This is a genomic window from Hyphomicrobium sp. (assembly GCF_036833075.1).
Taxonomy (GTDB): Bacteria; Pseudomonadota; Alphaproteobacteria; order Rhizobiales; family Hyphomicrobiaceae; genus Hyphomicrobium_C.
Genome location: NZ_DAITQL010000001.1, coordinates 1 through 218,548 on the forward strand (window position 1 = coordinate 1; position 218,548 = coordinate 218,548).

General features: G+C 66.7%; 201 protein-coding genes, 4 tRNA genes, 2 pseudogenes and 1 riboswitch. Of the genes and pseudogenes, 106 read left to right on the forward strand and 101 right to left on the reverse strand.

From position 1 onward, the window contains the following. Window positions 1-2,795, forward strand: a 2,795-nt coding sequence (locus V7082_RS00005; protein ID WP_334145273.1) for an ATP-binding protein, incomplete at its 5' end; no start/stop codon positions are given. Window positions 2,796-2,828: 33 nt separating this feature from the next. Continuing rightward, a complete protein-coding gene (locus V7082_RS00010; protein WP_334145275.1) occupies window positions 2,829-3,080 on the forward strand; it encodes a hypothetical protein in 252 nt (83 codons plus the stop codon). Window positions 3,081-3,508: 428 nt separating this feature from the next. Here V7082_RS00010 and V7082_RS00015 read toward each other — a convergent pair whose 3' ends face one another. Then, window positions 3,509-4,492: a beta-ketoacyl-ACP synthase III gene (locus V7082_RS00015; RefSeq protein WP_334145277.1), complete on the reverse strand. Its 984-nt coding sequence runs from the start codon at window positions 4,490-4,492 to the stop codon at window positions 3,509-3,511. A 130-nt stretch (window positions 4,493-4,622) separates the two neighbouring features. Between V7082_RS00015 and mutT the strand changes: the two genes are divergently transcribed. Then, complete coding sequence (gene mutT, locus V7082_RS00020) at window positions 4,623-5,030, forward strand: 8-oxo-dGTP diphosphatase MutT (protein WP_334145278.1); 408 nt, start codon at window positions 4,623-4,625, stop codon at window positions 5,028-5,030. Between the two features lie 15 nt (window positions 5,031-5,045). Then, window positions 5,046-5,549, forward strand: coding sequence for a GNAT family N-acetyltransferase (locus V7082_RS00025; protein ID WP_334145279.1), 504 nt, complete (start codon window positions 5,046-5,048; stop codon window positions 5,547-5,549). Between the two features lie 33 nt (window positions 5,550-5,582). On the opposite strand, the gene V7082_RS00030 is transcribed toward V7082_RS00025, so the two are convergent. Then, entirely contained in the window at window positions 5,583-6,470 is an 888-nt protein-coding gene (locus V7082_RS00030) for a methyltransferase domain-containing protein (protein ID WP_334145281.1), read from the reverse strand. A gap of 92 nt (window positions 6,471-6,562) precedes the next feature. Between V7082_RS00030 and V7082_RS00035 the strand changes: the two genes are divergently transcribed. From V7082_RS00035 to V7082_RS00050, 4 genes are all read left to right on the forward strand, one after another. Continuing rightward, window positions 6,563-7,363: a ComF family protein gene (locus tag V7082_RS00035; protein WP_334145282.1), complete on the forward strand. Its 801-nt coding sequence runs from the start codon at window positions 6,563-6,565 to the stop codon at window positions 7,361-7,363. Between the two features lie 121 nt (window positions 7,364-7,484). Further along, window positions 7,485-7,748, forward strand: coding sequence for a glutaredoxin 3 (gene grxC, locus V7082_RS00040; RefSeq protein ID WP_334145284.1), 264 nt, complete (start codon window positions 7,485-7,487; stop codon window positions 7,746-7,748). A gap of 6 nt (window positions 7,749-7,754) precedes the next feature. Further along, window positions 7,755-8,627 carry a carbon-nitrogen hydrolase family protein gene (locus tag V7082_RS00045; RefSeq protein ID WP_334145286.1) on the forward strand — a complete coding sequence of 291 codons (873 nt, stop codon included), beginning with the start codon at window positions 7,755-7,757 and terminating at the stop codon, window positions 8,625-8,627. After that, entirely contained in the window at window positions 8,624-9,088 is a 465-nt protein-coding gene (locus V7082_RS00050) for a DUF1178 family protein (protein WP_334145287.1), read from the forward strand. Before V7082_RS00045 ends, V7082_RS00050 begins: the two co-directional genes overlap by 4 nt. A 40-nt stretch (window positions 9,089-9,128) precedes the next feature. Here the strand turns inward: V7082_RS00050 and V7082_RS00055 are convergent, their stop codons facing one another. Next, entirely contained in the window at window positions 9,129-10,169 is a 1,041-nt protein-coding gene (locus tag V7082_RS00055; RefSeq protein ID WP_334145289.1) for a protein-glutamate methylesterase/protein-glutamine glutaminase, read from the reverse strand. 301 nt (window positions 10,170-10,470) lie between these two features. On the opposite strand from V7082_RS00055, the gene V7082_RS00060 reads away from it, so the two are divergent. Continuing rightward, window positions 10,471-10,863, forward strand: coding sequence for a response regulator (locus V7082_RS00060; protein WP_334145290.1), 393 nt, complete (start codon window positions 10,471-10,473; stop codon window positions 10,861-10,863). Window positions 10,864-10,939: 76 nt separating this feature from the next. Here the strand turns inward: V7082_RS00060 and V7082_RS00065 are convergent, their stop codons facing one another. The 3 genes from V7082_RS00065 to V7082_RS00075 form a co-directional block, all read right to left on the reverse strand. Next, window positions 10,940-11,914 (reverse strand): KpsF/GutQ family sugar-phosphate isomerase, encoded by a 975-nt coding sequence (locus tag V7082_RS00065; RefSeq protein WP_334145291.1) that lies wholly within the window; start codon window positions 11,912-11,914, stop codon window positions 10,940-10,942. A gap of 247 nt (window positions 11,915-12,161) precedes the next feature. Next, window positions 12,162-13,190 (reverse strand): NAD-dependent epimerase, encoded by a 1,029-nt coding sequence (locus tag V7082_RS00070; RefSeq protein ID WP_334145293.1) that lies wholly within the window; start codon window positions 13,188-13,190, stop codon window positions 12,162-12,164. Between the two features lie 105 nt (window positions 13,191-13,295). Next, on the reverse strand, window positions 13,296-14,738 hold the full coding sequence (locus V7082_RS00075; RefSeq protein ID WP_334145294.1) for a mannose-1-phosphate guanylyltransferase/mannose-6-phosphate isomerase: 1,443 nt from the start codon (window positions 14,736-14,738) through the stop codon (window positions 13,296-13,298). A gap of 250 nt (window positions 14,739-14,988) precedes the next feature. On the opposite strand from V7082_RS00075, the gene V7082_RS00080 reads away from it, so the two are divergent. The 4 genes from V7082_RS00080 to V7082_RS00095 all read left to right on the forward strand — a co-directional run bounded on the left by V7082_RS00080 (window position 14,989) and on the right by V7082_RS00095 (window position 19,821). Further along, window positions 14,989-16,959: a polysaccharide biosynthesis protein gene (locus V7082_RS00080; RefSeq protein ID WP_334145295.1), complete on the forward strand. Its 1,971-nt coding sequence runs from the start codon at window positions 14,989-14,991 to the stop codon at window positions 16,957-16,959. Window positions 16,960-17,183: 224 nt separating this feature from the next. Continuing rightward, window positions 17,184-17,885 (forward strand): molybdate ABC transporter permease subunit, encoded by a 702-nt coding sequence (modB, locus tag V7082_RS00085; protein ID WP_334145296.1) that lies wholly within the window; start codon window positions 17,184-17,186, stop codon window positions 17,883-17,885. After that, window positions 17,882-19,003: a molybdenum ABC transporter ATP-binding protein gene (gene modC / locus V7082_RS00090; protein WP_334145297.1), complete on the forward strand. Its 1,122-nt coding sequence runs from the start codon at window positions 17,882-17,884 to the stop codon at window positions 19,001-19,003. The genes modB and modC overlap by 4 nt, the downstream gene beginning before the upstream one ends. Then, a complete protein-coding gene (locus V7082_RS00095) occupies window positions 19,000-19,821 on the forward strand; it encodes a 3'(2'),5'-bisphosphate nucleotidase CysQ family protein (RefSeq protein ID WP_334145299.1) in 822 nt (273 codons plus the stop codon). Before modC ends, V7082_RS00095 begins: the two co-directional genes overlap by 4 nt. Window positions 19,822-19,897: 76 nt before the next feature. Here the strand turns inward: V7082_RS00095 and V7082_RS00100 are convergent. The 3 genes from V7082_RS00100 to V7082_RS00110 all read right to left on the reverse strand — a co-directional run bounded on the left by V7082_RS00100 (window position 19,898) and on the right by V7082_RS00110 (window position 21,088). Beyond that, window positions 19,898-19,973, reverse strand: a tRNA-Phe gene (locus tag V7082_RS00100). A gap of 115 nt (window positions 19,974-20,088) precedes the next feature. Continuing rightward, window positions 20,089-20,331 (reverse strand): DNA gyrase inhibitor YacG, encoded by a 243-nt coding sequence (locus tag V7082_RS00105; RefSeq protein WP_334145301.1) that lies wholly within the window; start codon window positions 20,329-20,331, stop codon window positions 20,089-20,091. Window positions 20,332-20,341: 10 nt separating this feature from the next. Continuing rightward, window positions 20,342-21,088: a Maf-like protein gene (locus tag V7082_RS00110; protein ID WP_334145303.1), complete on the reverse strand. Its 747-nt coding sequence runs from the start codon at window positions 21,086-21,088 to the stop codon at window positions 20,342-20,344. A gap of 250 nt (window positions 21,089-21,338) precedes the next feature. On the opposite strand from V7082_RS00110, the gene V7082_RS00115 reads away from it, so the two are divergent. Beyond that, window positions 21,339-22,034, forward strand: coding sequence for a Crp/Fnr family transcriptional regulator (locus V7082_RS00115; protein WP_334145304.1), 696 nt, complete (start codon window positions 21,339-21,341; stop codon window positions 22,032-22,034). A 412-nt stretch (window positions 22,035-22,446) separates the two neighbouring features. After that, on the forward strand, window positions 22,447-23,781 hold the full coding sequence (locus V7082_RS00120) for an adenylate/guanylate cyclase domain-containing protein (protein ID WP_334145305.1): 1,335 nt from the start codon (window positions 22,447-22,449) through the stop codon (window positions 23,779-23,781). A 6-nt stretch (window positions 23,782-23,787) separates the two neighbouring features. Here the strand turns inward: V7082_RS00120 and V7082_RS00125 are convergent, their stop codons facing one another. From V7082_RS00125 to V7082_RS00145, 5 genes are all read right to left on the reverse strand, one after another. Beyond that, a complete protein-coding gene (locus V7082_RS00125; RefSeq protein WP_334145307.1) occupies window positions 23,788-24,249 on the reverse strand; it encodes an arsenate-mycothiol transferase ArsC in 462 nt (153 codons plus the stop codon). A gap of 4 nt (window positions 24,250-24,253) precedes the next feature. Further along, window positions 24,254-24,760, reverse strand: a complete 507-nt coding sequence (locus V7082_RS00130; protein WP_334145309.1) for a UPF0262 family protein — start codon at window positions 24,758-24,760, stop codon at window positions 24,254-24,256. Further along, entirely contained in the window at window positions 24,757-26,067 is a 1,311-nt protein-coding gene (hisD, locus tag V7082_RS00135) for a histidinol dehydrogenase (protein ID WP_334145311.1), read from the reverse strand. The genes V7082_RS00130 and hisD overlap by 4 nt, the downstream gene beginning before the upstream one ends. Before the next feature lie 167 nt (window positions 26,068-26,234). Next, a complete protein-coding gene (locus V7082_RS00140; RefSeq protein WP_334145312.1) occupies window positions 26,235-26,675 on the reverse strand; it encodes a DUF2948 family protein in 441 nt (146 codons plus the stop codon). 232 nt (window positions 26,676-26,907) lie between these two features. Next, on the reverse strand, window positions 26,908-27,366 hold the full coding sequence (locus V7082_RS00145) for a DUF992 domain-containing protein (RefSeq protein ID WP_334145314.1): 459 nt from the start codon (window positions 27,364-27,366) through the stop codon (window positions 26,908-26,910). A gap of 244 nt (window positions 27,367-27,610) precedes the next feature. Between V7082_RS00145 and V7082_RS00150 the strand changes: the two genes are divergently transcribed. Beyond that, a complete protein-coding gene (locus tag V7082_RS00150) occupies window positions 27,611-27,982 on the forward strand; it encodes a cyclic nucleotide-binding domain-containing protein (protein WP_334145315.1) in 372 nt (123 codons plus the stop codon). A gap of 113 nt (window positions 27,983-28,095) precedes the next feature. Here the strand turns inward: V7082_RS00150 and murA are convergent, their stop codons facing one another. Further along, window positions 28,096-29,388 (reverse strand): UDP-N-acetylglucosamine 1-carboxyvinyltransferase, encoded by a 1,293-nt coding sequence (gene murA, locus V7082_RS00155; protein ID WP_334145317.1) that lies wholly within the window; start codon window positions 29,386-29,388, stop codon window positions 28,096-28,098. A gap of 128 nt (window positions 29,389-29,516) precedes the next feature. After that, window positions 29,517-29,693, reverse strand: a complete 177-nt coding sequence (locus V7082_RS00160; RefSeq protein ID WP_334145318.1) for a hypothetical protein — start codon at window positions 29,691-29,693, stop codon at window positions 29,517-29,519. Between the two features lie 215 nt (window positions 29,694-29,908). Between V7082_RS00160 and bcsS the strand changes: the two genes are divergently transcribed. From bcsS to V7082_RS00180, 4 genes are all read left to right on the forward strand, one after another. Further along, a complete protein-coding gene (bcsS, locus tag V7082_RS00165; protein ID WP_334145321.1) occupies window positions 29,909-30,793 on the forward strand; it encodes a cellulose biosynthesis protein BcsS in 885 nt (294 codons plus the stop codon). Between the two features lie 201 nt (window positions 30,794-30,994). Continuing rightward, window positions 30,995-31,660, forward strand: coding sequence for a TetR/AcrR family transcriptional regulator (locus V7082_RS00170; RefSeq protein WP_334145322.1), 666 nt, complete (start codon window positions 30,995-30,997; stop codon window positions 31,658-31,660). Further along, window positions 31,657-32,913, forward strand: a complete 1,257-nt coding sequence (locus V7082_RS00175; RefSeq protein ID WP_334145323.1) for an efflux RND transporter periplasmic adaptor subunit — start codon at window positions 31,657-31,659, stop codon at window positions 32,911-32,913. The genes V7082_RS00170 and V7082_RS00175 overlap by 4 nt, the downstream gene beginning before the upstream one ends. Continuing rightward, window positions 32,910-36,017 carry an efflux RND transporter permease subunit gene (locus V7082_RS00180; RefSeq protein ID WP_334145324.1) on the forward strand — a complete coding sequence of 1,036 codons (3,108 nt, stop codon included), beginning with the start codon at window positions 32,910-32,912 and terminating at the stop codon, window positions 36,015-36,017. Before V7082_RS00175 ends, V7082_RS00180 begins: the two co-directional genes overlap by 4 nt. 32 nt (window positions 36,018-36,049) lie before the next feature. Here the strand turns inward: V7082_RS00180 and V7082_RS00185 are convergent, their stop codons facing one another. Both V7082_RS00185 and V7082_RS00190 read right to left on the reverse strand, forming a co-directional pair. Further along, window positions 36,050-37,135 (reverse strand): quinone-dependent dihydroorotate dehydrogenase, encoded by a 1,086-nt coding sequence (locus V7082_RS00185; RefSeq protein ID WP_334145326.1) that lies wholly within the window; start codon window positions 37,133-37,135, stop codon window positions 36,050-36,052. After that, the gene (locus V7082_RS00190) at window positions 37,129-37,488 is read right to left on the reverse strand and encodes a DUF952 domain-containing protein (RefSeq protein ID WP_334145327.1); all 360 of its coding nucleotides are present in this window, start codon (window positions 37,486-37,488) and stop codon (window positions 37,129-37,131) included. Before V7082_RS00190 ends, V7082_RS00185 begins: the two co-directional genes overlap by 7 nt. Before the next feature lie 222 nt (window positions 37,489-37,710). Between V7082_RS00190 and V7082_RS21515 the strand changes: the two are divergent. Beyond that, window positions 37,711-37,974 (forward strand): annotated as a pseudogene (locus V7082_RS21515) (DUF262 domain-containing protein); the annotation flags it as partial. 199 nt (window positions 37,975-38,173) lie between these two features. Continuing rightward, entirely contained in the window at window positions 38,174-39,343 is a 1,170-nt protein-coding gene (locus V7082_RS00195; RefSeq protein WP_334145329.1) for an HNH endonuclease family protein, read from the forward strand. A gap of 27 nt (window positions 39,344-39,370) precedes the next feature. On the opposite strand, the gene V7082_RS00200 is transcribed toward V7082_RS00195, so the two are convergent. Both V7082_RS00200 and V7082_RS00205 read right to left on the reverse strand, forming a co-directional pair. After that, a complete protein-coding gene (locus tag V7082_RS00200; protein ID WP_334145331.1) occupies window positions 39,371-41,041 on the reverse strand; it encodes a lysine--tRNA ligase in 1,671 nt (556 codons plus the stop codon). Window positions 41,042-41,171: 130 nt separating this feature from the next. Continuing rightward, window positions 41,172-42,965 (reverse strand): hypothetical protein, encoded by a 1,794-nt coding sequence (locus V7082_RS00205; protein ID WP_334145333.1) that lies wholly within the window; start codon window positions 42,963-42,965, stop codon window positions 41,172-41,174. Between the two features lie 951 nt (window positions 42,966-43,916). On the opposite strand from V7082_RS00205, the gene V7082_RS00210 reads away from it, so the two are divergent. Then, a complete protein-coding gene (locus V7082_RS00210) occupies window positions 43,917-44,795 on the forward strand; it encodes an alpha/beta hydrolase (RefSeq protein ID WP_334145334.1) in 879 nt (292 codons plus the stop codon). 103 nt (window positions 44,796-44,898) lie between these two features. Here the strand turns inward: V7082_RS00210 and V7082_RS00215 are convergent, their stop codons facing one another. Further along, window positions 44,899-45,414 (reverse strand): DUF2147 domain-containing protein, encoded by a 516-nt coding sequence (locus V7082_RS00215; RefSeq protein ID WP_334145336.1) that lies wholly within the window; start codon window positions 45,412-45,414, stop codon window positions 44,899-44,901. A 385-nt stretch (window positions 45,415-45,799) separates the two neighbouring features. Between V7082_RS00215 and V7082_RS00220 the strand changes: the two genes are divergently transcribed. Genes V7082_RS00220 through V7082_RS00230 form a run of 3 tightly spaced genes read left to right on the forward strand, consistent with a single transcriptional unit; the run spans window position 45,800 to window position 48,760 of the window. Further along, window positions 45,800-46,933: an ABC transporter permease gene (locus V7082_RS00220; protein WP_334145338.1), complete on the forward strand. Its 1,134-nt coding sequence runs from the start codon at window positions 45,800-45,802 to the stop codon at window positions 46,931-46,933. After that, window positions 46,930-47,679 (forward strand): ABC transporter ATP-binding protein, encoded by a 750-nt coding sequence (locus V7082_RS00225; RefSeq protein WP_334145339.1) that lies wholly within the window; start codon window positions 46,930-46,932, stop codon window positions 47,677-47,679. The genes V7082_RS00220 and V7082_RS00225 overlap by 4 nt, the downstream gene beginning before the upstream one ends. Then, window positions 47,672-48,760 (forward strand): HlyD family secretion protein, encoded by a 1,089-nt coding sequence (locus tag V7082_RS00230; protein WP_334145341.1) that lies wholly within the window; start codon window positions 47,672-47,674, stop codon window positions 48,758-48,760. Before V7082_RS00225 ends, V7082_RS00230 begins: the two co-directional genes overlap by 8 nt. Window positions 48,761-48,938: 178 nt before the next feature. On the opposite strand, the gene V7082_RS00235 is transcribed toward V7082_RS00230, so the two are convergent. After that, the gene (locus V7082_RS00235; RefSeq protein WP_334145342.1) at window positions 48,939-49,853 is read right to left on the reverse strand and encodes a phosphotransferase enzyme family protein; all 915 of its coding nucleotides are present in this window, start codon (window positions 49,851-49,853) and stop codon (window positions 48,939-48,941) included. A 383-nt stretch (window positions 49,854-50,236) separates the two neighbouring features. After that, entirely contained in the window at window positions 50,237-50,509 is a 273-nt protein-coding gene (locus V7082_RS00240; protein ID WP_334145343.1) for a DUF6460 domain-containing protein, read from the reverse strand. Between the two features lie 135 nt (window positions 50,510-50,644). Between V7082_RS00240 and V7082_RS00245 the strand changes: the two genes are divergently transcribed. Continuing rightward, on the forward strand, window positions 50,645-53,236 hold the full coding sequence (locus tag V7082_RS00245) for a ligase-associated DNA damage response DEXH box helicase (protein WP_334145345.1): 2,592 nt from the start codon (window positions 50,645-50,647) through the stop codon (window positions 53,234-53,236). Next, window positions 53,199-53,921 (forward strand): ligase-associated DNA damage response endonuclease PdeM, encoded by a 723-nt coding sequence (gene pdeM / locus V7082_RS00250; RefSeq protein WP_334145559.1) that lies wholly within the window; start codon window positions 53,199-53,201, stop codon window positions 53,919-53,921. Before V7082_RS00245 ends, pdeM begins: the two co-directional genes overlap by 38 nt. 8 nt (window positions 53,922-53,929) lie before the next feature. On the opposite strand, the gene V7082_RS00255 is transcribed toward pdeM, so the two are convergent. The 7 genes from V7082_RS00255 to V7082_RS00285 form a co-directional block, all read right to left on the reverse strand. Further along, window positions 53,930-54,910: a TIGR02186 family protein gene (locus V7082_RS00255; RefSeq protein ID WP_334145347.1), complete on the reverse strand. Its 981-nt coding sequence runs from the start codon at window positions 54,908-54,910 to the stop codon at window positions 53,930-53,932. Continuing rightward, window positions 54,907-55,833, reverse strand: a complete 927-nt coding sequence (locus V7082_RS00260; protein WP_334145348.1) for a sulfite exporter TauE/SafE family protein — start codon at window positions 55,831-55,833, stop codon at window positions 54,907-54,909. Before V7082_RS00260 ends, V7082_RS00255 begins: the two co-directional genes overlap by 4 nt. Before the next feature lie 238 nt (window positions 55,834-56,071). Then, window positions 56,072-58,786 (reverse strand): SEL1-like repeat protein, encoded by a 2,715-nt coding sequence (locus V7082_RS00265; RefSeq protein ID WP_334145350.1) that lies wholly within the window; start codon window positions 58,784-58,786, stop codon window positions 56,072-56,074. Between the two features lie 404 nt (window positions 58,787-59,190). Beyond that, window positions 59,191-59,628: a GNAT family N-acetyltransferase gene (locus tag V7082_RS00270; RefSeq protein ID WP_334145352.1), complete on the reverse strand. Its 438-nt coding sequence runs from the start codon at window positions 59,626-59,628 to the stop codon at window positions 59,191-59,193. Window positions 59,629-59,816: 188 nt separating this feature from the next. Beyond that, window positions 59,817-59,906: a pyrroloquinoline quinone precursor peptide PqqA gene (gene pqqA, locus V7082_RS00275; RefSeq protein ID WP_334145354.1), complete on the reverse strand. Its 90-nt coding sequence runs from the start codon at window positions 59,904-59,906 to the stop codon at window positions 59,817-59,819. Window positions 59,907-60,363: 457 nt separating this feature from the next. After that, a complete protein-coding gene (pqqA, locus tag V7082_RS00280) occupies window positions 60,364-60,453 on the reverse strand; it encodes a pyrroloquinoline quinone precursor peptide PqqA (RefSeq protein WP_334145354.1) in 90 nt (29 codons plus the stop codon). Between the two features lie 252 nt (window positions 60,454-60,705). After that, complete coding sequence (locus V7082_RS00285) at window positions 60,706-60,912, reverse strand: hypothetical protein (RefSeq protein WP_334145355.1); 207 nt, start codon at window positions 60,910-60,912, stop codon at window positions 60,706-60,708. A 168-nt stretch (window positions 60,913-61,080) separates the two neighbouring features. On the opposite strand from V7082_RS00285, the gene V7082_RS00290 reads away from it, so the two are divergent. Beyond that, window positions 61,081-61,503 carry an SH3 domain-containing protein gene (locus tag V7082_RS00290; protein ID WP_334145356.1) on the forward strand — a complete coding sequence of 141 codons (423 nt, stop codon included), beginning with the start codon at window positions 61,081-61,083 and terminating at the stop codon, window positions 61,501-61,503. A 189-nt stretch (window positions 61,504-61,692) separates the two neighbouring features. Next, window positions 61,693-62,511, forward strand: a complete 819-nt coding sequence (locus V7082_RS00295; protein WP_334145358.1) for a hypothetical protein — start codon at window positions 61,693-61,695, stop codon at window positions 62,509-62,511. A 128-nt stretch (window positions 62,512-62,639) separates the two neighbouring features. Here V7082_RS00295 and V7082_RS00300 read toward each other — a convergent pair whose 3' ends face one another. Both V7082_RS00300 and V7082_RS00305 read right to left on the reverse strand, forming a co-directional pair. Then, the gene (locus V7082_RS00300; protein ID WP_334145359.1) at window positions 62,640-63,617 is read right to left on the reverse strand and encodes an HAD family hydrolase; all 978 of its coding nucleotides are present in this window, start codon (window positions 63,615-63,617) and stop codon (window positions 62,640-62,642) included. Window positions 63,618-63,743: 126 nt separating this feature from the next. Further along, on the reverse strand, window positions 63,744-64,448 hold the full coding sequence (locus tag V7082_RS00305) for a peroxiredoxin family protein (protein WP_334145360.1): 705 nt from the start codon (window positions 64,446-64,448) through the stop codon (window positions 63,744-63,746). A gap of 243 nt (window positions 64,449-64,691) precedes the next feature. Between V7082_RS00305 and V7082_RS00310 the strand changes: the two genes are divergently transcribed. Then, on the forward strand, window positions 64,692-65,900 hold the full coding sequence (locus tag V7082_RS00310; RefSeq protein ID WP_334145361.1) for an FAD-dependent oxidoreductase: 1,209 nt from the start codon (window positions 64,692-64,694) through the stop codon (window positions 65,898-65,900). A 6-nt stretch (window positions 65,901-65,906) separates the two neighbouring features. Here V7082_RS00310 and V7082_RS00315 read toward each other — a convergent pair whose 3' ends face one another. From V7082_RS00315 to V7082_RS00325, 3 genes are all read right to left on the reverse strand, one after another. Then, the gene (locus tag V7082_RS00315; protein WP_334145362.1) at window positions 65,907-66,296 is read right to left on the reverse strand and encodes a hypothetical protein; all 390 of its coding nucleotides are present in this window, start codon (window positions 66,294-66,296) and stop codon (window positions 65,907-65,909) included. Between the two features lie 209 nt (window positions 66,297-66,505). Further along, window positions 66,506-68,311, reverse strand: a complete 1,806-nt coding sequence (locus tag V7082_RS00320) for a phosphoenolpyruvate carboxykinase (GTP) (RefSeq protein ID WP_334145363.1) — start codon at window positions 68,309-68,311, stop codon at window positions 66,506-66,508. Between the two features lie 132 nt (window positions 68,312-68,443). Further along, window positions 68,444-69,214: a HugZ family pyridoxamine 5'-phosphate oxidase gene (locus V7082_RS00325; protein ID WP_334145365.1), complete on the reverse strand. Its 771-nt coding sequence runs from the start codon at window positions 69,212-69,214 to the stop codon at window positions 68,444-68,446. A gap of 149 nt (window positions 69,215-69,363) precedes the next feature. Between V7082_RS00325 and V7082_RS00330 the strand changes: the two genes are divergently transcribed. From V7082_RS00330 to trxA, 12 genes are all read left to right on the forward strand, one after another. After that, complete coding sequence (locus tag V7082_RS00330; RefSeq protein ID WP_334145366.1) at window positions 69,364-70,071, forward strand: response regulator transcription factor; 708 nt, start codon at window positions 69,364-69,366, stop codon at window positions 70,069-70,071. Between the two features lie 95 nt (window positions 70,072-70,166). After that, window positions 70,167-72,080: a stimulus-sensing domain-containing protein gene (locus V7082_RS00335; protein WP_334145367.1), complete on the forward strand. Its 1,914-nt coding sequence runs from the start codon at window positions 70,167-70,169 to the stop codon at window positions 72,078-72,080. Beyond that, window positions 72,055-72,534 (forward strand): HPr kinase/phosphorylase, encoded by a 480-nt coding sequence (locus V7082_RS00340; RefSeq protein ID WP_334145369.1) that lies wholly within the window; start codon window positions 72,055-72,057, stop codon window positions 72,532-72,534. Before V7082_RS00335 ends, V7082_RS00340 begins: the two co-directional genes overlap by 26 nt. Window positions 72,535-72,730: 196 nt before the next feature. Next, window positions 72,731-73,135, forward strand: a complete 405-nt coding sequence (locus V7082_RS00345) for a PTS sugar transporter subunit IIA (RefSeq protein WP_334145371.1) — start codon at window positions 72,731-72,733, stop codon at window positions 73,133-73,135. 18 nt (window positions 73,136-73,153) lie between these two features. Next, on the forward strand, window positions 73,154-73,459 hold the full coding sequence (locus V7082_RS00350; RefSeq protein WP_334145372.1) for an HPr family phosphocarrier protein: 306 nt from the start codon (window positions 73,154-73,156) through the stop codon (window positions 73,457-73,459). 166 nt (window positions 73,460-73,625) lie between these two features. Beyond that, entirely contained in the window at window positions 73,626-75,032 is a 1,407-nt protein-coding gene (ahcY, locus tag V7082_RS00355; protein WP_334145373.1) for an adenosylhomocysteinase, read from the forward strand. Between the two features lie 243 nt (window positions 75,033-75,275). Further along, window positions 75,276-77,789, forward strand: a complete 2,514-nt coding sequence (locus V7082_RS00360; protein ID WP_334145374.1) for a sensor histidine kinase — start codon at window positions 75,276-75,278, stop codon at window positions 77,787-77,789. Beyond that, a complete protein-coding gene (gene tsaE / locus V7082_RS00365; protein WP_334145375.1) occupies window positions 77,743-79,413 on the forward strand; it encodes a tRNA (adenosine(37)-N6)-threonylcarbamoyltransferase complex ATPase subunit type 1 TsaE in 1,671 nt (556 codons plus the stop codon). The genes V7082_RS00360 and tsaE overlap by 47 nt, the downstream gene beginning before the upstream one ends. Before the next feature lie 108 nt (window positions 79,414-79,521). After that, window positions 79,522-80,247 (forward strand): nucleotidyltransferase family protein, encoded by a 726-nt coding sequence (locus tag V7082_RS00370; RefSeq protein WP_334145377.1) that lies wholly within the window; start codon window positions 79,522-79,524, stop codon window positions 80,245-80,247. Window positions 80,248-80,335: 88 nt separating this feature from the next. Beyond that, a complete protein-coding gene (addB, locus tag V7082_RS00375; protein WP_334145560.1) occupies window positions 80,336-83,509 on the forward strand; it encodes a double-strand break repair protein AddB in 3,174 nt (1,057 codons plus the stop codon). 2 nt (window positions 83,510-83,511) lie between these two features. Beyond that, a complete protein-coding gene (gene addA / locus V7082_RS00380) occupies window positions 83,512-87,093 on the forward strand; it encodes a double-strand break repair helicase AddA (protein WP_334145379.1) in 3,582 nt (1,193 codons plus the stop codon). 77 nt (window positions 87,094-87,170) lie between these two features. Then, window positions 87,171-87,515: a thioredoxin gene (trxA, locus tag V7082_RS00385; protein WP_334145380.1), complete on the forward strand. Its 345-nt coding sequence runs from the start codon at window positions 87,171-87,173 to the stop codon at window positions 87,513-87,515. A gap of 65 nt (window positions 87,516-87,580) precedes the next feature. On the opposite strand, the gene V7082_RS00390 is transcribed toward trxA, so the two are convergent. The 11 genes from V7082_RS00390 to aroA all read right to left on the reverse strand — a co-directional run bounded on the left by V7082_RS00390 (window position 87,581) and on the right by aroA (window position 99,084). Further along, complete coding sequence (locus V7082_RS00390) at window positions 87,581-88,945, reverse strand: bifunctional folylpolyglutamate synthase/dihydrofolate synthase (protein ID WP_334145383.1); 1,365 nt, start codon at window positions 88,943-88,945, stop codon at window positions 87,581-87,583. 86 nt (window positions 88,946-89,031) lie between these two features. Then, window positions 89,032-90,066, reverse strand: a complete 1,035-nt coding sequence (gene accD, locus V7082_RS00395) for an acetyl-CoA carboxylase, carboxyltransferase subunit beta (RefSeq protein WP_334145384.1) — start codon at window positions 90,064-90,066, stop codon at window positions 89,032-89,034. Between the two features lie 121 nt (window positions 90,067-90,187). Further along, window positions 90,188-91,021 carry a tryptophan synthase subunit alpha gene (gene trpA / locus V7082_RS00400; RefSeq protein ID WP_334145386.1) on the reverse strand — a complete coding sequence of 278 codons (834 nt, stop codon included), beginning with the start codon at window positions 91,019-91,021 and terminating at the stop codon, window positions 90,188-90,190. Then, window positions 91,018-92,289, reverse strand: coding sequence for a tryptophan synthase subunit beta (gene trpB / locus V7082_RS00405; protein ID WP_334145387.1), 1,272 nt, complete (start codon window positions 92,287-92,289; stop codon window positions 91,018-91,020). Before trpB ends, trpA begins: the two co-directional genes overlap by 4 nt. A gap of 55 nt (window positions 92,290-92,344) precedes the next feature. Next, a complete protein-coding gene (locus V7082_RS00410; RefSeq protein ID WP_334145388.1) occupies window positions 92,345-93,010 on the reverse strand; it encodes a phosphoribosylanthranilate isomerase in 666 nt (221 codons plus the stop codon). A gap of 181 nt (window positions 93,011-93,191) precedes the next feature. Beyond that, window positions 93,192-93,554 (reverse strand): hypothetical protein, encoded by a 363-nt coding sequence (locus V7082_RS00415; RefSeq protein WP_334145390.1) that lies wholly within the window; start codon window positions 93,552-93,554, stop codon window positions 93,192-93,194. Between the two features lie 49 nt (window positions 93,555-93,603). After that, window positions 93,604-93,888: an integration host factor subunit beta gene (gene ihfB, locus V7082_RS00420; protein WP_334145391.1), complete on the reverse strand. Its 285-nt coding sequence runs from the start codon at window positions 93,886-93,888 to the stop codon at window positions 93,604-93,606. Window positions 93,889-93,917: 29 nt separating this feature from the next. After that, window positions 93,918-94,889, reverse strand: coding sequence for a signal peptide peptidase SppA (gene sppA, locus V7082_RS00425; protein ID WP_334145393.1), 972 nt, complete (start codon window positions 94,887-94,889; stop codon window positions 93,918-93,920). Between the two features lie 284 nt (window positions 94,890-95,173). Further along, entirely contained in the window at window positions 95,174-96,895 is a 1,722-nt protein-coding gene (gene rpsA, locus V7082_RS00430) for a 30S ribosomal protein S1 (RefSeq protein ID WP_334145394.1), read from the reverse strand. A 216-nt stretch (window positions 96,896-97,111) separates the two neighbouring features. Continuing rightward, window positions 97,112-97,747, reverse strand: a complete 636-nt coding sequence (gene cmk / locus V7082_RS00435) for a (d)CMP kinase (protein WP_334145395.1) — start codon at window positions 97,745-97,747, stop codon at window positions 97,112-97,114. After that, on the reverse strand, window positions 97,744-99,084 hold the full coding sequence (aroA, locus tag V7082_RS00440; protein WP_334145561.1) for a 3-phosphoshikimate 1-carboxyvinyltransferase: 1,341 nt from the start codon (window positions 99,082-99,084) through the stop codon (window positions 97,744-97,746). The genes cmk and aroA overlap by 4 nt, the downstream gene beginning before the upstream one ends. Before the next feature lie 204 nt (window positions 99,085-99,288). On the opposite strand from aroA, the gene V7082_RS00445 reads away from it, so the two are divergent. Continuing rightward, the gene (locus tag V7082_RS00445; protein WP_334145396.1) at window positions 99,289-99,675 is read left to right on the forward strand and encodes a TIGR02300 family protein; all 387 of its coding nucleotides are present in this window, start codon (window positions 99,289-99,291) and stop codon (window positions 99,673-99,675) included. Between the two features lie 143 nt (window positions 99,676-99,818). Further along, window positions 99,819-99,894: transfer RNA gene (locus V7082_RS00450), tRNA-Ala, on the forward strand. Between the two features lie 124 nt (window positions 99,895-100,018). Here V7082_RS00450 and V7082_RS00455 read toward each other — a convergent pair. Then, a complete protein-coding gene (locus V7082_RS00455; RefSeq protein ID WP_334145397.1) occupies window positions 100,019-100,324 on the reverse strand; it encodes a hypothetical protein in 306 nt (101 codons plus the stop codon). Between the two features lie 363 nt (window positions 100,325-100,687). On the opposite strand from V7082_RS00455, the gene V7082_RS00460 reads away from it, so the two are divergent. After that, on the forward strand, window positions 100,688-101,107 hold the full coding sequence (locus tag V7082_RS00460) for a hypothetical protein (protein WP_334145398.1): 420 nt from the start codon (window positions 100,688-100,690) through the stop codon (window positions 101,105-101,107). Between the two features lie 57 nt (window positions 101,108-101,164). On the opposite strand, the gene V7082_RS00465 is transcribed toward V7082_RS00460, so the two are convergent. The 4 genes from V7082_RS00465 to V7082_RS00480 are packed head-to-tail and all read right to left on the reverse strand — an operon-like array spanning window position 101,165 to window position 103,794. Continuing rightward, the gene (locus V7082_RS00465; protein WP_334145400.1) at window positions 101,165-101,917 is read right to left on the reverse strand and encodes an L-fuculose-phosphate aldolase; all 753 of its coding nucleotides are present in this window, start codon (window positions 101,915-101,917) and stop codon (window positions 101,165-101,167) included. After that, window positions 101,914-103,017, reverse strand: coding sequence for an S-methyl-5-thioribose-1-phosphate isomerase (gene mtnA / locus V7082_RS00470; RefSeq protein ID WP_334145401.1), 1,104 nt, complete (start codon window positions 103,015-103,017; stop codon window positions 101,914-101,916). The genes V7082_RS00465 and mtnA overlap by 4 nt, the downstream gene beginning before the upstream one ends. Before the next feature lie 16 nt (window positions 103,018-103,033). Next, a complete protein-coding gene (locus V7082_RS00475) occupies window positions 103,034-103,264 on the reverse strand; it encodes a hypothetical protein (RefSeq protein ID WP_334145403.1) in 231 nt (76 codons plus the stop codon). After that, window positions 103,264-103,794, reverse strand: coding sequence for an adenine phosphoribosyltransferase (locus tag V7082_RS00480; RefSeq protein ID WP_334145404.1), 531 nt, complete (start codon window positions 103,792-103,794; stop codon window positions 103,264-103,266). The genes V7082_RS00475 and V7082_RS00480 overlap by 1 nt, the downstream gene beginning before the upstream one ends. A 126-nt stretch (window positions 103,795-103,920) precedes the next feature. Here V7082_RS00480 and V7082_RS00485 point away from each other — a divergent pair, with 126 nt between their 5' ends. After that, window positions 103,921-104,319: a hypothetical protein gene (locus V7082_RS00485; RefSeq protein ID WP_334145407.1), complete on the forward strand. Its 399-nt coding sequence runs from the start codon at window positions 103,921-103,923 to the stop codon at window positions 104,317-104,319. Window positions 104,320-104,419: 100 nt separating this feature from the next. Here the strand turns inward: V7082_RS00485 and V7082_RS00490 are convergent, their stop codons facing one another. The 4 genes from V7082_RS00490 to V7082_RS00505 form a co-directional block, all read right to left on the reverse strand. Beyond that, on the reverse strand, window positions 104,420-104,617 hold the full coding sequence (locus V7082_RS00490; RefSeq protein WP_334145409.1) for a CsbD family protein: 198 nt from the start codon (window positions 104,615-104,617) through the stop codon (window positions 104,420-104,422). A gap of 165 nt (window positions 104,618-104,782) precedes the next feature. Continuing rightward, entirely contained in the window at window positions 104,783-104,956 is a 174-nt protein-coding gene (locus tag V7082_RS00495) for a DUF1328 domain-containing protein (protein ID WP_334145410.1), read from the reverse strand. Between the two features lie 194 nt (window positions 104,957-105,150). After that, window positions 105,151-105,969 (reverse strand): quinoprotein dehydrogenase-associated SoxYZ-like carrier, encoded by an 819-nt coding sequence (locus V7082_RS00500; protein ID WP_334145412.1) that lies wholly within the window; start codon window positions 105,967-105,969, stop codon window positions 105,151-105,153. Between the two features lie 142 nt (window positions 105,970-106,111). Next, on the reverse strand, window positions 106,112-106,834 hold the full coding sequence (locus V7082_RS00505; protein ID WP_334145413.1) for a thermonuclease family protein: 723 nt from the start codon (window positions 106,832-106,834) through the stop codon (window positions 106,112-106,114). Between the two features lie 500 nt (window positions 106,835-107,334). On the opposite strand from V7082_RS00505, the gene V7082_RS00510 reads away from it, so the two are divergent. Then, window positions 107,335-109,524, forward strand: a complete 2,190-nt coding sequence (locus V7082_RS00510) for an AsmA family protein (RefSeq protein WP_334145415.1) — start codon at window positions 107,335-107,337, stop codon at window positions 109,522-109,524. A 290-nt stretch (window positions 109,525-109,814) separates the two neighbouring features. Here the strand turns inward: V7082_RS00510 and V7082_RS00515 are convergent, their stop codons facing one another. Beyond that, window positions 109,815-109,967 carry a hypothetical protein gene (locus V7082_RS00515; RefSeq protein ID WP_334145416.1) on the reverse strand — a complete coding sequence of 51 codons (153 nt, stop codon included), beginning with the start codon at window positions 109,965-109,967 and terminating at the stop codon, window positions 109,815-109,817. On the opposite strand from V7082_RS00515, the gene speD reads away from it, so the two are divergent. Then, the gene (gene speD / locus V7082_RS00520; RefSeq protein ID WP_334145418.1) at window positions 109,968-110,339 is read left to right on the forward strand and encodes an adenosylmethionine decarboxylase; all 372 of its coding nucleotides are present in this window, start codon (window positions 109,968-109,970) and stop codon (window positions 110,337-110,339) included. Between the two features lie 181 nt (window positions 110,340-110,520). Here the strand turns inward: speD and V7082_RS00525 are convergent, their stop codons facing one another. Beyond that, window positions 110,521-110,943, reverse strand: a complete 423-nt coding sequence (locus tag V7082_RS00525; RefSeq protein WP_334145419.1) for a Fur family transcriptional regulator — start codon at window positions 110,941-110,943, stop codon at window positions 110,521-110,523. A 243-nt stretch (window positions 110,944-111,186) separates the two neighbouring features. Here V7082_RS00525 and V7082_RS00530 point away from each other — a divergent pair, with 243 nt between their 5' ends. The 6 genes and pseudogenes from V7082_RS00530 (at window position 111,187) to V7082_RS00555 (ending at window position 115,433) form a co-directional block, all read left to right on the forward strand. Beyond that, window positions 111,187-111,909 (forward strand): 50S ribosomal protein L25/general stress protein Ctc, encoded by a 723-nt coding sequence (locus V7082_RS00530; protein ID WP_334145420.1) that lies wholly within the window; start codon window positions 111,187-111,189, stop codon window positions 111,907-111,909. A 69-nt stretch (window positions 111,910-111,978) separates the two neighbouring features. Next, window positions 111,979-112,515, forward strand: a pseudogene (gene pth / locus V7082_RS00535) (aminoacyl-tRNA hydrolase); the annotation flags it as partial. Window positions 112,516-112,817: 302 nt separating this feature from the next. Beyond that, entirely contained in the window at window positions 112,818-113,915 is a 1,098-nt protein-coding gene (gene ychF / locus V7082_RS00540) for a redox-regulated ATPase YchF (protein WP_334145422.1), read from the forward strand. Between the two features lie 243 nt (window positions 113,916-114,158). Then, a complete protein-coding gene (locus V7082_RS00545) occupies window positions 114,159-114,566 on the forward strand; it encodes a hypothetical protein (protein WP_334145423.1) in 408 nt (135 codons plus the stop codon). Window positions 114,567-114,912: 346 nt separating this feature from the next. Beyond that, window positions 114,913-115,263 (forward strand): hypothetical protein, encoded by a 351-nt coding sequence (locus tag V7082_RS00550; RefSeq protein WP_334145425.1) that lies wholly within the window; start codon window positions 114,913-114,915, stop codon window positions 115,261-115,263. Window positions 115,264-115,346: 83 nt separating this feature from the next. After that, window positions 115,347-115,433, forward strand: a tRNA-Leu gene (locus V7082_RS00555). A gap of 42 nt (window positions 115,434-115,475) precedes the next feature. On the opposite strand, the gene V7082_RS00560 is transcribed toward V7082_RS00555, so the two are convergent. After that, complete coding sequence (locus tag V7082_RS00560) at window positions 115,476-115,787, reverse strand: c-type cytochrome (protein ID WP_334145426.1); 312 nt, start codon at window positions 115,785-115,787, stop codon at window positions 115,476-115,478. A gap of 289 nt (window positions 115,788-116,076) precedes the next feature. Here V7082_RS00560 and V7082_RS00565 point away from each other — a divergent pair, with 289 nt between their 5' ends. The 4 genes from V7082_RS00565 to V7082_RS00580 all read left to right on the forward strand — a co-directional run bounded on the left by V7082_RS00565 (window position 116,077) and on the right by V7082_RS00580 (window position 118,606). Next, window positions 116,077-116,499, forward strand: coding sequence for a CBS domain-containing protein (locus V7082_RS00565; protein ID WP_334145428.1), 423 nt, complete (start codon window positions 116,077-116,079; stop codon window positions 116,497-116,499). Next, window positions 116,496-116,894 carry a c-type cytochrome gene (locus tag V7082_RS00570; protein ID WP_334145429.1) on the forward strand — a complete coding sequence of 133 codons (399 nt, stop codon included), beginning with the start codon at window positions 116,496-116,498 and terminating at the stop codon, window positions 116,892-116,894. Before V7082_RS00565 ends, V7082_RS00570 begins: the two co-directional genes overlap by 4 nt. Window positions 116,895-116,972: 78 nt before the next feature. Beyond that, window positions 116,973-118,037, forward strand: coding sequence for a P1 family peptidase (locus V7082_RS00575; RefSeq protein ID WP_334145431.1), 1,065 nt, complete (start codon window positions 116,973-116,975; stop codon window positions 118,035-118,037). Next, entirely contained in the window at window positions 118,034-118,606 is a 573-nt protein-coding gene (locus V7082_RS00580; protein ID WP_334145432.1) for a YcgN family cysteine cluster protein, read from the forward strand. The genes V7082_RS00575 and V7082_RS00580 overlap by 4 nt, the downstream gene beginning before the upstream one ends. 150 nt (window positions 118,607-118,756) lie before the next feature. On the opposite strand, the gene msrQ is transcribed toward V7082_RS00580, so the two are convergent. Together msrQ and msrP are read right to left on the reverse strand one after the other, a co-directional pair. Next, window positions 118,757-119,857, reverse strand: a complete 1,101-nt coding sequence (gene msrQ / locus V7082_RS00585; RefSeq protein ID WP_334145434.1) for a protein-methionine-sulfoxide reductase heme-binding subunit MsrQ — start codon at window positions 119,855-119,857, stop codon at window positions 118,757-118,759. After that, the gene (gene msrP / locus V7082_RS00590; protein ID WP_334145435.1) at window positions 119,844-120,797 is read right to left on the reverse strand and encodes a protein-methionine-sulfoxide reductase catalytic subunit MsrP; all 954 of its coding nucleotides are present in this window, start codon (window positions 120,795-120,797) and stop codon (window positions 119,844-119,846) included. Before msrP ends, msrQ begins: the two co-directional genes overlap by 14 nt. Before the next feature lie 132 nt (window positions 120,798-120,929). Between msrP and V7082_RS00595 the strand changes: the two genes are divergently transcribed. After that, the gene (locus V7082_RS00595; protein WP_334145437.1) at window positions 120,930-122,441 is read left to right on the forward strand and encodes a DUF2779 domain-containing protein; all 1,512 of its coding nucleotides are present in this window, start codon (window positions 120,930-120,932) and stop codon (window positions 122,439-122,441) included. A gap of 111 nt (window positions 122,442-122,552) precedes the next feature. Here the strand turns inward: V7082_RS00595 and V7082_RS00600 are convergent, their stop codons facing one another. Beyond that, the gene (locus V7082_RS00600) at window positions 122,553-122,891 is read right to left on the reverse strand and encodes a hypothetical protein (protein WP_334145439.1); all 339 of its coding nucleotides are present in this window, start codon (window positions 122,889-122,891) and stop codon (window positions 122,553-122,555) included. A gap of 288 nt (window positions 122,892-123,179) precedes the next feature. Here V7082_RS00600 and V7082_RS00605 point away from each other — a divergent pair, with 288 nt between their 5' ends. After that, on the forward strand, window positions 123,180-125,276 hold the full coding sequence (locus V7082_RS00605) for a transglycosylase domain-containing protein (RefSeq protein ID WP_334145441.1): 2,097 nt from the start codon (window positions 123,180-123,182) through the stop codon (window positions 125,274-125,276). Between the two features lie 106 nt (window positions 125,277-125,382). After that, a complete protein-coding gene (locus V7082_RS00610) occupies window positions 125,383-126,552 on the forward strand; it encodes an NAD(P)/FAD-dependent oxidoreductase (protein WP_334145442.1) in 1,170 nt (389 codons plus the stop codon). Here the strand turns inward: V7082_RS00610 and V7082_RS00615 are convergent, their stop codons facing one another. The 3 genes from V7082_RS00615 to V7082_RS00625 form a co-directional block, all read right to left on the reverse strand. Beyond that, the gene (locus V7082_RS00615; protein ID WP_334145443.1) at window positions 126,553-127,299 is read right to left on the reverse strand and encodes a M48 family metallopeptidase; all 747 of its coding nucleotides are present in this window, start codon (window positions 127,297-127,299) and stop codon (window positions 126,553-126,555) included. A gap of 277 nt (window positions 127,300-127,576) precedes the next feature. Continuing rightward, on the reverse strand, window positions 127,577-129,499 hold the full coding sequence (locus V7082_RS00620; protein WP_334145445.1) for a TRAP transporter large permease: 1,923 nt from the start codon (window positions 129,497-129,499) through the stop codon (window positions 127,577-127,579). Between the two features lie 34 nt (window positions 129,500-129,533). Then, complete coding sequence (locus V7082_RS00625; protein WP_334145447.1) at window positions 129,534-130,127, reverse strand: TRAP transporter small permease subunit; 594 nt, start codon at window positions 130,125-130,127, stop codon at window positions 129,534-129,536. A 185-nt stretch (window positions 130,128-130,312) separates the two neighbouring features. Here V7082_RS00625 and V7082_RS00630 point away from each other — a divergent pair, with 185 nt between their 5' ends. After that, window positions 130,313-131,851 (forward strand): P-loop NTPase, encoded by a 1,539-nt coding sequence (locus tag V7082_RS00630; protein ID WP_334145448.1) that lies wholly within the window; start codon window positions 130,313-130,315, stop codon window positions 131,849-131,851. A 165-nt stretch (window positions 131,852-132,016) separates the two neighbouring features. Then, window positions 132,017-132,079: riboswitch (Fluoride riboswitch) on the forward strand. Window positions 132,080-132,315: 236 nt separating this feature from the next. Continuing rightward, window positions 132,316-134,142 carry a PQQ-dependent dehydrogenase, methanol/ethanol family gene (locus tag V7082_RS00635; protein ID WP_334145449.1) on the forward strand — a complete coding sequence of 609 codons (1,827 nt, stop codon included), beginning with the start codon at window positions 132,316-132,318 and terminating at the stop codon, window positions 134,140-134,142. A 403-nt stretch (window positions 134,143-134,545) separates the two neighbouring features. On the opposite strand, the gene V7082_RS00640 is transcribed toward V7082_RS00635, so the two are convergent. From V7082_RS00640 to lgt, 5 genes are all read right to left on the reverse strand, one after another. Next, window positions 134,546-135,478 (reverse strand): ribose-phosphate pyrophosphokinase, encoded by a 933-nt coding sequence (locus V7082_RS00640; RefSeq protein ID WP_334145562.1) that lies wholly within the window; start codon window positions 135,476-135,478, stop codon window positions 134,546-134,548. Window positions 135,479-135,663: 185 nt separating this feature from the next. Then, window positions 135,664-136,722: a hypothetical protein gene (locus tag V7082_RS00645; RefSeq protein ID WP_334145451.1), complete on the reverse strand. Its 1,059-nt coding sequence runs from the start codon at window positions 136,720-136,722 to the stop codon at window positions 135,664-135,666. 203 nt (window positions 136,723-136,925) lie between these two features. Continuing rightward, window positions 136,926-137,699: a peptidoglycan editing factor PgeF gene (gene pgeF / locus V7082_RS00650; protein ID WP_334145452.1), complete on the reverse strand. Its 774-nt coding sequence runs from the start codon at window positions 137,697-137,699 to the stop codon at window positions 136,926-136,928. A 61-nt stretch (window positions 137,700-137,760) separates the two neighbouring features. After that, window positions 137,761-138,858, reverse strand: coding sequence for a class I SAM-dependent methyltransferase (locus tag V7082_RS00655; RefSeq protein ID WP_334145453.1), 1,098 nt, complete (start codon window positions 138,856-138,858; stop codon window positions 137,761-137,763). Continuing rightward, window positions 138,855-139,706, reverse strand: a complete 852-nt coding sequence (gene lgt / locus V7082_RS00660; RefSeq protein ID WP_334145455.1) for a prolipoprotein diacylglyceryl transferase — start codon at window positions 139,704-139,706, stop codon at window positions 138,855-138,857. The genes V7082_RS00655 and lgt overlap by 4 nt, the downstream gene beginning before the upstream one ends. Window positions 139,707-139,976: 270 nt before the next feature. Between lgt and V7082_RS00665 the strand changes: the two genes are divergently transcribed. From V7082_RS00665 to proC, 3 genes are all read left to right on the forward strand, one after another. Further along, complete coding sequence (locus V7082_RS00665) at window positions 139,977-140,255, forward strand: accessory factor UbiK family protein (RefSeq protein ID WP_334145456.1); 279 nt, start codon at window positions 139,977-139,979, stop codon at window positions 140,253-140,255. A gap of 361 nt (window positions 140,256-140,616) precedes the next feature. Beyond that, the gene (locus V7082_RS00670; protein WP_334145457.1) at window positions 140,617-141,114 is read left to right on the forward strand and encodes a YbjN domain-containing protein; all 498 of its coding nucleotides are present in this window, start codon (window positions 140,617-140,619) and stop codon (window positions 141,112-141,114) included. A gap of 97 nt (window positions 141,115-141,211) precedes the next feature. Then, on the forward strand, window positions 141,212-142,036 hold the full coding sequence (proC, locus tag V7082_RS00675; RefSeq protein WP_334145458.1) for a pyrroline-5-carboxylate reductase: 825 nt from the start codon (window positions 141,212-141,214) through the stop codon (window positions 142,034-142,036). A 385-nt stretch (window positions 142,037-142,421) separates the two neighbouring features. Here proC and V7082_RS00680 read toward each other — a convergent pair whose 3' ends face one another. The 5 genes from V7082_RS00680 to V7082_RS00700 all read right to left on the reverse strand — a co-directional run bounded on the left by V7082_RS00680 (window position 142,422) and on the right by V7082_RS00700 (window position 146,907). Then, window positions 142,422-142,706: a hypothetical protein gene (locus V7082_RS00680; RefSeq protein ID WP_334145459.1), complete on the reverse strand. Its 285-nt coding sequence runs from the start codon at window positions 142,704-142,706 to the stop codon at window positions 142,422-142,424. 137 nt (window positions 142,707-142,843) lie between these two features. Then, on the reverse strand, window positions 142,844-144,103 hold the full coding sequence (locus V7082_RS00685; RefSeq protein WP_334145460.1) for an MgtC/SapB family protein: 1,260 nt from the start codon (window positions 144,101-144,103) through the stop codon (window positions 142,844-142,846). A 23-nt stretch (window positions 144,104-144,126) separates the two neighbouring features. Continuing rightward, entirely contained in the window at window positions 144,127-145,485 is a 1,359-nt protein-coding gene (locus V7082_RS00690; protein WP_442909736.1) for an ATP-binding protein, read from the reverse strand. A 106-nt stretch (window positions 145,486-145,591) separates the two neighbouring features. Then, window positions 145,592-146,317, reverse strand: a complete 726-nt coding sequence (locus V7082_RS00695) for a response regulator transcription factor (protein WP_334145463.1) — start codon at window positions 146,315-146,317, stop codon at window positions 145,592-145,594. Further along, window positions 146,314-146,907 (reverse strand): MarR family winged helix-turn-helix transcriptional regulator, encoded by a 594-nt coding sequence (locus tag V7082_RS00700; RefSeq protein WP_334145464.1) that lies wholly within the window; start codon window positions 146,905-146,907, stop codon window positions 146,314-146,316. Before V7082_RS00700 ends, V7082_RS00695 begins: the two co-directional genes overlap by 4 nt. 178 nt (window positions 146,908-147,085) lie before the next feature. Here V7082_RS00700 and V7082_RS00705 point away from each other — a divergent pair, with 178 nt between their 5' ends. Further along, complete coding sequence (locus V7082_RS00705; protein WP_334145466.1) at window positions 147,086-147,982, forward strand: branched-chain amino acid aminotransferase; 897 nt, start codon at window positions 147,086-147,088, stop codon at window positions 147,980-147,982. 117 nt (window positions 147,983-148,099) lie between these two features. Here V7082_RS00705 and V7082_RS00710 read toward each other — a convergent pair whose 3' ends face one another. Next, entirely contained in the window at window positions 148,100-148,318 is a 219-nt protein-coding gene (locus V7082_RS00710) for a hypothetical protein (protein ID WP_334145467.1), read from the reverse strand. 314 nt (window positions 148,319-148,632) lie between these two features. On the opposite strand from V7082_RS00710, the gene V7082_RS00715 reads away from it, so the two are divergent. From V7082_RS00715 to rfbD, 4 genes are all read left to right on the forward strand, one after another. Further along, a complete protein-coding gene (locus tag V7082_RS00715; RefSeq protein WP_334145469.1) occupies window positions 148,633-148,917 on the forward strand; it encodes a hypothetical protein in 285 nt (94 codons plus the stop codon). A 38-nt stretch (window positions 148,918-148,955) separates the two neighbouring features. Then, window positions 148,956-150,560, forward strand: coding sequence for a phytoene desaturase family protein (locus V7082_RS00720; RefSeq protein WP_334145471.1), 1,605 nt, complete (start codon window positions 148,956-148,958; stop codon window positions 150,558-150,560). 189 nt (window positions 150,561-150,749) lie between these two features. Then, window positions 150,750-151,250, forward strand: coding sequence for a hypothetical protein (locus V7082_RS00725; RefSeq protein ID WP_334145473.1), 501 nt, complete (start codon window positions 150,750-150,752; stop codon window positions 151,248-151,250). 109 nt (window positions 151,251-151,359) lie between these two features. Further along, window positions 151,360-152,247, forward strand: coding sequence for a dTDP-4-dehydrorhamnose reductase (gene rfbD, locus V7082_RS00730; RefSeq protein WP_334145475.1), 888 nt, complete (start codon window positions 151,360-151,362; stop codon window positions 152,245-152,247). Window positions 152,248-152,435: 188 nt separating this feature from the next. Here the strand turns inward: rfbD and V7082_RS00735 are convergent, their stop codons facing one another. Then, window positions 152,436-152,780, reverse strand: a complete 345-nt coding sequence (locus V7082_RS00735) for a hypothetical protein (RefSeq protein ID WP_334145476.1) — start codon at window positions 152,778-152,780, stop codon at window positions 152,436-152,438. Window positions 152,781-152,901: 121 nt separating this feature from the next. On the opposite strand from V7082_RS00735, the gene arfB reads away from it, so the two are divergent. Both arfB and otnI read left to right on the forward strand, forming a co-directional pair. Further along, entirely contained in the window at window positions 152,902-153,324 is a 423-nt protein-coding gene (arfB, locus tag V7082_RS00740) for an alternative ribosome rescue aminoacyl-tRNA hydrolase ArfB (protein WP_334145477.1), read from the forward strand. Between the two features lie 35 nt (window positions 153,325-153,359). Beyond that, a complete protein-coding gene (otnI, locus tag V7082_RS00745) occupies window positions 153,360-154,136 on the forward strand; it encodes a 2-oxo-tetronate isomerase (protein ID WP_334145479.1) in 777 nt (258 codons plus the stop codon). A 33-nt stretch (window positions 154,137-154,169) separates the two neighbouring features. Here otnI and V7082_RS00750 read toward each other — a convergent pair whose 3' ends face one another. Further along, complete coding sequence (locus tag V7082_RS00750; protein WP_334145480.1) at window positions 154,170-155,153, reverse strand: calcium/sodium antiporter; 984 nt, start codon at window positions 155,151-155,153, stop codon at window positions 154,170-154,172. 320 nt (window positions 155,154-155,473) lie between these two features. On the opposite strand from V7082_RS00750, the gene V7082_RS00755 reads away from it, so the two are divergent. Beyond that, window positions 155,474-155,830, forward strand: coding sequence for a hypothetical protein (locus V7082_RS00755; RefSeq protein ID WP_334145481.1), 357 nt, complete (start codon window positions 155,474-155,476; stop codon window positions 155,828-155,830). 88 nt (window positions 155,831-155,918) lie between these two features. On the opposite strand, the gene V7082_RS00760 is transcribed toward V7082_RS00755, so the two are convergent. The 6 genes from V7082_RS00760 to V7082_RS00785 form a co-directional block, all read right to left on the reverse strand. Beyond that, a complete protein-coding gene (locus tag V7082_RS00760; RefSeq protein ID WP_334145483.1) occupies window positions 155,919-157,001 on the reverse strand; it encodes a tellurite resistance/C4-dicarboxylate transporter family protein in 1,083 nt (360 codons plus the stop codon). A 4-nt stretch (window positions 157,002-157,005) separates the two neighbouring features. Next, the gene (locus V7082_RS00765; RefSeq protein ID WP_334145485.1) at window positions 157,006-157,383 is read right to left on the reverse strand and encodes a hypothetical protein; all 378 of its coding nucleotides are present in this window, start codon (window positions 157,381-157,383) and stop codon (window positions 157,006-157,008) included. A gap of 132 nt (window positions 157,384-157,515) precedes the next feature. Further along, window positions 157,516-158,505, reverse strand: a complete 990-nt coding sequence (locus V7082_RS00770; protein ID WP_334145487.1) for a hypothetical protein — start codon at window positions 158,503-158,505, stop codon at window positions 157,516-157,518. 47 nt (window positions 158,506-158,552) lie between these two features. After that, on the reverse strand, window positions 158,553-162,701 hold the full coding sequence (locus V7082_RS00775) for a M4 family metallopeptidase (RefSeq protein WP_334145489.1): 4,149 nt from the start codon (window positions 162,699-162,701) through the stop codon (window positions 158,553-158,555). Between the two features lie 47 nt (window positions 162,702-162,748). After that, the gene (locus tag V7082_RS00780; protein WP_334145490.1) at window positions 162,749-164,293 is read right to left on the reverse strand and encodes a M23 family metallopeptidase; all 1,545 of its coding nucleotides are present in this window, start codon (window positions 164,291-164,293) and stop codon (window positions 162,749-162,751) included. Window positions 164,294-164,430: 137 nt separating this feature from the next. Continuing rightward, window positions 164,431-166,605: an AsmA family protein gene (locus tag V7082_RS00785; protein WP_334145492.1), complete on the reverse strand. Its 2,175-nt coding sequence runs from the start codon at window positions 166,603-166,605 to the stop codon at window positions 164,431-164,433. Window positions 166,606-166,844: 239 nt separating this feature from the next. Here V7082_RS00785 and V7082_RS00790 point away from each other — a divergent pair, with 239 nt between their 5' ends. Next, complete coding sequence (locus V7082_RS00790) at window positions 166,845-167,540, forward strand: hypothetical protein (protein ID WP_334145493.1); 696 nt, start codon at window positions 166,845-166,847, stop codon at window positions 167,538-167,540. 7 nt (window positions 167,541-167,547) lie between these two features. Here the strand turns inward: V7082_RS00790 and V7082_RS00795 are convergent, their stop codons facing one another. Then, window positions 167,548-168,231, reverse strand: coding sequence for a pyroglutamyl-peptidase I (locus V7082_RS00795; RefSeq protein ID WP_334145494.1), 684 nt, complete (start codon window positions 168,229-168,231; stop codon window positions 167,548-167,550). Window positions 168,232-168,470: 239 nt separating this feature from the next. Here V7082_RS00795 and V7082_RS00800 point away from each other — a divergent pair, with 239 nt between their 5' ends. Beyond that, window positions 168,471-169,865: an alpha/beta hydrolase gene (locus tag V7082_RS00800; protein WP_334145496.1), complete on the forward strand. Its 1,395-nt coding sequence runs from the start codon at window positions 168,471-168,473 to the stop codon at window positions 169,863-169,865. Window positions 169,866-170,047: 182 nt separating this feature from the next. Beyond that, window positions 170,048-170,533: a hypothetical protein gene (locus V7082_RS00805; protein ID WP_334145497.1), complete on the forward strand. Its 486-nt coding sequence runs from the start codon at window positions 170,048-170,050 to the stop codon at window positions 170,531-170,533. A gap of 42 nt (window positions 170,534-170,575) precedes the next feature. Here V7082_RS00805 and V7082_RS00810 read toward each other — a convergent pair whose 3' ends face one another. The 5 genes from V7082_RS00810 to V7082_RS00830 all read right to left on the reverse strand — a co-directional run bounded on the left by V7082_RS00810 (window position 170,576) and on the right by V7082_RS00830 (window position 176,481). Continuing rightward, a complete protein-coding gene (locus tag V7082_RS00810; RefSeq protein WP_334145498.1) occupies window positions 170,576-170,995 on the reverse strand; it encodes an HIT family protein in 420 nt (139 codons plus the stop codon). Window positions 170,996-171,219: 224 nt separating this feature from the next. Next, entirely contained in the window at window positions 171,220-172,368 is a 1,149-nt protein-coding gene (locus tag V7082_RS00815; protein ID WP_334145563.1) for a GNAT family N-acetyltransferase, read from the reverse strand. A gap of 204 nt (window positions 172,369-172,572) precedes the next feature. Further along, window positions 172,573-173,979, reverse strand: coding sequence for a methylenetetrahydrofolate--tRNA-(uracil(54)-C(5))-methyltransferase (FADH(2)-oxidizing) TrmFO (trmFO, locus tag V7082_RS00820; protein ID WP_334145499.1), 1,407 nt, complete (start codon window positions 173,977-173,979; stop codon window positions 172,573-172,575). Window positions 173,980-174,060: 81 nt separating this feature from the next. After that, on the reverse strand, window positions 174,061-175,074 hold the full coding sequence (gene cydB, locus V7082_RS00825; protein ID WP_334145564.1) for a cytochrome d ubiquinol oxidase subunit II: 1,014 nt from the start codon (window positions 175,072-175,074) through the stop codon (window positions 174,061-174,063). A gap of 9 nt (window positions 175,075-175,083) precedes the next feature. After that, the gene (locus V7082_RS00830; protein WP_334145501.1) at window positions 175,084-176,481 is read right to left on the reverse strand and encodes a cytochrome ubiquinol oxidase subunit I; all 1,398 of its coding nucleotides are present in this window, start codon (window positions 176,479-176,481) and stop codon (window positions 175,084-175,086) included. Between the two features lie 194 nt (window positions 176,482-176,675). On the opposite strand from V7082_RS00830, the gene V7082_RS00835 reads away from it, so the two are divergent. From V7082_RS00835 to V7082_RS00865, 7 genes are all read left to right on the forward strand, one after another. Continuing rightward, window positions 176,676-176,885 carry a hypothetical protein gene (locus tag V7082_RS00835; RefSeq protein ID WP_334145502.1) on the forward strand — a complete coding sequence of 70 codons (210 nt, stop codon included), beginning with the start codon at window positions 176,676-176,678 and terminating at the stop codon, window positions 176,883-176,885. A gap of 327 nt (window positions 176,886-177,212) precedes the next feature. Further along, window positions 177,213-178,304, forward strand: coding sequence for a DUF2157 domain-containing protein (locus V7082_RS00840; RefSeq protein ID WP_334145504.1), 1,092 nt, complete (start codon window positions 177,213-177,215; stop codon window positions 178,302-178,304). 14 nt (window positions 178,305-178,318) lie between these two features. After that, window positions 178,319-178,888: a GDYXXLXY domain-containing protein gene (locus V7082_RS00845; RefSeq protein ID WP_334145506.1), complete on the forward strand. Its 570-nt coding sequence runs from the start codon at window positions 178,319-178,321 to the stop codon at window positions 178,886-178,888. 112 nt (window positions 178,889-179,000) lie between these two features. Then, window positions 179,001-179,348 carry a RidA family protein gene (locus tag V7082_RS00850; protein ID WP_334145508.1) on the forward strand — a complete coding sequence of 116 codons (348 nt, stop codon included), beginning with the start codon at window positions 179,001-179,003 and terminating at the stop codon, window positions 179,346-179,348. A gap of 214 nt (window positions 179,349-179,562) precedes the next feature. Next, window positions 179,563-179,901 carry a hypothetical protein gene (locus tag V7082_RS00855; protein ID WP_334145509.1) on the forward strand — a complete coding sequence of 113 codons (339 nt, stop codon included), beginning with the start codon at window positions 179,563-179,565 and terminating at the stop codon, window positions 179,899-179,901. A gap of 311 nt (window positions 179,902-180,212) precedes the next feature. Beyond that, window positions 180,213-182,369, forward strand: coding sequence for a sodium-translocating pyrophosphatase (locus V7082_RS00860; protein WP_334145511.1), 2,157 nt, complete (start codon window positions 180,213-180,215; stop codon window positions 182,367-182,369). A 153-nt stretch (window positions 182,370-182,522) separates the two neighbouring features. After that, a complete protein-coding gene (locus V7082_RS00865; protein WP_442909734.1) occupies window positions 182,523-183,578 on the forward strand; it encodes a cytochrome-c peroxidase in 1,056 nt (351 codons plus the stop codon). Between the two features lie 171 nt (window positions 183,579-183,749). Here the strand turns inward: V7082_RS00865 and V7082_RS00870 are convergent, their stop codons facing one another. Beyond that, window positions 183,750-184,247, reverse strand: a complete 498-nt coding sequence (locus V7082_RS00870; RefSeq protein WP_334145513.1) for an outer membrane protein assembly factor BamE — start codon at window positions 184,245-184,247, stop codon at window positions 183,750-183,752. A gap of 190 nt (window positions 184,248-184,437) precedes the next feature. Between V7082_RS00870 and V7082_RS00875 the strand changes: the two genes are divergently transcribed. From V7082_RS00875 to V7082_RS00905, 7 genes are all read left to right on the forward strand, one after another. Further along, the gene (locus V7082_RS00875) at window positions 184,438-184,923 is read left to right on the forward strand and encodes a ubiquinol-cytochrome C chaperone family protein (RefSeq protein WP_334145514.1); all 486 of its coding nucleotides are present in this window, start codon (window positions 184,438-184,440) and stop codon (window positions 184,921-184,923) included. Next, complete coding sequence (locus V7082_RS00880; protein ID WP_334145515.1) at window positions 184,920-185,450, forward strand: YceD family protein; 531 nt, start codon at window positions 184,920-184,922, stop codon at window positions 185,448-185,450. Before V7082_RS00875 ends, V7082_RS00880 begins: the two co-directional genes overlap by 4 nt. Window positions 185,451-185,637: 187 nt before the next feature. Next, a complete protein-coding gene (gene plsX / locus V7082_RS00885) occupies window positions 185,638-186,711 on the forward strand; it encodes a phosphate acyltransferase PlsX (RefSeq protein ID WP_334145517.1) in 1,074 nt (357 codons plus the stop codon). A gap of 30 nt (window positions 186,712-186,741) precedes the next feature. Further along, window positions 186,742-187,719, forward strand: coding sequence for a beta-ketoacyl-ACP synthase III (locus V7082_RS00890; protein WP_334145519.1), 978 nt, complete (start codon window positions 186,742-186,744; stop codon window positions 187,717-187,719). Between the two features lie 194 nt (window positions 187,720-187,913). Continuing rightward, window positions 187,914-188,234, forward strand: coding sequence for an integration host factor subunit alpha (locus tag V7082_RS00895; protein WP_291173025.1), 321 nt, complete (start codon window positions 187,914-187,916; stop codon window positions 188,232-188,234). A 342-nt stretch (window positions 188,235-188,576) separates the two neighbouring features. Then, a complete protein-coding gene (locus tag V7082_RS00900) occupies window positions 188,577-189,116 on the forward strand; it encodes a MerR family transcriptional regulator (protein ID WP_334145522.1) in 540 nt (179 codons plus the stop codon). A gap of 219 nt (window positions 189,117-189,335) precedes the next feature. Beyond that, window positions 189,336-189,413, forward strand: a tRNA-Pro gene (locus tag V7082_RS00905). 161 nt (window positions 189,414-189,574) lie between these two features. Here the strand turns inward: V7082_RS00905 and V7082_RS00910 are convergent. Then, on the reverse strand, window positions 189,575-192,151 hold the full coding sequence (locus V7082_RS00910) for a S8 family peptidase (protein ID WP_334145524.1): 2,577 nt from the start codon (window positions 192,149-192,151) through the stop codon (window positions 189,575-189,577). Then, the gene (locus V7082_RS00915) at window positions 192,141-193,376 is read right to left on the reverse strand and encodes an ATP-binding protein (protein WP_334145526.1); all 1,236 of its coding nucleotides are present in this window, start codon (window positions 193,374-193,376) and stop codon (window positions 192,141-192,143) included. Before V7082_RS00915 ends, V7082_RS00910 begins: the two co-directional genes overlap by 11 nt. Window positions 193,377-193,645: 269 nt before the next feature. Here V7082_RS00915 and V7082_RS00920 point away from each other — a divergent pair, with 269 nt between their 5' ends. Next, a complete protein-coding gene (locus V7082_RS00920) occupies window positions 193,646-193,825 on the forward strand; it encodes a hypothetical protein (RefSeq protein ID WP_334145528.1) in 180 nt (59 codons plus the stop codon). A gap of 9 nt (window positions 193,826-193,834) precedes the next feature. Here V7082_RS00920 and V7082_RS00925 read toward each other — a convergent pair whose 3' ends face one another. From V7082_RS00925 to V7082_RS00935, 3 genes are all read right to left on the reverse strand, one after another. After that, on the reverse strand, window positions 193,835-195,352 hold the full coding sequence (locus V7082_RS00925) for a relaxase/mobilization nuclease domain-containing protein (protein ID WP_334145529.1): 1,518 nt from the start codon (window positions 195,350-195,352) through the stop codon (window positions 193,835-193,837). Next, window positions 195,234-195,608, reverse strand: a complete 375-nt coding sequence (locus V7082_RS00930) for a plasmid mobilization protein (RefSeq protein WP_334145568.1) — start codon at window positions 195,606-195,608, stop codon at window positions 195,234-195,236. The genes V7082_RS00925 and V7082_RS00930 overlap by 119 nt, the downstream gene beginning before the upstream one ends. Window positions 195,609-196,140: 532 nt before the next feature. Beyond that, on the reverse strand, window positions 196,141-197,169 hold the full coding sequence (locus tag V7082_RS00935) for a hypothetical protein (RefSeq protein WP_334145531.1): 1,029 nt from the start codon (window positions 197,167-197,169) through the stop codon (window positions 196,141-196,143). Between the two features lie 188 nt (window positions 197,170-197,357). On the opposite strand from V7082_RS00935, the gene V7082_RS00940 reads away from it, so the two are divergent. The 4 genes from V7082_RS00940 (at window position 197,358) to V7082_RS00955 (ending at window position 201,618) form a co-directional block, all read left to right on the forward strand. Then, window positions 197,358-197,729, forward strand: a complete 372-nt coding sequence (locus V7082_RS00940; protein WP_334145533.1) for a hypothetical protein — start codon at window positions 197,358-197,360, stop codon at window positions 197,727-197,729. A gap of 24 nt (window positions 197,730-197,753) precedes the next feature. Further along, window positions 197,754-199,055 carry a hypothetical protein gene (locus tag V7082_RS00945; protein ID WP_334145535.1) on the forward strand — a complete coding sequence of 434 codons (1,302 nt, stop codon included), beginning with the start codon at window positions 197,754-197,756 and terminating at the stop codon, window positions 199,053-199,055. A gap of 62 nt (window positions 199,056-199,117) precedes the next feature. Then, window positions 199,118-199,699, forward strand: coding sequence for a hypothetical protein (locus V7082_RS00950; protein WP_334145536.1), 582 nt, complete (start codon window positions 199,118-199,120; stop codon window positions 199,697-199,699). Continuing rightward, window positions 199,699-201,618, forward strand: coding sequence for a type IV secretory system conjugative DNA transfer family protein (locus V7082_RS00955; RefSeq protein ID WP_334145538.1), 1,920 nt, complete (start codon window positions 199,699-199,701; stop codon window positions 201,616-201,618). The genes V7082_RS00950 and V7082_RS00955 overlap by 1 nt, the downstream gene beginning before the upstream one ends. A gap of 65 nt (window positions 201,619-201,683) precedes the next feature. Here the strand turns inward: V7082_RS00955 and V7082_RS00960 are convergent, their stop codons facing one another. Further along, window positions 201,684-201,944, reverse strand: coding sequence for a hypothetical protein (locus V7082_RS00960; RefSeq protein ID WP_334145539.1), 261 nt, complete (start codon window positions 201,942-201,944; stop codon window positions 201,684-201,686). 652 nt (window positions 201,945-202,596) lie between these two features. On the opposite strand from V7082_RS00960, the gene V7082_RS00965 reads away from it, so the two are divergent. From V7082_RS00965 to V7082_RS00975, 3 genes are all read left to right on the forward strand, one after another. Beyond that, a complete protein-coding gene (locus tag V7082_RS00965; protein ID WP_334145540.1) occupies window positions 202,597-203,655 on the forward strand; it encodes a hypothetical protein in 1,059 nt (352 codons plus the stop codon). Between the two features lie 1,684 nt (window positions 203,656-205,339). Beyond that, window positions 205,340-206,845 carry a hypothetical protein gene (locus tag V7082_RS00970; RefSeq protein ID WP_334145541.1) on the forward strand — a complete coding sequence of 502 codons (1,506 nt, stop codon included), beginning with the start codon at window positions 205,340-205,342 and terminating at the stop codon, window positions 206,843-206,845. 339 nt (window positions 206,846-207,184) lie between these two features. Further along, window positions 207,185-207,877 (forward strand): hypothetical protein, encoded by a 693-nt coding sequence (locus V7082_RS00975; RefSeq protein WP_334145542.1) that lies wholly within the window; start codon window positions 207,185-207,187, stop codon window positions 207,875-207,877. 442 nt (window positions 207,878-208,319) lie between these two features. Here V7082_RS00975 and V7082_RS00980 read toward each other — a convergent pair whose 3' ends face one another. Next, entirely contained in the window at window positions 208,320-208,496 is a 177-nt protein-coding gene (locus V7082_RS00980) for a zincin-like metallopeptidase domain-containing protein (protein ID WP_334145570.1), read from the reverse strand. Between the two features lie 108 nt (window positions 208,497-208,604). On the opposite strand from V7082_RS00980, the gene V7082_RS00985 reads away from it, so the two are divergent. The 6 genes from V7082_RS00985 to V7082_RS01010 all read left to right on the forward strand — a co-directional run bounded on the left by V7082_RS00985 (window position 208,605) and on the right by V7082_RS01010 (window position 213,619). Further along, window positions 208,605-209,261: a TetR/AcrR family transcriptional regulator gene (locus tag V7082_RS00985; RefSeq protein WP_442909735.1), complete on the forward strand. Its 657-nt coding sequence runs from the start codon at window positions 208,605-208,607 to the stop codon at window positions 209,259-209,261. A 13-nt stretch (window positions 209,262-209,274) separates the two neighbouring features. After that, window positions 209,275-209,727: a hypothetical protein gene (locus V7082_RS00990; protein WP_334145545.1), complete on the forward strand. Its 453-nt coding sequence runs from the start codon at window positions 209,275-209,277 to the stop codon at window positions 209,725-209,727. Window positions 209,728-209,834: 107 nt separating this feature from the next. Further along, window positions 209,835-210,968 (forward strand): efflux RND transporter periplasmic adaptor subunit, encoded by a 1,134-nt coding sequence (locus V7082_RS00995; RefSeq protein ID WP_334145547.1) that lies wholly within the window; start codon window positions 209,835-209,837, stop codon window positions 210,966-210,968. Continuing rightward, window positions 210,965-212,098 (forward strand): ABC transporter permease, encoded by a 1,134-nt coding sequence (locus tag V7082_RS01000; protein ID WP_334145548.1) that lies wholly within the window; start codon window positions 210,965-210,967, stop codon window positions 212,096-212,098. Before V7082_RS00995 ends, V7082_RS01000 begins: the two co-directional genes overlap by 4 nt. Window position 212,099: 1 nt before the next feature. Continuing rightward, window positions 212,100-212,825, forward strand: a complete 726-nt coding sequence (locus V7082_RS01005) for an ABC transporter ATP-binding protein (RefSeq protein WP_334145549.1) — start codon at window positions 212,100-212,102, stop codon at window positions 212,823-212,825. A 5-nt stretch (window positions 212,826-212,830) separates the two neighbouring features. After that, window positions 212,831-213,619 carry a class II glutamine amidotransferase gene (locus V7082_RS01010; protein WP_334145551.1) on the forward strand — a complete coding sequence of 263 codons (789 nt, stop codon included), beginning with the start codon at window positions 212,831-212,833 and terminating at the stop codon, window positions 213,617-213,619. A 110-nt stretch (window positions 213,620-213,729) separates the two neighbouring features. On the opposite strand, the gene V7082_RS01015 is transcribed toward V7082_RS01010, so the two are convergent. From V7082_RS01015 to V7082_RS01030, 4 genes are all read right to left on the reverse strand, one after another. Then, entirely contained in the window at window positions 213,730-214,542 is an 813-nt protein-coding gene (locus V7082_RS01015; protein WP_334145553.1) for a hypothetical protein, read from the reverse strand. Between the two features lie 162 nt (window positions 214,543-214,704). Beyond that, window positions 214,705-214,962 (reverse strand): cysteine rich repeat-containing protein, encoded by a 258-nt coding sequence (locus V7082_RS01020; protein WP_334145555.1) that lies wholly within the window; start codon window positions 214,960-214,962, stop codon window positions 214,705-214,707. Between the two features lie 191 nt (window positions 214,963-215,153). Beyond that, window positions 215,154-217,328 carry an integrase gene (locus V7082_RS01025; protein ID WP_334145557.1) on the reverse strand — a complete coding sequence of 725 codons (2,175 nt, stop codon included), beginning with the start codon at window positions 217,326-217,328 and terminating at the stop codon, window positions 215,154-215,156. Then, window positions 217,325-218,548, reverse strand: a 1,224-nt coding sequence (locus V7082_RS01030) for a type IIL restriction-modification enzyme MmeI (RefSeq protein WP_334145558.1), incomplete at its 5' end; no start/stop codon positions are given. The genes V7082_RS01025 and V7082_RS01030, both read right to left, overlap by 4 nt.

Below are 218,548 nucleotides of genomic sequence, written 5' to 3' on the forward strand. Positions count from 1 at the left end.
ACCTCGAGCGCAAGGACCCGCGCATCGACCAGCGCGTCCGCCAGTACCTGTTCGGGCGCCCGCTCACCGCGCTTGCGCACCAGGCCGTGGCCGCCCTCGACCCCAACACGGGCGAGGACCGCGCCTTCGACATCATCACCGCGCTCGGCACGCTGATGTGGACGGTGGAGCGCGCCGCCCTCGTCTTCTCTATCGACCAGGTGGAGGACCTGCGCTTCTTCGACGACGCCGAGGAGCGTTTCCAGAAGGCCGCGCGCGACCTGATCCAGATCGCCAACCGCCTGCCCAACGCCATCATCATCATCTCGTGCCTCGAGGATTTCTACGGCCAGGTGCGCGGTGTCCTCGCTCAGTCCTATGTCGACCGCATCGAGAAGTCGGGCCCCGTGCCGCTCTTGGAGACGCGCACGCCGGAGGAGGCGCGCCTGATCATCGCCAGGCGCCTCGAGCACATGGCCGAAAGCGGCGCGGGCCTCGGCTTCCCGGATCCGGCGCAGTACTTCGGCCCCGACTTCTTCGAGGAGTTCGGCGGCCTCTCGACGCGCCGTCTTCTCGAGCACGCCCAGAGCCGCCTGCGCGACAAGGCGGCGCCAGAAGCCGAGGATGGGCCGACAGCGGACGCGGGCGGCTCGTGGACCTCCACGCTTGCCTCCGTGCTCGGCGGCATCTTCGGCTCGGGGGATGCTGGCGACACGCCCCGCCCGCTCGCTCCCTCAGTCGACTATCGCGACGCCTGGGAGCGCTTCCAGTCCGCCTCCGAGGCCGAGATCCCCTCCGACGAGAACGAGCTGATGGACGTGTTCGCATCCGCCCTCGCCCTCGCCAAGGAGGAATGGGGCAGCGCCGTCAAGCTCGCCGTCGGCCGCCTCGAGGTCTCCGACGAGGTGCCCGGCATCGACGTCCGCGTGAGCCACAAGTCCGGCCACATGAGCGACCTGCGCGTCTTCCTCTGCAACCGCCCGACGCAGGGCGGGGGCTTGAAGCGCCAGCTCGACAAGGTCCTGCCCATGACCGCGGGCAAGACCTGCGTCATGCTGCGCGCGAGCGATTATCCGCCGAACAAGAAGAACCAGACCGCCCAGGCGTTCCGCAAGTTCCGCGAGGGCGGCGGCCGCCTGTTCACGATCCCGATCCCGGAATGGGAGCGCATGATGATGGTGCGCGAGTTCCAGGCGCACTACAAGAACGACCGCGGCTTCCAGGCCTGGTTCGAGGACGCAAAGCTGCTCTCGAACATCATCTCGATCATCAACATCCTGAGGCTCGACCTCTTGGGCCGTGCGTTGCCGCGCAGCGTCCGCGAGGTCGAGGTGGCTGAGGAGGTGCCCGCCGGCGCCTCTCCGCCCGCAACGGCGGCCCGCCTGCCGGATCCGGCGTTGCCGCCGCCGTGGTCGCTCGGCGAGACGGCCGCCGAGCCCTTGCCCGCCAACGACGACGAGCTGCCGCTCTCCGTCATCCTCGACGAGACCGGAACCCACGGCAGCAGCATTCTCGCCGGACGCGAGATCGGCCGCGGCGCGAAGCCGGTGAGCCTCAACATGAACGTGCTGAAGCGTCACGCGGCGGTGCTCGGCGGCTCGGGCTCCGGTAAGACGACGTTGGCGCTGTGCCTCATCGAGCAGCTTCTTCTCAAGGGCATTCCGGCCGTCCTGATCGACCGCAAGGGCGACCTCTGCAGCTACGCCAATCCGGACGTCTGGCGCGCCAACGACGACGAGTACACCGAGCAGCGCGGCGAACGCGAGCGCCTGGCCGATGCGATCGACGTCGCCGTCTATACGCCGGGCCGCTCGTCGGGCCGGCCGATCTCGATCACGCTTCTGCCGAACGGCATCAACGAGCTTCCCGACCACGAGCAGCAGCTTCTGGCCAACCTGTCGGCCGCAGCCCTCGGCGACATGCTGCATCTGAAGAACTCGGCGACGCACCAGAAGCAGTCGGGAACGCTGTCGGTCGCGCTCCGCATCCTGGGCTCGCGCCACAGCCGCGAGGTGACGCTGGGCGATCTCATCAATCTGCTCGAGGACGAGGATCCCGAGCTGACGGATCTGACGCAGCGCATGGACCCCTCGGGCCGCATCCGCCGCGACCTCGTCGCTCAGCTCGACAGCTTGCGCCACCGCAACGCGGCCTTGTTCGAGGGCGGCGGCGAGAGCCTGCAGATGGAAAGCCTGCTCGGCCTCGGCCCCTACGCGCGCGACGGTCGGACGCGGCTCTCGGTCATCTACACGGGCTTCCTCGGCGACAACGAGAACATCCTGTTCTGGGTCTCGCAGTTCCTGTCGGAAGCGCTGCGCTTCTGCCAGCGCAACCCGAACGAGGAGCTGCAGGCCGTCGTCATGTTCGACGAGGCGGATCTCTACATCCCCGCCAATGCCAAGCCGGCGACGGCGGAGCCGCTGCAGAGCCTCTTGAAGCGCGCCCGCTCGGCCGGCCTCGGCCTGATGCTCGCCACGCAGTCGCCGGGCGACCTCGATTACAAGAGCCGCGACCAGATCACGAGCTGGTTCATCGGCCGCGTGCGCGAGGACACCGCATTGAGGAAGCTCAAGGCCGCCTTCCAGAGCGAGAGCGGTCTCGATCCCGCGGCCGTGCTCCCCGGGCAGACCGTCGGCGAGTTCCATCTCGTGCAGGAAGGCTTGGTGCGCGCGATGAAGGCGCAGCGCTCGCTGATCGAGGCCGAGCAGGTGCCCTTCGATCGCATCGAGCAGTTGGCCCATGAGACCAAGGGGCAGGACGAGCGCCAGCTCCGTCTGTTCGACGCGCTGCGAACCTGGACGGCGCGGCGGGGATAGGTCGGAGTCTGCCACTGCCCCCAGAAAAGATCTGTGGCTAATACGCAACAAAAAGGCGTTGACATGGCGCGTCCGGCCGGAATCGTGCGCCCTGAGGTATGGTTAAGTTGTGTCTGCGTTTTGCGGGATGTTACGGACGAAGTCTTTGAGCAAGAAATGAAAACGCAAATCAACGGCGGACCGGTTTTGCATTGCGGCAGCTCCAGCTCGCGCCGGCAAAACGACTTTGTGGCCAAATTGGGAATAACCCGTGAAGAAATAAGCTTCTTATTGTATTATGCCTGAGTTTCGCGGGTGAGGGGTCCTCGCGAAACGACAGGACACCGGCGAAGGGTGGACGGCTTCGCGGGTGAGTGCGTTGAGTGCGGGGTTTGTAGAGTCATGCTTGGCAGATCGTTTCTGATGTTGGTTGCGGCCACCTTGCTGGGTCCGGCCGTTGGTGTTGGACTCTTCGTCCTCCTCAATACGATGTAGCGCCGCGATGTGGCGTCGGGGCCGTGCGGTCCCTGATGCGGTCCATCGAGGGATAATCGCTTCCGGGTGTCGCTAGGCGCGCGCTTGCCGGCATTGGGCGAGCCGGTTTGCTCATCTGAGCGTAGACCCTGATCGCTTCGGACCGATCCGTCCGAAGCGTCATTCGTCGATCTCATCGAACGCTTTCGTGCTTGTCAACGCGGCGAGCGCGGTTTCTTTTCCATAGCGACAAACGCACTCTAAACCTCGAACACCATCGCGCCACCGGTCAGTCCGGCCCCTGCCGCCGACATCAGGAGGCGCGCGCCCGGCGGGAACGGCCGTCGCTCGGCTGCAAGCGACAGCGTGAGCGGAATGGTCGCCGCCGAGCTGTTGGCGAACAGCGCAACCGATGACAGCAGCTTCCCGTCCGGCACGCCGAGCTGCCGCTGCGCCGCCCCGATGATGCGCGCGTTGGCCTGATGCGGCACGAAGTGGTCGATCTCCGCGATGGCGAGCCCCGCCCGTGCGAGCGCCCTCTGCGACGCATCCGTCATGATCTTGACCGCGCGCGTGAACACGGCCCGCCCGTCGCGGATCTGCATGAGGCCCGCGTCGGGCCCGAGCCCGTCCACGAACGGCTGGCGGCTGCCGCCGGCCGGAATCTGGATCAGGTCGTAAGCCGCGCCGTCGCTCGTGAGGTGCAGTCCCCGCACGCCGGCCGTCGCCCGATCGGAGGGGACGAGCAGCGCCGCCCCCGCGCCGTCTCCGAACAGCACCGCGCTCACCGGGTCGTCGAGATTGAGCCGCCGCGAAAGGATGTTGGCCGCGATCACCAGCGCGGGCGCCCGGGCCTGGCGCACGAACCCGTCGGCGAAGGCCAGCGCATAGAGAAAGCCTCCGCACGCGCCCGCCATGTCGATGGCGCCGGCCCCCGTCGCGCCGAGCCGGTGCGCGACCAGCGGCGCGGTGGGGGGCAGCAGATGATCGGGCGTCGAGGTGGCGAGCACGAGAAGGCCGATCGTGCGCCGGTCGAGGCCGGCCCTTTCGAGCGCCATCTCGCCGGCCTTGAGGGCGAGGTCCGACAGGGCCTCCTCCGGCGCCGCGAAGCGCCGCTCGACGATCCCCGTGCGCCGCTCCGTCCAGCCCGGCTCGAGGCCGAGCCGCGCCTCGATTTCTGCATTTGTCACTCGCCGCTCGGGCGCATAGTGTCCAAGCGAAAGAAGTGCCGAAGACGCTGCCATGTCCCGTCCTGCCATGGCCCTTCCTATAGAGCGCCGCCGGAAAGACGGATACCCGGTTTCCTCGGTTTTCTGGCCGGTGGCGCGCCAAGGACAAGCGGCCGTTCCGCTCCCACAAGGTCCCCATTCCCTCATGACCAAGCCGATCCTTCTCGTTGCCGCCGCCGCGCTCGTCGACCCGGACAACCGTGTCCTCATCTGCAAGCGGCCCGAGGGCAAGACGCTGGCCGGCCTGTGGGAGTTTCCGGGCGGCAAGATCGACCGCGGCGAGACGCCGGAGGCGGCGCTGCGCCGCGAGCTCGGCGAGGAGCTCGGCATCGACGTGTGCGAGACCTGCCTTGCGCCCTTCACGTTCGCGAGCCACACGTACAAGGATTTCCACCTCCTGATGCCGCTCTTCCTATGCCGCAACTGGGACGGCGAGGTGGAGCCGCGCGAGGGGCAGGAGATCGCCTGGGTGCGCGCCAAGCGGCTCGCCGACTATCCGATGCCGCCCGCCGATACGCCGCTCGTCCCCTGGCTCCGCGATCTTTTGGGATAGGGGGCCGGCGTGCGCGTGGCGCTCAAGCACGGTGTCTGGCGGCCGGCGAGGGAGGCCGATCTCGCGGCGGTGGTGGCCATCGCCGACGTCGTCCACGTCGCCTACCCCGAGGACGCCCAGACGATTGCGGAGCGCCTCAGCCTCTATCCGGCCGGCTGCGCGCTTTTCGAGCGTGACGGCCGCCCCATGGCCTACACGCTCACCCATCCGTGGCGCTATGCGGCTCCGCCCGCGCTCAACGCCCGGCTTGGCGCGCTGCCCGATCGGCCGACGACCTATTACATCCACGACGTCGCGCTGCTGCCCGAGGCGCGCGGCGCGGGAGCGGCCGCCGCCATCGTCACGGCGATCGTCGCCGAGGCGGAACGGATTGCCGCTCCGAACCTGTCTCTGGTCGCCGTGAACAACTCGGTGCCGTTCTGGCGCCGCTTCGGCTTCGAGGTCACCGAAGCGCCCGGGCTTGCCACGAATCTCCTGACCTACGACGCCGACGCCCGCTTCATGGTGCGCCGGCTTTGAAGCCGCTCCGGGCGAAGGTCCGTTGGGCGAACGCTAAAGCTTCCGCTCCGGAACCCCCAGGGCCTCGGCGAGGCGGACCTGTGCCGAGCCCGGTTTGAGCGGCTTCTGCTGGCTCTCGTGCGGCGCCCAGGCCGTCAGCGTCAGGATCTCGAAGGTGGCCGGCACGCGTCCGTCGCCGAGCGCGAAGCGTTCGGCATAGATCTCGGCGGCCCGCATCAGGAGCCCGCGCGTCACCGGCACGCGCCGCCGCTCCGCCAGCATGTTGGAGGCCCCCATGCCCTTGAGGTCGCGCATCAGTGCGATCGGATCGGCATAGGTCACGCTAACCGTATCGGAATCGACGACCGGAAGCGCAAATCCGGCCCGCTGCAGAAGCCCGCCCAGATCGCGCACGTCGGCGAACGGGGCCACGCGCGGCGAGGCGCCCGACAGCACCTCGTCCTCGGCCGCAAGCCACGCTGCGCGCAGCTCCTGCAACGTGCGCCCGCCGAGCAATGCGGCGATAAGGAGCCCATCCGGCTTCAAGGCGTGCCGGATCTGGATCAGTACCCCCGGCAGGTCGTCGACGAGATGCAGCGAAAGCCCGGAGACGACGAGATCGAGGGAGGCCGGCGCGAAGGGAAGCGCGTCGAGCCCTGCCAGGACGCGCGGGGCAGGCGCGTCCGCAAGGAGGCGCAGGGCCGGATCGAGCGAGACCAGTTGGCCGATGTTGGGCAGCGCTCCGATCCGCCGCCCGAGCACGCCGTGATGGCAGCCGAGGTCGACGGCCGTGCCGAACTCGCGCCGCACTATGGCGAGCCGTTCCGCAAGGTCGTCCGCCACGCGCTCGAGCAGGAAGCCGTGCGCTGCGGCCGCGCCCGCCGCCCGGTTTCGCCGGGCCGTGAGCAACGTGCTGTCGAAGATGGGACGGGGTTCGGACATTCGGGATGTGGAGGCTCTTCGTTGCGCCGCGCCGGCCATGGTAGTCTTGATCCAGCTTAGCATGGCGAAACGCGGCCGAGGGAGGTCTTGCCGTGGCCGCAGGAAGCGGAGACGAGGGCACCGATCCGCCGGCGCCGGCCGGGGAGAGAGGCCTGCTCCGCCGGGCCTTCAGCGCACTGTCGGACGTCGTCATGCCGCCCGTGTGCCTGGTCTGCCGGGCTCCCATCGTCGGCCACGATGCACTCTGCGCCCGCTGCTGGCGCGAGATCGATTTCATCCGTCCGCCGCTGTGCGACCGGCTCGGCATCCCGCTGCCCTACGACACGGGTGGCACGATGATCTCGGCGGCCGCCGCGGCCGATCCTCCGCCCTATGACCGCGCCCGCGCCGTCGCCGCCTACGCGGGGTCCATGCGGATGCTGGTTCATGCCTTGAAGTTCCACGACCGCCACGATGTCCGCTGCCTGCTCGGCAAATGGCTCGTCGCGGCAGGGCGCGATCTCATGGCGGAGGCCGAGATCGTGGTTCCGGTCCCCCTGGCACGCCGGCGGCTCTTGGCGCGACGCTTCAACCAGGCAGCCCTTCTCGCCGGCGAGGTCGCGCGCCTCACGGGTCTCCGCTACGAGCCGCTGCTCCTCGAGCGCACGCGCGCGACCGCAAGCCAGGTCGGGCTCTCGCGCGGGCAGCGCGAGCGCAACGTGTCCGGTGCATTCGCTGTCCCCGCCCGTCTCGCCGTGCGCGCCAAGGGGCGCAGGATCCTGGTCGTCGATGACGTGATCACCACCGGATCGACGGTCGGCGCCTGTGCCCGCGCGCTCCGCCGGGCTGGCGCCGAGCGGGTCGACGTGCTGGCGCTCGCCCTCGTGACCGACCGGGGCCTCATTCCGGCCTGAGGCGGCGGTCGAGACTGGAAAAATGCCGCAAATCTTTGTGAAGGCGTCGTTCCGCTTTGCAGCGGCCGGGCGTGCCGCTACATTTCCATTGCGGAACGATCCGTCGAGGACCTGGGGAGACATGGCCAAAGTCACGATCTACACCACGATCCTTTGCCCCTATTGCCATATGGCGAAGGAGTTGCTGCGCGCCAAGTGCGTGGCCTTCGAGGAGGTGGACGTCACCGGCAAGGCGGCGTTGCGCGCCGAGATGAGCACCAGGGCCGGCGGCCGGCGCACGGTGCCCCAGATCTGGATCGGCGAGCATCACGTCGGCGGCTGCGACGATCTGATGTCGCTCGAGCGCAACGGCAAGCTCGACCCTCTCCTGGGCGCGGACAGCTGATCGCGCATGTCCAGGGTCTTTTCGTCAGGATCGTTGCGCGTAGGGCTGGTCCAGATGTGCTCGGGGCGCGATATCGCGCGCAACCTCCGCGACGCCGCCGCCTTGGTCCGCGAAGCGGCGGACGGCGGCGCAAGCTACGTGCAGACACCCGAGATGACGACGCTGATGGAGGTCGACCGCGAGCGGCTGTCCGCGCTCGCCGAGCCCGAGAGCGCCAATGCCGCCCTCGGAGAGCTCTCGGAGCTGGCGCGCGAGCTTGCGATCTGGCTGCACATCGGCTCGATGGTGGTCAAGGCGAGCCCCGACAAGCTCGCCAACCGGTCCTTCCTCATCTCGCCCAAGGGCGAGGTGGCGGCCCGTTACGACAAGATCCATATGTTCGACGTGGACCTCCCCAACGGCGAGGTCTACCGCGAGAGCGCGAGCTATACGCCGGGCACGAAGGCGGTGGTCGCGGCGCTCCCCTGGGGCGGGCTGGGTTTCTCGATCTGCTACGATCTGCGTTTTCCCTATCTCTATCGCGCGCTCGCCCAGGCCGGCGCCTCGTTCCTGGCGGTGCCGGCGGCGTTCACGCGCCTCACGGGCGAGGCCCACTGGGTGACGTTGCTGCGCGCGCGCGCCATCGAGGCCCAGTGCTTTGTCTTCGCCGCCGCCCAGAGCGGGCAGCACGAGCACGGCCGCGAGACGTTCGGCCACAGCCTGGTCGTCTCGCCGTGGGGCCAGGTCCTCGCGGAGGGGGGCGTTCACCCCTCGGTCATTTTTGCCGACGTAGACTTGTCGATGATCGGGGATGTCCGTTCGCGCGTACCATCCTTGCGGCACGACCGCACATTCACGATCGAGGCGGATGGAAAGGCCGCCCAAGAGGTCGCGTCATGATCAAGTTCAGCCTCATCTGCCATGAGGGCCACGAGTTCGAAGCCTGGTTCAAAAGCGGCACCGCTTGCGAAGCGCAGATCGCCCGGTCCCATGTCCAGTGCCCCCATTGCGGGAGCCACAGGGTCGATAAGGCCATCATGGCCCCGGCCGTCGCCAGGCGGGCCGGAAGCGACCGGTCTTGCGAAAGCGACAGGCCTTCCGAAGGCGGCTCCGCGCCTCCTCTAAACGCGTCTCTCCCTTCGCCCGAGCACTATCGGTTCCTGCGCAAGGTGCGCGACGAGATCCATGCCAAGGCGGAGTACGTCGGCGGCAGGTTCGCGGAGGAAGCGCGCAAGATCCACTTCAACGAAAGCGAGCAGCGCGGCATCTACGGCGAGGCGTCGGCCGACGAGGTGAAGGAGCTTGCCGAGGACGGCGTCCCCTTCATGCCCATGCCGCGCCTCCCCGAGGACCTGAACTAGGCTAGGGTTTGTCCGATCCGGCGGGAGCCGCGGGGGGTGTCTAGCATCCGAGTGCCGTGCGGATGCGCTGGCCGATCTGGTCGAGCGGCAGAACCTCGTCCGCGCCGCCCGCTTCGACCAGCGTGCGCGGCATGCCGTAAACGACGCAGGACGCCTGATCCTGGGAGATATTGTAGGCGCCGAGCTTGTGCAGCTTCGTGAGCTCGGCCGCGCCGTCGCCGCCCATCCCCGTCAGCATGACGCCGAGCACGTTCTTGTCGAAGGCGCCGCGTGCGCTTTCCGCGAGCACGTCGACGGAGGGCTTGTAGAGGCTCTCCCCATGATCGGAGGAGATCCTGATCTCGGTCGCGGTGACGCGCGTCTGCAGGCCGCCCGGCGAGATGTAGACGGTGCCTCTGGCGAGCGCCATGCCGTCTTCCGCTTCGACGACTCTGGGCTTGCAGGTGTCGTTCAGCCTCTGCGCCAGCGCCTTGGTGAAGTTCGGCGGCATGTGCTGGGCGATGACCACCGGGACGGGCAGGGCCTCCGGAAGCTGGGAGAGCACGGCTTGCAACGCCTGCGGTCCGCCGGTGCTCGAGCCGATGATGCAGATCTTGGCGTTGACGCGGATCCTGGCGTTGGCGCGCGCGGGAACGGGCGCGTGCGCCGGCCCGGTCGGCCGGGCGGGGAGCGCCCGGGCTGCCCGGCGCGCCTTTTGGCTCTTGGCCTCGACGGCGGCCCAGAGCGTCTCGTGGATACCCTCCGCACCGCGCGATTTCGGGATGAAGTCGACGGCGCCGAGCGCCAGCGCCTCGAGCGTAATCTCCGCGCCTTGCTCCGTTCTGGCCGAAAGCATGATCACGGAGGCCGTGGTCTGCCGGACGATCTCGCGCAGCGCGTCGATGCCGTTCATGACCGGCATGTCGATGTCGAGCGTCACCACGTCCGGCTTGAGCGCCAGCGCCTTCTCGATGGCGTCGCGCCCGTCGACGGCCGTGCCGACAACTTTGAAACGCGGATCGGATTCGATTTTCCGCGGCAGCACGCCGCGCATGAAGGCCGAGTCGTCCACGACCAGAACACGGACAAGGGGTGCGGACATTCGCGTGTTTCCTCGCCTGCGCCTCGGGCCCGGTGCACGACGTGTTCGGTTCGTCTGCGCGCGGAAGCGCCCAAAAATCCTTGGGACGCTCATCGTTAATCGGCAGAGATTGCAATTCCGTTACCCGTGTTCCGGAGGCGCTCGCCAAAAAAGTACGGCCACGGTCATGCGTAGAAAGAACCAGTTAAGACTATCGCAAGCAATCGCCACGCATACTCTGCGTGCACACAGAGCGCGTGGCGCACGTGACCCGAAAGGGTGAGTTGCCTGCGTGCGCGAAGGGTTGAAGGGGATAAGGGTTATGAGTGCGAACAGCATGCCTGTACTCGTTGTCGACGATTACAGCACCATGGTGCGGATCATTCGCAAGCTTCTGAAGCAGATCGGCTTCGAGAATGTCGATGAAGCCTCGAGTGGCGCGGCGGCTCTGGAGAAGATCAAGGCCAAGCAGTACGGGCTCATCATCTCGGACTGGAATATGGATCCCATGACGGGCTACGAGCTCCTGAAGGTCGTGCGCGCCGACCCGCAGATGGGCAAGACACCCTTCATTCTCGTCACCGCCGAATCCAAGCAGGACAATATCAACGCCGCCAAGAGCGCAGGCGTCAGCGGCTACATCATCAAGCCGTTCAACGAGAAGGTCCTGAAGGAGAAGATCGACCTGGCGCTCGCCGCCCCTGTTGCTGCCTGAAGAGGCCGACCGGCAGACCGAATTCGAAAAACCCCGGCCTGAAGCCCGGGGTTTTTTGTTCGTGCGCCGTGATGGCTTACATATAGCCGCGCTGCATCAGGTCCTTGGTGTGCAGCACGTCGACCACCGTCTCGCCGTCGACCACGACGACGTTGGCGATGCGCCGCTCCTTCATCAGCGAGACGGCGGTGCTCATCAGATCCTCGACGCTGACCGTGACCGGCCGCGTGGTCATGATCGCCTGCGCCGTCTTGTTGAACATATCCGGCGCGAAGGCGCGCCTGAGGTCGCCTTCGGTGATGAGGCCGAGCAGGCGTCTGGTGCCGTCCTCGATGACGACGACGCAGCCCCGCTGTCCTTCCGCAAGCTTGATCACCACGTGGCCGAGCAATTCATGAGGAGCAACCGCCGGCACCGTGTCCTTGAACTCTTCCGTGTATCGGCGCACCGAGGAGAGCAGGAGCCCGAGCCTCCCACCCGGGTGCAGCTTGCCGAAGTCGGAATCGACGAAAGACCGCTTCTCCATCAGCAGAACCGCGAGCACGTGGCCTGCCGCCAGCGTGATGACGGCGGACGAGGTCGGCGCCAGATTGTTGGGGCAGACCTCCTTGACCTTGGGGAGGCGAAGGCAGATGTCGGATTGCTGCGCAAGCCGGCTTTGCTCGTTCGCCGTCATGCAGATGACCTTGGTGCCGTTCGCGGCGCAGAACTCGAGCACCGGAAAAAGCTCCTTCGTCGCGCCCGAGTTCGAGATGGCGAGCACGACGTCTTGCGCCGTGATCATGCCGAGATCGCCATGGGAGGCTTCGGCCGCGTGCAGGAAGAAGGATGGCGTGCCGGTTGAGGCGAACGTTGCAGCCAGTTTGGCGCCGATGTGGCCCGACTTTCCGACGCCCGTCACGATGACCCGGCCCGGGCAGGCTTGAATGAGCCCGACGGCCGCGATCAAGCTGTCGTCGAAGCTGTCGCGCAGGAGCCGCATGGCGTCGATTTCCTCGTCGACGATGGAACGGGCTCGTTCCAGGGCCTGCGATAGGTGCTCTTGCCGCATCCGGAATGCCTTTGTCGGAGGACGCGCGACCGTGTGGATGATGGACGTGCGGAGGATAACGGTTACTGATCACCCCCGGATACCCCTGTCAAGACGGCGGGAATCGGGCCCGCGGCCTCCATCGCCGCTCATCCACTGGTGAAGTCGTGAGATGGACCGTGATCGCTTGGTTCTTCGTCCGAACGTCGCTCGCCGGTCGCATCGAAAACCCGGTGCGCGGCTCGGTTCGGACAAACACAACGACGCTCTAAATGCGATAATAGGCACGATACCAGGCGACGAAGTGCGAAATACCATCCGCAAGCGCCGTCTTGGGTCGGTAGCCGACCTCCCGCGCCAGATCGTCCACGTCCGCGGATGTGTCGGGCACGTCGCCGGGCTGCATCGGGAGCCACCGTTTTTTGGCGTCTTTTCCAAGCGCGGTCTCGAGCGTCGCGATCATCGTCATGAGATCGACGGGCTCCGAGTTGCCGATGTTGTACACTCGATAGGGCGCGCTGCTGGTTCCGGGATCCGGCGCAAGCCCCGACCACGTGGGATCGGGCGCGGCGACGTGCTCAGCTACCCGCAGAACGGCTTCCACCACGTCGTCGATATAGGTGAAATCGCGGCGCATGCGGCCGTCGTTGTAGACGTCGATCGGCTCGTCCGCGAGGATGGCGCGCGTGAACTTGAAGAGCGCCATGTCGGGCCGCCCCCAGGGCCCGTAGACGGTGAAGAAGCGCAGCCCCGTCGTCGGCATCCCGTAGAGATGGCTGTAGCAGTGGGCCATAAGCTCGTTGGCCTTCTTCGTCGCCGCATAGAGGCTCACCGGATGGTCGACGTTGTGGTGCACGGAGAACGGCATCAGCGTGTTGGCGCCGTAGACCGAGCTCGACGAGGCGTAGACGAGGTGGCTCGCCGCGTTGCGCCGGCAGCCTTCGAGAACGTTGCCGAACGCGACGAGATTGGAATCGACATAGGTCTCGGGGGCTTCGAGCGAGTAGCGCACACCCGCCTGCGCCGCCATGTGCAGGACGAGGGCCGGCCGCGTGTCGGCGAAGAGCGCCGCCGTGGCGCTGCGATCGGCAAGATCGATCTGATGGAACGCGAACCGTCCCGTCCGCTGCGCCGCGAGCACGTCGAGCCGCGCCGTTTTGAGCGCCGGATCGTAATACGGGTTGAGATTGTCGACGCCGATGACGGTCGCGCCCCGGTCGAGGAGCGCACGGGCGAGATGAAAGCCGATGAAACCGGCAGCGCCCGTGAGCAGGATCGGGCCGTCGCTGAATGACACGGGGGTGCGCGCCTCGCTTCGCTTGGGTTGGCCACCCTCTCTTAGCGGCAACCCGCCTCTCTGCCAATGCAGCCCTCCCGGCGGTGCCGGCCGAGGGCCGGGTCGCTATTTGGTCTCCTCGGGCGAGCGGGCATAGACGTCGTCGCTGCGGATGATGTCGTCCTCGCCAAGATAGGCGCCGACCTGCACCTCGATGAGCTCGAGCGGGATCTTGCCGGGGTTCTCCAGCCGATGCCATTGCGTGGCGACGATATAGACGCTTTCGTTCTCCTGAACGAGGCTCTCCCGGCCGTCCACGGTCACTTTCGCCGTGCCCTGGACCACGACCCAGTGCTCGGAGCGGTGGTGATGCATTTGCAGCGAGAGCAGGCCGCCAGGCTTCACATGCAGCAGCTTGACCTGGAAGCGCGGCCCGATGTTGAGGGTCTCGAAGTAGCCCCACGGCCGGTGGGTGCGGATGTGCTGCTCGTGCTCGGTCCGGTTGGCCGCCTTGAGGCGGGAGACGATGCGCGACACGTCCTGCGCGCGCGATTTGTGGGCAACCAGCACGGTATCGGGCATGTCGACGATCACGAGATCCTCGACACCGATGGTCGAGACGAGTGCCCGCTCGCTGTGGATGTAGCAGTTGCGCGTGTCCTCGGTGAACGCGTCGCCGCGCACGACGTTGCCGTCGTCGTCGCGGGGCGCGATATCCCAGAGCGCCGACCAGGAGCCGAGGTCGCTCCACCCGATGTCGAGCGGGATCACGGCCGCCGCTTTGGTTTTTTCCATGACGGCATGGTCGACCGAAACGGAGGGGGCGGCGGCGAAAGCGCCGGCGTCGAGCCGCAGGAAGCCGAGATCGGCGACGGCCCCCGCGATGGCGCGCTCGGCAGCCTCGAGAACCTCGGGGGCGAGCCGGCCGAGCTCGCCCAGGATCACATCGGCACGGAAAACGAAAATGCCGCTGTTCCAGAGGTAGTCTCCGCTGGCGACATAGGTCTCCGCCGTTTCGCGGTCGGGTTTCTCGGCAAAGCGCGCAACGGCGAAGGCGCCGGTGTCGCCGGCGAGAGGCTCGCCCCGTCGGATATAGCCGTATCCGGTGTGCCCCTCGGTCGGGCGGATGCCGAACAGGACGATGTTTCCGCGCTGGGCGACCTCCGCGGCGCGCTGCACCTCCGCGCAAAACCGCTCCCCATCCCGGATCACATGGTCCGATGGCATGACGACGAGGACGGCCGAGGGGTCTTTGGCCGCCGCGTGGAGGGCCGCAATCGCGATCGCGGGCGCGGTATTGCGGCCCATGGGCTCGAGGAGGATCGCGGAGGGCGTGACGCCGACGCGCTCGCACTCCTCCTTCACAAGGAAACGGTGCGCGTTGTTGCAGATGAGGAGGGGAGGCGAAACGTCCCGACCGGCGGGAAGGCGCGCGAGCGTCGCGCCAAGCAGGCTTTCGCCGGGCGTCACGAGCCCGCGGATGAGCTGCTTGGGGTAACGGGCGCGCGAAACCGGCCACAGCCGGGTCCCGGAGCCGCCGGAGAGGATGACTGGGATGATGGTGGGCATGTCCGGAGGTTCTGGCAAGATCGAAATCGTCGAGATGACAAATGCTTATAGCCTGAAAGCGAAGCCGCCGGGGCGATAAGATGTCAAGCTTTTCGTTCGGGCTCGCGGCTATTGAAAAATTGTGAACAAATATTCCACGGCGTCGTACGCGTTGTCCGCTGGGTTTGGCATATATAATGCCACGCTCTGTCTTGGAGCAATGCAACATAGCTTGAGGGGACGCCGCTCAGAGGCGGAGGGAGTGTCGGGGTTGGCCGAGACAGCAGGGGGGATGCGACAGAGCTTTGCGCGGCTCCGCGATGGGCTCCTGGCGCTGCCGCGCCACGCAAAGCGCACGATCCTCGCCGTCGCGGACATGCTGCTGTTGACGGCAGTCCTTTGGGTGGCCGTGTCGTTGCGGTATCTCACGCCGTTCGTTCCCTCCGATCTCGGGTTCCTCTCGGCGGCCGTCTCCGGTCCTCTCCTGACGGTGGCCACCCTCTGGTATTTCGGCATCTATAAGAGCGTGACGCGCTTCATCGGGCGGCGCGCCAATGTCCGCATCCTGGCCGCCATCGGGTTGTCGGTTCTTTTCTGGACGCTCGCGCTCCTCATGCTCGGCCAGCACGCCATTCCACGATCGGCCATTGTCATCTACGCGGTCCTCGGCGCCGCCGCGATCCTGCTCTTCCGCCTCATCATCAAGCTGATGCTCGAAAGCAGCGGCATCACGTTCGTCGATGTCGGCCCCAAGAGACATCTGACGGCGGCGCTGATCTATGGGGCTGGCGAGCAAGGCATTGCGCTGTTGCGCGCGGTCAGGGCGGCTCGGAACCGTCGCGTCTTGGGCTTCGTCGATTCGTCGCCCGATCTCTGGCGCCAGTATGTAGGCGACCTCAAGGTGCATCCCCCGAGCTCGATGTCCCGCTTTGTCGAAGAGGACGCGGTCCGGGAGGTCCTGGTCGCGCTCCCCGCCGACCGACGGCGACGGGAGGTCCTAAAGGAGCTCGAGCGGTTCCCGGTCTCCGTCAAGATACTGCCGACCTACGAGGATGTCTCGTCGGGGCACGTCAGGTTGAACAGCCTGCGCGCCGTCGAGGTGGGTGATATTCTGGGCCGCGATGCGGTGCTGCCCGACGAGGACCTTCTGCAGCGCAATATCACCGGCAAGTCCGTCCTCGTGACCGGCGCGGGCGGCTCGATCGGCTCCGAGCTCGTCCGCCAGATCGTGGCCCTCGCGCCGCGCCGCGTCGTGTTGCTCGATATCTCGGAAAGCGCGCTCTACGACGTGGGGTTCGGCGCACGGCGCCTAAGCGGGACCGAGGCTGGATCCACCGACATAAGGATCGTGCTGGGGTCGACGGCGGACACGCGCCTGCTCGATGGGATCATCGTCGAGAACGGCATCGAGACCATCTATCACGCCGCGGCTTACAAGCACGTGCCGATCGTCGAGCAGAACCCGTTCTCCGGTCTCGAGAACAATGTTTTCGGCACCGTCACCGCCGCCGAGTGCGCACGCAGGCATGGTGTCGAGCGCTTCGTTCTCGTGTCCACCGACAAGGCCGTGCGCCCTGCCAATGTCATGGGAGCGAGCAAGCGGCTCGCGGAACTGGTGCTGCAGGCCGAGGCGGCCGACGAGAGCGGGTCCACGGTGTTCACGATGGTTCGCTTCGGCAACGTCCTCGAAAGCTCCGGCTCCGTCGTGCCGCTGTTCCGCCGGCAGATTGAGGCTGGCGGACCGATAACCGTCACGCATCCCGATGTGACGCGCTTCTTCATGTCGATTCCCGAGGCGGCCGAGCTCGTCATTCAGGCCGGTGCCATGGCCCACGGCGGCGAGGTCTTCGTGCTGCACATGGGGGAACCGGTGCGCATCGCCGATCTGGCGCGCCTGATGGTCCGCCTGTCGAACCTCGAGGTTCGCGACGAGACGAACCCTGACGGCGATATCGAGATCGCCTACATCGGATTGCGTCCCGGCGAGAAGCTTTACGAGGAGTTGCTGATCGGCGCTCACACCCAGATGACGGAGCACCCGCGCATCTTCAAGTCGGACGAGCCTTGCCTCTCGAAGGAAGAGCTCGCGGGCGAGCTCCGCCGTCTGAGGCAGGCGATCGACTTCAGGGACAGGGACGCCATTGACGCCGTGCTGATCCGCACCGTGGAAGGGTATCGGCCCTGCGAGACGGCCCGCGTGCGCGGGCCGGCGCTGGCCCCCCTCGGCGAGACGCTGCACTGACCGGCCGGACGTGGGCGCCCCAGACCGCCGCGGCCGATTTGCCATGGCGATCGTCCATACTGTTTGGCTATAACGCTCGGGGCCGGCCTGGACCATGACCGTTTTCGACCCCATCGCGTCGAAGCGTGAACCGCAGGTCTCATTGAAAGCTTAGGCGCGGTTTTCGATTGAGTGGAACGCGAACGCGCTCTCGTCTTTTCGTCGATCGCATCGGATGCGCAGGGATGTTTGAGGCAATCACGCCCGAAGAGATGGTTGCCATCAGGCTGTCGCTCCGGGTGGCGACCGTCGCCGTCGTCGCGAGCCTGCCGGTCGCCATCGCGGTCGCCTACCTGCTGTCGCGGGCGCGCTTCCGGGGCAAGATCCTGCTCGATGGCCTGGTCCATATGCCGCTTGTCCTGCCGCCGGTCGTTACCGGCTACGTGCTCCTGATCCTTTTCGGGCGCCGCGCCCCTTTGGGCATGTTTCTCGAGCAGACGTTCGGTATCGTGCTGTCATTCCGCTGGACGGGCGCGGCGCTGGCCGCCGCCGTCATGAGCTTTCCCCTGATGGTGCGAGCCATTCGCCTCGCCATGGACTCCATCGATCGCAGGAGCGAGGAGGCCGCGGCCACGCTTGGCGCCTCTCCGCTCTGGGTCTTCGCGACGGTGACGTTGCCGCTGGCGATACCGGGCATCGCCGCCGGCACGGTGCTGGCCTTCGCCAAGGCGCTGGGCGAGTTCGGCGCCACCATCACCTTCGTCTCGAACATTCCGGGCGAGACGCAGACCATCCCGGCGGCGATCTACACTTACACGCAGACGCCGGGCGGCGAGGCGGGCGCCTTTCGCCTGTCTCTGGTTGCGGCCGCGATCGCGTTCGCTGCGCTGATCGTTTCTGAGATCGTGGTGCGCCGCTCGGGGCAGGCGAGGGCGCACCTCGAATGATCAGCTTCTCGTGCCGCCTGTCCCGCTCCCGCTTCGTGCTCGAGGCGGATTTCGCCTATCCGGGCGGCTGCACGGCGCTGTTCGGCCCCTCCGGCTCCGGCAAGACGACCATCGCCAGGCTGATCGCCGGCATCGAGCGTCCGGATCGCGGCCGCATCGTCGTCGCCGACCACGTCGTGGTCGATACCGAAGCCGGCCTCTGGGAGCCTGCCCATCGCCGCCGCGTCGGGCTCGTCTTCCAGGACGGCCAGCTTCTGCCCCATCTCACCGTGCGCCAGAACCTCGCCTATGGGCGCTATTTCGCGCCTCGCGGGACGGGCCGGGTCGTCTTTGACGAGGTCGTGGACCTGCTTGGCATCGGCCACCTTTTGGCCGCGCGGCCTTTGACGCTGTCCGGCGGCGAGCGCCAGCGCGTCGCCATCGGGCGTGCGCTTCTCGCCGCGCCGCGCATCCTGGTCATGGACGAGCCGCTGGCGTCGCTCGACGCGGAGCGCAAGCACGAGATCCTGCCCTTCATCGAGCGCCTGCGCGACGATCTCGGACTGCCGATCGTCTACGTCTCCCATGCCGTCGAGGAGGTCGCCCGCCTCGCCACCCAGGTGGTGCGGCTGGCCGGCGGCCGCGTAGTGGCCAAGGGCACGCCCGTGGAGGTCTTCGCCTCGCAGGTGGCGGACGAAGCGCCCGATCGGCCGGAGACGGTCTCGTTCCTGTCCGGCCGTGTGATCCGCGAGATGCCCGAGTTCGCCATCTCGGTCATCGCCCATCCTGCAGGCGAGATCGTGATCCCGGCGCTGATGGGCCGGGCACGCGGCACCGTGCGCGTCGCGGTCCAGGGCGCCAACGTGACGCTCGCCACCGAGCGGCCAAGCCACCTCAGCGTGCGGACCGTGCTCGAAGGCCGCATCGCATCCGTGACCGCCGGAGCGGGCCCCGCCGGCGTCGTGACGGTCGACCTCGAGGGCGGCGACCGCCTCGCGGCCCATGTCACGCGCCATGCCATCTCGGACCTGGGACTCGTGGCGGGCAAGCAGGTTTTTGCGCTCGTGAAGGCGGTTGCCATTGACGAGCACGGTCTGGGGCGGTTCGATGGGCGGACAGCAAGCAAGGAGCAGGAATGACCGTCAAGCTCGATCTCGGCCCCGGATCCAGGGCTGAGGTCCTGAACGTGTTCACCGAGGCCGTATCGCGCGCCGGCGCGATCGTCCTCGCTCACCGCGCGAAAGGTTGCGCCGTCGAGACCAAGCCCGATCAGTCCCCCGTGACCGTCGCCGACCGCGAGTCGGAGGCCGAGATACTGGCGCACGTACGGGGCCTCTTGGGCGAGATCCCGTTCATCGCCGAGGAGTCCGTCGGCCGGGACCTCTCGGGTTTCGATCCGTCGCAGCCGTTCATCGTCGTCGATCCGATCGACGGCACGAAGGAGTTCATCGAGGGGCGCACGGAGTTTACCGTCAACCTGGCGCTGATCGAGAACCGCAGGCCGGTGCTCGGGGTCATCTACGCGCCGGCCCTCGAGATGCTGTACGTCGGCTGCGGCGGCGAGGCGTTCGGCGGCTGGCTGGATCCGGGCGAGCCGCTCGGCGCGCTGCGAGGCCGGCGTTCGCTGCGGTGTCGGGTGCCGGAGGAGAACCGCATCGTCGCCGTGGCGAGCCGCAAGCATCTCGATGTCGCAACGCGCGCCTACCTCGCCGATCTGCCCGGCGCCGAATGCATCTACCGCGGCTCGTCCATCAAGTTCTGCATCATTGCCGACGGGCAGGCGGACATCTATCCGCGGCTCGATCCGATCAGCGAGTGGGACACCGCGGCGGGGCAGGCCATTCTCGAAGCCGCGGGTGGGTCTCTCGAGGGTCTCGACGGCAAGCCCTTCGTCTACGGCAAGATCGAAACCGGCTTTCTCAACGCCGGCTTCATCGCCCGCGGACGGACGAGATGATCGACGCTGAAGCGCACCACAACGTCAGGCGCGCTGCTCAGTTGAAAAAATTTGAAAGGCAAGGAATTTGAAAGGGTGGTGCCCAGGGGCGGAATCGAACCACCGACACTGCGATTTTCAGTCGCATGCTCTACCAACTGAGCTACCTGGGCTTTCTGCTTGCGAGGCCGAGGTGCGCGACCGAGCCTGCCGTCAAAGCTCGGGCTTTATAGGGGGAAGCCCTCCGCCTGTCCAGCGTCACGGAAGCGATGTCCGGAAGGGCGCCGCCTAGCGCGGGTCGTCGTCAGGGAGAGCCCCGCGGTCGAGCCGGCCCGCCTCCTTGGCGAAGCCCTCGTCGCCGTCTTCGTCGGCATCCGGCTGGCCCCCTGCGATCACGTACCCGCCCGAGATCCAGCGGCCGAGGTCGATGTCGGCGCAGTGGCGCGAGCAGAACGGCCGCACCGCATGAACGGCCGGCTTGCCGCAGATCGGGCATTTTCCGCCAACGCTGTCACGCTTTTGTTCGGTCATGGACGGGGCCTCATTCGGCGTCGATTTCCGCCGCCCTGAGCCAGTTGAAGTGCACCGGGAAGCCCTCGCCGATGAGCAGGCTTACGACTTCCGTCAGCGGCAGGCCGACCACGTTCGTATACGAGCCGGTGATGGTGCGCACGAAGCAGCCGGCGAGCCCCTGGATCGCATAGCCGCCGGCCTTGCCGCGCCACTCCCTCGAGGCGATGTAGGCTTCGATCTCGGACTTTGAAAGGTGCTTGAAGCGCACGCGCGTGTCGACGATCCGCGTGCGGATACGATCGTCGGGCGTGATGAGGCAGACGCCGGTCAGCACGCGATGCGACCGCCCCGAAAGCCGCTCGAGCGTCGCGATCGCCTCCTCGATGTGCTCGGGCTTGCCGAAGACGCGCCGGCCGACCGAAACCACGGTGTCGGCCGCCAGCACGTAGGCGCCGGCGATGTCGAGATCGTTCGCGATCTGATCGCGCGCCGCCTCCGCCTTGGCGCGCGCGAGCCGCGCGGCGAGCGAGCGCGGCATCTCGGCGAGCCGCGGCGTTTCGTCGATGCTCGAGGGTCGGAGCGCGTCGGGCTCGATGCCGGCTTGCGCGAGCAGCGTCAGCCGGCGCGGGCTGGCGCTGGCCAGCACCAGCTTGGGGGCGTGCGGAGGACCTCCCTCGCGCGCACGTTCCCGGGCGAGCTCGCGCCGGAGTGTCTCGCGGCGCGGGCTGTCGGTGCGCTTGAAGGTGCTGAGGAAGGCGGCCTTGACGGAGCTCATGTCTGGGTGCCGGTTATATGCAACAAAGGAGCAAAGGGGGCGTCGGCAGGCGCGAAGACGGCACACCCGGGTGAGGCCCGTTCCGGTTCGGGGAGCGCGCGCCGCGACCGAAGCCGCGGGGGCGCCTCAGCCCCCCGAAAACGCGAGCGGAGAATGCAGAGAGCCCCTCCGAAAAGCAAGAAGCTCGTTGCCATTCGCGGCCGTTGCCGCGAAAATCACCGGACACCCCGCGATCGGCGCAGAGGACGGCATGATCTCCAGGGACGCGCTTCTCGAAATGCTCGGGCGGACGGCGCTGTTCGGTGCGCTCGAGGAGACCGACCGCCGGGCGGTGCTGCAGGAGATGCGCGAAACCTCCTTCGACGGCGGCCAGGCCATCTTTGCGCGCGGCGATCCCGGCCGCGACATCTACCTCGTCACGATCGGACGCGTGCGCCTCTCCGTGCTGACGCCCGAGGGCCGCGAGCTTTCGTTTGCGCACGCCGAGACGGGCCAGATCTTCGGCGAGATTGCCGTGCTCGACGGGGGCACGCGCAGCGCCGACGCGACGGCGGTCTCCAAGGTCTCGGCCCTGACGCTGTCGAAGCCCGCGCTGACGCGCCTGATCGAGCAGCGCGCCGTCGTGCGCGAGGCCATCGTCAAGTTCCTGTGCAACAGGGTGCGCGAGGCCGACCATCAGCTCGAGGGCATCGCGCTCTATCCGATCGAGATCCGGCTGGCGCGCTTCTTCCTGGCCGCGGCCCGTCAGAAAGGCGAGCTGACACCCGGCGCCAGGATCGTCATCGATCTGCCGATCTCGCAGAGCGAGCTGGCGCTGCTCATCGGCGCCAGCCGGCCAAAGGTCAATGCCGCCCTGTTGCTGCTCGAGGATGGCGGAGCCATCACGCGCAAGGATGGCCGTTTCACGTGCGACATCGACGAGCTCGACGCCATTGCTGGCGCATGACGCTCGTGTCCCGATTCCGAAGTTCGCTTGAGTTTGCGGCTAGGTTCCATAGCGAACGTCGGAATCATAAGGGACACGACGAAGCATGGACTTGCTTGAGCATTTTCCTACTATGTGGTTGCCGGTTCGTCTTAATAAATTGCTACAAATCAAAACCCTTGCGCGTCTTGCTACCCGATTCCATCGTATCGCAAGACGCTCTAGTGTGATTGAGATCGAGAAATTCGCTCGGGAGCACGCCGCTTGATATGGCGAATTTCTCGATCATCACCCGAGCCGGGGCCCCGTGTTCCCCCGATGACAGCGGCAACCGGACCGCGCGCGTAATGAGCGCCCGTCGCTCGCGCCATCAGACAAGGGCTCACGGCCCGGACGCTAGATCGCAAGCGATCGTGATTGGGGAGATTTGACCGTGCCGCGGCCGGACGAGCCCGGGACCGATCCTGCGAGCCGCCTCGCACGCGCGACCGCAAAGCTGGGCGCGTCGCTGCGCTTGGCGGCCCTGGGTCCGCTGCTTGCGCGCCTGGTCGAGGCCGGCACCCAGGGCTACCCGCCCGAAACCAAGCGCCGGCTCATGATCCTCAACATGATCGCCTACCTGATCGTGGTGACGACGCTGATCTACGGCCTGCAGCAGGCAGCGCTCGACTTCGATCGCTACCGGCCGATCGTCTATATCAATTTCGCGATCGTGGTCGTGGTCGCGGCCGTGCCCCTCATGCACCGCTTCGGATCGGTGGCGGCCGCTCTCCTGATCCTCGTCACCGAGTACGCAGCCCTCATCGCCTTCGTGTACTACCTCGGCCGCGAATCGGGGCTGCACATCCAGTACATCGCCTTTTCCGCGGGCGCCTTCGTCGTCCTCGGCCTCACGCGGCTGTGGCTCATCATCCCGGCCATCACCGCCGCGCTCGCCCTGCATCTTGCGAGCTGGTTCTGGTTCCCGCAGTCAGCGGCCGCCATTCCCGCGCCCCAGGACGTCCTCGATTCGCTCTACACGCAGGCGGCCGTCACCACCTTCGGCATCATATCGGCCGCGGTGTTCTACGCCTTCCGGCTCGCCGAGAACGCCAAGGCCGAGACCGAGGCGCTGCTGCGCAACATCCTGCCCGACACCATCGTCGAGCGCCTGAAGGCGAAGCCGGCCGAGCCTGTCGCCGACACCTTCGCTGAGGCCTCGATCCTGTTTGCGGACATCTCGGGCTTCGTGCCGCTTGCGCGACGCCTGGGGGCGGGCGAGACCGTGGCGCTGCTGAACACGCTCGTCTCCCTGTTCGACGACCTCGCCGAGCGTCATGGCGTGGAGAAGATCAAGACCATCGGCGACGCCTACATGGTCGCCTCCGGCGTGCCCGAACCGGCGCCGGACTTTGCGCACCGGCTCGCCCGCATGGCGCTCGCCATGCAGGACGCGGTCGCGGAGCTCTCAGCCCGGACGGGCTACGGCATTGACATGCGGATGGGGCTCGCCACCGGCCCGGTCATGGCCGGCGTCATCGGCCGCCGCAAGTTCAGCTACGATATCTGGGGCGATGCCGTGAACCTTGCGGCGCGGCTCGAAAGCACCTCCGTGCCGGGCCGGATCCACATCTGCCCCGCCTCGCACGCGCGGCTTGCCGGAGAGTTCGCGGTTGAGCCGCGCGGCCCGATCGAGATCAAGGGGCTCGGCCCGCAGAGCACGTGGTTCCTCCTCGCGGCGCGCTCGCCGCAGCAGCCCTCCTCCTCCCCGCAACGGGGCGGGCAATAGCGTAGCCTACACGCTGGGGCCGCCGGCGGCCGGCAGGAAGCGCGCCTTGATGCGCTGGAAGAGCGAGTCGCGGACGCTGCGATAGGCGGCCAGCACCTCGTCGCGGTCGGCGCACTCGGTGAGCGCGGTGGCGTCGGGCGTCGGCCAGTATTCGACCTTGGCCGGCATCAGGCGCGTCAGCTCGATGCCATGGTGGTGCGCCTCCGGCGAGAGCGTGACGATGAGATCGAACGTATCCGTCTCGTGCTCCTTGAGCGTCGTCGGCTCGTGGTCCGAGATGTCGATCCCGATCTCGTCCATCACCGCGACGGCATAGGGATCGGTGATCCCTGCCCGCACGCCCGCCGAGGAGACGTTTACGCGGTCGCCCATGAGGTGACGCAGGATCGCGGCGGCCATGGGGCTGCGTACGGCGTTGAGGGCGCACGCGAACAGCACCGTCTGAGGCCCGTCGCCCTCGCGTGACACGCGATCACCCCTTCCAATGCAGGGCCGAGATGAGGGTGAACAGGCGCCGCGCGGTGTCGAGATCGATCCGGATCTTGCCTTCGAGCCGGTCGATGAGAACGCGGCTCCCCTCGTCGTGAAGGCCGCGACGGCCGACGTCGATCGCCTGGATGCGCGAGGGCTGTGCCGAGCGGATCGCCTGGTAGTAGCCGTCGAGCACCAGGAAATAGTCCTTCATGATGCGCTTGAAGGGCGTGAGAGAAAGGTAGTGCGCGACGATCGGCTCCTCGGTCTCCGCCGCCGCGCTGAACACGGTCAGCGCCAGCCGGTCCTCGACGAGGCCGATCGAGAGTTTGTAAGGGCCTTCGTCGCGACCCTCGAGCTCGAACGTGTTGCCGTCGAGAAGGTCGTAGATCGCCACCTCGCGCTCGTGCTCGATGTTGGCGTTTCCGCGCGCGATCGAGGCGGGGTCGAGGACGATCTCGCTCAGCCGGTTTTTCGTCTCGACGGCCTCGTTTGCCGTATCGGTCATGCCGATCCCCCTTTCCCGGACAGCCGGACTTCGACCGACCGCCTGTGCGCTTCGAGCCCTTCGGCGCGCGCCAGCACCATGGCGGCGGGCGCGAGCGCGTCGAGGGAGCCCGCGTCGAGCTTGAGGATCGACGTGCGCTTCATGAAGTCGAGCACGCCGAGCCCCGAGGAGAAGCGCGCGCTGCGCGCCGTCGGCAGCACGTGGTTGGGTCCTGCCACGTAGTCGCCGATCGCCTCGGGCGTGTACGTGCCGAGGAACAGCGCTCCCGCGTTGCGGATCCTGGCCGCGAGCGCGTCGGGATCGCGGGTCGCGATCTCGAGGTGCTCGGCCGCGATGCGGTCGGCCAGCGGCGGGGCCTCCGCCTCGAGCGAGGAGACGAGGATGATGGCGCCGAAGTCGCGCCAGCTCGCCCCGGCGATGTCGGCCTTGGGCAGCTGCTGCACCTGGCGCTCAACCGCCGCGGCGACGGCGTCGGCGAAGGCGGCATCGTCGGTAAGCAGGATCGACTGGGCGGCCGTGTCGTGCTCAGCCTGCGCCAGAAGGTCGGCGGCGATCCAGTCGGGATCGTTGTGCCTGTCGGCAATGACGAGCACCTCCGACGGCCCGGCGATGCTGTCGATGCCGACGGTGCCGAATACCTGCCGCTTGGCCGCGGCCACATAGGCGTTGCCCGGCCCGACGATCTTGGCGACCGGCCGGATGGTGTCCGTGCCGTAGGCGAGCGCCGCGATGCTCTGCGCGCCGCCGACGCGATAGATCTCGGAGACGCCGGCGAGCCTGGCGGCGGCGAGCACGAGCGGATTGAGCTGGCCTTTGGGGGCCGGCACGGCGATGACGAGCCGCTCGACGCCCGCGACTTTGGCCGGGACCGCGTTCATCAGCACCGAGCTCGGATAGGACGCGAGGCCGCCGGGCACGTAGAGGCCGGCCGATTCCACCGCCGTCCACCGGTGCCCGAGAGTGGCGCCCGCGCTGTCCCGGTAGGTCTCGCTCGACGGCAGGTGGCGCGCATGATGGTCCGCGATCCGCTCGCGGGCGAAGGCGAGCGCTTCGAGCGTCTCGGGGCTGCACGCCCGCACGGCGTCCTCGACCTCGCGCTCCGTGACGCGGAGGCCGATCGCGCCGAGGTCGACCTGGTCGAATTTCAGCGAAAGATCGATGAGAGCCCGGTCGCCGCGCGCCCGCACGTCCGCGATGATGGCACGCACGGCCTGGTCCACGTCGTCGGACGTCTCCCGCTTGGTGGCGAGAAAGGCGTCGAACAGCTGCGCGAAGGCAGGATCGGATGTCGAAAGCCGCTGAGGCATTTGAAGCTCCGGTGGCGAGCCCCCCGGGGCTCCGTCGAATGGGCCCCTTATAGGCGAGGGTCGCCCGCCGCGAAAGCGCACAGGCGTCACAGAAAGCCCCCATGCGTCAGGATGTTCCGCCGGCTGCACGGGCCGCCTCGGGGAAGACGGCGGGAGGTGCCGCTTCGTCAGTCGCCCGCGTGCTCGGGCTTGCGCGCGGTGGCCCAGGCGGCGCCGAGGTCGGAGAGCGCCGCCTCGATGCACTCGACGTCGAGCCGCACCGCCCCGCCGCCCGCCAGCGTGATCGTGATCGTGCCGTGGGGCGCTTCGCGGGGCGCGAAGGTCAGCGTCAGGAGCGAGAGCACCTGATCCTTCTTGGTGAGGTCGATCCCCTGCACCTGCGCTTTGAGGACGTGTTCGAAGCGCACCCCGGACCGCTTGCGTACGAAGGCATCGCCCGAGCCCGTCTTGGCGGCATGGTCCCAGTCGAAGCGGTTGACGACGATCGCGAAGCGCCGGTCCCCCTTGAGGTAAGCCATGTCTTCGATACGCAGCACGGCGTCCTGGAGGTGCGCCGCGATGACGGCGAGGTCCTCGGCATCGAGGGCGATGAGCTTGAGATCGGACATGGGGCTTCCCGTTCTGGTATGGCTGGCAGGCAGCCTGAGCCCGTGACCTTATGCGAGGGAGCAGCGATGAGCCAGGGCTGGCCAACGGACAGGAAAATTGCCGGGCGCGCTGCCGTCTGCACGCGGTTCTAGGCCGCCCTTAGCTAGGTTGGGCGGCCCGATCCGGCTCACACCGGACGGCACACGCGCGGGATCTTTCGCGCCGATGCCCGTCCGATCATGAGGTCATGGCCTAACGCAGGGACAGTTCCGCCACGCCGACGGCGAGGTTGATTCCCGTCTGTCCCTGGATGCTCACCGGCTGCAGCGCGATCGTGTTCTGGGAGCCGCCGAGCAGCACCTTCGCCCCGCCCCCGATGCCGATCGCGGCATCCGCGGTCGCGCCCACGTAGTTCCCTCTCAGCCCGCCTTTCACCACCTCGGAGGGGGCCAGCACGGTCCAGATCATCGTGCTCTCGCCCGTGACGCCGACATCGAGGCCGATGCGGGTGATCGAGGCCGTGTAGCGCTCCGACCTGTTGGAGAGCGACACGTACTTGCAGTCGTAGGATTTCTTGGAGCCGAGGATGAGCCCGACGCCGGCGCCGCCGGTGCAGGTCAGCGTTCCGGCTTTGACCTTGGTCTGCGCGAAGGCCGGAGCGGTGACGACGAGCGCCGCGAGCGCCGCGAACGTTGCGGCCGTTTTTTTCATGATGGTCTCCCGATCTTGGCAGGTTTGCGCCTGTCCCGTCGCACGCCCGACAGCCCGACAGGGTTAACGTCTTGATGCGTCTCGAATTGCCTTGAAATATAAATATGACCGGAGACGGGCGGCCCGGAAAATCCACATCGGATCTTGGCGCGGGTGTGGCCGGCGCATCCGCCACCCCCCCGCGACAGACGGCGCCCGCCCGCGCTATAGTTATTCCCGAGGTGATGAGAGGCCGAGGCCGGACATGATGGCGACGCCGTTCGATTTCGACTTCCTGGAGCGGTTCAGGATCCCGTTGAAGCGGTTTACTGCCGGGGAGAAGATCTTCCTCGAGGAGGATCCGGGCGACTGCATGTATCTCGTGGTCGAGGGCAAGGTCAGCATCGTCACCTACGGCACCGTGCTCGAGAACGTCGGCCTGCACGGGATCTTCGGTGAGTTGGCCTTGATCGACAACGCGCCCCGCTCGGCCGCCGCCCTTGCGGCCGAGGCGACGGAGGTCGCGTTGATAGACCGCGACACGTTCCTGGAGCTCGTGCGCCACAATCCCGCGTTCTCGCTCTACGTGATGCGCCAGCTCGCGACCCGCATCCGCCGCATGAACAAGAGCCTGTGACGGCGCGCGCCTAGAGCATTTTCCGACGAAGTGGATGCCGGTTCGTCGTAAGAAAATGCGACCAATCAAAAACCTAGAGCGTCCGATCCGATTCCATCGGATCGCAAGACGCTCTAGCCCGCCGTCAGCCGCTCGATCCTGGCCCCGCACCGCGAGAGCTTTTCTTCGAGACGCTCGAAGCCGCGGTCGAGGTGGTAGACGCGGTTGATCATCGTCTCGCCCTCGGCCATGAGGCCGGCGATGACGAGCGACACCGACGCGCGCAGGTCGGTCGCCATGACGGGGGCGCCGGTCAGGCTCTTGACGCCCCGGATCGTCGCCGTGTCGCCGTGCAGCTTGATGTCGGCCCCGAGGCGCGCCAGCTCCTGCACGTGCATGAAGCGGTTCTCGAAGATCGTTTCGCGGATCACGCTGGTGCCGTGCGCGCGCGTCATGAGCGCCATGAGCTGGGCCTGAAGATCCGTCGGGAAGCCCGGGAACGGCTGCGTTTCCACGTCCACCGGCTCGAGCCCGTTGCCGTTGCGCGTGATGCGCACGCCGTTGGCGGTGTCGGTGATCGATGCGCCGGTCTGGGCGAGCGTCTCGAACGCCGTCTTGAGGAGATCGCGCCGCGTGCCTTCGAGCACCACGTCGCCGCCCGTCGCCGCCACCGCGAACGCGAACGTCCCCGTCTCGATGCGGTCCGGCAGCACCGTGTGCACCGCGCCTTCGAGCTGCGACCTGCCCTGGATGCGGAGCGTCGAGGTGCCGATGCCCTCGATCTCGGCGCCCATCTTGACGAGGCACGATGCGACGTCGCCGACCTCGGGCTCGCGCGCCGCGTTCTCGATCAGGGTCTCGCCCTTCGCAAGCGCCGCCGCCAGGAGCGCATTGTGCGTCGCGCCGACCGAGACCTTCGGGAAGACGATGTGCCCGCCGGAAAGCCCCTTGGGCGCGCGCGCGATGACGTAGCCGCCATCGATCTCGATCTCCGCCCCGAGGTCGCGCAGGGCGGCGAGGTGGAGGTCGACGGGCCGCGTGCCGATGGCGCACCCGCCGGGCAGCGAGACTTTCGCCTGCCCCATGCGGGCCAACAGCGGCCCCAGCACCCAGAAGCTCGCCCGCATGCGCGAGACGAGCTCATAAGGAGCGGTCGTGTCGGAGATGTCGCGCGCGGTGAGGTGGAATGTCTCGCCGAGATGAGGCGTGCCGCCGGAGCGTTTGCCGTCGACGGCGAGATCGACGCCGTGATTGCGCAGGATGCGCGCGAGCAGGTTCACGTCGGCGAGGTTCGGCACGTTCTTGAGCGTCAGCCGGTCTTCCGTGAGCAGCGACGCGATCATGAGCGGAAGCGCGGCGTTCTTGGCGCCGGAGATCGGGATCGAGCCGTTGAGCCGCTCGCCGCCGACGATCTTGATGCGATCCATGGATGGTCGAAGCCTTTGCGAGAGGTGGCGGGGCACGGAAAGCCCCGGGGCGGGCGAGGGGCGAATCCGCTGCCCGACGCGTGAGGGAGATCCTTAAGCGCTTCCCTGCGGGAAGTGCAATTTGAAGTTCATGACGCCGTCTCGTCGCGCGCCGGCCTCTCCGCCGGAGGGACGGCAGCCGGGGCGTCGTCGGCGCTTGCGCGGGCCCGCTTGGCCCGGACCAGCGCCTTGCGCCGCGCGAGGTTCTCGCGCAGCGCCTTGGCGAGGCGGTCTTCCCTGCTCGGGGGCGGTGGCTTGGCGCTCATGGCGATCGGTCTCGGCGTTGGGATGGGATTGGCCGCACGCCAAGCGTGCGGTTGCTTCGGCGCTACGCGGCGCAAGTGAATCAATCGAGAATAGATATTCACATATCGGAGCAACCTGAAATGGAGCGAACGAAGTTCATTATACGTCGTTATTGACAGGATGACGGTTAACCATTTCGCTTGATGCCTGCACAACCTGCGTGTGGGCGTGCGTCATGGCGAAGGTATGGCGTCTTGTTGGGGGCGAGGGGCGCCGGCGCAGTAGCGCGTGGCACGCGTCCGCTGCAGCCCTGGCCGCCGTCGCGGGGCACGGCTCCGTAGCGACGGCGAACGCGGGGGACGAGCCGGCAAGCGGACGGGAGATATGGGCGGGCGCCGATGTCTCGGAGAACGTCTGGCTCGTTTATTCGGGCGTCACGCTCGCGCCGTGGAGCGGCATTCACGACGATGGCTGGCGGTTTCGCGCGGCCGGCGGATACGGCGCCTACAAGTACGATTCGACGATCTGGGATACGACCCTTCATGACACGCGCCAGCAACGCTTCGAGGCGCGCACCTATAATGCGGACATCCTGGTCGGCTATCTGAAGCGCTTCGGCCCGCTCACCGCCAAGGGCTTTGTCGGCGCCTCCATGATCAGCCACGACATCGAGCCGTTGGACGAGCAGGCCGTGGCCTTTGGCGACGAGGTCGGCGTCAAGGGCGTCGTCGAGCTGTGGCTCAACATCGGCGAACGCGCCTGGGGCTCGCTCGATCTGTCGTGGGCCTCCGCACACGAGACGCGCGCCGCCCATGCGCGTCTCGGCTACCGCGTCTGGCCCGCGCTCTCGCTCGGCGTGGAAGGCGCGGTCAATATCGATGCCCAGGCCGAATGTCGCGTGAACGGCACCCATACGTCGCGCTGCAACCTGTTGTCCGAGGAGATCGACCGGGCCGAGCTTCTCGACTATGCCCGCGGCGGCGTTTTCGCGCGCTACGAATGGGGCACGGGCGAAGTGTCCCTCTCTGCCGGCGTGCTTGGCGGGTCCTTCGGGAGCGGACGTCACGACGACACCGACGTCGCGCCCTACGTGACGTTCAACTGGCTGACCCAGTTCTAAGCCTTCGCCGTATTAGATTAATACATTGTTATTATTCAGAATATTCCGAATGGCGGAGGTTGTTGCGCCGCCGTCGGCGGCGCATCGACTTGACGCGACCACAATTCATCGCCACAAAAAGAACGATTGTTCGTTTTGTTTCCTGGGTGACAGCGTCGGACGTCTGACGGCGCCACCCTGGCACCGGTCCGGAACGCTACGATGCCGAAGCTCAAGCCCGAAACACAGCAGGCCCGCCGCGAGCGCATCCTCGATGCGGCCGAGCTTTGCTTCGCGCGCGCAGGCTTCCATCGCTGCACCATGCAGGACATCTGCAGGGAGGCGGGCATCAGCCCCGGTGCGCTCTATGTCTACTTCGCCTCCAAGGAAGATCTGATCGCCGGCATCGTCGAGCGCGATCGCGCCAAGCTCGCCTCCGAGCTGGCGGAGCTTTCGAGCGCACCCGATCTCCTCGACGCGCTGGCCAAGCTCGGTGAGCACTACGCGGTGGAGCGGCCTCATTACAAGAGCGTGCTCGGCATCGAGATCGGCGGCGAGGCGACCCGCAATCCCGCGGTCGGCGCAACGTTCCGCTCGGTTGACGTGTTCTGCCGTCAAAGCTTCGAGCAGGTCTTTGCCCGAGCCCGCCACGACGGAAAGATCACGCCCGAGGAGGATCCCAAGACGCTCGCCGAGGTCGTCTCCCTGATCGGCGACGGGCTGTTCTGGCGGCGCGCCGTCGATCCCGATTTCGATGTCCATAAAATGATGCCGATTCTCGTACGCATCGTCAGCATGCTTTTGAACCCCGTCGGGCCGGCAGTTCTCAGCGCCGATCCCGCTCCGGATCGAGCCGCCGCCAGGCCGAAGACCGAGGCGTCTCCATGAAAAAGCGTGCGCTCATCGTTCTTGTGGGCCTCGCCGGGCTCGGGATCGCCGCCTACCAGTCGGGCGTCGTCGCGCCTTATCTCGCATCCTTCGCCGCGCGGCACGCCGAGGAGGCCGAAGCGGCGGCGCGGGCCGGCCCCCCGGCTCCCGCGGTGACGGTCATGGAGGCGGCCCGGTCCGATTTCGTCGAGACGGTGCTCGTGACGGGCTCGTTCGTCCCGCGCGAGGAGATCCTCGTCGCGCCCGAGGTCGACGGACTGCGCGTGCTCGAGATCAAGGCCGAGGAGGGCGACCATGTGAAGAAGGGCGACCTTCTCGCCGTGCTCGTCACCGAGCAGATCGAGACGCAGCTCGCGGCCAACGAAGCCGCCCTCGGCAGCGCCGCGGCCGCGATCGAGCGTGCGACGAGCGCCATCGCCGAGATGGAGGCGCGCCTCGTGGAGGCGAAGGCCCAGCTCGATCGGGCGCGTCCGCTGGTGGCGTCGAAGTACCTCTCCGAGAGCGTGTTCGATCAGCGCGCGGCGGCCGAGAAGACCGCTGAAGCCCAGCTCCGTTCCGCTCAAGGCGCCCTCGCCCAGGCCGAAGCGGACAAGCGGCAGATCGAGGCGCAGCGGCGCGAGCTTCTGTGGCGCCGCGGCCGTGCCGAGGTCCGCGCCCCGGCCGACGGCATCGTCAGCAAGCGCGCAGGGCGCATCGGCGGCATTGCGACCGCGAGCACGCTGACCGGCGGCGACACCATGTTCCGCTTGATCGAGAACGGTGAGATCGAGCTCGATGCCGAGGTGACGGAGACGAGCCTCTGGAAGGTGAAGCCCGGTCAGCCGGCCCGCGTCACCGCGCCCGGAGGCTTGGAGGTTACGGGCCGCGTGCGCCTTGTGGCGCCCGAGGTCGACAAGACGACGCGCCTCGGACGTGTCCGCATCTTTCTCGGCGCCAACCCTGAGCTCAAGGTCGGCTCCTTCGGCCGCGGGACCATCGAGACCGGCCGCGCCCGCGCCGTCGCCGTGCCTCTCTCGGCCGTCCTCTACACGGACGAGGGCCCGAGCGTGCAGGTCGTCGCCGACGGCAAGGTCGAGACACGCCGCGTCAGGACCGGCCTCGAGACCGCAGGGCGGATCGCGATCGAGAGCGGCCTCGCCGAGGGCGATCTCGTCGTGGCCAAGGCCGGCACGTTCCTGCGCGACGGCGACGCCGTCCGGCCGGTCGTCCCCGACGCGCGCCTGAGCGAGAAGAGCGACGGGGACACCCGATGAACATCTCGGCCTGGTCGATCCGCCACCCGGTGCCGTCGCTGGTGCTCTTCATGGTCCTCCTGGTGCTGGGCGTGACGAGCTTCCAGACCCTGCCGGTCACGCGCTTCCCGAACATCGACCTGCCCGTCATCCAGGCGCGCATCTATCAGTCGGGCGCGGCGCCTTCCGAGCTCGAGACCCAGGTCACCAAGCGCGTCGAGGACGCCATCGCCGGCGTCAACGGCGTGAAGCACATCACCTCGACGGTGACCGAAGGGTCGTCCGTCACCACGGTCGAGTTCCGCCTCGAGATCGATGCCGACCGCGCCTTGAACGACGTCAAGGATGCCGTGCAGCGCATCCGCACGGATCTGCCGCGCACCATCGAGGAGCCGGTCGTCACCCGGATCGAGATCGAAGGCCTGCCCGTCGTGACCTACGCGGCGCGTGCGCCCGCCATGACGCCCGAGGAGCTCTCCTGGTTCGTGGACGATACGCTGGTGCGCCTGCTGCAGGGCGTGCGGGGCGTGTCCGAGGTCCGCCGCATGGGCGGCGTGACGCGCGAGATCCGCATCAACCTCGATCCCGACCGCCTGTTGGCCTACGGCGTGACGGCGGGCGACGTCAACCGGCAGGTCCGCGCCTCGAACGTCAACCTCGCCGGCGGGCGCGGCGAGATCGCGGGGCGCGAGCAGGCGATCCGCACGCTTGCGAGCAAGCAGACGGTGGCGGAGCTGGCCGAGACGATGATCGCGCTGCCGGGCGGGCGCAAGGTTCGCCTCGATCAGTTGGGCACGGTGAGCGACGAGGTGGAGGAGCCGCGGACGTTCGCCAAGCTCGGCGGCGAGGGCGTCGTCGCCTTCGCCATCTCGCGCGCCAAAGGCGAAAGCGACACCGTCGTCGCGGATGCCGCCGCACGCAAGATCGAGGAGATCCGCGCACTCTATCCGGACGTCACGCTCGAGCGCATCGACAACACGGTCGACTATACCTACGGCGTCTATAAATCGACGATGAAGACGCTGCTCGAAGGCGCGATCCTCGCCATCATCGTCGTGTTCCTGTTCCTGCGCGACCTGCGCGCCACCATCATCGCCGCCATCGCGCTTCCGCTCTCGATCATTCCGGCGTTCTGGGCCATGTCGGCGATGGGCTTCTCGCTCAATCTGGTGAGCCTCCTCGCCATCACCATCGTGACCGGCATTCTGGTCGACGACGCGATCGTCGAGATCGAGAACATCGTACGGCATATCCAGATGGGCAAGTCGCCGTACAACGCGGCGCTCGAGGCCGCCGACGAGATCGGCCTCGCGGTCATCGCCATCACCACCACCATCATCGCCGTGTTCACGCCGGTGTCGTTCATGGGCGGCATCGCCGGGCAGTACTTCAAGCAGTTCGGCCTCGTCGTGGCGGCGGCCGTATTCTTCTCGCTCCTGGTGGCGCGGCTGATCACGCCGCTGCTCGCCGCCTACTTCCTCCGCCCCCACGAGCACGTGCCCGAGGAAGGCCGCCTGATGCGAACCTATACGCGTCTCGTCGGTTGGTCGGTTCACCATCGCGTGGCGACCGTCGCGCTCGGCCTCCTGATCTTCATGGGCTCCGTCGGCAGCTTCTATCTGCTGCCGTCGGGCTTCCTGCCGCAGGAGGACTCGGGCCGCATGCTGCTCGGCGTCGAGCTTCCGCCGGGCACACGGATCGCCGACACGGAGCGGGCGACCGACGAGGTGACGCGGCGCATCAAGGACCGTCCCGACGTGGAAAGCGTCTTCGTGCTCGGCGGCACGCTGCTCGGCAGCGGCGAGGAGGTCCGCAAGGCGACCCTGATCGTCACCCTGAAGCCGCGCGAAGAGCGCGCGCTCTCCCAGAGCCGCATCCGGGAGGAGATCGGTCGCACCTTGGCTGCCATCCCCGACATCCGCTATTTCTTCATGCAGGACGATGGCCAGCGCGAGCTACAGCTCGTCGTGACCGGCCGCGACGGAGAGGCCGTCGACAAGGTCGCCGCCCAGCTGACGAGCGAGGCCAAGCGCATTCCGGCGCTGGAGAATGTCGTCTCGACGGCGGAGCTCGACCGGCCGGAGCTGCGCGTCTATCCCCGCTCCGAGGTCGCCGCCGAGCTCGGCATCAACACCGAATCCATATCGGAGGCCGTGCGCATCGCCACCATCGGCGACATCGGCGCCAACCTCGCCAAGTTCGACGTCGGCGAGCGCCAGGTTCCGATCCGCGTCCAGCTCGAGACCCGCGCCCGCGAAAGCCGCCAGCTCCTCGAGGAGCTCAAGGTCATGACCGCCTCGAATGGCGCCGTGCCGCTGTCTGCGGTCGCGACGTTCGACTACGGCCAGGGCCCGACCGCCATCGACCGCTACGACCGCACGCGCCGCGTCGTGCTTGGCGCCGATCTCGTCACCGGGACCCCGCTCGGCGATGCCGTCGGCGCCGTGATGGCGTTGCCGGCGGCCAGGAGCCTCCCGCCCGGCGTCGAGATCAAGCAGTTCGGTGCCGCCGAGATCATGGGCGAGGTGTTCGAAAGCTTCGGCCAGGCCATGGGCGCGGGCCTGATGATGGTCTATGCCGTGCTCGTGCTGCTCTTTGCGAGCTTCCTGCAGCCGATCACCATCCTCTTCTCGCTCCCGCTCTCCATCGGCGGCGCCATCACGGCGCTCGCGTTGACCGGCAACTCGATCAGCCTGCCCGTGGTGATCGGCATCCTCATGCTGATGGGCATCGTCACCAAGAACGCCATCATGCTGGTCGACTTCGCCGTCGAGGAGATGCGCCGCGGCGTGCCGCGGACCGAGGCGATCATCGACGCCGGCCGCAAGCGCGCCCGCCCCATCATCATGACCACCATCGCCATGGTGGGCGGCATGCTGCCCTCGGCACTGGCGCTCGATTCGGGCGGCGAGTTCCGCGCGCCCATGGCCATCGCCGTCATCGGCGGGCTCATCTCGTCGACGGTGCTGAGCCTCTTGTTCGTGCCGGCCGTCTTCGCGCTGATGGACGATGTCTCGGGTTGGCTCTGGAGGCTGTTCGGCCGCCATATCGGCAAGGCCGACGAGCCCGAGGACGGTCCGTCCCGGCTCCTGCCGCGCCCCGGCACGCACGCCGCCCCACGATAGGGAGCGGCGCGCGTGACTGGATCACGTCCGGATCAGATCGTCTTCGCAGCCCATTCGGCGGCGCGCGTGCCGACGAGTTCCCGGATCGAGGTCAGCCGCCGCTCGCGGCAGACCTGCGCGAGATGGCTCTTGATGCGCCCGATCAGCCCAGGCCCCTCGTAGATGAGCCCTGTGTAGAGCTGCATCAGAGTGGCGCCCGCCTCCATCTTGGCCAGCGCCGCCTCGGGACTGTCGATGCCGCCGATGCCGATCAGCGGCACGGTGCCCCCGCTTGCCTGGTAGACGCGCGCCAGCATCACCGTCGCGCGGTGGAACAGCGGCCGGCCCGAGAGACCGCCTGCCTCCTGGGCAACCGGGTCGGTGAGGCCCGCCCGGTCGAGCGTTGTGTTCGACACCGCGATGCCGTCCACGCCCTGCCGGACGAGGGTCTCGACCGTCGCCTCGAGGGCCGCGTCGGAAAGGTCCGGCGCGAGCTTGACGACGATGGGGCGCGGCGCTGCGCCGGCCGCGACCCGGGCCGCCCGCGCCGCCATGAGGCGCCCGAGCAGCGCGCCGAGCGCCTCCGGCGCCTGCAGGTCGCGCAGTCCGGGCGTGTTGGGCGAGGAGATGTTGACGGTGAAATAGCGCGCCACGTCGTAGAAGGCTTCGAGGCCCGCCACGTAGTCGGCGATCCGGTCGGGGCTCTCCTTGTTGGCGCCGATGTTGACTCCGACGATGCCCTCCGTCGTCCGCCGGGCGAGCCGCGCGCGCGCCGCCTCGTGGCCGCCGTTGTTGAAGCCGAGCCGGTTGATCACCGCGCCGTGCCGCGCGAGGCGGAACACGCGCGGCGCGGGGTTGCCGGCCTGCGGCCGGGGCGTCGTGGTCCCGACCTCGGCGAAGCCGCAACCGAGCCCCAGCACGGCATCCACGACCCGCGCGTCCTTGTCGAACCCGGCCGCGACTCCGACCGGGTTGGGAAAGGTCTCGCCCCAGAGCGAGATCTCGAGCGCGCGCTCGCCCGCGCCCCGTTCGTGCGGGTAGATGCCGAACTCGAGCGCCCGCAGCGTGAGCGCGTGGGCGGTCTCGGGTTCGAGCGCGAGCAGCAGAGGCTGCGAGAGGCGCGTCAGCACGCTCAGCATGGGGCCTCCGGGATGAGGCCGACGTCTTCCGGAATGACGGGCACGCCCTCGCCGTCGAGGGGGAGCGGCCTCGTCCAGAGCGCGTGTGCGGTCGTGAGGGGACCGTAGAGATGCGGGAAGAGATCGCCGCCGCGCGAGGCCTCCCAGGCGAGCTTCTCGCCAAGCGCCGTCTCGTCGAAGGCGACGAGCAGCAGGTCCGCGATGCCTTTGAAGTGCCTGGCGGCCGTCCCGCGCACCTGATGGGCGGCGGAGAGGTGGATGAACCCGTCCCGGATGTCGTCCGCCGAGCCGCGATAGGCCCCCTCCTGGCATGCGGCATCCCAGGCCGCCCGGTCGACGATCTTGAAGATCATGGATGACGTGTGTCCGGTTTCACGCAATGGTCCTGAACCTGTCTCGCGGGGGAGAGCACGAGGTTCTCGTGCGCGCTGCTCCGCGGTAGAGTTTGGCTAGGCTCATAGCACGGGGGCGGGAGGCGATGCGCGGCCCAAAAACGATAGGTCCGACGGCGGTCCGTTTCGGGTTGCGCCGGAGCCTCCGGCTGCGAGCAGGAGTAAAAGACAAGGACGTTGTGCGTGCGCGAGCTTGTTTCGGTTAGCGTCATACCTCTCAAAGAATTGTTTTCTGACGCATTTCATTTCCACCTCCCCTATTTCCAGCGCGCTTACGCGTGGCAGACGGAGCAGATAGGGCGGCTCCTGTCGGACATCGCCGGCGCCATGCGGGCGAGCGCGGGCGAGCGCGGCTATTTCCTCGGCAAGCTCATGATCGCTCAGAAGAAGGGGGAGGCCGACGCGGGGCTCGTCGACGGCCATCAGCGGGTCATGTCGCTCACCATCCTGTTTGCCGTGCTGCGTGACATCGAGAGCGACCCGCGCCTGCAGGTCAAGCTCAGCGGCTTCGTCCGCGGCCGCGAGGTGCGCCTCAGCCCGCAGGAGGTCGTCGCCCGGTCGTGCGAGCGCTTCGTGCAGGCCCCCGGGCGCCACCTCCGTCGAGCCCGACGAGGACATCGATGTCCTGTCCGAGTCGGAGCGCAACATGATCGAGAACCGCAACTACTTGCGCAGGGAGTTGACCGGTACCGAGTTCGGTCCCGCCTTGAGGCATGCCCTCGTCGACTATCTCGCCGAGCGCTGCTGCGTGATCGTCGCCTCGGTCGAGGACGAGGACGAGGCATGGGCGTTCCTGAGAGCCGAGGAGGAGACGCGCGTCGACTTCTCGAAGTCCGACCGCGCCAAGTTCAACCTGCTGTCGATCGTGCCGGCCGGTGAGCGCCCCGAATGCCAGAAGATCTGGGAAGCCTGCGAGACCCTGTTGGGGGCGGCCGACATGCATGCGCTGCTCGGGCACCTGCGCACGTTGAAGCGGCGCAGGCAGAGCGCCAAGCCGGTCGAGGTCGAGATCGCCGAGATCTACGCGTTCGATGTCGCCGGCGCCGGTTCGTCCTTCTTGAGCGGGCAATTGCGGCCGGCGGCCGAGCGGCTGGCGTTCCTGCGCCGGCGCCGCGGCGATGCCGGAGGGATCGGGACCTACGCCGAGCGGCTCGAATGGATCGACCGGCAGCTCTGGGTTCCGGCGTCCTTGCTTTGGCTCGAGCGCCGGCGCGATCCGGAGGAGAGCCTCCTGTTCTTCAAGCGCCTCGAGCGCCTGGTCTGGATGATGAAGATCGCCGGCTTCGATCCCACCAGCCAGCAGAGCCGCATCGTCCAGCTTCTGGCCGAGATCGACCGGGGTGCGGCGGTGGCGCGGATGCGCGAGCTCGAGATCACGGCGGACATGCGCGACAAGGCGCTCGGCAACCTCAGGAGCCCGTCGTTCGACGCCAAGCATTTCTGCGCCCGCGTGCTCAGGCGCATCAGCATCGCCCTCGGCCAGGACCCCGGGCCGGTCGAGCGCGACCGGCTCACCATCGAGCACGTGCTCCCGCGCGCCTTGAACCCGAGGAGCGGCTGGCGCACGCATTTCCCGTCGCAGCGTTCCGTCAAGCAGCACGCCCACCGGCTCGGAAACCTCACGTTCCTCTCGCCCGAGGAGAACCAGCAGGCCGACACGCTCGCCTGGACGGCCAAGCGTCCCATCCTGGCCGCCTCGCAATTCCTGCTGTCGACGAGCCTCGCGGAGGCGGACGAATGGACGCCCTCCCGGATCCTCGGCCGCACCGAGGAGCTGATCGGCGCCCTGTTCAAGGACTGGGAGCTCAAGCTCTGAGGTGCCGCCCTCCGCGAGGGCCGACTCCTATGCCTCCTCGGCGTCCTTCGCGAGCAATTCGCCGTTGAGGGCCTGGGCGATCAGGGCTCGCGTTTCCGGGACGCCGTAGAGCGCGATGAAGGAGCCGAAGCGCGGCCCTTTGCTCTCGCCGAGCAGGATCTCGTAGATGCTGTTGAACCACGCGTTCGAGACACCCGGCTTCTCGGGCGTCGCGCCCTTGGCGGAGAGGTCCTGGTAGCGCGGCACGGAGCGGCCCACGTCGTAGAGGATCGTCTGCAGCTCTTCGGCGCTGGCGCTCTCCGGTGCCGCTGCGAGCGCGTCCGACAGTGCCGCGAGCGCGCCGCGCTCCACCTCGTCCGGCGCGCGATGGCGCTTCTTCGGCTTCACGAAGTCCGTGTAGTAGCGCACCGCGTAACCGGCGAGCTGATCCAGGAGCGGATGCGTCTCCGGGCTGACGCCGGGGACGTGGCGGCGGATGAAGCCCCACAGCACGCCCGTATCGTGGGCGTTGGACGCGGCCACGAGGTTGAGCAGCAGCGCGAACGTGAGCGGCGTCTCGGTCGCGGGCGGCGCGCCGCCGTGGATGTGCCAGACGGCATTGTCGAGCTTCGCCTTGTCGTCCTGGCGCGGGTAGGCGGCGAGGAGTTGCAGGTATTCGTCGACGGCGCGCGGGATGACGTCGAAATAGAGCCGCTTGGCGCTGCGCGGCTTCTGGAACATGAACAGCGCCAGGCTCTCGGGCGAGGCATAGGTCAGCCACTCGTCGATGGTGAGGCCGTTGCCCTTCGACTTCGAGATCTTCTCGCCGGTCTCGTCGAGGAACAGCTCGTAGACGTAGTGCTCGGGCGCCACCCCGCCGAGGATCTGGCAGATCTTGTCGTAGAGCGGCGCGTTGGTCTGGTGGTCCTTGCCGAACATCTCGAAATCGACGCCGAGCGCGGCCCACCGCATGCCGAAGTCGGGCTTCCACTGCAGCTTGACGTGCCCGCCCGTCACCGGAAGCGTGACGTCGCGGCCATCCTCGTCCGCGAACGTGATCGTGCCGTCCCTGGCATTGATCTCCTTCATCGGCACGTAGAGAACGCGCCCGCTCGAAGGCGATATGGGAAGGAACGGGCTGTAGGTCGCCTGACGCTCCGCGCCGAGCGTCGGCAGCATCACCTTCATGATGTCGTCGTAGCGCTCGACGGCGCGGAGCAGCACGGCATCGAAGCGGCCGGACTTGTAATAGTCGGTCGCGCTCGCGAACTCGTAGTCGAAGCCGAACGTATCGAGGAACCGGCGCAGCATGGCGTTGTTGTGGTCGCCGAAGCTCGCGTAATCGCCGCCGAACGGATTAGGCACGGAGGTGAGCGGCATCTGCAGGTAGGGCTCGAGCGACGCCGGGTCCGGCACGGTATCGGGAATCTTGCGCATCCCGTCCATGTCGTCGGAGAAGCAGAGGAGCCGCGTCTTGATCTTTCCCCCCGTCAGTGCCTCGAAGGCGTGACGCACCATGGTCGTGCGCGCGACCTCGCCGAAGGTGCCGATATGCGGCAATCCCGACGGGCCGTAGCCGGTCTCGAACAGCACCGTCCCCTCGCCGCCCTTCCTCTTCTCGACGCGCTTGATGAGACGGCGCGCCTCCTCGAACGGCCAGGCCTTCGCAGCGCCGAGGGCGGCGGCCATGGCGGGATCGAGGACGGCGGGATTGGTCATCGGGACGGGCGGCTTTCGAGGCTGGCGGCAAATCGATGGGAGAGGCCGCAACCTATGGGGCGCATGGGAGGGCGTCAATCGCCGCTCTGGAGATCCCGAGGGCGTGCGGAGCGCGGCTTGAGCAAGGCTCCTACCGGAGGAGAACCTTTTGCACCTCCGGCTGCTTTCGGGCCGGGTCTCCGGGGCTCGCGTCGTCCGGACCGGCGGAGGGCGGTGATGTGCTCGCAGCGCTACGCCGTCGGCGCGGACGGAAAAGGCGCCGCAGCATGAGCAGCACGATCACGCCCGCGAAGGCGAGCCCGGCCACTGCCAGCGGATGCTTTTCCCACATCAGCACGGGAGAGATCCGGCCGTCCCACGCGGCCCTGGCGTCATCGAGCATGGTTTCGGGGCTGCCGCTGCCCTCGCGCAGCATCATGTCGACCGCGCGGGCCTGGTCGCGGCTTGCGAGCACGGCATTGCGGACCCGCGGCGCGGCGATGCGCTGCATCTTGGCCGGGGCGGCGGCGACCGCCGACAGCACGCGCTGGCGCGGCTCGGGCTCGAGGCCGTCCAGATAGCGGGAGAGCGATTCGAGCTCGGCCTCCGAGAAGGCGCGCGCGAGCCGTTTGAAATCGCCGCTCGGCAGGCCGAACAGCCGGTCTCGCGTGCCCGGCGCGAGACCGGCGAGCCGCGTGATCGCCACGTGGTCGTCAAGCGCGAGCAGGGTGGTAAGCGTCTTGCGCGTGAACCCCTCGGGCGTCGCGCGCTTGTAGATCTCGTGCTCGAGCACCTTCGGCAGGTGGTCGCCGGCGAGCGCCGTCCAGCCGAGCGCTGCATCGATCGAGCGCGTGTCGCGGGCGATCGTCATCGCCGGCTCCGGCAGGAAGCGCACGGCCTCGTTGAGCGAGCCGTCCTGGAGGCGCTTCAGCACGCCGGCTTCTCCGTCGGAGGCGAGCACCAGTGCCACGACCTCGTCGAGCCGCGCAAGCTGCTCCGGCTTCACCGTGTCGAGGAAGGACCTGAAGCCCTCGTTTCTCTCGGCGATATCCAGGGCCTTCTGGTGCGCCGCCCTGAAGCCGCGCCAGATCTCGATCACGCGGTCGGCCGTTTTGGTCGCGATCTCGTGCAGGTGCTCGTTGATCTGCTCGGCGATGGTTCTGGCGAGCTCGTCCTTGACCAGGTTCTTCGTGGCCTCGGACCTCATCTCGTCGGAGACGATCGGGAGCACGCCGTTGCGCAGTTCCCAGATGTCCTTGGCGACGAGGACGAGGCCGACGCCGCCCACCGCCACCGAGACGAGCCGGGCGAGGATACTGCCCGCGAGGCGCTGGCCGACGCGCGCCGCGATTTTCGCGAGTTGCCGGCGCATGAGGATCATCGCCGCGCCCGCGATGCCCTGGCTCGACTGCTGGACGACGGAGCCCGGGGTGATGGTGGCGCGCCCGACGGTCGCCTCGAGGTCGAAGTCGTTCTCGACGCCGCCGGCTACGATTTGGGCGACGGTCGCACCGTAGCGCTCGCCGAGGAAGGCGCGCAGGCATTCGAGGGAGGGGCCGACCGCGTCCTGGCCCGCGAGCTCGAGCGTACGCCCGACGTCGGTGCCGACGCCCGTCGCCAGGGCCTCGATGGCCGTTTTCATGACGTCGGATTTGTAGACGCGGTCGGCAACCGCGGCGGCGATCTCCTGCGCCTTCTCGGAGCTGACCAACGACTGCGCAAGGCCCGCCCAGCTCGTCTCGCTGCGCACCTCGGCAACCGCGAGATCGATGCGTTTGGCGAGCAGGTCGTCCATGCCGAGGCGTCGCCACTGCACGTCGACGCTCGCGCGATAGTCGAAGGATTTCACGCTGGCTTCGAGCGCCTTGAGGGACAAGCCCTCGATCGCGCGGCGGAAGCCCGCCTCGTCCGCGGACTGGCAGGCTTCGTAATCCGCCCGGGTCATGGGGGGCGCACTGAACGCGGGAGCCGCCACGTGCGTTGAGAGCGACAGGACGAGCAACGCAGAAACGGCGGGGCGCAGGAAGAGGGGCAAACGCAAGCTCCGGGCGGGCACGCGAAGGAGCGTGGGTCCTGCAGGCCGGCCACCGTTCACTATACGCAGAGGTGTCGATGTGGCCAGTGACATTTCAGACACCCCGGCTGTGGAGGGACGATGCAAACGCGCGACCCTCGTCGTTGCGCGAGCGCAACGGTACGCCGATCAGGGCCGAAATCGGCGCCGAAACATCGGATTTGAGTTTTGATTTCGCCGTGCGTCAATCTGACCGGCGTCGCCTTGGAAAGAAGATTATGCCCGCTGATTTCAATGAGAAAGAGAATGACCCAATGATGTCGGAATTTGGCGCAAGCGGCGCGAGAGCATTTGCGCGCCTGCATCGATACGTGGGCGTCACACTTCTGCCGCACCCGCCTCCGACTAGAGCCGCCCCGGGCGCCGGTCGGCGCGACGCTGGCCGCAGGGTGGCTTGAGAGCTCACGCGAAGGTTGTTGCACAAGTCATGACTGCCATGATCTTATTTACCTTGCGACCGATCGCCCTATAGGCAAGGGTGTGCAAGAGTTGCAGGTAGGGGCCACAAGCGGGTCCGAGAGTGGGATTGGCGGCTTGGCATCCACGTAGGGAGCGTCGTTTCGACGGCGCATCGTGGTCGCCGGTGAATGAGTCGATTAGTGAAATGTTTGCGTTTGGATGAGGTAAGGGGCCACCGGGCTGTGACGCGATCTTGAGCGTTCGAAGTTCGGGCAATGCGCCGATAAAAAACCGCAGAGGCGGAAACCGAGGAGCGACGTTCAGGGGTTTGATTAATGGGGGATGCAAACTCGAAGCTTGGCATTTATCCGTTAATCGGCTTTATTCCATTCTTAAGCAGTAACAGCGAGTTGACCTAACCGCATGAGCAAGCAAGAAAAAATCAACGCCCATCGCGGCAGCCTCGTCATTCCGGGCGGTAAGATCGGCGTGCTTCTGGTGCACAGCCTCGGGGGCAATCCTGTCGAATTACGCTTTGTTGCCCAGGGACTTGCACGCCAGGGCTACACCGTTTACTGCCCGCTTATTCCCGGCCTTGGCGGCGGCACCGACACGTCCGGACTTTCGTCCTGGCAGGATTGGTATGCGGCCCTCGAGGCGGCGCACGATGAGCTAAAGACCCATTGCGACGTGATCATCGTTGGCGGCCTTTCGGCAGGCTCGATGCTGACGTTGCGCTTGGCGCGCGAGCGTCCGAGCGAGGTCGACGGCCTTTTGCTGTTCGCGCCGACCATCTGGCCCAACGGCTGGGCCATCCCGCTCCATTTCAATCTGTTCGCGCTGGTCTATCACAAGTGGTCCGCCAGGCTCTTGCACCTGCGCCAGCGCGCACCCTACGGCATCAAGGACGAGCGCATCCGCAACTTCGTCATCGACAGCTTCAAGAGCGAAGGCCGCCCGATCGAGGATATGTTCGGCCGCGGCGGCGGTCTCGTGTGGGAGTTCAAGTCCCTGACCCGTGACGTCAAGCGCCGCCTGGGCGAGATCAAGCAGCACGCTGCGATCTTCCATCCGCGCGAGGACGACCAGAGCGACATCTCGAATGCGTTCAAGCTGCAGCGCGAGCTCGGCGGCGTGGTCGAGATGACCGTGCTCGACGACAGCTATCACATGGTGACGCTCGACCGGCAGCGCTCGATCGTCGTCGACCGCTCGGTGGAGTTCGTGCGGCGCCTGACGCAAAAGATCGAGGAGAAGGCCGCCGTCGCCCGCCTCGTCAAGGGCAAGGGCATCGCGGAATAGTCGAGTGCTGCGAAACCAGCTATTTTCATTGAAAAAGGCCGGGTCCACGACCCGGCCTTTTTGTTTCAGACGCGGCTGCAGCTTGATGAGATCCCGGGATCTATCAGGCCGGCGGCGGAGGCGCCCCTTCGCACCGGGGAAGGCCGGCCGGCGCGCGCGTCCAGAGAAACGATTTGCCGAGCATCTTCACGCCGAGATAGCCGGTCACCTTGAGCTTGTCGCTCTCCGCGAGCTGCAGCGCGACGCTGTAGGTCTTTCCGGTCTTGGGGTCGTAGATCTTGCCGCCGTCGAACGTGCCGTCGGACATGAGCCCGAGCCCCCACAGCATGGGGAGGCCGCAGATCGGGCGCCCTTGGCTCGCCGGATCGGGGTTGTAGCGATCGTGCTTGGGCACACCCTCGGCGTTGAGAGGGTCCTTGAGCCAGACGATGCGGCCGCAGAGGCGGCTGGCGTTTTCCTGGCAGATGTAGATTTCGACCGCGCCCTGCCCGCTGTCGTCGTACCAGATGCCGAGCTCGGGGCGGGCCGCGCTGCTTTCCGAGGAAAGGGCAAAGAGGCCGATCAGAAGAGCCGGAACGAACCGCAGGGCGGCCGTTAAGGTGAAGACTTTTTCGGTCATGGGAAACCCGATGGCTATGGGACTGCTTGCTGTCGCGGCTGCGCTGAACGGTGTCCCTTCGTCGCAGGAGCCTCAATCTGCAGCGAAAAGCGGCAAAAACACGAAAGGGGCCCCTTATCCGTCAAGACCCTAGCCATATCAAGGGCCAGGAAAACGGATGACCATCTTTCTGCCTAAGCGCTTTGATTTGAGGTCGTTGTCATGAGATGGGTGGTGATATCGTCGGACAAAACTTATATACCGGCGCTGAGGCGCACGACATGAGACCGCCCGCGACCGGCGAGCCTATGAAATCGGACGAGCTTTTTTGCGCCGATGACCAGTCCGGTCTGGTCTAGGCACGACGTGCCGGCCTCCTCAATTTTTCTCGGTTCCTGAGTAGAAGATGATCCTTACTCTCGCGTTCCGCAATCTCTTCCACGATCGCATCCGGCTCGCCGTGACGCTGGTCGGCATCCTGTTCTCGATCGTGCTGGTTGCGATCCAGCTCGGCATGTACCTCGGCTCGAGCCGTATGATCACGTCCATGATCGAGCGCTCCAACAGCGACCTCTGGATCATGACCTACGGGGCCAAGAGCTTCGAGGAAGGCGGCATCCTGCTCAGCACGCGCGAGCGTCACCAGGCGCTCGCGACCCCGGGCGTCAAATCCGTCGTCCCGCTCGTCGTCGCCTTCGCCGAATGGCGCAAGCCCGAGGGCGGGTCGACGCGTGTCGTTCTCGTTGGCACCGACGCCGAGGACGGCGCGCTCGAGCCGTGGTCGCTGGTCGAGGGCACCTGGCAGGACATCAAGTCGCCCGACGCCATCTCAGCGGACGATACCTATTTCCGCGAGCTCGGCATCAACGGCATCGGCGACACCGCGCAGATCGCCATGGGGCGCGTCAAGGTCAAGGCGCTGACCCACCGCATCCGCTCCTTCACGCAGTCGCCGTACGTGTTCACGACGCTGTCGCGCGCGCGCAGTCTGCTCGGCGCCGAGAGCGACAAGGCGACCTACTATCTGGTGCAGCTCGAGCCGGGTGCCGACGTCGAGACCGTGCGCCGCGAGCTCCTGAACCGGCTCGAAGGCAACGCCGAGGTGCTGACCAAGGCCGAGTTCGAGGACCGCAGTCTGCGCCAGTGGCTGTTCCGGACGGGCGCCGGCCTCGCCCTCATCGGTGGCGCGCTGCTCGGCATTCTGGTCGGCACCGTCATCGTCGCGCAGACGCTCTATTCGAGCACCAAGGACCACCTGAACGAGTTCGCGACGCTGCGCGCGCTCGGCTCCTCGTCGGGCTATATCTATAAAGTCATTCTCGCGCAGGCGGGCCTGAGCGCCGGCATCGGCTACGTGCTCGGGATCATGATCTCCCTCGGCATCCTCTACATCAGCCGCAACACGCCGCTGCCCCTCGTCATGACGCCGGGGCTCGCGGTCGCCCTCCTGGGGCTGACGCTCTTCATGTCGGCGGTCTCTGCAATCTCGGCGATCATCAAGGTCACACGCATCGACCCAGCGACGGTGTTCAACAGATGACGCAGCCTGTCCTCGAAGCGGTCAATGTCGTCAAGGAGCTCGGCAAGGGTGCGGGCAAGGTCCTGGCCTTGAAGGGCGTGAACCTGTCGCTCGTCAGGGGCGAGCTGACGCTCCTGATGGGCCCGTCCGGCAGCGGCAAGACGACGCTGCTGTCGATCCTGGGCTGCATCCTGACGCCGACCTCCGGCACGGTGCGTGTCGAAGGCGAGGAGACGGCGGGGAAAAGCGCGGAGGAGCTGGCAGAGCTGCGCCGCCGGCACATCGGCTTCATCTTCCAGTCCTACAACCTGTTCCCGACGCTCTCGGCGCTCGAGAACGTGCGCATCGCGCTCGACGTGATCGGGCGCAAGGGCTACCAGGCCGCACAGCGCGCGGAGGAGTGCCTGCGCGACGTCGGCCTCGGCAGCCGCCTCAGGAACTTCCCGTCGAACCTGTCGGGCGGAGAGCAGCAGCGCGTCGCCGTGGCGCGCGCCATTGCGGCCTCGCCCTCGGTCGTGCTCGCCGACGAGCCGACCGCGGCGCTCGACAGCGAGAACGGCCACGCGGTCATGGCGCTCCTGGCGCGCATCGCCAAGGAGCAGAACCGCAGCGTTCTCGCGGTCACGCACGACCCCCGCACGCTCGGCTATGCCGACCGCGTCGTGCGCATCGAAGATGGATTGATCGTCGGCGAGGAGCGGAGGCCGCAGGGCCTCGACGCGCCCGAGATTGCCGACCTGACAAAGAGGCGTAAAGCGAATGGCTAAATTCGATCCCACAGTCACGGCCGTGGCGGCCGCTGCCATCGCGGCGATCGTAACGAGCGTGACGCTGAACCAGCTCGCGCCGAGGCTCGGCGGCGAGGCGCAGGCGGATGGCGTCCATGCTGCCGACGGGCTCGGCACGCGCCCGGTCTGGGCGGCCTCGGCCACCGGCCGTGTCGAGCCGAGGAACGGCGAGGTTCGCGTGTCGTCGGAAATTCCCGGGCGCATCGTTGATGTGACCGTCGCGACCAACGATCAGGTGATGGCGGGCGATCCGCTCGTCCTGCTCGACGACGGCGACCTCGGTCCGAAGCTTGACGCGGCCCTGTCCGAGGCGGAGGTCCGCGTCCGCGAGCGCGACGAGGAGCCCGCAACGGGCCTGGCCGAGGAACGGCGCGTTGCCGAGGATGCGCTGAACGACGCCGAGCGTGAGCTGTTCCGCGTCCAGCGGCAATTCGATACCGCTTACCTTCAGGCCAAGCGCGAGGGGGGCGACGCCGACGCCCTCAAGGACGCCCGCGAGAAGCTCGCAGACGCACAGAAGAAGGCGAGTGACGCCCGCGCCAGCCTGGATGCCGTTCTGGCAAAGCCCGACGTGCCGCTGCCGACGCGCCTCGAATCCGCGCTCTGGGTCGCGCGCACCGATGTCGCCCAGGTGGAGAACGCCATGGACAAGACGCGCGTGCGCGCGCCGGCGGACGGCTCCATCCTCAACGTCTGGGCGCGGGTCGGCGAGATGGCCCAGCCGTCGCCGGATGCGGCGCTGCTCTTGTTCGGCGACCTGTCGAGCCTGCGCGTGCGCGCCGAGGTCGAGGAGCGTGACGTGACCAAGATCCGCGTCGGCCAGCGCGTCGTCGTGCGCGCGGACGCCTTCCCGGACAAGGATTTCGAGGGTGTGGTCACGCAGGTCGCGCCCGCGCTCGGTACGCCGCGCATCACGTCGCGCGGTCCGCGCCGGCCCAACGATGTCGAGGTGCTCGAGGTGCTCGCCGCCATCGACGGCAACACGCCGCTGCTGACCGGCATGCGCGTCGACGTCTTCTTCCGTCGCGAGGCCTCCGCCTCCGCCACCCCGGCGCGGTAGGCGTCGACTTACCCTCCCCATGGCCGCCGTCATCGCGAAGCGATGCTATACATCGACAGGCGGCCATCCAGGAGCCGCGTGTTCCACGTTGGCATGTTGGCCCGGGATAGCCGGGTCACGCCCCGGTTTTTCGCAGCGGCCCGGACTCCAGGCCGCGGCGCTTATTTTGTCACGAAAGTCAGGAATTGTGCGACTGAGAGACCACCTTTTTTGCCCTCTCAAAGGCTTTGGTCCACATTTCATCGGACAGGACGCAGTAGCGAGCAAGGAACAGCAGGGAGCGAGCCTCGGCCAGTTTTATAAAAAGGGGAAGTGCATCCAGCTCAGGCACGGATAGTGGACGCACTTTATCATAGCCAGCGATTAGGGCATCCAACACGGCGTCGTTTTCTGAACTTTCATCATGTGCGAAGTGCCATGCGGCGGTGCTCAGATCGAGGACGAGAGGGCCATGTCCGAAGTCATCAAAATCGAAAAAAACGGTCTTTCCGTTCTGGAAACGTGCGTTCCCCGTCCAAGGATCGCCATGGCAAATACCTGAGGCCAAGGCACGCAGATCAAGGCGGAGCAAAGAAGGAAGATATTCGTTCTCGATAGCCTCCGCGACCTCTCCGCTCTGGGGCACTTCACGCAGTGCGCGCAATGCGTCGTGGACGATTGCAACTGGGTTCAATTCCCTGACCTCGCCGTCAATGACGGCAGGCATGGCGAGATGTAAGTTAGCGATTGAAGCCCCAAACTGCTCAATATGCGTAGCATTGTTAAGTTCGATCTGGTCGCCTTCAGCACTTTGGAAAAGGCAAGCGTGGCGCTGTTCACCGTTCCAAGACAATTCGATGATGGGGGCTCCGTCAGCCGTGGTGACAAGCCGGCTAACCCCCACATGGGCGTTCTCAGGAAAGCGCGCCAGCAGGCTTGCTTCGGCCCTAATTTGTTCAAGTGGTCGCCCAAATGAGCGATAGAGTCGTAAGTAGAAAACTTCTGCTCCTTCGCGGACCCGGTAAGTCCGGTTCACTCCGCCAACGACTACATCAACGTCGGTAAAATACCGTCCATATCGCGAAGAAAGCTGTTCTTTGTCGATGTCGCTCATGCTGAAATTACACCAGTGGCATTTTCGCAAGAATCCCAAAACATGCGACACATTCAAAGACGCGCCTCCCCACGAATGTGTGCAACAATCTCGGCCAGCTCCTCGGTCGCATCTATCGGAACGCCGAAATGCAGGTCGCGGTGAGCTTCAACGCAGTCGTACGAACGTCGAAGCTCGAACGCCGTAATATCCCCGCCCCTCATTGTTCGCCCGCTCTGTGAGGCGCGCGCACAATCTCAAGAGGCGCAACGAGGCATAGCCGATGCACCAGGTCCGCCGTGCTGAGAGCCTGCGCGAAACCGTCGAGATTAAGTGGGATTGGTGAACGCCATCGGCACGATCACCACGGGGTCAAAACGAGCGCAGCCATGGAGTATTGGATATTACTCCGCCTTCGAGCGGACGGCGCCGACGAGGCGGGCGATGAGCCAGATGGGCACGACGACCAGGGCGCCGAGCAGCATGTACTCGATGACCCATTCGATGGCACCGAACCCGAGGTCGTAAAGGTTGCGCAGGAGCTCGTTGATGCGCTGGAAGAAGTTCTTGAGGTCGATGCCGAGCGCCTTCATCACGACCCCGACCACGATCGAGATGAGTGCGAGGCGGAGGATCACCCCGAACGGGTTCCCGCCGAAAATCGTGTTACGGTCCATGCTGCAATCCTTGAACAAGCCGCCCACCCTCTAGCACAGAGGTCGGCAGGCGCGAAGGACGTCTCTCCGGTGAACGGCGTGTCCGAGAAAGCGAGAAGACCCCGCGCGGCTCGCCCCCGGAGACCGGTCGAGCAGGTGGCGGACGCGTCCGCCACCCTTCCGGCGCCGTTCGCGGATTGGTTCCGCCGCCGCGGCTGGCAGCCCCGCGCGCATCAGCTCGCGCTCCTCGCCAAGTCCCGCGCGCGTCGCTCGACGCTGTTGATCGCGCCCACCGGCGCCGGTAAGACGCTCGCAGGCTTCCTGCCGAGCCTGATCGCGCTTTCCGAAGCCCTGAAGCCCAAGCAGGGCGCCGGCCTGCGCACGCTCTACGTCTCGCCCCTCAAGGCGCTGGCCGAGGACATCCAGCGCAACCTCGTCGTGCCGATTTCCGAGATGGGGCTCAAGGTCTCGGTCGAGACGCGGAGCGGCGACACCTCCCTCGCCCGCCGCGCCCGCCAGCGCGTGAAGCCGCCACAGATCCTGCTCACCACGCCCGAGCAGGTGGCGTTGATGCTGTCGGGGTCGGACGCGGGCTATGTGTTCGCCGATCTCGACACCGTCATCCTCGACGAGCTGCACGCGCTCGCGCCCTCGAAGCGCGGCGACCTCCTTTCGCTCGGCCTCGCGCGGTTGAACGCCATCGCGCCCGGCCTCATGACGCTCGGCCTCTCCGCGACCGTCGCGCGGCCTTCGGAGCTTTTGAGCTACCTCGTGCCGCAACGCGCACCCGATGCCATGCGTGCGCTTGCCGATCTCGTGATCGCCCCGGGCGGCGCCGCGCCCGAGATCCGCATCCTCGAGATCGAGGAGCCGGTGCCGTGGAGCGGCCATTCCGCCCGCTACGCCATGCACGAGATCTACCGCGCAATTCGCGCGCACAAGACGACGCTCGTGTTCGTCAACACGCGCATGCAGGCGGAGCTGGTGTTCCAGGAGCTGTGGCGCATCAACGATCGGGGCCTGCCCATTGCGCTCCACCACGGCTCGCTCGACAAGGCGCGCCGCCTCAAGGTGGAGGCGGCGATGGCGGAGGGCAGGCTGAGGGCGGTCGTCGCCACGTCCACCCTCGACCTCGGCATCGACTGGGGCGACGTCGATCTCGTCGTCAACGTCGGCGCGCCGAAGGGGGCCTCCCGCCTCGCGCAGCGCATCGGCCGCGCCAACCATCGCCTCGACGAGCCCTCGACGGCGCTCCTGGTGCCCGCCAACCGCTTCGAGGTTCTCGAGTGCCGCGCCGCGCTCGAGGCCGCGCGCGCCGGCGAGCAGGATGCCGTCATCTCCCGCTCGGGTGCGCTGGATGTCCTCGCCCAGCATGTGCTCGGCATGGCCTGTCACGGCCCCTTCGCGCCGGATGCGCTGTTCGAGGAGGTGCGCACGGCGTCGCCCTACGCCGGCCTGACGCGCGCCCGCTTCGACCGCGTCGTCGACTTCGTCGCCACCGGCGGCTACGCGCTCAAGTCCTACGAGCGCTTCGCGCGCCTACGCCCGACGGAGGATGGCCGCCTGCGCCTCGCGCATCCAAGCCTCATCCGCCAGTACCGCATGAACGCCGGCACCATCGTCGAGGCGCCGATGATCCGGATCCGCCTCATCGGCCAGCGCCGCAGCCTGAGGCGCAGGCGCGGAGCGGCGGTCGAGACGGGACCGCTCGCGGGTGGGCGCGTGCTCGGCGAGGTCGAGGAATCCTTCGTCGGGCAGTTGGCGCCGGGCAACACGTTCGTCTTCGCCGGCGAGATCCTGCGCTTCGAGGGCATGGCCGAAACCGAGGCGTTCGTCACGCGCGCGCCGGGCGCCGACGCCATGATCCCGAGCTATGCCGGCGGCAAGTTTCCGCTCTCGACGCATCTCGCGAGGCGCGTACGCGCCATGCTGGCCGATCCCGAGCGATGGAGCGATCTGCCGACGCCCGTCGCCGAGTGGTTGGGTTTCCAGCACGACTATTCGCAACTCCCCGGCGCCGACGATGTGCTGGTCGAGACCTTCCCGCGCCGGTCGCGTCACTTCATGGTCGCCTACCCGTTCGAGGGACGGCTCGCCCACCAGACGCTCGGCATGCTGTTGACGCGCCGCCTCGAGCGCGAAGGCGCGCGCCCGCTCGGCTTCGTCGCCAACGATTACGGCCTGGCCCTGTGGGGCCTCGGCGATCTTTCGGAGCGCATCGCGGACGGCAGCCTGAGCCTCGCCCGCCTGTTCGACGAGGACATGCTGGGCGACGACCTCGAAGCGTGGCTCGCCGAGAGCAGTCTCATGCGCCGCACGTTCCGCGCCGTGGCGGTCATCTCGGGCCTGATCGAGCGTCGTCATCCGGGGCGCGAAAAGAGCGGCCGCCAGGTGACGGTGTCGACCGATCTCATCTACAACGTTCTGCGGCGCCACGATCCGGGCCATATTCTGCTCGAAGCCGCCTGGGAGGATGCGGCCACGGGCCTGTTGGATATCGCCCGTCTCGGCCGATTCCTGGCCCGCGCGCGGGGACGAATCAGGCATCAAGCTCTGGACCGGGTCTCGCCGCTCGCGGTTCCGATCCTGCTTGAGATCGGCGTCGAGCCCGTCGGCAGGCTCACGCGCGAGGATCTGCTGCGCGAAGCGGCCGAGGAGCTGATCGCGGAAGCGATTGAGGCGAGGGACGGACGTGAGACGCACGACGCAAATGCTGGAGCTCAAGCCCGAGCGTCTCGACGTCGGTGAGTTCAGCCGGCAGCCGGTCTCGATCTCGGGCCGCTCGTTCGTGGCCGATGTCTCGGGTGCGCTCTACTGGCCGGCCGAGGACATCCTGATCGTCGCCGACCTGCATCTGGAGAAGGGCTCCTCCTTCGCCGCGCGCGGGCTCATGCTGCCCCCCTACGACACGGCGGCGACGCTCGAGCGCCTCGCCGCAACCCTCGATGCGTATCCGGCCGCGACCGTGCTCTGCCTTGGCGACAGCTTCCATGATTGCGGCGCGGCCGACCGCATGAGCCCCGTCGACCGCGGGACGCTCGCCATCCTGCAGGAGGATCGCGAATGGCTCTGGCTGGCCGGCAACCACGACCCCGTGATCGACATGGGCCTCGGCGGCACGGTTCTCGGCGAGATCACGGTCGGCGGGCTCACCTTCCGGCATGAGCCGACGGCCGGCCCCGTCACGCACGAGATCGCGGGCCATCTGCATCCCGCCGCGCGCGTCTCCTTCCATGGCCACGTGATCCGCCGCCCCTGCTTCGTCGGCAACGGCCTGCGCCTCGTGCTACCCGCCTTCGGCACTTATGCCGGCGGTCTCAACGTGCTCGACGATGCGTTCTCGCCATTGTTCGGCAACGACGGCCTGTCGGTCCTGGTCCTGGGCCAGGAGGGCCTCTACCCCATCGCCTCGCGCCTCCTCAAAGAGGACTGAGCAAGCGCCTACGCCGGGGGCCTGCGGCGGAACGGCAGCGAGGCGAGCCAGCCCGCCAGCGTCGCGACCAGGACGGCCGAAAGACCATAATAGAGGGGATGATGCATAGCCGCGCGGTAGAGCCATAGCTCGATCCCGCTGCGTTCGAGCCGCACCTTGGACTGGAAGGTGCTCAGCAAGTCGCCTTCGCGGAACAGATAGACGCGCGCCGTCATCGGTCCCACGGGAACGTTTGCGGGGAGCGCGATGGAGGCGCGGAACAGGCTCTTGCCGATGAAGATGACCGCGTAGTCCTCCTTGAGGTAGAGCCCGTCTCCCTGCTTGATCCTGACGACCGCCTCCTTGTAGTCCCTGATCTCGCCGGGCTTCGCGGCGATGACGGAGCGTGCTGCGGGCGCGATGCGCGCATACCCGTGGCCGATCGCGTTGCGCTCGAGGAACGTCGGATCCGCGATCTCCTCGATCGGCCGCGTCGAGGCGATCGCGTAGTAGCTCGGCACGCTCTCGAAATCGACCGCGTCCGTGTTGATCCAAAGGCCCGCGACGTTGGTCTTGCGCCGCACGGTGAGCGGAATGGGCATCCCCTCGAGCACGACGATGATGTCGTAGGTGCCCGCCTCCGCGCTCGGCTGGCGGCTGTTCACGACCGATCCGAACACGATGATCTCCGTGCCTGCGAAAGCCGACGTGACGGCGATCGTTCGCGTTGAAACGTCCGCTTCGACCGTCTCTCTGGCAGGACGCGGGGCCGGCGCGGCGTCCTTGTCGGCGCCCTGATCGTCGGACCGGCGCGCCGCGGCCACGGCGTTCGGATCGGCCTTGCGGTTGCGCGCCGCCGGCTTGCGGGGCGGCTGGCCGTCGTCGGCACGCGGTGCGCCGAGCCGCTCTCTTCCCTCCTGCGCCGGAACCGGACCCGCGGAAGCCCACCACGTCGCCGCGGCCGCCAGCAGCGCCGAAACCCATGCGCGCCGTCCGCCCCGCATCCTCATCGCAAGCCTCCGAGCGATGTGATGGAGAACAGCTCCGGCGGCGTAACGATGAGGTCCCAGCCGATGCGGGCGCAGACGAGCAGCACGAGGGCCGCGAGCAGGAAGCGGAGATGCTCGCCCTTGAGGCGCGCCCCTGCGGCCGCGCCGTACTGCGCACCGACGACGCCGCTGACGATCAGGATGAGCGCGAGCACGATGTCGACGCTGTAGTTCTCCGTCGACTGCATGACCGTCGTCACCGCGGCCACGAACACGATCTGAAACAGCGACGTGCCGATCGCGATATTGGTCGGCATGCGTAAAAGGTAGATCAAGGCGGGGATCATGATGAAGCCGCCGCCGGCGCCCATGATGGCGCCGAGGAACCCGACGAACGCGCCGATCATCATCGGCGGGAAGGCGCTGATGTAGAGCTTCGAGCGGTGGAACCGCATCTTGAACGGCAGCTTGTGGATCCAGTTGTGCTGGCCCGACCGGCGCCGCGCGATGGGCGCGCCGCTGCGGGCGGCCTGGATCGCGTGGAGGCTCTCGATCAGCATCAACGTGCCGATCACGCCGAGGAAGGTGACGTAGGCGAGGGAGACGAACAGGTCGAACTGGCCCGCGAGCCGCAGGATACGGACCATCTTGACGCCGATCACCGACCCCAGGACGCCGCCTGCGAGCAGCACCAGGCCCATCTTGATGTCGACGGTGTTGCGCCGGTATTGGGCGATCGCGCCCGACGCGGAGGAGGCGACGATCTGCGCCGCCCCGGTTCCGACCGCCACCGCCGCGGGGATGCCCGAGAAGATGAGGAGCGGCGTCATCAGGAAGCCGCCGCCGACGCCGAACAGACCCGCCAGAAAGCCGACCGCGCAGCCCATCCCGAGGAACAGCAGCACGTTGGCGCTCATCTCGGCGATCGGCAGATAGATGTGCATTGCGGGGGCGTGTGACGCGGGTACGGGGGACGGAGCTTCAAAAAACCGCCGCACGGAGCGCCCGGGCCCTCGGCGGGCCCGGCCCTCTCGGGCGGGCGTGAGGGACGGCGGTGCGCCCCTCGCCCGGCATCGTATTGGACCTTTGCCGGGAGTGCCAGCGCTGCGTTGCGGGAACCGGGATCGCGTGTTCGGAAAACAACGCCGCCACGGCCGTTTGCGACCGCGGGCGGCGAACGCGCTAGGTGTTCGTGTCGTTATTGACGCGCCTCTTCCAGTCCTCTCCGGCGGCACGGGCGTCGTTGGCCAGCGGCGAGGCGGGCCGGGCCCGGTATCCGGCGATCCTCTCGTCGGCGTCGGTCAACTCCTCGGCGGTGAGGGTGGAGATGAGGGCATCGCGCCGCTCGATCGCTTCCCCATCGCCGCTCTTCGCCGCGAGCGCATACCATTTGTAGGCTTCGACGCGGTCGGCCGCGATGCCGAGCCCGTTCTCGACGAGAACGCCGAGATTGTATTGGCTGTCGGGGAGCCCATGCTCGGCGGCCTTGAGGAACCACGGCAGGGCGGCGGCGTAGTTGGGCCGCGCGCCGCCGGCGGTCAGCACGGCGAGATTGTGCATCGACTTGACGTTGCCGCCCTCTGCCGCGCGCTGATACCAGATCTTGGCCCGCTCGAGATCCTTGGCCACGCCGAGCCCGCGCTCATAGAGCGTGCCGACCCGGTATTGCGCCTGCGCGAAGCCCTTGGCGGCGGACCGCTGATACCAGCGCAGCGCCTCTGCGTAGTCCTGGCCGGTGCCTCGACCTTCCGCGAGCCGCGCGGCGACCTCGAACTCGGCCGACGGATCGCCGTTGGCGGCGGCGACGCGGAGTGACATCGGCCCGACCGTGGCCGGAGGCAGATCGCGCGCAAGGGGGCTCGCCTCTGCCTCGCCGGCAGGGTCGAGGTCCGTGGCCGGATAGGCGGCGGAGATGCGCCCGTTCACGTCCGGAAGGAGCGCGTTTGCCGATTGTCCGGCTGCGATCATCCCGAGCTGGCCCGAGAGGCTCGCGAACATCTGCTGCTCGTAGACGCCGGCGGCGGCCGCGCCGGACAGCGTTGCGCCGGGGTGTGTGATCGTCATGCCCTGCGGAGCGTCCGACGTCGATCCTCCGTCCACGGGCGCAACCTTGGGCGGGGTCAGGACGTCGTCGTGGAAGCCGTAGGGGATGGGTGCGGCTTCGCCCGTGCGGTCGTGGCCGGGGGTGGAGCGCGGCTCGGAGCCGGGCGTCTCTTCGGCGGGCAATGCGGTGCCACCGTCCGGCTCTGTCGCTGCCGGGTATGAGATCTGAGGCACCACCGGCCGCGGCGCGGACTTGCGGTTGAGAAGCAGAAGGCTGCCGTTGATGGCGATGATGAGCACCAGCACGGTCGCCAGCAGTTTCGTGGACATGCCGAACAGACGGCCGCTGCCCATCTCCGACGCCTTGGGCTGGAAGAGCGAGTCCCGCATGTCGGCGATGGATGTCTGCGCAGGCGCATCCGCCGGCTCGTCCAACGCCTCGGCGCGGTTCGCGGCCGCTTTCAGCTTCGCGCGGCGGGCTTCGGCGATGAAGTCGCGCCGCAGTCGGTCGAGCGGCGACTCGGGCTCGTCGGCGACGGCCGGCTCGACGGGCCCCGCCGCGTCCGCGACGGTCGCCGGAACCTCCACCGGGGTCGGGGCCACGGGCTCCGGCGCGCCAATGCCGTCGAAGTGCGTGTCGCGGAACGTGTACGGCGCATTGCCCGGCATGGCGGGCTCGGGGGCTGCGACCGGCGCCTCGAGGCTCGGCGCGTCCGGAGGCGGCGGCCCGAGGATCGGCTCCTGGGCGGCCGGGACAGGGACCGGCGCCGCGACCGGGGCCGGCGCGGGCTCGGACGCGGCAGCCTGTTCAGGCTGTTGCGGCGGCTGCTGCCGCTCCATGGCATCCATGCGGTCGAGGACCGCGGCCAGCGCCTGCTGCAGCGTCTCCAGCATGGCGAAGGCGGTCTGCTCGTTCTGGCGCTGCTCGGCGATCGCCTGCTCGAGCAGGGCCCGGATCTCGTCGTAGCGGTCCGCTTGCGCGTTGACGCGGCCCGAGAGCGTGGTCACCAGCGAGACGGCGTGGGCTTCGGCTTCGCGTCTGTCGGCGATCGAGGCTTCGACGAGCTGGCGCAGGGCGTCGTGACGGTCGACGAGGTGCGCGGTCTCGCCGCCGAGGCGGACATGCACGTCTTCGGCGGCGCGCCGGGCGACGGCTTCGAGATCGACCGCGAAGCGGCTGTCGGCGGTGAAGAGCTTGGCGAGGCGATCGTCGGAGACCTGCGCCATGACGGCGCGCACATCGCTCTCGATGCCGTCGATGCGCACGACATGGCGTTCGAGCTCGGAGAGCTTGTCGCCGAGGTCGTTGACGTGCACCTCGATGAGGCGCATCCCCTCGACGTCCGAGCGCCGCGCTACGTCCTGCAGCGTCTCACCGAGATGGGCCTGGAAGGCGTCGATACGCTCTTCGAGCGCGGCCACGGCGGGGCCGGGCCTCAGGTCGGAGAGGGCCTGCGTGATGCGCTGGGTGACGTCGTTGAAGCGCTCCCCGATCCATGCCTGCTGCGTGTAGGACATGGCTGCCGGGGGCGCCCGGGGATCGGGCTCGGTCAGCGCCGCTTCGTGCCCCTGCATCAGCGCTTCCGCAGCTTCGATGTCCCAGGGCTCGTCGCCCGCCTCGTCGAGGAGCATGTATTTGCGGGGGCGGGCGCGGGAGCGTGCCGGCGCGGGCCGGGCGGTCTCCGCCACCTTGAGCCGCTCCACGATGTTGGCCATGGTCTCCGTCTGCTCGCGCTGCGCCATCTCGATCTCGCGCGCGATTTCACCCAGGCTGCGGCCGGGTGTGCCGGTGGGTCCGGAAAGGCCGTAGCCGCTCCGGAGCGGCCGTCCGCTCTCCTGGTCGAATGTCAGCATGGGGGTCCCCAGGGGTGCAGTGCTGCTCAAACCTCGGACCCCGAGGGGGAAAGGCGGCGGACTGCCTCGTGCGAAGCTGAAATGCGTGAAGGGCCGGACGCAGCACGAAACCAGAAACCCGAACCTGGAAACGGTCGCATTCGGCAGTAAACGAACTGTTAAATGCTCTGAAAGACCTGGAAGATAAGGGATTGTCGAATTGCGGATCGGCAGGCCGGTCGATGCCCCGGGGAGGTGATTCGCGCCGCCGCGGCGGGAAGGGGGCGAACCGGGTCGCAATCGATCGATTAAGTCTCGGAGCGACCATATCTCCGAAAGCAGCGCATGGGGCACACGCGCGCGAGCGCATGAGGGCCCGGCGCGGCGCCTTCGCCCTGCCGCGAACGTCGCCCGCCGCGTCGGCGCTAGAAGAAGAGACGATAGCGGACGAAATCGTCGGCTTTGGTGAAGCGGTCGTAAACGCTGCGTGCCGCCGTGTTGCCGGCCTGCGTGTGCCAGTAGAGCCGCGACCAACCCTGGCTCTTGGCCATCCCGGCGAGATCGCGGATCAGCGCTTCGCCGATTCCCCTGCCCCGGTGATCGGGCGAGACGAACAGATCCTCCAGGTAGCAGACGGGCGCCGTCGTCCAGGTGCCGGCGTGAAGCACGGAGAGACTGAAGCCGCAGACCTCGCCGCCGGTTTCTGCAACCCGGCAGAACAGGCCGTCCTGCTTGCGGATGAGCCGCTCCCAGGTCTTCAGGGTCACGTCCTCCGGCACCTCCGCCTGGTAGAACGCGAGGTATCCGTTCCAGAGCTTGCGCCAGGACGGTTCGTCGTTTGGAAGCGCGTCGCGGATGAGCATGCCGAAAGTCCCCGAGAGTGTCGCGGCCGAGTATGCCGGATCACGGCGGCCCGATCAGCAGCCCTATCAGAATATCGTCTACGGGATACGAAGGCATCGTCCGGCCCCTACGTCCGAGGCCGGACAAAAGAAAAGCGCGACGACCGTAGAAGGGGCCGCCGCGCCAAAGACCGAAAGGAGATCCCGGGTTAGACGAGATCGATCTCGGCCGGGAGATAGGACGTGACCTCGAGGCCGACTTCCTGCTCGCGAACCGAAGGTTTCATCCAGGTCTTCATGAGTAGTTCCTCCTTTGAAAGGCGCATGACGGAGCACGTCTGCGCGCAAACACCATGAGGGACCAGATCCTCCGGCGACCAATCGTATTTTCAGACCCGTTCTATTAGGCGAGCTGATGCTACTGTGTACCAGAAAGCGTCTGAAGCCGTTATTTCAAGCCGTTTCGCGGCGTTTTGCGCCCGCCGGATAAGCCGCGGCTCGAGGCTTCACGCGATTTGAATTTTTCGTGTTGGGGGCGGCGATGGAGGCGAGGCGCCCCGTGCCGTTAACGGAGAGGCGGGCGAAAACGAGACGCAAAAGCGCAAGAAAACGCATGCCGAACGTATCGAAACTTGGCCGAAGGACGCGTCGCGGGCGTTTTGAAAGCCGTCGGTGCCGACAATGAAAACCGATCTCAAAAAAAAGCGGCGACCGCTTCCGCGATCGCCGCTTGGGATTCGAGAAAACCGACCGTCTTTAGACGAGGTCGATCTCAGCCGGCAGATACGAGGTCACCTCGAGGCCGACTTCCTGCTCGCGAACCGAGGGCTTCATCCAGGTCTTCATGACAGTTCCTCCTTAATGTTCCAACGACCAGAGGGCCGCCAGCCCAACTGATGCTGGTGTGTATATAGGCAAATGCTCCGATAACAGCAAATCGCAAGTTCGTGATCTGTTTATCAGAGAATCTTATTGAGCATGAAAGCTGCCCTTATGAGGCGGAAGCGCAAAAGGTCGTTCGCGATAAAGGCTTAAAGCGAGGTCGGATCAAGATCGGTCGGGTCGGGTGCGTCCCCGGCACAAGCCCGGCACAGGCGCTCAGCTCGCGCCCTTGCGCGCGCCCTCGAACTCGCTCGAGAGCGCAGCCTCGAGATTGCGGAGGTCCTCCGGGATCGGCAGGCCATACGCCCTGAGCTCGTTGAGCTTCTCCATGAGCTGCAGATAGAGCTCGTGGGCATCCTCCGGCCCGTTCTGCATCCGCGCGAGCAGAATGCCGATCTCCGCTTTCACATCCTCGAAGGCCATGGCGATGTCTCCCGATACATGAAGAGCACATAGGAACGCGGACGCCCGCTCCCAAGGCCCGCCCCTTCGGTCACCGCCAGCTTTGTCATAGAGGAGGCGCATTTCTGCGCACTCTCGGCCTCGGCGTCATCGGAGAGACCGTTGAGGGAGACGATGGGGGATCCTGTCATGAGCCGCCAGATCATGGATCGCCGCGCCATGAACCGTTGCGCCCGCGTGGTCCGGTCGGCGGCCCTCTTGGCCGCCGCGTTTGTTGCCGGCCCGGCATCGGCCCAGGAGCCGCCGAGGTTCTTCGCGGTGACGGGCGTGCCCGCCAATGACGTCCTCAACCTGCGCGATGTCCCCCATGGTGACAGCCGCAAGCTCGGCGCCATCCCGCCCGGCGCGCGCGGTCTCAAGAATTTCGGCTGCCTGAAGCCCGAGCCCAGCCTCGACCGCTGGATGGGGATGACCGATGAGGAAAAAAGGAACGCGCGGCTCGAATGGTGCCGCGTCGAATATCACGGGCGGCAGGGCTGGGTCGCCGCGCGCTTCCTGAAGCCCGATCCAGGCGCGGAGCGCCTGAAGCCCGAACAAGGCGCGGAGCGTTGAGCGTCTCGCACCAACTCGGATTGAGCATAAGAAGCGGCCATGCGGTTCTCTCGCCGGCTAGAGGCTCGCGTGCCCCGCCGTGCCATCGGGCGCCGGATGTGCTAGAGTTTTTAAGTGCGGAACGCGGGGGATGGCGCATCGTGCGTCGCGAAGCCTGAGCAGAGGCGGCGCATGCGATGGGGTAGGGATATGCGTTTGCTTTTCGAGTCGCTCCGCGAGCGTGTGGCCGAGCATCTGGCTCGGCTTCCCGCGATCAATCCTGCAACGCTGTTCGCGGGCGGCGGTGTCGTGCTGGCCGCCGTGGTCGTGGTCTACGGTGCGCTGCTCGGCGCCGATCGGGTCCCTGAGGACGCCGTCGCCGTGAGCGGCCCGGTCTTCACGCCTGTCGCAACGACAGCGCCCGCGCCGGCGCGCGCCGCCAGGCCCGCAAGCGCGTCGGCGGAAGCTATCCCGCGGTTCGAGGACGAGACGTCCGTCACGCGCGCCGTGCAGGCTGAGCTGAAGCGCGCCGGCTGCTACAGCGGTCCCGTCAACGGCGTCTGGAACGCGTCGACGCAGGCCGGCATGGGCGAGTTCGCCACCCGCGTGAACGCGCGCCTGCCGGTTGACCGTCCGGATCCGGTGCTGCTCGCGCTGCTCGAGACGCACAACAAGATCTCCTGCACGGGCGGCTGCAGCATGGGCGGCGAGGAGGGATGCGTCCCGCGCACCGTGCTGCCGGCGGCGCAACGCGCCGAGGCGCGCGAGGAGCCGCTTGCCGCGCCGCCTCCCGCCAGCCCGAATGCCGGCACCATGCGGACCGCCTCTGCGGGACGCGAGGACGACACCGAGCTCGAGGAGGCCGTCGCGACGGCGGCCGTCGGGGCTGCCGCGGGCGCGGCGACGCAAAAGGCCGCAAAGCCCCGGCCGCAGCGCGCAGCGCGCACGGATCGCAAACAGCCTTCGCTCTCGCGCCAGGTGTCGAAAGGCTTCCAGCAGATCCAGCGCAGCCTCGACAAGCTGTTCTGAACGGCGCGTGTTCATGCGCCCTTCATTTGACCGGCACGTCGCGGCGGAGCCGCGCTTCTCCACATCTCAGCCAAGCCGCGCTTCGCTGGATGGCCGTCGCGTGTCGCATCCAGGCTCCCCCGAACGGATCAGCCAATGCCTCTCGCCACCGTCCAGATCTCCTCCTCGACGGCGATGTCCGCGAGGATGCGGTCGAGCAGCAGGCACGTCCGCTTGAAGAGGTCGGAGCCGCGCCGGTAGTCGGCGGCCGCGAAGAAATCGACGCGGCCTGCGCGGAAGAGCTCGACGCACGTCGCATGGCCCTTGCCGCGGCCTTGCGGATGCACGGCGACCGCGTGTCCGCCGCTCTTGCGCATCAGCGCCATGGACGGCACGTCCGTCTCGCCGTCTCCGAAGTAGATCATGTTGCGGAACGGGATCGGGCGCAGGTCTTCGGCCATGTGCGCATTGATGCTCTCACCGAGATCCTCGATGCCCTTGTTGATGCGGAACAGGTACTGCGTCTTGCCGGTATCGGTGATCACCCGCTTCGGGAACGGCAGCTCGTAGGCGTCGAACCAGTATTCCGACGCGAACACGTTGTGAAAATGGCGGCGGATCGCCGTGCCCTCGATGATCTCGGTAAGCCCTGACGACACGAGGTAATGGCGAAGCTCGACGCCGTGGCTCTCGGCGCGGATCCGGATGTAGGCCGCGATCTCGTCGAACCACTCGGAAACGCCGGGGAACAGCTCCACCGACGCGCCTTGCTTCACCAGATCGTCGCGGTCGATGCGCAGGCCCTTGTCGCGCGCAAGCTTGTACATGAGGTGCATGTAGGTGATGAGCGGATCGGCCCGCTCTGCGCGCGCGACGCGCCCGCACTCGGCCCAGAACGCTGCCGGATCGATGCCGAGCTGCGGCAGGAACGAATACTCCTGCATCGGGCGTGGCGAGAGCGTGCCATCGAAATCGTAGACGAGCGCGATGGTCTTCTTGTCGAAGGCCGCGGCGGTCTTCGCCTCTTTCCGGGCCTTTGTCCTGGCCTTGGCCGGCGCAACGTCGACCTGCGGGGTCGCCTCGTCCGCGCCCCGCTCCTTGCTCCGCCCTGTCGCACGTTCGCTCATCGCCGGCTCCTGTCCATCGAACGGCTTGACGGACAGTCCGCCGATTCGGGTGGCGCCCTGAAGGCGCCGGCGAGGCCATGCACAATAACTGCGCTCCTCTCCGCAGGGAGAGAGCGCACGGCCGCCTCAGTGATCGTGGCCGCACCCGCAGCCGCCCTTGTTGCCCCCATGATCATGATCGTGATGATGGCCGTGGCCGCCGCAACAGCCGCCGTCGCCGTGATGATGGTGCTCATGGTCGTGACCATGGTCATGCGCGTGGTCGTGTCCACAGCCGCAGCCGTGATGATGGTGCTCGCTGGGATCGGTCAGCACGGCCGCGAGCCGCCGCTCGAGCGCGATCGACTGCTCCCGCGGCGCATCCCGCGCCTCGATGGCGAGCGCCATCACCTCGGCGCCGATGCGCAGATCGTCGACCTGTCCGAGGTAGTGCCGACGGAGACGGCCCTGCCGGTCGAAGATGAGGACCGTCGGCGTGCCCTGAATCTCGAAGGCTTCCATCGTTCTCGGCAGGCTCTTGCCGTTGGCCGCGTCGAGCGCCACCGGAAACGTGAGCCCATGCTCGGCGACGAAGGTTTCGAGCGCCGTCTTGCTCTGCGCGTCGGTCTCTTCGAACGGGGTGTTGAGGCCGATCACCGCCACCGCGTCGTCGTCGAACGCCTGCGCGAGACGGGCTGCCTGCGGCAGGCCGTGCTTGAGGCTGCCCGGGCAATGCTGCTGGAACGCCGCCAGCACCACGACCTTGCCCTTGAGGTCCTTGAGCGTCGGCGCCGGATCGGCGTTGAGCCAGCAGGCGGTCTCGAGCTCCGGCGGGTTTTCGGGGTCGAACATCGAAGAAGATCCTTTCATGGCCTGGGCGGCACGGCGTCGCTCGAGGCACCCTATCCGGAATCGGGCCCCGGCGTCAGGGGGTGCGGAGCCGCCGCAAGGGGTCGCGGGCTGCACGGTAAGATTGCGTTCAGCACGCTGCCGAATAGGTCCCCCTCGGGAAAGACGTTAACCCGGGTTTAGCGTCGCCGGCGGACACTCGCCCGTCGCGCCGATCGCGGCGCGGTGGCCAGGGTGAAGACGCCCATGCGCGAGTTCGATGTTACCATTGTCGGCGCGGGCCTGTGCGGCTCGATCGCCGCGACCATGCTGGGCCGGTCCGGTCGCGCGGTCGCGCTCGTCGATCCGAGCCGGATCTATCCCGACGACTTCCGCGTCGAGAAATTCGACGACGATCAGATGCGCGTGCTCCGCAACACCGGCCTCGGCGAGGCGGTTCTGGCGGCGTCAACCCACGACCGGTCGGTCTCGGTGTCGATGCTCGGCCGCATGGCCGAGAAGCGCATAAGCGACCAGCGCGGGTTCGACTATGGCGCACTCGTCAACCTGCTGCGCCGGGAAATCCCGCCGTCCGTCGCGCAAATTCACGCCAAGGTCACGACCATCGCCAATGGCGCCGACCGCCAGCGCGTGACGCTGTCCACGGGCGAGACCGTCGAAGCTCGCCTCGTCGTCCTGGCCAGCGGCTTGAACAACGGCCTGCGCGAAGCGCTCGGCATCGAGCGGGCGGACCTCGCGCGATGCCAGTCGATCACCTTCGGCTTCGACATGGAGCCTGCGGCAGGCGCGAGCTTTCCGTTCCGCGCCTTGACCTGCTACGGCGAGCACCCGCGCCAGCGGATCGCCTACATCACGCTGTTTCCCATCGGCACGCGCATGCGCGCAAACCTCTTCGTCTATCGCGATCTCGGCGATCCCTGGCTCTCAGCCTTCCGCGCCGCGCCCGAGGCGACGCTCGCACACGCCATGCCGCGCCTTGCGCGGTGGACGGGCCCGTTCCGCATCGTCGGTCCCGTGAAGATGCGCCCGGTCGATCTCTACGAGACGAGGGGCTACCTCAAGCCCGGCGTCGTCCTCGTGGGCGATGCGTTCGCGACTGCCTGCCCCGCGGCAGGGACAGGCGCGCGCAAGGCTCTGGTCGATGTCGAGCGCCTCTGCAACGGCCATGTCGCGCGATGGCTCGCCACCCCCGGCATGGGCGTCGAGAAGATCGCCACGTTTTACGCCGACCCCGAGAAAACGGCCTCCGATCGGCGGTCCTTCGCCCTTGCGCGCGATCTGAAGCGCCGGACCCTGGACGAGAGCCTGGTCTCCTGGGCGCGGCGTTGGGCGAAGCTCGCGCTTTTGCGCCTGCGCTGGGCCAAAACCGCAGCCGCCGACGCCTCGTCCCGGCTCGTCGCGGGCGCGGAGCAACCGCTCGAGGCGCCTGCCGGATCTCCCGGACCGCGCCCTTAAACCGGCTCAGAGCATTTGCGCCGGCCAGATCTGGAAGATGCCCCGCGCCGTGCTGCTCATCGCCTCGACCACGGCCATGTTGTCGAAGCCGGCAAGGCGCGCTTGCATGGCCTTGAGCAGCGCGTGCTCTCCCTCCGCATCCATGGGGATCGTGAGCGCGCTGCGCCGGTCGCGATCGGAGAGGATCCAGAAGAGGTCCATCTGCAAGGGCCCCGCCTCGGTGGTCAGGATCGCGACATTGGCGAGGTTCGACCAGAGCAGCGTCGCCACGCTGCCCGCGCCGCTGTCGACCGTGATGATCCTGTCGTCGTGCGAGACCCGCACGGCCGATGCGGTGCGCCCTTGAGGCAGGGCCTCGCGGTGTCGGCGGAACAGCTTGGAAAGCCAGCTCAGCATCGCAACAGTCCCGCTCCGGTCCCGCGTGCACCGGGCTCCGCACGACGGCAGCGTGCGCGCCAGGGCATACCATGCCTTGCCCCTTGTAGATCACGATTCATGCGTGAGATCGAGCCGCCGGCGAAGGCCGGGAGCGGCGTCGAAAGACAAGACCCCCGGAGCTTGCGCCCCGGGGGGTCCTCGGTGTTGCGTGACGGATTGAAGCGCCCTCAGCCGAGCCGCTGCTCGAGCGCCGAGAGCTCGTCGTTGAGAGCCTGCGGCAGCTTTGCGCCGAACATCGCGAAATGCTCGCGGATGGACGGCAGCTCGGCCTTCCAGCCCTCGGTGTCGACGCGCAGGAGCTCGCCCATGGCCTCCGGCGAGACGTTGAGTCCGTCGAGGTCGAGCGCGCCTTGCGCCGGCAGCTTGCCGATCGGCGTATCGATCGCACCCGCCGTCCCCTCGCAGCGCTCGAAGATCCACTTGAGCACGCGGCTGTTGTCGGCATAGCCGGGCCACAGGAACTTGCCCTCGGGGCTCTTCCGGAACCAGTTGACGTAGAAGATCTTCGGCATGTTGCCGCCGCCCTTCTCGCCCATGTTGATCCAGTGCTGGAAGTAGTCGCCCATGTGGTAGCCGCAGAACGGCAGCATGGCCATCGGGTCACGGCGCAGGTCGCCGACCTTGCCGGCGGCGGCGGCGGTTTTCTCCGAGGCCATGATCGAGCCGAGGAATGTGCCGTGCCGCCAGGAGAGCGCTTCCGAGACGAGCGGCACGACCGATGCGCGCCGGCCGCCGAACAGGATGGCGTCGATCGGCACGCCGGCCGGATCGTCCCATTCCTTTGCGATCACCGGGCACTGCGCGGCCGGCGCCGTGAAGCGCGCATTGGGGTGCGCGGCAGGGCGCCCCGAGGACGGCGTCCAGGAGCGGCGCAGCCAGTCGACCGCGTGGGCGGGCGGCTCGCTCATGCCTTCCCACCAGACATCGCCGTCGTCCGTGAGCGCGACGTTCGAGTAGATGATGTTGGCGTGGAGCGTCTTCATCGCGTTGAGATTGCTCTCATTCGATGTGCCAGGCGCGACGCCGAAGAAGCCGGTCTCAGGATTGATCGCATAGAGACGCCCGTCGGGGCCGAACTTCATCCAGCAGATATCGTCGCCCACCGTCTCGGCCTTCCATCCCGGGATGGTCGGAACCAGCATGGCGAGGTTGGTCTTGCCGCAGGCGGACGGGAAGGCTGCGGCGACGAATTTCACTTTGCCTTCGGGGTTGGTGAGCTTGAGGATCAGCATGTGCTCGGCCATCCAGCCCTCGTCGCGGGCCTTGACCGAAGCGATGCGCAGCGCGTGGCATTTCTTGCCGAGCAGCGCATTGCCGCCGTAGCCCGAGCCGTAGGACCAGATCTCGCGCGTCTCAGGGAAGTGCGAGATGTATTTGGTCTTGTTGCAGGGCCACGGTGCGTCGGCCATGCCCGCGCTGGACAGCGGATAGCCGACCGTATGGCGCCCGCGCACGAAATCGTCGCTGTTGCCGAGCGCGGCCAGCACCTTGTCGCCGACGCGCGTCATGATGTGCATGTTGGCGACCGCATAGGCGCTGTCAGTGACCATGACGCCGATGCCGGCGATGGGCGAGCCGATCGGACCCATGGAGTAGGGCACGACGTACATCGTGCGCCCGGCCATTGCGCCGTCGTAGAGCTGGGTCAGCGTCGCCTTCATCTCGGCCGGATCGGCCCAGTTGTTGGTCGGGCCTGCGTCGTCACGGGTCCGGGATGAAATGTAGGTCTGGTCCTCGACGCGGGCCACGTCCGCGGGGTCGGAGCGCACGAGAATGGAGTTCGGCCGTTTGGCCGGGTTGAGCCACTGCGCGGTGCCTCCGTCCACGAGCGCCTTCAGCAGCTCCTGGTACTCCCACTTGCTTCCGTTGCACCATCGGACGGACTCCGGCTTGAACAGGGCCTTGGCCTCTTCGACGAAGGCCAGGACGGCCGGATTGGTTGTTTTGGCCTCCGAAGGCGACATGACATTCATTCTGGGCGATCCTCTACGCGATGGACGTTGTGAAATATTTTTTAGCTAAGCGGACAAACTAGCATCCGGCGAAGCATACGGACAAGCGCACGTCCATTGTGCGGGTGCGTACTACCGAGGGATTAGGCAAGATTAAGAATGAGATTGCCGGTCGCGTGCCACCCCCGCGAGGCGAACCAGTTCCTGCCGCGCTTCGTCGGGGGTCGTCACGCGTCTGGCGAACGGCAGGCGGCACGTCTGCCCGTCGCAGACGATGTCGAAGCCATCGGGATCGATGCCGGTCATGCGCCAGGGGCCGCCGGGTGCGCCGGCAAGCTCCGTGGCATAGAGGGCGAGGGCTGCGGCGTGGTCGTCGTTCATGTGCGAGACAATGTCGTCATGCCCCGCGACGAGCGGCTGGGCGTCACCCACATCGAGGATGAGGTCCGAGCGCCTGAGATCCACGATCCGGCCGAAGCCGCCGATGTAGTGCGCGCGCTCCACCTCGAGCTCATAAAAGGCGAAGTCCGGAAAATCAGCGTACCCGCGTGCCGGCGCGTGCCGCCCGAGGAAGCGCTCGCGCGCCCCTCCGCGCGCCGTCCTGACGGCCCGCCCCATCACGGTGACGCGGCCGCCGGCGAGCGGATCTCCGGTCGCATCCGTGCCGTCGAACAGCACGCTCGCGCGCGCGTCGGAGGCGAGATTTTTCGTGTGCAGCGCGAGGGTTGAGATCAGGAACAGCGGCGTTCCGTCCACATCGGTTGCGATTGTGACCAGCGAGGCGTATGGATGGCCCGTGGATGCCTCCAGGGTGGCGAGCGATGCCTTGAGGGCACGGCGCATCAGGAGACGCGCGGCGGCTGCCGGCGAAAGCTCGGCCCGGGACGCCTCCGGGATACGTTCGGGGGTGCCGCGATCTGTCATCGGATGAACCCTTTGTCGTTCTGGCCCGTGAGGCCGTTCAGTTGCTGTTCAGGCCGCTGTTTGTAAGACGGACCTGCCACAATTGATCCACCTTGGGACCATAAAGCGCCAAGTGGGTATATAGGGTTGCCGCGAGGAAAATCGGGACCATGAAAGAGAAAAGCACCATCGCGCTCGTCGACGACGAGCGCAATATTCTCACCTCGCTCGGAATGGCGCTCGAGGCCGAGGGCTACAAGGTGCGCACCTACTCGGACGGCGCCTCCGCGCTCGAGGCGCTGACCGAGGATCCGGCCGACCTCGGGATTTTCGACATCAAGATGCCGCGCATGGACGGGATGGAGTTGCTCCGCCGCGTGCGCCAGCAGTCCGATATGCCCGTCATCTTCCTCACCTCCAAGGACGAGGAGATCGACGAATTGTTCGGCCTCAAGATGGGGGCCGACGACTACATCGCCAAGCCCTTCTCGCAGCGCCTCATCGTCGAGCGCGTCCGCGCCATCCTCCGCCGTCTGCAGCCCAAGGATGGACAGACGGCCGAGCCGCAGGTGGCTCATATCCTGGAGCGCGGCAAGCTGAAGCTCGACCCCGAGCGCCACACCTGCCATTGGGACAACCGTCCGGTCACGCTCACCGTCACCGAGTTCCTGATCCTTCAGGCGCTGGCCCATCGTCCCGGCGTCGTCAAGACGCGCGACGCGCTGATGGACGCCGCCTACGATGATCAGGTGTATGTCGATGACCGGACGATCGACAGCCACATCAAGCGATTGCGCAAGAAGTTCAAGCAGGTCGACGACAGTTTCGACGTCATCGAGACGCTGTACGGCGTCGGCTACCGCTTCAAGGAAGCGTAGCGGCGCTTTGCCATGCGCCTCGTGAGCTCGAAACGAGCTTCGGGTTGAGCTTCGGAACGTTGCGGGGGACGAAGAATCCTTCGCATGGAGGGGTGATGGCGCTCGAGACCGAGCGAACGCCGGCGGTTGACACGGGGCTCGAGGCCATCCTGGCGGGAACCCGCCGGTCCCTCGGCGGCCTCGCCGCCCGCGCGCAGGATCTCATGCGGCGGAGCCCGCGGCCGGTCGTCGGTCTGCCCCGCTGGTGGCGGACGTTTCTGCCCGTCCGCTTCATCGCCGGCAGCCTGTGGCGGCGCATCCTGGTCGCGAGTCTCGCCGGCCTCGTCGTCATGGTCGGCGGCATTCTCTATTTCAACGAGAACAATGCCTGGCTCATCGAGGCGAAGCGCGAATCGCTGCGCGTTCAAGGCGAGATCATCGCCGCCGCCATCGCCGGCGACGCCCGCGTCGAGACCGGCCGCCTCGTCATCCACACCGATCCCCTCGAGGAGGAGGCCGAGGCCCCCGAGGACAACGCCTTCGCGGCGCACGAGCTCTCGATCCGTCCCGAGCGCGTGGCCCCGATCCTGCGCCGTCTCATCCAGCCGACGACGCGTCGCGCGCGCGTCTATAGCCGCGACGGGACGCTGGTCATGGATTCGGCGACGCTCTTGCAGCGCGGCCAGCTCTCCCGCCACGAGCCCAAGGTGCCCGACGGCGGCAAGACGCGCACCAAGGACTTTTGGACCCGCCTCAAGTCCTGGACGATGATGAACGAGGATCTGCCGGTCTACAAAGAGATCGGCAACGCCAACGGCACGTCCTATCCGGAGGTGAAGCAGGCGCTCCAGGGCAAGGCCACCGCCATGCTGCTGCTCAACGAGAAGGGCCAGCAGATCGTCTCGACGGCCGTCCCCATCCAGCGGGCGGGCGTCGTGGAAGGCGTGCTTCTGATGTCGACGCGCCCCGGCGAGATCGACAAGATCGTTTCCGACCAGCAGACCCAGATCTGGCTGCTCGCGGCCTTCGCCATCCTGGCCTCCTTGATCAGCGCGCTGGTCCTGGCGCGGACCGTGGCCGGACCGATCCGCCGGCTGTCGGCCTCCGCCGACCTCGTGAGCCGCAACATCAGCGCCCGCCACGAGCTGCCGGATTTCTCGCACCGCACCGATGAGGTCGGCCGCATGTCCGCCGCCTTCGCCGCCATGACCGCAGCCCTTTACCGGCGCGTGGAAGCGAGCGAGAGTTTTGCCGCCGACGTCGCCCACGAGCTCAAGAACCCGCTCACCGCGGCACGCTCCATGGCCGAATCCCTCTCGTACGCGCGCACCGACGAGCAGCGCAGAGAGGTGGTGAAGCAGATCCAGAACGAGCTGATGCGCCTGAACCGGCTCATCACCGATGTCTCCAACGCCTCCCGCCTCGACGCCGAGCTCGCGCGCCAGCAGATGGGCCCCCTCGACATCGCCTCGGTCGTGGCCAGCGTCACGCAGATCTTCAAGGACATCCTCTCGGGCGATAGCCGCCGCGTCGAGACGGTGATCGCCGTTGCCCCCTTCGAAGGCGCGTTTGTCGTCAACGGCCATGCCGGGCGGCTCGGCCAGGTGCTGACCAACCTCGTGGACAACGCCGTCTCCTTCTCGCCGGAAGGCCGGCCCGTGACCATCTCGCTGCGGCGCATCGGCTCCGATGTCGAGCTGGCCGTCGAGGACGAGGGGCCCGGCATTCCCGAGGATCGCCGCCAGATCATCTTCGATCGTTTTTACACGGACCGCCCCGATACCGAAGCCGTTCGCGGCAAGAACTCCGGCCTCGGGCTCTCGATCTCGCGCGAGATCATCCGCGCACACGGCGGCGAGATCTCGGCCGAGAACAAGCCCGCGGCGGCCGGCTCGGAGTGCGGGCCGTCGAGCGGAGCCCGTTTCGTCGTGCGCCTTCCGGGCCGCGTCTCCTCCTCCCGGGCGGGCATGGCCGGCAGCCGGCGCGCGGCATCGGATCTCGTGCATGAATCAGTCCGCGAACGGAGCTGAGCTGGTCCACGGCACGGCGCTCGCCCTCGGCGAGAAGGCCGTCCTGATCCGCGGGCCGTCGGGATCGGGCAAGTCGGACCTTGCGCTGAGGTGCATCGCCGCGCCGCCGTTCGGAGAGGGCGCGCTCCGTGCCGCGCTCGTCTCGGACGATCAGGTGCGCCTCACGCGTCAGGGCGAGGCGGTCGAGGCCAGTCCGCCCCCGGCCATCGCCGGCAAGATCGAGGTGCGCGGCCTCGGTATCCTGAGCCTTCCGTTTTGTCCCGGGGCGCGTCTTGCGCTCGTGGTCGACCTCGTGCCGGCGGCCGACGTGCCCCGCTTTCCGCTGGAGCCGATGACGGCGCGCTATCTCGGCGTCGCGTTTCCGCTTCTTCGCCTTGCGCCGTTCGAAGCCTCTGCCCCCGTCAAGCTCCTTCTGGCGCTCGGAGGGGGCCTGGGCTCGGGAGCTGCGCCATAAGGCGCCAGCAAAACCCCTTGCTTTGCCCGCGAACCCCTGTAAGTCTCCGGCCCGCCGCGAAGGCGGGGCGGGGACGTAGTCCTGAAGCTCATGACACCACGGAGATTGTCGTGACGCCACAGAGACTTGGGGCACGGCCCAGGGGTGAGCCGATGCTCAAAAAATACAAAATCGTAACAACCTCGGCTTGGTTTAGATGATCGGACTCGTGATCGTCACACACGGCGGCTTGGCGATCGAGTTCCGTGCGGCACTCGAGCACATCGTCGGGCCTCAGACACAGCTCGAGACCATCTCGATCGGTCCCGAGGACGACATGGAAGCGCGCCGCTCCGAGATCCTGGAGGCCGTGCGCCGCACCGACACGGGATCGGGCGTCATCATCCTGACCGACATGTTCGGGGGGACGCCGTCCAACCTCGCCATCTCGGTCATGGACGAGGCGAACGTCGAGATTCTGGCCGGTATCAACCTGCCGATCCTGGTCAAGCTGGCCGGCCTCAGGGCCGAGGCACCCCTCGATGAAGCGGTAACGCTCGCGCGCGAGGCCGGACGCAAGTACATCAAGGTTGCGAGCCAGGAACTGTCGGGCGAGCAGTAGGGGGTTGGACGGCGCACGATGCCTGAGATCCAAGACAGCAAGCGACCCGAGGCCGTCGTCACCGTCGTCAACCGCAAGGGGCTTCACGCCCGCGCCTCGGCGAAGTTCGTGAAGCTCGCCGAGACTTACCAGGCGAGCGTGACCGTGACGCGCGACGGACAGACCGTCGGCGGCACCTCGATCATGGGGCTGATGATGCTCGCCGCCGGGCCCGGCTCGGTCCTCTACATCACCGCCGAGGGCAAGGAAGGTCCCGAAGCCCTCGCCGCCCTGGTCGATCTGGTCGAGACCGGCTTCGGCGAGGAGCTGGCCGAGGAAGACTGACCTCCCTCACGAGCCCTGCCTGCTGCCCGCTCCCAACCGCCTTTCCCAAGGACATAAAGACTTATTTATATCTTATTGCGGTCCCTGTCCCGCGCCGCTATACGGGGGCGGACTTTGCGCCGGCATGCCCGCTGCTGCCGGCGGCCGCACGAAAAAGGGACCCTGCATGACCGCCAACCAGGACTACATCGTCAAGGACATCTCGCTCGCCGCCTTCGGCCGCAAGGAGATCGACCTCGCCGAGAGCGAGATGCCCGGCCTGATGGCCATCCGTGCCGAGTACGGCCCCAAGCAGCCGCTCAAGGGCGCGCGCATCGCCGGCTCGCTCCACATGACCATCCAGACCGCGGTCCTGATCGAGACGCTGAAGGCGCTTGGCGCGGACGTGCGCTGGGTCTCCTGCAACATCTTCTCGACGCAGGACCACGCCGCCGCCGCCATCGCCGCGACGGGGACGCCGGTGTTCGCCTTCAAGGGCGAGACGCTGACCGAGTACTGGGACTTCACCGCCCGTCTCTTCGACTGGCACGGCGGCGGCGTGCCCAACATGATCCTCGACGACGGCGGCGATGCCACCATGCTCGTGCACCACGGCCTGCGCGCCGAGAACGGCGACACGGCGTTCCTGGACAAGCCGGGCTCGGAGGAGGAGGAGATCTTCTTCGCCTTGATCAAACGGCTCCTCGCGGAGAAGCCCTCGGGCTGGTTCGCCCATGTGGCGACCTCGATCCGCGGCGTCTCCGAGGAGACGACCACGGGCGTGCACCGCCTCTACAAGTTGGCCGAGCAGAACCAGCTCCTGTTCCCGGCGATCAACGTCAACGACAGCGTCACCAAGTCGAAGTTCGACAATCTCTACGGCTGCCGCGAGAGCCTCGTCGACGCCATCCGCCGCGGCACCGACGTCATGCTGGCCGGCAAGGTCGCCTTCGTCGCCGGCTTCGGCGACGTCGGCAAGGGCTCGGCCGCTTCCCTCCGCCAGGCCGGTGCGCGCGTCATCGTCTCCGAGGTCGATCCGATCTGCGCGCTCCAGGCGTCGATGGAGGGATACGAGGTCGCCCCCATCGAGAATGCCTTTAGCCGTGCCGACATCTACGTCACCGCGACCGGCAACCGCGACATCATCACCGTCGACCACATGCGGCAGATGAAGGACCGGGCCATCGTCTGCAACATCGGCCACTTCGACAACGAGATCCAGGTCGCGGGCTTGAAGAACTTCAAGTGGACCAACATCAAGCCGCAGGTCGACGAGATCGAGTTCCCGTCGGGCAACCGCATCATCCTGTTGTCGGAAGGCCGCCTCGTGAACCTCGGCAACGCCATGGGCCATCCCTCGTTCGTCATGTCGTCGTCGTTCTCGAACCAGACGCTGGCGCAGATCGACCTCTGGGCCAACCCCGGCAAGTACGAGAAGAAGGTCTACACGCTGCCGAAGGTGCTCGACGAGAAGGTCGCAGCCCTCCACCTCGAGAAGCTCGGCGTCAAGCTCACCAAGCTGCGCCCCGAGCAGGCCGATTACATCGGCGTGTCCGTCGACGGCCCCTACAAGCCGGACCACTACCGCTACTGACGGGGCAACGCCCCACCGGACGGCGAAACGCCGGTCCCATAGAGGACCGAAGCCCTGCGAGCGGCATTTTTGTCCGCCTGCGGGGCTTTTGCATTTCGCGCGCCCGCCCGCGCGCAGGTTGGCTGAGCGATGTGCCTCTCTTGGGCTGGCATCGGCCTCGGAAGCTCCTCATACTTCCGAAGCGATTCGCTTTTTCTGAGCGGGCGTTGCCACGTGCCCGGCCACGATCGAACCCCGAGATCGATGCAACCCAAGAGCCCTACGCCTGAGCGGCAGAACACGCGGGTCGAGCTTGTCATGCTCGCGCTCGCGAGCCTGGCCGTCGTCACCGTTCTGACCGCGACGCTCGCTTCCGGGCGCAGGATTGTCGAGGAAGGCGGGCTGCAAGGGGACACCTGGCTCCTGGCCGCGCTGGCGGGCGTGGCGAGCATCGGCACGATCTACCTTCTCTATCAGGCCATCACCTCCATGCGCCGCCAGGCGCGCCGGGCCCAGGACGAATCGCGCGAGCTGCGCCGGGCGCTTGCCGCGGCGGAGGCCTTGATCAAGGCCGAGCCTCAGGTGCTCATGCACTGGGAGCAGGGGCGCGGCATCTCCGTCGTCACCAACACGCTCTCCGGCGTGCCGGGCCTGCCCGCCAACACGGGCGAGCTGGTGCGCTTCAACTTCTGGCTCGACCAGAAGAGCAATGCCGCCTTGAAGTCGGCTCTCGATGGTCTGCTCTCGGAAGGACGCGCCTTCAATCTCATCCTGAAGACCACGGCCGGCGGTCACGTCGAGGCCGACGGTCGCGCCGCGGGCGGCCGCGCCGTGCTGCGCTTCAAGGATGTCGCGGGCTATAAGCGCGATCTCTCCGTGATCCTCGACCAGCACATGCGCCTCGCGCGCGACGTGCGGTCGAGCCGCGCGCTGCTCTCGGCGCTGCCGCATCCGGCCTGGCTGCTCGACGCGGCGGGGCGGCTCACCTGGGTCAACAGCGCCTACGTCAAGGCGGTGGAGGCGGAAAGCGAGGCCGAGGCCGTCGACGGCCAGATCCAGCTCCTGGAATCGCGCCAGCGCAAGCAGGTCGCCCGCGTCGTAAAGACCGGGCAGACGTTCAAGGAGCGCCTGCCGCTCGTGGTCGGCTCCGAGCGCAAGATGCACGAGGTGACCGTGCTGCCGCTCGGCGACGCGACCGCGGGGGCCGCCATCGACGTCGCCGATCTCGAAAGCGCGAAGGGCGAGATGGACCGGCAGATCGCCGCCTACGACCGCACGCTCGACCGCGTCGCGACCGCCGTCGCCATCTTCAATGCCGAGCAGAAGCTCACCTTCTTCAACGCCGCCTACCAGAAGCTCTGGCAGCTCGACGCGGATTGGCTGGCGACGGGCCCGATGGACGGCGCTGTGCTCGATCGCCTGCGCGAGCTCGGCCGCCTGCCCGAGGTCGTGAAGTATCGCGAATGGAAGGCGGACGTCCTCAAGTGCTACAAACAGGAGACCGAGCACGAGGACTGGTGGCACCTTCCGGACGGCCGCGATCTCCACGTCATGGCCGCGCAGCGCCCCGATGGCGGCGTCACCTATCTCTACAAGGATGAGACCGAGCGCCTGGCGCTCGAAAGCCGCTACAACGCGCTCATCGGGGTTCAGACCGAGACGCTGAACAGCCTCAAGGAAGGCGTGGCGGTGTTCGGCACCGACGGCCGCCTGCAGCTCCACAATTCCGCCTTCGCGGCCATCTGGAAGCTCTCGCGCCAGCAGCTCGCCGAGAAGCCGCACATCGACGAGTTCGTCCGCGTCACGCAGGTGCTGCACGGCGAGATGTCGACCTGGAAGGAGATCAGCCGCGCCGTTACCTCGTTCGAGGAGCGCGAGCCCCTCGAAGGCCAGATGATCCGCCCCGACAGCAGCGTCATCGACTATGCCGTGACGCCGCTCCCCGATGGCGGTACGCTCCTGACCTTCGTCGACGTGACGGACTCGAAGCGTTACGAGCGCGCCCTCATCGAGCGCAACGAGGCCCTCGTCACCGCCGACCGGCTGAAGAACCAGTTCATCGGCCACATCTCCTACGAGCTCCGGACGCCGCTGACCAACATCATCGGCTTCAGCGAGCTTCTGGCCAATCCGATCTTCGGCGTATTGACGCCGCGCCAGCGCGAGTACCTCGACGACATCGCCTTCTCCTCCAAGACCCTTCTCGCCATCATCGACGACATCCTGGATCTGTCCGCCATCGACGCCGGCGGGCTGGAGCTGAAGCTCGCCGCCGTCGACGTGCAGGCCGTCATCGATCAGGCGATCAACAGCATCCGCGAGCGTGCCGCCCGCGCCCGCCTCACGCTCGACATCGCGGTCGCCGACGATGCGGCAGTGTTCGTCGCCGACGAGCAGCGCGTGCGCCAGGTGCTCTACAACCTCCTGTCCAACGCCGTCGGCTTTTCCAATCCCGAGGGCGTCGTGCATCTCTCCTGCTGGCGCGAGGAGGGCGTGATGGTGTTCTCGGTCGAGGACGAGGGGATCGGCATTCCCAAGGAGCAGCAGGCCCGTATTTTCGAGCGCTTCGAGAGCCGCAGCCAGGGCGGTAAGCACCGGGGCGCGGGCCTCGGTCTTTCGATCGTCAAGAGCCTCGTCGACCTGCACGGCGGCGACATGACGCTCGACAGCGAGCCTGGAAAGGGAACCAAGGTCACGGTACGCTTCCCCGCGCGTGAGCTCGAGCAGAAGCATGTCCCGACCGATACCGAAGCAGCAGCAAGACTGGCGCGTGCCTGACGCCGACGAGGCGGGGATCACGCGTCTCGCCGAGCGCGTCGCGCTGAAGATCGCCGTGGGCGACGTGGTGGCGCTCTCGGGCGATCTCGGCGCCGGCAAGACGACGTTCGCGCGCGCGCTCATCCGCGCCGTCCTTGCCGATCGGGGCGCCGAGATCCCGAGCCCGACGTTCTCCCTGGTTCAGACCTACGCCGCCCCGCGCCTCGAGCTCGCCCATCTCGACCTCTATCGCCTCTCGGGCGACGACGATCTCGTCGAGCTGGGCTTCGACGAGCTGATCACGGCCGGCGCCGCCGTCGTCGAATGGCCCGAGCGCGCGCCCGGCCTCGCGGCCGCCAACCGCCTCAACATCCATTTGTCGCAAGGCACGGACGCCGAGCAGCGCACCGTGCGCCTCGTGGGGCACGGCACCTGGGCGCCGCGCCTCGCCCGCCTCGAAGCCATGTCGGACTTTATCGACGCACACGCGCCCTGGAACACCGCGAGCGCCGTCTATCTGCAGGGCGACGCTTCCGCCCGCGCCTATGCGCGCCTCGCTTCTTCTCCCCTCGCCGAGGTCCCTCCCCCCTCGTGGGGGAGGCTAGGAGGGGGGGATTGCAGAACAGCAGCCGTTGGGATTCCCCCCACCCCTAGCCCCACCCCACAAGTGGGAGGGGAACCGCGCACCGCCATCCTCATGGACCAGCCGCGCCAGCCGGATGGCCCGCCGATCCGCAACGGGCTGCCCTATAGCCGCATCGCCAGGTTGGCCGAGGACGTGCGCCCGTTCGTCGCCGTCGCGAACGCATTGCGTGACGCGGACCTCAGCGCGCCAGAGATCTACGCCGCCGATCTCGACCGCGGCTTCCTCGTCATCGAGGACTTCGGCGATCGCGTCTACGGCGCGGAGATCGCGCGTGGCACTTCACAGCCGGAGCTGTGGCGCGCCGCTACCGACGCGCTCCTCGCATTGAGCCGGCACGCCGTTCCTCCCGAGATCCCTCTCCCCGACGGGACGGCCCACTGCGTTCCGCCACAGGACGCCGCCGTGCTCGGCATCGAGATCGAGCTGTTGCCCGACTGGTACTGGCCGGCCGTGTACGGGACGCCGATCCCTCCGCACATCCGTGCGGACTTTATGGCCGCCTGGGACGGGGTTTTCGCGCGCCTTGCAGCCGAGCCCAAGGGCTGGGTGCTGCGCGATTTCCATTCGCCGAATCTCGTCTGGCTTCCCGAGCGTGACGGCGCGCGGCGCGCAGGGCTGCTCGACTTCCAGGACGCGCTTCAGGGATCCCTCGCCTACGATCTCGTCTCGCTTTTGCAGGACGCGCGCCTCGATGTGCCGGCCGCCCTCGAGGACGAGCTGTTGGCCTATTACCTTGAGAGGCGTCGCGCGGAGCCGGGCTTCGATGCAGACGCGTTCCGCTTCGCCTACGCGGCCTTGGGCGTCCAGCGCAACACCAAGATCCTGGGTATATTCGCCCGTCTCGCCATGCGCGACGGCAAGCCCGCGTATGTGCGTCACATCCCGCGCATATGGCGCTATCTGGCGCGGGGGCTCGCGCACGCGGACCTCGCGCCGCTCGCGCGCTGGTTCGACGACCATTTCCCCGACGCGGTTCGCCGCACCGTCCCGTCTCTTTGAAGAGCCTCGCATGCAATCTCGCGCTCCTCTCCCCCTCACCCGCCGCTCGGGCGTGGCGGAGCCATGCTCCGCATGGACGTATCGGTACCGGGTGAGGGGGCACCAAACATGACCAACCGCGTGACGACCGCGATGGTGCTGGCCGCCGGTCTCGGTACGCGCATGCGGCCGCTGACGGACACCATGCCGAAGCCGCTCGTGCCCCTCTGCGGCAAGCCGCTCCTCGATCACGTGCTGGATCGTCTGGCCGCCGGCGGCATCACGCGCGCGGTGGTGAACGTGCATCACTTCGCCGAGCAGATCGAAGCCCGCCTCGCCGGTCGCACGCGCCCCGCGATCGCCATCTCCGACGAGCGCGGCGTGTTGCTGGATACCGGCGGCGGCGTGGTCAAGGCGCTGCCGCTGCTCGGAGAGGCCCCGTTCCTCATCCACAACTCCGATTCGGTCTGGGTCGAGGGCATCGGCTCGAACATCGCGCGGCTCGTTGCCGCCTTCGATGCGGACCGCATGGACAGCCTGCTCCTGCTCGCCCGCGGCGCCGAAAGCCTCGGCTATGACGGCCACGGCGATTTCCTCATGGCGCCCGATGGCACGCTGACGCGGCGTGGCGAGGGTGGAGAAGCCCCGTTCGCCTTCACCGGGGTCTCCATCGCCCATCCGCGCCTGTTCGAGGATGCGTCCCAGGGGCGTTTCTCGCTCAACGTGCTGTGGGACCGGGCCATCGCTGAGGGCCGCCTGTTCGGGCTGTGCCTCGACGGCGTCTGGATGCACGTCGGCACCCCCCAGTCTGTGGAAGACGCGGAAAGCTGGATGCGCCGCGCCGCAAGCGCCTGAAAGACGGCCATGGAATCGGATATCCGGCCGGAAGGTCCGAAATCCGTCCAGGGGAGCTCCACTGTCCCGTTCCGCGAACATCTACACGATCGAAGCCGGGCGCCCGTTCCTCGATTGCCTCGCCGGCGCCGTGCTCGACGGTACCCTGCCGGCCGGCGGCGGGTCTCGGCCGGCGCTGCTCGATCTGCCGCGCCTCACGCTCTATCTGCCGACACGGCGCGCGACGCGCGCGGTCGAGGACGCGTTCCTGCGCGCCGGCGGCGGGCGCGCGCTCTTGCTGCCGAGGATCGTGCCCATCTCGGAGGGTGAGGAGGATCTCTCGCTGATTGCGGCCGCCGCAGGGGCCGAGCAGCACGTCGGCGCCATCCCGCCCGCCATCGGCGAGCTCGAGCGCCGGCTCGTGCTGACGAGCCTCATCCGCCGCTGGACGGAGGCCATGCACCGCAACGGCGCCGAGAGAGCGACCGCGGCCGCCACCTCTCAGCAGGCGGCCGTTCTCGCCAAGGAGCTCGCGGCGCTGATGGACATGGTCGAGACGGAGGACGTGAGCCTCGACCGGCTGGACACGCTCGTGCCCGAGACCTTCTCCGAGCATTGGCAGAAGACGCTCGCGTTTCTCGAGATCGTCACGCAGGCTTGGCCGGGTTATCTCGCCCAATCCGGCATGCTCTCGGCGGCTGGCCGCCGCAACGCCGTCATCCGCGCCGAGGCCGCGCGCCTTGTGGCGTCGCCGCCGGCGTCGCCCGTCATCGTCGCCGGCGTCACCGGCTCCATTCCGGCAACCGTCGAGTTGATGCGCGCCGTGGCGAGCCTGCCGAACGGCGCCATCGTGCTGCCCGGCCTCGATACCGATCTCGATTCCGAAAGTTGGCAGACCATCGGTCCCGAGCATCCGGAGCATCCGCAGTTCGGCCTGAAGAAGCTCCTCGACGCGCTCGGCCTGACGCGCTCGGCCGTCGTCCGCCTCGGCGCTGCTGCCTCCCCGCCGGCCCGCGCGCGTACGCGCCTCATTGCCGAGGCCATGCGGCCTGCCGGCACCACCGAGCGCTGGGAGAGCTTCGCCGCCGCCGCGCGCAAGGATCCGGCCCGGGCCGCCCCGTCCGGCTTGAGCCTCGTCGAGGCGCCGACCGCGCAGGACGAGGCGGAGGTCGTGGCGCTGATCCTGCGCGAAGCCGCCGAGACGCCGGGCAAGACCGCGGCCCTCGTCTCGCCAGATCGTTTCCTCGCGCGCCGCGTTGCCATCCGCCTCGAAGCCTGGGGCATCAAGGTCGACGATTCCGCGGGCCGTCCGCTCGCCAAGACGCCGCCCGGCGCCTTCCTCGATCTCGTCGTCAACGCCGTGGCGACGCGCTTTGCGCCGGCCGAGACGGTCGCCCTGTTGAAGCACCCGCTGACGCGCCTCGGCCTCGATCCGTTCGCCGCCCGCCGCGCTGCCCGCGCGCTCGAGATCGCAACCTTCCGCGCGCCGTATCTGGGCGAGGGCCTTGCCGGCGTCGAAGCGGCCTTCGAGCGGGCCGCTGCCGACCGCGAGCGCGGCGTGCGCGCCCACCCCGCCGTGAAGCGGCTCTGGACGGAGGACTGGCAGGGCGCGCGCGATCTCATCGCCCGCCTGCGCGCGGCGTACGCGCCGCTGCTCGCACTCTATGAACAGACGGAGCCCGTCCTGCTCCACGATCTCGTCCCCCCCCCCCCCAACCCCTCTCACCCCCCCCCCCCCCCCCCCCCCCCCCCCCCCTGGGGGGGGCGCCGGGGTGGGGGGGACTCCAGAACGGCGGCCGTAGGGATTTCCCCCACCCCTGACCCCTCCCCACAAGGGGGAGGGGAAACAGACGACGACGAGAGCCTCCTCTGGCGCGACGAGGCCGGTGAGACGGCCGCACGATTCTTCGCGGGCCTGCTCGATCCGGCGCTGCCCCCGCTCGATCTGCCCGCGGCGGACTACGCCGACCTCTACCGCAGCCTCGCCGCGGCCGAGACCGTGCGCCCGCGCGGCCCCGTGCATCCGCGGCTCTTCATCTGGGGGCCCTTCGAGGCGCGGCTTCAGCAGACCGATGTCGTCGTTCTCGGCTCGCTCAACGACGGCACGTGGCCGAAGTCGTCCGATCCCGGCGCCTGGCTCAACCGCCCCATGCGCGAGGCGCTCGGCCTGCCCTCGCCCGAGGAGAAGATCGGCCAGTCCGCCCACGATTTCGCGACCCTGCTCGCCGCGCCCCAGGTGATCCTGACGCGCGCCGAGAAGAAGGACGGCGTGCCGACGGTCCCCTCGCGCTGGCTGCTGAGACTCAAGGCGTTGCTCGAGGGCATGGGCGTAGCGGAGGCGCTCGCGCCGAAGGAGCCCTGGCTCGCCTGGGCGCGTCGGCGCGACGACATCGCGCCTGTGGCGCGCCTCGCCGCCCCGGAGCCGAGGCCGACGGGCGCGCAGCGCCCGCGCCGGCTCTCGGTCTCGCGCATCGAGACATGGATCGCCAACCCGTATGCGATCTTTGCCGGCGAGATCCTGAAGCTCGCTCCGCTCCCGCCGCTCGGCGAGCCACCCGGCCCCGCATTGCGCGGCAGCATCATCCACGATGCGCTTTCGGAGTTCGCCAAGGCGTATCCGGCCGCACTCCCCGGCGATATTGAGGCCGAGCTGGTCCGCTTCGCGCGCCAGGCGCTCGACGCCTATGCCGCCCACCCGCGCATCGCCGCCTTCTGGGTTCCGCGCTTCGAGCGCTTCGCCGCTTGGTTCGCCGCGACGGAGCCCGCGCGCCGCTTGGGCGTCACGGAGGTGAGGGCCGAGGTCTCGGGCGAACTCGTGCTCGACGCGCCGGCGGGTCCCTTCCATCTGACCGCGCGCGCCGACCGCATCGACGTCAGGGACGACGCGCTCGTCATCTCCGACTACAAGACCGGCGCGCCGCCGCCCGACAGGAAAGTGCTGGACGGCGTCTCGCCGCAGCTGCCGCTGGAAGCCGCCATCGCCGCCGACGCCGCGCTCGGCTTCGACAGGCTGCCGAAGCGCCCGGTCGCGACGTTGCGCTACATCCGCGCCTCGGGCGGCGAGCCGCCGGGCGACGCGCGTGACGTGAAGGCCCCCGATATTGCCGCGCTCGCACGCCAGACCCTCGACGGCTTGAAGCGCCACGTCGCCCGCTTCGACGAAGAGAGGACACCCTACCGGCCGCTCCGGCGCGCGCGCTTCGGCTACGATTACGACGCCTATGCGCACCTCGCGCGTGTCGCCGAATGGTCGTCCGGCGCCGTTGCGGAGGAGGATGCCTAACCATGTCGGCGCTCATCGAGCACAAGTCCATCGAGATCGAGCTGGAGCGCACACGCCGCCGCCAGGCGGACGCGGCCGACCCCGCCGCCTCCGTCTGGGTGAGCGCCAACGCCGGCACCGGCAAGACGCACGTCTTGACCATGCGCGTCTTGCGCCTCCTCCTCGCCGGCACGCCGCCCGAGCGCATCCTCTGCCTCACCTACACGAAGGCCGCCGCCGCCGAGATGTCGAAGCGTGTCTTTGACAGCCTGTCCAAGTGGGTGATGCTGCCGGACGATGCGCTCGAGGCGGCCCTGCTCGCATTCCTGGACCGCAAGCCCGACGCATCCGAGATGGCGCGCGCGCGCGCGCTCTTCACGCGCGCGACGGAAACGCCGGGCGGGCTCTCCGTGCAGACCATTCACGCCTTTGCCGAGCGCCTGCTGCAACGCTTTCCGCTCGAAGCCGGCGTCACGCCGGGCTTCGCTATCCTCGACGAGGCAAGCGCGCGCAAGCTGATGCGCGAAGCGATCGACGACGTGATCGGCAGGGCCGCGCGGGCGCGGGAGAGCCGGCTTGGAGAGGCCCTCGCGAAGGCCATCGCCTACGCGGCCGACGACCGCTTCGACGACACGCTGGCCGACGCGCTGAAGGAGCGAGAATGGCTCGCGGCCGCAGCGGACATGAGCCTCGACGCCGTCGAGGCGCTTTACCGCCGCCACTTCGGCGTGCGCGATGGCCTCACGCGCGCCGCGATCGAAGCCGAAGCCGCAACGCTCCTCTCCCCGCGCGAGCTGATGCACGTGCGCGACGTCCTCAGGGGCGGCAGCAAGACCGACACCGGGCTCGCCGACAAGGTTGCCGCCGCGCTCTCGGCCGAAGCCGGACGCGCGCGCATGGAGGCCCTGTCCGGCCTCTTCCTCAAGACCGACGGAACCCCGCGCGAGAAATTCCTGACCAATGCCTTGAAGGCGAAGAACCCAGAGATCGAGCCGATGCTGGGGCGTGTGCAGGGCCGCTTCCTCGCGCTCTGGACCGAGCACCGGGGCGCGGCCGTCGTCGAGGCGACCATGGCGCTGATCCGCCTCGCGGACGCCGTCGCGGTCCGCTATGCCGACGCCAAGGTACGCCGCGCCGCCCTCGATTTCGACGATCTGATCGCGCGCACCAAGGCGTTGCTCGCAACACGCGGCTCCGCCGAGTGGGTGCTGTTCAAGCTCGACAACGGCCTCGACCACATCCTCGTCGACGAGAGCCAGGATACGAGCCCTTCGCAATGGAAGGTCGTTGAGGCGATCGCCTCCGAGTTCTTCGCCGGCTCGGGCGCGCGCGCCGACACCGTGCGGACGCTGTTTGCGGTCGGTGACGAGAAGCAGTCGATCTATTCGTTTCAGGGCGCGGCGCCGGAAATGTTCTCCGCCATGGGCGACCGCTTCGCCAACCTCGGCAGGAGCGCCGGCGCGACATGGCGCACGGTGCCGCTCACGCTCTCGTTCCGGACTGTCGCCCCGGTCTTGAACGCGGTGGACCGGGTGTTCGCGGACCCCGCCCGCACGCCGGGCGTCTCGCCCGCGCCCCACGCCGTCCGGCGCGCGGGCCACGGCGGCGTGGTCGAGCTGTGGCCGACGGAGAAGCACGAAGAGGCAGCGCCCGCCGACGCCTGGTCGCCGCTGGACGAGCGGTCGGCCGAGCCATCGGTCGTGCGCCTCGCCAACCGCATCGCCGATACGATCAAGGGCTGGCTGGACGACGGCGAGACGCTCGCCTCGACCGGCCGTCCCATCGCGCCGGGCGACATCCTGATCCTCGTGCGCAAGCGCGCCCCGTTCGCCCAGCCCATGGTGCAGGCCTTGAAGGCGCGCCGCATTCCCGTGGCCGGCGCCGACCGCATGCGCCTGACGGAGCAGATCGCCGTCGAGGACATGCTCTCGCTCGGAGATTTCCTGACCCTGCCCGAGGACGATCTCGCGCTGGCGGAGGTTCTGAAAAGCCCGATCTTCGGCCTCGATGATGCCGATCTCACCGATCTCGCGTTCTGGAACCGGAGCCAAGCCAGCGAGGAGCGCAAGGGCACGCTCTGGAAGGCGCTCTTGGAGAAGAGCCGGGAGAACGCGCGCTACATCGAGGCCGCCTCCACGCTCAAGCGTTGGCGCAAGGCCGCCGATTTCCGTCCGCCGTTCGAGTTCTTCGCGGATCTGCTCGACCGCGACGGCGTCCGCGCGAAGCTCATCGCGCGCCTCGGCCCCGAGGCCGCCGATCCGCTCGACGAGTTCTTGAATCTCGCGCTCACCTACGACGACGGCGCCCCGCCGTCGCTCGCAGGCTTCCTGGCCTTCATGCGCGACGGCGATCGCGACATCAAGCGCGACATGGAGCACGGCCGCAACGAGGTGCGCGTCATGACCGTGCACGGGGCCAAGGGCCTCGAAGCCCCGATCGTGTTCCTGCCCGATACGACGAGCGCCGGCTCCGCCGCGATCCAGGGCGGCCGTCCCATCGTGCTCGCCGCGATGGAGCGCCCGCCCGGCATGCCCGCTCCGTTCGTCTGGCCGGTGAAAGGCACGGGGACCCTCGACCGGCTCCGCGAGGCGCGCGAAGCGTTGCGGCAGCGCGAGCGCGAGGAGGCGAACCGCCTGCTCTACGTCGCCATGACGCGTGCCCGCGACCGGCTTTATGTGGCGGGGTTCGAGGGCCAGAAGGGTCCCGCGCCGGGCTGCTGGTACGAGGTGATCCACTCCGGGCTCGACGGCGTTCTGGAACGCACGACCGGACCTGACGGCCGCGAGGTCGGGCGCCTCGCCGCGCCCCAGGTCGCGCCGCCCGAAGCTCCGAGGACGGCGCGCACGGCGTTGCAGGACGCGGCGCCGTTGCCGCCCTGGAGCTCTGTGCCCGCGCCACGCGAGCCCCAGCTCACCATCCCGCTCGCGCCGTCGCGCCTTGCCCCCTATGACACGGACGACGAGGGCGAGCCGCTCCCCGCGCCGCCGCCGCGGGATCCCCGATCCGAGCCGGCGGTCCTGAGGCCGGCAGCCTCGGGGACGGGCGGGCTCGGCGGCGAGAGCCGGTTCCTGCGCGGCACGCTGACCCACGCCCTGCTCCAGCATTTGCCGTGCCTCGCCCCCGAGACGTGGCAGAGGGCCGCCGACGCGTTCCTCGCCGAGCGGGCGCGCGGGATACCGGCCAACGTGCGCGCCGGGATTGCTGCCGAGACCCTGGCGCTCCTCGCGAATGCCGCCTTCGCGCCGGTGTTCGGTCCGGAAAGCGCAGCCGAGGTGCCGCTGGTGGCGGTCATCCCGCGCGTCGCAGGATCGGGCCCGCCGTTGCGCATCGCCGGGCAGATCGACCGCCTCGCCGTCTCCGGCGGCGAGGTCCTCATCGTCGACTACAAGACCAACCGCCGCGCGCCCCGGTCGGTGGAGGAGGTCGCGCCGGTCTATCTCTATCAGCTCGCAGCCTACCGCCTGGCCGTGCGCGAAGCCTTCCCCGGCAAGGCCGTGCGCGCGGCGCTGCTCTGGACTGAGCAGCCCTCTCTCATGGAGATCCGGGGCGAGATCCTCGACGTATATGCCGACAAGCTGTGGCGCCTCGAGACGCCCGAGACTTGACGCCCGAGACGCCCATTCTTACGTTCAAACCCCGCTGGGGGCACAACCGTTCGGCCCCCGGCCGAGAAGGAGATGAGATGACCACGCTGGTATCCGACAAGACGTTCGACGATGAGGTTCTGAAGTCGAAAGAGCCCGTGCTCGTCGATTTCTTCGCCGAATGGTGTGGTCCGTGCAAGGCCATGGCGCCCGCTCTCGAGCAGGTTGCCGCCGAGCAGAAGGGCAAGGTCAAGATCGTGAAGCTCGACGTCGATCAGAGCCCGGCGATTACGACCCGCTATGGCATCCGCGCCATGCCGACCCTGATCGTCTTCAAGAACGGCGAGGTCGCAGGTCAGCACGTCGGCGCGCTGGTCCAGAAGCGCAAGCTCGAGGAATGGCTCGGCGCCCAGATCGGCGAGACCCTCGTCGCCAAGGCGTAGCCGCCTCACAATCCGGAATCACAAAGGGCTCCGAGATCTCTCGGGGCCCTTTTCGTTGCACGCGATCAGTTCGCCTGCGGCTCGACGCCTTCCTGCAGCGCCAGCACATGACCCGCGAGATAGAGCGATCCCGTGATCAGGATGCGCTTGGGGCCGGGATCGAGGGCATCGATGTGCTTCAGGGCGGCTTCGACCGACACGCCCGGCTCCGCGCTGAGCGAAACCGAGCGCGCCGCATCTGCCAGCGCGTCCGGCGAGAACGGGGCTTCGTGCGCGCCGGGGATCGGCACGCCGACCACGTGCCGCGCGAGCCCGCGGAACGAGCCGAGGAACCCGGCCGCGTCCTTGAGGCCCAGCATGCCGACGACGAGATAGAGCGGCTTCGGGGAGCGTTCCTCGAGGTCTGCGAGCGACTGCGCAAGGAAGAGCCCGGCCGCGGAGTTATGCCCGCCGTCGAGCCACAGCTCCGAGCCGGGGCGCAAAAGGGAGGGCAGCGGCCCGCCGTCGATGCGCTGCATCCTGGCCGGCCAGCGCGCGGAGACGAGCCCGCGTTCGATGGCCTCGTCGTCGATCCACGCGCCAAGCTCGAGCGCCGCCGCCACCGCGGTGCCCGCGTTGATGATCTGATGGCGTCCGATGAGCGCGGGCAGCGGCAGGTCCAGGAGCTGGTCGGCCCGTTGCACGACGAGCCGGCCGCGCTGCTCATAGGCATCGTAGTCCTGCCCCCAGACGACAAGGCGCGCGCCCGCCCGCGCCGCCGCGTGCGCGATGACGTCGTGCACGCTGTCCTCCTGCTGGGAGACGACGCAGGGCGCGCCGGGCTTCAGGATGCCGGCCTTCTCGCCCGCGATGGCCTCGATCGTGTTGCCGAGCTTGTCGGCATGATCGTGCGAGATCGGCGTCAGCACGGTGAGGCGGGGATGCTCGATCACGTTGGTCGCGTCGAGCCGGCCGCCGAGGCCGACCTCGAGCAGCACGACGTCGGCGGGATGCTCGGCGAAAGCGAGGAAGGCCGCCGCCGTCGTGATCTCGAATTGCGTGATGTCGTCCCCGTCGTTGACGGCTTGCGTCCGCGAGAGCACGTCCACGAGATCGGCTTCCGAGATCGGCTGCGAGATCCCCGGCGCCGCCGCAAGCTCGATGCGCTCGTGAAAGCGGACCAGGTGCGGCGAGGTATAGGCATGCACGCGCCGGCCGGCGGCCGTCAGCATGGCCTTGAGGTACGCGGTCACCGAGCCCTTGCCGTTGGTGCCGGCGATGTGGACGATGGGGGGGAGCGTCCTGTGCGGGTTGCCGAGCTTGGCCAGAAGCCGCTCGACCCGGCCCAGCGAGAGATCGATGAGCTTCGGATGCAGGAGCTTCATGTCGGCGAGGAGCTGATCGCTCGTCGGAATGTTACGCCCCTCCCTGTCGAGGCCGCCGAAGCCCATCAGGAGTTCGGCGCGAGGTCAAGTCGTCCATAGCGTGTGTGGAAACCCTTGCGCCAGGGCGGCCTCGTTGTCGAGAGCCGCTTCGATCAGTTTCTCAACGGATCGTGGTCGCGCGGCTCGGCGCGCTCGCCCTCGCCCTGCGCCTTGAAGCGCTCGGCCCCGGTCACCGGCTCGAGCTCGAGCGGGGTGGTCCCGATCAGCTTCCCGTCGATCCTGGCGCCGTTCGTCTGCGTCTTGCCGTTGCCGCTGAGCGACGCCCCGGCTTCGGCGCCGCCCTGCATCAGGAGGTTGCAGAGCCGGCTCAGGGTCTCGCGTATCTTGTGGCGGTGCACCACCATGTCGATCATGCCGTGCTCGAGCAGGTATTCGGCGCGCTGGAAGCCGTCCGGAAGCTGCTCGCGGATGGTCTGCTGGATGACGCGCGGGCCCGCGAAGCAGATGAGGGCGCCCGGCTCCGCGATGTGGACGTCGCCGAGCATCGCATAGGAGGCGGTGACGCCGCCCGTCGTCGGGTCGGTTAGTACGACGATGTAGGGCAGCCGCGCCTCGCGCAGCCGCTGCACGGCGATCGTCGTGCGCGGCATCTGCATGAGCGACAGGATGCCTTCCTGCATGCGCGCCCCGCCCGAGGCCGCAAACAGGATGAACGGCGCCTTGAGTTCCACGGCGCGCAGCATGCCCGCGATCACCGCTTCTCCGGCCGCCATGCCGAGCGAGCCGCCCATGAACTCGAAATCCTGCGCCGCCGCCACCACCGGGCGTCCGTCGAGGCGGCCTTCGCCGACCAGCACCGCATCGTCGAGCGAGGTCTTGGTGCGTGCGTCCTTGAGGCGGTCCGTGTAGCGGCGCCCGTCGCGGAAGCGCAGCGGGTCCTGCGCCACCGGCGGCGCCGCGACCAGCTCGAATGCGCCGCCGTCGAACAGCGTCCCGAGTCGCGCGCGCGAGCCCATCTTCATGTGAAAGTTGGAGCCGGGGACGACGAACTGGTTGGCCTCGAGGTCCTTGTAGAAGACCATCTGGCCCGTCTCCGGGCATTTGACCCAGAGGTTCTCCGGCACCTCGCGCTTCGTCGTGAGGAAGCTGCGGATCTTGGGGCGGACGACGTTGTTGATCCAGTTCACGCTTCACCGCTCCTGAAGTGCGCTCCGCGGGGGAGGCAGAATGAAACATGCCGAAGTCGAACGGCTAGAGATCGAACGGCCGCAGGTGGAACGATGGTGCTGCCGCACGAGCGCCCGTCGGTCACGACGTCCTGAGCGCCCCGCTGAGGCCCTCGACCAGACTTAGGACGGCACCCGCCGTATTGCCAGTCGCGCGCCCCTCCTGGGTTAAGCTTGCTTCGATGGCATTGACCAGCGCCGAACCGACTACGACACCGTCGGCCGATTGGCCGATGGCGCGCGCCTGTCCCGGTGTTTTTACGCCAAATCCGACCGCCACGGGAAGGGTCGTTGCACGTTTGAGGCGCGCCACCTGCAGTTGAACGTCGTCCGGATCGGCCGAGCCCGCGCCCGTGATGCCGGTGATGGACACATAGTAAAGAAAGCCCGATGTGTTTTTCAGCACCGTCTTCAAGCGCTTATCGTCTGTCGTCGGAGTGGCGAGGCGGATGAAGTTGAGCCCCCGCGCGACCGCCGGCAGGCACAGCTCGTCGTCGGCCTCGGGCGGAACATCCACAACAATCAGCCCGTCGACGCCGGCGGCGGCCGCGTCGTCGAGGAACGCCTCGTTCGGGTAGACGTAGATGGGATTGTAATAGCCCATGAGCACGATCGGCGTGTCGGCGTCGGTCTCCCGGAACGCGCGCACGAGGTCCAGGGTCTTGCGCATCGTATGCCCGGCCTTGAGCGCCCTCAGCGACGAGGCCTGGATGGCTGGTCCGTCGGCCATGGGATCGGAGAACGGCATGCCGAGCTCGATGACGTCGGCTCCGGCCTTGGGCAGGCCGAGGAGGATCGCCTTCGAGGTCTCGAGATCCGGATCACCCGCCGTGACGAAGCAGACGAGCGCGGCACGCCCTTCTTTCTTCAGCGCCGCAAAGCGCCGATCGATGCGTGTTGGTTTTGTGTCGGTCAAAGCTTGATCCCCAGATAGCCGGCGACGGCGAACACGTCCTTGTCGCCGCGTCCGCACATGTTCATGACGAGCAGGTTGTCCTGGGGCAGCGTGGGGGCGAGTTTGGTCACCCAGCCGAGCGCATGCGAGGGCTCGAGCGCCGGGATGATACCCTCGAGCTTCGCCGAGAGCTGGAACGCGGCGAGCGCTTCCTTGTCGGTGATCGAGACGTACTGCACGCGGCCCGTATCCTTGAGCCACGAATGCTCCGGGCCGACCCCCGGGTAGTCGAGCCCGGCCGAGATCGAATGCCCTTCGAGGATCTGCCCTTCCCCGTCCTGCAGGAGATAGGTGCGGTTGCCGTGCAGCACGCCCGGCCGGCCGCCGTTCATGGAGGCCGCGTGTCCGTTCTCGATGTCGAGGCCGTGCCCGCCCGCCTCCACGCCGTAGATCGCGACACCCTCGTCGTCGAGGAACGGATGGAAGAGACCGATCGCGTTCGAGCCGCCGCCGATACAGGCCACGAGCGTGTCCGGCAGCCGGCCCTCGCGCTCCATCATCTGCGCCCGCGTCTCCTCGCCGATGATCGACTGGAAGTCGCGCACCATCGCCGGATAGGGATGCGGGCCTGCCGCCGTGCCGATCAGGTAATAGGTGTCGCGCACGTTCGTCACCCAGTCGCGCAAGGCTTCGTTCATGGCGTCCTTGAGCGTGCCCGCGCCCGCCGTGACGGGATTGACCTTGGCGCCGAGCATGTACATACGCGCCACGTTCGGCGATTGGCGCGCGACATCGGTTGCGCCCATGTAGATCTCGCACGGCAAGCCGAAACGCGCGCAGACGGTCGCGACCGCGACGCCGTGCTGACCGGCGCCCGTCTCGGCGATGATGCGCGTTTTCCCCATGCGGCGCGCGAGCTGGATCTGGCCGAGGCAGTTGTTGATCTTGTGGCTGCCGGTGTGGTTGAGCTCGTCGCGCTTGAAATAGATCTTGGCGCCGCCCGTGCCGCCTTGGGCCTTGGCCACCTCGCGAAAATGCTGCGTCAGGCGCTCGGCAAAGTAGAGCGGGCTCGGCCGCCCGCCGTAGTGATTGAGAAGATCGGTGAGCTCCGCCTGGAAGCCGGGATCGTCCTTGGCGGCGTTGTAGGCCGCCTCAAGATCGAGGATCAGCGGCATCAAGGTCTCGGCGACGAACCGGCCGCCGTAGAGCCCGAAATGACCGCGCTCGTCGGGCCCGGCCTTGAGCGTGTTGAGCTTGGCTTCGCTCGTCTTCTGGGTGTTCGAGGCCATCGGCCCGTTCCTTTCGAGTGCGTCCGGAAAAGCGGTGACCGAAACGCGGAAATTTTCAGGACTGCTTAGCGGCCTTTGCGGCCTGAAGGAAGCGGCGGATCAACTCGGGGTTCTTCTCGCCCGGACGGCTCTCGACGCCGGAGGACACGTCGACGAGGGAGGCGCCCGTGAGGCGGATGGCCGCCGCAACGTTCTCGGGCGTGAGGCCGCCGGCGAGGGCGAAATCGCGCCCCCGCGCTGCCTCGAGGATATGCCAGTCGAAGGCAAGCCCGTTTCCGCCCGGCAGCGCGGCCGGGTCCGGCGGCGGCTTGGCGTCGAACATCAGGAGGTTCGCGCCGCCGCGCGGGGCGAGATAGCCGAACGCGGTCTCGACCTCGCCGGCCGTGGCGACCGGCACCGCCTTGAGAATGGGAAGCCCGCTGCGGCTCCGGATCTCGAAGGCCCGCTCGGGCGTCTCGTGGCCGTGAAGCTGAATGAGGTCGGGCCCGATCTCGGCAACGACGCGGTCGACGAGCGTGTCGTCGGGATCGACGAGCAGCGTCACCGTCCGCGCGTGGCCGTCAGCCCGTGCCTGCCGCACGAGCGCGGCCGCCTCCGCGAGGCTCACGTTGCGCGGGCTCTTGGGATAGAGCACGAAGCCGACGAGATCGGCGCCGGCTTGAAGCGCCGCCTCGAGCGCGGCCGCGGTGCGCAATCCGCAGATTTTGACGCGTGTGGACATGAACTGCTTTGGGTTGGAGAGTTCTGCGATTTTTTTTGAGGCGGATCTGGATCCCGGCCTTCGCCGGGATGACGTTGGCTTATTCCGGCGGCTTACCACCAAACCGTCACACCGGCGAAGGCCGGTGTCCAGACACGTCTCTCGGGTCCGGAATCAATCTGCGCGTGACGCGCACCGCAGACTATGCCGCGTTGCGCTTGTCGGGCGCGGCGAGCGCCTTGTTGCGGGTGGCGACTTCGGCATCGCGTTCGCGCATGAGCCGGTCGGCCTCCGCCTGCCATCGCTTCGCCTCGCCTGAGCGGGTCCGCGCCGTGCGACGCCATCGGCTCTGGGAGAGCCACGTGGCCGTGCCGCCGAGCAGCACGCCGATGACGAGCGCGCCGAAAAGGTAGCCGTAGAACGGCAGCACGATAGAGAGGACCGGCGTCTCGGGCCGGAAGGGATCGAGCACGAGGCGAACGGAATGACGGTTCGCGACAGCGAGCGTAACGAGCAGTGCTGCCGCCGGAAATGCAACGCAGAGCCAGAGAATTCGCTTGAGCACGCTCGCTCCTTTGGGCCGCCGGTTACGGACGCTTGCGCGCTCCGCTGGGTCAGGATGTCGTGTTGAGCCGGTCGCGAAGCTCCTTGCCCGTCTTGAAGAACGGGACGAACTTCTCGGCAACCGGCACCGGGGTTCCGGTGCGCGGGTTGCGGCCCTGCCGTGCCGCGCGGTGCTTCACGGTGAACGCGCCGAAACCCCTGAGCTCGACGCGGTCGCCTTGCGCCAGCGCATCGACGATTTCGTCGAACACGACGTTGACGATCCGCTCGACATCACGATGATAAAGGTGCGGGTTCGAAGCTGCAATTTTTTGAATGAGTTCCGATTTAATCAAAGCACAGGCCTCCCGACGGTATTATTTCTTTAGTTTTCCGAAGGTTGCCAAACCGAGACGAGGCCGTCAAGGCCGACGCGCCGCATGTTCGCGGGAAGCTCCACGAGATTAACCAATCCGCCGAGGGCATAGGCCAGCGCCGTGCCGGCCGCGTGGGAGGCTCCGCTGGAGAACGCACCCCAGGGGCCGTCCGCCGTCGGCTTCCAATCGACCACCTTGAGATCCTTGCTCACGTTGCGCGTGGTTTCGAGCCAACGCACCGCCTCCGCCTCGCCGCCGATCTCGTCGATGAGCTTGTTGGCGAGCGCCTGGCGCCCGGAATAGATGCGCCCCCGCACGAGCCCGTCCACGTCCGCCGGATTGATGCCGCGACGATCCTGGACGAGCGACAGGAACCAGCGGAAGCCGTCGTCGATGGTCTCCTGCATGACGGTGCGTGCTTCCTCCGAGGCCGGCTCGAACGGATTGGGCGCGGCCTTGAGGTCGCCGCTCTTCACCTCGTTGAACTTGACGCCGAGCTTGCCCAGCATCTCGGAGATCTCAGGCCACTGCGCGAGCACGCCGATGGAGCCCGTGATCGAGTTGCCGCGCGCCACGATATGATCGGTGCCGAGCCCGACGATGTAGCCGGCCGAGGCCGCCACCGTGCCGAACTGCGCCACCACCGGCTTCTTCTCGGCGACATCACGAAGGGCGACGTAGAGGCTTTCGCCGCCCGTCGTCGTTCCCCCGGCGCTGTTGATGAACACGATCAGCGCCTCGACGTTTGCGGCATCGCGGATCTTTTTCAGCATCGCGATCCGGTCCCGGTCGTCGATGATGGTGCCCTCGATGGCGACGCGCGCGATCTGCTTCGTGCCGGCGAGCGTCGAGAGATCCTGGCTGCCGAACATCAGCCCGCCAACGAGCAGGCCGACGAACAGCACCGCTGCCGTCCGCCAGAACGCGAGGCGTCGGCGCATGCGCCGACGGTCGAGAACGGCTTCGGTTTCGAGCGACATGAGGGATTGCTCCAGAAATAAGCCATTGCTCGCAAAATAGGAAACTGCCGCACCGCGCGCAATGCCCGTCCGTCTTTGGGCGTCACACGTGTCTGGATCCCGACCTTCGTCGGGATGACGTTTCATTTGAGCGGATCGGGTGATCCGAAGCAAACGTCATCCCGGCATCATGGCGGAGCCATGCTCCGCATGGACGGCCGGGATCCAGACACGCCCGTTGAAAAAGAAAGAGCGCGGGACCATCGCCCCGCGCTCCCCGGTTCCATAAGAGAGCGGCGAAAGACCTACTCCTCGTCGCCCTGGTCGGCCTCGCGCTTCTTGATCGCGGCCTTGAAGATGTCGCCGAGCGAGGCGCCCGAGTCGGACGAGCCGTACTGCGCCACGGCCTGCTTCTCCTCGGCGATCTCGAGCGCCTTGATCGAGACCGAGATGCGCCGCGCCGCCTTGTCGACGGAGATCACGGCCGCATCGACCTTCTGGCCGACCGTGAAGCGCTCCGCGCGCTGCTCCGAGCGGTCGCGCGAGAGGTCCGAGCGCTTGATGAACGTGGTGAGGTCGCTGTCGGCGATCTTCACCTCGATGCCGTTCTCCTGCACGGCCACGACCTCGCAGGTCACCTGGTCGCCCTTCTTGTACTTGCCGAGCGCGTCGGCCGGATCGCCGCCGAGCTGCTTGATGCCGAGCGAGATGCGCTCCTTCGAGCTGTCGACGTCGAGGACCACGGCTTTGACGGTGTCGCCCTTCTTGTAGTCCTTGATCACCTCGTCGCCGGGCTTCTGCCAATCGAGGTCCGAGAGATGGACCATGCCGTCCACGCCGCCGTCGAGGCCGATGAAGAGACCGAACTCGGTGATGTTGCGGATCGGGCCTTCGACTTCGGTGCCCTTCGGGTGCTGGGCGAGGAACGCATCCCAGGGGTTGTCCTGGGTCTGCTTCAGGCCGAGCGAGATGCGCCGCTTGGTGGGATCGACCTCGAGGATCTGCACCTCGACCTGCTGGCTGGTCGAGACGATCTTGCCAGGGTGCACGTTCTTCTTGGTCCAGCTCATCTCCGAGACGTGGATCAGGCCCTCGACGCCGGGCTCGAGCTCCACGAACGCGCCGTAGTCGGCGATGTTCGTGACCGTGCCGGTGAAGCGTGCGCCGATCGGGTACTTGGCCTCGATGGCCGACCACGGATCGGACTGGAGCTGCTTCATGCCGAGGCTGATGCGCTGCGTCTCGGGGTTGATGCGGATGATCTGCACCTTAACCGTGTCGCCGACGTTGAGGATCTCGGAGGGATGGTTGACGCGCCGCCAGGCCATGTCGGTGACGTGGAGCAGGCCGTCGATGCCGCCGAGATCGATGAATGCGCCGTAGTCGGTGATGTTCTTGACCAGGCCGTCGATGATCTGGCCCTCGGCGAGGCGGGCGACGATGTCGGCGCGCTGCTCGGCGCGCGTCTCCTCGAGCACAGAGCGGCGCGAGACGACGATATTGCCGCGGCGCCGGTCCATCTTGAGGATCTGGAACTGCATCGGCTGGTGCATGAGCGGGCCGATGTCGCGCACCGGGCGGATGTCAACCTGCGAGCCCGGCAGGAACGCCACCGCGCCGTCGAGGTCGACGGTGAAGCCGCCCTTGACCTTGTTGAAGATGACGCCGGTCACCTTCTCGCCCTTCTCGGAGAGCTTCTCGAGGCGGGTCCAGCTCTCCTCGCGGCGCGCCTTGTCGCGCGAGAGGACGGCCTCGCCGAGCGCGTTCTCGATGCGCTCCAGATAGACCTCGACGGTGTCGCCGACCTTGATGTTTCCGGGCTGGCCGCCGATGCCGAACTCCTTGAGCGCCACGCGGCCTTCCATCTTGAGGCCGACGTCGATGACGGCGAGGTCCTTCTCGATGCCGACAACCTTGCCCTTCACGACGTTGCCTTCGAAGACGTCGTCCTTGGCAAGGCTCTCCGAGAGCATCGCGGCGAACTCGTCGCGCGACGGGGTGTACTCTTTGCTGATTTCAGCGGTCATTCGAACTCCTGGCAGTGCGTTGGAATGGAGGGATGCCCGCGCCGCCGCTCAAGGAGGGCCGCACGGACGCGAATGGTTGGAAATACGCCGTGAGCCCGGCCGGCATGTGCACATGGCACCCGCTCGGACGGTCCTCGATCGGCACGTTCGTGTGGATCTTGTCTCGGCGCTGCCGTGATGGGCTCCTGCCCCGCCACCTGAAATTGAGACGCTGTTTCAGCGCCCCTGGTGGCCGATCTTCCTCTTGATCAATCCGACGGCCGCGTCGAATGCGGCTTCTATACTCAAGTTGGTGGTGTCGAGCAACACGGCATCGGCGGCGATCGTCATGGGGGCATTGGCGCGCCCCGTATCGCGCCGGTCCCGGATCAGGATGTCCTGCAACACGGCCTCGTAGGCGATGCCTGCCCCCCGGGCTTCGAACTCCGCGAAACGGCGCCTGGCGCGCACCTCCGGAGTGGCGGTGACGAAAATCTTAACGTCCGCGTCGGGGCAGACCACGGTCCCGACGTCCCGCCCGTCGAGCACCGCGCCCGGCGGCTGGCGGGCGAAATCGCGCTGATAGGCGAGGAGCGCCGCCCGCACCTCCGGGATCCGCGCCACGATCGAGGCCGCATCCCCCGCCGCCGTGCCGCGCAGGTCCGGGTCCTCGAGCTCCCGCGGATCGAGCCCGCGGGCGGTCGCGACGGCCGCCCAGAGGTCGTCGAGGCGGAACCCGCGGTGCGCCTGGTCCCGCGCCACCGCCCGGTAAATGAGGCCCGTGTCGAGACAGTGGAACCCCAGGTGCTGGGCGAGACGTCTGGCGAGCGTCCCCTTGCCCGACGCCGCCGGCCCGTCGATGGCGACGATCATGCCGCTGCCTCGCCGAACCGTGCCCCGATCCGCTCCATGAGCGGCCGGAATTCCGGGAAGCTTGTAGCGATCATGGCCGTATCGTCGACGGTGACGGGCCGCTCGCTCGCCAGCCCCATGACGAGGAAGCTCATCGCCATGCGGTGGTCGAGATGCGTCGCGACCAGCCCGCCGCCCGCCACGCCGCCCCGGCCGTGGACGATCAGCGTGTCGCCCTCGACCTCTGCCCTGACGCCGTTCGCCGCGAGCCCCGCCGCCGTTGCTGCGAGCCGGTCGCTCTCCTTGACCTTGAGCTCGGCGAGGCCGTCCATGCGCGTCGCGCCATGCGCGAAAGCGGCGACGACCGCCAGCATGGGATACTCGTCGATCATCGAAGGCGCCCGCGCGGCCGGCACCGAAACGCCGGAGAGCTTGGAGAACCGCGCCCGGATATCGGCCACCGGCTCGCCACCCTCCTCGCGCGCGTTGAGGAATGTGACGTCTCCTCCCATCTCCTGGAGCGTCGTATAGAGCCCGGTGCGGGTCGGATTGACGAGCACGCCCTCGATGGTGAGGTCCGAGCCGGGAACGATCAGCGCCGCGGCGATGAGGAAGGCGGCCGACGAGGGATCGCCGGGCACGGTCACCTCACGGCCTTCGAGCTCGGCTTCGCCGCGGATCGTAATCCGCGTCACGCCGTTGTCGGCGACCGTCGACACCTCGGCGCCGAAATGACGCAGCATGCGTTCCGTATGGTCGCGCGTCGCTGCGCGCTCGATGACGGTCGTCTCCCCGGCCGTGCCGGCGCCGGCGAGCAGGATCGCGCTCTTGAGCTGGGCCGAAGGGACGGGGAGCTCGTAGACGATGGGGGTCAGTCGCGCGCTGCCGCGGATCGTGAGCGGCAGCCGGTCGGCATCGTCCTCGACCTCGAGCCCCATGCGCTTGAGAGGGTCGAGCACGCGACCCATGGGCCGCTGCGAGAGCGAGGCGTCGCCGGTCATGGCGACGGTGATGTCGTGCGGCGCGATGACGCCCATCATGAGCCGTGTGCCGGTGCCGGAGTTGCCGAAGTCGAGGGGGCCTTCGGGCTGTGCGAGACCGCCCGTTCCCCGCCCCAGAATCTCCCAGGTGTCTCCGGCTTTGCGGGCGGGTACGCCGAGGGTAGTCAGCGCGCGGGCCGTGTTGATCACGTCCTCTGCTTCGAGCAGGCCGCGGATCCGCGTGCGCCCGCTTGCGAGCGCGCCGAGCATCAGCGCGCGGTGCGAGATCGATTTGTCGCCGGGGACGCGGACATGCCCGCGGAGCGGTCCTGTGGATTGGGAGGCGAGCGGAGCGGGAGGGGGATGGGTCACGGGGATTGGATATGCCTGGCGACGGGCGGCGGCCAGCGGCGCCCGCCCTTGTGAATTCAAGGAAAAGTGAAATGCATAGAGCCGCCGGACGCCGGGGCTGTCAACGCCCGGGAAGCGCGGGTTTCTTTCGGACCCTTGCGGATTTCGTTTTGACAGCCGACATGCCCTGTGGCAGACCCCGCTATCCCAATTTGACTGTGAGCAAAAGCCATGGCGACCAAGCAAGCGCGCGGGACCAAGCGCACCTGCCAGAGCAGCGAATGCGGCGCGCGGTTCTACGACCTCAATCGCATTCCCGTGACGTGCCCGATCTGCGGCTCGATCTACGAGCTGGCCTCGTCTCCGCTTGCCGTTGCGGCAGCGACCAGCGACGACAAGGCGGCACGCCGCGGCCGCAAGTCCGACTATGCGGAGAAAACGCCCGTCGATGCGACGGCCGATGCCGAGACAGATGACGCGCTGCCCGAGATCGAGGAAGAGGACGACGCGATCGCGGCCGACGAGGACGAGACCTTCCTCGAGGAAGAGGAAGAGGAAGGCGGCGACGTCTCGAACATCATCGGCGGTCCCGTCGCCGAAGGCGACGAGGAGCGGTAAGGCGGCGGAGAGCGCCGGAATTGCGCAACGGGCGCCGGATGGAACGCCGGCCGCGAACTTCGCACTTGAAGTTTCGATGCGATCGGCCTAATGAGCCGGTCTTCCCGCAGGGGCCTGACGGACCCGCGGAGATCCCAAGGTCAGGGGCCATAGCTCAGCTGGGAGAGCGCTTGCATGGCATGCAAGAGGTCAGCGGTTCGATCCCGCTTGGCTCCACCATTTCTCGTAAAATCGAATACTTCTGTCTTTTCAGGTGGCCGATCGAGCTTGCGCTGAGCTGCGACGCCGATCCTGTGCAGGCCGGCTCCGGCGCGACGGTCTTCCCCCGCGCCTCTACCGTCGCTCAGCTATCCTGGCGAAGGGCGGCTTTGGAATGCAGCGGGCCGGCCTCTTGCGGCGCCGGCGCAGCGTGCGAGGCGCGCCTCGCGTCGCGGCGGCTCCAGAACAGGCGGTCCGTGACCTCGAGCAGATCGACCGCGAGCGTCAGCAGCGGCGCGACGATCAGGTAGAGGACTTTGGTGTCCGTGCGGCACGCGCTCCATTCGCGCCGTGCGATCCAGAGCGCGCGCGCGACGTAGAAGACCACCAGCGCGAGGATGAAGGTCGTACCGGAAAGAAGGAGCGGAAAGCCGGTCGTTTCTTCTGCCACGATGCGTCCCGGATCGGAGTTTTACGGTCGAGCGAGATATAGCATCGGATAGCAGATGGCGGCTCAATAAAAAAGCCCTCAGGGGCCGTCCTGAGCCCCGCCGCGATAGAGCGTTTTCAAGCGAAGTGGGTAGCACTTCGCGTTAAGAAAACGCGTCAAACCAAAAACAGAGAGCCTCGCCTCTGAGGCTATCAGAGGCGAACGGGCTCTAGCGAAATCCCCGGCCCGGCGTATCGCCTTAGCAACCGCTCGGCGAAAAGCGCCTTGCGGCGCCGGCCGCGTGGCGGGCGCCGTTTACTTTCAGCGCCAATTCCTCCGTCCCCTGCCGCGGTCTGGCATCGAAGCTGCTCCGGACCGGCCATGATGATGAGATCGAACCTTTGGGCCATGGTCGGATGTCTCGGATTGGGACTCCTCGCCGCGTCCTGTCCCCCGGCCGTGGCCGCGCCGCGCCATGAAGACGACGCGGACGCGCCGGCCTCGACCGGAACCGAGCTGATCGCGTTCGAGGCGCCCGGATGCCGGTACTGTCCGGTCTTTCGCCGCGACGTGGCTCCGGGCTACCCGGCCACGCGGGCGGGCCGGATGGCGCCGCTTCGCTTCGTGGATATCAACGCGTCCGCCGCGGCGGCGCTGAAGCTTGCGCGGCCCATCACCATGGTGCCGACGGTCGTCCTCGTGCGGGACGGCGTGGAGATCGGCCGCATCGACGGCTACGTCGGCCGCGACAACATGCTCCACATCCTGAACACGCTCCTGCCGCGCGACGGTCTGGTCGACTGACGGGCGCGCCGCCGGCCGACGCAGCCGTCGATCCGGCCGGTCGCGCTGCAGGCCTTCTCAGCTCCTGGCGTTCCGTCCGTAGTCCTTGAATTTCCCGAGGACGACCTGCATTTCCTCTTCCGACAGCACGGCCGGGGGTCCGATTGCGAGCACCTTGGAGTACTGCTCCGCGAGCACTTCGACCTCGTGGGCGAGTTCCAGCGCCTCCGGAAGCGTCGCCCCGATCGCGATTGCGCCGTGATGCGCCATGAGGCACGCCTGCCGGTCGGCGAGCCCGTGCGCGACGGTCTGCGCAAGCCGCTCGCTGCCGAAGGTGGCGTAGGGAAGCACGGGGATGTCGCTCGCGCCCGAGACCGCGACCATGTAGTGGAACGCCGGGATCGACCGCCTTGCGCAGGCCAGCACGACCGCATGCAGCGAATGCGTGTGCACAACCGCGTTCATGTCGGGCCGCGCCTTGTACGCCGCGAGATGGAACGGCCATTCGCTCGAGGGGAGGCGCTGCCCGTCCGGCACCGATCCGTCCCCGGCCACGAAAACGATGTCCTTGGGCCCCATGTCCTCATAGGCGAGGGCCGTCGGCGTGATGAGCATGCCGTCGGCGAACCGCGCTGACACGTTTCCCGAGCGTCCGGGCGAAAGCCCGCTGCGGCTCATGGCGAGCGCCGTGGCGACGATCAGCTTGCGCAGCACGCGCTCCTCGCGGCTGCGGGCCTTGTCGGCTTTCGCCGCCTTCTTCTTGTCCTTGCCCTTGAGGGTGTCCTTGCCGAAGCTGCGTTTGCCGGCCTTGGTCTTTCCGCTGGTGCTCATGCCGTACTCTCACGTCGTTCAGGATAGAGAGCGAGGAGGCCGTTGCGGTCCGCAGGCGCCAGTCCCCGCTCCGTGATGAAACCGGTGACAAGCCGTTGCGGCGTCACGTCGAAGGCCGGGTTTGCGGCGGGCGACCCGGGGGCCGCGATGGCGACGCGCGTCACCGATCCGTCCGCAAGCTGGCCTTGAAGCGTCAGAACCTCGTCGGCGCTACGCTCCTCGATGGGTATGTCGCGTCCCGACGCGAGCGTCCAGTCAATCGTTGAATATGGTAACGCAACATAAAACGGCACTCCGGTGTCGTGCGCGGCGAGCGCTTTGAGATACGTTCCGATCTTGTTGGCGACATCGCCGTTGGCGGCAACCCGGTCGGTGCCGACGATGCAGAGGTCCACCTTGCCGTTCTGCATCAGGTGGCCGCCGGCGTTGTCGACGATGAGCGTATGCGCCACGCCATGCCGTGCGAGTTCGTAAGCCGTGAGGGCCGCGCCTTGGTTGCGCGGCCGTGTCTCGTCCACCCACACATGCACGGGGATGCCCGCGTCGTGCGCCTGATAGATCGGCGAGGTCGCCGTTCCCCAGTCCACGCAGGCGAGCCAGCCGGCATTGCAGTGCGTGAGGATATTGACCGGCGCGCCGGCCGGCTTCTTCGCGGCGATGGCGCGGATGAGTGCGACGCCATGGGCGCCGATGCGGCGGCAGGTTTCGACGTCGTCGTCGGCGATGGCAGCAGCCTTGGCGAAAGCGGCGGCCGCACGCGTGTCCGGTGCGAGCGGCGCCACGGCACGATGCATCTCTCCGAGCGCCCATCTGAGGTTGACCGCCGTCGGACGCTGGCGTGCGAGAAGTGCGATGGCGGCGGCGAGGCCCGCATCGGACGCATCGCGGCGAAGCGCCAGCGCCAGGCCGTAAGCGGCGGTCGCGCCGATCAGCGGCGCCCCGCGCACCTGCATGGTGAGGATGGCGCGCGCGGCGTCTTCGACGGTGCCGAGGACCACCGTCTCGAAGCGATGTGGCAGCTTCGTCTGGTCGATGATCACGGCTGATGCGCCGTCGTCGCCGGGCCAGATGGTGCGGTACGCCTTGCCGTCGATCTTCATGGCCTGCCTTGAGGTGTCAGTCGAAGCCGCCCGCAGCCGGAGGACCCAACGGGATATGGACGGTCTCGTTGAGCCCGCACGCCGGACAGGCGAGATGATACCACTCCGCATGGGGACGGGCGGACCGGTCGGCAAGCGCAAGCCCCGTCGCGCCGCAGCGCGGGCAGTCCAACACCGCCTCGGGCTCGTCCCTCCGGCGGGCGATGGCCGCTAGCGCACGCAGAAGCTCGTCCCGCGAAAGGCCCATCAATGCCCCGCGAATGCGACCAGCGCGTGACAGGAGATGCCGAGGCTTTTGAGTAGCTTGAGGCCGCCGAGGTCCGGCAGGTCGATGATGAACGTCGCCCCGACGATATCGCCCCCGCTGCGCCGCAGGAGCTTGACGGCGGCCTCGGCCGTGCCCCCCGTCGCGATCAGGTCGTCGACGATGAGGATCCGCTGGCCGGGTTTCAGCGCGTCCTCGTGGATCTCGATCACGTCGATGCCGTATTCGAGCGTGTACTCCTGCCCGATCGTCTTCCACGGAAGCTTGCCCTTTTTCCGTATCGGGATGAACCCGCAGCCGAGGCGGTCGGCGATAGCGCCGCCGAGGATGAAGCCGCGCGCCTCGATTCCCGCCACCGCATCGACAGGCTCGGCGCGGAAGGGATCCGCCATCTGCGTGACCGCCGACTTGAGACCCTGCGCGTCGCCGAGCAGCGTCGTCACGTCCCGGAAGAGAATGCCAGGCTTCGGATAGTCAGGAATCGTACGTATCAGCCTCTCGAGCGCGCTCACGGACACCTCCCCGTCAAAATCGGAGCGCAAGTTAGCAAGTGACGGTGCTGGGCGATAGCAGCGCCGCGCCGGGGAAGATGCGTTCTGTGGGGGATCGAACCCTCGCGGTTTTTGTCAGGTGTCATGATGACGGATGTGAATTTCCCGCTGACCGCGGACAGCGATTTCGACGATCTTCCCCGCACGTTGCGACGCGAGAAGGAGAGGCGCGCACGCGAAGCCCGCGACGCCAGGGAGCGCCACGAGCGGGAGAGGCAGACGATGGACGCGAGCCGTGGTGATCCGCCCACCTACCTCGCGCATGCGATGCCGGCCGGCGTCGGCGACGATCCGGTCGCGGCGGCCGTCCGCCGCTTCGACGTGCCGTTCCTGCACCTGGCGATGTTCTTCCTGAAGGCGGCGCTCGCCGCGATCCCGGCGCTGCTGCTTCTGGGCGTAGGTCTCTATTTTGCGGGGCACGCGCTCGAAGCCTACGTCCCCGATCTCGTCCACATGAAGATCCTGGTCACGTTCCCCGGCGGCTGAGCAGCGAGCCACGACGCGTCCCAGACAAAAAGACGCCGGCGGAGAGGGGCCGCCGGCGCAAGTGCAGAGGAGGTCCGGCGTGGCGCCGGATCATCGAGGCTCAGAGCGAGTTCGACCAGTCGTCGAGCTCCTTCTTCACCTGATCCTTGCCGTATCCGTAGCGCTCCTGGATCTTGCCCTCGAGTTGCTCGCGCTTGCCGTTGATGGTCGCGAGGTCGTCGTCGGTGAGCTTGCCCCACTTTTCGCGGATCTTGCCCGAGAACTGCTTCCAGTTGCCTTCGATACGATCCCAGTTCATTGCGTGTTCCTTTTGCATGTTGACGTGTTGCGGTGGGCGAGGGAGAGCGCTTCGGCCACGGGCGGCCCTCAGCCGGCAAACGCCGGCATGGGACTGTCCGGAAGCTGAAGCGTGACGAAAGAGAGAGCCGAGGTGGTGCGTGAAGCGAAATAGTCGCGTCGCGTGCTAAGCGCGGCGAATGAATCCGAGCACGAGCGAGACGATCAGGAACACGATCGCCACCCAGAACAGGATGCGCGCGCCTTCCATCGCCGTGCCGGCAACGCCGCCGAAGCCGAAAAATGCCGCCACCAGGGCGACGACGAGAAAAACAACGGCCCAGTGCAGCAAATTGCCCATCGAACCAACTCCGAGCTTTTTTGATATTGCGGACATGGCGACCCGCAGAGCGGAACGCTCCCCGGTTCACATCACAGGAGGCCGGATTGCAGAGAGAGCGGGATCGGCACCCTGGACGTGCAAAGAACGCAGAGGGAGGGGTTTGGTTCCGCGGCTGGGCGCGCGCATGATGTGGCGGGCCGGAGAGGCTGGGATCAGCCGGCGGGGCCGATCGGGAAGTCGCGTGTCCACACGGCGCCGCTCGTATCGTGGACCGAGATGCTCATCTCGGACGCGCCGTTGGTCACGAAATCGAACTCGATGGCCGGGTTCTGCGCGAGCGTGATGGAGCCTGTCATCTCGAACACCAGCTCGTCGCCCTGGCGCGCCTCGATCCGGTCGACCATCAGGAGCGGGATGTAGAGCAGGGAGACGGGGTCGAGCACCATTCCGGTGTGGTTCGGGTGGTTGAGCGCGTAGCGGGCCCGCGCGACCTGGTGCGATGCGCTGGGCGTCTGGCCGACGGTTGCGAAATCCATTCTGCCCATGTTGGCGGCGATCTCCGCCGGATCGCCGACCGGCGGCGCCGAGCAGGACGCCTGTCCGCCCGCGAACTTCACGAGCTGGTTGGCCATGTAGAGCGTACCGTCGTTGGCTTCCACGATCACCCGCACGTCGGACTGCTGGTCGAGGCGGATGCGGGTCGCGAGATGCGCCTGGCTGCGGCCTTCGCCCATTCGGAACACGGCGGCCACGGGAGACGGGTTCAAGTCGACCACGAAGGACGCGGCCTTGATCGTGCGGCCGCCGGGAAGCTTGATCTCGGCCTCCATCGGCACGCTGCGCACATCGTCCGGGCGATAGGGCGTCGTCAGCGTCACCACCCCCCGCCCGTCCTGGATCGTGCGCCCGCCGAACGCTTCGGCATGGATGCCGGGCCAGGTGTCGCTGGCGCGCACGCCCGTCGGCGCCGTCGTGGCTACAAGGAGAAGAGCTGCGAGAGCCGCGAAGGCCGGACGACGGAGCATAGGCATTTGCCTTCTTGGGGAAGATCGCCGATTGCAATTTCTTCCCGACGCCAACCGAAGTCAATCGACTGCCTACTGCCTACTGCCTACTGCCTACTGCCTACTGCCTACTTGCTCTACGTCCTGCCTGCTGCCCGTTGCCCCCTCCTCAGTCCCCCATCGCCGGGCGGAAGCCGGCGCCGGCCGCTTCCGCCTCGCTGCAGAACCAGCGCTCGCCTTTTGCCGGCTGGATCCGGACCTTGCGGTACCAGGGGCTCCAGGGCATGTGGTAGATGCGCCCGTTCGCGGTCACGTTGCCCTTGATGGCGCAGCCTTGGGGCGCGTTCGGCTCGGCCGCCGCCCAGTGACGCCGGCGGAAGACCCACGGCGGCTCCGCGTCGCCGTTCCAGATGCCGGCCTTGGCCTTTCGGGCCGCGGCTTCCAGGGCCTCATAGCGCGTCGAGTATTGGACGAACGCCCACGCATGGCCGGACCGGACCATCTCGGCGTTGAGGTCGCGGCCGTCGGCCGTGCACCATCCGAGCACGCGCCCGTAGGTGTCCCGTCCCGCAGCCTCGCAGGCGACGCGGCGCCCTTCGATGAGCCCGCGCAGATACGCGGTCGCGGCCCGTCCGCACGCCCATGGGCGGGACGAGCTCTCCGCGCAGGTCTGATCCGCCTCCGGCGCGTCAATCCCCTCGAGCCGCACGCGTTCCCCCGCGATCTCGAGCGTGTCGCCGTCGATGACGGTCGCGCGGCCGTTCAAGTGCTGAGCCCGGTCGCCGCTCGGTGGCTGCGCCACGCTGTCGAAGGTCGCCGGAAGGAGCAGGAGTGCCGACAGCGCGAGCGCCGCGGGATGCAAGGGGAAAGAGAGGGGATGTGGCGCACTCATAGGTTGTAATATGACCGAGTCGCATGTCCAAATGCAGGCCCGGGCGTGGCAGGATCATGCCATCGGTCCTTTTGAATCGTAACGATTAAAGACGGGCAAACGGAAAGTCACGGGCGCTTCCCGTAAAGGTTGCGCATGGACCTGGACGCGCCGGCCCAGCCGCAGTGCGGAAAGGGCCGGGGATAACCATCGTCCCTGAATCGCGTAAGAGGCCCTGCGCTGACACAATCGCCAGTTAGCAGGGAAGCGGCCGAATAGGGGATTGGGTGCGCGTCGATCGCCCCCGAGGGCTGCATGAGGTCAGGAACCCCATGACGAGCAGAACACCGCCACCGGGGCGGCCGCCGCCGCGCTTTGAGGCGTATCGCCCCTCGGACGAACGGACAGGTCCCCCGCGGAGGCCGGACCCGCAATTGGGCTATCCGCCGCCGCACGGGTACGGACATCCGGGCCCGCCGCCACAATCCCCGCCGCAGCACCAACCCCCGCCGCAGCACGCCATGGTGGCGCATCCGCCGCATCATCCCGCGGCCGCGCGCCCCGCGCCGCCGCGCCCTGTCGCGCGCGGACGCTCGACGCTCGGCTCCGTGGTGTTCTACGGCGGACTCGGGCTGGTCGCCATGGCCGCGGGGGCGGTGGCCTTTGCCGTCATGGCGCTGCCGGCAGATTTCGTGCGCGCCAAGGCTGTCGCCGCCGTCAAGGACCGGACGGGGCGCGATCTCATCATCGCCGGTCCGACGTCGTTCACGTTCTATCCGTCGCTCGGGGTTTCGCTGGCCGATGTCTCGCTGTCGGGGCCGCCGGGGGGTGCGGAGAAACCGCTGCTCTCGATGAAGGCGCTCGATCTCGAGGTCGCCTTCTGGCCGCTGCTCAAGCGCGAGGTCCGCGTCAAGGCGCTGTCGCTGCGCGAGCCTGTGTTCAACCTGTTGGTCGACGCCGACGGCCGCCGGTCATGGGATTTCGCGCGCCTCGGGACGGTGCCCGTGCGGTTCGCGCAGGCGGACGCGCCAGCCGACGCGCCCCGCAGCGACGCCGGGCGTGACAGCCTCGGCGACCGCCGGCTCGCACGTCTGTCGGACCTGCGGCTCGATGACGTGCGCATCGACAACGGCACGCTGCGCTACAGCGATCGGCGCACGGGGCATGCGTCGGAATTCTCCGCCATCAACGTCGAGCTGACGCTCGCGGCCCTGGCCGAGCCGTTGAACGCCGCTGGCAGCCTCGCCTGGAAGGGCAGAACGGTGCGTTTCGACGGCGCCCTGACCTCGCTCGCCGACGTGCTGGAGCGGCGCCCGGCCAAGCTCGACCTCAAGCTCGGCGCCGACGTGGTCGACGCGACGTTCCAAGGCTCGGCGAACCTCGAGGGCGACCTCGGGATGGAAGGGATCCTCTCGGCGAAGGCGTCGTCCGCCCGCGCGCTTTTCGCCTGGCTCGGGACCGACCTGCCGCCCTCGGACGGCTTCGGTCCGCTGACCGCCAAAGGGCTGTGGCGCAGCAAGCCGGACCGCTACACGTTCACGACGGCCGAGATCGCGCTCGACCGGACCACGGCGCGGGGCGAGATCTCGCTCGACACCCGCGGCGCCCGCCCGCGCGTCGATGCCAACCTGAAGCTCACCGAGCTGGACCTCAACACCTATGCCTCGCACGCGGGCGGCGAGCGCCGCGCTACGCCGCGCGATGGCGGCGGGACCCGCTCGATCGAGGATCTGCTGGGCGAGACGGCCCCGCCCGGCCCGCGCGTCAAGGGCTTCACAAAGCGCGACGGATGGAGCGAGGAGCCCTTCGACCTGGACGCGCTCGGCGCGCTCGACGCCAACGCCAGGCTCTCGGTCGGCAAGCTGACTGTGGGCGCCCTCAGCCTCGACCAGTCCGACCTCACGGTCGCGCTCAAGAACCGCTTCATGACGACGACGCTCGAGCGGATCGCGCTCTACCAGGGAACGGGCAAGGGAACGATCACGCTCGATGCCACGGCCGGGACCAGCGCCGGCCTCGACGCCGACATCGCCCTCGACGGCATCGCGGCGAAGCCGCTGCTGACGGACGCCGCCGGCATCGACCGTCTCTCCGGCAAGGGCCGCTTGACGCTGACGGTGACGGGGCGCGGCGCCAACCAGCGCCAACTCGTCGAGACTCTCAACGGAAAGGCGGCGCTCGATTTTGCCGACGGCGCCATCATCGGCATCAACGTGCCCGAGATGATGCGCAACCTTGCCAAGGGCAACCTCGGCGGCCTCGACACGGCCCCGACCGACAAGACCGATTTCAGCGAGATGTCGTCGAGCTGGACCATCAAGTCAGGCGTCGCCGAGAACCAGGATCTGAGGCTCGTGAGCCCCCTCCTGCGCCTCTCGGGTTCGGGCAAGGTCGCGCTCGCGACCCGCGAGGTGGACTACATGCTGCGCCCGAAGCTCGTCGCGAGCCTCGAAGGCCAGGGCAGCGGGACGCCCGATCTCGCGGGCCTCGAGATCCCTGTCCGCATGCATGGGCCGTGGGACAATCCGCGCTTCACGCCCGATGTCGCCGGCGTGCTGCGCGACCCGAAGAACGTCGAGGCGATCAAGGAGATCGGCAAGCAGTACAAGGGCAAGAAGCCCGACGAGATCCTCGGCGACCTGATGGGCAAAGACGAGAGCGGCAAGAGCAAGGGCAAGAAGCTGCTCGAGCAGTTTTTGAGCGGGCAATGAGCGGCGAAGCGGCTCTCGCCGGCTCTGTCGCGCCGGGCGGAACGGCGTCCCGAAGCGATGTGAGGATCGGGCGCAAATATTTGATCGCCCGGACCCATTTTCTCCTTGCGGCGCAGGACCGCTTGCCTCATATCAAGCGATCTCCGTTCGTCCACCTGCCCTTAAGGTCAAGGACTTCCATCCCCACACCCCCAGGTAAGGAGCGTTCGGGTTGAATCTGTCTGCTGGTTGGGGAGGGTCATATGGCCTTTAATGACACCCTCTTCCAATTGGGGATGGACTTGACTCGTTCAAGCCCCGCCCAAAAGGAAGATCTCGACGCGTTGCAGGGTGCGCGCGTTGCTCTTGAGGACACGACCGAGGACCGCGGCGCCGGCGCGCATGCCGGCCGGCACCTGATCATAGATCTTTATGGTGCGCGCAAGCTCGACGATGTCGGGCACGTGGAACGGACCCTCCGACGCTGTGTCGAAGCCTCGGGCGCGACCCTCCTGCACATGCATCTTCACGACCTGAACCCCACGGGCGGCGTGACGGGCGTTGCGGTGCTGAAGGAAAGCCACATCGCGATCCACAGCTGGCCGGAGAGCGGCTACGCCGCGCTCGATATCTTCATGAGCGGCAGCGCGGACCCCGCGCGCGCCATTCCCGTGCTGCGCGAGGCGTTCGAGACCGAGGAGGTGCGCGTCACGACGCAGCTTCGCGGTTCGGCGCCGAAAGCGGACGGCGGGCAGAAGAAGGCCAAGGCGAAGCGGAAGCCTGCCGAGGCCGTTGCCCGACCCCGCGCCATCAGGAAGGCGAAGGTGGCGGCGTAAGCCGCTGCGATCCCGGGTCGTCATTGACTGCCGGACAGACAAGGGCGCGTGTCTTCCCCAGGGCACGCGCCCGTTCTTTGTGCTCTGCAACGTTCGCTGCCCCATCCAGACGTCGCTGGAGCTTGCTTGGGTGCCGGCCGTCCATGCGAAGCGGGGAACGGGCCTGCCCCGGCCAGCGCCCTCACGCCATCCGTGCCGAGCAGGCCGCACAGCGCCCGCGCAATTCGAGTGTCATCGCGCGCACCGTGTAGTTGGACCGTTTCGCCCACGCCGCCAGCGCCTCCACCGCCCGCGGCTCCGCGAACTCCGACACCGTTCCGCAGTCGTCGCAGATGGCGAACACCGCTGCGCCCTGTCCCTGGTGCTGGTGGCCGGACTGGCAGCACGCGACGAAGGCGTTGAGCGACTCGAGCCGGTGCGCCGACCCCGACGCGATGAGCCGCTCCAGCGCCCGATAGACCGTCTGCGGCGCAAGGCTTGCCCGGTCGCGCAAGCGATCGATGATCTCATAGGCCGAGACCGGCCGTCCGGATTCGCGCAGGGCGGCGAAAACGAGCTTGTCCTGCTCCTGCGCCGGACGGCGTTTGCTGGGTTTTTTCGTCATACAACTCTCGGGGGAGGGTGTCCGGTGGTGAAGTGTAGCACACGAGGCCCCGGAGCAGGCCGCGCGATGTGCGCGGCCCCCGCCGCCCCTCCCGGGCCGCGCGAAGGTCGATTGCTAATCGGCGATCCTGCCGCTATAACCCGCCGATCTCAAGCAGATGCGAGAGACCCGCCCGGCACCCTTGGAGGCCGGAAGCGGTAGCCTGGGCCTGAGTTAAGGCCCTTTTTCATTGGAGAAAATGCCATGTCCGAGATCATCGAGATCAAGGCCACGGCGCGCCCGCGTGCCGGCAAGGGGGCCGCACGCCAAGCTCGCCGACAGGGGAACGTCCCCGCCGTCATCTACGGAGACGGCCAGCCCGCCGAGATCATTGCCATCGACGGCAACGACCTCTGGAAGCAGTTCATCAAGGGGCACTTCACCTCGTCCGTCTTCGACATCGCCGTCGGCGACACCAGGATCCGCGTCATTCCCCGCGACGTGCAGCTCGATCCCGTGAAGGATCATCCGATCCACGTCGACTTCCTGCGCATCGGCAAGGACGGCATCATCCGCGTGTCCGTGCCTGTCAAGTTCACGAACCATGCCCTGTCGCCGGGTCTGAAGCGCGGCGGCGTGCTCAACATCGTGCGCCACGACGTCGAGATCTTCTGTCCCTACGACCGCATCCCGGCCTTCTTCGAGATCGATCTCGAGGGCCTTGAGATCGGCCGCTCCATCCACATCTCGACGGTGGCCATGCCGGAGGGTGTGACGCCCGTCATCGCCAGTCGCGACTTCACGATTGCCACCATTGCCGGCGCCAAGAAGGACGACGAGGAAGCATCCGCTGCCGCGGCCGAAAGCGCGGGCGCAGCGCCTCAGGGCGGAGACGCCAAGGCCGCCGCTCCGGCCGCCAAGGGTGGCGCCGCTCCGGCTGCTGCCGGCAAGGCCGCCCCGGCTGCCAAGCCTGCCGCCAAGAAGTAAGGACGTGTTTGCAGGAGAGGCCGGCACGCCGCTATACGGTGTGCCGGCCTTTTCTTTTCGAGCATTGCGATGAAACTCTTCGTTGGCCTCGGAAACCCCGGCGGCGAGTACGCTAAGAACCGTCACAACGTCGGCTTCATGGCGGTGGATGAGATTGCGCGCGCGCATGGCTTCGGGCCCTGGAAGCGCAAGTTCCAGGGGGTCGCGGCCGACGGCGAGATGGGGGGCGAGAAAATCCTCCTTCTGAAGCCCGAGACCTATATGAACGAGAGCGGTCGCGCCGTCGGCGAGGCCGCGCGCTTCCTCAAGATCGCCGAGAAGAACATCGTCGTCTTTTATGACGAGATCGATCTCGCGCCCGCCAAGCTCAAGGTGAAGACCGGCGGCGGCAACGCCGGCCACAACGGCCTGCGCTCCATCTCGGCGCACCTCGGCAACGACTACGTGCGCGTGCGCATCGGCGTCGGCCATCCGGGCGTCAAGGAGCTCGTCGCCCGCTGGGTGCTGTCGGACTTCGCCAAGGCCGATCAGGCGTGGCTCGCCCCGCTGCTCGAAGCCATCGCCAAGGCGGCCCCGCGCCTGGCGAGAAACGACCCGTCGCGCTTCCTCACCGACGTTGCCAAAGAGCTGGGCGAGGGCGGCGATCCACGCCAGGACCGGCCGCGTGAGGCCGGACCAAAGCCGGAGCCGGCCCGCGCGGCCCCGAGGCCCGGCCCGCATCCGGCCGGCGAGCGGGCCGGAAAAAGCGCCAATGCGCTTGCCGAAAACCTCAGGAAATGGCTGGCGGGCCGCAAGCCGCCCGATTGATGCGGCGTCGCGCCTGGCGCGTCCCTTTACGCATTGATTGCCGCGCCCGCCCGGTGTAGGGCGGGCGTCAATACATCATCGAGACCAGAGACCGATCCCCCATGGGCTTCAAGTGCGGCATCGTGGGTCTGCCGAACGTCGGCAAATCCACCCTCTTCAATGCGTTGACGCAAACGGCTGCGGCCGAGGCGGCCAACTATCCCTTCTGCACCATCGAGCCGAACGTCGGCGAGGTCGGCGTGCCGGACGAGCGGCTGGAAAAGCTCGCTGCCATCGCCAAGTCGGGCGAGATCATCCCGACGCGCCTGACCTTCGTCGACATCGCCGGCCTCGTGCGCGGGGCGTCCAAGGGCGAAGGGCTCGGCAACAAGTTTCTCTCCCACATCCGCGAGGTGGACGCGGTCGCCTACGTGCTGCGCTGCTTCGAGGACGACGACATCACGCACGTCGAGAACCGCATCGACCCGCTCGCCGATGCCGAGGTGGTCGAGACCGAGCTGATGCTCGCCGACATGGAAAGCCTCGAGAAGCGCATTGTCGCGATCGAGAAGAAGGCCAGGAGCGGCGACAAGGAGGCCAAGGCCGGGCTCGCGGTCATGGAAAAGGCGCTGAGCCCCCTGCGCGACGGCAAGCCTGCGCGCATGGCCGACATCACGCCCGAGGAGCGTCCGGCGTTCGCGGCGCTGCAGCTCCTGACCTCGAAGCCGGTCGTCTACGTCTGCAATGTCGAGGAAGCCTCCGCCGCGAACGGCAACGCGCATTCCGCGCGCGTCGCCGAGAGGGCCAAGGCGGAAGGCGCCGCCTGCGTCGTGATCTCGGCCAAGATCGAATCCGAGTTCGCCGGCCTCCCGCCCGAGGACCGCCAGGAGTTCCTGGCCGAGATGGGCCTCGCCGAGCCGGGATTGAACCGGCTGATCCGCGCCGGCTATGGTCTTCTCGACCTCGTGACCTACTTCACCATCGGCCCCAAGGAGGCGCGCGCCTGGACCATCACGCGCGGCACCAAAGCGCCCCAGGCCGCGGGCGTCATCCATACCGATTTCGAGAAGGGCTTCATCCGCGCCGAAACGATCGCCTATGAGGACTACGTCGCCTCGGGCGGCGAGGTCGGCGCCAAGGAGGCGGGCCGGATGCGCCTCGAAGGCAAGGAGTACGTCGTCAAGGACGGCGACATCATGCATTTCCGCTTCGCGAACTGAGGCAGTGCACGGGCGCGGGCGCGCGTTTCGCGGGCGGCAGCGGCAGAGCTCTCGCACGTCACCGCATCCCACAGGAAATAACCGCGGACTGGACGTGAGCGCCTCGCTTTCGCTTGAAAGCGAGCATATCGGGCCGTCGCGCAAGCCAGATTTTGAACACGAATCTGGCGCATATGGGAACGCGTGGGGACGACCCGAATGGAAGAGCATCGTTCGTGCGGAACTGTGCTCTGGGGAGGGGTCATGTGGGAGGCAACGCAAAAGCTTCGGGAGCGCGTAGAGACCAGGGACGTCTTGGGATGGGCGTCGGCGCTGGCCCTGCTGGCGATCGTGCTTGCCACGTTCGTCGCCTGCTACGCGACCGCCCACGTCGCCCGTCGGGTCGGCGGCACCGTTGAAAGTGCCGACTGGCGCCTGAATGAGGATACCGGTCAGGCCTATCCCTTCATCGAGGTGAAGCTCGACGGCGGCTCCTCCGTCCGCGTCGGCAGCATGGCACCGGCCTTGCCGGGCGTCGGTGACCGCATCACCGTACGCCAGCGCGCGATGCTCTTCGATTACATGACCGTTTACGAATGGGAGGGCCCGGGCGAGCTGCTCTCCGAGCCTGCTCTGATCCCTCGCGCCTCGACGCCCGTGTCGCATCCCTAGTGTCCCGATTCCGAAGTTCGCTTGAGTTTGCGGCTAGGTCCCGTAGCGAACGTCAGAATCATAAGAGACACTAGAATCATGGACTTGCTCGTGCGATCGAGATCGAGAAATTCGCTCGGGAGCAGGCCGCTTGATATGGCGAATTTCTCGATCATCACACGAGGCGACGATCGCTTCGGATCCGATGGACGACATCCGGAAAGTCCCCGTCTCGCCGGGTGTCGGCGGCGCCAAAACGACCGTCTTCGCAAGCGCTGAGACGCAGGCTATATACACGCCCTCAATCGCGGAGCGGAGCCGGCAGGCGCCGCCGGCCGCAGGCACAACCGCCGGGGACAGGATAGCCATGCGCGAGGAAACAAAACGCCGGCTCGAGCGCCAGCTCATGTGGCAGCGGATGAAGTGGGCGGCCGCCGGATTGGGCGTCGTGGGCCTGATGGCGGGCGGCTTCTGGGCGACGGGGCTCGACGCCAGTATCGAGACGCACCGCGAGCCGGGCGTCGTCGCGGCCGTGGGACCGCTCTTTGCCAAGTCGACGAAAGCCATCGAGGAAGGTCTGGCCGTCGACGTGAAGCTCGACAAAGGCCCCGTCGTCCACGTCACGACGTTGAAGACGACGGACCCGCACATCGGCGACCACGTCGAGGTGGCCGAGCACGTCCATGGAACCGGCCGCATCACCTATTCGTGGAAGTAGGCGCGTTCTGAAGCAAGACCCGCGCGCGTTGACTGGCGAAGGCCCGTCGCTATAGTGCGCGCTCGTTCCCGTTCGCTTCCCAAGCCTCTGTGGCGGAATCGGTAGACGCGGCAGACTCAAAATCTGTTGTCAGCAATGACGTGCCCGTTCGAGTCGGGCCAGGGGCACCATGCGCCGGTTTGCCGGCGAGCCGCGGTCCGGGACCCGCGGGATCACTCGACCTCGAGATAAGCTTTGACCAGCGCGATCTCCTCGGAGGTGAACTGGATCTGCGGCATGCCGGGATGGCGCGAGCCGATCCCTTCCGCAAGCTCGAACTCCAGCCGGTCCGTGGGGTAGGCGCGCAGCGTGTCCGAGAGGTTCGGCGCGGCCTTGAGACGGCTTTTCGCCTCCGCCGCGATCCCGTGACAGCGCCCGCAGCGTGTCTCGAGCAAGGCCCCACCGGGGTCCTCGGCCGCCTGCGTCGCCCCCGCGGCGCCAGCAAGAAAAGCGATCAAGCCTATGGTATGGAAAGATTTTATCATTCTCCCTCCTTTAACCCTGCCTCGGCCATCGACACGCAACTGCTTCCTGGCCGGTGCGTCTCTGATCCCGATCAAGGCCGCCCGCCCTGAAACGCGGTCTCCTGATGCCGAAGACTGGGCCCGCTCCGGTCGATGTGCCGCCGATCGGGCGGAGTGTTGGTCGGCCGAGCGAGGAACGGTCCGGTGCGGGATGATCTGTCTCATCGAAGCTTGGCGCGCGATCCCGATTGAATAGAACCCGGTTGCGCGCTAGCCAAGGAACCAAAAGAACGACGAGGAGCTCGAACACATGGTCAATCGCAGGCTCGGCTACATCATTCGCGATCAGGCGCCGCTGCTCATGGCCGCCGGCGAGACCGTTCAAAACGCCTGCAAGGCGATGCGGGAGAAGCACGTCGGCTCGGTGCTCGTCGTCGACGAGCGCCAGCAGCTGTTGGGCATCTTCACCGGACGGGACGCGGTCAAGGTGCTGGCCAAGGGCGGCAACGCCGCCGACGTCACGCTCGAAAAGGCGATGACGGGCCATCCCGTGACCATCCGTCCCGAAGACAAGGCCATCGACGCCCTGAGGGCCATGAGCGACGGCGGCTTCCGCCATATCCCCGTCGTGGAGCGCGGACAGATCCGGGGCATCGTCTCGCGTGCGGATTTCAAGGGCACGGAGATCGATCGGCTCGACGAGGAAGAGACCCTGGCGGAGCGCATATGGTGAGCACGCGGCGCACGATGACGCCGTTGCGTGTCTTCTCGTATGCCGTCCCGCTAGCGTCCATGAGCGCGGTCCTCGCTCTCGTGGCGTCCGCGTCCGCCGTCATGGCGGCCGGTCCCCACACGCCGAAGCCGGACGCACAAAAGGGCCGCGTCCTGGCGGAGCGCGCCTGCGTTGCCTGCCACGTGGTCACCGAGCGCGCGGTCTCCCCGGTCGCGGCCGACGTTCCGACGTTCGCGGCGATCGCCAACAAGCCGGACCAGACGATGGAGGCCATTGCGGGGCGGATCGTGATCCCGCATCCGCCGATGCCGGCCATCGCCTTGTCGCGCGAGGAGATCGGCAACGTCGTGGCCTACATCATGACCCTGCGCAAGGATGACGGCGGCGGCCCGTGACGGCCGTCCCATGGCGCAGGCGGGGAGCGGATGGTAACGTCCGCGCCACGAGCTGAGGCCCGAGGAGACCCCGCCCGGATGTCCATTCGCCCGGGACCGCGCAATCTCATCACCGACGTCGACGGGATTTCCGTCGGCAATGTCCAGTCCGTCTCCGTTCGAAGCGGCGTCACCGTCGTGCTGCCCGACGCGCGGGCGCTTGCGGCCTGCGATGTGCGCGGCGGCGCCCCCGGCACGCGCGAGACGGACGCGCTGGATCCGAGCGGCCTCGTCGAGGCCGTCGATGCGATCGTGCTTTCGGGCGGATCGGTCTATGGCCTCGAGGCGATGTCCGGTGCGGTCGCCTGGCTCGGCGCGCGCGGTCGCGGGTTCAGCTTGGCGAACGACGGCACGCCCGTTTCCCCCGTCGTTCCCGGCGCCATCCTGTTCGACCTGCCGAACGGCGGCGACAAGGACTGGGGCGAGACGCCTCCCTATCGCGAATGGGGGAGGCAGGCGTGCGCGGCGGCCGGCCGCGATTTCGATCTCGGCAATGCGGGCGCCGGCATGGGCGCCATGGCCGGGAGCCTCAAGGGCGGCCTGGGCTCGGCGAGCGCGTTGGACGGAGATCTGCAGGTGGGCGCGCTCATTGCGGTCAACGCGTTCGGCTCGCCCCTCGTCCCCGGCACGCCCCATTTCTGGGCCGCGCCCTACGAGCTTGCCGGCGAGTTCGGCGGCTGCGGCTGGCCGTCGAAGCCGGCCCCCGTCTCGGACGCCGAGCCGTTTGCCGGCAGCCGGCTCGACATTGCGCCGCCCGCGCCCGGCGGGAACACGACCATCGGCGTCATCGCGACCAACGCCGCGCTGACCAAGGCCGAGGCGCGGCGCATCGCCATCATGGCCCAGAACGGGCTTGCCCGCGCCATCCGCCCGATCCACACCCATGTTGACGGCGACGTGCTGTTCGTGCTTGCCACGGGAGGCGTGGCGCTGGCCGCAGCCCCGAGCGACCGCCTGATGGAGCTCATGCGCATCGGATCGGTGGCTGCCGATTGCGTCGCCCGCGCGGTTGCGCGCGGGGTTCATGCCGCCGCCGATCTGGGAGACGCTGTGAGCTATCGATCCAAATTCTCCGCCAAGCTCTCGGGAAGCGCGGAAACGTGAGCAAGCGGTCGGGCCGGGCGGTCGCCGCCAGAGGGAAGGCCGCGCCGCGTGCTGAGGGTCGCACCAAAGGGCGACGTGCACGCCGGGAGGAGCATGCCGACGATCCCGCCGTCTGGGCGCCCGATGGCGCGGAGAAGCCGTTCTGGGAGACGAAGCGGCTCTCGGAGATGTCGCCGGCCGAATGGGATTCGCTCTGCGACGGCTGCGGCCAGTGCTGCCTCAACAAGATCGAGGATGAGGATACCGGCCGGATCTTCCTGACCCGCCTCGCCTGCAGCCTGCTCGATCTCGGCTCGTGCCGCTGCAAGGACTACGAGAACCGCTTCGCGCGCATGCCGGATTGCCTGTCGGTCGACCTCAAGGCCGTGAAGCGGCTCAAGTGGCTGCCGGAAAGCTGCGCCTATCGCCGTATCGACGAAGGCCGCGGCCTCGCGTGGTGGCATCCGCTCGTCTCGGGTGATCCCGACACCGTGCATCAGGCCGGCGTCTCCGTGCGCGGCTGGGCACGGAGCGAGAAAGGCGTGCCCGAGGATCAGATGGCCCGCTACATCATCGGTGAGGCGGGCTGAGAAGGGCACCGGAACCCGCGGCCGGGAACGGCGTTTCACGGTGACACGGTTGTCAGCAATGGGGACCGTCAGGCGCCGAGAGGTGCTGCCCCGTCCGGGAGCCGAAAGTCTCCCCGGCGGGGTATGTCTTTTTGGGCCCGTCCGGCTCCATCACTCGGACCCCTTCGGGTCCGTCGCCTCGTGGTTGAGGCACACCGAGTTGATGCAGTAGCGCTTGCCGGTGCCGGTCGGCCCGTCGTCGAAGACATGGCCGAGGTGCGAGCCGCACGTTGCGCAGCGCACCTCTGTCCGCACCATGCCGTGCGAGATGTCCTTGAGAGACGTGATCGCCCCCGGCAGCGCCTGATCGAACGACGGCCAGCCGGTGCCGGATTCGAACTTAGTGTCCGACGCGAAGAGCTGTGTGCCGCAGGCCGCGCACGTGAAATGGCCCTCAGCGTGGGTGTCGAGGTGTGCGCCCGTGAAGGGCTGCTCCGTGCCGCCCTCGCGCAGCACGCGGTATTGCTCCGGCGTGAGCTTTGCGCGCCAATAGGCGTCGTCGTGAGCATCTTGCGTCTTGGTCATGGGCGTCCTCCTTGCTTTTTTCCCGGTTGCGGCAGGGATGCGGAATGCGATCCGGATAAGGAGAAGTCCAGCCACGATCGCCGCATAGACGAAGGGCTCGACCGGCCACGCCTTCACCAGCATGATGAAGTGCAGCGCCGCGCCCGCTGCCGCCAGATAGACCCATCGGTGCAGCCTCTGCCAGGTCGCGCCGCCGAGCCGCTTGATCGCTGGCCCGTTCGATGTCGCCGCCAGCGGAACGAGGATCAGGAAGCTCGCCAAGCCAACCGTTATATAGGGACGCTTGACGATGTCTTTCCAGATCGCCCCGGGATCGAGCTGCTGATCCAGGCAGACGTACACCGTCACGTGGAAGAGCGCGTAGAAGAACGCGAGCAGCCCCACCATGCGCCGGTAACGGACGAGGTTGGGCCCGCCGAGCTGCCGGAGCGGCGACAGGGCGAGGCTCAGCACGAGGAAGCGGAGCGCCCACAGGCCGAGCGATCGCTCGAGGGCTTTCAGCGGATCGGCGCCGAGCTGGTCGGAGACCGCGAGAAGGAATGTCCAGGCCGCGGGCGCGAGGCCGAGCGTGTAGAGTGTCCAGCTCCCGGGCCGGATCGCGGCACGCCACGCCGCCGCCCGGGCGGCACGCTGAGCCGCGATCCCCGCCGCCGGGGCGGCCGTATGCCGGCGTTCAGTAGTTCGCACGGAGATCCATGCCCGCGTAGAGCTCAGCCACCTGATCGCCGTAGCCGTTGAACTTGAGCGTCGGCCGGCGCTTGGCGAAGAGGCCGCTGCCCTCGCCGATCCGCCGCTCCGTCGCCTGGCTCCAGCGCGGATGATCGACCTCCGGGTTCACGTTCGAATAGAAACCGTATTCGTCGGCCGCCAGCGCCTGCCACGTCGTCTCGGGCTGCGCTTCCACGAGGGAGATGCGGACGATCGACTTGATGCTCTTGAAGCCGTATTTCCACGGCACGACGAGCCGCAGCGGCGCGCCGTTCTGGCTCGGCAGTTGGCTCTCGCCGTAGAGGCCGGTGGCGAGGATCGTCAGCGGATGCATGGCCTCGTCGAGCCTGAGGCCCTCGCGGTAGGGCCACGGCAGCGGCTGGAAGAGGCCGCGCTGGCCCGGCATCTCCTCCGGCCGGACGAGGGTCTCGAAGGCGACGAATCTGGCGCTGCCGAGCGGCTCGGCGCGCTTCAGGAGATCGGCGAGCGCGAAGCCGATCCACGGGATCACCATCGACCAGCCCTCGACGCAACGCAGCCGGTAGATGCGCTCCTCGAGCGTCACGGACGCCACGATGTCCTCGAGCGCCAGCGTCTGAGGCTTGGCGACGAGGCCGTCGATGGTGACCGACCACGGGTGCGTCGTGAGCGCGCCGGCCTTTGCCGCAGGATCGGCCTTGTCGGTGCCGAACTCGTAGAAGTTGTTATAGCTCGTCGCATCCTTGCGGCGCGTCGCGGTCTCGTCCGTCGAGAACGGGCTTTTCGGGAACGCGGCCGGCGCCGCGCGCGCCAGGCTGTTGGGCAGGGCGGCGAGGGCGGCGAGGCCCGCCGCCCCCGTCAAAAGCTCGCGCCGGCAGAGATAGACGCTCCGCGGGGTGATTTCGGACGGCGGGATATCGGGCGGCCGGCGGATGAGCACGGGGAAAGCCTCGTTTCTGCGTTTGGCGGAGCTTACAGCCTTTTGTAGGCTCGGGCGCCAGGCGGGATTCGGCGTCGTCCGAGGATATAGGGAGCGCGCCCGGCGAGGGCCAGCTCAAGGGGGGCTCAGGGCATGAGGCTCAGCAAGACGAACTATCTCGTCTATCGCGAGTGCGCCCACAACGCCTGGGTGAAGGTGCACAAGCCCGAGGTCTACCGCGCCGAGCCGCTGTCGGTTTTCGAGCAGGCGATTATCGGGGTCGGCAACGACGTCGACGTGCGGGCGCGGCAGGTGTTCCCCGGCGGCATCCTGATCCGGCGCGGCGATGCGGTCGGCACCGCGCAGCTTGTCGCGGAGCGCGCGCACATCCTCTACCAGCCGGTGTTCGAGACCGACCGTTATACGACGGCCTGCGATATCCTGGTCTGGAACGGCGCCGCCTATGACCTTTACGAGGTGAAAGCCTCGACCGGCGGCGAGGAACGCAACGCGAAAGACGACCTCTACGCGCACGACCTCGCCTTCCAGGCGCTCGTGCTGCGCGGAAACGGCGTTCCGCTCGGCCGCCTGCATCTAGTCCGGCTCAATGCCGGCTACGTCTCCGACGGAACGCTCGATCTCGGCCGCCTCTTCACGCGCGAGGATTTCACCAGCCGCGTGACGCCGCTCCTCGATGCCGTTGCGATGGAGATGGATGCCGCCCACGACCTCATCCAGCTCCGGGCCCTTCCTCCGCCGCCCTGCGCCTGCATCTACAAAGGCCGCAGCAGCCAGTGCACGACGTTCGCCCACATCAACCCCGGCGTGCCTGACTACAGCGTCCACGATCTGACGCGCATCGGCGCGTCCCCGAAAAAGCTCAAGGCCCTCGTCGACGGCGGCATCCTCGCCGTGACGGAGGTTCCGGATGATTTCGAGCTCTCCGATCCGCAGCGCAATCAGGTGGAGGCCGCGCGCCACCGCCGGCTTCATGTCGCGCGCGCGCCGCTCGAGGCGTTCCTCGCCGCGATCCGCTATCCGGTGGCATTCCTCGATTACGAGACGTTCCCGTGCGCGCTACCCCGCTTTGCGGGCTACGGCCCCTTCCACCACGTCCCGTTCCAGTTCTCGATGCACGTGGTGACGGAACCCGGCGGCGCGCCGATCCATCGCGAGTTCCTCTATACCGGCGCCGATTGCCCCGACATGCCGTTCATCGATGCCCTGAAGCGGGCGATTCCGGCCGAGGGCTCCATCGTCGTCTGGAACGCGCCTTTCGAAAAGGGCATCAACGCCAAGCTTGCCGAGCGCCGGCCGCAGGAGCGGGCGTTCCTCGACACCGTCAACGGGCGCGTCGTCGACCTGATGGACGTCTTCTCGGGACAGATGGTCGTCCACCCGGAATTCCGCGGCCGGACATCGATCAAATGGGTGCTGCCGGCGCTCGTGCCGCGCCTCTCCTACAAGGGGCTCGCCATCCAGGAGGGCGCGACCGCAAGCGACACCTGGAACAGGATCGTCACCGGGGCGCTCGAGCCGGACGCGGCGCGCCAGGCGGCGCAGGACCTTCTCGCCTACTGCGGCCTCGATTCCCTGGCCATGCTCGAGATCTGGCGCGCACTCCTGGGCATGGTCGCCGCCCGCGAGATCCGCGAAGCCGGATAAGCCGACGGCGACTAACCCATGACCGCTTCGGAGCCGGTTGATCCAAAGCGTGACTCACAGATCTCGTCGGAATTAAGAGCGCAGATCCTATACGATCGAAACGACCGCGCTCTATGGGTTCGGATTGCACGGACCGCGCTCGCCGGGCTGGTCCGGCGGCTTGGGCCCGAAGTTCTTCAGGTACTCTTTCGTCGCCTGATAGGCGAGATGCTGTCCCTGGCAATCCGGCGTCTTGATCGATCCCGTCTCGATCTCTTCCCCGTCATCGCGGCGCGGGGCTTCGGCGGACGTCGTCGCGCGCGTCGGCACCGGGGCCTTCGCCTGGCGCTGTTGTGGAGAGGGCGCCAAGCCGTCCTTGAGGGAGCCCATCTCGCGAATGGTATCGCGGCAGCAGCCACCGGCGGCAAGGAGGGCCGCGGCGAGAGCGGCGACGGAAGAAAGCCTTGGCATTGCGATCCTCGGAATGGGCTGAAGGCCGACGCAACACCGCAACGGGAACGTTTTGAACATCTTATTCAATTGCTGAGTCGCGCCCCGGCACCTACGGCTTCAATAAGGAATCCACAGTGTTATTCGGGGCTTGTTCCTGCGAATCGAAGGTGCTGGCACCGGAAAGCAACAGGATGTGGAAAAGGCGGAGCCCATCCGGCCGCGCGGGGGTCTCCGCTACGCTGGTTAACGCGCTTTTAGCCGGCGCGCGTGCAAACTCCCTCGCTTCGCGTGGGGGCCGAAAGCGCAATGGGCTACGACGGCCACGATCATTGGCGACCGGACGGGCCGGATCGCTCCCGGTATCCCGATTGGGGACCGGATCCGGACTGGGGGCGCCCGCCGCCTGTGGATGACGGCCGCGCACCGCGGCGGTTCCGCTTCTGGAAGGTGCTCCTGCTCTGGCCGCTGATGCTCGTCCTGGCGGCCACCGCCGCGGTTGGAGCGCTCTTCATCTACTACACGGTCGTGTTCCCCGATCCGCTTGCGATGCGCCCCAAGGCGACGGGGCCGGTGGTGCGCATCCTGGCGCGTGACGATAGCCTGCTCGCGGAACGCGGCGTCTCGCGCGCCTATATTCCGCTCGACATGCTCTCCCCGCACGCGGCCGACGCCGTGGTCGCCATCGAGGACCGGCGCTTCTTCGCCCATCCGGGCATCGACGTGCTCGGCATGCTGCGCGCCGCGGTGGCCAATCTGCGCGCCGGCCGCCTCGCGCAGGGCGGCTCGACCCTCACCCAGCAGCTTGCCAAGAATCTATTCCTGACCTCGGATCGCACCTGGTCGCGCAAGGCCGAGGAGCTGGTGCTGGCGCTCTGGCTCGAGCTTCGCCTGTCCAAGCGCGACATCCTCGAGCTCTACCTCAACCGCGTCTATTTCGGCGGCGGGGCGCACGGCATCGAGGCCGCCGCGCAACGCTATTTCGCCAAATCCGCGCGCGACCTTTCCATCGCCGAGGCCGCGGTCATCGCCGGGCTCCTCAAGGCGCCGTCGAAATACGCCCCGAGCGCAAGTCCCGTGCAGGCGCTTGCCCGCGGCCGCCTCGTGATCGAGAAGATGCACGAAGCAGGCTTCCTGAGCGGGCCGGAGGCCGCAGCGGCGGGCGCCGAAGAGATCCGCTTCTCGCCACTGATGCGCGTGCCGGACCAGGCCGAGATGGCCTACGCCGTGGACTTCGTGCGCGATGCGGCGGCGCGCTTCGAGGACGCCGACGGCGACGAGGTCGTGATCGAGACGACTCTCGACGCCACCCTCCAGCGCCGCGCCGGCGAGATCGTCGAGCGCGCGCTGGCTGAGCGGGGCCGCGCGCTCGATGCCGGGCAGGCGGCCGTCGTCGCGCTGGCGCCCGATGGCGCCATTCGCGCGCTCGTGGGCGGGCGCTCGTATGCGGACAGCCAGTTCAATCGCGCCGTGAAGGCCCACCGCCAGCCGGGTTCCGCCTTCAAGCCGGTCGTCTATCTGACCGCCATCGAGTGCGGCCTCACGCCCGACAGCATCGTCGAGGATGCGCCGATAACGGCCGGACGCTGGTCGCCGAAGAACGACAACGGCCGCTACCTCGGCGCAACCACGCTGCGCAACGCGCTTGCCCAGTCCCTCAACACGGTTGCCGTCCGCCTCGTGCTCGACGCCGGGCCGGAGGCGGTCGCCGCCACCGCGCGCCGCCTCGGCATGAGGTCGCCGCTGCGCAAGGACGCCTCCCTCGCCCTCGGCACGTCCGAGGTGTCGCTGCTCGACCTCACCGGCGCCTACGCCGCGTTCTCGAACGGCGGCTACGTCAACGAGCCCTACGCCATCCGCCGCGTGCGGACGGGCGGCGGCAAGGTCCTCTTCCAGCGCATCGATGCGCAATCGGACGTGGCGATCCCGCGCGCGTCGGTCGCGGCCATGGACGACATGCTGCGCGCGGTGGTGGCCACCGGCACCGGCCGCCGCGCGGCCATTCCCGGACGCGCCGTCGCCGGCAAGACGGGCACCTCCCAGGATTTCCGCGACGCCTGGTTCGTGGGCTACACGGCCGACCTCACGGCCGGCGTCTGGGTCGGCAACGACGACGGGCGGACCATGAAACGGGTCGTAGGCGGCGCGTTGCCGGCCGAGATCTGGCGCGAGGTCGTCGAGGCGGCCTATGAGACAGCGACGCCGCCCCCGCTCCCCTCGGACAAGGGCGGCGCTGCGGCATCGGTGACGGCCGCAAACGAGCGACGCTCGGGCGAGGAGGAGGACTTGATTGCGAGGATGCTGGCTGGGGAAGACCCCGATCGGCCGGACGACGCATCGCTGAGCGGCGAGACCGTTGTCATGCCCTCAGGCCGCATCCTCGTCCGCCCGCCCGCGATCCAATGATGGGAACGGATGGGGCGCGCACAAGTTTAACCAGCGCCCCAGCCCCAACGGATCTCTCTGCGCTTTCGTGGAAACACCCCAAAAAGACCTTCGAGGCGGAACGCCTGTGTGGGCGGACACGCCGCGCATCAGCGTTCGTCATCGGGCGCGCCTCGCACATGAAAAATGCGACGTTGCCGTCATTGGCGCGGGGATCAGCGGAGCCTTGGCGGCCTTGAAGCTCGCTGAGGACGGCCATGACGTGGTCGTCGTTGACCGCCGCGCGCCGTGCCGGGGAAGCACGCTGGCGAGCACCGCCATGATCCAGTTCGAGCTCGATACAACCCTGAGCGACTTGGCTGACAGGATCGGCGCCCCGGCGGCAGAGCGCGCGTATCTGCGATCGTTTCGCGCGTTGGATACGCTCGAAAGCCTGATCCGGCGCCTGGACCTGGGCTGCGGCTGGAAGCGCCGCAAAGCCCTCTACCTGGCTGGCGATCAGCATGGGTTTCGCGCCCTCAGGTCCGAGGTGGCCTACCGCGCGAAGATCGGTCTCCCATCGGAATATCTCGACAGCGGCGCGCTCGCCGAGGCGTTCGGCATCGACCGCACCGGCGCCATTCTGTCCGAAGGGGCGGCGGAGGTGAACCCGGTGCAGCTCGCCGCCGGATGCTTGAGGGAGGCGCAGAGACGCGGCGCACGCATCTATGCGCCGCACGACGTGAAGCGCGTCGATCCGCATCGTAAAGGGGTCCGCCTGGAAACCGCCGAGGGGATTGTCATAGCTGCGCGGCGCGCCGTCTTCGCCACCGGCTATGAGGTGATCGACGGAATGCCGCGTAACAGGTTCGAGATCATCTCGACGTGGGCACTCGCAACCAACCCCCAGCCGGCGGACGCGCTCTGGCCGGAGCGATGCCTGATCTGGGAAGCATCCGATCCCTATCTCTACATGAGGACCACGCATGACAACCGCATTCTCGCCGGCGGCGAGGATTCGCGCTTGAACGACGCCGATCGCCGTGACGCTGCGATCTCGAACAAGGCCGCACGCCTGTTGGAGAAGATCGCAGCCCTGTTGCCCGGCCGCCGTCTCGAGATCGACTATGCCTGGGCCGGCGCATTCGCCGACAGTCCCACGGGACTGCCCTTGCTGTCGCCCGTTCCAGATCTCAAGAACTGCTTTGCCGTGCTGGGATGCGGCGGAAACGGCATCACCTTCAGTGTCATCGCCGCCGAGATCGTCGCCGCCTGGGTGGACGGCCGCAGAGATCCCGACGCCGACCTCTTCCGCTAGCTAGTCCGCCACGGCGCCATACCTGTGCAGGTCCATGCCGTAGATCTGCAGCCAGCGTTTGGCCTCCTCCATTCCGGGCACGGCCTTGTCGACCAGCGCCCAGAAGCGGGGCCCGTGGTTCATCTCGCGCAAATGGGCGACCTCGTGCGCCGCGACGTAGTCGAGGATCTCCGCCGGCGCCATGATCAGCCGCCAGGAGAAGGACAGCACGCCGGTCGTCGAGCACGAGCCCCAGCGGCTCGCCTGGTCGCGCACCGCGATCCGCTTCGCCGTGACACCGAGCCGCTTCGCATGGAAGCTGACGCGTTCGTCGAGGCTCCGGTGCGCCTCCTTGGCGAGCCAGTCCTTGAGGCGGCGCGGCGCGTGCTCCGGCCGGCCTGATACGCGAAGCTCGGGATAGGAAGGCGTCGATCGGCGCTCGACCGGCCCGCGCCGGCCCGGGCCGGTGAACACCACGCGGTGCGCATCCCCCCTGAGCGGAATGAACACGCCGTCGAGGAACGGCACCGGATCGGGCAGGCTGTTGAGGCGCGCGCGCACCCAGTCGATGTTGCGCGTGATGAACGACCCGGCCTCGTCGAGATCGCACTGCACGGGCAGCGTGACGATCACCGTGCGTCGCGTCCGGCTCACCCGGAGCGTGAGCCGGCGCGCGCCCGGATGACGGCGCACCTCGACGGGTGCGCCGAGATCACCGATGTGATCGCCCTTGAGCGTCGGAGACGCGATTCGTCTGATCTTCCGCATGAAACTTTCGCAGCTCACGCCGGGGTCTCGGGACATGAGCACGCTGCATTGATGAATGTGGCTTGGCGGCGCTCATCGGAGCATGGCACCGCGCCCGACCCGCATCTCACTTAGCAACAGACAGAAGCCCATCACCAGTATGAAATTGTGACGCCGTGTAACGCGAAATGCCACTGTTGCGGAACGGCCCCATTTGTGCTGCGCCGCATTGTTCAAAATATGCGGTGCCGGTGAACGCGGGGATAACGGGTTTTTCCTGCTTGAGCCGCGCAAAATTTTACGGAGAGGCGCGCGGCAAGGCTCGCTCGGGCGCCGTGAGGCTCGGCAGCTCGCGCATGTCGAGCGTCGGCGCTCCGGGCCCGCTCAACGGCACGTCGGGCGCGCCTTCGATGCGCGGCGGCGCGGGATCGAGCGTGAAGCCGCGGTCGACCGTTGCGCCGGCCGGCTGAGGCCGCGTCACGGGCGCCGTGATGGCCGCGTGCGGGGCTTGCGGTTTGCTGATGACCAGGGCCGGCAACGCCATCAGAAGCCCGACCACGATGAGCTGGATGAAGAGGAACGGAATCGCGCCCCAGTAGATGTCGCTCGTTTTGACGGGCGCCATCTGCCGTCCCGTGACCTTGTCCTGATAGGCCGTGCGCGGGGCGACGCTGCGCAGATAGAAAAGCGCGAATCCGAACGGCGGATGCATGAAGCTCGTCTGCATGTTGACGGCGAGCAGCACGCCGAACCAGATCACGAACGGCGTTACGTCCGCCACCGTTTCCGTGACGACGCCCGATGCGTCCGTGGTGCTGATCACCGCGAGCCCAAAGCTCTTGGCGATGGCGACGGCCTCCGGCGAAGAGCGGAAGATCGCCTCCGCGGCGGGCTTGAGCAGCGGCACCAGGATGAAGCAGAGCTCGAAGAAGTCGAGGAAGAATGCCAGGAAGAAGATCAGCACGTTGACGGCGATTAGGAAGCCGTACATGCCGCCAGGCATCGAGGTCATCAGGTGCTCGACCCAGATATGCCCGTTGACGCCGTAGAAGGTGAGCGAGAAGATGCGCGCCCCGATCAGGATGAACATCACGAAGGCCGCGAGCTTGGCCGTCGCCTCGGCGGCCTGCCGGACGATCCGGACGTTGAATCGCCGCGCATCCTTGTCGCTGTAGCGCTTGGCGGCGGCGAGCGCGAGCGCGCCGACCGCGCCCATGGCGCCGCCCTCCGTCGGCGTTGCGAGGCCGATCAGGATGGTGCCGAGCACGAGGAAGATGAGCAGCAGCGGCGGCACCATGACGAAGGTGACGCGCTCGGCGATGGCCGACAGCAGGCTGCGCCCCGAGACGAGCGTGAGCCCGCGATTGAGAAGCGCCGCACCGAGCGCGAACGTGATGCCCCAGGCCATGACGACGATCGCCCGGTCGATCCCGCGGTAGGCCGACCCGTAAACCATCCAGATGGCGAACAGGCCGGAGCAGGCCACCAGAACGCCGAGCGACAGGAACCCCCGCGATCCGTCCGCCTCGCGATGGGCGACGTCACCTGCGGGCAGTCCCGGCGCGGCCGCGGGCTTGATCAGCGAGACCACGAAAACATAGGTGGCGTAGAGGCCGGTGAGGATCAGGCCCGGCACGATGGCGGCTTTGTACATGTCGTCGACCGAGCGGCCGAGCTGGTCGGCGAGCACGATCAGCACCAGCGACGGAGGCACGATCTGCGCCAGCGTGCCGGACGCCGCGATCACGCCGGAGGCGAGCCGGCGGTCGTAGCCGTAGCGAAGCATGATCGGCAGCGAGATGAGCCCCATCGAGATGACGCTGGCGGCGACCACGCCCGTGGTGGCCGCGAGCAGCGCCCCGACGAAGATCACGGCATAGGCGAGACCGCCGCGGATGGTGCCGAACAGTTGCCCGACCGTTTCGAGGAGATCCTCGGCCATGCCCGAGCGCTCGAGGATCAGGCCCATGAAGGTGAAGAAGGGAATGGCGAGCAGCGTATCGTTGCGCATCACGTCGAAGATGCGTCCCGGCATGGATTGCAGGAGATGCCAGGAGAGCGTGATCGCGCCGTTCGAATGCGGCGCGAGCTCGACGCCGACGAAGAAGAACGCCAGCCCGACCGCGCCGAGCGAGAATGCGACCGGATAGCCGAGCAGAAGGAAGACGACCAGCGACGCGAACATGATCGGCGCAAGGTTCTGCGCGAGAAACGCCGTCATGCGCCGCCGCTCCGCGCGCGTTCCGTCCCCTCGCTCATCGCCCACCGTCCGCCGTGTCGCCGTTATGTCCCTCGCCGGCCGCCACCACCGTCTCGTGATAGCCGCCGTGGCCGATCGTCTCGGGGAGGTCGCCCCGCATGATGGCGATGCGCTTGATCAGCTCCGACACCCCCTGCGCGAACAGCAGCGCGAACGCGACCGGGATCAGCGCTTTGATCGGCCACAGCGGCAGTCCGCCGGCATTCGGCGACTGCTCGTTCTGCGCGAGCGAGGTCGAGAAGAAGATGACCGACGTATAGGCGATCAGCGCCGCCATCGGCAGCAGGAAGAGGGTGTGGCCGAGAAGCTCGATCTTGTTGCGTGTCGCGGGGGAGAGCCGGCTGTTGAGGATGTCGATGCGGATGTGCTCGTTGACCGCCAGCGTCCAGGGAGCTGCCAGCAGGAACACGAGAGCGAACAGCCACCACTGGACTTCGAGGAGCGAGTTGGCGCTCCAGTCGAACGCCTTGCGCACGAAAGCGTTGCCCGCGCTGATGAGGGCCGCGGCGACGATCAGCCATGCGACGGAGCGGCCGACGGCACCAGAGATCCGGTCGATCAGGCGGCTGAAGGCCAGAAGCCTCTTCATGCATTCCCTCTCCCTGGCCGACGCGCCGTGTGGTGAAGCGCCGGCCGCATCCCTATATCTGATCGAAGCGCGGGGGAGAACTGCGGAGAACCGGCCTTGCAGGTTTCCGGCGCATGCCGTAGGGCAGGCGTGAGAGCGATCCCTCGGGATTGTTGGAAGAACAAGAACGTACGAGGAGTGAGGGCATGTCCGATCTGAGGGCTGAGGTCGTCGAGCGGCTGAGGCGCGTCAAGGGCCCGGATCTCGAAGGCAACATCGTTGATCTCGGGCTGGTCTCGGATGTCCTGGTCAAGGACGGGCGCGTCTATTTCTCGATCACGGTGCCGGCGGCCCGCGCCGAGGAGCTCGAGCCCTTGCGCGGCGCGGCCGAGAAGGTCGTGAAGGAGATCGAGGGCGTCGCCGGCGTGGTGGCCGTGCTGACGGCCGAGGCCGCCCCCGGACAGGCGTCGCGTCCCGCGCAGGCGCAGTCGCGTCCCGCGCAGGCGAATGCCGCCCCCGCCGGCAACGGCCGCGAGCATGCGCGCGTAGCGGAAGCGCGCGCGCATGGAGCGGCGGGTGACGCCGCCCATCGCGCCCCGGCCGGCACGCCGGCGCGCCAGACGCAGGGCGTCCCGGGCGTGAAGCATGTCGTGGCGGTCGCCTCCGGCAAGGGCGGCGTCGGCAAATCCACGGTCGCCGTCAACCTCGCGCTCGGCTTCCAGGCCATTGGCCTCAAGACCGGCATCATGGATGCGGACATCTACGGGCCCTCCCAGCCGCGCCTGCTTGGCATCGTCGGCAAGCCCGCCGAGACCGACGGCAACAAGCTGCTGCCCATGGAGGCTTATGGCCTGAAGTCCATGTCCATGGGCTACATGGTGGACGAGGGGACGCCGATCGTCTGGCGCGGCCCCATGGTCGTCAGCGCTCTGAACCAGATGCTGCGCGAGGTGCTGTGGGGCGACCTCGACGTGCTGGTGATCGACATGCCTCCGGGCACGGGCGATGTGCAGCTCACCATTGCCCAGCAGGTACCGCTCGCCGGCGCCGTCATCGTCTCGACGCCGCAGGATCTGGCGCTGATCGACGCGCGCAAGGGTCTCGCCATGTTCAAGAAGGTGAGCGTGCCGCTGCTCGGCATCGTCGAGAACATGAGCTACTTCATCGCGCCCGATACGGGCAAGCGCTACGACATCTTCGGCCACGGCGGCGCCAGGATCGAGGCCGAGAAGCTCGGCGTGCCGTTCCTGGGCGAGGTGCCGCTCACCATCGAGGTGCGTGAGACGTCGGACAATGGTCGCCCCGTCACCGCGACGGCGCCCGAGAGCCCGAGCGCGGAAGCCTTCCGCGAGATCGCGGCGAAAGCCTGGGCCGAGCTCGAGAAGGCTGCTGGCCGCGGCATGCAGCCGCCGCGGCTCGACATCGTACACGGCGGCGAGGCGCTGCGCGTTTCGTTCGCCACCAAGGACGAGCACGAGCTCGCCGCCGAGTTCCTGCGCGTCATGAGCCCGTCGGCGGAGGTGCAAGGCCATTCCAAGGATCAGCGCGTCACCGTCGCCGGCAAGAAGAACGTCAAGATCAGGGAGCTGCGCGGCATCGGCAACTACGCGGTGCGCATCGTCTTCGACGACGGCCACGACACCGGCCTCTTCACGTGGTCCTACCTTCACCTGCTGTCGCTGCAGAAGGAGAAGCGCTGGGCCGAGTACCTCGCCGACCTCAAGGCCAAGGGCCTGTCACGCTGAGCCTGTCGCGCCGAGACTGTCACCGTGTCCGCCGCACGGTCACGGTTTGCGTGGGATGGATGGGAGTGCCGCGAAGATTTCACGAACGCTCACGGCGACGTGAAGATTCACGTTGACTCCCTCCGTATTCCCACTAACGTATCCCGCAAGTTCGGGACAAAGATCCCGGGCCTAGGGAATGGAATCTCCCTCATAACCGCCCCGATGGCCGATGATTCCTACTGCGATGATGACCTCCAGAACACTCTGGAGGCCGCGGTAGGGATCGTGCACTGTTTCCTGCCGTAGCGAAGCTCACGCTTTCATCATCTCAGGAAGTTGGGAGGATGAAAGAGCGCGACCGTGCGAAGAGCTTTGCCACGCTTGCAATCGCGGAAGGCGCGCTTCTCTTCATCCTCCCGGCAACGTCCGAAGTGGGCTTCAAGCAACGTCACCGTTGGTGACGTTAGCACGTGGAGGAAAAAATGAGAAAGTGGGCATGTCCAGCCGCGGCGGTTGCCGCACTGGCTGCAGCGTCACCCGCGTTCGCGAACGACGACGTGATCAAGAACACGTCTGATCCGAACAACTGGGCGATGCAGCAGGGCAGCTACAACGGCTGGCGTTACTCGAAGCTCGATCAGATCAACACGGAGAACGTGAAGGATCTGAAGGTTGCGTGGCAGTTCTCGACTGGTGTCCTCCGTGGCCACGAAGGCGGCCCGCTCGTCCTCGGCGACAGGATGTACGTCACGACGGCGTTTCCAAACAACGTCTTCGCCCTCGACATCTCGAACCCCGAGGGCCCGCGGGTGTTGTGGAAGTACTCGCCGAAGCAGGACCCGTCGGTCATTCCCGTCATGTGCTGCGACACGATCAACCGTGGCGTCCAGTATGCGGAGGGAAAAATCATCCTCGGCCAGGCCGATACGACCCTGGTCGCGCTTGATGCCAAGACCGGCAAGGAGCTTTGGAAAGCCGTGAACGGCGATCCGAAGCGGGGCGAGACCCACACCGGCAGCCTGACCATCGTTAAGGACAAGGTGTTGATGGGCACATCGGGGGCCGAGTTCGGCGTCCGCTGCTCGCTTACCGCCTACAGCCTCAAGGACGGCAAACGGCTGTGGCGCGCCTACTCGATGGGCCCCGACGCGGACATCCTCGTCGATCCGGAGAAGACCATGTCGCTCGGCAAGCCGGTCGGCAAGGACTCCTCGCTCAAGACCTGGACCGGCGATCAGTGGAAGATCGGCGGCGGCAGCATCTGGGGGTATGCGGCCTATGATCCGGTGAACAACCTCTACTACTACGGCACGGGTAACCCCTCGACCTGGAATCCCGCGCAGCGTGCCGGGCCGGACGGCAAGCAGATCGATCAGAAGTGGTCGATGACGCTGTTTGCCCGCGATCCCGACACCGGCATCGCCAAGTGGGCCTACCAGATGACACCGTTCGACGAGTGGGACTACGACGGCGTCAACGAGTCCGTTCTTCTGGACGGCCTCGAGGTCAACGGCGCCAAGCACGACGTGCTCGCGCACTTCGACCGTAACGGCTTCGGCTACACGATCGATCGCCTCACCGGCGAGCCGCTCGTCGCCAAGCCCTACAACACGGCCCTCAACTGGTCGACGGGCGTCGAGCTCGACAAGTCGAAACCGAACTACGGTCGTCCGACCGTGGTCGCTTCGAAGTCGACGTTCCTCAATGGTCCCGACGTCAACTCGAAGAACATCTGCCCCGCGGCCTTGGGCTTCAAGGACCAGCAGCCGGTGTCCTACTCGCCGTTGACCGGATACATCTACATCCCGACCAACAACGTCTGCATGGACTACGAGCCGTTCAAGGTCTCGTACACGCCGGGCCAGCCGTATGTTGGCGCGACGCTGTCGATGTTCCCGCCCGAGGGCCAGACCAGCACCGGCAAGTTCACGATCTGGGATCCCGCCAAGGGCGAGATCATCAAGGCGATCGACGAGCCGTTCTCGGTGTGGTCGGGCGTGCTCACCACCGCTGGCGGCATCGCCTGCCACGGCACCCTCGACGGCTACTTCAAGTGCCGCGATCAGAAGGACGGAGCGGAGCTCTTCAAGCATCGCCTGCCGTCCGGCTCGATCGGCAACGCGATGACCTATGCCGTCAACGGCAAGCAGTACATTGCCATCCTCTCGGGTGTCGGTGGCTGGGCCGGTATCGGCCTTGCGGCCGGCCTCGACAAGCCGACGGACGGCCTGGGTGCGGTCGGCAACTATGCGGGCCTCAGGCAGTACACCGATCTCGGTGGCACGCTCACGGTCTATGCGCTGCCATAAGGCAAGCGTGAAACATCAAAACGATATCTGGCCGGCGCGGGGAAACCCGCGCCGGTTCTTTTCTGCGGTCCCTCTCAGAGTCGTTCCGACTTGGGTGGAAACATGGTCATGCGAGCAATTGGCGTGTCTGGATCCCGGCCGTCCATGCGGAGCACGGCTCCGCCATGATGCCGGGATGACGTCATTTGTATGCAGGCCGGCTACGCAAACTCAACGTCACTCCGGCGAAGGCCGGAGTCCAGACGGGCTTGCGCATGTCGAACCGCTGTTCCATCTGAAACGGAAACTCTCTAGACCAACCCGGCGCACGCCGCGCCTCCGCGCGCGCCGATCGGCTCGAACGCCGCTGGTCATGCTCCGCATGGACCTTGCGTCCGGGCGAGGGGCGGGCTGTGCGACGGGCTCAGTAGAACAGGCTCGAGACGCTTTCCTCGCGCGAGGTGCGCAGGATCGCTTCGCCAAGCAGCGGCGCGATGGAGAGCACGCGGATGTTGCGCGCGGCCTCGACGGCGGCCGTCGGCAGGATCGAATCCGTGATGACGAGGTGCTTGAGCCGGGAGTTCTGGATGCGCGACACGGCTCCCCCCGAGAGCACGCCATGCGTCACGTAGCACGTGACCTCGGTCGCGCCTTTCTCGATGAGCGCATCGGCGGCGTTCACGATCGTGCCGCCGCTGTCCACGATGTCGTCGATCAGGATGCAGCGCTTGCCGTCCACGTCGCCGATCACGTTCATGACCTCGGATTCGCCGGGCCGCTCGCGGCGCTTGTCGCAGATGGCGATCGGCACGTCGATGCGCTTGGCGAGCGCGCGGGCGCGCACCACGCCGCCGACGTCCGGCGAGACGACGACGAGGTTCTCGGTGCCGTAGTGCTCCTCGATGTCGCGCACCATGACGGGGGCGGCGAACAGGTTGTCGGTCGGGATGTCGAAGAAGCCCTGGATCTGGCCGGCGTGCAGATCGACCGTCAGCACGCGGTCCGCACCGGCGCGCTCGATGAGGTTGGCGACGAGCTTGGCCGAGATCGGCGTGCGCGGGCCGGGCTTCCGGTCCTGGCGCGCATAGCCGTAATAGGGGATGACCGCCGTGATCCGCCGCGCCGAGGAGCGCTTCAGCGCATCGATGAGGATCAGGAGCTCCATGAGGTTGTCGTTGGCCGGGAACGACGTCGACTGGATGACGAACGCGTCCTGCCCGCGCACGTTCTCCTGGATCTCGACGAACACCTCCATGTCCGCGAAGCGCTTCACCTGGGATTTGGCGGGCGCCACCTTGAGATATTTGGCAATGGCATCGGCGAGCGGCCGGTTGCTGTTTCCGGCAACGATTTTCATGGTCTGGGCGCCCTTGCCGCTGTCATGCCGCACGTCGAATGGCATGAAAGCTCCTCATGCGACGGTTCGATGGCGCGCCTTCTAACGCGCGGGCCCGGGTGTGTAAACCACCCGGGCCCGGCATGTTTAGCAGACTCTGATCGAATGTGGCCGCCATCCATCAGGAGGGTCGGCCGGCGCATGGGTCAGTTGACCTTCGTTTGCGGCAGGAGCTTCACGATCCCCTGCGCGGCGGCGGAGGCGGCGGCGTCGGCCGTCTTGCCCCAGGCGCCGTCGAGAGATCCTTGAGGAATCTCGTTCTTCTGCGAGACCGTGCCGAGCTTCTTGCCCTTCGGGTCCTTCACATTCCAGTCGATCTGGATCGGCTGCTTGCCGTTCTGCCCCTCTCCGACGACGACCTTGCCCTCGACCTTGTAGGTGTTGGCGCTGGGTGTATCCGTCAGGGCGATGCCGCTGCGGGTGAGCTCGCGCTGGATGGCGCTGGTCAGGGCGACGCCTCCGTCGCCCGGAGCGCCGACGACGCTCGGAACCATGGCGGTCACGCTGCCCTCGCGCGCGATGCTGCCGGTCGTCGTGGCGGCCGGGCCGCCGGCGGCGGAAGGCGTTGCCGGTGCGGAGTAGGCGAGCGGCGTTGCGGCGGGTGATGACGTCGTCCCCGTCGACGCAGGCGTGCTCGTCGCAACGGCGGCGCCCGCGCCCTGCGTCGGCAGCCAGGTGACCAGCGAGCCGGCCGTCTTGCTCGAGATGGTGTTGACCACCTGCGGCGTGACCGAAGCCCACGGGTCCTTGGACTGTGTGCCCGAGAGCACCTCTTCGCCGGTGATGCGATTGACGCGCTTGCCGGAGGCGTCGGTGACGTCCCAGATGTAGGAGACCTTGGTGCGGCCCTTCTCGCGCGCGGATACGACGTAGCCGCGCAGCGTGTAGTCAGCCTTCGCGTTGGGATCGCGCGCCACCGTGATCTTCTGCGCCTCGACGGCGCTCGCGACCTGCGACTCGAGCTGCCTGGCGACGGTATCGGGGGCGCCGATGACGGGGGCGACGGCGATCTTCGCGGTCTGCGAGGTGGTGGCCGTCGAGGGCGTTCCCATGGCGAGCGGCGAGGCGCTGGGATCTTCGCTGTTTGCGAACAGATTGGCGCCCGTCTCGCAGCCTCCGAGGCTGAAGCCCACGAAAGCCGTTAGAACTGCAAACACGACTGACTTGTTTCCACGCCATGCCGCAGCAGCATCAATGGTCGTCACGATGACGTCCCCCTATGAATGATCCGCTGTTCCCCGGCGGCCGGCGTACAAACTTTGCGGCCTTCCCTCTTTTGACGCTGCCGGTACCCTCTTAAGAATCCTCTATCCAGACACCCGCCATGCGTCCAGAAGGAATCGGGATGAAACCGGCGACGTGGCTAATTCTATCCGCACCATCCACAGCCTGACTGTGGATTTTGCAGTTAAGCCACAACAATGGCGGAGATTTGGCGCCCGTAATCGGCCTCTTTTCGATGCGTTGCGCGTCGAAAACTGAAGAACATCGATTCGTTCTCATAGGTGCACGGCGCGGTGCGCTCGACATGCTTGAGACCGAGCGCGCCGAGTCGGGCCATCACGTAGCCGGGCAGATCGAAGTGCGGCGTCGAGCGCCCCTTGGGGATGGTAAAGAAGCGCGCGTTGTCCGGATCCGCGTCCCGGAACGCGGCGGCGAATTCGGGGCCGATCTCATAGGCCCTGGCGCTGATCGTGGGGCCGAGGGCCGCAAAAATCCGGGCTCTGTCGGCGCCGAGGCCCTCCATGGCCGCGACCGTGGCCTCGAGCACGCCGCCGAGCGCGCCGCGCCAGCCGGCGTGGGCCGCGCCGACGACGCCCGCATCCGCGTCCGCGAGCAGGACCGGTGCGCAGTCCGCCGTGAGGACGCCGAGCGCCAGCCCGCGTGTGCGTGTCACGAGCGCGTCGCCCTCGGGCAGGGCCTCGCGGGGCACGAGCGCGTCCACGACGAGCGCCGTGGCGCTGTGGACTTGGTAAACGGTCTGGACGTCCTCTGCGAAAGCGCCGAGGTGCTGCGCCACGCGCGAGCGGTTCTCGCTCACGGACACCGCGTCGTCCTTGGAGCCGGCCCCGCAGTTGAGGCTCGCATAGAGCCCGCTTGAGACGCCGCCCTGGCGCGTGAAGAAGCCGTGGCGGATGCCGGGCAGGATGGAAAGGCTGTCGGCCTCGAGTGGGGTCAGCATGGGTCTCGCGGTGCCTGGGTTACGGACGGAGGCGACCATAAACCACGAGCGGGCCGCATGCCTATCGCCCCAACCCGGGCAGCGCCGGGACCTCCCGTGAGTGCACGCCGAGCGCGAGGAAGCGCGAGCCCATGCCGGAGGGCTGGATGAGCCTCAGCGCGCCGGCCTCGATCTCGGCGGCGCGCGCGGGATTGGCCGCCATTAGGCGCGACGCGCGCTCGATGAGCCCGAGGCGGCCGAGGAACTCGGCTTGCGGCGACGGCCCGTCGGTCAAGAGCCCCGCGCCGCGGCACGCCGCGGCGAAATGCTCAAAATCCACCTGTGCCGAGAGGTCCGTCTCTCCGGGCGCGTGGAACGGGGAGACGTGAGCTTGTCCGGCGACGCCCTGCAGCGTGTCGCCGAAGGCGGTCGCGGCGTGTCCGTAGTCGATGAACAGAGCCGCGAGCGGCCCGCGCGCGGCACGGGGGGCGAGCAGCGTCTCCGCCAACCGCGCGTGATGGGCGCACACCTCGAGAACGTCGCCCTCCTGCGGTGTGGGCCCGCTTGGCGCGGCGACAGGTGCCGGTCCTGAGGCCGCATCGGCAACGAAGGCGAAGCCGCCGTCGTCCGCAATGGTCACGTGGCGCATACACCATTGCCCGCCGACGAACACAACCTGCGTGATGGGCAGCGCGTCGAGGAACTCGTTGGCCACGAGAAGGGTCGGGCCATCCGGCAGGCGCGCGTCTTGGGCGTCCTCGTGAAACGTGACCGGCACGCCGGCGTCCGTAAGTGTCGTCGCCTGCGTCTCACGCAGCGTCGCGTTGCTGTCCACGAGATGCACTGAAAGCGCGTTGCGAAATCCCGGCACGACGCGCGTGGCGCGAAGCGCATCGCGCATCAGCGTGCCCCGCCCGGGACCGAGCTCGACGAGGTTGACGCGCGGCGGCGATCCCATCTGCTGCCAGACGACGGCGCACCAGAGCCCGATCAGCTCGCCGAACACCTGGCTGATCTCGGGCGCCGTGACGAAGTCACCCGCGACACCGATGGCCGGCCGCCGGCGGTAGTAGCCATGCTCCGGATCTCCGAGGCACGCCTCCATGTAGTCGGCGACGCCGATCGGCCCGTCGCGCGCGATCCGTGCCTTGAGCTTCGTGGCGAGCGGCGTGTCGGTCATGGGCCGAACGGCGCGCCGCTGCGCCGGGCGCGCCAGATGAGGTAGAGCCCGAGCGCGAGCATGGGGAGCGAGTAGACTTGGCCCGCCGTGAACGGCCCGATGTTGAAGAGGTGCACGGCGTGCGGCTCCCGGAACGCCTCCGCGAACGAGCGGGCGAGCGCATAGCCCGTGAGGAACGTTCCCGTCACGAGGCCGGGCGACTTGAGCGCGCCGAACGCGTGCGTCAGGAGGCGCAGAACCAGGAACAGCGCCAGCCCTTCGAGGGCGGCCTCGTAGAGCTGGCTCGGATGGCGCGTTGCGGGCTCCACGTTGGGATAGAGCGCCGCGGCGTGCGGAAACACCATCGCCCACGGCACGTCCGTGACGCGCCCGAACAGTTCGCCGTTGATGAAGTTGGCGAGGCGCCCGAAAAAGAGCCCGATCGGCACCGCCGCCGTGCAGAGATCCGTCGTGCTGAACATGGAGACGCCCTGGCGGCGCGCGAACAGCCAGATGGCGAGCGCGCAGCCGACGAAGGCGCCGTGGAAGCTCATGCCGCCCTTCCAGACGGCAAGGACGTCGAGGGGAGACTCGAGATAGGCGCCGGGCTCGTAGAGGATCACGTAGCCGAGGCGCCCGCCGAGCACCACGCCGAGCGTGATGTAGAGCAGGAGATCGTCCACTTTCGTCACGCCGAAGGGCGGGGTGTTGTCGCGCCAGAGCCTCGGCGTCGCGAGCAGACGCCGGATGTAGGCCCAGCCGAGGATGAGCCCGGCGAGATAGGAGAGGCCGTACCACTTGATGGCGAGCGGCCCGATCGAGATGGCGACCGGATCGAAGTTGGGAAACGCGATGGCGTAGAGGGTCATGGCGGGCCTGGGTAAGGGGCAGCAGGCAGAGACATCAGGCAATGGGGCGCCTGGGCTCGAACCCTGTTGCCGCCTGCGGTTGCCGATTGCGCGGCGGACGCTGCCGGGTCTCGGAGTGCGAGTCAAGCGATGGCGTCCCGCCCCTTAAACGACGGCGTCCCGCCGCTTGAACGCTCCGCAGGGAGCCACCATAGTCCCCCCGACGCGACAGGATGGCCCTGGCGCCCCGCGGCGCCTCGGCGCGGCTTTGCCAGACAGGAAGGAATGCCGATGACACAGACGTCGAACCGCTTGCTGGACGAGGTGGCCAAGCTGATGACCGACGCCGCAGGCGCGGCCCAGGGGCTTCGCCAGGAGGCCGAGGGCCTGTTTCGCGCGCAGGCCGAGCGTATGTTTCAGGGTATGGACCTCGTGAAGCGCGAGGAGTTCGAGGCCGTGAGGACGATGGCCGAGAAAGCCCGCCTCGAGAACGAGCGCCTCGCGGGTCTTATCGTCGCGCTCGAGGCGCGGATCGCGAGCCTCGAGGGCAAGCCGTCGCAGAGCGCGTGACGGGCGGACTGCTTCGCCGCCGTTGTCGAGTGCGCCGCGGCCCTATCCACATGTAACGAAGACGTCCGCGTCCCTTTGTGCGTGGGGAGAGGCGTCGAAGCCGCGTCGTCCCGATGCGTTGGCGCATTGCTCGTGGACAAAGGCGCCGTTGTCTTGCGACTCGCAGGTCCCTCTGTTTTCGTCACGCGGCTTGAGTGCTTCGGGTGCGGACGCGGTCTCTCGATCGGAAGCGCGCACGCGAAGAAAACCCCTGGGACAAGTCGCGTTCCGCCCCATTCCCGTCATGGACCGAGCGCGCAGTCGGCGGCTATGTAACGGCTGCCGGCGGACACGAAAGGTCGCCGGGTTCCAAGGAGCCAGAATGGCATCGTCCGAGAAGGGCCACGAGCGCCTCATCCACCCGATCGATCTCGTCGAAGAGCTCGCCGCGACCTATGATTGGGCGACCGACCGCATGGCCGATGACGAGCTCACGCTGGTCGTTGGCGGCAACTGGACCGACTATCACGTCTCGCTCAACTGGCGCGACGACCTCGAGGCGCTGCACCTCGCCTGCGCGTTCGATTTCCGCGTGCCCGAGACGCGCTTGAACGAGATGTACCGGCTGATCGCCCAGATCAACGAGCAGCTCTGGCTCGGCCATTTCGATCTCTGGACCCAGGAGGGGCTGGTCATGTTCCGCCACGCGCTCCTGCTCAACGGCGCCGTGGTGACGCCGGGGCAGTGCGAGGCGATCCTCAAGGCGGCTCTGGAGGCGTGCGAGCGCTACTATCAGGCCTTCCAGTTCGTCGTCTGGGCGGGTAAGGAGAGCCGGGAAGCCCTCGTCTCGACCATGTTCCAGACCGAGGGCCAGGCCTGAGCGTGGGCCCGGGACGCGGCCGCGCCGGATTTTCGATCCGGCGGTGAAGCCGTCGTCGGGGGGTGACCTCGCCGGGCGCAGCCGGTCGGGGATCGCCATGACGTTTTCATTCGATGGACCGCTCCTTCTCGTGGGAGCCGGCAAGATGGGCGGCGCGCTGCTCGAGGGGCTGATCGCCAACGGCCTCGACCCGCGCCGCGTCCTCGTCCAGGACCCCGCCCCGCCGCCGGAGATCGCCGCCATCCTCGCGCGCCACGGGCTCGCCGCCGCGCCCCGGATCGAGAGCGTGTCCGCGCCGCCAGGCGTGATCCTCGCCGCCGTGAAACCGCAGGTGATGGACGCCGTCTTCCCGCCCGTTGCGCGGCTCGCCGATCCCCGGACGTTGACCGTCTCCATCGCCGCCGGCCGCACGCTCCGAAGCTTCGAAGCCCATCTCCCGGCGAACGCCGCGATCGTGCGCGCCATGCCGAACACGCCCGCCGCCATCGGGCGCGGCATCACGGTCTGCGTGGCCAACGGCCACGTGACGCCGGCGCACAGAGAGCTCTGCGATGCCCTGATGGCGGCCGTGGGCGAGGTGGCCTGGGTCGACCAGGAGGCCGCGATGGACGCCGTGACGGCGGTTTCGGGCTCCGGCCCCGCCTACGTCTTTCTGTTGGCTGAGGCGCTGGAGAAAGCGGCCCTCGCCGCCGGGCTCGAAGCCCCCCTCGCAAGGCGCTTAGCGCGCGCCACCGTGTCGGGCGCGGGCGAACTCTTGGCGCGGAGCGAGGAGGATGCTGCCGTTCTGCGTCAGAACGTGACGTCGCCGGGCGGCACGACCGCGGCGGCCCTGGCCGTCCTGATGGCCGACGGCGGGCTCGAGGCGTTGCTGACCGAAGCCGTTCTGGCGGGGATGGGGCGCAGCCGCGAGCTGGCGAAATGATCATGGCGTGTCATGACGACCACGCCCGCGGCCACGTGACCTCAAAATAACGACCCGGATGAGCCCGAAGGCTCCGGCGACCGGATCCCTTCGACGCCGTCGTCGGCGGAACCTGACAAGGCAAGGAGGAGAGCCCGTCCGTTCCACGCGCCGCTTCGGACATCGCGCCGGATGCGCAGGTGGCGGCCCGCTTACCCGGCTGCTCGGGCTCGACGCTGCCGCAAGTGCGGCGTCACCCGACGCTTCAAGCTATGCTATACTGTAACAATTGGCGCAACGCGGCATTTTTCCCAGTCACGGATTTGTGTAGCGGAGTGTGCCGCAAAACGCACAGCGGACCAGCCCCCCGGTCCGGTCACTATGGATAGGGGAAACGTCCGTAGAATCAGCGTGTTGCACGCGGTGTGACGTCCTTGACGAGGCCCGAGGCCGCGTCGCAGAGGACATCGTAGTCGAGCCCGTTCTGGCGCATGAGGAAACGGTAGATCGGGCGCCCGTCCGGGGCGACGTCGGCCGCATGTCCCAGGGCGGCGCCCATGGCACCCACGGTCCTGGCGCACGCGTCGACGGTGGGCGTCTCCTGCGACACGGTCTCCGCGGCGGCGGCGGAGTGGCCGAGGGTCACCGCAAGCAAGGCCAACGGCCAAATCTTGGATCGGCGTGAAGTCATGGCGGGACCGCTCCCTTCAAAAGGGATGCCTCCGGTCTGGAGACGAGATGAAATAACGTTACAAAATTCGCGGAGGGACAGAACTCAACATCGCGTGAGCGAGGACTGGGAGCGGCGCACGCCGGAGGATCAGGGCGTCAGCTCAGCCTCGGCGCCGCGAGCGCGAGGGCCGCGATCGCCGCCGCGCTGACGGCGCCGACGAGAAGACCGACATGGCGCCCGCCGACGGCGGCCGCCATCGCCGCCTTGGCGGCGGTATTGACGCCGGCCGCGATCAGAATGGCGGTCACGGCGTCGGGGAGCGTCACCTGCCCGCCCGCGAAACGGGCCATGGAGAGCGTGAGCGCATCGACGTCGGCGATGCCGGAGATGGCCGCAAGCAGGTAGAGGCCGGCGGAGCTTGCCCGGTCCGCCATGGCTTTTGCGACGAGCATGATGATGGCGATGAGAGCGGCGAGCTTCAGGACCGTTCCGAGATCGAACGGGCTGCGGATGTCGACCAGGGACTGCTCGGCGGAGCCGCTCTCGCCCTTCCAGAGCAGCACGCCGCTGCCGGCGAGCTGAACGGCTCCCGCCGCCAGCGCGGGCCAGATGAGCGCGCCCAGCAGCTCCGGTTTGATGAGCCCGACGAGCACCAGGATCCGCGCCAGCATGGTCGCGCCCGCGAGGAGAATGCCGCCGGTGAGGAGCCGCGTGCTTTCCGGATGCTCGCGCGCAAGCCGTGCGAACGACAGCGTGACCGCGGTGGACGATGCAAGCCCGCCCGCCAGTGCCGCGACGGCCACGCCCTTGCGGTCGCCGAAGATCCGGATCGCGACATAGCCCGCGAAGGAGATGGCCGCGATCAGGATCGCGAGCAGCCAGAGCTCGGCGGAGTTCAGGACGTTCCAGGGATCGATCGCGCGGTTGGGCAGGGTCGGCAGCAGCAGGAACGTCATCGCGAGCAGCATCAGCGCGCTGCGCAGCTCCGGCCACGTGAGGGTACGCACCCAGCCGTGCAACGTGTCCCGCAAGGCCAGCAGGATCGCCATGGCGACGGCGGCCGCGACCGCCACGACCTCGTTGCCGAGCATGGCATAGGCGCCGAGCATGAAGGTGAGGATGCCGGCGACCACGCCGGTGACGCTGAAGTTCTTTTCCGTGACCGCTTCGAGATAGCTGAACGCCGCCATCGCCCCGGTGTAGGCCAGGAGCGCAAAGGCGAGCACGACCGGCGAGCTTACGGCGGAGATCGCCCCTGAGATGCCGCCGAGCAGACCCGTGAGCGCGAAGGTCCTGAGCCCGGCCGCGCGCTGGTTGTCGGATTCTTCGCGGGTCTGCCAGCCGCGCTCGAGGCCGACCAGCAGCCCGATGGCCAGCCCGACGGCGAGGCGGCGAAAGATTTCTTCCTGGTCCATGCGCGCGGCCTCCGCTCCATGACCTAAAGCGGAACGGAGATGATGGCGCGCAAGCCGCCCATCGAGCTCGTGCCGAGGGTGATGTCCCCGCCATGGCTCTTTGCGATGTCGCGCGCGATGGCGAGGCCGAGGCCGCTGTTTCCCTCGTCCTGGTTGCGCGAGCGGTCGATCCGGTAGAACGGCCTGAAGACGTTGGCACGCTCCGAGGCGGGAATGCCTGGCCCGTTGTCGTCGACCTCCACCCTGAGCCATGCCCCTTCGGTCGCGGCGCGGATCACGATCTGGTCGCCGTAGCGCACCGCGTTCGAGACGAGGTTGGTGATCGCCCGCTTGAACGCCTGCCGCTTGAGCGGCAGCACGATGTCGCCGCGCCGGCGGCGCAGCTTGAGCTCGATCGACGTGCCGTAGACCTGGCTCTCCTCGTGTACTTCTTCCAGGAGCTCGGTGAGGTTGGTCATCTTGGCCTCCTCGCCGCCGTCGCCGCGGGCGAAGGCGAGGTAGTCCTCGAGCATGTGCTGCATCTCGTCGACGTCGGCCTTGAGCGACTGCACGTCGGGTCCCTCGCCCATGAAGGCGAGCTCGAGCTTGAAACGCGTCAGCACGGTCCTGAGGTCATGGCTGACGCCGGCCAGCATGGTGGTGCGCTGCTCGACGTGCTGGCGGATGCGGTTGCGCATCTCGATGAACGCGGCCGCCGCCTGGCGCACCTCGCGCGCGCCGCGCACCTGAAAGTCGTCCGGCACCGGCCGCCCCTTTCCGAAGGCGTCGGCGGCATCGGCGAGCCGCAGGATCGGACGGATCTGGTTGCGCAGGAACATGACCGCGACCGTGAGCAGGATCACGCTCGATCCCACCATCCAGAGCAGGAAGATGTGCGAGTTCGAGGCATAGGTCTGCGTGCGGACGGCCAGGAAGCGCAGGATCGAATCCGCATGCTGCACGCGGATCTCCACGTGCCGCGACTGGCCGACCGTATCGACCCAGAACGGCCGCTTGACCTGCCGCGAGATCTCGCGCGAGAGCGCCCGGTCGAGGAGATCGAAGAACGGCTTCTGCCGCGCCTCGGGCAGATCGCCCGGCGGCAGGATCTGCATGGACAGGTTGAGCCGGTCGCGGGCGATGCGGATGATCTCGTCGTATTCGCCCGGGTTCGCCGTGTCGTAGAAGTCGATCAGCGCCGCAACGTCACGCGCCGTCGTCTCCGAGAGGCGCCGCGTCACGTTTTGCCAGTGCCGCTCCATGAAGACGAAGGCGATCACCCCTTCGAGCACGACGATGGGTGCGATGATGATGATGAGCGCGCGGGCGTAGAGGCCCTTGGGCATCGAGTGGGAGAGGAGGCGGAGGAACCTCTTGTGCCAGTCGCGAAGCGGCTCGAGCACCGCCGCGGTGAGACCGATGAGCGACCGGACTGATTTTCCCGCGCGCCCCAACGCTTTTCCGGCGCGCCCCGATGCGTTGCTGAAGGGGCCGAGGAGATCCAAGGGCTCAATCCGCGTAGAGGATGTACCCCTTGCCGCGCACGGTCTGCAGGTAGACCGGGTTCGAGGGGTCGGTTTCTATTTTGCGCCTGAGACGGTTGATCTGCACGTCGATGGCGCGGTCGTTGCCGGTCGTATCCTCCGTGGCGAGCTCGTGGCGCTGGATGGGCACGCCTGGTTTCTGCGCGAACTGCCTGAGGAGATCGCGCTCGCGTTCGGTGAGCTTGACGGTCTCGTTGTTCCGCTTGAGCTCCCCGCGCGCGATGTGGAACACGAGCGTGCCCATGCGCACCTCGTCCGACGGGGCGGCCGCTGCCGACTGCGCCGTCTGTCCCCGCCGCAGAATGTTGCGCAGCCTGAGGAGAAGCTCGCGCGGCTCGAACGGCTTCGACACGTAGTCGTCGACGCCGGCTTCGAGACCCTCGATCCGCTGCTCGGGCTCGGCGCGCGCCGTCAGCATGCAGATCGGGATGTCGCGATGGCGCTTGATCTCGCGGGCAAGCTCTATGCCGCTGATGCCGGGCATCATCACGTCGAGCAGCACGATGTCGAAATCGAGCCCGCGGAGCGACGCCTGGGCCATCTCCGCGTCTCCCGCCGTCGTCACGCGGAAGCCTTGCGAATAGAGGTAGCGCGCGAGCAGGTCGCGGATCTTGAAGTCGTCGTCGACGATCAGCACGTGGGGCGCGTCGTCGGGCAGCGGTTCTGCGCGTTGGCCGGCTAACGAGGTCATCGCTGCGTCTCCTCGCTGAGGGTGTCTCCTGTCTGCGAGCCGCGCACCAGCGCCTCGACCTGCGCGCGGTCGGCCTCCGAGATCATGGCGAGCAGGAACCGTTTCGTCGTCGCCGCGGCGTCAGGGCCGGCGGCCGCAAGCGCTGCCTCCACGCGCTTGACCTGCAGCGCCGTGAGCCGTTCGGCCAATCGCGCGCCCTTGACCGTCGCGTAGAGCAGGCGCTCGCGGCGATCCTCCGCTCCCGCCTTCTGCGTGATGAAGCCCTCGCCGACGAGCTGTTTCAGCACGCGGGCGAGCGATTGCTTCGTGATCTTCAGCACTTCGAGAAGATTGGCGACCCTGAGGCCGGGATTGCGGTGCACGAAGTGCAGCACGCGGTGATGGGCGCGGCCGAACCCGTACTGCGCGAGCACGGCGTCCGGATCGCCCGTGAAGTCGCGGTAGGCGAAGAACAGGAGCTCGACGTGGGTGATGAGGTCCGCCCGCTCCGCGTCCGCCCGCCCCTCCGCGTCGCCGCGCTGAGGGCCGCTGCGCCGGGTTACGGGCGGGTCTCGAGTTATGTCAGCCATGTTGACATATTTGAAGGCCATTGATACTCCTGGCAAGTCATTTTCAAGGGGCCGCCGAGACCCGGGCCCGGCGCAGGATGGAGCGCCGGCGCTCTGCGATCTCACTGCGGCTTTCCCGATGGCGGCAAGGACCCGGCTCGACGAAAAGTCCCGGGCTCCCGCGCCGAACCCGAAATGCGGAGCTGAATAGGACGTTATCATGGCTGAGATCGTTCCCTACCACGATCGCGACGGTTTCATCTGGATGGACGGCCAGCTCGTTCCCTGGCGCGAGGCGAATATCCATATCCTGACCCATGCGCTCCACTACGGCAGCGCGGTCTTCGAGGGCGAGCGCGCCTACGGCGGCGAGATCTTCAAGCTGACGGAGCATTCCGAGCGTCTGGTCGAGAGCGCCCGCATCCTCGAGTTCGAGATCACGCAAAGCGTGGCCGAGATCGATCGGGCGTGCCGCGACACGATGGCCGCCAACAAGCTCGTCGATTGCTACGTGCGTCCGATCGCCTGGCGCGGCAGCGAGCAGATGGGCATTTCGGCGCAGCAGACCAAGACCCATCTCGCCATCGCTGCCTGGGAATGGGGTTCCTATTTCCCCATGGAGCAGCGCTTGAAGGGCATCCGCATCGGCATGGCCAAGTACCGCCGCCCGGATCCGGCGACGGCGCCGGCGCGTGCGAAGGCTGCGGGCCTCTACATGATCTGCACCATCGAGAAGCACCGCGCCGAGCGCGCGGGCTACGCCGATGCCATGATGCTCGACTGGCGCGGCCGCGTGGCCGAGTGCACGGGCGCCAACATCTTCTTCATCAAGGACGGCGTCATTCACACGCCGGAGGCGGACTGCTTCCTCGACGGCATCACGCGCCGCACCGTCATTGCGCTGGCGAAGAAACGCGGCGTCGAGGTGCGCGAGCGCGCCATCCTGCCGGAAGAGCTTGCCTCCTTCTCGGAGTGCTTCATCACCGGCACCGCGGCCGAGGTGACGCCGGTCTCCGAGATCGGCGATTTCAGGTTCAAGCCCGGCCAGATCTCTGAAACGCTGCTCAACGACTACATGGCGCTCGTCCAGCCCGGCAAGAAGCTCGCCGCCGAGTAAAGTCGGCGGCCGGGCGAAGGCCAACCGCAGCACTCCGGGTTGTTTCCGCTTTTGCGCGGGAACGCGCATCGGGCCCGGAACAATCGTTCCGGGACAGATCGCTATTCATGCTACACTTCAGTACCGGGCGGGCGATTGGATAAAGGCGCTGCCGGTGTGACCCCATTGCTGTAAACGTGTCGGACGATGCGTTTTGTGTTTCCCCATAGCCATGCGTTTCCAGGTGGCCGCGTTGGCGTCGAGGACGACGCGGGAACCGGCGCGGAGTGTTTGGTCGCGTTCGGCGATGGGGTGACCGTGATTGCGGAATGGCGCAAGGCGGGCGATGCCATTCATCTTTCTGTTCCCGCGTACCGCACGGCAAAGGGCACGCAGGTGGCCGCCCGCAATTGGCGTCTGGTTCAGCGCGAGGGCGGAGTGTGGCGATCGCAGCGGGCGCCGAAATAGCGACCGGAGCAAGAGAGTAGGTTCGGGCGCAATTGTCCGCACCGAGCCTGATCTCGCTGCCCCGATCAGGGGCCCGTCACGCTTTGGTTACCTTAAGCGGCTGGCGGCTCGCCCGTGCCGGGCCGCGACGGCGATCTCCGGTTGTCAGTCTTCCATAAGAGGCAGAAACTCGGCGCCGTGGATGAAGCCACGAGGCCAACGCCATGACGACTTTGCGCAAAGCCACCGTCGGCGTCGCAAGTCTGATGCTGATCCTCGGGGCCGGACTGTGGGGAGCCGGCCACGGATGGGCGCAGGAAGGCCCGGGTGGGTCGATCAACCCCGGCCGCGACTGCCAGACCATTATCACCTGCAACTTCAAGAAAGGCGGCAGCTATCGGGGCTGCCTCTCGTCCTACAGTTGCCGCGTCTGCCGTTTCGTCGCGTCGGGCCCAACGATCGGCGGAACCCGCAAGCGCGGCCACGCCTCCGTTTGCACGTGGGGTTAAGCCCGATGTAGTCCTCTGTTCGAGAGCGGTGCGGGAGGATGGACGTGCACGACGTTGCGATCATCGGCGGCGGCCATAACGGATTGACCGCCGCGGCCTATCTGGCTGCGGCCGGCCTCAAGGTGGTGGTGCTGGAGAAAAACGCGCACGTGGGCGGCGCGGCCTTCACGGAGGAGTTCCACCCGGGCTTCCGCAACTCGGTGGCCGCCTACACCGTGAGCCTGCTCAACCCGAAGGTCATCCGCGACCTCGAGCTCTCTCGCCACGGCCTCAGGATCGTCGAGCGCGCCATCGCCAACTTCTGGCCCGTCGACGACCGCCGGGCGCTCGTCATGCCCTACGGGCTCGCCGCCCGCCAGCGGGCGCTTGCCGCCTTCTCGAAGCACGACGCGGCGCGCCTCCCGGCCTATGACGCAGCCCTCGACCGGGCCGCGAGCGTGCTGAAGCGCCTGGTGCTCGAAACCCCGCCCAACGCCGGCGGCGGGCTCAGCGAGCTCTGGAAGGGCCTGCGCCTGTCGCGCTCCATCCTCGGGCTCCCGCGCGAGGCGCAGCGCGATCTCGCCGGGCTCTTCACCGAGAGCGCGTCGGATTTCCTCGCCCGCTGGTTCGAGGACGAGACCGTCAAGGCGGCCTTCGCCTTCGACGGCATCGTCGGCACCTACGCCGCCCCGTCCACCCCCGGCACCGCCTATGTGCTCCTGCACCATTGCTTCGGCGAGGTGAACGGCAAGGCGGGCGTCTGGGGACACGCCGTCGGCGGGATGGGTGCCATCAGCGCCGCGATCGCGGCGGCGGCCCGCGAGAAGGGCGCCGAGATCCGCACCGACGCGGCGGTGCGCGAGGTCGCCGTCGCGGGCGGACGCGCCACGGGCGCCGTGCTCGCCTCGGGCGAGATCGTCCGCGCCCGCGCCGTCGCGGCCGCCGTCCCGCCGAAGCTATTGTTCTCGCGCCTTGTGCCCAAGGGGGCCGTCGAGCCCGCCCTTGAGACACGCCTCGCGACCCTGAAGTCCGGCTCCGGCACCTTCCGCATGAACGTGGCGCTGTCCGAGCTTCCGGACTTCACCTGCCGGCCGAACCGGGACGGCACCGACCACCTCGCCTCCGGCATCGTCATCGGTCCCACGCTCGACTACCTGGAGCGCGCCTACCTCGACGCACGCGCGGGCGGATGGTCGAAGGCGCCGGTCGTCGAGATGCTGATCCCGTCGACGCTCGACGACACGCTGGCGCCGCCCGGCCGCCACGTGGCAAGCCTGTTCGTACAACACGTCGCCCCGCACCTGCCCGCGCCGCGCGCGTGGTCCGATCCCCGCGAGAAGGAGGCCTTCGCCGATCTCGTGATCGACACCGTGACGCGCCACGCCCCGAACTTCAAAGCCTCCGTCCTCGCCCGCCAGGTGCTGTCGCCGCTCGATCTCGAGCAGCGCTTCGGCATGATCGACGGCGATATCTTCCACGGCGCCCTGTCGCTGGACCAGCTGTTCGCGATGCGTCCGGTGCTGGGGCATGCCGACTACCGCATGCCGCTTCCAGGCCTCTACCTCTGCGCCTCAGGCGCCCATCCGGGCGGCGGCGTGACGGGGGTGCCCGGCCACAACGCCGCGCGCGAGATCGTGCGCGATCTTAAGGCTTGGTGGCGTTGAGAAAAACGCATGAAGGCCGCCTGCCACGCTCGGGTTGCTGCGCCCTCTGTATGACGTCAAATATATGATATTGCTGTTAAAAATTGAACCAGTGGCAACCCAAAACGGGGCGGATTTTAACCATTTGTAAAGCGAATGAACCGAGCTTCGATCTCAGGCGAATCGTGAGGGTTCGAGAGGGATTTCGAGATGGGCAAGCTGTCGGTTTTCATGGCGATGAAGAGGGATCTGGCGTTCGAGTTCGAGCGCGAGTTGCGTGCCGTCCGCAATCTGATCCTGGGCGTCACGCGGGTGTCGGGCTCCGAGTACACGGTCGAGCTGGTCGGAAGCGAGGGCTTCGTGGCCGGCAGCCGCGCCCGCGCCGCCTTCGTCGAGGCGTTCCGCGCCGCCGCGCATGAGGCGCTCGTCAAGTACGCGCACGATCTGGCGCACGAATGCCTCGAGCACGGCATGGATCAGGAGATCATCGGCGGCGCGCTGGGCGGCACCCTGGCCCGGCCTCTGCGCGAGCCGTTCGAGCACGCGATGCCGCCGCAGCCGATGCCGCCGCCCATGCCGCACGCCGCACCGCAGGCGATGCAGCCTCCGCCCTTCCAGCCCCAGTCTTTCCAACCCCAATCCTTCCAAGCCATGCCGCAATCGGCCGTCATGCCCGACGCCACCGCCGTGCGCCTCGCCGCCTGCGCCTGATGCGGCCTGCCGCGGACGCGCCGGCCGCGCTTTGACGCGCCCGCCACATCGTCGGCCCGGGAGGCTGCTATGATGGGGCGAAGCGGGGCAGCAGGCGCGAGGAACGTCCATGCGAGTGTTGATTGCCGGCTGGCACGGGCAGGTCGCACGCGCGTTGATCGAGGCGGCCCCCTCCCGCGCCGAGATCAAGGCGCTCGCCGCCGGCCGGCCGGCGCTCGACGTGCGCGACCCGCGCTCGATCGCGCGTGCCTTCAACGACCTGTCGCCGACCATCGTCGTCAACACCGCCGCCTATACGGCCGTCGACAAGGCGGAGACGGATGGGGAGGCTGCCTTCGCCCTCAACAGGGACGGCGCAGGGTTCTTCGCCGAGGCCGCGGCGCGGCGCAACGTTCCGATCATCCATCTCTCGACGCACTACGTGTTCGATGGCACCAAGGCCACGCCGTACGACGAGGACGACACGCCGAGCCCGGCGACGGTCTACGGCCGCTCGAAGCTCGACGGCGAGCGGGCGGTCGCGGCGGCGAACCCGCAGCACGTCATCATCCGCACCGGATGGGTGTTCGGCCCCGTCGGCCGCAATTTCGCGACCCGGATCCTGGACACCGCGACCGGCGGCGCACCGCTCGGCGTGGTGTCCGATCAGCACGGTAACCCGACCTACGCGCCGCACCTCGCGGCCGCGATCCTCGATGTCGCCCGCAAGATCACGGCCGGCGAGCTGAGCAGTCCGGCCTGGGGCGTCTACCATGCAGCCGGGACGGGGGCTGCGTCCTGGTGTGGCTTTGCCGGCGAGCTCATCGCCTCTGCCGCCCGGCACGGCAGGCCCGGGGTGCCGCTTGAGCCGATTGCCTCCGCAAGCTGCCCCACGCCGGCGCCGAGGCCGATGAATGCCGAGCTTTCCTGCGCGAGGTTCGAGCGCACCTTCGCGCTCCGCCTTCCGGCCTGGCAGCAGGGCGTCGCGGACTGCGTCGCACGTCTGATGGCCGGTTAGCCTGTTTCCGTTTCAAGCGGAAGAGTGACTCGGGGCATGCGGAAGCGTGCCTGGACTCCAGCCTTCGCCGGGATGACGTCGTCGTGGGACGCGACGATCTAAACTCAACGTCACTCCGGCGCAGGCCGGAGTCCAGATACGCCGATTGCTGGCATGGCCATGGTTCCACTTAGGAGCGGCACCGAACGTCAGCCGGCCTTTTCCGCGCGGCGCACCTTGAGAAACGCGCGCACCACGAACACCAGGAAAATGATCACGAGACCCATCAGCGGCACGCTGAGCCCGGTATCGAGGGTCTCGCCGAGCTCTGCGCTGACGAATCCGAAATGCGTAAGCAGCTTGGTGATGGCGACGGCACCGATGGAAAGCAGGAGTAGGTTGCCGACCAGCATGAGGTGCCTTTCGGCGCGATAATACTTGCCTAGGACGGAGTGCTCCGGCGGCTTCGAGCCCGTCGCGAGGGACGCGACGGCAAGCGGAAGCACGGCGAAGGCGACAAAGCCGTTGATGACAAGCTCGAACATGGAAAGCATGGGGTCCTCCGGGCGGTCCAGTTTGGCCCGGACATGCGCCAAAAGTCTGCCCACGTCAGTTCCCGCCGAAACAGACCGTCTGCCCCCTGCACACCGCTCAAATCTCTGCTAAACCCGCGCCATGCTGGAGATCACGAACAGCCTGTCGATCGACGAGCGCGAGCTCGAGGAGCGCTTCATCCGCGCCTCGGGGCCGGGCGGGCAGAACGTCAACAAGGTCTCGACCGCCGTCGAGCTGCGCTTCGACGTGCGCCGTTCCGAGAGCCTGCCCGCGCCCGTACGGGACCGCCTCGAGCGTCTCGCCGGGCGCCGCGTGACCGACGACGGCGTGCTCGTCATCCGCGCCGATCGGTTCCGCACGCAGGAGCGTAACCGGGAGGATGCCCGCGCGCGCCTGGCCGCGCTCGTACGCGAAGCCCTCCATGTCCCGAAAAAGCGCATCGCCACCAAGCCGAGCCGCGCCGCCAAGGCGCGCCGCGTGGATTCGAAGGTCAAGCGCGGCGGCGTGAAGAAGCTGCGCCGATCCCGCCCGTCGTTCGATTGATCGAGGCCCTGACCTGGGCCCTGCAGAGATCCGCCATGCCGCGCTTCGCCGCCAATCTGAGCTTCCTGTTCACCGACCTGCCGTTCCTCGATCGCTTCGAGGCGGCAGCGCGCGCGGGCTTCAAGGGCGTCGAGTTCATGTTTCCCTACGCCGTCCCAGCCGGCGAGATCCGCGCGCGCCTCGACGCGACGGGTCTCGAGATGGTGCTGTTCAACCTGCCGCCCGGCCATTGGGACAAGGGCGAGCGCGGCTTCGCGGCGCTCCCTGGCCGCGAGGATGAGTTCGCCTCCGCCGTCGATCTCGCGCTGAGGTATGCCGAGACGCTCGGCTGTCTGCGCCTCCACTGTATGGCCGGGCTCGCGGCGCACGGCGCGACGCGCGACGCCTACCTGGCCAACCTGCGTCTCGCCGCCGATTGGGCCGCGCCCCAGGGCGTCGACATCCTGATCGAGCCGATCAACACGCGCGACATGCCGGATTATGTCCTGACCCGCACCGAGGAGGCGCGCGACGTGATCAGGGCGGTGGACGCGCCGAACCTGGGCCTGCAGCTCGATCTCTACCACCGCCATGTGATGCAAGGCGACGTCGAGCAGGCGATCCGCGAGTTCGGTCCGCTCGTGCGCCATTACCAGTGTGCCGACCCGCCCGACCGCGGCGAGCCGGGCCGATCGGTGCTCGATTACGCGCGCATCTTCCGTCTGATCGACGAGACGGACTATACGGGTTGGATCGGCTGCGAATACAAGCCGCGCGGCGACACCCTGTCTGGCCTCTCCTGGCCCGCCGCCTGCGGCGTCACGCTCGGATAGTTTTGCGTCCCGCCTGCCCCCGTGAACGTGCTGTCACGCACGATAGAGCACGATCCAGAGCATGTAGACCAGAAAGAGCGCCACCCCGATGCCGCCTTCGAGCCGGGAGACGCGCCTGCCGGTCACGAAGACGGGCACGCAGAGAAGCGCAACGCCAGCCATCAGCGGAATATCCACCATGATCAGCTCGCGCTCCACGGGCACGCCGCCTGGCGTCACCAGGCAGGTGAGGCCGAGGATCACGAGGATATTGTAGATGCTGCTGCCGAGAAGGTTACCGACGGCAACGTCGCGCTCGTTCCGGATCGTTGCGACGATGCTCGTCACGAGTTCCGGGGCAGACGTTCCGATGGCGACGATGGTGAGGCCGATGATCGCCTCGGAGATATCGAGTGTCCGCGCGATGCCGACCGCGCCGTTGACCAGCCAGTGGGCGCCGACCACGGAGAGGATGAGACCCACGACGAGCAGGGCCGTGTATTTGGTGCGCTCCTTTGCGACTGTACCGGTCCGCGCGCCCGAACTGCCGTACATGTCACTGAACTCTTCGTGCATGGCCGGCGTTTCGCGCCGGCTCAAGCGGATGAGCGCCAGCGTATAAATGAGCGCGCCGACGAGCATCACGGCGCCTTCGCGCTGCGTGATGACCCCGTCCCACGCGAACACGAGCATCAGCACGGCGGCAGCGACGATGATCGGCAGCTCGAGCTTGAGCACCTGCAGGTGCAGCGGAAGCGGCTTCAGAAGCGCGGACAGACCCAGAATGAAAAGAATGTTGACCATGTTCGTGCCGGCGATGTTGCCGACGGCCAGCGAGCTGCTGCCCTGCAGGCTGGCGGTGATGCCGATCGCAAGCTCGGGAGCGCTGGTGCCGATCGCGACCACGGTGAGGCCGAGAATGAGAGGCTCGACACCGAGCGATGCCGCAAGCCGCGAGGCGCCGCGCACGACCATTTCCGCCGCCACGACGAGCGTCCCGAGCCCGGCCGCGAACAGTAGAGCCCCGTGCATGTCCATGGAGTGTCTCCCCCTCGACGGCTCCAAGGCCGCGCCGCACGATTTAGCGTATGGACCGCAGGCGCATCAATCTCCCTGTCTTTTGGTCGAACCCGGTAGGAGCAAGGCCACTTCGCGCCGCGCCCGTCGCTGTCTATGCTGAAGCGTTTCGATGTGTCGGCCCCAACGGGCCGCGGCAGCGCGGAGAGCAGCCGATGTCAATGGCCGCCTACACGGGAAGTGCACCCCCACGCAACTCGGAAATTTCGGTTCTCCGCCCACAGCTCTCGAGCTGGGTGGCAAGGCTCTGGCAGATCGGAACCACGAACGAGCAGGTTCCCATGCTGAAACTCGCCGGCAGCATCGATCCCCGCCGGATCGAGAACAGGGATCTGGCCGAGCGCTTGCGCTCGTTTGAGGTCGGCTTGCGCAGCGTGACCATTTATCTCGAGCACACCCAGACCGAGTTTGGTGCGCCGTGGGCGGTCGGGTTCGGCACGGTCGACGCGCAAAGTGCGAGTTTCTTCCTCGGCAGGTTCATGGAGAGCCGCATTGGGCCGGTCATCGGCACGCTCATCGGCGGGTCGACCGGCCGTGTGGACCTTTCCATGGGGGTCGTGCCGTCGGAAATATCCGGCAGCCGGGTTCGCTTTCTCGTCACCGACTACGACATCGGCGTCGTCGGCCGGTTGAGTTGAGCGTGGGATGTCATCCTGATACGTGCCCCAGTCCAAAAAACACCCGGAGCAGATCCCGATCGTTTGGATACACCGGGCGGCCTCAGCCTCACGACGAGGGCCGCTGCCATGGCTCCAGAACGGCACGAGCCAGATGCAACAGCAGCCCGATGAATGTTGCGACCCACGCGGCAAGCGCCACGAACACGGTCAGTCGAGGAATCGCGGCCAGAAAGGGCAGATCGAGCGCCCGCGAGAGCTGAAAGGTCCCGGTCGTGTACATGCCCAAGGGAAACACCATGCCCCACAGCTGCGGCTCGTAGCGGATCCTGTCGCGCCGGACCAGGTATCGCCAGCCCATCAACGCCACCAGGAACGGGATCCACCAGGTGGCCGCGGCCCAGAAGAAGACGGTGAAGCCCTTCAGGAACGGCCGGAACTCCATGAGGAGCGGCCACTCCTTGGTGCGAAACAAAAGGGTCGAGCCGGCCAGCGTCGTGATGGCGACCGCACCCATGTTGATCCAGTAGGGCGGCGTGAAGTCATGCGTGGAGAGTCGCACGAAGGTGAGGCGGTAGAAGATCAGCGGGATGATCGCGAGATAGAGCATGCAGCCGATCATGAACATCGCCAGGCACAGGAACTGGATCTCAAGCGATGGGACGCTTGCCGCGTCGAGCGTTCCTTTGAGGACGACGATCGATTGCGTGGCCACGGCGGCGATCAGCCAGGCGCCATTGATCCCGTTGGCGAGCGAGGGCTTGTGCTCGCGGATCGTGACGGCGGTGAAGAACGTGTACATCACCGCGCACCACAGGCCCAATCCCAGGAGCCAGAGCGCGCTGGCAACGCCATGGGCGTTGGCGACGACAGCGCTCTGCGTGCCGAGGACACAGGTTCCAGCGACAATGGTGAAGAAGCCAGGCGCACGCTGATGGCTGGAAAGGTCGGCCGCCACGTTGCCGGGAAAGCAGCAGATCCGCAGCAGCGTCAGAGCCCATAAGGCGATGTAGGCGACCCAATTTACTCCAACCAGCGCGTAGGCAACGACGGGCATCGCCAGAAGGTGGCAGGCAATGGATATGACGCCCGTCGCCATGACCAGCGCGAAATACCCCGGAAACAGGTTCTCCGCTGCGCGGAACACAACCGCGCGCACGCCGGAGGCTTGATCTGTGTGGAGCAGATCCATGCGGTCATCGTCCGATATAGGTCACGATCAGATCCATCTGCAGGAAGGTCAGAACCAAAATCGTATTGCCGGCCCAGGCGATCGTGAGCCCGCGTGCGAGTCCACCCCACTCGGAGCCCGCGGCGCAGCGCCAGATCGAAACGAGGATCCAGACCGTATAGGCGAGCATGACGATGAGGAGCGCTTGCTGCGCGCCGACCCGCTGCTCGTTGATGGCAAGGAGATAGAGGAGGGCCAGAACGGCGCTCGCGAACACGCCATAGCCCCAGAACACTTTCCCCAGCGGCTCCGCCCCGTACCAGGCCCTGAGCTCCGTTGAAAAGAATGCGCGCACGAAGTGGGCGCTGAGGTCCCGGCAGGCGCGGTTTCGTGCAGTTCGCAATGGCATATCCCGCCCCATTGCCGACCAAGCCATCAAGTACAGTGATGACCATGCAAAGGGGGCATTGATCAAGATCAAAAACGCGGATCGTTACCGTGTCGGGGCTTGCACGGAGCTGAGCCTGGCGGGGCTCTACGCGGGCGGCGCGATGAAGCCGCCCTCCACCAGCGCCTTCAGCATGACGGCTGCGCCGCACTGCTTCGAGACGGCGTTCGGGTCCCATTTGTTGTCGGCCACGAACTTGCCCTTGGTGTAGTGGTTCGAGAAGCTCCACAGATACGGCGTGTTGATCTTGTAGAGTTGCCGGCTGCGCCAGCCGTTGTAGCCCTCCCAGCGGTAGAGCATGCGGGCGAGGCTCCAGTCGGCCTGTTCGTGGAGCTTGTCGTAGCGCAGCGCATCGACCGCGCTCGAAACCCAGTCCGACGGCGGCAGCCAAGGATCGGGCCGCCCTTTCGGCACCTGGACCGTCTTGGCCTTGAGCGAGTCGCCGTTGTGCAGATGCGAGGTCATGTCGAAGCTGCCCTCCATGCCGTGGAGGATGGCCACCGCATACCAGGGCACGCACGTCTCCTCGAACACCGCCTCGTAGGATTTGCGGCGTGCGGCGTCCGTGATCTTCGAGACGTACCACTGCACGGTGGAGCGGTGCTCGGGGCGGATCTCACAGGTCTCGAACAGGCGCACGTACCCGGCGGATACGTCCTCGAACTTGGGGGCCGTCACGGCCGCGGCCTGCGGTCCTTCGGGGATGTCGCGCGGCGCGCGCTCGGCATTGCGCGCCGTGCGCAGGAGCTCGGAGGCGCGGTCGATGAGGCTGTCGATATCCGACGAGGTGACGCCGGCGGCATCCGGCGCCGAGGCCGTGATGCCGTCCATGAAATCGACGATGGCGGGCTGGATCTCGGAGAACTCCTCAGTGGCCGAGGACGGCGCGAGCCCCATGCGCGGAACCGAGAGCCCCAGCCGTTGCGCCTCCTGCGACAGGTCGGCGAGCTCGGACCACGTGCTGCGGACGATCTGAGCCTGCGCCGGCATCACGCCGAGCCGGACGGCGAACGGCGCGGCCAGCGCCGCTGCAAGGCCCGTCCCGATCTGGCGGCGGTCGAGTTTCAACCGTGTCATGCGCGTTCCCTCGTCATCGATCCTGGTGTTCGCGGTCCGGGCGTCTCTCAGCTCGAAGGCACCTCGAGCGCCACGGCGCGCTGCGCGGCGCCGACCTCACCGCAGTCCGCCGGAATGAGGCTCGCGACCTCCGCCGACGCAAGCTCGTAGCAGCTCTCGACGAATGCGTTCGCGGCCTGCGAGAGCGTCGAGCTCTGGTTGAGACCGACCGTCATGGTCCGATAGGTGATGCGCGCGAGCTTGGTGCGGCCGATCCCGGTGACGGTGATGCCGCGGTGCGTCCCGCCCTCGGAGATGAGGAAGGCGAACTTGTTGAGGATGCCGCTGTTGAAGTGCACGCAGCCATTGTCCTGGTAGGCGGTCGATCCGCACAGCGGGTCGTCGGGCGTCAGGACCTCGGCGTAGGTGTCGGGCTGGCCGCGGTTGGCGAGCGAGAATTTCGCGGTCCGGTTGAACATCGACTTGCCGTTGGCATCGCGCAGGTTGGGGTCGGCGAGACTGCGTAGCGGCTGCGTGGTCGAGAATCCCGGCGAGGCTTCGCCGATCAGCCAGTTGCCGCCGTCGCCTTTCGTGTCGAGCTCGATCAGCGCCCCGAAGATGTCGGCGAGGGATTCGTTCACCGCGCCCGGCTCGTTGAGGTAGAGCAGGTTCTTCTCGTGCGCGATGATGCCGTGGGTCATCTCGTGGGCGACGATGTCGAGCGCGCCGGCGTAGCCGGGCCCGTACACCATCACGTTGCCCTTCGGGCAGTCGTAGGACTTGCCCGTGCACCAGTAGGCGTTCTGCGTCCTCCCGTGGCGCACGTAGGCTTCCATCGTCGATCCGCCCTGCCCGGCGTTGTCGTCGAAGCCGTCCCGCCCGAAGGTCAGGAAGAAGTAGTCGCGGACGATGCCCGCGTTGCGGAATGCAATGAGCGTCTCGGGTGCGAGCTTCTCCGCCCGTGCCCGCTTCTCCTCGTCGATGCCGACCGCGCCCGGAAACGTCGTCGCCTGGCCGAGATCGTAGACGCGCCGCAGCATGCCACCGGACGGCTGGTCGCGGTAGGAGTAGAACGCCTCACCCGTGTTGGCGTCGACGAAGATGCGGAAGGCGTCGATGGTAACCAGCCATGCGAGCCGCGGCGCGCCGCCCTTGGCCTTTCCGATCAGCGCCGGATCGAACACGACAAGGCTGGGTTTCGCAACTTCGGCCTTGGCCGGATCCGGCGCCAGCGGGAACGCGCGAGAGGCGTCGGGCGCCCGTCTCAGCACCTCAGCGAGCATCGCGCGTGCGGCTGCGATCGCCTCGCCCTCGGCGATCTTCGGCGTCGTGCTGTCGAGCGCGACCGTCGAGATGGTGCCGCTGAACCGCGTCACGCCGAGCGAGGTATCGACGTTGAGCTTGGCGGTCGAGCCGAACACCGGCACGCCGTCCACACGCTGTTCGACTTCGGCCACGTACCGGTTCGGCAGATCCGGATCCTTGCGCCGCCGCACGTATTCGGGTTTCGCGCTCTTGTTTTTGGCCGGATAGAGCGAGCTGAGGCCGCCCGTGCCGAAGAAGGCGTCGACGGCACGTTTCGTCTGCTCCTCCGTCTGCTCCTGGCCATCCGCGGCGCCGAGCGACGGCGCGCCCGCGCCAGCCTGCGGCGAAAGCCCCATGACACTCGCGGGCAGCCCCGTCGCCGGGTTGATGACGATGCGCAGCTTGGGATGCGTCTTGCGCAGCTCCGCGGCCGCGCGCTCGACCTCGGCCCGCGTCGCCGCGGCATCCGGGCTCGCGGCGGCCGCCGTGCTCGCAAAGCGGGTCGTATCTGCGCCCGCGACCAGCGACGACGGCGCTTTCTCGTGCGAGGGCGACGCATCCGGCGCGGGGCCCTCGGCAACCACGGGCATGGCGAGGCCCCGGCACTGCGTGACGGGGAATGCCGCTGCCGGGCCGGTCGACGCCTGCACGGTCTCGGCGGGCGTCGTGAGGCCGGCTTGGGAGGCCGCGATCGGGAACGGCGTCGCCGGATCCGACCACAGGTATTCCATCGCCGCGAGGTCCGTTCGCGCGTGTCCCGCGAGCGCGCGCGCGTCGCTCGGCAGCAGGCTTCCGAACCCGCTGCCGTTGAGGTCGATCTGCGGCCAGAAGCACTCGTTGTCGTCGATCGCCCCGTCGCCGTTGAGGTCCTCGGTGAAGGCCGCGTTTTTCGTTGCCGCATCCGAAAGCAGGGCGAGCTGGCGCGAGAAGATGGCGAGGTCGCTCGCGGTGACGAGGCCGTCGCCGTCGAGGTCGGCGATGAGGCGCGTCGGCTCGGGCGCCACCGCGGCCACGGCGTCGAGCGCATCGATGGTCGGCGCCTGCGTGGCACCCGCAGGCGTTCTCGCGCTCTGGCGCAGGATGGTGGCGATCTCCGCTGGTTTCCTGTCGGGCGCGAGCTCGAACAGGATAGCGGCGAGCGCGGCCACGTGGGGAGCCGCCTGCGAGGTGCCGCTGCACACCCCGACCGGCAGCTTGTCGGCCGCGAGCGTGCTCATGATGTCGACGCCCGGTGCCGAGACGTGGCCGCCGGTGTTGGAGAACTCCGCCCTGAGGCCGTCGCGGTCGATGGCCTCGACGACGAGGATGTTGGGCGGGCTCGGCCCTGTCGCCGAGTCCTGCGTGCCCGCCCAGGCGAAGGGTGACGCCCACTTCGCCGCGATCGGCGTCTCGCGGTCCTCAGAATCGTTGCCCGCCGCCACCACGAACAGCACGTGGTCCTGCACCCGGCTGGCCATCAGGCGGATGAGGTTCGCCTGGTGCGCGACGTGCAGCGCAAGGCCCGGGACATCCTCCGGGTTCTCGTCGCCGAGCAGGTTGCTGGCCATGAAATTGTAGCCGAGGCTGATGTTGATGACGCGGAGATTGTCGGGCGTCATCAGGTTCGCGTAGACGTAATCGAGGGTCTTGGCGAGCACGTCGTCGAACAGCAGCGCGTGCACCTCCCAGCCGTCGTCCACGCCGACGACGCCGGAATCGCCGACGATCGTGTCGTCGACCGCGATGGCGTCCATGCGCGCGTCCGGGATGATGCCGTCGATCCCCACCTCGGCGCCGGACCGGGCACCGATGATACCGGCCACGTGCATGCCGTGGTGCGTGCCGCAGCCGGCGCTGTGATAGACGAGCGGCTTCACGTTCTGCATCGAGGCGAACGGCACCGCCGGGTTGGCCGCAAAGCCGCTGTCGATGACGGCGATCTTGGGCCGCAACGTGTCGGGATGCGCCTTGCGGTAGCGGTCGAGGACGGTCCACGCCGGCGGCATGCGGATCGCCTTGAGGCCCCAGTTGCCGTCCAGGCTGTCGCCGCCGTTCCAGCGCCAGGCGAACACCTCGTCGCCGACCGTGATCGTGGCGCCGGCCCCTTTCTTCGGAAGCCCTTTGGCCTCCATCGTCGAGTTGACGAAGGCGCCGTCGACAACGGTCTCGTCTCTGAGCTCCTTGATGATCGGCGGCTCGAGCACGCTGTTGAGCTGCTCCTGGGGTGCGGTCCCGGCGGCCGGAGCCTGCTGCTGGCTGCGCGCCGGCCCGTTCGCCACCTCGACCGTGATCACGCCGAGCGGCGCGATCATTTTCGTGATCGTGAGGTTGTACTTTCTGAGCAGCGCCTCGATCTCCTTGTCGGAGGCGTCGGGGCTGAGCTGGATCACGAAGCTGTTCGGCTTGGCGACGGGCACGCGCCGGCGCCGCTCTGCGCGCTCGGAGTCGCTCGGACGCGCGCGCCACTTGCGCCGCTCCGATCTCTCCCGTCGCGGGCGCGGCATGGCGTCGGCAGGATCGGCCTCCGCGCCGGCAGCTTCGGCAAGGGCTACTTTGGACGCGGCAGCCGGCGCCGAGGCGGGCCCGCCGAGCGACGATGTGATGAGCGCATAGAGCGATTGCCCCCACGAGGAGGCATCGGAGCGCTTCGCGCTCCACGAGGTATCGGAGCGCTTCGCGCTCGGGGGCGCAGGCGTCGGGGTCTTGCGCGGATCGATGTAGAGGAAGTCGTCCTTTTGGCCGGCATCGCCGCCGCCGAAGCTGCGGGCCTGCGACGGCGCGGGCTTCGCCACCTTGGGCGCGAACTTGTCCTCGAGCGTGCGCTGAAGCTTGTCGTACTTGGACGGCGGCAACTGTGCGTTCGCCGCCGGGACGATGGGAAGGGCGAGCGCCACGAGCATCGCCGCGGCAAGAGCTGGCGTATGTCTCGGCATCGGTATGGCTCCTCAGCTCAAGCTCAAAGACGAAAGGCGGACCGGCATCACCAGTCGGTCGCCCAGTTCCACCAGGAGGTCCAGTTCTTCTTGGCCGAGCCCCACCAGTCCTGCGTTTGCGGCGCGGGGGCCGGATCGGGTGTCGGCTCCGGCGCGGGCTGCGGCACCGGTGTGGGGGACGGTTGCGGCTGTGGCGCCGGAGTAGGCTCGGGGGTCGGCGCGGGCGACGGTTCAGGCTCTGGCTCAGGCACGGGCGCGGGTTCCGGGAGCGGCTCCGGTTGCGGCGCAGGCGCGGGTTCGGGCGTCGGTGCCGGCTCCGGCTGAGGGGCCGGATCGGGAGCAGGTTCGGGCTCGGGCGCTGGCGGAGGCTCGGGAAGCGGTGCGGGAGCCGGCTCCGGGATCGGCGTCGGTTCAGGTTCCGGCGACGGCGCCGGTGCCGGCGGCGTCGGTGTGGGTTCTGGTGCCGGCGTCGGGTCCGGCGGCGGCGCAGGAGGAGCCGGCGGCGGCTTGGGCGCGCCGATCTCGAGGCCGGCGTCGACGATCAGGTTGCCGTCGGGACCGATGCCTGCATCGAGCCCCTTGGCCTTGCGCAACGCTGCAATCAGCGACGGGAACGTTGGCACGTAGACCTGCAGCGTCTTGCCGCCGACCTGGATGCGCTGGCGCACCTGCAGGTGGAGATGCAGGCTCGTGCCTACCTTGCCGCCCATGTACCGCGAAACCTTGCCGAGCACCTGGCCCTGCTTGACCTTGGCGCCCGTCTTCACGGTGATCGATTTCGGGTGCATGTGGAGATAGTAGTAGTCGGTGCCGTCGGCCGTCTTGAGCTGCACCGTCGTGTTCGTCGTCACGTTGACGATCGTGCCGTCCTCCGCCGCGACGGCCTCCCAGTAATTGTCCTTCCAGGAGGGCGGACGGATGTCCTGTCCCTGATGGCCGGCCCCGCCCGGGCAGAGCGGCATGTCCCAGCTGCGGACCTCGCAGTAGTTGTCGCGCTGCTTCATCGGATCGAAGTTGCGCGGATCGTTCTCGCTGCCGCCCGCTGCGCCCTTGCCGTTCCAGCCGCCGCCGCCATAGCCCCAGATCTGCGAGTTCATGTTCGGAAAGAGGCCGTCGCCGAGCTTCAGCGGGAAGATCATGTTCGGCAGGTAGACGTAGCGGTCGTCGCGCCCGCGCCCCGTATCACGCTCGAAGAGATTGCCCGGCGGGTAGTAGGAGAAGCCCGCCTTCGCGGGATCCGTCGTCGCACCGCCCCCGGTGGATGGCGCCTGAGGATCGGGCGCAGGGGGCGTCGTCGGCGCGCCGACCTCTGGCAAGAGGCTGCAGCGCGCGGGATGCACGAGGCCGCCGCGCCGGTCGCCGCCAAGGCAGGCGCCGTCGGGTTCCCCCCTGTCGCGGCGCGCTGCGCCAAGGCCAGGAGCGGCGAGGCTCTGCACCAGCGCATAGGTCGCAAGGTCGCGCCCGAAGAGCGAGGGAGCCGCCGCGGCAACGCGCGCAGGATCGCGATTCTGCGCGGGGAGAGGAGAGGGAAGGCCGAGAAGGACGCTGCCGGCGATGAGAGCGATGCACGAGGCAACAAGAGCTTTTCTCACGCCACATCCCCCATATCCGTACGCAACGTCTTGGTGCTTCCGGACCCCGCCGGGATAATGCCCAATGCGCCAACCCCTGGCAACGAAGCGAAGTCCCCTGTCAACGACAAGAAGAGCATTCCCCCCGTGAGCATAACTTACGGGGAAGGCTCCGCCGGCAGGAGCTCCTCGAGCATCCGTCGCGCCTCGGGCGAGAGCCGGTCCTCCGGCAGGTCCTGGGCGAGCACGCGCCGGATCGCAGCTTGCACGTTGGCGGGCGGCGGCTCGGGCGGCTGCGCGAGCGCTTGCGGCCCGCCGACGCCCGGCGCGGCCGAGAACAGCCCGCCCCAATCGATGCCGATCGACGGCTTCGCCCAGTTGCCCGAAATCTTGATGGGAATGGGAAATGCCGTCGGCGGCGGGATCGCCTTCACGCGGATCTCCTGGTTGAGCGTCTTCTTGGGCACGTTGACGGTCCCCGCCGAGTTGATCTCGACCTCCGAGCCGCCCATTGCGAGGCCGGGCTCGCTGCGCATGATGCCCTTCTTGATGTCGTACTGCGCCTCGAGCCGCGTGAAGCCGGTCCTGGCCGCGAGATCGAACGACCAGCTTTTCCACCATTCGAAGATCATGCGGCGCACGTCGAAGCCCCTGAGCGCGCCCGGCCCCATGCGGAAATGCGCCTTCCCGTCGAGCGTGCTCGTGAGCTGGCTCTGGGTCTGCCCCGCCGCGCTCGCGGTGATCTCGACTTGCGATGTGCCGGAGAGCAGCGGCTTGCCGGTGAGCTCGGTGACGATCGGCTCGGCGGCCACGTCCGCCATCGAAAGCTGAACGTTGGCGCGCGGCGGGGCCGCGCGGCTGTCGACGGTGAGCGTGCCGGTCGCCGTGCCGCGGCCGCCCTCGAGCGCCTCGAGACGGGCGTCGAGCATGCCCTCGGCGAGACCGGCCTTGACGCGCGCCTGCTTGAGGTCGAGCGCGCCGTAGGTGACCGCGGCCGCGGTCACGAGGAGATCGAGATCGAGCGCCTGCAACGCCTTGAGGTTGAACGGCTGCTCGCTCCACCCGGGCGACGTGATCGCGGGCGCGGCTGCGGACGGCGCCGCCTCTGCGGCCGCGGCCTCGGCGCCTCTGTCGAGCGCGTTGAGGTCGTTGAGAAGCTGCTCCCAGCCCGGCGTGACCAGCGGCGCGAAATCGGTCACGGGCGCGGGCGCGAGCGTGCTCTGCCGCGGGGCGCCGGTCGCGCGTCCGAGATCGATGTGCTCGCTCGCGAGCGTGCCGGTGAGCCTCGGCCGTGCGCCGCCGAGATCGAGGATGCCGTCGAAACGGCCGCTCGTGGTATCGACCATCACGTCGGTCTCGGTGAAGGTGACGTCACGCGTTGTCGTCTTGATCTTGCCGTCGAGCGAGCCCCGGAGCGGCGAGCCCGAGGACGTGATGTCGGAGCCGAGCCATCGCGCAAGGTCGATCAGCGACGGAGAGGATGCCGTGAGCGCGCCGGCAAACTCCGCCGCTGCGGAGAACGACGCGTCGCCGTCGACGGACGCCTTGAGCGGCCGCGCGTCGATATGGGCCTTGAGCGTGGAAGAGGTGCCGCCGATGACGGCCTCGAGGTCGCCGACCGCCGCATCGAAGGCCACCGTCTCGCCGCCCGCCGCGAGATGGCCCTTGGAGGCGAGCGCGCCCGAGACGGGGTCGAACGTCTGCACCGCGTTGATCGCCGTCGCCGTCCGCTCGGCGCCCGTCCTGGCGCTCCGGAAAGTGAGCGTGCCGTCGACGATCGCCGAATCCGGTGGATAACTGAACGCGACGGGAACGAGGGCCTCGGACGCTGGCGTCGCCGTCCCTTCGGGCTTGGAGCGCGCCGCATCGGCGGCGGGCGTGGTCTCAGCGTGCGCGCCTGCGCCCCCGAACACCCAGTTCCGCGTGCCGTCCGCGCCTTCTTCGAGTGCGAACACCGGCTTGATGAGATCGAGCCTGTTCATGCGCACGCGGCCTTTGAGGAGGGGTAGGAACTCGACCGTCGTGTGGATGCTCTCGGCGCGGAACACGTCGCGCGCCGGCATGCCGGGCGGATTGGACACGGCGACCTGATCGAACGCGGCCTCGAGGGTCGGCCGCAGCTTGAGGCGTATGTCGCCGATGGTGACGGTGCGCCCGATGGCGGCGCCGATGCTCCGCGCGAGCTGGTCCTTGATGAGGCCGGTCGGCGGGAAGACGAGCAGGAGCGCGATGGACGCAACGGCGCCGATCAGGACGAGGCGCGCGATGCGCCAGAACGTGCCGCCTTTTTTCGGAGCTGTCGGAGCGGCCGGCGTTCCGGAAACCGTTGCCATGCGAGTCTCCACGCAACACGACTGACCATGAATAGGCCCGAAGCGGGATACTCTCTGCGGCGAGGTCGTTCAACCCGACGTGTGGACAGGATGCACTTGTCCGGACGGGCGTTGCCCGTGAGCGACGCTTTGCGCGCGCGCCCTTGATCGGGAACGGGCGCGAACCTAGAGTCGACATCGTCGGCGGGTTCACGCCGCCGGACGAGCGAGGATCGGCTTGGAAAACAAGGATGTGTCCCATGTCGCGTAAAAGCCGGACGGCAACGGCGCCCGCGATGTCCGCGATCCTGGCGGCCTCCGTGTCCGTGGCTGCGATGGGCGGCTTGGTGGTCTGCGGAGGGACAAGCGCCGCGGCCGCGGACAAGCTGATCGCCGTCGAGTGGTCCGATCCCGAGATCAGGAGCTTCGTTGCGGCCCGCACGCCGACGCGCTCGCTCGGGCCGGCCGCGGACGACCAGCTCTCCAAGCTCAAGCTTCCGGTTCTCGCCTTCGACGGCACGCCCGGGGTTGTGGAAAACACGTTCCGCCTCGGCCCGCGCCCCGCAACCGAGCGCGACGTCGTCATGGATGAGGACAATCCCGTCTGGTACCAGATTGTCGAGCGGTATGGCGACGTGACCGTCTCCGTCTCGGCGGACCTTCGCATCCAGCACACGTTCGCGCCGGACAAATTCCCGGTCTACGAGAACACGAGCCGCGGCGCCGCACCCCAGGCCGGGCCGGTCGTGTCGGTGTTCGACGACCGCGCCTCGGGCGGCGAGGAAGGCTATCTCGCCGAGTACACCGTCACCAGGTACGGCGTGCCCTACACGGTCACCATCGAATGCACCGATGCGGCCATGGACGAGTGCCGCGACACGACGCAGATCTCGAAGGACGCCGAGCTCTTGAAGCTGATCCGCGTCACGCCGCCGGCGCCGCAGCCTGGACCATGACCTAACCTCACTTGATGTGGCGGCGCGACGGCGGCGGACGGCCGAGGCAGGTGCGGATGATCTCGAGACCGCCGGCGAGCGCCGTGCCCCAGTCGAATCGCATCGCGTCGGGATCGGCATGCGATTTGATGAGCGCGGGCGGGATGGTGCGCGGGATATGGAAGAAGCCGACGGCCTCGGGTTTGGCGATCTCGTCGGCGCAGATCAGCGATCGGTAGAGGATCGCGTTGCAGAGATAGCGGCCCGCGTCGGTCGATACGACGGCGGGCACCTTGAGCGCGGCGAGCCGCTGCACGATGTCCTCCGTGGGAAGTCTGGCGACGAGCGTGTCGGGTCCCCCTTGCACGACGACGCTGTCGCGCGGAAGCGCGCCCGCCGCGTCGGGAGCCTCCGTTCGCGTGTTGTGGGCCTGTGTCTCGATCACGAACGCGTCGGCGTGCGCCGAGACGCCGAAATGCAGGACCAGCTTCGGCCGTTCGCGCGCGTAAAGGTCTTCAAGGCGCGCGGGCGCCCGCTCCCATTCGGTCGGGAGGATGCGCGCCACCACGCGGTGCGCGCTGAAGCGCCGCGCGGCGAGATGGGCGAGCTTGGGCACGAGTCGTTGGCTGACGTTCTCGGCGACGCCTGGAAAGGGGCCGAAGCCCGTCAGGAGTATGGTGTCACGCCGCCGCATCACCTCGGTGTTAGCCACTTGAATGTGCGATTGAAAGATTGACGCTCGCGTGATCTCGTTGAACGACTCCGAGATCGGATTTAGGCTTCGGCCCGCTTCTGCGGCCACCTGCGAAACGTGGGAATGCGGCTGCGGTCCTTCAATGGCGGGTTGTGACGGCGGATCGGGGGGAGGCGGCTTTGCAGAGGTTCGGTGGAGTAGTTCCATGCCTTGCGGCGTTGGCTCTGGCCTTGGCCTCGTGCGGGGAGGCGCCCAAGATGAGCGCCCCGCCACCCGCGACGGCCCCGGCCCCCGAAGCGGCGGCCCCGCCCCCGGACGAGAACCTGAAACCGGGCGCGCCGCGCGATACCTATGCCGATAGGCTGGAGCCCTCGGGGGGCAGTAGCGCGGAGCCCTCGGGAGGGAGTGGGCCGCCGGAGCTCTCGGGCGGCGCCGCACCCGACGGCGGCATCGGCAGCTTCGGACAGAGCAAGGGATTCGCAGAGAGGGCAAGAGAGCCCGCACCACCGCCGCCGCCTTCGGCGGCCGAGGCCCCGCCCGCAGCCGGGTCGGCGCCCGCCGGCGGAGCACCGCCCCCCGCGCCCGCGCCGGTCACGGCCGAGGCGCCGAAGCGCGAGCAGGGCGAATGGGAAATCGTTCCAGTCTACTATGGCACCGACCGCGCCGAGAAGCCGGGCCTCCAGCGTCTCGACTATGGCAGCGAGCGTGGCCGGCGCCTGGCGCTCGGGCGCGCCCTGGTGACGGTCCCCAAGGCCCACAAGGTCCCCTCCATCGAGCGGCCGTGGGCGATCCGTGTCTTCAACATCACGCTCTACGAGGAGGCCGAGGATCCCGATCGCCATTTTACGATGGACGAGATCAAGGCGCTCACCGAGGACGAGTTCGTGGCCCTGGTGCGCGACCGCCTCAAGGGATCGGCCCGCTACAAGGACCACGCCTTCATCTTCGTGCACGGCTACAATACGAGCTTCGACTACGCCATCTACCGCACGGCGCAGATCGCCTACGACCTGAAGTTTGATGGCGCCGCCTTCGCCTATAGCTGGCCGTCCGGCGGCGGGCTCGCGAGCTACACCTACGACCGGGAGAGCTCCGGACAGGCCGAGCCCTATCTGAGAGAGTTCGTCGAGCTGGTCGCAGCCAGGAGCGGCGCTAAGTCTGTCAGCATCATCGCCCACAGCATGGGCAACCAGCCGATGCTGCAGGTCCTCAAGGATCTGCGCCGCACACCGCCCGACGGCGTGCGCATCAGCCAGATCGTTCTCGCCGCCCCCGATGTCGACCGCGACAATTTCGAGAACATCGCCCGCGACATCCAGGGCCTCGCGTCGGGCGTGACGCTCTATGCGGCGAGCAACGACCGCGCGCTCACCGTGTCGCGGAACTTCTACGGCGGCATCCCGCGCGCCGGCGACGTGCCGTCGACCGGCCCGCTCGTGCTGCCGGGCATCGATACCATCGACGTGTCCGCTTCCAGCATGGACAGTCTCGGGCTCAACCATTCCGGCTACGCCGAGAACAACGAGATCCTGAAGGACATCGCGGCGTTGATCGCGACCGGTACACGGCCTCCGAAAATGCGCACGCCCACCCTCGAGGAGGTCGAGACGGCGAAAGGCGCCTACTGGCGCTATCCCGCCGCGCGGCGGTGATCGCCCGCCGCGGCAACCGGCATTCCGCACCGACCGGCCGCCAGGCTGATCGGCCCCCTGCTGATCGGACCCCATGTCGATCGACAACAGTTCCTTAACGCCGCTTTGCGAAGCTGGCTCCTCCCGGAGCCGTCGCGAAGTGGGAGCGTGGAATGCGTTGCGTTGCAAGGCGGGGATCGCTGTTGGCCGGTGTGAGTGCGGCTGCGATCCTCTCGTATTGGCCCCACGCGGCGCTGGCCGAGGACACCGCCGCGCTGTCGCCCGAGGCAAGCCGTACCGCGCCCTCCACGGACGACTATTACGCGCGCCGCGCCAAGCGGACTCTCGAGGCGGAGAAGCGCGCCGCCGTGACGCCGCACCCCCTCGCCGCCCGCTATCCCGGCATGGACGTCGTCGTCTGCGAAGCCGGATGCCCGGCGGAGCGCGGAGCTCAGGTCGTGGCCGTCCGCAAGCCCGACCAGACGGCGGTGAAAAGCGAAGGGTTCATGGTGGCGACCTCGGCGAGCGCCACCCCCGGCCTCGATAGTACAGAAGCCGCGTCCGGCGTGGCCTGCATCGCCGGCTGCTACGGCACGGCGGAGAGCCGCCCGCTGCCCCGCGCGCCGGCCGCGCCGCGCGTTGAACGCATGACGCTTCCGCCGCGCGACAAGCTCTCGCCGGTCCGCTGAGCCGCTGGCGCAGGGTATGAATGTCCGGAGGCGAAAAGGCCGCTATCCGAGCGCCTTGCGCAGCTTCTCCGCATTGGCCGCGAGCACGGCCTGATCCTCCATCTTGCCCGAATGCGGCTTGAGCGGCACGCCCTCGAACCGCGGCACGACGTGGATGTGCAGGTGGAACACGCTCTGTCCGCCCGCCGCCTCATTGTACTGGAAGACGCTGACGCCGTCGGCCGCGAACGCCGCCTTCACGGCTCGCGCGACGCGCTGCACGACCGGCAGAAGCTTCGCGAGCACGGCGGGATCGGCGTCGAGCAGGTTGCGCGAGGCCCGCTTCGGCACGACGAGCGTATGGCCCGGGCCTTGGGGCATCACGTCCATGAGCACGATCACGTCGTCGTCCTCGAGCACCTTGTGAGAGGGAATCTCTCCGCGCAGGATTTTGGCGAAGACGTTGTCGGGGTCGTAGGCCATGCGTCGTGCCCTCGGATGCGGATGGTGCGCCCTCTAAAAGCATCGCGCCCGGGGCTTCGCAAGCCCGAATCCCGCGCGGCGATCGTCTTGCCGGTCTCATGCGTGTCTGGACTCCGGCCTTCGCCGGAGTGACGGAGAGTTAAGGCTCGCGTTTTCCACGAAACCAACGTCATCCCAGCGGAGGCTGGGATCCAGATACGTCTCAGAAAAAGCACTACACAGCCTCAAAGTCCGCGCTTGAACGGCCCGTGCGCGCTGAGAAGCGCGTTGATCTCCGCCACCTCCCCGCGCTCCTCCGCGAGGTAGCGCGCGACCGCCGCTTCGAGCCGCGGGTCTGCGAGCCAGTGCAGCGAATAGGTCGTCTCCGGCAGATATCCGCGCGCGAGCTTGTGCTCCCCCTGCGCGCCCGCTTCGACACGCGCGAGCTTGTGGGCGATCGCGTAGTCGATGGCCTGGTAGTAGCAGAGCTCGAAGTGCAGGGACGGATGAGGCTCGAGCGCGCCCCAATAGCGCCCGTAGAGACAATCCCCGCCGATCAGGTTGAGCGCGCCTGCGACGAGCCTGCCCGCCCGCCGCGCGAGAACGAGGAGGCAGCGCTCCGCCATCGCCTCTCCGAGGAGCGAGAAGAAGCGCCGGTTGAGATACGGCCGCCCCCATTTGCGCGATCCGGTGTCCATGTAGAACGCGAAGACGGCATCCCAGTGCGCTTCCGTGATCTCGCCGCCGGTGACGGAGAGGATCTCGACCGCGGCCTGCGCCTCGGCCCGCTCCTTGCGGATCGCCTTGCGCTTGCGCGAGGAGAGCGTGCCGAGGAAATCGTCGAACGTCCCGTAGCCCTCGTTCCGCCAGTGGAACTGCTGGCCGGTCCGCTGCAGGAAGCCCCGGGTGCCGAGCCGCACCCATTCGCCCTCGGTGAGGAAGGTCACGTGCACCGAGGAGGCGCCGATACGGTCCGCAACCGCAATCGCGGCCTCCGCGAGCAGCGCCTCCGTCTCCGCCTGCATCGGCCCCGGCCGCGCGAGGAACCGCCGCCCCGGCACCGGCGTGAACGGCACGGCGCCCTGCAGCTTCGGGTAATACTGCCCCCCGGCACGATGCAGGGCCTCGGCCCAGGCATGATCGAACACGTACTCGCCCTGGCTGTGCGACTTTGCGTAGAGCGGCATGACGCCCACGATCATCCCATCCGGCCGCTCGAGCACGAGGTGATGCGGCGCCCATCCCGTGCCGGACCCGACCGTCCCGGCCTTTTCCAGCGTATCGAGGAAGGCATGGGAAAGAAACGGATTGTACGTCGCCGCATCCGGATTGGCGCACGCGTCCCACGCCTCGGCCGCCACGGCATCGATCCGCGGCACGATTTTGACGATCATCTGCTCGGGGTCGCCCAACGTACAAAACTCCGCTCTGTACCCCTTCACCCGCCCTCGGGCTGCACCCTCGCGTCGACCTCTCCCTCTGGGAGAGGTGCGGGGTTTGCGAACGACGATCCACTTCGCCTCTCCCCGGCGGGGAGAGGCCGGATGCGATTGAAAATCGCGTCCGGGTGAGGGGCCCCGGGACGCTCATCTTCGGCGTTACGCCTCTGCCGGCTCCCGCGCTCCGAGCCACGCGTCGAGATCGTGCAGCGCGCGCCGCGACATGAGGCGTTTCTTCTCCGCGCCGCGCTCCTTGCCCTTGAGCTTGCGCCCGTCGGGGCCGGCGGTCGGAGCCTCCGCGAGTGGCGGCAGGAGGCCGTAATTGATGTTCATCGGCTGGAACGAGGCGGAGCCCGTGTCCGCGAGATGTCCACCCGTGATATGGGCGAGCAGCGCGCCGAGTGCCGTGGTCGGCGGCGGCAAACTGAGCGCGTGACCTTTGCGCGCCTCGGCGGCAAGGCGGCCCGCCAGAAGTCCGATGGCCGCGCTTTCCACATAGCCCTCGACGCCCGTGATCTGCCCGGCAAAGCGCAGCCGCGGCGCCGCCTTGAGGCGCAACGCGCCGTCGAGCAGCTTGGGCGAGTTGAGGAACGTGTTGCGATGCAGCCCGCCAAGGCGCGCGAACTCGGCCTCTCCGAGCCCCGGGATCATGCGGAACACGCGCACCTGCTCGGCATGTTTGAGCTTGGTCTGGAAGCCGACCATGTTCCAGAGGGTGCCGTGCGCATTGTCCTGCCGGAGTTGCACGACGGCATAGGGCCGCCGCCCCGTGCGCGGATCCGTGAGGCCCACGGGCTTCATCGGCCCGAAGCGCAGCGTATCGCGCCCGCGCTCGGCCATCACCTCGACCGGCAGGCAGCCGTCGAAGTACGGCGTGGACGCTTCCCACTCCTTGAAGCTCGTCTTCTCGCCCGCGAGCAGCGCGTCGACGAAGGCCTCGTACTCCTCCTTCGACATCGGGCAGTTGAGATAGTCCGCGCCCGTGCCGCCGGGCCCTGCCTTGTCATAGCGCGACTGCTTCCACGCGATGGCCTGATCGATGCTGTCGAGATGCACGACCGGCGCAATGGCGTCGAAGAAGGCGAGTTCGCCTTCGCCGGTGAGCGCCGCGACCGCCTCCCCGAGCGCCGGCGACGTGAGCGGCCCCGTGGCCACGATGACGTTGTCCCAGTCGTCGGGTGGCAGCCCCGCCACCTCGCCGCGTTCGATAGTGACGAGCGGGTGCGTCCTGAGCCGCTCCGTGACCTCGGCCGAGAAGCGGTCGCGGTCGACGGCCAGCGCGCCGCCGGCGGGCAGCTTGTGCAAGTCACCGGCAGCGAGGATCAGCGAGCCGAGGCGTCGCATCTCGGCATGCAGAAGCCCGACGGCGTTCGTCTCCCACTCGTCCGAGCGGAACGAGTTGGAGCAGACGAGCTCGGCGAGTCCGTCGGTCTTGTGCGCGTCCGTCGAGCGGTGCGGCCGCATCTCGTGCAGCACCACGGGGACGCCCGCATCCGCGATCTGCCAGGCGGCTTCCGATCCCGCGAGGCCTCCGCCGATGACATGAACAGGTCTGAGGCCGGTCATGCCCCGAGCCTATCGCAGGGCGGGCGCCCGGTCGTCAACCCGCGACAGCAGGTCTCGGCCCATGTCGGCTTAAGGGCCGGCTCAATGATAGCCCTCGCCGTGGCGCACCTTGCCGCGGAACGTCCGGTAGACGAACACCGTGTAGCCGAGGATGATCGGCAGCATGATCGACACGCCGACCAGCATGAAGAGCTGGGACGAGGGATGGGCCGCCGCCTGCCAGACGTCGAGGGTCGGCGGAATGATGTACGGCAGGTTCGAGACGGCTAGCCCGAGGAAGCCGAGCAGGAAGAGCGCGATGGTCGACACGAAGGGCGCCGTCTCCCGGCCCTTTTCGAGCTCCGACCAGCAGCGCCACGCCGCATAGGCTGTGAGCAGTGGCACCGGCGCGAGAAGGATGACGTTCGGCATCGTGAACCAGCGGTCGAAGATGCGCGGGATGACAAGCGGGGTCCACAGGCTGACGACCGCCAGCGCGGCAAGCACCAGAGGCAGCAGCAGCTTCGCCTGTTGGCGGGCCCTGGCCTGCACCGCGCCGTCGGTTTTCATGACGAGCCACGTTGCCCCGAGGAGCGCGTAGCCCGCGACGACGGCAACGCCCGTGAGCAGCGAGAACGGCGTGAGCCAGTCGAACGTGCCGCCCGCATACGCGTTGTTGCTCACCTCGATGCCGGAGAGCAAGGTGCCGAGGATGACGCCCTGCATGAACGCGGCGACGAGAGATCCCCCGGCGAACGCGAGGTCCCAGAGCTGGTGACGGGGCTTCGCCACCCAGCGGAATTCGAAGGCCACGCCACGGAACACGAGCGCCAGCAGCATGATGATGACGGGCAGGTAGGCTGCCGGCATCAGGATGGAGTAGGCGAGCGGAAACGCCACGAAGAGACCGCCGCCGCCGAGCACGAGCCACGTCTCGTTGCCGTCCCAGAACGGCGCCACCGAGTTCATCATCTGGTCGCGATGCGATTCTTCCGGGCTGGCCGGAAACAGGATGCCGATGCCGAGATCGAACCCGTCGAGCAGCACGTAGAGCGCGACCGCGACGCCGAGCACGGCGACCCAGATCAGCGGCAGCCAGTAGGAGAGGGCGTCCATGTCCATGGCTCACCTCGTCCCTTCGATGGCTTCGTGCGCGGCGGTCTCGGCGGCCGACAGCGGCCGCGACGGCAGGCCCTCCGACGGCGTCACCGAGGCCCCCGTCGGCCCTTTCTCGATCAGCCGGTTGATGTAGTAGATGCCCATCGAGAACACGACCAGGTAGACGACGACGAAGAGAATGAGCGTCGTCAGCACTGCGCCCGCCGAGACCGGCGAGGCGGCGTCCGCCGTGCGCAGGATGCCGGTGGCGAGCCAGGGCTGTCGGCCGGTCTCCGTCACCCACCAACCGGCGAGGATGGCGATGAAGCCTGCGGGCCACGACACCGAGAGCGGCGCCAGGAACCAGCGCGTCTCGAACAGCGCCCCGCGCCACCAGAGGACCGCGCCCACGAGGCCCGCCGCGATCATCAGGAGGCCGAGGCCGACCATGACGCGGAAGGCGAAGAACACCGGCTTCACCGGCGGCCTGTCCTGCGGCGCGAAGTCTTTCAATCCCGGGAAGAGCCCCTGGCTGTCATGCCGGATGATGAGGCTTGCCGCATTCGGGATCGAGACTTCGAGGTGGTTCGTCTCGGCTTTGTCGTCGGGCCAGGCGAACAGCACGAGATCCGCCGGCTTGCTGCCGTCCCAGTGCGCCTCCATGGCCGCGACTTTCGCGGGCTGGTGCTCGGCCGTGTTGAGGCCGTGCATGTCGCCGATGAAAAGCTGCAGCGGCGCTAGAATGGCCACCATGCCGATGCCCATGCGCAGCATGGTCCTCGCTTCATCGACGAACCGGCCTGCCAGCAGATAGCGCGCGCCGACCGCCGCCACGACGAGCGACGTAGTGAGAAACGCGGCGGTGAACATATGCGCGAAGCGGTAGGGGAAGCTCGGATTGAAGATGATCTCGAGCCAGCTCACGGGATAGACGATGCCGTCGCGGATTTCATGTCCCGTCGGCGTCTGCATCCAGCTGTTCGCGGCGAGGATCCAGAATGCGGAGATCGACGTGCCGATGGCCACCAGCACCGCCGAGAGCACATGCACGCTGGGCGAAACGCGGTTCCAGCCGAATAGCATGATGCCGAGGAATGACGCCTCGAGGAAGAAAGCGGTGAGCACCTCGTAGCCAAGCAGCGGCCCGAGCACGTTGCCGACGACGCGGGAAAAGCCGCTCCAGTTGGTGCCGAACTCGTAGGAGAGCACGATGCCCGAGACGACGCCCATGGCGAAGCTGACGGCGAAGATCTTGGTCCAGAAACGCGCGAGACGGTGCAGGTGCTCGGCGCCCGTCATGCGCCAGCGGACGAGGAGTGTCGCGATGAATGCCGCAAGCCCGATCGTGAAGCTCGGGAAGATGATGTGGAGCGACACGGTAAACGCGAACTGAATACGAGCAAGGAAGGTTGCGTCGAAATCCATGAGGCACCGTTTCGCGCGAGGGCCTTTGCCCGGCCGTACACGGGATGCTTATCTCCACGCCGCATTGTGGCGCGCCTCGCATCGGGCGTCGAGCCCTTTGAGAGTTTAGGCAAAATATGCCAATTTCTGGTTCGGGCGAACAAAGCGTGATATGAGACCGGCTCGTGTTTTTCAGGAGCACGGAGGAACAAGCCATGGACACGAAAGCCATCGTCGCCATTGCGGCAGCCATCGCCCTCGCGGTGATTGCCTACACGGCGCTGTCGCCCGCCCCCACGACCACAACGCCGGAGGCCACCGCGCCGGCGCCCACGACCTCGGAACCGGCCCCTGCCCCGGCGCCGCCTGCCGAGCCGGCCGCTCCGGCTCCGGAACCCGAGACGCCGCCCGCGTCCACGCCCTAAAGAGGCTCTCCGAAGACGACGTGAGGCTTCGCCCCCGAGCCCTGCGCACGCCTGCGTCCGGGCGGCGCCCGAGGGCTCGGGTCATGATGCCGAAGACGCATGCGGGAGATAGAATGCCGTGTGACGGGCCGGTGCAGGGACGTCCGTCCGAGACGCCTATCGTCATGCTCGTGACATAAATTAATCCGGCGATGCGCCCGCCGCAGCGCGGTGGGCGGCAGCCGGGCACGGGAGCGGTCGGCCTTCTTTCGGGATCGTCCCCGAGGGCCGCATCCCCGCGGCCAGCACGATGTCTCGCGACACCAGGATCTCTGCCCAGGATTGCCCATGTGGAGCTACCGCAAACGTCTCGACCACGACCTCGTTCGCTGGCGCGATGCGGGCTGGATCACGCCGGAGGGCGAGGGCGCCATCAGGCGTGACCTCGAGACCGGCGTGCGCACGCTCGGGCTCGCCAACGCGCTTGCCATTCTCTCGGCCGTGCTGATCGGCTTCGCGGTGATGAGCTTCGTGGCCGCCAACTGGCAGAGCATGCCGCGCATCCTGCGCATCGGCATGCTGATCGCCGCTCTCTGGGCCTCCTACGGCCTTGCCGGCGTGTTCGCGCGGCGCGGCATGATCGGGTTCGCCCACGCCGCGATCCTGCTCGGCGTCGGCGTCTTCGGCGGCTCGATCATGCTGATCTCGCAGATGTACCACATGGACGGCAACCCGGCCGACGCCGTGCTGCTGTGGGCGGGCGGCGCGCTGCTCGCCGGCGTCGGACTGAGATCGAACCCCGCGCTGGCCTTCGCGATGGGTCTGGCCGTCTACTGGGGCGTCACCGAGGCGCTGCGTCTGGATCAGGTATTCTGGCCGTTCCTCGTCCCGTGGGCGCTGATCTCGGCGGCCTTCTACTGGCAGCGCTGGCGGCCCGGCCTGCACCTCTCCGGCCTCGCCCTCACCGGCTTCATCGTCAGCCTCGGCTACGAGCTCAACGGCGGCCATGCGCATGGACTGGTCGTGGCGGCCGGCCTTGGCGTGATGGCGGCCGCCATCACGGGCGAGCGGTTGAAGCCCGACCTCTCCACGCTGTGGTCGGGAATATTGAACTACGGCCTGATCACGGCGCTCGCGGGCCTCTTGGCGCTGCAGTTCTTCGAGGACCCGACGCTCGACGTCTTCGTTCTGCTCGCCGTGCTGGCGCTCGCCTTGCTCGTTGCGGCGATCTACTGGGGCTTGAAGTCCGCCAACCGCGGCGCGCTGTGGATCGGCTACACCGGCTTTTCCGTCGAAATCCTCGCAGTCTACGGCAAGACCATGGGCACGCTGCTCAACACGAGCCTGTTCTTCCTCGTCGCCGGCCTGATCGTCTCGGGCCTCGCCGCCGTCGCCTACCGCCTGCATCGGCGCGGCGAGCCCGACGCCGTGGCCTCGTGACCGGAGCACTGCCCATGATCGACAGGCTCTCCCCCAAATCCTGGCTCGCTATCGCGATCGTCGCGCTTGTGCAGACGGTCGTGCTCGCCGGCATGGTCTACGGCCGCGTGACGCTGCTGCGCGACGGCCGTGAGATCGTCGCCGAGGTGATCCCGGTCGATCCGCGCGATCTCTTCCGCGGCGACTACGTCATCCTCGGCTATGCCTTCGGACGCGGTCAGGTGCCGGTCCCCGAGGGCACGCGCCGGGGCGACAGGATCTACGTCACCCTCAGGGAGGCGGCGCCGGAGCAGTGGGAGGTGGTGAGCGCGTCCGCCGATCGCCTGCCTCCGCCGGACCCCTCGAATGTCGTCCTGAGCGGCATCGTCGATTACGTCTACGAGGCCCAGGGACAACCGCCGAAAGCTCAGATCCGCTACGGTATAGAGAGCTATTTTGTGCCGGAGGGCACGGGTCGCGCGCTCGAGCAGAAGGTGCGCGACAAGAAGATCTTGGCCGTGCTCTCGGTCGGCGCCTCTGGCGAGGTGGCGATCAAAGCCCTCGTGGTCGACGGCCAGCGTGTCCACCAGGAGCCGTGGTTCTAGAAGACGATGGCGTTCGCGGTCTCGATGGCCCCGCCTTCGATAAGGCGAGACTGGCGTACCGCGAGATCCTTTGCTAAGCGGAGGCGCCATAAGATCCTACGGAGCCGTCCCCATGAGCATCACGCGTCACGAAACCACCGAGATCTATTCCAAGGCCGCCGAAGCCAACGGCTTCGTCTTCACGGCGGGGATTGTGCCGTCCGATCTCTCACGTGACGTCAAGGGCCAGACGGAGGAAGTGCTGCGCGAGATCGACCGCCTTCTTGCGCTGGCCGGCACCTCGAAGTCGAACGTGGTGCAGGCAACCATCTGGCTGGCCGATATCCGCCATCGCGAGCAGATGAACGAAGCCTACAAGGCGTGGACTGGCGGCAAGGATACGCCCGTGCGCGCGTGCGTCGAGGCCAAGCTGGTCGATCCGCGCATGCTGGTCGAGATCAGCGTCGTCGCTGCGAAGTAGGCCGGGCGGGGACTCCTTATAAGGACGCCCCCTAAGGACGCGGTGAAGCCGCGCCTCGCCGGATTTCCGATCTATCCGCTCCGGTTAGGTTCCCTGTGACGTGTTTGCCTCGGCGGAGCTCGATTCGCTGGGATGCTGACGCACGTCTATCGAGCCGCACGTGTGAATCGGGCAAAATGCGCGCCGCACGATCGAACGTGGAGATGAGGCGAAAATGTCGGCAAAGGAAATTGTCACGGCGCTGGCGGCGGTTGCTGCCGTGTGCGCGATTTCGGTGCCCGCGATGGCGGATGACACGGGCTTCGCCTATATGCACGACCTGCGCAAGGAAGGCGGCCGCACCTGCTTCACGGACCACTATCATTACGGAAACGGCTCGGGCGCCACCAAGGCGGCTGCGCAAAAGGATGCCATCGGGTCGTGGTCGAGCTTTACGGATTTCGAGTACGGCAGCGATTGGGCGCGCTTCTCGCGCGCGGCCAGCAAGGCCGTTTCGTGCACCGGCTCCGCCGGCAACGTCTCCTGCCAGATCGAGGCGCGGCCCTGCAAATAGCCGCCCTCCACGGCCGACGAACGTCGCTGTCCAGGGGCGGTGAGGGGCGCCAACCGCTCTGCGCGCGCGTCCCAAGCTCACGCGTTATCCTATTGGTATTGCAATAGGAATTTTGACCGGAGGCGAATGCGGCACCCGCGCCGCGTTCGCCTTTTTTACCCCTGCGCCTCGTATTGCACCGCCTGCGGTCTTTTGGCATGGTCCGCGCCGTGCGTCGTCACGACCGGGGGTGCTGCGGGATTCGGTTGCCGTTTGTGCGCAACCGTGCGAGGTCGCTGCCAACGCGCACGCCATATTAGGGGAAAGCTTCAATGACAGAGATTCTTTGGGGGGTCATCGCCTGCGGGGCGTTGTCGATCCTCTATGCCGTCTTCACTATTCAGTCGGTGATGAAGTCCGACGCCGGCAACGCGAAGATGCAGGAGATCGCCGGCGCCATCCGCGAGGGCGCGAGCGCCTACCTCAACCGCCAGTACCAGACGATCGGCATCGTCGGCGCCGTCATTTTCGTGCTCGCCTGGGTGCTGCTCGGCGCCCCCGTTGCCGCGGGCTTCCTCATCGGCGCCGTGCTCTCGGGCCTCGCCGGCTACATCGGCATGAACGTCTCGGTCCGCGCCAACGTGCGCACCGCGCAGGCGGCGACCGTCTCGCTCGGCAAGGGTCTCGACATCGCCTTCAAGGCCGGTGCGGTGACGGGCATGCTGGTGGCGGGCCTCGCCCTTCTCGGCGTTGCCATCTACTTCTACATCCTGACCGAGATCATGGGCTACGGCACCGCTGACCGCACGGTGATCGACGCGCTCGTCGCACTGGGCTTCGGCGCTTCGCTGATCTCGATCTTCGCCCGTCTCGGCGGCGGCATCTTTACGAAGGGTGCGGACGTCGGCGGCGATCTCGTCGGCAAGGTCGAAGCGGGCATCCCCGAGGACGATCCGCGCAACCCCGCGACCATCGCCGACAACGTGGGCGACAACGTCGGCGACTGCGCCGGCATGGCCGCCGACCTCTTCGAGACCTATGCCGTGACGGTCGTGGCGACCATGGTGCTCGCCGGCATCTTCTTCCACGATCAGGCCAATCTCGCGGCGCTGATGGTCTATCCACTCGCGATCTGCGCGGCCTGCATCGTGACCTCGATCGTGGGCACCTTCTTCGTCAAGCTCGGTGCCAACAACTCGATCATGGGCGCGCTCTACAAGGGCTTCATCGCCTCGGCCGTTCTCTCCGTCGGCGGCCTCTGGGTCGCGACGCACTACGTGCTCGGCACCTGGGGCGAGGTCGGGATCGCCGCGGGCCTCCCGATCACCGGCCAGAGCCTGTTCTTCTGCGGCCTCGTCGGCCTCGTGGTGACGGGTCTCATCGTCTGGATTACGGAGTACTATACGGGCATCGGCTATCGCCCCGTGCGCTCCATCAGCCAGGCATCGGTGACCGGCCACGGCACCAACGTCATTCAGGGTCTCGCCGTCTCGCTCGAGGCGACCGCGCTGCCGACGATCGTCATCGTCGCCGGCATCCTGGTGACCTACAACCTCGCCGGCCTCTTCGGCACGGCGATCGCCACCACGACCATGCTCGGCTTGGCCGGCGTCGTCGTCGCGCTCGACGCCTTCGGTCCGGTGACCGACAACGCCGGCGGCATCGCCGAGATGTCGGGCCTGCCGAAGGAGGTGCGTCGCTCCACCGACGCGCTGGACGCCGTCGGCAACACGACCAAGGCCGTCACCAAGGGCTACGCCATCGGCTCCGCCGGTCTCGGCGCGCTGGTGCTGTTCGCCGCCTACAACTACGACCTTCAGTACTTCATCCAGAAGGCGAACGAGGCCGGCTCCACGTCCTACCAGTACTTCAAGGGCATCGAGACGAACTTCGGCCTCGACAACCCGTACGTCGTGGTCGGCCTGCTGCTCGGTGGCCTCATCCCCTACCTGTTCAGCGGCATCGCCATGACGGCCGTCGGCCGCGCGGCGAGCTCGATCGTCGAGGAGGTGCGCCGCCAGTTCAAGGCCAAGCCCGGCATCATGAAGGGCACCGAGCGTCCGGACTACGCGCGCGCCGTCGACCTTCTGACGCGCGCCGCGATCAAGGAGATGGTGATCCCGTCGCTGCTGCCGGTGCTGTCGCCCATCGTGCTGTTCTTCGTCGTGCAGGCGATCGGCGGGCGTGGCGCGGCCTTCTCGGCTGTCGGCGCGATGCTGCTCGGCGTGATCGTCACCGGCCTCTTCGTCGCCATCTCGATGACCTCGGGCGGCGGCGCCTGGGATAACGCCAAGAAGGCGTTCGAGGACGGCTTCGTCGACAAGGACGGCGTGAAGCACGTCAAGGGCACGGAGGCCCACAAGGCGTCCGTTACCGGCGACACGGTCGGCGATCCCTATAAGGACACCGCCGGCCCGGCCGTGAACCCGGCGATCAAGATCACCAACATCGTGGCGCTCCTGCTCTTGGCCGTGCTCGCCCACGGCTGATCGGCCGGTCGCAGAAAAAGCCCCCGCAACGGAAGGCCCCGGCAGACATGCCGGGGCCTTCATTTTTAGGTTTTCTTGATCCCTATCAATCACGTCCCGCAGATTTGAGCGCTTCTAAAGGAGCTTCGGCGCACAACGGAAGAGGTGGGACCCATGCAGAGACTGGGAATAGCTGCCGCGGCCTTGGCGGGCGCGGTCTTGTCGGCGATGTCGCCTGTGCTGGCCGATGATCTGAGGGAGCGGGCGAACGCCGTGTTCAAGCCGTTGCCCTCGACGGTTCCGGCTGTGAAGGACAACCGGATCACGCCGGAAAAAATCGAGCTCGGTAAGGCGCTGTTCTTCGATCCGCGCCTGTCCGCGAGCGGCGTCTTTAGCTGCAACTCGTGCCACAATCTCGCGACCGGCGGCGACGACAACCTCGAGACGTCCATCGGCCACGGCTGGCAGAAGGGGCCGCGCAACGCGCCCACCGCCTTGAACTCGGTCTTCAACGAGGCCCAGTTCTGGGACGGCCGCGCCGAGGATCTCAAAGCCCAGGCCAAAGGGCCGATCCAGGCCGGCGTCGAGATGGCCAACACGCCTCAGCAGGTCGTGACGACGCTCGAAAGCATGCCGCAGTACGTCACGTGGTTCAAAGCCGCGTTCCCGGACGAGAAGGAGCCGGTGACCTTCGACAACATGGCCAAGGCCATCGAGGCGTTCGAGGCGACGCTGCTCACGCCCTCGCCCTTCGACAAGTTCCTGAACGGCGACGACCTGGCGCTGACCGACGTGCAGAAGACCGGCCTCGGCCTGTTCATGGACAAGGGCTGTGCCGGCTGCCACAGCGGCATCAACGTCGGCGGCATGGGCTACTATCCGTTCGGCGTGCAGGAGAAGCCCGGCGCGGAGATCCTGCCCGAAGGCGACAAGGGCCGCTTCACCGTCACCGCCACGGCCGACGATCAGTATGTCTTCCGCGCCGCGCCGCTGCGCAACGTCGCCGTGACCGCGCCCTACTTCCACTCCGGCAAGGTGTGGGATCTGCGGCAGGCCGTGGCCATCATGAGCACCTCGCAGCTCGGCACCGAGCTGACGGCGACGGAGATCGACGCCATCGTCGAGTTCCTGCATGGGCTGACGGGCGACGTGCCGCGCATCGAGTATCCGGTGCTGCCGGCGGAGACCGCCACGACGCCGCGGCCCACGTCCGAGATCCTGAAGAAATAAGGGACTGTAGGATCGGAAACGGAAAGCCCCGAGGCGCGCCGCGCCCCGGGGCTTTTCTATTGCGCTCGCCGCGAAAGACGCGCGCGCGTCGCGATGAACGGTTGCCGTCTCGGTAAGACCGGGCGAGAGGGGAAGCGGCATCTCGATCTCGAGATCCCGCGCCTCAAGCCCTTATTCGCCGAAGATTTGTTTGGTGCCGAGGTTGCGGAAGAGCTGCTTGAGGAGGCCGTCCTCGCTGCCGCCGGGTGCAGGCGTCGTGCGCGACACGAAATCGAACACCTTGCCGTCCTTCATGCCGTAGTTGGCGACGCGCTCGACGACCCCCGCCGGCGAAAAATAGATGGCGAGCACCTGCCGGTCCACCTCGCTCCCCGACATGAAGGCGACGCGCTTCTCCGTGCTCGAGATGTAGTAGTAGACCGAGCCGTTGCCGTAGGTGGTGGTCGTGGTCGGTGTGCCGAGGATGAGCCTCACCTGCTCCTGGCTCATGCCAGGCTGCACCTGGGCGATGTCGGATTCGCGGAACAGGTGGCCATGCTTGGTGATTTGCTCGCTGCAGGCCGAGAGCAGCACGGCGGCCGCGAGCAGCACCGGCATCAGCGCCGCGAGCGCCAGGTCGCTGGCCCTCCCGCGCTTCGCGCTCCGGCCCGGCGCGTCATGACGGCGCATTGTCGAATGACCCCCTGGGAGACTCATGAAACCCCTGTGCTCAAGTTCCGCCCTTAGCTAAAAGGAGGCCGCAAGGCAACGCCGGGGCCGTCTTAGTCCCCTGTAGGAAAAGGTTGAACCCCCCGTGCTCTCCTGGATGAGACGCAGAGCTCAAGATCGGCGCACAGCAATTGACTTTTATGGCGCGATCGTGGCCCAGGCCCGCCGGCCGGTGTTTTTCGAGCGCCATGGTGTCCTCGATACGCCGGAAGGGCGCACGAGCATGATTATCCTGCTGATGTTCCCGCTGCTGGAGCGGCTTCAGGGCGGAGAGGCCGGTGAGCGCCGCCTGGCGCGCCTGCTCGCAGAGACGTTCGTCACCGACATCGACGACAGTCTGCGGGAGATGGGCGTCGGCGACCTCTCGGTGCCGAAGAAGGTGAAGCGCGCCGCCCAGGCGCTCGGCGAGCGGTGCCTCGCCTACCGCGGTGCGGCTGCGGCGTCCGAGCCGGTTCACGCGCTCGCGCACGAGATCGGCGCAACCGTTCCCGGCCTCGACCGGCATCCGGAGGGCGCCGAGGCCCTGGCCCGCATGACGCTGGCGTCCCTCGCCGCGCTCCGCGCCGTCCCGGCCGAAAGCCTGCACGTCGCGCTGGCCGAGCCCCCTGAAGGCTTGCTTCCCGGAGGTGCCGCATGACCGCTCTGCGCGACTGGACCCATCTCGTCACCGATATTCCCGAGCGCGGTTTGAAAGCGACGCGCGCGGCAACCGGGGAGGAGCGGACCGAGCTGGCCCGCGCGCTCGACATCCCGTCCGTGGAAAGCGTCGAGGTGGCTTACGAGATCAAGCCGCTCGGCGGCGGCCGGTTGAGGTTCGCCGGAACGCTCGATGCGGATGTGACGCAGGCCTGCGTCGTGACCTTGGACCCCGTTCCCGCGCGCCTCTCCGAGGCGTTCGCAATCGAGCTGGCTCCTGCCGAGGAGGTGGCAAGCGAGGCGCCGGTCTCCGGCGACCGGGAGGTGTCGAGCGTTCCCGACATCGAGCCGATCGAGGACGGCCGCATCGACGTGGGCACGATGCTGTTCGGCGTCCTGTCGGCGGCGCTCCCGCCCTATCCGCGCAAGGCCGATGCGGAGTTCGATTGGGTCGACCCGAAGATCAAGGCCGATCCGGATGGCACAAATCCGTTTGCCGCGCTGGAGAGGCTCAAGCCGCGGCCGTAGCCGCAATCGTCATCGGCGCAGCTTGGCAGGCGTTGGCGGATGGCGTTTTCCCCGTCACCGTCTCCGCGCGCCGGTCCGCCCGCGGAAAATGTGTTGTCTCGCAGGTGCAAACAGGTATTTTCCCGCTGTCCTTGCGTCCGGGGGGCGACCGGGGGCCCTTAGAATATTTTGACAGGTTGATCGCGAGATGGCTCAGCCGCGGACACTGGCGCTCGACGCCATGGGGGGCGATCACGGTCCCGAGGTGGTGGTCCCCGGGGCTGCGATTTCCCTTGAGCGCCATCCTGCGCTGAGCTTCGTTTTCGTCGGCGACGAGGCGCGTATCGCCGCCCAGCTCGCGGCCCATCCCGCGCTCGCCGCCCGCGCCCGCATCGTGCACACGACCCAGGTCGTGGCCATGCACGAGAAGCCGAGCCAGGCGCTCCGCAGGGGCAAGGGATCGAGCATGTGGCTTGCCCTCGAAGCGGTGCGCAACGGCGAGGCGCACGCCGCGGTCTCGGCCGGCAACACCGGCGCGCTCATGGCGATGGCGAAGCTGATCCTGCGCCCCATGACGGGAATCGAGCGCCCGGCCATCGCCGCTCTTTGGCCGACCGTCACCGCCGAGTGCATCGTGCTGGATGTCGGCGCCAACATCGGCGCCACCGCTCGCCAGCTCACCGACTTTGCGCTGATGGGCGCCGCGATGGGGCGTGCGCTGTTCCACGTCGAGCGCCCCTCGGTGGGCTTGCTCAACGTCGGCGTCGAGGACATCAAGGGCGCCGAGGAGGTGAAGGCGGCGCACGCGCTCCTGAAGGGAGCGGCGGACCTGCCGCTCGACTACCGCGGCTTCATCGAGGGCGACGAGATCGGCCAGGGCCGGGTCGACGTGGTGGTGGTCGAGGGATTTGCCGGCAATATCGCGCTCAAGACCGCGGAGGGCACGGCCAGGCAGATCGGCCAATACCTGAGGGATGCCATGATGCGGACCTGGCTGTCGCGGCTGGGCGCGCTGCTCGCTCGCGGCGGCTTCCGGGTTCTCAAGGAGAAGATGGACCCGCGCCGCGTCAACGGGGGCACGTTCCTGGGCCTCAACGGCATTGCCGTCAAGAGCCACGGCGGCACCGATGCCCTGGGCTTTGCGAGCGCCGTCGATCTCGGCTACGAAATGGCGGAGAGCGGGCTCTTGTCCCGCCTGGCCGCCGATCTCGAGACGTTCCACGGGCGGCTCGGCGAGGTCCCGGCCCCGAATGAGAAGAACGAGCACGAGCGCCGGGCCTGAACCCCGGGGAACAGAACAGTAGAGGATACCTTGGCAGTCATTCGATCGGTCATCCGCGGCGTGGGCGCCCATCTCCCGAGGCGCATCATGACCAATGCCGATCTGGCGCGGATTGTCGATACCTCCGATGAATGGATCGTCGAGAGAAGCGGTATCCGCCAACGCCACATCGCCTCCGACGACGAGCTGACGTCGACCCTCGGCATCGCCGCGGCCCATCAGGCGCTGGTGCGCGCCGGCATCGATCCCATGGACATCGATCTGGTCATTTGCGCGACCGCGACGCCGGATCGGACCTTCCCGTCCACCGCGGTGAGGATCCAGTCGGGCCTCGGCATCATGAAAGGCGCCGCGTTCGACATTCACGCGGTCTGCTCCGGCTTCGTCTACGCGCTGTCGGTCGCCGACAATTTCATCAAGACCGGCCAGTCCAAGCGCGCCCTCGTCATCGGCGCGGAGACGTTCTCGCGCATCCTCGACTGGACCGATCGCGCGACGTGCGTCCTGTTCGGCGACGGCGCCGGCGCGGTCGTGCTCGAGGCCCAGCCCCAGCACGGCACACGCGAGGACCGCGGCATCCTCTCGACGCTGATCCGCTCCGACGGCCGCTTCGAGGATCTGCTGTACGTGGACGGCGGGCCGGGCTCGACGAAGACCGTGGGGCACCTGCGCATGAACGGGCGCGAGGTCTTCCGCCATGCGGTGCAGAAGATCTCGGGCGTGATCGAGGAGACGCTGGTGGCCAATGGCTTCGCGGCCGACGAGATCGACCTGTTCATCCCCCATCAGGCCAACGTCCGCATTCTCGATGGCATCGCCAAAAAGCTCGGCATCGATCCGCAAAAGATCGTCAAAACGCTCGAAAAGCACGGAAATACCTCGGCCGCGTCGATCCCGCTGGCCCTTAACCAAGCCTTCGAGGAGCACCGCGTGCGCGAGGGAGGCCTGATCCTCATGGAGGCCATGGGAGGCGGGTTCACCTGGGGCGCCGCGCTCGCGCGCTGGTGATCTCGCAGACGCGAGCTTACGATGGTGCGATGCACAAAATCAGATTGCTGAAGGTCAGAAATCACGCCGCCGAAGCGACTGCTAATTATACGTGCGATTTCAGTTGCTTGTTGCGATCGGTCATTGACCGCCCGCTCGCCGCTCGATAGCATCGGGAACAATACCGAGCTACGGGGACGCGGAGGCGGAGCGCTATGAGCGGGAAAACACTGACACGTGCCGATCTAGCCGAAGCCGTGGTGCGGAAGGTCGGCTTGCCGCGCAACGAGTCTCAAGAGCTCGTCGAACTTGTCCTCAACGAGATCTCGGACAGTCTTGCGCGCGGAGAGCAGGTGAAGCTCTCCTCGTTCGGCTCCTTCGGCATCCGTCAGAAGGGCGAGCGCATCGGGCGCAATCCCAAGACCGGCAAAGAGGTGCCGATCACGCCGCGTCGCGTGCTGGTCTTCCGTCCGAGCAACATCATGAAAGACCGGATCAACTCCGGCCGCTCCCGGCGCACCAAGGCCGCCGAGTAGAGCATCCGTCGCTCAGGCGACGCATTGATTTTCCCATACGATATCGCAGCATCACGAATGCGTGCATGGCGTCAGCCGCGAACGATGTGCATTCGCATGCGCATGCAAAAAAAGCTGTGGCCATTTGATCCGATTGATCGAGACGGCGCCCGGCGATGACGGTATGCTTGTTGAAGCAAGCTGTAGCGTCGGCGTTCGCGCATCTTTCTCGCAATTTCAGGATGCGACCGGAGAGGGGGGCACTCTCACCTGCAATGTATCTTTGCGGGTTGCGCCGAGCATCAGCGAAGCACGTGGCCGTCGGAAACCGGATCACCATGGCCAAGGCATCGAGGGGTAACGATGAGCAAGGCAGCGGAGGCTTTTCGAACCATCAGCGAGGTCGCTGATGAGCTCGATGTGCAGAAGCATGTTCTGAGATTCTGGGAAGCGCGCTTTCCGCAGGTTCGGCCCATGAAACGGGGCGGCGGCCGTCGCTACTACCGGCCGGAGGATATGGAGCTCCTGCGCGGTATCCGCCATCTGCTCCATGCGGAAGGCTACACCATCAAGGGCGTGCAGAAGATTCTGCGCGAGCAGGGCATCGATCATGTGAAGCAGCACGGCCGCACGACGCGCGAAACGCGCGCGCCGGCCGCCCGGGGCCACGCGCCGGATGCACGCGCCTTGCCGGCGAACGTTCCCTCGATCGGAGCGGGACGCCGCCCGCTCCCCGTCGCGGCACGCCGCAATACGCGGGGCCGCGCCGGCGCCGTCGAGCAGCTCGCCGCCGTCGAGGCTGCGATCAAGGAGCTGGAGCAGTGCCGCGCGATCCTGCTCGAGACTCTGGCCAAGCCCGAGCCCGTCCGCGTCCCGCGCCGCGCACGCGCCGTTGGAGCCTGACGACCGCGGCGCATGTCGCCGGCCATCCCTTCTCGAGCGCGCAACGGAGAGCCATCCAGGGACCGCGGCGCCCGCCCGTTCCCGTGATCGCTGGGCAGGCGGATGACCGCCTCCCGCAGGGGGCCAGCTGGCTTCGCGATAGCCCGCGCGCTTCCGGCCTCAAGCAAGGAACGAGGCGTTGACCGGAGCCCCAATGCCGGACATAAGGGGGGCCGAAGTCGGAGCGTAGCGCAGCCTGGTTAGCGCACCAGTCTGGGGGACTGGGGGTCGGAGGTTCAAATCCTCTCGCTCCGACCAATTTTTTCAAAGACTTAGGCCGAACCCCTCATCCTGACAAAATGTGCTGGGACGCATATGGGACGCAAATCCGGTGCGTTTCCATGGCTGAACTTGGTGCGCTATGAGCGGCCCGTTCTCCGTCGGGGGCACAGCCGCAAACTTGAAACTACACCCCGACCTCAGGCCGCCGCCTGACGGACCCGCGCTGCAACCTGAATGTCCGCAAGGGTGACACCGCGATTGACGAGATGATGTCTCATCTCATCGTGGACCGGCGCGGAGCCGTCGATGTCGCGGATGGTGAGCACGGCGGCAAAATGGACGCCATCCTCTGGAAAGCTTTGCTCCTTGCGGGCCAGCGGCTCGATAATCAGCTTCCAGTCGGAGCTGGCTCCGCGCCCCTTCGGCATTCTTGCGTGCAGTCTTTTGACCGGCGACCACTTCACGCCATTGCGGAGCATCTCCTTCTCGCGCTGCTTGGTGCCCTTCGGAACAGACGTCCCGTCCGCCTCCAATTGTCCCGACCAGCTGATCTCGCCGGTTTCAGGGTCGATTTCCTGCTGGCGGAGGTAGGCATCCAGTTCAACGCGCAGAGCCTCATCATTGAAGTTGCGGTCGACAGGGGATGTGTAGACCAGAGTAAGGTCGGCAGCGCCGCGGCAAGCGCCGTCCGGCGTGACGAGGCTTTGCGGCCAGGAGAAATCAAAGGAGAGAATGCGGCCAACCGGGAGCACCTGATCGAAGACAATCGTGATAGCGCTTGGATCATCGACCAGCATCGTATCAGCGCGGGCGGGAATGCCGTAGCCGACGAAATCCGGGGCGATATGACCAAGCTTCTTGCCGCTCAGTGCAGGCGCGCGCTGCGCCCGGTGAATCATCAGGGCCTGGAGCAGTTCGCGGCTGGCATGCCGCAAGAGGCGCTGATCCAGCGTAGCGAGGCTAGCCGCGACCAAAGGCGCGGCGAAGCTCGTTCCCATGTTATCGCAGAGAAGACCATCCATGTGCAGCGAGGTGAGGCCCGTGCGGTTCTGCGTCGAGGCATCTGGCGTCACGCCGCCAATATGCGCGAGGTCAGGCTTGCGCGCGTAGCCGGTTCCCGGACCGCGGCGAGTATAGCTTGTCGGGAGCAAAGCAGGATGATCGTCGAAGCCGGGCGGGTTGACTGCGCCAACGGTGAGAGCGTGGAAGGCTTCAGCCGGGGGCGTAATCGCCTGCAACTGAGATTGAGCGGCGAGCATGCTCACTGCCGCGTCGGGATCGGCCGGCCAGGATGGGCGCGTGTCAGCGCCCAAAAGATTTCCGGCGGAGATTACGAAGATGATGTCATGGCGCCGGGCGATGGCATCGAAGCCCTCGGCATACACAGAATAGCTGCCCGGCTGCGCGTTGCCGCAGGCGAAGGAAAAATTGAAAACCCGGATGCCGTGCTCGGCCTTGGCACGCTGGATGTTCAAGTCGAGCTGGTCGAGGAAATCCGCGTGATCGACATAATACGAACCGCGAAGGTCGCGCCGCGGGAAGATGTCGAGATCGTAGACCTTGACCCCGAACGGCTCGACATAGTCAGCAAGATGCGGATTGAAGTGGTAAGCGCCCGCTGCAAGACCGGCGATGAACGTGCCGTGACGCGCGTCGCGCTCGTCCGGTGCGATGGCGCCGAGGCGGCCCGCGATCCAGGGCTCCAGTGATGGGATGGATGCTACGCCCCCGTCGATAATACCCACGATCGGATGATCGAAATCGGCAGCGGGCAGCGGAAGCGTGCCGTGTGCATCGCGCGGAATGGGCGGCGCTGTCGCTTCGTCGATAACGAGCGGAAGTTCGATAGACCGCACCAGCGACTGCTCGGCGAAGGCGGCGAGGATGTCGCGATGCCGGCCGATATCGAGATCGATATCGGCGTCGCCAGCCGCAATCGTGCTCTCAGGCGGCGGGAGCGAAAGAACATTCTGCGCAACGGCAGCCAGTTCCCTGGGAAGGATAATGAGCCTGCGGCTGGTGTTTTTAAGTGGCCTGACGGAGAGCGCCAGCGTGGGATGCGGGAGGCGCTCGCGCAGCGTCTCCGGCAAGGCAGGGCGGACGAGCAACCCGCCCGGAACCGCTGCAAGCGCGGCCAGCAGGTTGGCGATGGCCCGCTGCGCGGCGCCCTGACTGATGACAGCCGGATCAAGGCGAAACAGATCGATGATGTATGAGCCGATGACGTTTGGCTGCCGGAACAGGCGCAGAGCCTCTTCCGGTTCAAACTGGAGCCGGTCTTCCCGCGTGTGGAGCCGGAGATCTTCGACGGCACCAAGTTCGCTGCGAAATTCGGAAGCCTTTGGCTCTTCCTTGCCGGATTTCTTGTTGTACCGCAGCGGCGGCGTGCCTTCGGCCTGTGATTCTACGGCATCCGACAGCTCCTTGAGCGCGCGCGGGGTCGCCTGGACTAGGAGCTCGCCATTGGCCTCGCCGCCGACAAGCGAGAATTTGCGCGCGCGGCTGAACACGCGATCAAGCGGGCGGTGACTTTTCGCGAGAGCAGCCTCGCGAAGCTGCACGTGAACGAAACCGATAGGGTCGCCCTGCGCCTCAATCGTCTGTGCGAACCCGTCCAGCTCTTCGCGCATCAGCTGCTTGTGGCGGACGAAGCCGGCGTCATCGCCCGCGAAGAAGTCTTTGTTGCTGCCGCCGGGCGGGCGTTCTGGCGCGACCAAAAAGCGGTCGCGATCCAGGATCACCTGAACGGGCCTGAGTGGGTTGTTACTGTCCATTGACCCGCTCCTGCTTTTTCCGACCGGGCGCCTTCTTCGCCTGCCGCGAGACCGTACTCTGCGAGACGCCGAGGAACTCGGCACGCTCAATCTGATTGAGGGCTGCGTCCTCAAGGGCCTTCAAAAGATCGGCGCGCGTGCCGGCCACGGCCTGGCGCCGCTCCGGAGAGAACAATTTCGTGTTGAGGACGACAAACCGCCTCAGGGCGGCGATCAGCGTATCCGGTGGGAGGCTGACCTCCGCGTGAGTCGAATGGAGGGCCACGTAGCGCTTGGTTGAACGCGTCAGGGACGCGATATCGGCGCCGCTCAAGCCCTCTGTCAGCCAGACTAGAAATCGCTCCGTTTCAGCATTGGGCTGCAGCGGTTTCATATTGCGGGCGATGATCGCGGCACGCGCCTCGGCCTCGGGCTTGAGCAATTCAATGCGGGCATCGAAACGCCGCCAGATCGCACTGTCGAGCAGGTGCTCGTGGTTTGTGGCTGCAATTGTAAAGCCCCGCCCGTCCCGGTCGTCGAGGCACTGCAGCAGCGTATTCACGACGCGCTTGATCTCGCCGAGTTCGTGAGCGTCATCACGCGCCTTGGCCACGGCGTCAAACTCGTCAAGAAACAGCAGGCAGCGGTAGCGATTTGCGAACTCGAAAAGCGCGCCGATATTGCGCGCGGTCGTGCCGAGGAAGGAGGAGACCAGACCGTCCAGACGCACTTCAACGCAAGGCAGATCGAGTTGGCGCGCGATATGCCGGGCAAGCTGCGTTTTGCCGACGCCCGGCGGCCCGTAAAGAAGGCAGCGCGTATTCGGTGCGGCACCGAACTTTCTGAGCTGATCGAGACGGCCCCATTCGAGGAGAAGATCGGACACCGCCTCGGCGAGCGCTGGAGCCAGAACAGGCGCCTCACCGACAGAGGCATCCGGGAATAGAACGCGGACGAGTGGCGCTGATGTTTCCTTGTCGCGGGGCAGGGGCGTGTTGGCCGTCAGAATCTCGCCCGGCAAGAAGCCGCGCAGGGCCGTGGCCGCGGCTCGGGTTTCCTCGAAGGCGAGTGGGATGAGATCCTGCTTGCGTTCGGTCGCGCTGAGCAGGCGGGTCAGCTTTGAGGCCTGCTCCTTGTCAGTCGCGCTTATGGCGTCCCGAAGCCGCTGAATCTGGTGCACGGCACGCGGGTTGCGCGACTCAAGGGCCGCGCGGGAGAGAGCGAGAATGATATCGAAGTGGTCCATAGAACCCTGAGCAGTAGCATGATCCATCGGACCATAATGCCAGTATCCGAATAAATATGCAATATAAAACTAAAATTATCCGTTTAATAGCGAAAATATGCACATCGCAGGGTTTGGTGCCGAAGCCATGACAGGCGCTGAAGTGCTTGGTCAACCCTCCAATTTCGAGTGCCTCCGCCCACCGGAAGCCTTCCCTCGGGGCATGGTGGCGGCGGGAGCCCGAAAGGCTCCGATGGTCGGGGCCTCCTTTGAAAATGGAGGAAACACCAATGCTCATCATCTCCCGCAACAAAGCGGCATCCTGCACCGACAGCGAGCTGCACTCCTTTCTGAGAGTGCTGTTCAACGATCTGGCGAACGACGCCCTTGATGAAAACAGCGTGCGCTGCTGCCACGCCTCAATCGAGGCTGTGCGCGCAGAACAGGCGCAACCGCGGCGGGGCATCTAGCCCCGCCGTCTAGTCGCGATCCTGCTCCCGCCCTCGACGACGCTCATTTCTCTGCTCGGGGGCTTTCTCGCGCCGGGCTTTTGCCATGGCCCTGAGCTTATCGAAATAACTCTCGCCGCTTGCCGCCTGTTTGAAGGTCTCTCGATGCTCGTGCGAAGCCTGCAGTTGCGCGTAGGCCTGGGCGCGTTCTTGCCGAAGGGCGGACCATTGCGCCCGCAGCTTGGCGCGGTCGGCGCTGTGCGCCAGAACGATCGAGGAGCGTTCGGCGATGAACGACTTTGCTGCAGAATGCAGACGCAGGCGATGCTCGGCTTGAATCGGTAGGACTTCGCGCCGAATGGCTTGGTGCTGCCTGTTCTGTATCGCCGTCCGGCGCCGCGCGTGCTCCTCCAGCAAGATCTGCTTCCGTGCCTCGGCCGAGAACATGCTGTTCCAGATGAGGCTGGCGCCGTGGATGCGATCACCTTCCAGCACGCTCCGCCACTGGCCGATCGTTCGAAGAACCGACCGGGCACGGCCCAGCAGCGAACGCTCATCCTGTGTCAGACGCGCCAGGTCTTCCTGCTCGCGGCGGCGGTTGTCGCGCCAGAGCGGCCTGAATTCCTGCACGATAGCCTCGCGCGCCCGGACGCGTGCTTTGGCAAAAGACTGCGCGATCGCGCGGCGCTGCCCGCGATAACCATCTTCCAGCGTCTGCCACTCGCGGCGGTGACGACTGATTGTCGATCTCATCGACCGGCCGACGACCGCCATCCGGGCGCGGACCCGCTCGCGCACCTGCTGCGTTTTGTCCGGATTATCGTTGGCCGCTTCGCGCGCAAGGCGCTCGGCTTTCATGATCTGCCACGGAATTCCTTTCGCGGCGCGCGTGAACTCGCCGCGCTCGCGGGCCTCGTTATTGAGGACGCGATCCTCGCAATAGATTTTCCCGCGCTCCTCTTCGTAACGCTGCGCCCACTTGGAGAGCTTGAGCTTCTCCTTTGAGCTGGACAGCATGCGTCCATCCCGCGGCGAGATGCGGTTGATAAGCAGGTGGATATGCGGATGCGCCGAATCGTTGTGGGCAATGATGAGGGCCTGCCGGTCGGACGCACCGATGGCTTTGAGCGCGCCTTCTGCGGCGACCAGCATCTGCTCGCGGTCGAGGCGCTCTGCTTCTTCGGGATGCCAGGACAAGACGAGATGCAGCACACTTTGCGTACTCCTGCGGCCTGTGGCCTTGATGCCCGCGTTCTCCTTGAGGCGCTCAGCGTCCATTGCCGTGGCAGCCATGATGCGCCAGGCCGTTTGCGGATTTGAGGAGGCCATGTTGCGGACCTCCGTCCAGGCAACGCGCGTGCGCGTGTCCGCTCCGATATCCTGAAGCAGATAGCCGGCTGCGCCTTTAAACGAACTGCCGCGGATAAGCTTAGGAACCATAGCGCGACGCCACTTCATCGAGCAGGGTTGATAGGCGGCCGGCAATGGCTTCCCAGAATGGCGGAAGGCCGCGGCCACGATGCACGGCGCGGGCGAGCTGGTTGACATTATTGCCGATGGCATTGAGCTCGCTGATAAGAGCGGCGTCGGCGCGGGCGCGTGCGGGCTTGACCGCGAGCCCGATGGCCGCGCGGCGGATAAACTCCGCTTCGGTCAGCCCGGCGGATGCAGCATGCACGCGAATGTAGTCCGCCTCCGCAAGGGTGAGGCGGATATTCATCTGCGAGCAGCGGCGTTCGTTCGGCTGCTTGACGGGTCGGCCTGTTTTTCGAGCGGGGCCACGCATTTCTCTCCTTCCTTTCACTGCCCACAACACAAATTCTCGCAAAAGCAGAACGGGTCCAGGGCACGCCCTGGCCGCGCTGGAGCGGCGGTCCGCTCCTCGCAGAGTGCAGAGACGGCGAGCACTGTCTCTGCCCTGGGTCGTCAGGGGCAGGGACGCTCCTGACTCGGCGCCGGGGCCGAGACCGCGGTGCTGGGTTGAGGGGGCAGGCACACGCCCCTCATCGCGGGTCCAGGGGTGCGATCACCCTTGGGCCGAGAGGGTTGAGGGAGACGGGCAACGTCTCCTCACCAGATGAGCCGGAGGATGGGAGCAGGCAGGAACAGAAAAGCGCAGCTTTTCATCCTGCATTGCGACCCCGAAGGCGGAGTTTTTGCATAGCAAAAACACATCTGGCTCCTCGTCAACGAGGGTAATTTGCCATAATGCGTTTGCCGTCCTCAAGAATTATGAAAAGAGAATTGAATCATATAGCCGCAACACCGCAGCTTATATAATCAAATCGGAATCGCAATTTATAATAACATACATGCTGATGTATGCGATTGCTGCGCTATTCTTGGTCTGCGGTTGGGTCGCCGGGTGGATACAATGAACAAAAATCATCGCGCGCTTGCACGGCCACGGCGCGGTCGTATTGAGCGCGGTCGGAGATGCGGCCCCATTTATGGGCGCAGTGGGGCGCCAGCTTCAGCGGCTCTGCAGCCAGCCCTTTGTCGATGCCCGCTACTTCATAGGGATGATGAAACCGCCCAAGCCACGGCCTGAAGTGCGGAAGCATGCTGGCGTTGGAGTTGAACGGCATGGGAAAGTTTGTTGAAAGCCCGAAGTGTCCGCGCTCTGGAAAATTCAGAAAACGGCAGCTGAAGGTAACAATATCAGGCAAGTCGAGGCATCGGAACGCTTGGTCCTCGAACTGGGGGATCGTCCGCCTGACGAGCGTGACGGCCGCGTCAGGCCAGCCAAAGACATGGTTGCCCGTCGATGTGACCATCAAGTAGCCTGATAGAATATGGAAGAACCCATCACGACCTTCATCGAGGCATTCGAACAGATCGCCCCTATTGTAGTTCCGTGTGAGTTCGGCTTTGGATGGCCGGCCTGCAAATACGTCGATGGACCCGAAGCCATCGCTCACGCGTCCAATTTGAAGAAAGAACAACCACGGGAAGATAATCATCTCCTCGATGTGCCTCACCTGGCGTTGACCGGGGATTTCGCAAAAAAGCGCGCCGTAGACAGTGTCGCTGAGGAGATTGTGTAGAGCCTGCTTCTGTTCGTCGGTGTAGACAGCCGGCCGCAGCGCGCGGATCATGGCGTCGCGCAAATACCCTTCTTGCTGCTGAATGAGCACATGGCGGATTTCGTCCGGCAGCGTGGACTGATCGAGCGACCTTATAAACTGATCGACATACTGGAACTTGCGATCTCCCAGAATGCTCCTGTAGCCGAGCCAGTGCTTGAGATCGTCTTTCGTTAGGGTTTTGCAGTCTCGGCCCGCGATGGCTACGCGCAGCTTCTCCATGCCGAAGCCCGTATGCTGTTTATAGAGCAGCAGTATCTGACGCGCCGTTTCCTTCATCGCATCTGGATATACGAGGCTTGACCGGTCGTGCAGGACGGGTCGAGTCGCTACGCGGCCTGGGCCCTTGCCCACTGGCTGGCGGCCGGGGGGAACAGTCTTCCCCGTGAATGTCCGGGGTTTACTCCCTTCATTGTCGTCCATGTCCGGCAAGTCCGCTTGTGGGCTCGCGGCGATGAGATGGCACGATGACGAAGACTGCAACACAAAAAGGAACCCCGGCTAGCAGCTTGCGGAGCTGGATGCCGGAAAAGCTGTGCAATGACGCGGAATGTGTCGGTGCATTGACGACGTTGTGCGTCGGAAAGGGCGCGCAGCTTCTTCAGGCGCAGTCTCGGCGCGGGATGGCCGTGGAGCGGATCGGCGAGAGGCCTTTCTCGACCATCATCCCAAACGCGCTGAGCAAGGCCGACATCGAGCGCATCGCCCTGCGCATCGGTGTCGATGCGATGCACGCCTATGCGCTCCGCCGGGTACTGGCGGAGGGCGGCGATTCCGAACTTCCAGAAATCAACCGGATGGTGCGGCAGGTGATGGCTGCCGCCGCTGCCGACCAATAACGAGCCGAGAGGAGGCGAGCATCCATGTCTATTTTCAGTAATCGCGGACAGCCCAAGGCTCCCACGCTCAAGTGGAAGATCGGGATGCATTCTGATGATGATCCCGAACACAAGGCGCTGGAGCGCGAGCGCCTGTGGGAATCGGCTGGCGCTCAGGCTGCTTTGAAGGTGACGCTCGTTCTGCTCACCTTCATCAGCGGCTATATGTGCTTCGAGGGCGTGCTCGCGGAGCGCGAGCGCGACATGGGTCTGAGCTTTGAAGCCGTGACGCACGCCGTGCTGGTAGCTGCGGCCGTAACCGTCACGCTGTTCGTCGGCTGGCACATTATCCTGAGCCTGACGCCGCGCATGCGCCGCTGGTACCTGCGGCTTGCGGCCTATGTCTTCGCGATCATCTTCACGGGATGGGCGCTGGCCGTCTCCACCTGGTACAACTTCGTGGGCCTGTCGGGGCACGCCTCACTCATCCTGTATATGAGCGAGGCGGTCGACAACATGACGGAGACGGTCGACGCGGTCACCGCGCAGGCCTCCCAGGCCCGCGCCGTCATTCCGGCGTTGCAGTCGGTCGCCGCCAGCACGTGCGCCTCTTACGATGCGGAAGTCACGCAGGGCCTCGGCACGGGCAGCAAGGGCGTAGGCAAGTACAGCCAAGCCCTGCTTGCCGTGTGCACGGCGACGCGCACGTCGGCAGAAAGCCTAGACGCAACCTCATCCAAAATGGAGCAGCAGGCTCTGGGACTTGGCACGGCGTTGCAAGCACTGTCGAGCGCCGTCAATGATCGCGCGGTGCCCGTACTCGACCGCGAAGCGGCGTTCCGCAAGGGTCAGTCGGATGTTGAGACTTTGCTGCGCAGCGTCCGCAACGCGCGCCTTCGCGAGACGGCCGCAGCGGCACTGGCTTCCCTCAAGTCGAGTGTGCCCGATATGCCGGATGACGGCGGCACGTTCGGCGCCAAGCAGCGCGCGCTTCTGGATGCGTTACGCGGGCAGGTGTCCGGGGCGATCTCGGCCCTTGAGACGGTGCTCGCCGAAATGCCGGCTGACAAGGCGGCCGCATCGCGCCGCGCCGAGCGCGTCACCCTGACGGATGTATCGCTGCGCTACATCCTGCGCTCGATTCCGAATCTGGCGCTGGCGGTCGGGATCGATCTCTTCCCGCTGATCATGATGGTCTTCCTTGAGCTGGCGGCCGCCGGCAAGCGCCGCCGCCAGCAGAAGTCAACCTTCAATGGTTTCCTCGATCTCGATCCAACGATCCCGGACGCGCTCCTCAAATCCGGATCGCAACCGGTGAGAGACCGGAAGGCAAAAGATCACGGCTGACGCTCAACAAATCGGCGGGCCGATTGGCCAGCCCATCCCCACAGATCGGAGAGGTCAGAACCATGAAATTCATCAGCAAGTATATCGGCCGCGCTCTGCTTCTCGGCGTCCTCACTGTGGTCACGATGGCGGCGGGCTCACTCATTGCTTATGCCATCGCGCACAAGTTCATTCCCCCGCACGATCCGTTCTGGACCGATGCACGCTGTGCGCTGGGTCTTCCGACCCAGCAGGATACCAGGTGCATTCAGGTCGAGATCGACAATGCGATCCAGCGCGGCAAGGAGATCGAAGCACGGCTCAACGCCGACATCGCAGCGCAAACGAAGGCCAAAGAGGCTGCAGAGCGGGCTGCAGCGGGCAACGACATGGTGTTTGAAAGCGGCGATGCCCACAACGGCAAGACGCTTGTTGTGGGCGCGCTTTATGCGGACAGCGCCGCGCGCACAGGTCTGCTGGTCGCCTATTGCTGGGCGATTGAGGATCGCGGCGGACTCGATCCGCGCGTGCCCCTCGCCCGGCGCGAGGCTAACGGCGCCGTCGTCGCCTTGCCGATCGATGCCGCCGGATTGGCGCAGTTCAACTGGACAGCAACTGACATCGAGGCTGCTCGCAGTCTCTGCCCTTGGTCAAAGGTGCTGTGATGGCGGAAGAACGCGGCCCCTCTAAGCCGATCCTGAAGCCCGCACTGCTCTTGGGCGGGCTCTTGTATCTGGCCTACGGAACAGCCTGGCTCGATAATTTGCCGGCCGACTGGCAAGCTCTAGCGCGGCCGTTGCTGCTTGCCGCAAGCGTACTTTTGGCCGGATCGCTTGTACTTGGGTTGTTAAGTGCCCTTCCGGAGTTGCTGCGCCGGATCAAGATGGCCACCCCTACAATCGTTCGCGGCTCGGCGCGCTGGGGTGACGTGAGCGATGCGCGCAAGGCCGGACTTCATAACCGCGGATGGTTTCCGATCGGCGCTCATGAGGGTCGCTACGCGAGTTTTGAGAACGAAACTCATACACTGATTGTGGCCGCCACCGGCGCTGGTAAGTCCGTCAATTTCGCGATCCCGACGCTGATGCGCGTCCGGCACTCGATGATCGTCACGGATACGAAGAAAGAGCTGGTCGCTCAAACGGCGCGGTACAGGCAGAAGCGCCTCAAGCACCAGATTGTTGTCCTCGATGGCACGAGCCCCGCTGCTTACAATGTCTGCCAGCTCGTCCTCGACGACTTGGCTCTCTCGCCGCAGGACGCGGTCGCGGATGCCCGCGCAATTGCGCTTCAGATACTGCGCGATCCACCGCAGAAGGATCAAAACCAGTATTTTCGGCAGGGTGCCCGGCTCATCATCGAAACCTGCATTCTGGGCCTCGGCGTGCGCTCACCCGCGGAATGCAATCTCGTCAAGTCGCAGCGGCTCGTTACTGACGTGCCGCTGCTGCTGGCGTTTCTGGAAGACCTGCGCAATCAGCAGGCCTTGTGCGGTGACATCGCGGCCATGGCGGAGAGCCTACTGGCTACACATCAAGACACGCCCAGAGAATTTCAGTCCTTCGTCAACGGCGCAGTGCAAGCATTGGCGCCTTACGCGGCATCGGGACGGCTTGCCCGGATAAGCGAGCATTGTTCGTTCCGCTTTGCGGACCTCAAGCGCCAAAAGATGACGATTTATGTCTGCTGCGACATGACCCGCATGAAGGCTTACGCAGAGTGGATAGCGCTCATTAACTGGGCGGCGATGGTCGAGCTTCAGCGATGCGGCAACGCGGTTCCTGTCGTGGCGCTTTTCGATGAGGCGACCAATTTCCAGATCGACAACCTGCCGAACTTGCTGACGCTCCTGCGCGCCTACGGCGTTCGCGTCATCGTTATTGTGCAGGAGCTTGAGGATCTGAGCCGCGTTTATGGCAAAGCGGGCCAGAGTGTCATTCTCGCGCAATGCCGCGTGAAGATATTCTTCGGCGCGATTTCGGCTGAGACAGCGGCGCGGCTTGTGCCAGTGCTTGGCAGTGAAACAAAGCAAGATTTCAGCTTCGGCATGGGCAACACGGGAGGCGTGTCGGAAAACGCGAACGCCGTGGCCAGGCCGCTTAAGACGCAAAGCGAACTCCAGATGCTGCCGGAAGGCCAGCAGATTGTCTTGATTGGGGGCCACCCGCCTTTTCTTTGCCGAACAGTCGGCTGGCACGAGACATGGCCGGAGCGCCGTTATGTCGACGACAATCCCCTGCACGGAGCGAAGCGCTTCCGAGCGCAGCTGAAGCTGCTTCTTCAGCCGTGGCCAATCGTCCTCGGCGCCGCGCGGGAAAGTCTGCTTCCTAAGCCGCCAAGCATCGTGTGGAATGTCGCGAAGGTTTACCTGATGCGGGCACTCACTCCGGCAACGCGGCTCGGCGTTGCAAGCGTGCTGCTCTACGGACTCTTTTCCGAAAGCTCGCCCCATCTGCGGGTGTCGTATCGAAGCTATGGCACATTCGACGCGCCGGTCTATGTATCGTGCGATTATCTGGGATGGCACAGCCACCACCGCATGGGGCCGGATTGCCCGCTCATCCTGTGGCGAGCCCATGATTGATGAAGCGCCAGACAAGGCGGGGGCCCGCGCTTTGCAGCGCGGGCCTGTCCTTTTGGTGGGATCATTTAGGCGGGAGGGGCGTCCTCGTCCTGCGCAGCGTCATCTTTGCCGCCGACGGGATTGAGGAACAGCACACCTTGTCGTTGGGTGAGTTCAATCGGGATAATGTCAAAGCGGATGATCGGTGCCTTGCCGTCCTTGCGAGGCCAGACGCTGCCGATCTCGCGGGCGGAACCGAGGCGGTCGTTGCCCTTGTCGTCTTTGCCGGTAAATGCGGAGAAGCTGACGCGGTAGAGAGGTTTGGATTTCGGTTGTGAGTTGATCATGATAGTCATCCTTTCGATCTTTCTTTTTTCGGGCTGGATCATCCAGCCATGCGCGAACCAGATCGCGGCGCTGAAAGCCGGATCGTCATGCCCTACACGGTCCTGCGCAGCAGGAGTGGTGCGGGCCGGGCATTGACGAAGGGCGCACGCCCGTGCCGGCGACGTCCGCGATAAGCGCGTGGCTCTAAGGCTGGATGTCCCTGCGCTGATGAAAGATTGGGGCGGGATGAGCCACAAATGCTCCGACGAACCGGAAGCTCTCAAAGAGCCGCGTTAGCATCCACATCGCAGCAGCGCAGCGAGAAGACCGTGCCTTGCGCGTGCAAGTAACGGCTGTCTGACACGGCAATCCGGAAGAATATTTTCCAACAAATCTTTGCAGACAAACGCACGAGTAGGGTGCGTGCGATCATGCGTCCGTATGCAAACGCTGATCGAGTGAGCGAAAAAATTTCAGCTGATCCATCCGTTCAACAGGTCAGCGCGAAAGCGCGCTGAGCGTGACCCGCGCTACAATTCACGATAAAAAATGGTCGCTTAGAAAAAGTCAAATCGAATGAAATAATCGATTTCTAATTGATTGATATTTTCTACTTATGGTAAATGTATATCAATTATGTAAACAACCCATACTTGTAAAGGAGTAATCAAAATGACTAAACACGTAAAAGTAAAAACAACCAGCGGCGAAGCCAAAGAAATTCCTCTTGGGATGATCCGCTACATGAAGATCGTCGATGGCGAAAGTCGCGATGGTCCTCAAAAGGCGAAGATCGTGATGGCGGGGGATTTTACCCCCGTCATGACCGAGCAATCGGTTGCCGATCTCCGCAGCAGCGAGCTTCCGCTCGTGTATGTGGGCGGGGGAGTCTACGTTCCCCGCGCTCATATCCGGCTGGTGGAGCCGCTCAGTGACCGAGACCGCCAAGGGCTAGCGGACGCCAAAAAGATCGATACATCGAAGTTCAAAACGCGCATCGTTCTCTCTGGCGAACTGACACCCGTCTGGGGCATCAAAAGCATCGAGCAGCTCAATGAGCGCGGTATGCGCTTCGTGCCGCTCGGTAACGGGTCGCATGTGCACCGCGACAATATACGAAAGATCGTGGAGCTGGATGATCCGGCCCGCGCGCGGATAGCGGATAAGCTGGGCATCGATGCCTCTGCATTCCGGATGCAAGTTGTCTTGGAGGGTGATGACAAGCCCAAGCTGAGCCGAATGTCTATCATCGAGCTAAAGGCGAAAGGCCTCGACCTTGTGCCGATCCAGCACGGTGAGTATGCCGTGCGGGGCAACGTCAAATATTTCCGCTCCTTCTTAGAGGAGGAGCAGGAAGATCTGGCGCGGAAGTATCCAGATGCGGACGCCGCGCGCTTCGCGACCAAGATTGTGCTTGCGAGCGAAGATGCTATGCTCTCGACGAGCAAGCCGGAATCCTTACAGGCAGCTTTCGCCGCCGTGAACATCGGCTATGACCGGTATGTGCCGGCCGCCAACATCGTGCCGGAACGCGTGACGGCCTTCTCGAAGGACGACAAGAAGGGTCTGGCCGATGCAGGCTATGCGATGGAACGCAACTGGCGCTCCAGCATCGGGCTCATCAACGGCCGTATCCTCAGTCCCGCCACGGCAGAGCAGATCAGGCAAAGGCGCGACGTTGCCCTCGAAAAAGCGGAAGCCGCAGGCAGCCCGCAGATCGCGGCAGAGTAGGGGCCAAGCATGGCTCTCAACGATGCCTTCCGCGTGGCGCATGCCCCGGGTCGGCGGTTCGATAAGCAATTCAAAAACTCCGGCCCGCAGCCCACCATAAAAAGCCGCCGCCGCAAGCGACGTTTCCCGCGCCCGAAATTCTGATCGGGCGCGGGATTTGCCTTGCGATCTAGATATTTGTTCCAATTATGACGAAAAAAATATAGAATAAAAGAAGTTGGAGTTTTTCCAGCCGGGGCATCGAAACCCCTCGTACTGTACGGCAGGCATCAGCCGCAACTTGGTGCGTCTTCCTCACATATTGGCGAAGCGCGCCGTGGATGTCGCTTCTCGGGAACTAGACCGGGAGGCGGCAGTGCATGTTCAGGCTCTGCCTGCGCTCGCGTTTCGCGCGAACAGCTCGCGGCTAAAGACTGCCGCGCCGTTCTTACAGTACGACGGTTTCGAACTCCCGGTCACCAAGAGCTTGGCTCTTTGGTGGCCGTTTCATTCTGACGAACGAATTTTGCGGGGAGTTCATGCGCTTTCTTCTTCTAGTGCCGTTGTTGGTTGCGGGGTGCGCAACGTCGGCCTCACAGGGCATTTATCTCTATCCAGAGTCTTCCCTCGAAATCACCGAAGCGGGCCGCTGCACCGCGTTTAGAAACTTAACTAAGGATGTGCTTGCGACGGTGCCGCCTGATCGATCTGGCTGGTCAGTCGCACACACGCGGAAAGACCAACACGGTCGAGATATTCTTGAGGTTCGGCCATGCGGAGCCTGAAGACCTTTCTTCCTCCGTTGGCAGTGATGCTGTTGAGCATGGGTATCTGCAGCGGGACGGTTTATGCGCTTGATCGTTGCGAGATACCTCATGGTGCAACGTACAACATTGATGAACACAGCACCTGCAGGGCGGTCACCAATAACCACGCGTCGGGCCAGACAATCATGGTTCCGACGAAGTCAGCAGCGGAGTGGAGCTCGGGTGCGAACGCGTTTCTCAACGCGTTGCCCACCGGGGTTACTGCCGCCGCCTGTTCCTCTTGCGGCACGATTACAAACTGTGCTGCGTCGGGAGGCGGTGGAGGTGGTGTGGTAGCGGGGGCTCAAACTTTCTCAACGGCAGGTTCGTTCAACTTTACGATACCCTGCTTCAATACTTTGACTGTTGAGGTTTGGGGCGGTGGCGGCGGCGGCGCTGGATGCAACACGAGTTCTGGTGCAGTTGGTGTAAGCGGGGGTAGCTCCTCGTGGGACGGTTCGGTGATTGCAAATGGCGGAATCAGGGCATCTACAAGCGCGGGGGGTGCGGGAGGCTCGGCGACTGGCGGCACCACAAACTTAACGGGACAAAACGGATCAACGAGCAGTTCGGCTGGTGCGAAAGGAGGCAATGGAGCGAACGGCGGAGCGGGCGGTGCGCAAGTTAGCGCTGGCAATAACGGCAAGCCAGGTAGTGCGCCCGGTGGCGGCGGTGGAGGAGCCTTTAGAGGTGGAGGGCCTATGAGCACCGGGGAGCGTTGCTACGGGGACGGCGGCGGCGGCGGCGGCTACTCTAGTCGAACGTATGCCTCGGGAACTTTCGCGGCGGGCGCCGAGATACCCGTGATAGTCGGATCGGGAGGCGCTGGCGGAAATGGCAACGCTTATGACGGCGGGCTAGGCGCCGTAGGCCGCGTAACGATTACGTGGGACTAATCTGTGCTTCCGCTTCTTCTCGCCGTTTCCGTCGGCTTTTGGTCCCTCGCGGCGCAGTTCATTTTCAACCGGATCATCTTTTTCTATCTGGCACATTCGGATTTTGCGGCAGCCTGCATCATCACCATTCATTTAAGCGGATTTTTGATCGGCACGCTCATAGCGCCGCGCATAAGGAGTTCGCTAACCGGTCTGCTTTCGATCGCGCTGTTGCTATCGTGCTTGGCGGCTTTGATGGTTTGGCGAATGAGTGCGCCCGTGATGGGGCTGAGCGCCACGATTGCGCTCTCAATTCTGTTTGGGGTGTGCTTGGCGACGCTGAGCGGGATGCTGCTGATACGGCTTATGGTCGAAGGCGGCAAGAACGGGCAAGCCCGGAAAATTGTAATCGCCGACAGTGCTGGCTCGGTTCTTGGGGCAGCCCTTAGCGGGTTCCACTTTGTGCCATATGTGGGCATAACTGCTTCCTTCTGCGCGCTTCTTTTGATGCAAGCCGCCGCGCTGATACTTGCGATGCGCCTCGAACACCGCAGCTATTCGATAAGGGCTGCATTACCGTTCGCTGTGGCCGTCTTCGTGGCGGCATTTCTGATTGCTCCCCCGGCCACCCGGCAAGCGGATGGGAAGCCGCAACAGGAATGGGCGGCACGGATCGCTCTGGAATACGCGGCCCCCTCTTACCGAGCAGAGAACCTAGTGTTCTCGCGCACTTCACCTTACGGGATCGTATCCGTCGCCAGATCGGATGCCGCACAAATCATGCTGCTGGATAACAAACCCCTATGCGAATTACGGGATCAGGTGCTCGCCGAACATTTTCAGTTCAAACTCGGCAGCATCCCGGCGGATATGATCGCGCATAATGTCGGGGCGGAAGACGCACGGGCAGCCGTGGTGGGGCTGGGCTGCGGTTTCACGTTAGCGGGGATTCTCTCCGGGCTTCGGCCTGATGCTCATGCCGAGGTGATTGAAATCAATCCGCAGGTTGCCGAGGCGCAAAAGCTGTTCTGGCCTCTGTTGCCGCATACACCGGAAGACAAGCGCGCACTAATTACCATTGCCGACGGGTTCACATTCTTTGCCAAGCGATCCGGTCAGCCTTCGTACGATGCCGTGGTGCTGGATCTTTCATGGATGCATGACATGGTGGCCACGCATCTGTTTTCATACGAGATGTTCCGAAACATTCACGCCAATCTTAAACAAGACGGCGTGTTCACGCTCTGGATATCGTCGGATAACCCGTTTGCTCCTGAAAGCCTGATCGTCTACCGGACGCTCAAGCGTGTGTTCTCATTTGTCTATGTCGATTATGCTCAAGGGGCGATGGTGTACTTTGCATCTGAACGCGAGGATATCGTGAACTATCTCGCTCCCGAAGCGGGCCGCATTTCTGGCTGGCTGCTCGACCAGCCAGAGGAAGGAGAAATCAACACGCTTGATACGCTGGTGCTCGGTCGCTTCCGCGCGAGAGCTGCGGTGGCGGAGATAACGGCGCGAAGCGATTAGTCGCTGAGGCTTTCAATGGAAAGTTGAGAAGATGCCTCCTGTCATCTTCATGCTTTTTCCAGCAGGAAGTGCTGCTCGTCCTCGCAAGAACTGAGGCGTGGCGCATGGCGTTTGATGTAGCGGCTGAAGCGGCGCGTGCGTTCTACGACAAAAAAACTCGGCCGCGCCCGCAAGCGCAGCCGAGTAAGCAGCCTAATCAGCTGTAGGTTTGACCTGCGCAAGCGCAGGCAACCAAGCTGTTCCGGTCAACAAGCGCTCCGCTTGCGCTACCAGCTCAGACTTCTTGAGCTTCTCAAGTGCAGGTGCATGAGAGCCTTTCGCCTCGTCGAGGGATCGAGCGTGAAGGGTCTCTCTTTCAATGAGATCTACAATCCAGCGCCATCATTCTTGAAGCAAAGAGTCCGCGTCTACAGAGAGTTTTCTCCAGGTCTCAAAGAAGGCGACGATGCGATAGATCAGATTATGCAGCATCTCTACGATTCCAACGGTCTCGATGATCTCGATAATTCGCCGGACGGTACGGATTGGGGCTGGATGCTGAAAGGCGTGGAGGCCTGGGACTTTTTCCATGATGAGGTTCAGCTTGATTTCAAAGGAATTGAGGACCGCTGGAGGAAGCTGCCGCGTGCCTATGTGCCGTCCCATCTCAGCAAAGTTTCGGCCGGTCGGCCCTACAGCGCCGTAGCTGAACTTCTGAACGATGCCATCAACGCGTATCTCGTAGGGGCGTACGCGGCAGCCGTGGTTACTTGCCGAGCAATTATTGAGCACATGCTCAAGGAAGCGTATTTGCCGAAAGACCCTGTGCCGGCAGGTCAAAGCCTTCGGTTAGGTGAGATGATCGATCTGGCCCTCCAGGTTCCGGAGAACTCATGGATGTGGAAGCTCGATCTCCATCGCATCAGGCAGTTTGCAAATGCAGTGGTACACCGACCCGTAAGCGCAAGATGGGAGAAAGACGCTGACAAGAAGGTCCTAAACTGCCTCACCGCTGCGGCGGCTCTGATTGAAGGTGGGCAGCGCGAGCTGTGAAGCCGGAGCATGCTGCATCTGTGTGATAATGTATCTTATGGGAAATGATGGGCGCCGCTAAGCGTCAACGTCTTCTGGAAACTCTGTCGCGCGCTTTATCATGCGGAGATCATCTTCAACACGTTCCATGCGCCGCTCCAGCAAGTTTATGTCGTGCTGTTGTGCTTGGAGCGCCGCGTACCGAGGCGAAGCCTTCCCGCATGTCATCACGCAAGAAGCGTAGCTCGCGCGTATGTTCGCCACTTCGCCTTTGCAAGTCCTTCAGTATTTCCAGAACGATGTTTCGACGTCGGTATTCATTCTTTAATTGTATACGATAATAGTAATAAAACGCAATCGGTGCGTTTTGCCAGATGGTGTTCTCACGAGAACATGAGCACAAGAGAAATCCCCCCTGTATTCGCCTTACACCCCCGGGAGTCGAAGTGAAAATAAGCAGCCCCTAGTGGGGCTGCTGCTTCTTCAGCCAAGCTACGGCCTCGCTGGCCTTGGCCGCAGCAGTGAAGATCGCCTTGGGGTCGTCTTTCAAAAGCTGAAGCCAGTTGGCTATGTATTGCGCATGGTCTGCGCGCGTGTCCTGCGTGATGCCAAGTTCAGCGCACAGGAAGGCCGAGCCGATCTCGGCGACTTATCCTGACAGTCTGCGTCTGCCTGGGAGCGGCTGGATTGACATCGGACGCCCCAACATGATAGTAAGTAATTACTATCATTTGGACCAATGTCAGAGATGCAGACCAAATATCTTCCCGCCGAGGAACGTCGTCAGCGAACTGTGGAGGCCGTCGTCGCCCTTGCGGGCACGCAGAACCCAAGCGAGATCACGACAGCGGCGATCGCCAGTGAGATGAGCGTTACCCAGGGTGCCTTGTTCCGGCACTTCCCGAGCAAGGAGGCCATCTGGCAGGCTGTGATGGAGTGGGTCGCCGATCGGCTGCTCGATCGGATTGATCGGGCAGCGGAGCAGTCAGCATCACCGCTTGCTGCTCTGCAGGCGATATTCATGAGCCACATCGAATTCGTGATCGAGCATCCTGGTGTGCCGAGGATGATGTTCGGAGAGTTGCAGCGAGCAGAAGCAACGCCTGCGAAGAAAGTCGCGCACACGTTGATGCGACGTTACGCGGAGCGGCTCGCACACAAGCTGAAAGAAGCCAAAGCCGGGGGAGAGGTGCTGGCCGACACGGACACGCAGGCGGCGGCGATCCTATTCATTGGAATGATCCAAGGCCTAGTGATGCAGTCGATGCTGGCGGGCAACCTTCGCGCGGCGAGAGCCAATGCGCCGGGCGTGATCGAAATCTATTTTCGCGGTCTGGGTGCCCGCTGTGTGGAGCGGGCATCGGCAGCCAATAAAGAACTGAGACAGCCCAAGAAAAGAGGTTGAGATAAACATGCGAATGAAACTTGTTATCATTGCACTCGCGCTGGTCGCTGGTGGTGGGCTAGCCTTCTATCATCTGCACGGAAACGGCCATAGCCATGAGGCCGGGGGCGGATTGCAGCTCAATGCCGGCCAGAAGTGGGAGACGGACCAGCCGCTCCGCGTCGGAATGGAGCGTATCCGTGAATTGGTGAGTGCCGCCAGGCCGGAAGCCAGCGCGACTGAGATGCAGGTGCTCGCCAGGGGCATCCAGCAGCAGGTCGATTACCTGACCGCAAACTGCAAGCTCCCGTCCGCGGCCGACGAGACGCTCCACGTCATGATCGCGGATTTCTTGGAGGGCGCCGATCTCGTTACGCAGAAAAATGATCCGCAGCGCGGTATCGCAGTCATGCGAAAGGCTCTCGAGACATATCCCAAGTATTTCGATCATGCGGGCTGGTCCTTGGTGACACCCGATCGATCATGAACGACAGCGCTGCGCCGACACCCGAGCACAAGGTCATGACGCAAATGCAAAAAGGTTGGCTTCCATCATCGGCAGTCCTTCGCCGGCCGGCAGTCAGGTACGCGCTGGTGGCTGCCGGTGTTATGGCAGCGGTCATGCTGGGTCTCGCCATCTACGGCAATCGCCCCATCAGCGTTCAGGTGGCCTTGGTCGAGCGCAACGTCCCCGTCCGCGTCTTCGGCCTCGGAACCGTCGAGGCGCGTGTGCTGTCGAGGATTGGGTTCGAGGTTGGCGCCGCGCTCGCGGAGCTCCATGCCGACCACGGCGACCGCGTGACGAAAGGCCAGGTGCTGGCGCGATTGAGTCTCGGTGAGCAGGAGGCCAAGGTCGCCAAGGCCCGCGCCGCACTCGAGATCGCTACGGTCAACATCACGCGGGCGGAGGCCAATCTGGAGAAGTCGCGGGCCGTGCTCGCTCAGAAACAGGAGGCCAACCGGCGCAAGCAAACCCTGGTCGGGCGCGACATCGTCTCGCAGCAGGTGGCGGAGGAGGCCGCACGGGACGAGGCGGTGGCTAAGGCCGATGTCGTCGTTGCCGAGAGTGAGATCGCAAGCGCTCGCGCACAGCTTACCGATGCCAAGGCACAGGTTCAGTTCGAGGAGACGTTGCTGCGGCATCGTACACTCGTTGCGCCCTATGATGCCATCGTGATCGAGCGGCACAAGGAGCTCGGCACCGTGGTCAAGGCCGGAGATCCGATCTTCACTTTGATTGCCGCGGGTAGCTACTGGGGGCTCGCCTATGTCGACGAGGCGCGCGCGGGGTACATCCAGGAAGGCCAGCGTGTCGATGCCCGCCTGCGCTCCCGTCCACAGGACGCCTTCACGGGCCAAGTGGTGCGTGTCGGTCTGGAAAGCGATCGCGTCACTGAGGAGCGGCGCGTCTACATCAAAGGGGACAATCCGCCGCCGCGTGTGTTTCTGGGCGAGCAGGTGGAATTCTTGATCACGGTCGCTCAGCTCGACAAGGCGCTGTTGGTGCCAGAGGCTGCCGTGCAGGGCTACAACGCCCGTGAGGGCAAGGTGTGGACCGTAGAGGGCGGGCGATTGCGCCAGCGCCTCGTCAAGTTCCGGCACCGCACGGAAGATGCCCGGCTCGAGATCGTGGACGCGCTCCCCGAAGGGGTCCGTGTCGTCACACGGGTGGAAAGCAGCTTCCGCGACGGTCGCGCGGCAAGTGTCAGCGAGGGGAAAGCGAAATGAACCTCGCCTACCGCGACATTCGCCACAACCTGTTCCGCTTCCTGCTCACCTGCATCGGCCTCGGGCTGCTGCTCGGCGTGGTGCTGGCCATGATCGGCATCTATCGCGGCCTCGTCGTCGATGCGCTGACGATCGCCCGGGCGCCGGCCGTCGATCTGTGGGTCGTGGAGGCGAATACGCGCGGTCCATTTGCAGAGGCCTCGCGCATTCCCGGCGACATCCGCGAAGCCATTGCACGCATCGCGGGCGTCGCCTCCGCCGGCAGCATCACCTATCAGACGGTCGAGACCGAGCACCGGGGCGGCAAGCTCAGGCTGTACGTCATCGGCTACGAGCCGACGCGACCGGGCGGACCGCCGGAGATCAGTGAGGGCCGCGCTATTGCGCGCAGCCACTATGAAATGGTTGCGGATCGCAGCTCGGGGCTCGTCCTCGGCGATCGAATAGGCCTTGGCCGCAACGTTTTCAGTGTCGTCGGACTGACCCGGCATCAGGTCAATTCCGGAGGCGATCCGGCCGTCTACATCACGCTGCGCGACGCGCAGAAGCTACAATTCGATCTCGCACCGCCCGCAGCCCGCGTCCAGCTTGCGCGCGGGACCGGCGGAGCGAGCCGCGATACTGTCAATGCCGTCGTGGCGCGCCTTCAGCCGAATAGCTCGCCAGATGCCGTCGCCGAGACGGTGCGGCAATGGAAACATCTGGCGGCAATTACGCAAGAGGCTCAGGAGCTGATCCTCACGCGCTCGCTCGTCGATCGCGCACGGCGCCAGATCGGGCTCTTCACGTCCCTGCTGCTTGTCGTCTCGGCGGTCATCATCGCTCTCATCATCTACACGATGACCATGGAGAAGCTGAGGCAGATCGCCACCTTGAAGCTGATCGGCGCGCCGGACCGCACCATTATCGGCATGATCGTGCAGCAGGCGATGGCGCTCGGCCTGATCGGCTTTGCGATCGGCGCGACACTCATCGTCGTGATCAAGGACTATTTCCCGCGCCGTGTGGTGCTGGAGCCCGATAACGTAATCGTGCTCGGGTTGATCGTTTTCACTGTCTGCCTCGTGTCGAGCGGTCTCGGCGTGCGCGCCGCGCTCCGTGTCGACCCGGCCACGGCACTCGGAGGGTGAGATGGCGACAGCTGTGTCCAGCACACCCCTCGTTCGGGTCGACCGCATCTCCAAGCACTTCGGCGAGGGCGAGACCCGTGTCGATGCGCTGCGCGAGGTCTCGATCGATGTCTATCCAGGCCAAGTCGTGGCGCTGCTCGGACCATCGGGCTCGGGCAAGACCACGCTCTTGAACGTCATCGGCTGCATTCTCGACCCGTCGTCGGGATCGATGGAGCTCGACGGTGAGGTGGTCATCGAGAACGGCCGGTGGCTCAGGTCAAATTTGCGGCAGCTCAGGCTCGACAAGATCGGCTTCATCTTCCAGTTTCACAACCTGATCCCATTCCTCGACGCCACCGACAATGTCGCTCTGGTCCTGCAACTGGCCGGGGCGGACGCCGCACCCGCCCGGCGGCGCGCGGTCGAGCTGCTCGACTATCTCGAGGTCGGCCACCGCAAGAGCGCGATGCCGGCCAAGCTGTCGGGCGGGGAGGCGCAACGCGTCGCCATCGCGCGGGCGCTTGCCAACCGGCCGCGCATCATTCTCGCGGACGAGCCGACGGCGGCGCTCGATTCCAAGCGCGCAGGGATCGTTATGGATCTGCTGCGCAAGGTCGCCGTCGAGCAAGAGGCCGCGATCATCGCCGTCACGCACGATGAGAAGATCTTCGATCGATTCGACCACATCTTCAGCTTGCGCGACGGCCGTCTCGACAGCGAGCACGACACCTCGCGGGCGGCCTGAGCCTCATGTGCGAATTGCTCGCCATTAGCGCATCCGCCCCCGTCGACGTGAAGCTGTCGCTCTCGAGGCTGGCAGCGCATGGCGGTCCTGCAGGTCAACCAGATGGTTGGGGCATCGCATTTGCCGAGGGCAACGACACGCAAGTCTGGCGCGATCCTCACGCTGCAGCCGGTAGCCCGTGGGTCGAGTGCCTGCAGAAGAGTCCGATCCACAGCGAGCTTGTCGTGGCCCATATCCGGCGCGCGACGCAGGGGGCGGTATCGCTTGCCAATACGCAGCCGTTCGTGCGCGAGCTGTGGGGTCGCACGCATACGTTTGCGCACAACGGCAATCTGGGGATCGTTCCTTCGGCCGGCGGGCGTACGGCGTCGCGCTTTCGCCCGATCGGGGAGACCGACAGTGAGGCGGCGTTCTGCGCGTTTCTCGATGACATCGCCCCGACGGGTGGAAGCGTCGAGGAAATTCACGCGCGGTTCGCGGACACCGTCAGGCGTTTCAGAGCGATGGGACCGGCCAACATTCTATATGCCGGCGGCGGGCGTCTCTGGGTCCATGCCGACCGCCGCAAGCAGCCGTCGGGCGCGATCGAGCCCCCCGGCCTGTGGCTGCTTGAGCGGTCATGCGCGCCGAATGCCGCTGCGCACGAAACCTCCCCCTTGGCGGTGTCGGGCGACGCGCTGAGGGTCGTCCTGATTGCCAGCGTGCCGCTGAGCTCGGAGGCCTGGCGACCATTGGCACGCGGTGCGGTTCTCGAAATCGAAGGCGGAACGATCGCCGAGGCTGAGGCCGCGTAGCGGCCATCCCACCGCTCCCGTGTCGCGCCACGTTCCGGCTGGCTTTGGGTTGAAGTCAGGAGCCACGGGGTTGTGGTTGAAATCTGCTCATGGAGAAATAGTGAAAACTACTACTTCTTCTCGACAATAAACGTTGTGCGGTCGTGTCCTGTGTTACCGTTTCCCGCATCAAAGGCGTAAACGATCACATCGTAAGTCCCTGGCGCGTCGACGGGAACAGTGCCGGAAAACTGACTCGTTGCCCCTGCATAGACAAGACTGACCGGCGGCAGCGGATTTCCGTCGCGACGGATGATCGCCTTCACCTCGAACTTTTCCGCATCCCACTCACCCTTAGGCTCGATGGGACAGCCGCACATCATCATGACATTGGCACGCACATCGACCTTCGTGACCGATGATGACAGTTTGATATGCGCCGGCGGATCCAGGACATCGACCACCATACCGGGCAATTCAAGAACCCAACCGTCGCCGCCGGTGATGCTACGACCCGGCACGACCCATTGGCTCGACAGGACACGATGGGCGGATTGGAGCTGTGCCAGTGGACCAAAAGCCTCTACCTCGATCAGGCGTGGTTCAGACAGGTCCAGTGTCGCCACAAACTTCGCCGTCGACGGATCGCTCAAGATCGCGCGACGCCCCGCGTCCTTGTGCATGGTGCGCTTGGTGTCGCCGGTGCCGCCGCTGGTCAGCCCGGAGGCAAGGATTTCGCCCGTCTGAGCATCTCTCAGAGTGACCCGCATGGCGCCGACACTCGTTCCGATAAACTTGGCGTCCTTGCTTACGACACGAACCGTGATTTCTGTCGGTTCCGCATAGGCGGCTGTCAGCCCGGAAGAGCAGACAAAAAACAGCGCGGCGATGAGGTGAAGATGTATGTTCCGGCTAGGTCGCGTGGTCACCGAAGAAAGTGTCATCGCGGTTGCTCCTTCTGACGTGCGCGCTGGATTGCAGGGCTGCAGGGAGCATACCCTCGTGCTCGGGATCTCCTAGAGGTGTGATGACATGGGCAATCACGAAAGCACGTAGAGCTGAGCGGCTCATGGGTGCTCAGCCCTCAGCCGAACCGAGTGAGCCCACTATTTCGGCTGGCCCTGTCCCATGCCCTTGCCGGGGCCGGTCGAATCAAGCGCGGCCTTGCATGCCGCCGACACTTTGTCCTTGTTCGCCTCGAGGCACGCGCGCACCTCGCCCTGGCCGTGCTCCTTGCCGGCGCAGAGCTTGGGGATATCGTCCTTGCAGGCCGTAGCAACGGGGCCCTGCTGGGCCAACGCAGAGGTCGCAAGAGTGACGGCGCCAAATACTGCCCCGGCGAGCTGGACGATGACGCGTTTCATGGAATCAACTCCTCGATTTGTCGACAAACAACGAAATGAGCCTGAGGCGTGTCAGTGGCCTGCATGCAAAGCTTCGAGATGAAGCAACGGCGTGATCTGATGTGCCTTGACCTCAATCAAGCCGTGACATGGGGCGACACGTCGCTCCCACGACAGCGACAATTTGCGCGGACTTCCAATCAACGCAGGCGTCAGATGCCGGTCTTGCTGCGCCAGATGACGTGGCGGTAACGATCAATATCCGCCTCAATGGCCTCCCGCTGCAGTGGCGACAATCGCTTCGTCCTGAGCAACTCCTCGCCGTCGGCGATGGCCTTGGCCCACAGCGGCCGGTGGCGGCTGGTGATGCAGGAGTTTGGGCAGCGGTCGGGGCGGCACTGGGCCATGGCGGGCCGGCTGTGGTCTGCCTTGCCGTTGAGGCAGAGCGCCGTGGCGGGATCGAAGAAGCAGTCGCTCAACACGCCGACGAAAAGGGCCTTGGCCACGTGGGCCAGCATCACGCGGACGCGGGGGCCATCGGCGATGTGGCCGGGGAGTGCATCGAGCTTGTCGGCGGCCTGCTGCAGTTCGCCTGAGATGCGGGCTGCCGCCGGACCCATCAGCACCTCGCCGGCCCGATGACTCTCGAAATAAGTGAGCACGTCGTCGAGCTGGCCGAGGGCACGCTCGCGCTCGACCTCGTTGCGGAAGCCGGAGCAGCTCGAGCCGGCATAGCCCTCGTAGGCGGCGATGCCGCTGTGCTTGTACTGGATCATGCCGGCGACCGTGCCGAAGGGACGGTTGGCGATGTGCCAGGCGACCGTGCGGCGGAACTGGCGCGTTGTGATGCGCCAGGGCTTGCCGTCCGGGCCCGGCGGGACGACCGGTGCCTCAGGCGTGCCGAACTGAGCATTCAGGTGGTCGCGAAAAGTGTTGAGCTGTCGCACGATCTCGGCCGAGACGTGATCCTTGCTGCTCTGGCCGTCGTTGAGCACGCGCCACAGCGTATCGCCGCCGCGTCGGCGCCGAATGTGCTCGGTCAAGCGCTCCAGCACGGTGATGGCCTTGGCTACGGGCTCGATGGTGACCCACTTCTCCGCCTGACCGCGAACATCACGCCGCTTGTAGACGGTGCTCCTGACCTGGTAGCGGTCGATGATCCCGTCCTCGCTGCGCTCAACGTCGAGGCAGCCGGTGCGCATGGCCTGCACCTCGCAGTCGCGCATGCCGGTCAAGTAGGCGCAGACGATGTAGCAGGCGGCCTGCAGCATGCGCTCCTCGAGGAGGAGAGACTTGGCGTCGAAGCGCGCCCGCCACGGCTTGCCGGTGTCCGGGTCGACGGCGATCGGCGTGTCCATCCCTCCATCCTCAGTACCGAGCGCAGTGATGGCTTCCAGCATGAGCGGCTTGGTTGCCTTGCGAAACATGACGTGGTGTGCAGGCTCGGCCTGCGCATCGATGCCAACATGCATATGAATGAGCAGGGCGTTGACAGGCGGCGTCGTGGCACGTGTGATCGGATCGGTGCGGACGATGCCATTGTGGGCCGTGGTCCAGATCGGCACACCGCGGTCCTTGGCGCGCAACTGGTCGAGGTAGGCAATGAGACGCTCGCGTTGGCGCTGTCGACGTGCAGCGGGCGAGAGGCGCCTGTCCTCTGCAACGAGCCGCTTCTGGTTCTGCTCCAGCGTCTCCAGCTCGGCGCGTGCGGCCAGGATATCGGCCGAGAAGATGGTGATGTACTTGAGCGACCACTTGAGCAGCGGTGCGATCACCTGCTCGGGCAGGCGCGGCGTCTTGTTCTCGCCGCTGGTCTGCTTGGAGCCGGCGACGATATGCGCTGACCGCCCCTTCCACGGCAGCAGCTCAAGCCCGCCGGACGGCATGTGCCCGCGGTAATGGTGGAGATCGACGACGACCCCGAGCAGATGCGCGACCTGGATGGAGCGGCGCTGCGGATCGGCGGTCAGATGATTGCGGTAGGCGTCGAGTGTAGCCTGGTCGACGTTTGGCAGATGGCAGGTGCCGCGCCTGGCCGCGACGAACTCGAGGAACCGGCGTGTGCGGTTGAATAGCTGCCGGATGCTGCCGGGCGGCAGGCGACCGCGGTGCCCAGGCATATCGAAGTTGAGCCGGGCATACAGGAACTCCCGCAGCGTGCGTACGACGCTTGCATCCTCGATGCCGTCGAAGTGCGCGGTGACGTGGCAGACGCGTGCGTTTTCGCGGAAAACGGCCGGCGACAGATCCCACGTGCTGTCCTCGAAGCGGGACAACGACGATCGTTTGTGCCCCCGACGCAGCGGCGCGCTCTCCAGCACCGGCTTGCCATCGAGCGGATGCGGACGTGCTGCCGGGACGAGCTTCAGAGCGGCGGCCTGCCTCATGCGCGTGCCTCCAACGGCAGATAGGGTTGATGATCGAGCGCCTTGGCCTTCTCCCGTGCCTCGGCTACGACGACATCGGAAAATGCCGGCAGCACCTGCCGCGTGATGCGCGACCAGGCGCGACCGAACTTCGCTTGCCAGTCAGCCTCGTCCATCCCGGCGCGGCGCGCGACGATGAAATCCAGGAACGCGATGATGGATGGGAGCTTGCGCGCGGTGATGACGGCATTGCGGCATTCGAGGCAGCCCCAGAACGGCTCCGAGCACGGCTCACCCTCCGTCGCGAATGGGCTGTTGTGGAAGCCGCTGCAGCTCGCCAGCCAGACATCCTGCTTGCCGGCGAGCACGCGGCGCACCTCGGCCGCCGGAATGGGAAGTTGCAGCGTCGATGGGGCCCGGTGGGCGGCGGCTTCCTCCTCGGGCGTGACGATACGCGGCTGAAGCGCGGAGGTGAGCGCATCGTTGAGGCCGTCGGCGATGGTCTGCTCGTGCAGGTGACGCAGTGACGGAAGATCGGCGTAATGGCGGGCGGCGACCTCGGGCGTGTGACCGATGGCGAAGCGGGCCATGTCCCCCTGGGTCTTGGCGTACCAGAGCGCCTTGTGCGTCTTGCGGAGACGGGAGAGCAGCAGAGGCAACGGCTGGCCCGGATCATCGACCAAGCTGTGTCGCGCGACCCAGATATCGATCATCTCCTGCGGGTGCAGAATGCGATCGGCGATTCGTCCGGTGTGGAAATAGAGCCATACTATGCAATTTTCTGTGCTTGTCGAAACAGGCACGTGTTGTCGACGTTCAGAAGTGTTGCGAGGGACGACGACAGCATCTTTTCCGTAGTCCTGTATCTGGATAAACCTATTGGGTCGGGCCGCAGCTGCGGATGTCGTCGGCGTGTCGCTAGACAAACGCATCGCTCGAACAATTTGGAGTCGTGAGGCAATGAAGGGGACGCTCAGCGCGAGCTCAAGATCAGCATCCTCGATCCACAGACACCAGCGTTCTATACCCTTCAAGATTTCTTGCGAGCCAAGATAGCGACGGATGAAACGAGCCGCTTCGGGGTGCCCTGCCAAGAGTTCATCGCGTTCGCGCCTGTCCAGTATAAGGCCACCCCCATCCGAAGGTTGGTTGCCTTTGAGCATTGGCGGAAGCTGAGATATCGAAGTTGTGAACCGCCCCGGGTTTGCCGGAGGCTGGTTGGTTTGAGTCAGGCGGCGCGT

Bases quoted from the DNA above. Each gene is read 5' to 3' on its own strand.
- V7082_RS00015 (WP_334145277.1), bottom strand. From the start codon at position 4,492: ATGGCAGCGTCTTCGGCACTTCTTTCGCTTGGACACTATGCGCCCGAG.
- mutT (WP_334145278.1), top strand. From the start codon at position 4,623: ATGACCAAGCCGATCCTTCTCGTTGCCGCCGCCGCGCTCGTCGACCCG.
- V7082_RS00030 (WP_334145281.1), bottom strand. From the start codon at position 6,470: ATGTCCGAACCCCGTCCCATCTTCGACAGCACGTTGCTCACGGCCCGG.
- grxC (WP_334145284.1), top strand. From the start codon at position 7,485: ATGGCCAAAGTCACGATCTACACCACGATCCTTTGCCCCTATTGCCAT.
- V7082_RS00045 (WP_334145286.1), top strand. From the start codon at position 7,755: ATGTCCAGGGTCTTTTCGTCAGGATCGTTGCGCGTAGGGCTGGTCCAG.
- V7082_RS00050 (WP_334145287.1), top strand. From the start codon at position 8,624: ATGATCAAGTTCAGCCTCATCTGCCATGAGGGCCACGAGTTCGAAGCC.
- V7082_RS00055 (WP_334145289.1), bottom strand. From the start codon at position 10,169: ATGTCCGCACCCCTTGTCCGTGTTCTGGTCGTGGACGACTCGGCCTTC.
- V7082_RS00060 (WP_334145290.1), top strand. From the start codon at position 10,471: ATGAGTGCGAACAGCATGCCTGTACTCGTTGTCGACGATTACAGCACC.
- V7082_RS00065 (WP_334145291.1), bottom strand. From the start codon at position 11,914: ATGCGGCAAGAGCACCTATCGCAGGCCCTGGAACGAGCCCGTTCCATC.
- V7082_RS00075 (WP_334145294.1), bottom strand. From the start codon at position 14,738: ATGCCCACCATCATCCCAGTCATCCTCTCCGGCGGCTCCGGGACCCGG.
- modB (WP_334145296.1), top strand. From the start codon at position 17,184: ATGTTTGAGGCAATCACGCCCGAAGAGATGGTTGCCATCAGGCTGTCG.
- modC (WP_334145297.1), top strand. From the start codon at position 17,882: ATGATCAGCTTCTCGTGCCGCCTGTCCCGCTCCCGCTTCGTGCTCGAG.
- V7082_RS00095 (WP_334145299.1), top strand. From the start codon at position 19,000: ATGACCGTCAAGCTCGATCTCGGCCCCGGATCCAGGGCTGAGGTCCTG.
- V7082_RS00105 (WP_334145301.1), bottom strand. From the start codon at position 20,331: ATGACCGAACAAAAGCGTGACAGCGTTGGCGGAAAATGCCCGATCTGC.
- V7082_RS00110 (WP_334145303.1), bottom strand. From the start codon at position 21,088: ATGAGCTCCGTCAAGGCCGCCTTCCTCAGCACCTTCAAGCGCACCGAC.
- V7082_RS00115 (WP_334145304.1), top strand. From the start codon at position 21,339: ATGATCTCCAGGGACGCGCTTCTCGAAATGCTCGGGCGGACGGCGCTG.
- V7082_RS00130 (WP_334145309.1), bottom strand. From the start codon at position 24,760: ATGACCGATACGGCAAACGAGGCCGTCGAGACGAAAAACCGGCTGAGC.
- hisD (WP_334145311.1), bottom strand. From the start codon at position 26,067: ATGCCTCAGCGGCTTTCGACATCCGATCCTGCCTTCGCGCAGCTGTTC.
- V7082_RS00140 (WP_334145312.1), bottom strand. From the start codon at position 26,675: ATGTCCGATCTCAAGCTCATCGCCCTCGATGCCGAGGACCTCGCCGTC.
- V7082_RS00145 (WP_334145314.1), bottom strand. From the start codon at position 27,366: ATGAAAAAAACGGCCGCAACGTTCGCGGCGCTCGCGGCGCTCGTCGTC.
- V7082_RS00150 (WP_334145315.1), top strand. From the start codon at position 27,611: ATGATGGCGACGCCGTTCGATTTCGACTTCCTGGAGCGGTTCAGGATC.
- murA (WP_334145317.1), bottom strand. From the start codon at position 29,388: ATGGATCGCATCAAGATCGTCGGCGGCGAGCGGCTCAACGGCTCGATC.
- V7082_RS00160 (WP_334145318.1), bottom strand. From the start codon at position 29,693: ATGAGCGCCAAGCCACCGCCCCCGAGCAGGGAAGACCGCCTCGCCAAG.
- bcsS (WP_334145321.1), top strand. From the start codon at position 29,909: ATGGCGAAGGTATGGCGTCTTGTTGGGGGCGAGGGGCGCCGGCGCAGT.
- V7082_RS00170 (WP_334145322.1), top strand. From the start codon at position 30,995: ATGCCGAAGCTCAAGCCCGAAACACAGCAGGCCCGCCGCGAGCGCATC.
- V7082_RS00175 (WP_334145323.1), top strand. From the start codon at position 31,657: ATGAAAAAGCGTGCGCTCATCGTTCTTGTGGGCCTCGCCGGGCTCGGG.
- V7082_RS00180 (WP_334145324.1), top strand. From the start codon at position 32,910: ATGAACATCTCGGCCTGGTCGATCCGCCACCCGGTGCCGTCGCTGGTG.
- V7082_RS00185 (WP_334145326.1), bottom strand. From the start codon at position 37,135: ATGCTGAGCGTGCTGACGCGCCTCTCGCAGCCTCTGCTGCTCGCGCTC.
- V7082_RS00190 (WP_334145327.1), bottom strand. From the start codon at position 37,488: ATGATCTTCAAGATCGTCGACCGGGCGGCCTGGGATGCCGCATGCCAG.
- V7082_RS00195 (WP_334145329.1), top strand. From the start codon at position 38,174: ATGATCGAGAACCGCAACTACTTGCGCAGGGAGTTGACCGGTACCGAG.
- V7082_RS00200 (WP_334145331.1), bottom strand. From the start codon at position 41,041: ATGACCAATCCCGCCGTCCTCGATCCCGCCATGGCCGCCGCCCTCGGC.
- V7082_RS00205 (WP_334145333.1), bottom strand. From the start codon at position 42,965: ATGACCCGGGCGGATTACGAAGCCTGCCAGTCCGCGGACGAGGCGGGC.
- V7082_RS00210 (WP_334145334.1), top strand. From the start codon at position 43,917: ATGAGCAAGCAAGAAAAAATCAACGCCCATCGCGGCAGCCTCGTCATT.
- V7082_RS00215 (WP_334145336.1), bottom strand. From the start codon at position 45,414: ATGACCGAAAAAGTCTTCACCTTAACGGCCGCCCTGCGGTTCGTTCCG.
- V7082_RS00220 (WP_334145338.1), top strand. From the start codon at position 45,800: ATGATCCTTACTCTCGCGTTCCGCAATCTCTTCCACGATCGCATCCGG.
- V7082_RS00225 (WP_334145339.1), top strand. From the start codon at position 46,930: ATGACGCAGCCTGTCCTCGAAGCGGTCAATGTCGTCAAGGAGCTCGGC.
- V7082_RS00230 (WP_334145341.1), top strand. From the start codon at position 47,672: ATGGCTAAATTCGATCCCACAGTCACGGCCGTGGCGGCCGCTGCCATC.
- V7082_RS00235 (WP_334145342.1), bottom strand. From the start codon at position 49,853: ATGAGCGACATCGACAAAGAACAGCTTTCTTCGCGATATGGACGGTAT.
- V7082_RS00240 (WP_334145343.1), bottom strand. From the start codon at position 50,509: ATGGACCGTAACACGATTTTCGGCGGGAACCCGTTCGGGGTGATCCTC.
- pdeM (WP_334145559.1), top strand. From the start codon at position 53,199: ATGCTGGAGCTCAAGCCCGAGCGTCTCGACGTCGGTGAGTTCAGCCGG.
- V7082_RS00255 (WP_334145347.1), bottom strand. From the start codon at position 54,910: ATGAGGATGCGGGGCGGACGGCGCGCATGGGTTTCGGCGCTGCTGGCG.
- V7082_RS00260 (WP_334145348.1), bottom strand. From the start codon at position 55,833: ATGCACATCTATCTGCCGATCGCCGAGATGAGCGCCAACGTGCTGCTG.
- V7082_RS00265 (WP_334145350.1), bottom strand. From the start codon at position 58,786: ATGCTGACATTCGACCAGGAGAGCGGACGGCCGCTCCGGAGCGGCTAC.
- V7082_RS00270 (WP_334145352.1), bottom strand. From the start codon at position 59,628: ATGCTCATCCGCGACGCGCTTCCAAACGACGAACCGTCCTGGCGCAAG.
- pqqA (WP_334145354.1), bottom strand. From the start codon at position 59,906: ATGAAGACCTGGATGAAACCTTCGGTTCGCGAGCAGGAAGTCGGCCTC.
- pqqA (WP_334145354.1), bottom strand. From the start codon at position 60,453: ATGAAGACCTGGATGAAGCCCTCGGTTCGCGAGCAGGAAGTCGGCCTC.
- V7082_RS00285 (WP_334145355.1), bottom strand. From the start codon at position 60,912: ATGGCCTTCGAGGATGTGAAAGCGGAGATCGGCATTCTGCTCGCGCGG.
- V7082_RS00290 (WP_334145356.1), top strand. From the start codon at position 61,081: ATGAGCCGCCAGATCATGGATCGCCGCGCCATGAACCGTTGCGCCCGC.
- V7082_RS00295 (WP_334145358.1), top strand. From the start codon at position 61,693: ATGCGTTTGCTTTTCGAGTCGCTCCGCGAGCGTGTGGCCGAGCATCTG.
- V7082_RS00300 (WP_334145359.1), bottom strand. From the start codon at position 63,617: ATGAGCGAACGTGCGACAGGGCGGAGCAAGGAGCGGGGCGCGGACGAG.
- V7082_RS00305 (WP_334145360.1), bottom strand. From the start codon at position 64,448: ATGTTCGACCCCGAAAACCCGCCGGAGCTCGAGACCGCCTGCTGGCTC.
- V7082_RS00310 (WP_334145361.1), top strand. From the start codon at position 64,692: ATGCGCGAGTTCGATGTTACCATTGTCGGCGCGGGCCTGTGCGGCTCG.
- V7082_RS00315 (WP_334145362.1), bottom strand. From the start codon at position 66,296: ATGCTGAGCTGGCTTTCCAAGCTGTTCCGCCGACACCGCGAGGCCCTG.
- V7082_RS00320 (WP_334145363.1), bottom strand. From the start codon at position 68,311: ATGAATGTCATGTCGCCTTCGGAGGCCAAAACAACCAATCCGGCCGTC.
- V7082_RS00325 (WP_334145365.1), bottom strand. From the start codon at position 69,214: ATGACAGATCGCGGCACCCCCGAACGTATCCCGGAGGCGTCCCGGGCC.
- V7082_RS00330 (WP_334145366.1), top strand. From the start codon at position 69,364: ATGAAAGAGAAAAGCACCATCGCGCTCGTCGACGACGAGCGCAATATT.
- V7082_RS00335 (WP_334145367.1), top strand. From the start codon at position 70,167: ATGGCGCTCGAGACCGAGCGAACGCCGGCGGTTGACACGGGGCTCGAG.
- V7082_RS00340 (WP_334145369.1), top strand. From the start codon at position 72,055: ATGAATCAGTCCGCGAACGGAGCTGAGCTGGTCCACGGCACGGCGCTC.
- V7082_RS00345 (WP_334145371.1), top strand. From the start codon at position 72,731: ATGATCGGACTCGTGATCGTCACACACGGCGGCTTGGCGATCGAGTTC.
- V7082_RS00350 (WP_334145372.1), top strand. From the start codon at position 73,154: ATGCCTGAGATCCAAGACAGCAAGCGACCCGAGGCCGTCGTCACCGTC.
- ahcY (WP_334145373.1), top strand. From the start codon at position 73,626: ATGACCGCCAACCAGGACTACATCGTCAAGGACATCTCGCTCGCCGCC.
- V7082_RS00360 (WP_334145374.1), top strand. From the start codon at position 75,276: ATGCAACCCAAGAGCCCTACGCCTGAGCGGCAGAACACGCGGGTCGAG.
- tsaE (WP_334145375.1), top strand. From the start codon at position 77,743: ATGTCCCGACCGATACCGAAGCAGCAGCAAGACTGGCGCGTGCCTGAC.
- V7082_RS00370 (WP_334145377.1), top strand. From the start codon at position 79,522: ATGACCAACCGCGTGACGACCGCGATGGTGCTGGCCGCCGGTCTCGGT.
- addA (WP_334145379.1), top strand. From the start codon at position 83,512: ATGTCGGCGCTCATCGAGCACAAGTCCATCGAGATCGAGCTGGAGCGC.
- trxA (WP_334145380.1), top strand. From the start codon at position 87,171: ATGACCACGCTGGTATCCGACAAGACGTTCGACGATGAGGTTCTGAAG.
- V7082_RS00390 (WP_334145383.1), bottom strand. From the start codon at position 88,945: ATGGGCTTCGGCGGCCTCGACAGGGAGGGGCGTAACATTCCGACGAGC.
- trpB (WP_334145387.1), bottom strand. From the start codon at position 92,289: ATGGCCTCGAACACCCAGAAGACGAGCGAAGCCAAGCTCAACACGCTC.
- V7082_RS00410 (WP_334145388.1), bottom strand. From the start codon at position 93,010: ATGTCCACACGCGTCAAAATCTGCGGATTGCGCACCGCGGCCGCGCTC.
- sppA (WP_334145393.1), bottom strand. From the start codon at position 94,889: ATGTCGCTCGAAACCGAAGCCGTTCTCGACCGTCGGCGCATGCGCCGA.
- rpsA (WP_334145394.1), bottom strand. From the start codon at position 96,895: ATGACCGCTGAAATCAGCAAAGAGTACACCCCGTCGCGCGACGAGTTC.
- cmk (WP_334145395.1), bottom strand. From the start codon at position 97,747: ATGATCGTCGCCATCGACGGGCCGGCGGCGTCGGGCAAGGGGACGCTC.
- V7082_RS00445 (WP_334145396.1), top strand. From the start codon at position 99,289: ATGGCGACCAAGCAAGCGCGCGGGACCAAGCGCACCTGCCAGAGCAGC.
- V7082_RS00460 (WP_334145398.1), top strand. From the start codon at position 100,688: ATGATGAGATCGAACCTTTGGGCCATGGTCGGATGTCTCGGATTGGGA.
- V7082_RS00465 (WP_334145400.1), bottom strand. From the start codon at position 101,917: ATGAGCACCAGCGGAAAGACCAAGGCCGGCAAACGCAGCTTCGGCAAG.
- mtnA (WP_334145401.1), bottom strand. From the start codon at position 103,017: ATGAAGATCGACGGCAAGGCGTACCGCACCATCTGGCCCGGCGACGAC.
- V7082_RS00475 (WP_334145403.1), bottom strand. From the start codon at position 103,264: ATGGGCCTTTCGCGGGACGAGCTTCTGCGTGCGCTAGCGGCCATCGCC.
- V7082_RS00485 (WP_334145407.1), top strand. From the start codon at position 103,921: ATGACGGATGTGAATTTCCCGCTGACCGCGGACAGCGATTTCGACGAT.
- V7082_RS00490 (WP_334145409.1), bottom strand. From the start codon at position 104,617: ATGAACTGGGATCGTATCGAAGGCAACTGGAAGCAGTTCTCGGGCAAG.
- V7082_RS00495 (WP_334145410.1), bottom strand. From the start codon at position 104,956: ATGGGCAATTTGCTGCACTGGGCCGTTGTTTTTCTCGTCGTCGCCCTG.
- V7082_RS00500 (WP_334145412.1), bottom strand. From the start codon at position 105,969: ATGCCTATGCTCCGTCGTCCGGCCTTCGCGGCTCTCGCAGCTCTTCTC.
- V7082_RS00505 (WP_334145413.1), bottom strand. From the start codon at position 106,834: ATGAGTGCGCCACATCCCCTCTCTTTCCCCTTGCATCCCGCGGCGCTC.
- V7082_RS00510 (WP_334145415.1), top strand. From the start codon at position 107,335: ATGGTGGCGCATCCGCCGCATCATCCCGCGGCCGCGCGCCCCGCGCCG.
- V7082_RS00525 (WP_334145419.1), bottom strand. From the start codon at position 110,943: ATGACGAAAAAACCCAGCAAACGCCGTCCGGCGCAGGAGCAGGACAAG.
- V7082_RS00530 (WP_334145420.1), top strand. From the start codon at position 111,187: ATGTCCGAGATCATCGAGATCAAGGCCACGGCGCGCCCGCGTGCCGGC.
- ychF (WP_334145422.1), top strand. From the start codon at position 112,818: ATGGGCTTCAAGTGCGGCATCGTGGGTCTGCCGAACGTCGGCAAATCC.
- V7082_RS00545 (WP_334145423.1), top strand. From the start codon at position 114,159: ATGTGGGAGGCAACGCAAAAGCTTCGGGAGCGCGTAGAGACCAGGGAC.
- V7082_RS00550 (WP_334145425.1), top strand. From the start codon at position 114,913: ATGCGCGAGGAAACAAAACGCCGGCTCGAGCGCCAGCTCATGTGGCAG.
- V7082_RS00560 (WP_334145426.1), bottom strand. From the start codon at position 115,787: ATGATAAAATCTTTCCATACCATAGGCTTGATCGCTTTTCTTGCTGGC.
- V7082_RS00565 (WP_334145428.1), top strand. From the start codon at position 116,077: ATGGTCAATCGCAGGCTCGGCTACATCATTCGCGATCAGGCGCCGCTG.
- V7082_RS00575 (WP_334145431.1), top strand. From the start codon at position 116,973: ATGTCCATTCGCCCGGGACCGCGCAATCTCATCACCGACGTCGACGGG.
- V7082_RS00595 (WP_334145437.1), top strand. From the start codon at position 120,930: ATGAGGCTCAGCAAGACGAACTATCTCGTCTATCGCGAGTGCGCCCAC.
- V7082_RS00600 (WP_334145439.1), bottom strand. From the start codon at position 122,891: ATGCCAAGGCTTTCTTCCGTCGCCGCTCTCGCCGCGGCCCTCCTTGCC.
- V7082_RS00605 (WP_334145441.1), top strand. From the start codon at position 123,180: ATGGGCTACGACGGCCACGATCATTGGCGACCGGACGGGCCGGATCGC.
- V7082_RS00615 (WP_334145443.1), bottom strand. From the start codon at position 127,299: ATGCGGAAGATCAGACGAATCGCGTCTCCGACGCTCAAGGGCGATCAC.
- V7082_RS00620 (WP_334145445.1), bottom strand. From the start codon at position 129,499: ATGACGGCGTTTCTCGCGCAGAACCTTGCGCCGATCATGTTCGCGTCG.
- V7082_RS00625 (WP_334145447.1), bottom strand. From the start codon at position 130,127: ATGAAGAGGCTTCTGGCCTTCAGCCGCCTGATCGACCGGATCTCTGGT.
- V7082_RS00630 (WP_334145448.1), top strand. From the start codon at position 130,313: ATGTCCGATCTGAGGGCTGAGGTCGTCGAGCGGCTGAGGCGCGTCAAG.
- V7082_RS00635 (WP_334145449.1), top strand. From the start codon at position 132,316: ATGAGAAAGTGGGCATGTCCAGCCGCGGCGGTTGCCGCACTGGCTGCA.
- V7082_RS00640 (WP_334145562.1), bottom strand. From the start codon at position 135,478: ATGAAAATCGTTGCCGGAAACAGCAACCGGCCGCTCGCCGATGCCATT.
- pgeF (WP_334145452.1), bottom strand. From the start codon at position 137,699: ATGCTGACCCCACTCGAGGCCGACAGCCTTTCCATCCTGCCCGGCATC.
- V7082_RS00655 (WP_334145453.1), bottom strand. From the start codon at position 138,858: ATGACCGACACGCCGCTCGCCACGAAGCTCAAGGCACGGATCGCGCGC.
- lgt (WP_334145455.1), bottom strand. From the start codon at position 139,706: ATGACCCTCTACGCCATCGCGTTTCCCAACTTCGATCCGGTCGCCATC.
- V7082_RS00665 (WP_334145456.1), top strand. From the start codon at position 139,977: ATGACACAGACGTCGAACCGCTTGCTGGACGAGGTGGCCAAGCTGATG.
- V7082_RS00670 (WP_334145457.1), top strand. From the start codon at position 140,617: ATGGCATCGTCCGAGAAGGGCCACGAGCGCCTCATCCACCCGATCGAT.
- proC (WP_334145458.1), top strand. From the start codon at position 141,212: ATGACGTTTTCATTCGATGGACCGCTCCTTCTCGTGGGAGCCGGCAAG.
- V7082_RS00680 (WP_334145459.1), bottom strand. From the start codon at position 142,706: ATGACTTCACGCCGATCCAAGATTTGGCCGTTGGCCTTGCTTGCGGTG.
- V7082_RS00685 (WP_334145460.1), bottom strand. From the start codon at position 144,103: ATGGACCAGGAAGAAATCTTTCGCCGCCTCGCCGTCGGGCTGGCCATC.
- V7082_RS00695 (WP_334145463.1), bottom strand. From the start codon at position 146,317: ATGACCTCGTTAGCCGGCCAACGCGCAGAACCGCTGCCCGACGACGCG.
- V7082_RS00700 (WP_334145464.1), bottom strand. From the start codon at position 146,907: ATGGCCTTCAAATATGTCAACATGGCTGACATAACTCGAGACCCGCCC.
- V7082_RS00705 (WP_334145466.1), top strand. From the start codon at position 147,086: ATGGCTGAGATCGTTCCCTACCACGATCGCGACGGTTTCATCTGGATG.
- V7082_RS00710 (WP_334145467.1), bottom strand. From the start codon at position 148,318: ATGAATGGCATCGCCCGCCTTGCGCCATTCCGCAATCACGGTCACCCC.
- V7082_RS00715 (WP_334145469.1), top strand. From the start codon at position 148,633: ATGACGACTTTGCGCAAAGCCACCGTCGGCGTCGCAAGTCTGATGCTG.
- V7082_RS00720 (WP_334145471.1), top strand. From the start codon at position 148,956: ATGGACGTGCACGACGTTGCGATCATCGGCGGCGGCCATAACGGATTG.
- V7082_RS00725 (WP_334145473.1), top strand. From the start codon at position 150,750: ATGGGCAAGCTGTCGGTTTTCATGGCGATGAAGAGGGATCTGGCGTTC.
- rfbD (WP_334145475.1), top strand. From the start codon at position 151,360: ATGCGAGTGTTGATTGCCGGCTGGCACGGGCAGGTCGCACGCGCGTTG.
- V7082_RS00735 (WP_334145476.1), bottom strand. From the start codon at position 152,780: ATGCTTTCCATGTTCGAGCTTGTCATCAACGGCTTTGTCGCCTTCGCC.
- arfB (WP_334145477.1), top strand. From the start codon at position 152,902: ATGCTGGAGATCACGAACAGCCTGTCGATCGACGAGCGCGAGCTCGAG.
- otnI (WP_334145479.1), top strand. From the start codon at position 153,360: ATGCCGCGCTTCGCCGCCAATCTGAGCTTCCTGTTCACCGACCTGCCG.
- V7082_RS00750 (WP_334145480.1), bottom strand. From the start codon at position 155,153: ATGGACATGCACGGGGCTCTACTGTTCGCGGCCGGGCTCGGGACGCTC.
- V7082_RS00755 (WP_334145481.1), top strand. From the start codon at position 155,474: ATGCTGAAACTCGCCGGCAGCATCGATCCCCGCCGGATCGAGAACAGG.
- V7082_RS00760 (WP_334145483.1), bottom strand. From the start codon at position 157,001: ATGGATCTGCTCCACACAGATCAAGCCTCCGGCGTGCGCGCGGTTGTG.
- V7082_RS00770 (WP_334145487.1), bottom strand. From the start codon at position 158,505: ATGACACGGTTGAAACTCGACCGCCGCCAGATCGGGACGGGCCTTGCA.
- V7082_RS00775 (WP_334145489.1), bottom strand. From the start codon at position 162,701: ATGCCGAGACATACGCCAGCTCTTGCCGCGGCGATGCTCGTGGCGCTC.
- V7082_RS00785 (WP_334145492.1), bottom strand. From the start codon at position 166,605: ATGGCAACGGTTTCCGGAACGCCGGCCGCTCCGACAGCTCCGAAAAAA.
- V7082_RS00790 (WP_334145493.1), top strand. From the start codon at position 166,845: ATGTCGCGTAAAAGCCGGACGGCAACGGCGCCCGCGATGTCCGCGATC.
- V7082_RS00800 (WP_334145496.1), top strand. From the start codon at position 168,471: ATGAGCGCCCCGCCACCCGCGACGGCCCCGGCCCCCGAAGCGGCGGCC.
- V7082_RS00810 (WP_334145498.1), bottom strand. From the start codon at position 170,995: ATGGCCTACGACCCCGACAACGTCTTCGCCAAAATCCTGCGCGGAGAG.
- V7082_RS00815 (WP_334145563.1), bottom strand. From the start codon at position 172,368: ATGATCGTCAAAATCGTGCCGCGGATCGATGCCGTGGCGGCCGAGGCG.
- trmFO (WP_334145499.1), bottom strand. From the start codon at position 173,979: ATGACCGGCCTCAGACCTGTTCATGTCATCGGCGGAGGCCTCGCGGGA.
- cydB (WP_334145564.1), bottom strand. From the start codon at position 175,074: ATGGACGCCCTCTCCTACTGGCTGCCGCTGATCTGGGTCGCCGTGCTC.
- V7082_RS00830 (WP_334145501.1), bottom strand. From the start codon at position 176,481: ATGGATTTCGACGCAACCTTCCTTGCTCGTATTCAGTTCGCGTTTACC.
- V7082_RS00835 (WP_334145502.1), top strand. From the start codon at position 176,676: ATGGACACGAAAGCCATCGTCGCCATTGCGGCAGCCATCGCCCTCGCG.
- V7082_RS00840 (WP_334145504.1), top strand. From the start codon at position 177,213: ATGTGGAGCTACCGCAAACGTCTCGACCACGACCTCGTTCGCTGGCGC.
- V7082_RS00845 (WP_334145506.1), top strand. From the start codon at position 178,319: ATGATCGACAGGCTCTCCCCCAAATCCTGGCTCGCTATCGCGATCGTC.
- V7082_RS00850 (WP_334145508.1), top strand. From the start codon at position 179,001: ATGAGCATCACGCGTCACGAAACCACCGAGATCTATTCCAAGGCCGCC.
- V7082_RS00855 (WP_334145509.1), top strand. From the start codon at position 179,563: ATGTCGGCAAAGGAAATTGTCACGGCGCTGGCGGCGGTTGCTGCCGTG.
- V7082_RS00860 (WP_334145511.1), top strand. From the start codon at position 180,213: ATGACAGAGATTCTTTGGGGGGTCATCGCCTGCGGGGCGTTGTCGATC.
- V7082_RS00865 (WP_442909734.1), top strand. From the start codon at position 182,523: ATGCAGAGACTGGGAATAGCTGCCGCGGCCTTGGCGGGCGCGGTCTTG.
- V7082_RS00870 (WP_334145513.1), bottom strand. From the start codon at position 184,247: ATGCGCCGTCATGACGCGCCGGGCCGGAGCGCGAAGCGCGGGAGGGCC.
- V7082_RS00880 (WP_334145515.1), top strand. From the start codon at position 184,920: ATGACCGCTCTGCGCGACTGGACCCATCTCGTCACCGATATTCCCGAG.
- plsX (WP_334145517.1), top strand. From the start codon at position 185,638: ATGGCTCAGCCGCGGACACTGGCGCTCGACGCCATGGGGGGCGATCAC.
- V7082_RS00895 (WP_291173025.1), top strand. From the start codon at position 187,914: ATGAGCGGGAAAACACTGACACGTGCCGATCTAGCCGAAGCCGTGGTG.
- V7082_RS00900 (WP_334145522.1), top strand. From the start codon at position 188,577: ATGAGCAAGGCAGCGGAGGCTTTTCGAACCATCAGCGAGGTCGCTGAT.
- V7082_RS00910 (WP_334145524.1), bottom strand. From the start codon at position 192,151: ATGGACAGTAACAACCCACTCAGGCCCGTTCAGGTGATCCTGGATCGC.
- V7082_RS00915 (WP_334145526.1), bottom strand. From the start codon at position 193,376: ATGGACCACTTCGATATCATTCTCGCTCTCTCCCGCGCGGCCCTTGAG.
- V7082_RS00920 (WP_334145528.1), top strand. From the start codon at position 193,646: ATGCTCATCATCTCCCGCAACAAAGCGGCATCCTGCACCGACAGCGAG.
- V7082_RS00925 (WP_334145529.1), bottom strand. From the start codon at position 195,352: ATGTCAACCAGCTCGCCCGCGCCGTGCATCGTGGCCGCGGCCTTCCGC.
- V7082_RS00935 (WP_334145531.1), bottom strand. From the start codon at position 197,169: ATGAAGGAAACGGCGCGTCAGATACTGCTGCTCTATAAACAGCATACG.
- V7082_RS00940 (WP_334145533.1), top strand. From the start codon at position 197,358: ATGACGAAGACTGCAACACAAAAAGGAACCCCGGCTAGCAGCTTGCGG.
- V7082_RS00945 (WP_334145535.1), top strand. From the start codon at position 197,754: ATGTCTATTTTCAGTAATCGCGGACAGCCCAAGGCTCCCACGCTCAAG.
- V7082_RS00950 (WP_334145536.1), top strand. From the start codon at position 199,118: ATGAAATTCATCAGCAAGTATATCGGCCGCGCTCTGCTTCTCGGCGTC.
- V7082_RS00955 (WP_334145538.1), top strand. From the start codon at position 199,699: ATGGCGGAAGAACGCGGCCCCTCTAAGCCGATCCTGAAGCCCGCACTG.
- V7082_RS00960 (WP_334145539.1), bottom strand. From the start codon at position 201,944: ATGATCAACTCACAACCGAAATCCAAACCTCTCTACCGCGTCAGCTTC.
- V7082_RS00965 (WP_334145540.1), top strand. From the start codon at position 202,597: ATGACTAAACACGTAAAAGTAAAAACAACCAGCGGCGAAGCCAAAGAA.
- V7082_RS00985 (WP_442909735.1), top strand. From the start codon at position 208,605: ATGCAGACCAAATATCTTCCCGCCGAGGAACGTCGTCAGCGAACTGTG.
- V7082_RS00990 (WP_334145545.1), top strand. From the start codon at position 209,275: ATGAAACTTGTTATCATTGCACTCGCGCTGGTCGCTGGTGGTGGGCTA.
- V7082_RS01000 (WP_334145548.1), top strand. From the start codon at position 210,965: ATGAACCTCGCCTACCGCGACATTCGCCACAACCTGTTCCGCTTCCTG.
- V7082_RS01005 (WP_334145549.1), top strand. From the start codon at position 212,100: ATGGCGACAGCTGTGTCCAGCACACCCCTCGTTCGGGTCGACCGCATC.
- V7082_RS01010 (WP_334145551.1), top strand. From the start codon at position 212,831: ATGTGCGAATTGCTCGCCATTAGCGCATCCGCCCCCGTCGACGTGAAG.
- V7082_RS01015 (WP_334145553.1), bottom strand. From the start codon at position 214,542: ATGACACTTTCTTCGGTGACCACGCGACCTAGCCGGAACATACATCTT.
- V7082_RS01020 (WP_334145555.1), bottom strand. From the start codon at position 214,962: ATGAAACGCGTCATCGTCCAGCTCGCCGGGGCAGTATTTGGCGCCGTC.
- V7082_RS01025 (WP_334145557.1), bottom strand. From the start codon at position 217,328: ATGAGGCAGGCCGCCGCTCTGAAGCTCGTCCCGGCAGCACGTCCGCAT.